Genomic DNA, 179,357 nt, shown 5'->3' on the forward strand with positions numbered 1-179,357 from the left:
GCTTTGCCTCCGGCTTCCTTCAGATCCCACCTCGCGATGGGCACCCTTGCCTTTGGCTAGCAGACTCGTGCTGCCTCGCCTGCAGTGGACTTTCACCACTAAGTTAACGCCCATGCCGGGCGCACAATAACAAGGCCCGCCCCGGTGGATGAGGCGGGCCTTTTCCTGAATTTACGGCCAGCAAAAAATCACTACTCCAGCTGTTTCTTCAGCGTGGCGATTTCCTCTGGAGAAAGCTCTGTCGCCTGGGCAATCTTATCTAATTCAATGCCCAACCGCAACAAATTTTTAGCAACTTCCATCTTACCTTTCATCTCGCCTTTCAATAAAGCCTGCCGCTGCATCTCTTCCAGGGTTAATTCCAGGTTATAAATCATCTGTTCCACCTCCCAGGGATTGCTTGCGTCCAGGATACCGTCGATTTTTGCGCTAAAATCTCCTGGTATTCTCGGCTTGACGACGTTCTTCAGCCAGGTCGTAAAATGGCGAAACTCGTCAGGCGTGAGCCGTCTTAAGACCCCAGCCAGTTTCTGCAACCGTCCAACAAGCTCTTCAGGGCGCATCCTCTGGTCTAGGAGAAAGACGCTGGCGATTAGATTGGCCGCCCTGATAAGCTCTTCTTCGCTGTAACGGTTGACGTCAAAGAGAAGATAGCGGAAGTCCAGGAGATGCCCGCTGAAATCCCGGTAACTGTCCAGCATTTCTTTGAAGGAAAGCGCCGCAGTCCAGGATCCGGCCCCGTTGTAGAGCACCGCCGGGATGATGGGCGGCAGGCGGAAATGCTTGCTCTCCCGCTCGTGCTGCGGGGTATTGTTGTAGATTTCCCGCCAGATCTCGACCATATAGAGCAAAAGGCGGAAAGGTATCAGGTAATCTACCGTTGACTGCAGCTCCAGCAGGACGTAAAAGATGACGTTTTTATCTTTCGTCTTAAGTCTGTAGACGATATCGGCTTCTTTCTCGCTGAAGTCCTGGAGGACATAGGATTTGTTCACCAGGATGAGGTCGTCTGAGTCAATGGCCTCCACCCATTCTTCCCGGACGAAGGTCTTCAGCAGCTCCAGGAACACCCTTTTGTCGGCCAGGAGCTGCCGGTAACCCTTGTCGTGGGGGTGATGGGGAGGCCGGGGCTGCCCTGCGTTTTCCGGCAAGAGATCACCTTCTTCTGGATACTATTATACCATGTTTTTGTGGCAAAAAGATGGCGAAGAACCGCTAAATCTTTGGGCAGTAGAAGCCGCAGGCCTGCCTTACCGGCCGGACTTTTTCCACAGCCTTGACCAGGATTTCCTTCCCGGCCAGCCCGATAAAGTCTCCAGCCCGCAATTGGGCTGGCACCCGACGTTCCCCGGAAAGATAGAGGTCCAGGGTGGCCAAACACGCCAACCGTGTCTCTTCCCGGCCTATGACTGGGACACAAAAGCGACAGCCCTGGCAAGTGGCCATTGCCCGATCCCTAATCCCGGGCAATATTAAACGATGACCCTCATAGAAAGCGTTATCCCCGCCCATAGAGGACACCTGCCCCCGTCAGGGATGCCGCCCGGTAGATAATCCTTTCCCCATAGCGATTTTTCAACCTATCGCATACCCGGTCCAGGCGGGCCTGTTTTTCCACCCGGCCGAAAAGGTCTTCCTGGCGTGTCGCTGACGGTACCAGCCTGGCCAGGCTCACTCCCACCAGCCGCACCGGCCGCCCGGGTGGCCAGTGGCGGCGGAGGAGCTGCCGGGCCGCCGCGTAAATATCGGCAGCCGTATCGGTGTAATAGGGCAGGGTGTAAGACCGACCCAGCCAGTTAAACTCGGCGTCTTTAAGGCTTATACTCACCGTGCGGCCCAGGTAATTTCCCAAGCGGGCCCGCCGGGCCACCAGCTCGGAAAGCTCCAGTAAAACCACCTCAATATCTTCGTAACTGTAGTAATCCCGGGGAAGTGTGATCTGGTGGCCGACGGATTTAACCCTGTCCAGGGAATGAGGGTCCACCGGGCTGTAGTCGATGCCGTTGGCGCACTGGTGTAAAACCTGCCCCACGACACCGAAACGCCTGACCAGTACCTCGACGGGAAAACGGGCCAGATCGCCGATGGTATGGATGCCGAGCTTGGCCAGATGGGCCTCCATGCGGAGGCCGACGCCGAAAAGCTCCTTCACCGGCAGGGGCCACATCTTTTTAGGAACGTCCGGGTAATCAAGGACCGTCAGGCCGTCGGGCTTCTGCATCTCGGCCGCCATCTTGGCCAATAGCTTTGTAGGCCCCAGACCGACGCTGGTGGTGATGCCCACCTCGGTTTTAATCCTTTCTTTCAGCTGTCGCGCGATTGTCAAAGGTGAGCCGAAAAGATTTTCACAACCGCTAACGTCCAGCCAGGCTTCATCGATGGAGAAGGGCTCCACCAGGGGAGTAAAATCCCGCATGATGCGTAAAATGCGGGTGGAAAACTCGATGTACAGGTCGTGGTGGGGAGGGATGAAAATGCCGTCCGGGCAAAGGCATTTCGCTTCCCGGACGGTCATTCCGGTTTTGATGCCGTAACCCCTTTTGGCCTCATAGCTGGCCGCCAGGACGATCCCGTGGCGGGTGCTTTCCAGGCCGGCGACGATGACCGGGCGCCCGCGTAAAGCCGGGTCCAGGGCCTGGTGGACGGAGGCGAAGAAGCTGTTGGCGTCGCAGAGGAGGATGGTGCAGGAGGAAGACACTTAAGCTCACCGCCGGAACAAATGTTTGGATTTATTATAACTCTGGCGGTGAAGAGAAAGCAAGAGGGAAAAGAACAGATGTACGATGATTTTGCGGCAGGGGATAGAAAAATCACCCTGCCGGTTAATTACTGCGCCTCAAAAGTCCGATTACTTTACCCATAATGGTCACTTCCCGGGCTTTTATGGGCTGCATCCGGCTGTTGGCCGGTACCAGTTCAACATGGTCGTCGTAACGGTAGAAGTATTTGACGGTAGCTTCTTCGCCAAGCAGGGCGACGACGATATCGCCGTTTTCAGCCGTATCCTGCGGCCGGACGATGATGTAGTCGCCGTCCAGGATACCGGCTTCAATCATGCTGTCGCCCTGGACGCGGAGTATAAAGACTTCTTCCTTGCCAGTTATCTGAGAAGGGAGGGGAAAAGTATCTTCGATATTCTCCACGGCAAGTATGGGCTGGCCGGCAGCGATTTTGCCCACCAGGGGAGCATAAACGACGTCTCCGCCTGTCTTTGGAGCGCGCTCGACTAGTTCAATAGCGCGGGAACGGGTAGGGTCCCGGCGGATGTAGCCTTTTTTCTCCAGACGACTTAAATGGCCGTGGACTGTGGAAGTAGAGTTTAATCCAACTGCCTTGCAGATGTCCCGGACAGTAGGCGGGTAGCCATGGGTATTAGTGAATTGGCGGATATATTGCAGGATCATTTCTTGTTTTGGGGTTAAACCTTCGGGCATGGAAACCCCTCCTGGAGAATAACTTTACTTTATTTTACCATAACCCCTATTGCAGAACAAGTGTTTGCAGTCAATCTTTTTGGTAAAGATAGCAGGATTTCCCGTAGAAAAAAAGAAATAAGAAATTAAGCTTAAGGTAATAGAAAGAAAATAATAGTCACCCAATCTAACAGAAACAGGAATAATACCATTGAAACCATGCTATATAATGGGGTTGAGAATGTGATTTACGGTCATAGGTACGCGCGTACCGGTATCATTGCATTGGTTTTTGCGCTTTTCCTGATCCTTACTGGCTGCAGCAGCGGTTCTGAAGGCGGGGCAGTAAAGCAGCAGGCTTCAGGTATTCCGGCCGGGTCTACTGGCTCGCAGCGGGCGGTATCAGTGGCAGATGAAAATACCGGGCGGCAAGATCCCCCTGCGGCTGGAGATGCGGTAAAGGTAATAACGGCCACAGTTACTTCGGTTGCCGATGGCGACACCATGCATGTAAAAATAAACAGCCGGGAAGAAAAAGTAAGATTGATCGGGGTTAACACCCCTGAGATTTCGCACCAGGATTTGGGGATTAAAGAGGAGCCTTACGGTAAAGAAGCGGCGGCCTACACCCAGAAGCGGCTGGCCGGCAGGCAGGTTTACCTGGAGCTGGACGTAGGCGAGCGAGATAAGTACGGGCGGCTGCTGGCCTACGTGTGGCTGGAAAAGCCGGCAAACGGCAGCGAGGCTGAAGTCCGGGCCAAAATGTACAACGCCGAGCTGCTTTTAAACGGCTACGCGCAGGTGATGACCGTTCCACCCAACGTCAAGTATGCCGACCTGTTTATAAAACTCCAGCAGGAGGCCCGGCAGGCGGGCAAGGGCCTCTGGGGTGCGACCGTAACCGCTCCCGCTCCCATACCAGCCCCCGGTGACAAAAGTAGCAGCGCGGCGAAATACATTGGTAACTCGAGCTCGAAAAAGTTCCACCTTCCTAGCTGTCAGTGGGCGAAGGAGATTAGTCCCAGGAACAGGGTGGAGTTCACCTCACGTCAGGAAGCTATTAGCGCCGGCTACCAGCCCTGCAAAGTGTGCAGGCCATGAAAGAGTAGAATGAACTGTAGAATAATGTCACTTGATAAAGTAATATTCAGGTAGTAGATTTAGTTAAGTCAACGATCCTCTTGGCAATAATGTTGCAAGTGAGTATATCCTGTGGTGGGTTACAAAAACCAGTTGCTTAAGATATCGTTTGATATATAAGGCCAAAGAGAAGTGGTAGTTCGTGATCGACGCCCCCTATACCCTAAAGAAAGTAAAAGAACTTCGGGTTGACGCACTGTTTGGCAAAAAGAAGCACTATAACGCTGCTGATCGAATAGCGAAATATAATTTTACATTTAGTGTATTTACTATCCTGATTAACCTCTTTTTAGGATCAATTTTATTTGCATATTTAAGCATTTCGCTTCCCATAGCCATGCAATGGGCTGGCGCCTTCCTATCCCTAATCGCTGCTTTCCTTAGCTTATTACAAACACTTTGCAATTACCCAAAGGTCATCGAGGGACATCGCTCCATTGCTTCACGTTATCTCGAAATTGCAAATGAATGCAGTCGCCTTGAGGCTTATGTGTTGGACGGGGAGATGGATCTAAACGCATTGCGAGAAAAATTGGAGCGTCTCGCCAAAGTTTATGACCAAGTAGTAAAGGATGCAGAAGCCTTCCCAACGAACGACAATGATTATAAAAAGGCCAAAAAGGGATTTAATGAAGGTGAAGAAGAGTACACCCATGAGGAACTTAATAGTTAGGAGGAATAAAACTATGGGCGATGTTTCAAAGGCAATTGCTGATTTTATCGCAGATGAAATCAAATTGAGCCAGTCAGATATTAGTTCGGCAGTAGCAAGTAGAGAATGGTTCCTGGACCGTATCAAGAATGAGATCGCCAGGCGTATTGACGAACCGGTGCTTTATGAACCTGAGCCGTTTGTCCGATTTGGCAGCTATTTTAAAAGAACCAAGGTTGCCACTGTAGATGAGTTTGATATCCTGGTGGTACTTGATTGTAATACCGGGCATTTTGTTAGCGGTGGGGTGGAAATAGGAAAAGGCCTCGGCTCAGTGTCACCCAACCCAAGATACTATGACAAATATAAGAAATCAGATGGGTCAGGAGTAAGTCCTGCCAAGATGCTCAACTGGCTCAAGGGTGTTATTCAAACAGTTGTTAGCAGCTTCGGGGGAGAAGCCCCAGAGCGTAATGGGCAAGCGGTTACGGCAATAATCAAGAGTAAAAACCTCAAAATAGACTTGGTGCCGGCCGGTATTTTTCAAAGCTCCAATGGTAGGATTTTTTACGATATTCCTAAAGGAGATGCTAATAACAGTTGGATTTTAACTGCTCCCAGAGAAGATATTGATCTTCTTAATTCTGTAGCAAAGAATAAAGAGTATTTTCGCGACGTAATCCGTTTATACAAGTATATCCGTACGGCCTACAACTTCAAAGTTTCCTCGTTCGCTATTGAGACTGCCATCGTCCAGTATGGCATGTCAAATTACTGGTTCTCATCATTGGCCTTGAATGTTTATGAAACTTTGTCTCATCTGGCTTCGGCGTTTCGCTCCGGTGTTATTAATGACCCTCTTGATTTTGTCAATAATAACTTAATTGACGGAATTGAAAGCCTCGACTGGTATGCTGATCGTATAGATAAAATCGTAACAGATCTAAAAGCCCTTGAGAAAGAGCCTGACCAAAAAAAGGTGCGTCAACAAGTTGATAGGATATTTAAGAACACATAGTGCCGCTAAGGTTAATGGATTTTATGGCAACCGCGTCCCCAGAGCTTGGGTTGAAGTTAAAGAGGTGGACCCTACCAAGCATGGGAAATAGCCACACTGTTAGCACCCTTCAGGGTGCTTTTGTTTTGGCGTGATGGCACATATCTGAAAAGGGCGGGCGGAAAAAGGAATACACAGGGAGTGGGCAGAGCAGGTATTTTTGGAGAATGGAAGGAAAAACGAAAACAAAACGCGAATAACAATAGTAACCCTTATCAAACCTTATGACGCAATGCTGATGTCGTCATAATAATGAAACCCAGAACCGACAGCGGGAAGGGGCCAACATGACGCAAAACAGAAGAGGCTTCATCAACGCAAATCCCAAGTGGATCAGACCGGCGGTTACGGCGGCGCTTTTCCTCCTTGTGGCACTGCTGGCAGGAGCGGCGCTGGCCGGCTGCGGTGCCGGTCCCGAATCCAGCTCTTCCCTCGTCCCCCCGCAGACGGCCCTTGAAGCATCGTCTGTGGCGCCACCGCAAGTAGCCTTAAAAGAAACATTAAAGAGGACAGAGAAAATTAATGACACCCAAAATGACACCATTAACCAGACGGGGCAAAATAAATCGGCCCCTGCAGAAGTATATGAGCAGACGGCGCCTCCCGGGTCGGTTAAAGTCACACCAGCCGTTGTGACCATAGTGGTCGACGGCGACACCGTTTATGCCAGTTTAAACGGCCGTGAGGAAAAGGTCAGGTTTATCGGCGTCGATACTCCCGAGAGCACACGCGAGGTGGAGCCTTACGGCAAAGAGGCCTCTGCCTACACCCAGCAGCGTTTGGCCGGAAGGCAGGTCTACCTGGAGCTTGATGTGGGCGAGCGCGATAAGTACGGGCGGCTCCTGGCCTACGTATGGCTGGAGAAACCGGTAAACGACAGCGAAGCTGAAGTCCGGGCCAAGATGTACAACGCCGAGCTGCTTTTAAACGGCTACGCGCAGGTGATGACTGTACCACCCAACGTTAAGTATGCCGATCTTTTTGTCAAGCTCCAAAGGGAAGCCCGGGAGGCGGGCAAGGGCCTCTGGGGTGCGGCCGTAACTGCGTCCGCTCTTTCACCAGCCTCTGGCGGTAAAAGCGGTAGCGCGGCGAAATACATAGGCAACTCAAGCTCCAAGAAATTCCACTATCCCGACTGCAAGTGGGCAAAGGAGATAAGCCCGAAAAATCGCGTAGAGTTTAACAGTAGAGAAGATGCTATAAAGGCCGGCTACCAGCCATGTAAAGTATGCCGGCCGTGAAGGTATAAATGCTTATAACATTATAACATAAGACTTTTAACTGTAAACCTTTTTACCAGATGGAATATAGTTAATAAGCTTTCCGCAATTAAAAATGTAATGTAGATTAATACTAGGGGGAAGGCGAATGACATCATCACAAAGTATAATCCCTGTAAGTGGGGATATCGACATCTTAGAAGCAATAAGGAGAAGGAAGTATTATGAGAGCAAGATAAAATTAGAGACAGATGAGTTTAGGATTATCTTCAAACCCAAAGCATTTGAACCTATAGGTAAAAAAATTGAACTGACCAATGAAACAATGATCGCGGATAGCGAATATTATTCTCTTACTTTAGCCATAAAGCATTTTAACCCAACTCCTATAGAACGTTCTATTTACACCAAAATATTTCGATTAGTAGACAAAGACGGTTATATACACCCGGCTGCTTCACAGTACGTATGGACAATTCCCGATAAAGATGGGGATTACGTAGGCCATGTAAAACCTATAAGTCCTAACATCGAATTGTTGGGACGTATTTGGTATGACTTACCTAAAGATGCCGCTCCTTTTAAAATAAGGTTAAAAACCCAATTTTTAAAAGCAAATACCGAAAAAAGGGTAAAGCTACCTATAGAAAGATTTGAACAATTAGAACAAAGATATGGAATTTATTTGAGAGGTGTTAGCGCCTATTACGATTTGGTAAATGAGCGTTTTATGGTATATTCTGAAGTAATTGCTTTAAACGGCTCAAGTATTCAACAAGATTTAGAACTGAAATTTGTAGCTTACACAGAAGAAGATGATATACTATATACCTATACTTTTAATATAAGAGAAGATGATTTTGACGGCATAAAAATTTTAGACGGGACAGAATATTATGCGCCTATAAGACCGGCTAAAGTAAGAGTTTTCCCCATCGGGAAATAAAATTGCACAAGGGTGGTTGATGGCAGATGGATAAATTAGTAGAACATATACAAGAACAATTTATTAAGGAGGCCCGAAATTCGCCATTATTACTGATTGATTTAGCAAATATGGAAACTTATATGGCGGAAAGTTATAAAGCTCGTTCTTTTATAGAACTTCTACAAAACGCTGATGATGCTAAGGCTAGACGGTTTATAGTAATGGAAGCTCAAGATATTTTAATCATAGGAAATGACGGGAGATATTTTACAGAAGAGGATGTTTGGGCAATATGTCGTAGTGGAGCTTCCGGAAAACGAAGAGGCGGAGATACCATAGGCTATCGAGGAATAGGATTCAAATCGGTAGTTAATCTTGCTAGAAGGGTACATGTTTTAAGTGGAGAACTTAAAATGACATTCTGCCGTGAATTATCACAACGAGCTTTAGGTTTAAATATAAATGTGCCCCTTATCCGGATACCACACCATTATAACCCTTACAATAAAAGCAGCCAATTGGAAGGAAATTTAGAGGAACTTTGGGAAGAAGGTTATATTACCTTATTTATATTTGAAGGTATCAATACCCAGGCTTTAAATATAGAACTGGAAAACTTTGACCCCACCTCACTTTTGTTTTTAAAGAACATAAAACAAGTTGAATTTAAAACAGAGCTATCAAAACTTATTAGCATCAAACGTAAAAGAGATAACGACATAGAAATTGCAGAGTTGTCAACAGATGAGGGGAAACAGAGATGGGTTATTGTCAGGAACAGCCATCCGGTAGAAGCTGTAGCTTTTCAGTTAGGACCGGAAAATACATTAATAAAAGCAACGCCTGAAACTAGTGTAGCTCATGCTTTTACACCAACTAAAGAGCCTGTTGGTATCGCTTGTAAAGTAAATGGTGATTTTAGTACGGATCCGTCCCGGACCAAAATAGATTGCGATGAATTCACTAGAAAAGCATGCCAAAATTGTACCGATATTCTCGTAAACTTACTTAAAAACGTTTTAAGTAAAAAATTGCAGCACGATTTTTGGCGAACCCTTTTTGAGGTCATTGAGATCCATTTTGATCCATTAGAACGGTATTTAAAACGCTCTGAGTTTAGAAATCTATTTCTTACCACGTTAATTGAAAAACTGAAGGCCACATCATGGATACCTACTTCTGACGGTTTATATTGTAAACCTACCCAAATAAAAACAAAACCGGACTGGCTGAACTTGGATGATTACGAAGGACTTGTTAGCGCTTCTCCCTTTTATCCGGTAAACAAGGTTTGGGAAACAGGTTTACCAGGTATAACCGGCTTTATAACTAACTGCGGAGCCACTGAATTAGATATGTCAGAGGTTTTGACGCTGTGCGTTTCTTATACTTTATCATCAGAAGGAGCCGCCCAAGTAATAGCTGAATGCATAAAAAGGTATCGCTTTGGTATACCATCTGAAATAAAAAATCTTTTAAGCCACGCTAAGTTGTTTGAATGTGATGATGGACAATTGCATTCAGTTAATGAATTGCAAAAAAATAAAAAGGAAATAGCAGAAAAATGGATAAATATGGTTCAAAATTTAATCCCGAGTACAGGAGATTTAATATGGTTTCTTAATCAAATAGGTTTGAGTAAATACTCAACGATAACCTTTAAAAATAAGGCGCAGGATAATATAATCCCTACGGCTGAAATTTGTCATTCACCTAATTCTATACAGTTATCATCAGACCAAACTCCCTTAAAAAAGTCATGGACACAATATTTGGAACAGATTTCCAATAAAGGCCCTATACCAGAAACAGAATCAGTAATAACAAAATGGAGATCAGCAGAGTTAAATCTAGCAGCTTTATTTAACTCAATCGATGGTATTGAGGCTATAGATGTAAGTAAAAGCAATATTGGATATGACTTAGAGGTTAGAAACCCTGATGGGACAGTGGAATACATAGAGGTCAAATGTGTTGAAGAAATTGGACTTCCTTTTTCATTGACCAATAATGAATATTCTATGGCCAGTAAATATGGCGAGAACTATATATTAGCTCTGGTAAAACCATATGAAAAGAGTTTTGCTGTATGTTTTATTAAAGATCCCGTCAACCAGCTTAATTTTGAAAGGCGCTGTATGAGATGGGAATGGGTTTGTGATAAATATCCTATTTCCATAAAACAATTTCCATACGGCGAGTAACTTTTTGGCATTAAATGATAAGGGAGAAGTTAAAAAAAGAAATCAACGGTTAATTAACTGAACCGGCAAAGAGATCTAACTCTTGTTCACCGAATAAAATTGATTATTATCAAACAAGCTTTTAAAGATTTTGGGATGCTAAAAAGTTAAGCTTTACTAAAGAGAAATAAAGAAGCTAAGAAATATGAAGGTGTGCCTTATGCCTAAGCTAACATTACAACAATTAAACCGCCACTTGTATGCTGCAGCCGACATCCTGCGGGGTAAGATGGACGCCTCCCAGTACAAGGAATACATCTTCGGCATGCTCTTCTTAAAGCGGGCATCAGACGTTTTTGATGAGCAGTACGATGCCATTTACCAACGCCAGATCGAGCTCGGACGCAGCCCAGAAGAGGCAAAAAAACGGGCGGAAAACCCGAGCTTTTATTCGGGCCGTGCCTTCTGGGTTCCGGAGCGTGCCCGCTGGGAATATATCAAAAAAGAGCAGCATGGAGACGTGGCCAATGTTTTAAACAAGGCCCTTCAGAGTATTCAGGAGGCCAATCTCGATAAACTGGACGGAGTTTTAACGCACATCGATTTTACCAGGAAGGTAGGGCAATCCCGGATACCTGACCAGAGATTGCGAGATTTAATACGGCATTTTGATAAGTACCGGCTTCGCGACGAGGACTTTGAATTCCCCGACTTACTCGGGGCGGCCTATGAATTCCTGATTGGTCAGTTTGCCGAGTCTGCCGGGAAAAAGGGCGGAGAATTCTACACTCCCCGGGACGTGGTGCGGCTTATGGTACGCCTGGTCAAGCCCCAGGCGGACATGCGGGTATATGATCCTTGTGTGGGTTCCGGCGGTATGCTTATCCAGGCTCACCAATATGTAGAGGAAACCGGGGGAGATACCAGGAACCTTCGCCTTTATGGCCAGGAGAGCGATGGCGGGGTTTGGTCCATTTGCAAGATGAATATGCTCCTGCACGGCATCGAAGATGCTGATATTAGAAATGAAGATACACTTGCCCGTCCTTTGCATATTGAGGACGGGAAGCTGATGCGTTTTGACCGGATAATTACCAATCCGCCCTTTAGCCAGAACTACAGTAAGGAAGGGATTGATTTTCCGGAACGCTTTACTCACTGGTGCCCAGAAAAAGGCAAAAAGGCCGACTTGATGTTTGTCCAGCACATGCTGGCAGTGCTGCGCGCCGGCGGCATCGTGGCCACCGTAATGCCCCACGGGGTGTTGTTCCGGGGCGGCGTGGAAAAAGAAATCCGCAAGCATTTTATCGAACAGGACCAGTTGGAGGCGGTTATCGGGTTGCCCAATAATCTTTTTTTCGGCACCGGGATCCCCGCCTGTATTCTGGTTATGCGTTCTCCTGGCAGCAAGCCTCCCGAGCGGAAAGGAAAGGTCTTGTTTATCAATGCTGAAGCTGAGTACCAGGCAGGAAGGGCCCAGAACTACTTAAGACCAGAGCACATTGAGAAAATAGTGTCTACCTATGAAGCTTTTGCACCTGTTCCAGGCTATGCCGCGGTGGTGACAAGAGAAGAATTGGAGGCAAACGACTATAACTTGAATATCCGCCGTTATGCTGACAATACTCCACCGCCCGAACCCCAGGATGTCCGGGCCCACCTGCAGGGTGGGATACCCCGGTATGAAGTGGAAGCAAAGCGGGAATTGCTGGCCGCTCACGGTCTGGACCCGGCTGCTCTGCTGGTGGACAAAGATGAGCGATATTTTGATTTTGCACCATCTTTGGCCTCCAGGGAAGATATCCGCTCCCTCATTGAAAAAGATCCGGGTGTTGTGCGCCGGGAGCAAGAAATGCGTAGCGCATTGAAAGAGTGGTGGGAGAAACACTCGGCAGCAATGAGTCGTTTGGTTGCCGACCGTAACTTTTTTGCCTTGCGGAAGGAATGGCTGGACTCCTTTGCGGAAGCCATGCTCCCGGTAGGTATGCTTGACCGTTACAAAGTGGCAGGGGTGGTAGCCAGTTGGTGGGGTGAAATACAGTACGATCTAAAAACTCTGGCTGCCCAGGGTTTTGAGGGCCTGGTGGATAGCTGGTGCGAGAGCATCAGAAGTGCCCTGGAGGATGAAGAAGAGAGAAAGAATGGCTTTGACCCTTTGCAGCATAAACTGATCGTTCGCCTGCTTCCGGAATACCTGGATGAGATAAAGAATGCCGAGGCCCGCCTGGCCGAACTTCAAGCCCAGAAGGAGGCTTATGAAAGAGGTGAAGGCTTAGAAGGCTGGTCCGAGGATACCGGTGAAGAAGATGATGAGGAGAACGGAGATAACAAGAGAAACATCGCCAAGGAACTGGAAGACTATATCAAGGATCTGAAAGAAAACATCAAGAATCAACTGGCACGTATTAAGGAATTGAACCGGGGCCCGAACATCAGGTCCGGTGAATCTATCGCCGCTTTACAGAAAAAAGGCCAGGATGCCAGCCACCTCATCCGGGAAAGAGATGAATTGATGGCCGCTGTAGCACCGGTGGAAAGGGAAATAGAACGTCTTACCGCCATTCTTCAACCTTATCTTGACGTAAAAGAAGCATTAAAGGAGGCAAAACGACAGTTAAGGGATTTAAAGAATCAGTTAATCGAACGCATGGATCAGGCGCGTAAGAAGTTGACCCCAGAGGATTGTGAAAGATTGGTGCTGGATATAGCCAGGGAAGAATTAGAGCAGCAATTGGAACGCTATATTGCAGAACACCGGCGAGAAGTGATAGCGGTTTTCGAAAACTGGTGGGATAAGTACCGGGTTACACTGGGTGAAATCGAGCAGGAGCGGGACGCTGCGGCGGCAGAGCTGGCCGACTGGTTGCGGAGGTTGGGGTATGCTTTATAAACCCCAATTACCAAATGATTGGCAATACATTCGGATAGGCGATTGTTGCGATATATTAGATAACCAACGAATTCCAGTTAATAGTGAGGAACGTTGGAAACGACAAGGTACCATACCATATTATGGCGCCAACGGGCAACAAGGCTGGATTAATGATTACATCTTTGATGAAGAACTTGTTTTGATTGCCGAAGATGGTGGTTATTTTGACGAATATGAGACTCGCCCAATAGCTTATGTCATTAGCGGCAAGTCATGGGTTAATAATCATGCCCATGTTTTAAGAGCTAGAAAAGAAATTACAACTAATCAATGGGTTTTTTATAATTTGGTTCACAAAGATATCAGATTCTACATTAGAGGCGGTACTCGGTCAAAACTTAATCAAAACGAGTTAAGGGAAATTGAAATACCGTTATGTAACATTAGTGAGCAGGGCAAAATAATTAAGATCCTACAAAATATTGATAATGCAATAAGTAAAACTGAACAACTTATTGCCAAACTTAAGTAAATCAAAGCCGGGCTTCTCCACGACCTGTTAACCCGCGGATTGGATGAAAACGGGGAACTACGCGACCCGGTAGCTCATCCGGAGCAGTTTAAGGATTCGCCGTTGGGTAGAATACCGATAGGATGGGATTGTGTTACAATCCAAACAATAGCAGCCGACAGGCCCCATGCAATTGTAGATGGTCCATTTGGAAGTAATTTAAAATCCATACACTACAAAGAGCAAGGAGTTCCGGTAATTCAAAGTGGATTTGTAACTACTGGTAAATTTATAGCTAATTCTTATGTTTATGTTGACACTTCCTTATTCCTTGCCCAAAAGAGAAGTGCAGTGGAACCAGGGGATATCGTTATGGCAAAAATAGGAGCCCAATGCGGTTCTTGTGCTATTTTACCAAGTGACCATCCAATCGGGGTTTTAGCCGGAAATGCACTTAAGATTTCCGTGGATAACAATAAATGCCGTACTGCTTATTTAGATTTGCTACTTAAGTACTATTACGATACAGGCAAAATAAACCTTATTAAAACCGAAACTGCCCAGCCTGCTATCAGTTTAAAAAGTCTAAAAGCAATGTTGATTCCTGTTCCATCCACATTGGAAGAACAGGATAATATTGTATCCGTAATGAGTTCACTTGAAAATCAGATCAATACTGAAGAACGTTATCTCGGTAAACTTATAAAGCTTAAATCCGGCCTCATGCACGATCTTTTAACCGGAAAAGTAAGGGTACCCTTGGACGAGGAGGGGGAGTAATGGATCTATTTGATGTCGACCGTCTAACAGAGTACGAGCTGGTGGAGAAACCGTTCATTAATCAACTGGTGAAAATGGGCTGGGAACATCTTGAGGGAGATATCGACATTCCTTATTTGACCGAGCGTGAGAATTTCCACCAGGTTCTCCTGCTTCCTCGTTTGCGGGAAGCATTGCGCAGGATCAACCTGGATGATGAGGGTAATCCCTGGTTGGATGATGCGCGCATTGACACCATGATCCGCCGCCTGGAAAGCCTGGGGCCGTTGCAGCTTATGGAGGCCAATGAGCGAGTTACTGAACTGCTGCTCAAAGGGACCGAGGTAGAAGGTTTGCCGGATTGGGACGGTGGGCGGGGGCAGATTTGCCGCTATATTGATTTTCGCCACCCGGAGAAGAACGATTTTTTGGTCATTAACCAGTTCCGGGTTGACCCGCCCTGGGTGGTCGGCAATAAGGGCTTTATTGTTCCGGATCTGGTGCTCTTTGTCAACGGCATCCCCCTAGTGGTGGTGGAATGTAAGAATCCCGAGCGGCCCGATCCCATGAATGAGGCCATTGAACAACTTCTCAGATATTCCAACCAGCGCCAAAGAGGTGGGGAGCCCGAAGGGGCCGAGCGCCTATTTCACTATAACCAGCTTATGATTGCCACCTATCGTTATGAGGCTCGGGTAGGAGCCATTGGGGCGTCCCCGGAATTTTTTGCTCCCTGGAGAGATACCAGTCCGGTACCCCAGGATGAGGTGCGAGCTGAGCTGGGGGTCGATTCTTTGAACGCCCAGGAGTTATTGGTGGCGGGGATGCTACGGCCTACCCATTTATTGGATATTATACGGAATTTTATCGTATTCAAGAAAGAAGGACATCGAACGACCAAGCTCGTCTGCCGTTACCAGCAATTTAGAGCGGTACATAAGGCTATCCAGCGATTGCTGACCGGCCAGACAAGGAACCGACACGGGACAAAGGACCAGCGTGGTGGTATCGTTTGGCATTATCAGGGCTCGGGCAAGAGCTTGACTATGGTTTTTCTGGTGCGCAAGCTACGGACCTACCAAGAGCTAAGGAACTTTAAGGTGGTGATAGTCACCGACCGCACCGATCTGGAGGAACAACTGGAAAAGACGGCGGCCCTTACCGGGGAAACTATCTATAAGGCTAACAATATTAAGGAACTTTTTAGCTTACTAAGAAGAAACAGTCCAGATCTGGTTTTTGGTATGATTCAAAAAATGCAGGTACTTGATGAGGATGCGGAAATTATTGAGTTTAATCCCCAAAAGTTTTTGGAACAGGAGCGGGCTGCCCTGAAGGCGCAGGAAGAACGTGAGGCCACAGTTTTTGCTGAGGCGGTCGGCGAGGTCATAGCCGAAGCGGAACAAGAACCGCAAGGTAAGACCATGAAGCTACGGCTGCCTACTAAAAAAATGGAAGTGCTCAATGCCTCTGAAGAAATCGTGGTTATAGTGGACGAAGCTCACCGCTCACATAGCAATGTCCTGCATCAAAACCTAATAGCGGCCTTACCTAACGCCGCCCTGATTGGTTTTACCGGTACCCCGATTCTAATGGGAGACAGGCCAAAAACCGAGGAAATTTTCGGCTCCTTTATTGATAAGTATCCCATGAAAGATGCAGAGGCGGACGGGGTGATCGTTCCTGTCAAGTATGAAGGCCGCACAACAAAAGGGGCCGTAGACAGCCCCAGCACCCTCGACCAGCTTTTTGAAGACCTATTCAGTGATCGTACACCAGAGGAGATCGAGGCCATCAAGAAGAAATATGCCACCACCACGGCGGTTATGGAATCTGAAAAGCTTATCCGGGCCAAAGCAGCCAACATGCTCCGCCACTATGTGGATCAGGTCCTACCCAACGGGTTCAAGGCTCAGGTGGTGGCTTCGAGTCGTCTTGCCGTGGCTAGATATTATGACGCCTTTCAGGATGCCCACCGGGAATTGTTGAAGGAATTGGCCGCCTTTCAGGATTCTTACCTGGAACTTACCGACGAGCAAATTCAAAAGTACGACAGAGATACCCAGTTCCTTATCCGCGCCAAACGACACGAGGAAACAATTAGGCGGCTGGAATTTGCCGGCGTGTTCTCCCCCAAACAGAATCAGCCTTCTGATTGGGATAAATTTACTGACAAACAAAAACAGCAGGCCAACATCATACGTTTTAAGAAACCCTTGGTTCACCCAGATCCCGCAGTCCAGGATGGCTTGGCTTTCCTCATCGTCAAAGATATGCTCATCACAGGTTTTGATGCACCCAATGAGCAGGTTCTGTATCTGGACCGCTTTATGCAAGGGCATCAACTTCTCCAGGCCATAGCCCGGGTTAACCGAACCTTTGGCGGTAAAAAATGCGGGTATGTGGTGGATTATTGTGGGATCGGTACCCATCTGAAGGAGGCTCTGGATGTATACAGCGGGGAAGATGTGGAAGGAGTGCTCCCCAAAATTGAGGACGAATTGCCCCTTCTAACTGAACGGCACCGCCTGGTCTTAGATGTCTTCCATAGCAGGGGTATCTCTGATATCAGGGACATCGATGCCTGTGTGGATTTGTTGAGTGATCTGAAGATACGGGCGGAATTTATTCAAAGGTTTAAGAGCTTTCTGGAGAGCATGGACCTGTTTGTGTACCGGCCCGAGGGGCAACCTTACATGAACGACATGAAAATTCTGGCCTTCATCAACCAGGCTGCGGCCAACGTTTATCGTGACCGTATCTTAAACCTGGTGGGGTGCAGCGACAAAGTAAGAAGCCTTCTTGATCGGTATCTGGTTTCCAGGGGTATCGACCCTAAAATACCGCCGATATCAGTTACTGATGAAGACTTTCCGAAGGTAGTGGGTGAGAAAAAGACAAGCAAGGCCCGGGCCTCAACTATGGTCCATGCTTTGCGCCAATATATCAGGGAGCATGAGGATGATGACCCGGTTTATTACCAGAAACTTAGCGAGCACCTGGAGAATATCTTACACAAGTTTGCTGAACATTGGGATGAACTTGAGCAGTATATGAAAGACCTGGTAAATCGGGTCCGGGCCGGGCGGCCCGACGATGGTACCGGTCTCGATCCCCGGACGGAAAAGCCGTTCCTGGGCGTTTTGGAGAAAGAGGGCTTCGGCGGTGTTGATCTTGGCCAGGAAAAGCGTTTGCAGTTGGCCAGGCATGTACGAACTATGTTAGATACTATCCGGGAACACATCAGCTATACCGATTTCTGGAGAGCTCCTGCGCTACAAAACAATCTGCGCCGCTGGTTGATTGAGTATCTTGATGAGAATGACGTGGTCCCGTACGATTGCCTGGAAAAGACGGTTGATGCCCTGCTGGCCCAGGCACGAAAACGCCACTCCCTTCTGGTAAAGCGATAAGACATCTTAAAGCTGATCGGGTGAGAATTAATTTCGAAAGAAATACTACGGAAATTACGGGAGGTTCAATATGGAGCTTCAGGGACTGGGGGATAAAGTATTACAGTTGAATGATTTGGTATTTGAAATACAACGCAGCCAGCGCAAAAGCCTGGCCCTAGTTGTGGAGAGGGACGGCAGGTTGACAGTCAAAGCTCCAGTCGAATGTCCGGACAAAGATATTTACAGGTTCGTGGAAAAGAAGAACCTCTGGTTGTATTTAAAGCTGAAGGAAAAGGAAAGGTTGGTCCGGAAAAAAGCCACGGCGAAGGAATTCGTACCTGGAGAAGGTTTTCTTTTTCTGGGCCAAAGTTATCGTTTACGCCTGGTAAACCCCGGGGAGAATGACCGGCAGAGGGAATCCCGAGGTGTTCGTTTTGGCCAGGAGACGGCCCAGGACTTTAAACATGGTGTTGGCGGTAACGCAAATAAGCAAAAAAAACTGCCTCCTCTTGTATTACGAGGGGGCTGGTTTGAGCTTCTGGCCAGCGAAGTGGATCGCGGCCGGGATCATTTCATCAACTGGTACAAATGCAAGGGCCTGGAGTGGATAGATAAGGACCTTGAGTATTATTCGCGGCGTATCGGGGTTGATAAGCCTACAGTTAAAATTCGAGAGTTGGGCTATCGCTGGGGTTCCTGCAGTCGCAAGGGGGTCATTAATCTTAACTGGCGCATCTTCATGGCTCCTCCTGCTGTCGTCCGTTATGTGCTGGTTCACGAATTAGTTCATTTGTTGGAGCCACGCCATAACCAAGCCTTTTGGGAGCGGGTAGAGATGGCTATGCCAGATTACCGCGAACACAAGCAATGGCTAGATGAAAATGGGGCAAGTTTAGATATTTAGTTGTTTGAGTATAGGATTCTTATATATTATGCAGGAAAACATTTAGCGGCAAAGTATTAGGGTTCAATAAAAGAAGGGACGACTATTTGTGGTTAATAGCATATTGAAATACGTGAAGATCTATGCAACTTTTAGTGATTTATTTGGTAGAAAGTTTGATAAACAGGAACTTATTAGCTTTATCAAGTCCCTTCCCTTGGGGGGGTTACTAAACATTTTGTCCCAGATAACGTCTTTACCCCTTAATGATAATCGGATTAGAGAACATTTCATTTCGTTTATTGAATCAATAGATGAAAATAATCACGTTGCCATAAGAGATCGTCTACAAAACCGTATGTTATATAGTCACCAGGGCTTATTAACTGTCTGGAAATGGTTACTAGCTTATGGTGACAAAAATAAATTAGGAAGTGGGGTTGAGATAAGAAGGGGCATAAATATTCTAATTTATTTATGCCTGATTGTTTCCGACTATTTATACGAAAGCGACGGTAACCCTGTTAATATTGAATATGAAATGTTAAGAAATGCTGCTTTTAATTCGCAGCAGGATATGTATTCTTCTATTGGAAGGGCTGCATATGTGTATATAGAATTGGCGCAGAATAAGCTTTTATTTAACGAGAAGGAGTACGTTGATTTCAATACGGAATTTAATAAGCATTATGGCTGCACGTTAGAAGAGTATCTTGCAGCGGTATGTGCTTTGTTTGCGCTATTTATGAATAAAGATTATGAGATTCGTCCCGTTTGGAGTAAGAACTTAGAAGAAGTTTTTTCCAAGACTGCTTTATCCAAAGATATCATTAAACCCCTTCTAGTTGAGTTTGATGATGCTAGCGAATGGGCAAGGCAGACTTTAGACTCCCCCTGGAATTTTTTATTATTCAAAGACAAGCCTCTCCTTCTTATTGATAAGAAGATTTTTTTGCCTATCATGGTTAAGTTTGTTCAGGAGCAAGTTTTTATTGGTCTCTTTCATAAAATCGCTTATTGCTACCAAGATAATCGGTTCTTAAGATTTATTGGGAGACCGTTTGAAATTTATCTTAGATTATTAATGCAGGAGGCTGTTAAGCAATCGCCCATTCCATACGAAGTTGTGCCAGAATTTCGATACGGTAAAGGGGGAGGCAAAAGGTCTCCTGAGATTATGTTGAAGTTAGGAGACAATCTACTTGTCGTTGAGGGAAAAGCCAGAAGAATGAAATTAAGCTCGCTAGTTGATGGGGACCCCACTTCAGTTGATAAAGATATGTCGAAGATGGTAATCGAGCCCATCAGACAGATGCATTCTCGTTTATTAGAACTATTTCAGCTGCCAGGTATACCCATTAACCTATCTAATGTAAAGAATATATATTTAATGGGCGTGACCCTGGAGAACTTTCCCACACTGCTTCCTTTTGAAAATAAAATACAGCAAACGATTAATCAATACTTCGAGTTACCAATCGATGCATATTTCCATGTAGATATTGAGGAATTTGAATTGCTATGCTATCTAATTAGTCGTAAGAACGGTCGCCCTATTTTCCGCATTTTAGAAAATAAAGCGAAGCTGTATCCTAACATAACTTTCAAAAACTTTCTCCACATTAGTTCCTTGCCTATGCGCAGACCAGACTTTATTAATTGTAAAAGCCAGCAATTACTTAATAAAATTTTAAGGATAATATTCCCGGATACTAATGTTTGACGACTAATGCATAATTATAGCAAAAAATTAAACCACTATAAGATCAATTCGTCTAGCAATTTGTTAAAATCTGATAGGCTCATTAAGAATGTAACATTATATTAACCAACCTCAATAATGTCCAAAACGAACGTTAGCTGCTAGTAGCCGCAGCAAGTTTCAGTATCAGAGCCGTCTCTGTTACCTCCGGCTCTGCTGTTCCAGTGTGGAAACGTATGCCCCCCCTTACTCCGCGGCCCTATGAGCCGCTTCTGGAGAGGGCGGGATAGGGTTCTATATATTTTAAGCTGAACCAGCCTAACAAAAAGCTCAAGGGTTAGGCCGAGTAGGTTTTTTGTCTCTTTATACTTTAACTAGGATTATGGGTTTTCAGGGTAGAGCAAAATTGTGGTTGGTGATGTTATGTCAGGCAAAAAAATTAAGGATAATTATTCTTTTAAAGAAATGGAATTTAATTTACAAGGATTTAAAAGCTTGAAGGCAATATACAAGTTGGCATACTTTTTTGGTTTTAAGAATGAAAGCATCAAAAAGAGTTTTGAAGAACTACAAGAGATAGACAAAAAATTTAAACAACTACAGGAAATACCAGATAAATTTAACCAATATTTTGCTCAACGTGGATGGATTGCATATGAATCTATGAACTTTGATATTATGGCTGAAGCAGTAAAATTTGCTGAAGAAGGTAAAATGGACAAAGCTGAAGAGGTTTTGATTAACTATTATGATAATAAAGAAAACCTCCTTTTTATGATTTCTAGACTAAAAGGTATAGAAGAATTTCAACCTAGAATAAGACTTATTCATAAAGCATTAGATGACTATATTGCGGGCAGATATCATGCATGTATACCGGTTGTGCTTATGATGATTGATGGTTTTGTTAACGACATTGAGCAAAAAGGATTTTTTGCAACTGGCATTGATTTAAATGTTTGGGATTCGATAGCAGCCCATGATAGCGGCTTAAATACATTGACTAAAATTCTAGGAGAATCAAGAAAAAAGACAAGCACTGATGAAATATATCTTCCATATAGGCATGGCATCTTGCATGGGCGTGATTTAGGATATGACAACAAAATAATTGCTCTTAAAACATGGGCAACTTTATTTGCACTCGGTGATTGGGCAAGAGCTGTTAAAAGTGGGAAAAAAGGGATAAATAAAGAATTTAAAGCACCTACTATTAAAGAATCAATTCAATCAATCAAAGATTCTTTAGAACAATATAACCAGATACAGAATGAGAAAAAACTAATTGAACAATGGGAACCGCGAACACTTAATGTTAATGCTGATTTCCCGGAAAAAGGGCAGGTCTCCGATTACCAAGAGGGGAGCCCGGAGAAAACATTAGTAGAATATTTTGAGTATCTTTTTAAAGGTAATTATGGCAAAATGGCACTTTTAACTACAAAGCTTTTTCCCTCAGATGATTCTATAAAAAAACTAGCAGGAGAAATAAGAAAGATTTTTCAGGGAAAAAGATTGATTGACTTTAAATTTATATCGGTAGAAGATAGAGCACCTGCGATTACAGAAATAAAGGTCAAATTGACATTTGAAAAGAAAAATACAGATAAAGTTACTATTGAGCATTCTTTTAGGTTAATCTATGTAGATAATAACTGTAAGCCATTAACTAGGAATTCCAATCGTGGAGCGTGGAGAATTATGTTGAACTTTAATGATATCGAATTTATTTAACATTTAACTATGAATTTTATAGTAACCATAAAATAATTAACCTATTATCGGCAAGTAAGGCGTTGTCCCCGATTTCGTAGAATTTAAAGGTAGTGGCCACTTGCCCCTGGGTAATATAACAGGGGTGGGAAAAACATTAAGAGGCTAAAAATATTTCCAAACGATTAACAGCACAAACTGCCATGTTGATGGAGGTGATAAGCCAAAGTAGTTTACAGGGGACTCGGGTGACTATTTGCAGGCGATGCAGAAAAAAGAAGGAAGAACAAATATCTTGTCGAAGAATCTATCAGCGGAGCGAAACAGCAAGCCGGGTTAAAGGCTGCAGCCCGGCGGTAGGCTGCGGCCATCACCCTGACTTGCTGTAAAAATATCTAAAGCAAAATTGTGAGAAGTACGAGATGCAAAACAATGTAAAACCCATGCATCATCTATTTCTGGGATTAGGAATTATTCTCTGCGATCAGATAATCAAATTGACGGCCAGATATATGATTCCCCAGCCAATAACCATTTTGGAAGGCATAAGCTTCGGGCCAGCAGTTAATCCCTTTTGCCCCTTTGGCCCCTCTTTCGCAGGCCGAATTTTACTTTTCGCAATAATAATTGTCTGTGTATTCTACCTTGCAAGGTATAATCCACCCCATAAAGATTTCAGATTATACTTGGGGACGGGGCTGGCTGCCGGCGGCGCCATTAGCAACGGCCTATCCTGGCTGATACAGGGATACGTCGTAGATTACATACTACTGCCTAATCTTGGGGTTGCCGCCAATTTAGCAGATATTGCTTTATTTACCGGTATTGTCTTTATTTGTTTCGGCATAGCACGGGAAGTCCGTTCCTGGCTGGAAGAAAAGCAATATTCCATCTCCAGAATACTTCGCGACAAGAAAGGGGCCGTTTTACCGTTAACCCTTATTGTCATAGTTATACTGTCATTCCTTATCACAGCTATTTATTCTCTGGTCCTAACTAACTACAAAAATGCAACCTATTGGGATAACAAAACCAAAGCCCTTTACCTGGCCGAGTCGGGGATTAATGATGCCCTCTATCACCTTATCGAAAAAGGCGAACAGCCGGCACAGATCAACAGCGACCCTGCGGTAATGGGCAGCGACGCTTCTTACAGCGTCCAGCTCATTCCCGCAGGAAGCGACAAGTTAAAAATAACATCTACGGGCACGTACCGGGGTGTCAAAAATACGGCAAGCCTGATGGTCTACTATGTGGGTGAGACTTTGTTCCCCCAGGCTATAGTGGACTTGAGCGCCCAACCCGAGGAAGATGGCTATTATGAAGGTTACCAGTATCCAGCGATAACATTCAATCTACCCGCTGTCCCACCGGCCCTGAACCCGGAAACGTTAAACCCCGGGCAGGGTGTGGGGCCCGGCGACCACTGTTTTACCAGCTTTGAGTTGCAAAACAACAAAAGCACCACTATCACCGGCCCAGCGAACATATATGTGACCGGAGATTTCCAGCTCGACAATAATGCCGGCCTTACAGTCAACGGCCAGGTCACATTTTACATCTCAAGAGACCTGCATCTGGAAAACAACAGCAGCTTAAACCTTTTGGGGATGACAACGTGGTATATCGGCAACGATGCCTCATTCCAAAACGGCGTTACTTTAACCCAAATGCAACCGGCAGTCTTTTACATTAAAGGCGATTTAGACGCGGGCAATAACTGTCGTCTGGGAACCATACCGGCGGCCAACCTGCTCTTTTATCTGACGACCGACAAAAGCCATGACGTGGATGTAAACAACAATGCCGCCATTAAAGCCGGCCTGTTTAATGCGACTGGCCAGGTTAATATTGGCAATAACGCCACAATAAATGGTGGTGTAGTAGGCCAGCAGGTAAGTTTAAAAAACCATGCAGCTATTAACTATGATGAAAGCTTGAAGAACGTCGGTGGCGGGAGCAATGGCACCTGGAAAATCCAGGCCGGTTCTTGGGCGGGGGAATAATTATATGCGATGCGGACGAAAGCAGGACGGCTTTACCCTTGTAGAAATGGTGATTGCGGTTTCTTTGCTTATAATTGTGCTCGTACCTTTTATGGGGGCGCTGACCAATGGCATCATGATGCTTTACCGCGGCCGCGACAGGTCTGTCGCCAGTTACCTCCTCCAGCAGCGGGCGGAGGAAATTAAAGCTGCTGGATATGACAACCTGCCTGTTGGCGAGACGGCTTATCCTAACTATGGCGGGAGCGCGTGGACGCTTAAACAAAATGTCAGCACGATAAATTCAATGCCGGGCCAGTGTGGGAGCGCTGTGGTAAAAAAAGTTACGCTGGAACTGGATAAGAACGGTAACATGGTTGATTCTCTGACTTTTCTCCTCTATAAAGGGGGGATTTGATGCTACGAGAGCATTTAAGGGATAGCAAGGGTTTTACCTTAGTAGAAGTTATGGTTGTTGTCGCTATTATCGGGCTAATCGCGATTCCTATCTATGATATCTATCTCCGCGGCTGGCAGGCTAACACCAAGGCTTTTAGACAGACAAACACTCAGGACGCAGCAGTGAAGGTGATGGAAGAAATCTGCGACGGATTTACGAATAATGGCGCTAGGGTTGAAGGGATAAGGGGCGCCGGGGCGGTTACATTTGATTCGCCGGATTACAGCAGGTTCGCCTATCTGGCAGGAACAAGCGTTGTCAGCTATTATTTAAATGATGGTGTACTTTATAGAAGCGTACATCCAGACAACGGGTCAGTAGTCATTAATGAAACCGGCGGGGTGCAAATAGCTGGAAACGTAAAGAATTTCATGGTAAAACCTGATAGCGGGAAGCTGGTCAGCATAACTTTAGAAATAGGCCAGGGCAGCGATGTAAATACAAAAAGCGACATTACTTTGGCTACCAAAATACTACCACGGAACCTGGCAAGCAGAGAATGAAGGACGATATTCTTCTTCGTGAGCAGAACCTCTCTCAAAAATGCGGAGATAGATTATGCAAAATTTTTGACCCAACAACCGATTTGGGTGCATACATACTGGGTATACTTTGGGGTGCCTTCTCCATATCCGATGAAGGCTATTGGCTCCGCCACCGCGACAGATGGTATATCGAAGTGGTTAAACAGTATTTTAGAATAGCATCTTGCGGGCATGAAAGCCATTCAAACACTGGTACACAGTGGCGGCTGAAAATAACCCGCGCGGCAGACGTGGCCGCCGTGAAAACCATTCTAGAACGCTACGGCTGGACGCCCAGGAAGGCCCCGGAGAGGCCGTACCCGCACGGCCCTTTAGACGACCGGGGCTTCGTACGGGCGTGGGTCGAGCTGCACGGAAGCGCGGATGTAACTCGGATCGGGCGGAAGAGGACGTTGACGCCCAGGCTGAGGGTGTACGGGAACAGGGTGCTTATGGACGATATAAACCGCGTTATAGCTACCGGTACAGGGCTGCCCCTACGGACGTTGCAGAAAACGGTGAATGAAGCCACGGTGGCGCTTTACTACTATGGAAAGAGCTTCCGGACCGTGGTGGATTGGCTCTACGCTGGAGCAGAGCTGTACAACCTGTTGGTAAGGGCGAGGTTCGAAGGAGTTTTACGGGGAAATGAAAACATATAAAGCACTTAATAAAGAATGGATTTATAGTTTATGTGAATCACAAACTGTAATAAGAGCAGTACGCTTATAATTTTCCGAGTTAATCTCAACAGCCCTGGCTCACGCCAGGGCTGTTCTTTTCCGGTGCCATTTTTCGACCGGAGGAGATGATTCAATGCAAGAAGCGGAACCCACTGTCAAGAAACTTGAGACTGACGATTTGCCCCCCGTGCTCACCGTGCCTGAAGTGGCGAGGCTTTTAAGGATAGGACGGGCGGCGGCGTATGAGCTCGCTAACAGAAAGGATTTTCCGACAATAAGAATCGGTCGCACCATCCGTATCCCCCGTGAAGCGTTGCTCCGGTGGATGGAAAAAACCTGCGAAGAGAATTCCGCCGCTGGGGTAGAAAAGATTATCCCTTTGAAATTGAAAAAGTCAGTGAGATGATCCTCAAAAGCATTGCGAATCCTTGCAGGAACCCCCCTTCATTCTGACTACTATTTTGACTACTACCCGTACTACTACCGGGGGATAATTAGAAATCACGAGGCATCACTAGATGAGATGAAAAATCTCCCGAAGCCTTGAAAATGCTGACTTCGCATCACCATGGATAACAGCGGATCACGTGAGAGCACGTACTGAAAAATGCGATCTTATATCTCTTAATCAGCGGGTCGTGGGTTCGAAGCCTACCTGGCGCACCAGGAAAAATTAAGTCCCGCAAAAGTTTGCGGGACTTAATTTTTATCTACCTTACTAACACACGGCGAATCTGTCTACAAATCGCCGTCCGTTAACTATGGCCAGCTAATATTCAGAAAGCCTTGTAAAACCAATTTAAATCTAAACCCACCGCCAGTAATAATTAACTAAATTTTAATTTTCCCCTTGCATTTTTCTCCTCCAGGTGTTATCCTGAAGACAGGATGGTGTATACAAAACACCGGAGGAGGCGGGGGTTATGGATTACCTGCTGACCTGGATTAACGGGGAAGAGGTAGATTACCGGTTTGTCAGCGCTCAGGAGTTACAAAAGGTCCTGGCTGCTGAAGAAGAAAAACAAAACTGCATCGTTGTCCCGTTACATTAGGCACCCCGATCCGGCATGAGCCGGCTTTTATTTTTTCTTAAACCATGGTACTCTATAAAAAACATTAACAGGAAGGAACTCCTGATAACGGTAACACCCTCTTCAGGCAAATAATGAAAGAGGACGTGATTAACTTGGCCCTCCCCTATAACCTGGATGTCACCCTGGACCTGGCCCGTAAGGAACTGGAGCAAGGCAACCCCCGGGAAATAGCCGTCAATAAGGGGGCTACCTGGGATGGGGAAAAAAAGGTGTTAATCCTGCCCTCTTTAAGTGACGTATTTCACATATCCTGCCCCGGCGGGACCATCAGTACCAGTGACGGTAGCAGCGTCGACCCGCGGGTGCAGGTTTTAATCCTCCACTACCTGGTGGGACCGGCAGTTGCCCTTAAGGGTGAATGGATTTCCTTTAAGGAATTACCCGGCGGCCATCTTTACCAGCAACCCTTTTTTGGCCGGGCCGTCTTGCCCCTGGTCCGCACCTTCGGCCAGGATCCCGCCGGCCTCCTCCAGGCCGCCCGGCCCCTTGGTGGCCGGCCAGTAAACCATGGAGATGCTGCCGTTGAACTTTATCCCTTTCCTAGCCTGCCGATAAGGCTGGTTATCTGGGCCGGCGATGAAGAAATTCCCCCCAGCGGGACTATCCTTTTCGACGCTTCCGCGGCGGCAATCCTGGCCACGGAAGATTACGCCGTCCTGGCTGAATACCTCGTCAAACGTTTAAAAAGCCAGGCGAGGGAGTCGAAGTAGCTATCAAGCATGTAGTCAGCATCAGTTTGGGTACTAATAGCAGGGATTACCAGGTAAAGCTGAACTGCGGCCAGGAGACAATCCTCCTGGAGCGGCGCGGCTGCAATGGCCGCCTAGACCTGGCAGCCCGCCTTCTTAAAAAACTGGATGGACGGGTGGATGCCCTGGGGCTTGGTGGCGCCAATTTTAACTACCACCTGGGTTTGCGGTGTTATCCCTGCCCGGCAGGCCGGTATTTAGCCCGCCAGGTTAAAGAGACCCCCCTGGTGGATGGCTCAGGCTGGAAACAATGGATAGAGCCCCGGGCCATAAGCCGGCTGGCTTTTTTACCCACCGGTAGCAGGGCGCTGGTAGTTTCCGTCCTGGACCGCTTCTGGCTGGCTCGGGCTTTACAGGCAAGCGGCTATCCCGTCCTGGCGGGGGATGCCGCTTTTGGTTTAAAACTTCCCCTGGGTTTTCCTTTATCAACTTTCATGATCCTGGGTTATTTAACCATGCCCCTCCTGGCCCGTTTACCGTTGGCCTACCTTTACCCCCTGGGCCTTGACCAGGAAAAATCTCATCCCCGTTACCGCCATCTCTTCGCCAGGGTAAAAATTATTGCCGGGGACTGGCATTTTATCCGTCATCATTTACCTCTTTCTCTGGCCGGCAAGGTAATTATTACCAGCGGCACTACGCCTGCCGACCAGGAACTCCTGCGCCGGCGCGGGGCCGCCTGGCTTCTGGCAACAACGCCTGTCATCGATGGTCTCAGCCCGGCGGCCAATGCCATGGAAGCCATTATGGTGGCCCTGGGGGCTGCAGCGCCCCAGTACCCGGCTCTGGCCGGGAAGTTAGGCTGGTTGCCCTCCCTTTACTGCCTGCACAAATAAAAGGTAATCCCCCCTTGCCAGGCCTGCCAGGGGCAAATACCACCTCTACGAATTAGTAGTCATTTCTCTCCCTTCCTGGCAATAGGATATAACAGGAACGGGGAGAGAAATAATGGCTGTCACCAGTGGCAACCCTACGATCTGCCGGATTAATTGCAAGCCCAGGCACGCCGGGGAGAGAAAAACGATTGCCTATTACCTGGACCTGACCCGGAAGCGCATACCCACCTGTGCCGGCATCAATCTGGAAGGTAATGAGTTGGCTATCCAGGGCCTGGGCTATGACGGCCGCTGCGCCTTCTGCCGCTATTTTCGAAAAGCCTTACAAAACCGCGGTATTCGTTTTAGTTGCACCTGTCCCTTTGAAGTCCAGGATAATAGCTGTACCTGGCGGGTTAAAATAGGTAGCGTCTTTTTTCACCAGGACCTCCTTGAAGATGAAGAAAAATACCTATCCTACCTGCGCCGGGTAGAAAATGACCCCCGGGATCTGGAAGCCCGGCTGGCCCTGGGAGTCATCCATGAATACCATGGCCGTTTTGCCCCGGCTCTAGCCAGTTACTGGGCCGCCCATGACCTGGATCCGGAAGACACCTTCATCAAGGAACGCCTCCAGGATATTCTATCATTATTACAGCAACTATTATCAACCTCAGGACAGCAGCAAAACTGAGGTTTTACCAGTTTAAGGAAGCATATTCAAACCGGCGGCCTTCCGTGTCCCAGCACGGAAGGCTTGCACCCGTCCTGTCCCTGTGGCAATATATAGATAGCCAGAAAAAGGGGACGGGAATAAGCCATGAATTTGAAAACTATCGGCGAGTTTGGCCTCATCGAACGCCTGAAAGCCGGAGCTGTAGTTGTCCCGGATAAGGTCATTATGGGTATCGGTGATGATGCTGCGGTTTTAAAAGGAGAAAGAGGTTACCTGACCCTGGCCTCTACGGACATGCTGGTGGAAGATATCCACTTTACCCTGGCCACGGCTACGGCCCGGGAAATAGGCTACAAAACCATGGCGGTAAATGTGAGCGATATTGCCGCCATGGGTGGTATACCAGAACAGGCCCTTATTTCCCTGGGTTTAAGGCCGGAGCAGCCGGTGGAGTTTGTGGACGAGCTTTACGCGGGCTTACGGGAATGCGGCCAGCGTTTTGGGGTCAATATAATCGGCGGCGATACCGTATCTTCCCCCCGGGCCATGGTTATAAATCTGGCCATCCTGGGGCGGGTAGAAGAGGGAGCCTGTCTCTACCGCAGCGGCGCCCGGCCGGGGGATGTCCTGCTGGTAACGGGCGATCTCGGCGGGTCGGCTGCCGGCTTGGATACCCTGCTCTCACCGCGCCCGGCTCCAACGGAGGCCGTGGCCTTCGCCCGGGAACGCCACTTCCGGCCCACCCCCAGGGTAGCTGAAATTCGTGCCGCCCTGCCAGCAGGGGGAATAACGGCAGCCGATGATATCAGCGATGGCCTGGTAGCTGAAATATATACCCTTGCCCAGGCCTCTGGTGTAGGCATTACCCTGGAAGCCGCTGCCGTGCCCATCGCCCCGGCCACCAGGCAGCTGGCCGCTATTTACCAAAAAGATCCTCTGGATTATGCCCTCTACGGAGGTGAAGATTTCGAGCTCCTCCTCACCTGCCGGCCGGACAAAGTAGCTGCCGTCCAGAAAGCCATAGCCGAAGCCTGCCAGACCCCCGTGACCCCCATCGGCAATGTGGTTCCGGCCGCTGAGGGTATTACCATTATCATTGAGGGAAAGAGATTGCCTTTAAACCCCGGTGGTTATAATCATTTCCGGTAATAGTTAAAAAGTTGTGCTCTTGCTGTTCAGGGTAGTTTGTGGGAGCGCCAGGGCAAGCTATAGCCAGGAAGATGGATTGAAAGTTTTGTAGGCAGGACTTGCAAGCTGCCCTTATTACCTGGTAATATAAGGAGGTAGGGAATAATAAGGGGGATAGATTAATTGAGTGAAGATATTAAAGCCAGGCTGGCCGACCTTGAAGCCAGGCGCGCAGTAATTTTAGCCGGCGGCGGTGAGGAACGCATCGCCAGGCAGCATGCTGCCGGCAAGCTAACGGCCCGCGAAAGAATCGAATTATTGCTGGACCCGGGCAGTTTCCTGGAACTGGACCAATTTGTCCGCCACCGGGCCACAGATTTTGGCATGCAAAATATAGAAACACCAGGGGAAGGGGTAGTTACTGGCTCCGGTACCATCAACGGCCGCCAGGTTTATGTCTATGCCCAGGATTTTACCGTCATGGGCGGCTCTTTAGGGGAAATGCATGCCGCCAAAATCTGTAAAGTTTTGGACCTGGCCTTGAAGACAGGGGTGCCAATTATTGGTTTAAATGACTCCGGCGGTGCCCGCATCCAGGAAGGGGTGGCGGCCCTCAATGGTTATGGGGAAATCTTCCGCCGCAATACCCATGCTTCCGGCGTTATCCCCCAGATTGCCGCCATTATGGGACCCTGTGCCGGCGGTGCCGTCTATTCGCCAGGGTTAATGGACTTTATTTTCATGGTCAATCATACGGCCCAAATGTTCATTACCGGGCCCCAGGTCATCAAAGCCGTTACCGGCGAAGAGGTAACGCCGGAAGAGCTGGGCGGGGCTGCCACCCATGCCATGAAAAGCGGGGTAGCCCATTTCTATACTCCTACAGAAGAAGATTGTCTGCATTTAATCCGAACCTTGCTCGGCTACCTCCCGGGTAACAACCTGGAAGATCCGCCCTATGTACCCAGCCATGACCCGGTTGACCGGCAGTGCCCCAATTTACGCAATCAGGTCCCCGTCGATCCCAATAAACCCTATGACGTCAAAGAAATAATCCACGGGGTGGTAGATGACGGCCTGTTTCTGGAAATCCAGGCTCAATTTGCAACCAATATAGTTATCGGCCTGGCCCGCCTGGGCGGGTATACTATAGGTATTGTTGCCAATCAACCCCGGCACCTGGCCGGCTGCCTGGATATCAATGCTGCCGATAAAGCCGCTCGTTTCGTCCGCTTCTGTGACGCATTCAACATTCCTCTGCTTTCCCTGGTCGATACCCCCGGTTATTTACCCGGAGTCGACCAGGAGCAGGGCGGCATTATCCGCCACGGGGCCAAACTGCTGTATGCCTTTGCCGAAGCCGTCGTTCCGAAAATAACCCTGGTCTTGCGCAAGGCTTACGGCGGTGCCTACCTGGCCATGTGTTCGCGCTCCCTGGGGGCTGATCATGTGGTAGCTTGGCCGACGGCGGAAATTGCCGTCATGGGTCCCGAAGGGGCGGCAAATATTATCTTCCGCCAGGAAATCAGCCAGGCCGCCGATCCGCCTGAGGTACGCCGGCAAAAAATAGCCGAATACCGGGAGAAATTTGCCAACCCCTATGTAGCCGCCGGCCTGGGCCTGGTGGATGCCGTCATTGACCCGGCTCTCACTCGCCGGCATCTAGTCCAGGTCCTGTTAACTTTACTTAATAAAAGGGAAAGCCGCCCGGCTAAGAAACACGGTAATTTTCCCGTTTAACTGTATTTATTTTCAGGGCAGGTGATATTTTGTGGTCGTTTCTTACCAGCAAATTGTTTTAGATAAAGCAGTTGCCCCGGAAATCGTCGCCGCCATTACCGCTGCCATAGCTGTATATATGTCGGCGGAAACCGGTTGGCAAATCACGGCCATCCGGCCTTTGAACAGGAACACCAGACGCTGGGTCCTGGCCGGGCGGCAGGAGCTAATGCATAGTTCGCTGGCGTTAGTAAGGAGGCGGATGGCCGGTTGAAGCGTCATTTTCAGGTTACTGTTAATGGGGAAACTTTTAGCGTCGAAGTGGAGGAGGTAGGTGGGGCACTTGATCATTTACGCCCGGCAATGAAAGCTCCCGTGAAGAAAACGCCTCCTCTCTACCAGGCCGGCCTTTCCCCGCGACCCCCCTTACCCCAGGATAACCGCACTGTTACATCGCCTTTACCGGGTACGGTAGTAGAAGTAAGGGTTAAACCGGGGCAGAAAGTAGCTGCCGGTCAGGTCCTGCTCATTATCGAAGCCATGAAAATGGAAAATGAAATCCAGGCTCCAGCCGGGGGAGTTGTCCAGGAGGTCCTGGTCCAGACCGGTAGTAACGTAGCCAGCGGCCAGCCCCTGGTTAGACTGGGCTAATCAGCCCCGCAAAAGGAAGTGCTGGGAAGTGCTACCTCATACTTATGTCGTCCTGGATGTAGAGACAACCGGCCTGGACCCAAACCAGGACCAGATCATTGAGATTGCCGCCGTCCGCCTGGAGAAAGGCCAGATAACCGGCCAGTTGCATACCCTGGTCAATCCCGGCCGGCCGATACCGCCCTATATCCAGAAGCTCACCGGTATCAATGACGCCATGGTCCGCGAAGCCCCCCGTTTGACAGAAATCCTCCCCGGTTTGCTGGATTTTATGAGTGAGGCTATTCCCGCCGGTCATAATGGCAGTTTCGACCTGGCTTTTTTAAACCGGGCACTGGGTACTACTGCCTGGCACCGCCCCTTGCTGGATACCTTAACCTTGAGCCGTATACTCTATCCCTGCCTGCCATCCTACCGGCTGGAGTTTTTAAGCCAAAAATTTTCCCTGGAAGTAACCGAACACCACCGCGCCCTGGGAGACGTACTGGCCACCGTCCAGCTGCTGCATACCCTCTGGCGGGCTACCCTGGCCCTGGATAAGCATCTATTAACCAGCCTGCTCAAGCTGGCTCCGGCCGGCCTGCAGCCCTGGTTTCAGGCAGCCCTGGCCGCCGAATCCATCCCGGCGGCCCCGGCCGAGGTGGCCGCCACCGGGCTCTTTGCCCTGGAGGAACTTCAGGCATCACCGCCGGTAATTCCCGACTTCAGCCCGGACGAAATAGCCGCCCTCCTGGCTCCAGGGGGCCTGCTGGCCAGTAAACTCCCCGGTTATGAATACCGCCCCCAGCAGGCAGAGATGCTCAAAGCCGTAGCTACGGCTTTGAGCAGGAATCAATATCTCATTGTTGAAGCCGGAACAGGTACGGGCAAATCCCTGGCCTATCTCCTGCCGGCCATTTACTGGGCCTGCCGCCAGGGCAGGAGAGTAGCCATTGCCACCCATACTATAAACCTCCAGGAACAACTCTGGCATAAAGACTTGCCCCTCTTAAAGGAAATCCTTCCTATCCCCTTCAAGGCCGCCCTGGCCAAGGGGCGCAATAACTACCTCTGCCGGCGTAAACTCAGGGATTACCAGCATAACCCCCCTCCAGGGGAAGAAGAACGCCATTTTATTCTCAGGGTACTGCGCTGGCTCAAGCTGACTACTTCCGGAGACTGGAGCGAAATGAAGCTGAAACCGGAAGAGGAATCTTTGAAGCTTGCCCTGGCCGCTGATAAAGACACCTGTGCCGGTAACAGCTGTCCCTTTAATGACAGCTGTTTTGTCAATGCTGCCCGGCGGGAGGCTGAAGCTGCTAATATCTTGATTTTAAATCATTCCCTGCTTTTAAGTGATGTCCGCTTAAACAACCAGGTTCTGCCCGATTATCCCTATCTCATTATTGATGAAGCCCATCACCTGGAAGAAGCGGCCACCGAACACCTGGGCATTTCGGTCCGGCAGGCCAGTTGTGACTTTTTTCTCCAGCGCCTGGGAGGTAGAAGTAGTAACTTTAGCTTTTTAGGACGGGCCTGGAACCTTGCTCGCCGTTTAACCGGGGAAGGAAACGCCGAACTGTTGCCCCTGCTTGAAGATTTGGAAGGTACCGTTGTCCGGGTTCATCATGAATGGCAAGCCTTCTGGGATGGCCTGGCGCAATTAAGTGCGGCGGCCCTGTGGGAAAATAGTAACTCCACTTTACGCTTCACGGCCCGCTTGAAGGAAACGCCGGCCTGGGACACCTTGCTAAGCATCTTTGGTCACCTGGAGGAGACGCTGAACAGCCTGGCCGGTCGCCTGGGTCGCCTGGCGGAATTGCTTTACGCTGCCGGTGCTGAAGAAATGGCGGCTGATGCCACCAACCTGGGCAACATCTTTGCCCAGTACAGCCATGATCTGGGGGAAATTCTCGAAGCCGACCCGGAAGCATACGTTAGCTGGCTGGAAAAAAATAATGCCGGCCAGTATACGTTACGTTTGGCCCCCCTGGAAGTTGGGCCTTTACTGGCAGAACTGCTCATTGCCCGAAAAGAAGCCGTAATTTTAACCTCGGCTACTATAACTGTTGATAATACCTTTGATTTTTACCAGCAACAGGTGGGATTAACGGAGTTACCTCCCGGGCAGATCACTACCTGCCAGGTGGCCTCGCCCTTTGACTACCGTTCCCAGGCCCTGGTGTGTACCGTCAGGGGCCTCCCAAACCCCGGCCAGCTTAATGACAGTGCTTACGCCGCAGCTATTGCGCCGGTGATAAAGCAGATTCTGCCTGCCGTGGGCGGTCGCACCCTGATCCTCTGTACCTCCCACCGTTTCTTGCGCGATATGTACAACATCTTGAGCACTATGCTGGCTGACAGCGATTTTAGCGTCCTGGCCCAGGGGATTGATGGCGGTCGTTCCCAGCTCCTGGAAGAATTCCGGCAAACACCCCGGGCTGTCCTCCTGGGGGCCAACAGTTACTGGGAAGGTATCGATCTTCCGGGGGATCTCCTGCGCTGCGTTATTATTCCCCGCCTGCCTTTTCCCTCTCCCGGCATGCCGACTCTGGCCGCTCGCATGGAACATCTGGCTGCTAAAGGAGGAAATCCCTTTACAACTTTAAGCTTGCCCCAGGCTGTAATCCGTTTCCGCCAGGGATTTGGTCGCCTGATCCGGAGTTCTACCGATCGCGGCGCCCTGGTAGTCCTCGACCAGCGCCTCCTATCCCAGCGCTACGGACGCCACTTCCTCCAATCCCTGCCGCCGGTTACCACAGCTGAAGTGACACCGGCTGAACTCCCTGCAAGGCTCGCAACCTGGTTTAACCCGCCTGCTCACACCTGATATGCACTTTTTAGTTGCCTCCTTAATACTATAATTAAAAAGAGGAACGACTCATGGCGGCGGACCACCGTGAGCCGAACGGGAGAAAGTAGGGGGTGCGACAAGCTTTGAATCCGAAACTGGCGTAGCCAGTTTCTACTAGTCTCCCACCCCTAACCTCCCACTTCCCACATCCATTTACGGAGGCAAGATTGGAGCGAGGTGAATGGCATGCGGGTTTACTTTATTCCTTTACCGTCCTTCTTGAAACGCCTGTTAAAAAAATTTTTACACCAGGAATGAGGGGGCAACCTCTCTTCTTTTTTAGCATAAAAGGCCGGTCCCACCATTACAATTAACCATGGAGGTGGGATTGAGAATGAGGCTTTGTAAATATTTCGCTTTGGGTTTAATTCTGGGAATCGTGCTGACCTGGGGGTGGTTTTCCTTTAGCGAAAAAAATAAGGCAGAACCTGCCCTGCCGGCCCTGGCTCCGGCCAGTCAACAGCCGGCACCCTTTGCTGTTATTTATAGCTTTTACCAGGCTCTGGCCGCAGGAAGGGAGGATCAGCTTTCCACCCTGGTCACCCGGGAGTTTGGCACTGCTCTGAAAAGTACCTCCCTGCTCCAGAGGTGGCAGCAACGCCGGCAGCAAGATCCGTCCCTGCGGTTCGTTTTTTTCTTGATCAAAGAACAGGAGGTAGATCTTAAAACTGGGATTGCCCGGGTGCGGGGAAGTGCCGAGTGGGTATCGTCACGGCAGGGTACCATTTCCGTTCCCCAAACAATTATCATTCTGAACGAGCAAGGTGTATGGAAAATACAGGATATCAAGGAGCAGGGGTAACAATGAATTTCATGCGTCCCAAAGAAAAACAGGCCCTATGGCCTGTCTATTTTACCCCACACGGGGGGCCGCGTTTCCGCTTGATCTTCGGCCTTGCATTCCTGGCAGGGGGGCTCCTCTGCTGGTTACTGGTAGCTTTCCGGCATTAAATTAACGGCCGGCCATGCCGGCTACCCCGCCCATGGCCCCGGCCAGGAGACAAAGCCCCAGCTTCTGGCCGGTAGCGCCAATGGTTAGAGGCCCTCCGGTCCAGCCCATAGTCAGGGTTACTATGAAAAAGAGCAAGCCTACCCCTAACCCCTGGACTAGCCCCCTGGCCGCGGCGATCCTTGCTGCCTGCAGCCCCCCAAAAAAGACGGCCAGGGCTACAGTAATACTGGCCAGCAAGGGTAACAGTCCCTCGGAAAGGGGGGTGAAATACAGCAGTAACCCCAGCAAGGTGGCCATACCCAGACCGGCTAACATGGCATAAAGTAACCCTGTCAAAACAGCCCGCAGCAAAATTTCCACCCCCGAACCCCATTCTTGTCTCACCTAAACCCTATGCCGGCCCCCTAAAGAAAATACCTGCTTCTTTATAATCCCAGAAGGTTTTTTTTAATGAACGTCGAAATCTAGGTAGGACAGTTCAACAGGAGGAAGAATTCTTTGGCGTTACATATTGGCTTCCCGACAGCCTTGATGTATTACAGCCATTTTCCCTTCTGGCTAGCCTTTTTTAACCGTTTGGGAATCGAAATTGTCACGTCACCCCTTACTACCAAGGCTATCCTGGATGACGGCTCCCGCGAAGCAGTAGCCGATGCCTGCATTCCTATTAAACTCTACCACGGTCACGTCTTGACCCTTAAAGATAAGGTAGATGCCATTTTTATCCCGCGCATGGTAAGGATAAGTAAGCGCGCCACTTTTTGTCCCAAATTTTTAGGTTTACCGGATATGGTGCGTGCTAGCCTGCCCCACCTGCCCCCCATCATCGATCTCCAGGTCGATGCGGGCCGGGGCCTATGGGGTTTATGGCCGACCTGCCGGGGCCTGGCCGAACTGCTGGGTTTTAGCCTGCGGCAGGCATGGTCTGCCTACCTGGAAGGAAGGCACCACCAGCATGCCTACCAGAAATTGCTCCTGGCAGGTTACCTGCCCCTGCAGGCCATGGCCAAACTACGGGGCGAGGCAGCTGAAGCTCCAATCAGGGAACCGGGAAAATTGAACCTGGCCGTCCTGGGCTATCCCTACCAGGTTTACGATCAATATATCAGCCTGGATATCATTGGCAAGTTAAAAAAGATGGGCGTGAACGTCTGGACCATGGAAATGGTCCACCCGGCCAGGCTTTACCGGTTGAGCAGCCGCCTTCCCAAGCGCCTTTTCTGGCATTATTCCAACCTGGTTCTTGGAGCAACCTATCATTATCTCCACCAGGGAAATATAGACGGCATCATTCACGTCACTGCCTTCGGTTGCGGCCCCGATGCCATGGTGGATAAGATTATGGAACTGGACATACGGAAGTTAAGTCGTGGACAACTACCCTTTATGTCTGTAAGCATTGATGAGCAAACGGGTGATGCCGGTATAACCACCCGACTGGAGGCCTTTGTCGATATGCTGCACCAGAGGAGGGGGAACAGGTGAAAAAGGTGTCCTTTGCCCATATGGGATATTCCTACCTGGGTTTCAAACAGCTGGTGGAAGATATGGGCTTCGAAGCCGTCGTCCCGCCCAACCCCAGCCCCGCCACCCTGGACCGGGGCGTTACGTATGCCCCGGAATATGCCTGTATCCCCTTTAAAATGGTCCTGGGCACCTACCTGGAAGTCCTGGAACGGGGGGCGGAGATAATCATTACCTCCGGGGGAGTAGGTCCCTGCCGCGCTGGCCTGTACGGCATGATGCACGAAAGGATTTTACGCAACCTGGGGTTTAACTTTGATATCTTTGTTTTTGATCCCCCCCTGACGGGTTTATGGCCATTTTTTATCAAATTAAGGCGCGTACTCAAAACAGCCGGCCTTTCCTGGCTGGCCTTTGTGGAAGTCGTTCGCCGTGCCTGGGCCAAGTTAAAGCTCCTGGATGAGCTGGAACAGCTGGCCACCAGCATCCGCCCCTATGAATTAAAAAAAGGGGAAACTACCCGTACCTTCCACAGCTGTCTCAAAATAGTGGAACAAGCCCGGAGCCGGAAGGAAATAGCTGCTGCCCGGGAAGAATGTCGGCAGCTTTTACAAAATATTCCCCGGGATACCGGCCGCCGTCCCCTCAAGGTGGGTATTGTCGGGGAAATTTACGTCCTGCTGGAGCCCTTTATGAATCTGGATATAGAAAAAACCCTGGGAGAGATGGGGGTTATTACCCACCGCTCTATTTACCTGACCCAGTACACGGCCACCGACGTTCTGGCCCACGGTGCCCAGGACGTGCGCCAGCTGGCCCACCCTTATCTAAATCAATTTGTCGGGGGACACGGCCAGAATAGCGTCGGCGAAACCATCCTTTACGCCCGGAATGGTTTTGACGGTGTCATCCAGCTGGCACCCTTTACCTGCATTCCGGAAATAGTAGCCAAAAGTATTTTGCCGCGAATCAGCCGGGACTTTGGCATTCCCATCTTAAGCCTGACTATTGACGAACAGACCGGCCGGGCCGGAGTGGAAACCAGGCTGGAAGCCTTTGTCGATCTTTTGCGCCAGCGGCGCGAGCAAATGGAGGCCAGGAGTAATGCAGTCCTGTTACCTGGGTATTGATGTCGGTTCCGTCAGTACCAACGTCGTTGTCATTACCGCTGCAGGCGAAGTATTAAGCAGTCTTTACATACGTACCCACGGCCAGCCTATCCAGGCCGTGAAAGAGGGCCTTCGCCGGGTGAAGGCCACCCTGCCGGGAGACGTGAGCATCGCTGGGGCCGGTACCACCGGCAGCGGCCGTTATCTGGCGGGGGCCATTATCGGCGCTGATATTGTTAAAAACGAGATTACAGCCCATGCTGTGGCCGCCCGCCTGGAAGTACCGGAGGTACAAACCATCCTGGAAATCGGCGGCCAGGACTCCAAGATTATTATTCTCCGCCAGGGAGTAGTGATCGATTTTGCCATGAACACCGTCTGTGCCGCCGGGACGGGTTCTTTCCTGGATCAACAGGCCGCCCGCTTAGGGATTCCCATTGAAAACTTCGGCGAACTGGCTTTAAAGGCCCGGCATCCTGTACGCATTGCCGGCCGCTGCACAGTGTTTGCCGAATCCGACATGATTCATAAACAGCAAATGGGGCACAATATAGAAGATATTATTGGCGGCCTGTGTGAGGCCCTGGTCCGCAACTACTTAAATAACGTCGCCAAAGGCAAAGAGATACTCGCCCCCATCGTTTTCCAGGGGGGAGTAGCGGCCAACGCCGGTATCCGGGCCGCCTTCAGTAAAGCCCTGGGACAGGAAATAATCGTGCCCCGCCACTTTGCCGTTATGGGAGCCCTGGGCGCCGCCCTCCTGGCTCGAGATCACGTCAACAATAACCGGGAAACTAAATTTAAAGGTTTCGAAGTAGCCGAAGAAGAATTCCGGGCCCACAGTTTTACCTGCCAGGGGTGTTCAAACCTGTGTGAAATTGTTAATATAGAAGAAGAAGGTAGTATAGTTGCCCGCTGGGGCAGCCGCTGTGGCAAATGGGATACCCTTGGTGAATAGGAAAGGAGTGGAGGGGCTTGCGTGAAAGTACCTTTTCTTTCTGGGAGGATACGGAGTTTAACGCTTTACCAGGTAAACCCCTGGCGGCAGCCGACAATGCTTACCAGGGCCAGGTCGGTGAGGAAGAGAGTTGGCTCTGGGAAGCCAGCAACGGTGAAGGTACCTACCTGAACGTTTTCTTTACCGTCTGCGGTGAAGAAGGAAAAGCTCGTCTCCTACTGGCCCGACCGGGCAAGGAAATAATTACCCGGGAAGTCACTGCCCCTTTTACGGCCGCCACCGATCGCCTCGATGTCCGCATGGCTGGTAATCATATCTACCAGGAAGGAAACTTTTTCCGCCTGGAATGGCGATCAGGAGAGCCGGGGCTGGAGTTAGAGTATGAACCCCAATTGCCTGGCTGGCAACCGGGCCACGGCCGGATTAACTACGGCGAGAAGGGTGATAAATACCTGTTCTGGACCGTTCCGGTACCTCGCGCCCGTGTCAGTGGCAAGATAGTCCTGGCAGGACAAGAGGAGAGCTTTAGCGGCCAGGGATATATTGAGCACCGGCGTTATAATTTCCCTTTACCGCAGACCTTAGGAGGAGCCCTCCTGGGGCGTTATTATACCGATGCCTATACCCTCCTGTGGGCCGACTTCTGGGGCAACCTCCTCTACAGTGGTAAACACGTAAGGGCCCTTTACCTGGCACGCCATAAAGAAATCCTGGCTGCCACCGGCAACCTGGAAGTGCAGGTTTTTGAACAGCTAACTAAGGATAACTTGAGCTATCCTGCTGAACTTTCCTTGCAGGCCGGTACTACACCCCTCATCAGGCTGGATATTAAAGAAACAACAGCTTTAGGCCCGCGATTAGTTACCGCCAAGGGGGTACGAGGTCTTTACTGCCGCTTTAAAGGGCAACTAAGGCTGGCCACCCGGCCGGAAGAAGAAGTTTCCGGACTGGGATTTATGGAAACCTTTACTGCCAGGGACTAAAGGATTGCAGGTGTTACTTATGGAAAATACTTTCAATGCCATATGTCAAAAGCTCCACCAGCTGGATTATAAGGTAACCCCCCAGCGCCAGGTGATACTCAAGGCCTTCCTGGAGAATGCGGCCGAGCATTTGAGTGCCGAAGAGGTATATAATATAGTCAAGGAACGCTACCCCGATATTGGGCTGGCTACCGTTTACCGCACCCTTGATCTCTTGGCCGAACTTGATATTTTGCAGAAAATCAATTTCGGTGATGGCCGTACCCGGTATGAACTGGACCAGCACGAAACCCACTACCATCACCACATGATCTGCTTGGAATGCGGCCGGGTCCAGGAGTTTGATGATGACCTGCTGGAATCCCTGGAAAAAATTTTAACCCGGCAGACCGGTTTCCATATTACCGATCACCAGCTAAAATTTTTCGGATACTGTCGTGAATGCGCTGCCAAAGACCGGGGGAAGTCGAGTAGCGACGTTATTTGACGTACGATTTTTGGTATTTATGGAAGGATATGGTATGAAGGAGGACGAAAAATTAAGGACAGGATGGATATGAAAAGGAGCGATGCACAGTGTCCAGTCCTGTCCAAAATCCAGCTTACAGACGAGACCAGCAGCCAGTTGCCCTCTCCAATAAAGAAACATTAAGTAAAGAAGAGCAGGCCTGGAGGCTGCTGGAACAGGGGCGCTATCCAGAAGCGGCCCGGCTTTATCAATCTATCCTTCATACCAGGAAGCGGTACGCTGCCGGGTGGAACAACCTGGGTTATTGTCTTTTTAAAATGGGAAAAGCCAAGGAAGCCCTGGCCTGTTACCAGAAAGCCCTGAAACTTGCTCCCAAGGATGCGGACATTTTAATTAATACCGGGCTCTGTTACCAGTGCCTGGGGCAATGGCAGGAGGCCTACCGGTATTTTCAGCGGGCCAGCCAGTATGGTGCCAGGGATGCCGAACTACTGAATAACATAGGTGTCTGCTTGGCCCAGCTCAACCGTACTGAAGAAGCCATCAACTTTTATCACCAGTCCCTGGCCCTGGCCCCGCGACAGGGGGAAGTTATCGCCAACCTGGCGGCTGCCCTGGCCCAGGGACGGCGCTGGCTGGAAGCAATTGAATGCCTGGAAATGGCCCTGCGCCTGTTACCGGCGGACTTCTCCGTCCTCAATAATGCCGCCATTTGTCTGGAAGCTCTTGGTAAATATTACCTGGCTGCCCCTCTCTATGCCCGGGCCCTGGCCCTCCAGCCGGGCGACCTGCAGGTTAGGCGAAATTATGCCGCCTGCTTGATCAAGCTACGCCGGTTAGAGGAAGCCCGGGAAGTCCTAGAAGAATTGTTGCGCCTTGACCCCAGGCATAGCGATGGGTGGCAACTGTTGGGCATCCTGTTTGAGGCCATGGGTGAGCCTGAAACTGCCGCCGGATGTTACAACCGGGCCTGGGGATTGACTCCCGCCAGTAAAGAAGAAAGAAAGGAGAGAATGGGCCTGCATGCGCCTGCTAGTCAGCAAGAGTTTTACCAGCAACGATGAATTATATAAAATTGTTGACTTATTAAATAAAACCCTGAAGGATTATAACCTGATGTTCGGCCTGTCCCAAGATACAGATGGGCATACCATGACCCTGTCCATTTACGAGGTGTAACATTGCTAATCCTGGTAACTAACGACGACGGTATCCATGCACCTGGTATCAAAGCCCTGAGCCTGGCCCTGACGGCCATCGGCAGAGTGGTAGTCGTAGCCCCCGAAAAAGAACGCAGCGCCATAGGTCACGGTATAACCATGCATAAACCGTTACGGGTTACCGAAGTTCCGTGGGAAGAGCCCATCGGCAAGGGTCTGGCCATTAACGGCACTCCTGCCGATTGCGTTAAACTGGCCCTGGATGCCCTCCTGGAGGAACCACCGGCCCTGGTTGTCTCCGGCATTAACCGCGGTGAAAACCTGGGTACTGATGTCCTTTATTCTGGTACCGTTTCGGGAGCCATTGAAGGCTGTATCAACGGCCTTCCATCCCTGGCGGTATCCCTGGTAGGGGAAGAGGAGTTTGATTTCACCTTTGCCGCCAGTTTCACGGCTCGTCTGGCCCGGGAAATACTGAAGCGGGGGCTGCCGCAGGGTACTTTGTTGAACGTGAATATTCCCCACCTGCCTGAGGCTGAAATAAAGGGGATAGCCATCACCCGCCTGGGCCGGCGGCGTTACGTCAATACCGTCAGCAGCCGGAAAGATCCCCGCGGGCGGGCTTACTACTGGTTGGCCGGTGAGAAAGAGGACCTTGACCAGGGTCCCGATACCGATATCGGTGCCTTGAGTTGCGGCTTGATTTCCCTGACACCCCTGCAGCTAGATTTAACCCATTACGCCTTCCAGGAAGAATTAAGCAGCTATCTACCAGGCTTGTGGCCGGGCCACGGTAATAAATAAAGGTGGGTGGGGTTAATCACGCCAGAAGCAAGGAGGATTAAGAGATAGATCAAGCCGCCGCCGGCAATAGCCTGGATAAGACGCCAGGTTGCCGGTACAGCAGCGAGAACCGTCCAGATAAAGGAAGTAACCAGGACCAGCCCGCAGGAGGCCACCAGGGGCCAGTAAACAAATGTCCGGAGATCCAGGCGTAAAGGGGTATACCTGGACAGAGCCAGGAGATTTAAAATAGCCGTCACCCCGCTACCCAGGTTCACTCCCAGGGCAGCTCCGGTAATCCCCAACAAGGGAGTAAAGAAATAAATTCCCAGAATATCAATAATCCCGCCGGTAACGGTCGTCCTGAGGACGATGGGCATAGCCCCCAGGCCGTTGAGGATGCCGACGGTAGTTTGCTCGAGGTAGATAAAAACGCTGCCCCAGGCAAGCATTTTCAAGGCCACCCCGGCTGCCGGGGTAGAGAAAATGAGGTCACAAAGTGGTGTAGCCAGGAGATAAAAGATGACCGCAAAGGGTAAACCGCTTAAAACCGTAAGTTTTAAAGCCTGCCGGCAGCGTTTAGATAAAAGATCATAATCCTTAATGGCCTGGGCTTCAGCAATGGCCGGGACCATAGCTATAGCAACTGCCACCGTAATAACCATAGGGAGGTAAACCAGGGTCAGGGCGATGCCGGCATACTGGCCATAAATTGTCGTTGCTTCCACTACACTTACTCCCCAACGCTGCAGCTGGCGGGGGATCAGCAGGGCCTCCATGGTTAACATCAACCCGCCGGCTGCCCGGGCCAGCATGACTGGCAAGGACAGGCGGGCCAGGGGTAAGATATCGGCCTGCATTGAACCTTCCTGGTAGGGAGCAACTTCATAGTAGGAAAGCGCCTGCCAGAAAATAACGATACTTATAACCAGCCCTGCCAGTTCCCCCAGGACCATACCCATAGCCAAGCCGGCGGCAGCCATGGCCACCCCGTAGGGAAGAAAATGGAGGCCAAAGAAAAGACCAGCACCCACGCGGACCACCTGTTCACTTACCTGGGCCAGGGCCACCGGCTGCATCAGTTGCAATCCCTGGAAATAGCCACGAAAGGCCGAACAAGTACAGACCACAGGGAGGGCCAGCAACATAACCATAAAAGCCGGGTAAACCCGGGTATCGGCGAAGAACCTGCCAGTTAGATAAGGAGCCAGGGACCATAAAGTTAAGGCTGCTATGAGCCCGCTACCGGTTAAAAAATATAAAGAGAGACGGAAAACACTGCGTACCTTTCCCCAGGCCTGGAGGGCTACTCGTTCCGCTACTAACTTGGCCAGGGCCACCGGCACACCGGCCGTAGCGATCATTAAAACCAGGCTATAGAAGGGAAAAACCATTTCATAAAGGCCCATTCCTTCGGCACCAATATAACGTACCACCAGGATGCGATAGGCAAAACTGACGATCCTGTTTAATAGGCTGGCCAGCATGAGAATAGCAGCACCCTGCCAGATAGATGCACGCATACTTTCACCCCATCTAAACTTATGCCAGCCGGTAAATGTTTAGAAGAACCAGAAGTGGGGAAAAGTAGAAACTGCCTATCGTAAAAATATTTGAGTAGAAAAAGAGGATTTTTACAAAAGGAAGGCTAATATATACCTTGTTAAGTTTTCGTTAACAGCAGAAGGATGAGGAGGGCTTAATTTAATGAAGGTTTACCCCAGTACCAATATCCGCAACGTTGGCATTGTAGCCCATGGCGGCGCCGGCAAAACGAGCCTCACGGAAGCACTGCTGTATAATACCGGGGCCACCAAGCGTTTGGGCCGGGTGGACGAGGGCAACACCGTAACCGACTACCACCCGGAAGAAATCAAACGCAAGGTAACCATTAATACCTCCCTCGCTTTTGCCGAGTGGCAGGATCATAAGATAAATATCCTCGATACGCCGGGTTACAGCGATTTCTTTGGCGATGTGGTAAGTGCCTTACGGGTAGTTGATAGTGTGCTGGTAGTTGTCAGCGCCGTAGCGGGCGTGGAAGTGCAGACGGAGGTTGTCTGGGAAGAAGCCGAGGCCCGTCACCTGCCGCGGCTGGCCTATGTTAATAAAATGGACCGGGAAAACGCCAATTTCCAGAAGGCCGTAGAATCCATGCGGGAACGTTTGAGCGGTCGTATTGTCCCCGTCCAGCTACCCATAGGAGCCGCCGAAACTTTTAGCGGTGTCATCGATATTCTAAATCAAAAGGCCTACACCTATAACGATAACGGCAATGAAAAAGAGGGCCCCGTCCCGGCGGAATACGCCGACGAAGTTGCTTCTTTACGGGAAGCCCTGGTCGAGGCTGCGGCCGAAGGCGATGACGAACTTTTAATGAAATACCTGGAAGGCGAGGAACTTACGCCGGATGAGGTGCGCCTGGGTCTTAAAAAAGCCATTGCCGAAGGAAAAGTGGTCCCGGTCCTGTGCGGTTCAGCCCTGAAAAATATGGGGGTTAAACCCTTGCTAGACTATATTGTGGACTATTTACCTTCGCCCGTAGACGTGGCCGGTAAAACAGCGGCCGAACTGGAAAAGGAAAGCCTGGCCGCCCTGGTATTTAAAACCCTGGCCGATCCCTATGTCGGCAGGTTAAGTATGTTCCGGGTTTACAGTGGTATCCTGAAATCTGATTCCAGTGTTTACAACGCCAACCGGGAAAGCGAAGAAAAAATCGGCCAACTTTTTGCCCTCCAGGGCAAAAACCAGGTAGCCGTGACCGAAATGCGGCCGGGGGACATGGGGGCCGTTGCCAAATTACAGGTAACTACTACCGGTGATACCCTCAGCGCCAAAGCCGACCCGGTCCAACTGGAAGGAATCAACTTCCCCGAACCAACCCTTCCTGTAGCCATCAGACCTAAAAGTAAAGGTGACGAAGATAAGCTCAGCAATGCCCTGGCAAGGCTACTGGAAGAAGACCCGACCCTGCGCCTGAGCAAAAATACAGAGACCAGGGAAACCATTCTCACCGGTATGGGCGAGTCCCACCTGGACATTACATTGGAGCGCCTGCAGCGGAAATTCGGTGTCGAAGTGGAAATGAGCACACCCAGGGTACCCTACCGGGAAACCATTCGCACCAGTGTTACCAGGGTGGAAGGCAAGCACAAGAAACAAACGGGCGGTCACGGCCAGTACGGGCATGTCTTTATCGACATGGCCCCCCTGCCCGACAAGGAATTTGAGTTTACCGAAACCATCTTCGGCGGTGCCGTGCCACGGCAGTATATCCCAGCCGTAGAGAAGGGCATCAGGGAAGCCATGCAGGAAGGGATCCTGGCCGGCTACCCGGTTACCAATATTAAGGTCAACCTGGCCGACGGTTCATACCATACGGTCGACTCCTCGGAAATGGCCTTTAAGATTGCCGCCGGGATAGCATTCCGCAAGGCCGTCGAACAGGCCAAGCCGGTACTGCTGGAGCCTATCATGAACGTTGAAATTACCGTGCCCGAACAGTTCATGGGTGACATCATGGGCGATTTAAATAGCCGCCGGGGACGAATTCTTGGAATGGAGCCGAAGGGCAAAAACCAGGTAATCCGCGCCCAGGTACCCCTGGCAGAAATGTACCGTTACGCTATCAACTTGAAGTCTATCACCCAGGGCCGCGGCCACTTTAAAATGGATTTTGCCCAGTACGAAGAAGTCCCGGCCAATATTGCCGAAAAGATTATCCAGGAAGCCAGGCGAGAAAAGGAAGAGTAGGCACCTTGTAGCCCCCTCATCAGGAGGGGGCTCTGATTTCTCGTTTACAAAAGCGAGGAAAAGGGGAGAAATTAGGGAGGGATTGCGGGTTAAGCATAATTTAACCCTCCCTGATACCTCTAAGTTGGACTAATTGCGCGGAAAAACGATAATAAATAGTCATCTGGCTGACACCATCTGTGGATAAGGGTAGGAGATTTATCCCCATGCGCCGCCTTAGACCGTCAACCCTCCAAGGGCAGGTCTTATCCCTGCTACTGGCTGTTTTATTGCTTGCCTTTGGTCTGGTCGGGTTAATCGTCAATAGGGCCGTTAAGATCGAACTTGAGGAAAGGGTGGGGCGACAAGCGCTGAACCTGGCCCGCGCCGTCGCCCGCCATGATGTGTTGCGGCGGTATTTGGGTCAGCCCTCCGGCAGCATATTCATCCAACCAGTGATGGAAGACATCCGCCGGGCTACGGGCGCCGAGTTCATCGTGACCTTCGACAATAAGGGTATCCGCTACTCTCACCCGGTTCCTGAAAGGATAGGCAAGCATGTAGTTGGCGGGGATGAAGGTCCTGCCTTACAGGGTAAAGAGTATGTATCGGTAGCCGTGGGTACCTTGGGCACTTCGGTCCGAGGTTTTGCCCCTGTATATGATTACAGGGGGCAGCAGGTCGGTGCCGTTCTGGTAGGATTTCTCGCCCAGGACGTAAAATTCCAGATAGGCAAGGTACTAAAGCAAGTCTACCTTGCCTTAGTGGTAGGGATTTTGGCTGCGGTTTTAGGCTCCTATTTTGTGGTGAGAAGGATAAAGGCCATTATGTTTAACATGGAGCCTTCGGAAATAGCAAAACTTTTGAAGGAAAGAGAAGCCATTTTGACCTCCCTGCACGAAGGCTTAGTCACGGTAGACAAAGAGGGCCGGATAACCTTTGTCAACGATAATGCGCGGCGCATCCTGCGCTGCGACCCCGAAGTAATCGGCCGCAACGTAGAAAAGGTTATACCGGGCGCCAGGTTGCTGGCGGTGCTCAAGACGGGGCTGGCCGAGCTAAACCGGGAGCAGTTGACGAACTTCGGGGTGATCGTGAGCAACGTAGTGCCCATTAAGGTGAAGGATGAGTTAGTCGGAGCTGTGGCCAGCTTCCGCGATAGGACTGAGGTGAAACAAATGGCCGATGAACTAAGCGGTGTCCGGCGCTACGCGGAAGCCCTCCGTACACAGGCCCACGAGTTTCGCAACAAGCTCCATACCATTGCTGGCTTCCTGCAGCTCGGAGACCATGAGAGGGCGTTGAACTATATCATGGAGGCAATAGACCCCCAACAGGATTTACTCCTGTTTCTCAACCGGAGGATCAAGGCTGAGACCCTTACCGCATTGTTGCTGGGTAAAAGCGGCAGGGCGCGAGAGCTGGGGATAAAGTTTGTCGTGCTGCCTAATACCCGGGTGGACTGGCTTCCGCCGGACATAGACCAGAACGACATCTGTACTATTGTGGCCAACCTTATAGAGAACGCCTTTGAAGCGGTGTTGACTTTACCGGCCGACCGGAGGCGTATAGAGGTTTTGTTAGAGAGTTCCCCCGAGCAGCTAGAGATCCTCGTGGCCGATTCCGGTTCCGGTGTCCCGCCCTCGCTGCGCCGAGAAATATTTAGAAACGGTTTCTCTACTAAGAGCAACGGCCGGGGTATCGGCCTGGCCCTGGTGGAGAGGCTGGTGAAGAATCTAGGCGGGAGTATAACGGTGGGACAATCACCCTTGGGGGGAGCCCTGTTCAGCGTGCGCATACCCTGGCCTGAAAGGGTGGAAGACTGATGACGGCGGTGGGCGTCTTTATTGTCGAGGATGATCCAATGGTGCTGGAGATCCACAGGCGGTTCATAGAGTCGGTACCGGGTTTCCAGGTGGTAGGTGCGGCCCAGGACGGTCAATCGGCCTTAGAAGGGGTGCAGAACACCGGGGCGCAGCTAGTTATACTGGATATCTTTATGCCCGAGATAGACGGGCTTACCCTTCTACGCCAGCTCCGCCAGCTTACCGTCCCTGTAGACGTTATCGTGGTTACAGCCGCCCAGGAAGCAAGTACAGTGCAGGAAGCTTTGTGGCTTGGCGCCGTCGATTATCTTATTAAACCATTCAGGTTTGAGCGGTTGCGGCAGGCATTGGAGCGCTACCGTAACCGCTGCCGACAGTTAATGCAGTTAAAGACAAATGAGCTGAAACAAGAAGACCTGGACCGGATCTTGGAGACCAGACCAGAAGCCAACAGGCCGGACCTTCCTAAAGGCCTGCAGGATAAGACCCTGGATTTGGTAATTCAGGTACTAAAGTCCCGGTCGCCATCCTCCTTATCCGCGCGGGAAGTGGCTGAAATGGCAGGGCTTTCTCGCATCACCGCCCGCCGTTATTTGGAATACCTGCTGGGCCTCGGTCTCGTGATTGCAGAACCTGAATACGGCAGCGTAGGGAGGCCCCTGAACCGCTACCGCTGGAACGAGGGTAGTGGCGAGAATAGACAGTAAGACGAACAAAATGAACAAAAATACCGATATGACCAATAAGCTTCTCCGCCGGCGCGGAGGAGCTTATAATTTATTTAAAATATTTTTGTTTCCCAGAGCTATACTTCTTCAAAAGGAGGTGGAAAAAAGGGGAGAACGAATATAGTTTTCATATTTTCTAAAAAACCAACATTACTCTGTCTGCAGGAGGAAGAGGTTTCGATGGCGATAGTCCAAGAACGGAAACAGGTTGCCACATTCACTATTCTGGGTCTGCCATGGTATTACTTTACTATCGCTGCTGCTATCGTCCTTATGTCGGGGCTATGGACTTTCGGTAAGAAGACTTTGCTTCCCCTTAACCTCATTGGTGCGTTTGCCTTTATGGCTGTCCTCGGGGCGATTTTTAACGAGGTGGGCAACCGCTTCCCGATTATAAACACCTACTTAGGGGGCGGCCCCATAGTCATCATCTTCGGGACCGCTGCTCTGGTACATTTTAAAATCTTACCTAAACCCCTCACTGACCTAATCGGCAACTTTATGCAGGATTGGGGTTTCCTGGAGTGGTATATTGCCTCCCTCATAACCGGTTCCATCCTTGGCATGAACAGAAAACTGCTGGTGAAGGCCTTTGCCCGCTACATTCCTGCTATCCTGGCCGGCGTCGTTGCCGCGTTGGGTCTGGTGGGCATAGTGGGTGCCGTTACCGGTTACGGCTGGCGGGAGGCCATCTTGTTCATAGGCATTCCTATAATGGGCGGCGGAATGGGCGCCGGAGCAGTGCCCCTTTCTAAGATCTACGCCGGCGCATCCGGTGGGGATGCTGCCAAGCTCCTATCGATGATGATCCCAGCAGTGGCCCTGGGTAATGCCCTTGCGATTATATTCGCGGGCCTGCTCGACCGTCTGGGACGGGTCAAACCCCAGTACACGGGTAATGGCCAGCTCATGAAGGTGGCGGACGATTCCATTATCAAGGCCGACGAAAAACCGGCCCTTAAGCTTGAGATGCTAGGCACCGGTTTGTTATTGGCGGGTACCTTCTTTGTCATAGGCCAATTCTTTGGGATGCTCTTCCCTTCAATCCACGCCTTCGCGTGGATGATCATTGCTGTAGCGGTGGTGAAGGCTTTGGGGTTGATCCCCCATCAATATGAGGCGGCCGCGTACTATTGGTTCCAATTCGTGATGAGTAACTTTACCGGGGTCCTGCTGGTGGGCATTGGGGTCAAGTACACCAGCCTGGCCGATATCATTAAGGCCTTCACGCCTGCTTATCTCTTGTTAGTAGGTATAACCGTCCTGGGAGCTATCATTGGCACCTGGTATGCCGGAAAACTCGTCGGATTCTACGAGATCGAGTCCTCGATAACCGCCGGGTTGTGTATGGCTAACATGGGTGGAACGGGAGATGTGGCTATCCTGAGCGCTGCCCGACGGATGGAGATAATGCCATTCGCGCAGATCTCTTCGCGGATCGGTGGTGCCATTATGCTTATAATTGGCGGTTTGTTGATTAACATCCTCAGTAAAATATAAGGTAAAGTCTTCTGGGTTGAGAATTCTATTTAGGAAGGTTCATACCGGATGAGGTATCAGGTAACCGTTTACTGTTTCAAGGCGCCTTTGCTCGAACACCGGTGGGAAGAAAAGCCGCTCCCCCGGTACGGAGTTTAAGACCAGGCGTATTGACCAGTCTAAAAGATATAAAAGAACGCGGTTTTCGAGCTCGTCGAGAGTTACGATCCTAAGGTTTTCGTGTCATTTAACGCAAGCGCGGACGAGGCAGCCTTCGAGAACGGGGAAAAGTGCACGACCGGTATGCTATTTAAAGCTGCCATGCGGTCTGCTTCCGGTTTTGTAAGCCCAAGAAAGGCCCGGGAATCGACCGCAATATGAACTATTGGACCTTTCTCGCCAGTTTTGCGGTCCTTTCCCAGGCCTTCGGCACCTTGGCAGCTATAGGTCTGGGCATACAGTCCTTGCCAGGGCGAGGATGGTAGGCTATAACTTCGAGCAAAAGATGTTTGGAAGCACCGGCGGGGTGAACACTCACCGGCGGCTGCTGTTTCTCCTCGGCCTGGCTGCCGGGGTTGCCGGCTGTTTACTGGGAAGGCAAGGCAATACCCAAATCAACGATTTGATTGCACATTTTACGGGCGCTGCGAATACCCGGGGAAGAAAATTAATCATGCAGTGGGCGCGTGGCATAGCTCCGACCCGCTTGACAGGAGAAACCCCGCTAACAGGTCTTATCATCCGGCACCTTAAGGCAGGGAGAAGGATAGAGAATTAAAATAATATGGCCTCCTAAGAACCATGGTCACCAACTGGTCCTTTAGAGGCCATAAATTTTGATATATCTGGTTGGCAGGGGTGGCAGGACTCGAACCCGCAACCAACGGTTTTGGAGACCGCTACTCTACCAATTGAGCTACACCCCTACAGCAATTTTATTATACCCCCTTTCCGCCCGCCAGTCAAGGATAACATTTTTACCACCAGGCAGGTTTCTTTTTTTATAAGCCGAATATAGATATAATGTCAACTTTTCGAGGTGTTGCCCTTGGTATACGCTGATCTCCACATTCACACCCTGGCTTCGGACGGAAGCCTAACGCCGGCTGCAGTCCTGGAACAGGCAAAAAAAATCGGTCTCAAGACCCTTAGCTTTACCGATCATGAAAGCCTTGCCGGTTATTACCAGACTCGCAATTATGCCCGGGAACTCGAACTGGATCTCCTGCCTGGGATTGAAATGGTTACAAGTTTTAAAGGTCACGAAATCCATCTCCTTGGTTATAACTTTGATCCCTATTCTCCCGTACTAATCTCCGCTTTACAAACAATCTGCCGGGAACGAAATTTCCTTGCCCGCAAAATTATCCAGCGCCTGCAAGCCCTTGGTTTTAATATTAGCTGGGAACAGGCCTTAAAGCTAATACCCCCTGGCGGGGTCTTGGGAAAAAACCACATCCTGCAACTTTTACGGCAGGCTGGTTATATCCGGGAACCTGCCCAGACAATCGAATTTTTGCGGCGTTATTTATCCCCCGGGGGCCTGGCCTACATCCCCTATGAAGGTAACCCCTTGCCTCGAGCAATCGCCTTGATTCACGCCGCCAAAGGGATTGCCGTGCTGGCCCATCCCGGCCTGATCAGAGACGACGGGCTGTTAAATCTCATCCTGGAAGAGGACATTGACGGCCTGGAGGTATTTTATTATTATCTAGGGGATAAAGGAAGAGCCGCTATCCGTTATTTCTACCGGCTGGCCCTGGAACGGCGGCTTCTCATTACCGGTGGCACCGATTTCCACGGTATTTATACGCCAGTAGAAATGGGCTCTATGGGTATTTCCGCCAGGATGGTTAAAAGGCTAAAGGATTTTAAGGAGGCACCTGTAAAAATATGAAAATCGCCGTCTTAATGGGAGGCCCTTCTTCCGAAAGGGAAATTTCCTTAAAGAGCGGGGCCGCTGTTGCCGCAGCCCTGGAAGGACTGGGGCACGAGGTTAAAAAAATCGACCTGGATGAGGAAGTAGTTGCTAAACTAAAGGCTTTTGCTCCCGATGTTGTGTTCAACGCCCTGCACGGCAAGCCGGGAGAAGACGGTTCCGTTCAGGGTTTGCTGGAGATTCTGGGCATCCCCTATACGGGCAGTCGCGTCCTGGCCAGCGCTATTACTATGGATAAAATCATGACCAAACGCATCTTACGCCAGGCCGGCCTGCCCACACCGGATTTTTTAAACTGGACTGCCGCCCAGTATGCATCCGGCTGCGAAGAGGTAAAGAAACGCATTTTAAAGGACCTGGGTTTACCGGTGGTCATTAAAGCCCCGACCCAGGGTTCTACAATCGGCACCTTTATCGTCAGGGAGGAAGGAGAGCTAGCTACCGCCATTGAAGGCGCCTTAAAGTATGATCCGTGCTTTATGGCCGAGGCTTTTCTTCCCGGCCCGGAAATAACGGCCGCCGTCCTGGGCAATAGCGATCCCCTGGTCCTGCCTCTTATTGAAATTGTTTCCCATACCGGCTTTTATGATTATACGGCTAAATATACTCCGGGTTTAAGTGATCATATTATCCCACCCCGGCTGCCGGAGGCCGTCCTGGCCGCAGCCGCCTCCCTGGCCCGCCAGGCTTATATCCTCCTGGGCTGCCGCGGCTTTGCCCGGGTGGATATGATTGTGGCCGGAGGGCAGTCTCCCCAGGTCATCGAAGTCAACAGCGTGCCGGGGATGACGGCCACCAGCCTGGTTCCCGACGCTGCCCGGGCTGCCGGGCTGGACTTCCCGACCCTGGTGCAAAAAATAGTCGAACTGGCCCTGGAAGCTTGAGAAGTGTAAGGAGGCAGCCCCGGTACCACGGGGCTTTTTCTTTTAACCGGAAGGAAAGGCCACCCCGACTGGCGAAGTATTACTGTAACCCCTCTGCAGGAGGTTTTTAATTATGAGCATCCTGAACCGCATACGGGTAATCCTATTAATCTTCATCTTTGGCGGGCTGGGTATTGCCTTCCTGGGTTCCCGTTTCCTGGCTGACTGGTACTGGTTTGGCGAAGTCGGCTACCGCCAGGTCCTCATCACCAGGCTTTTATCCGACTGGAGCCTGCGGCTGGGAGTCCTATCCTTTTTCTTCCTTTTCTTTTACTTCAACTTGCTATTTACCTACAGAGGACTAAATTTATCTCCTTCCCCCAGCCGGGAAAGCTGGAGCTTAAAAGAGTACCTGGTTGACCGTTTCGTTACCCGGCGGCGGTTGACCATCCTTTTCCTCATGATCAGCCTTGCCGGCGCCTTGCTTTTCAGTCCCCTGGCAGCTGGTAAATGGCTGGTTGTCCGGCAATACCTGCAGGCAACTAACTTTGGGTTTACTGATCCCTTATTCGCCAGAGATATTGGCTTTTACGTCTTCAAATTACCGTTTTACAATTTTCTCTATATCCTTATAGTCACGGCCCTGGTAGGAGCCGCCCTGGTTACCGGCTTTTTCTACCTGCTTTTTAATCCCGGGGAACTCCTGGGCTTTAGAAAGGGTCGCTTTGCCCGTCCCCAGGTTCATTTTTCCACTCTGGTGGCCCTCTTCTTCCTGGTCCAGGCCTGGGGTTTCCGCCTGCGGGCCTTTGATCTGGTCCGTTCACCCCGGGGTGTAGCCTTTGGCGCCAGTTATACAGATATCCACGCCCTGCTACCGGGGTATAACATCCTGGCCGGCGTAGCCGTAGCCTGTGCCTTGATTATCTTCCTCAATGCCTTCCGCCGCAATCTCAAGCTGGTAGGCATAAGTGTCTTGGCTTTCATTGCTGCTTATGCCTTGCTGGTAGTTATTCTACCCCTGGCAGTACAGAAATTCCAGGTAGAGCCCAATGAGTTTGCCCGGGAAGAACCCTACCTGCGTTTTAATATCGACTTTACCCGCCGCGCCTTTGGTTTAGATAAAATAGCCGTCCGGGAATTCCCGGCCCGTAATAATCTTACCCCGGCCGACCTGGAACAGGAGAAGATTACCCTGGATAATATCCGCCTGTGGGATTACCGGCCCCTGCAGCAAACCTACAGCCAGCTCCAGGAAATCCGCTCCTACTATAGCTTTAAGGACATCGACGTCGACCGTTATACCTTGGGAAACAGCCTGCGCCAGGTCATGCTTTCAGCCCGTGAGCTGGACCAGAATAAACTACCCGACCGTGCCAGGACCTGGATCAACGAAAGAATGCGTTATACTCACGGATACGGCCTGGCTATGAATCTGGCCAGCACCGTTACGCCGGGAGGCCAGCCCGAATTTATTGCCGGCGATTTACCCTTCCGCAGCAGTGCCGGAATCCAGCTGAACGAACCCCGCATCTATTACGGTGAGTTAACCGGTGATTACGTTATTACTGGCGGCAGGGCGGCTGAGTTCGATTATCCCTCCAGTGAGGGTGATAACTTCGTCGAAACCCGATATGCGGGGAAGGGGGGAGTGGCCCTCAATAACTACTGGCGGCGTCTCATCTTTGCCTTCCGCTTTAATGACTACCGGTTATTGATGAGCAGGGAATTGACGCCCGAAAGCAAAATCCTCTACTACCGCAATATCCAGGAACGGGTCCGCAAGATTATGCCTTACTTGCGGTATGACGCCGATCCTTACCTGGTGGTCGCCGGCGGGCGGCTGTACTGGCTGCTTGACGCCTATACTTTAACCAATATGTACCCCTATTCCGAACCAGTCGACGAGGGTTTTAATTACATCCGCAATGCGGTAAAGGTGGTAGTTGATGCTTATAACGGTACGGTCGACTATTACCTTATTGATCCCCATGAGCCTTTAAGCCAGACCCTGGCCAAAATTTTCCCCGGCCTCTTCAAACCTCTGGAGGCCATGCCGTCCGAACTGCGCCAACACCTGCGTTATCCTGCAGAACTGCTGGCCATCCAGGCCAGGATGCTGGCCAGCTACCACATGGAAAACACCATGCTTTTCTATAACAAGGAAGATGCCTGGAGCATCGCCGAGGAAATGGTGGGCGACCAGCGCCGAGCTATGGAACCCTATTATACCTTGCTGCGCCTGCCCGGCGAACAGGAAGAGGAATATATATTGATGCTGCCCTTCACCCCGGCGCGCAGGGTTAATATGGTGGCCTGGCTGGCGGCCCGCAATGACGGCCCCCACTACGGCCAGCTCCTACTTTATACGTTCCCTAAAAATCGTTCCATTTATGGTCCCATGCAAATTGAAGCTCGTATTGACCAGGAACCCGCCATCTCCCAGCAACTTACCCTCTGGGACCAGCACGGTTCCCGGGTTATCCGCGGTAATCTCCTGGTTCTACCCATTAAAGAAGCATTGCTCTATGTGGAACCAATTTTCCTCCAGGCCCAGGAGAGCAAGTTGCCGGAACTCCGCCAGGTGGTAGTTGCTTACGGGGAGAAAATAGTCATGGCCGACACCCTGGCCGGTGCCCTGAAGGCCATTTTCGGTGACCGGACAGCTGTTACCCCGCCACCGGCAACAACGGCACCTCCTTCCGGGTCGCTTACAACTAGCAATTTAGCAACTTCCATCCAGGAAGCCAACCGCCTTTACAGTGAGGCTCAGGAAAAACTGAAACTGGGCGACTGGGCCGGTTATGGCGAAAACATGAAGAAACTGGGACAGATTCTCCAGGAGATGCAACAAAATTACCGCTGATAATCTGCTGCCAGGAGGAAAAAGGGCCATCTTGTGGAAATGTATTAGTTATGGCCGGAGGTGAGAGGGTAGTGGCTTATTCTTTTCCTGAAGAGGACCGGGAATATTTAACAGAAAAACTGGCCATTGTCGGTGAACTGGCTGCCGGTATGGCCCATGAAATCCGCAATCCTCTAACTTCCATTCGCGGTTTTTTACAACTCTTACAAACTAAATTTGACCCCCAAGCCCTCGAGCAAGAATATTTTGCCATCATGTTTGACGAACTCGATCGCATCAATAATATTATTAAGGAGTTCCTATCTCTTTCCAAGCCTTCCCAGCCCCAGTTGCAGATAACTCCTTTTGGCCAGCTGGTGGCCGAAGCCCTGCTCCTGGCCGAGCAGGAAGCTATAATGCATGAGGTAAAACTGGTCCAGCACCTGGCACCAGAGCTGCCCCTTTTATGCCTGGATCCCGGCCAGATGAAACAGGTCATTCTCAATCTCACTTCCAATGCCATCCAGGCGGCCGGTCCAGGAGGCGAGGTAATTGTAGCTTCTTACCTGGATGCGCCTGCCGGCCAGGTCGTCACTACCATTCAAGATAATGGCCCGGGAATTCCCCCGGAACAACTGAAATTGATCTTTGAACCCTTTTATACCACCAAGGAAAACGGCACCGGTCTGGGACTGACCCTAAGCAACCGTATCGTTGCCAGCCATGGTGGTAAAATAGAAGTTACAAGCAAAGTAGGGGAGGGAAGTTGTTTCAGCATTTACCTGCCTGTAACTTAAACTGGAACCAGTGGATAAAGTGGATAACTATGTAGATAACTTTCTTTTATGTCAATATATGGATGGTGACAAAATGAAATTAACGAACAATGCCCGCATAATTCTCGAAAAACGTTACCTGAAGAAAGAAAATGGTGTCCCCGTAGAAACACCGGAGGAGATGTTCCGCCGGGTGGCCAGGGCCGTAGCCGGGGCGGAAAAAATTTTTAACCCCTCATTAACAGAGGAAAAAGTGGAGGAATATACCGAGCGTTTTTACCAGCTTATGACCAGCTGGGACTTTTTACCCAACAGCCCCACCCTGATGAACGCCGGCCGGGAGCTGGGCCAGCTGTCGGCCTGCTTTGTCCTGCCGGTGGACGACAGTATGGAGGCCATCTTTACCGCGGTTAAAGACGCGGCCCTGATTCATAAAAGCGGCGGGGGGACGGGCTTTTCCTTTTCCCGCCTGCGGCCGAAAAACAGCCCCGTACGCTCTACCGGCGGGGTGGCCTCCGGACCCGTATCCTTTATGAAGGTTTTCAATGCCGCCACCGAGGCCATCAAGCAGGGAGGGACCAGGCGGGGGGCCAATATGGGAATTTTACGGGTGGATCACCCCGATATCCTGGAATTTATCAGCTGCAAGGAAAATAACAATGAACTGACCAACTTCAACATCTCCGTGGGCCTGACAAAGGAATTCATGGAAGCCCTGGCCCGGGACGATTACTATGAGCTAAAATTTGACGGTAAAGTATACCAGAAGCTGAAAGCGCAGCAGGTATTCGAGGAAATCGTAAACCATGCCTGGGCCAACGGCGAACCGGGCATCATTTTCCTGGACCGTTTGAATGAAGATAATCCCACTCCTGAACTGGGAGAGATAGAAGCCACCAACCCTTGCGTGACTGGCGATACCTGGGTGACTACAAGTGAAGGCCCGCGCCAGGTATGGGAACTGGTGGGCCGCCCCTTTACAGCAGTAGTCAACGGCCGGCCCTACGCCACAGATAAAGAAGGCTTCTTCAAGACGGCGACAAAGCCGGTCGTCAGCCTGCACACCCGGGAAGGATACAGTGTCCGGCTCACCGCTGACCACCGGGTGCTGCGCGTGGTTGAACGGACGCGCTACCGTATTGCTTCCGAATGGGTCCCGGTCAAAGAGCTGAAGCCCGGCGACCAGATTCTCCTGCATAACCACCGCCCCCTGGCAGGGTGGCCTGGCGAACTGACGGAAGGTGAAGGTTACCTCCTTGGTCTCCTGGTCGGTGACGGCGTCCTCAAGAAGGACAGCGCTATTCTTTCCGTCTGGGCCAGGGAGAAGGCAGTTGGCGACCTGCAGGCAGAAGACGGTACAGCCTCAGTCATGAAGCTGGCTTTAAGCTACGCCAGAGCATTACCCCACCGTTCCGACTTTACCGGCTGGATGGCCGTTAAAGGGCGCGACGAATTCCGCCTCAAGTCAGCCAGTCTGAAAATGCTAGCCGGGCGGATGGGTATGGGGCCCGGTGTCAAGACCGTTACCCCGGCAATCGAACGTGCTTCGTCAGACGGCTACCGGGGCTTCCTACGGGGTCTGTTTGACTGCGATGCCTCGGTCCAGGGGAGCCAGCAAAAGGGCGTTAGCATCCGCCTGGCCCAGAGCAACCTTGATCTCCTGCGCACGGTACAGCGCATGCTCCTTCGCCTGGGCATTGTCAGTACCATTTATGCAGAACGGCGTCCGGCCGGTAGCCGGCCCTTGCCCGATGGTAAAGGAGGTACCCGGGAGTATGAGATCAAGGCCCAGCATGAGCTAGTCATCAGCGGGGATAACCTGGCCTTTTTCGCCGAGCGGATCGGCTTTGGCGATGTCGACAAGGCTAGGAAATTAAATTCACTCCTTGCGTCTTACCGGCGAGGAATGAATCGTGAGCGCTTTACAGCCACGGTCCTTGCCATCGAAGATGACGGGATCGAAGACGTATATGACGTCCAGGTTCCCGGCATCAACGCCTTCGACGCCAACGGCATCTACGCCCATAACTGCGGGGAACAGCCTCTCTTACCTTATGAAGCCTGTAACCTTGGCTCCCTGAACCTGGCCAATATGGTCCGGGAGGGCGGCGTAGACTGGAAGAGGCTTGCGGAAACAGTTTACTGGTCGGTACGCTTCCTGGACAACGTTATTGAGATCAATGAATTCCCCCTCGAAAAGATAAAGGCCATGGTCATGGGTAACCGGAAAATCGGCCTGGGAGTCATGGGCTGGGCCGATATGCTTTTCTTGCTCCGGATTCCTTATGATACAGAAGAAGCAGTGGAGCTGGGCCGCAGAGTCATGGCCTTTATTCAAAAAGAAGCCCGCCAGGCTTCCCGGAAACTTGCGGAAGAGCGGGGCAGCTTTCCCAATATCGACAGGAGCATTTACCGGGGGCAGAAGCTCCGTAATGCCACCTGCACCACCATTGCCCCTACCGGTACCATCAGCATGATTGCCGGTACCAGTTCAGGGATAGAACCGGTTTTCGCCCTGGCCTATACTAAAAACGTTCTTGATGGCGAAAGTCTTATTGAAGTTAACCCTGTTTTCCGGGCTTATATAGAAGAAAACTTTGCCCCGAACGAGGCCAGGTTAATTTTCCAGCAAATTGCCGCTGGGACAAGTATCCATGATATCAAGCAGATCCCGCCGGATATGCGCCGGGTCTTTACCACAGCCCTGGAAATCGCCCCGGAGTGGCACATCCGCATGCAGGCCGCCTTCCAGGCCAGTACCGATAATGCCGTCTCCAAAACAGTTAATTTCCCGCCCAGCGCCACGAGGGAAGATGTGCGCCGGGTTTACGAGCTGGCCTACCAGCTAGGTTGTAAAGGGGTGACAGTTTACCGTTCCGGCAGCCGGGAACAGGAAGTGCTTGTCAGCGGCACCAAAAATATTGCTACCAAAATTCCCTCCAGCCAGAAAACCCATCCCCGGCCGCGGCCGAAACGTACCTGCGGTGTTACCGAGCAGGTTAAGACGGGCTGCGGTAAAATGTATATCACCGTCAATTATGACCAGGAGGGTTTAATCGAAACCTTTATCACCACCGGCTCTTCCGGCGGCTGCAGCGGTTTTACCGAAGGTGTCAGCCGGCTGATTTCCCTGGCCCTGCGGGCCAATATTGCCCCGGAGGCCATTATTGACCAACTCACCTCGGTAAGCTGCCCCAATTTCTTACGGCGCCGGGCCACCGATAAAAGTATAGTCGGTAAATCCTGCCCGGACATCATCGGCCGCGTCCTAGCCCAGGAGCTAAAAAATTGGCACGACCACGGTTCTTACCAACTACCATCTGATTTCAGCGCCCGCGCCCTGGCCGAGATTAGCGCTACCATTGAAAACCAGCAGCCCAGTTTCCAGCCTTTAAGCCCGGCTGAAGAAGCCGAACTCATCCAGAAAGGCATCTGCCCGGAGTGCGGTTCTAACCTCCATTTCCAGGAAGGCTGTGTCACCTGCAGTTGTGGCTTCAGTAAATGCGGTTAAATTTTAGCCGTTGTAAGAACTCACGTGAATTGCCCGGTAGCCTTCGGCTTCCAGAGCGGGTAAGAGAGCGCTGACATCATCCGTTGCCAGCCGCAGGACGACATAGGTATGGACATCGTCTTTATGGCGGTTGGCAACGTTAATAATATTGATGCCGGCGTCTGCTACCCGCCGGGCAATGTTAGCCAGGACGCCAATGCGGTCTTCTACTTCCAGGGTAACCCTCACACCCGGGCGCCGCAGGCCGAAGAGTTTAATCAAGGCCTCAAAGAGGTCGGTCTGGGTAATAATACCGACGAGCTTTTCCTTTTCCATGACCAGGAGGTTGTCGATTTTATGCTCCCGCATCAAAAGAGCCGCCTCTTCAATGGTCATATCCGGAGGAACGGTAATAGGGCGTTTAATCATGGCATCTTTAACCGTCATCTTGGCTACCAGGTAATTAACTTCAAAGGCGCTGAGAGTTGAAGCCGGGGAAGGAGAAACCCTCAAGATATCCCGTTCAGTAACCAACCCTACCAGCCGTCCATCCTGGACCACAGGTAAGCGCCGGATTTTATGCTTCTTCATTAGCTCGAGGGCATCCAGGACGGAAGTCTCCCTGGTAACTGTAATGGGATTGGGAGTCATATGGTCGCGGACAAACATCCCGGCTAACCTCCTTTGTTAATGTCTAATTAATTTTATTTCGTTTACCCTTTTATAAATCCTGCCGGCAAGCAGGAAGAACATTATAAATATTTTTGGCAGGGGAAAGCACATGCTAATTTATGAAGTACCCGGACGCAGGATAGAAATTCACCAGGTTGTCCTGGACTTTAACGGTACCATTGCCTGCGACGGCCAGCTCCTGCCGGGGGTGGCAGGGCGCCTGCAGTCCCTGGCGGAAAGGCTTAAGGTTTATATCCTGACGGCTGATACCTTCGGCACAGCTGCCGCCGCCTGCCGGAACTTGCCGGTGGTATTAACAAAAGTCGACAGCCAGGCCGGCGGGCCGGATAAGGAACGGATAATTACGGAATTAGGAGCAGAACATACAGCTGCCATTGGCAATGGCGTCAATGATGCTCAGATGCTCGGCCGGGCCGCCTTGGGTTTGCTGGTTTTAGGACCCGAAGGAGCCGCCTTCCAGGCCATGCAACAGGCGGACATGGTTTTCACCGATATCCTGGACGCCCTTGATTTCCTCTTAAAACCCCAGCGGGTAGTAGCTACCCTGCGACCGTAGTGATATAATAAGGATAATGCCACCTGAAGAAAGGCGGCTTAAAGTTGCATATAGGTATTTTTACAGATAGTTATTTGCCATATACCAGCGGGGTAGTCAGATCCATTGTCACCTTCAGTAATGAACTACGGCGCCTGGGGCACCGGGTATCCATTTTTGCTCCCAGCTATGGTAACTCCAGGCCCGAAAAAGATATCTACCGTTTCCATTCACTAAGGGCACCAACCTTTAAAGAATTTGCCCTGGCCATCCCGGTGGCGCCGGCTTTACCCCGGGTCTTGCGGGAGTTAAGGATTGACCTTATCCATGTACATTCCCCTTTTTTAATGGGGCAACTGGGGGCACGGATGGCCAGGCAGCTGGGGTTACCGCTGGTGGCCACTTATCACACCCTTTATGAAGAATATGTGCACTATTTTCCCCTGGCACCCAGGCTGATGCGCAAAGCAGTCCGCCATTATACCGTATCTTTTTGTAACCGTTGCCAGCTGGTAATTACACCGACAGAGGTTATTACCGCTTACTTACGGGAAAACGGCGTCAAAGTACCGGTGGTTAGTATCCCCACTGGTATTGAACTGGACCGCTTTCAAAACCTCGATTCCACCTGGTTGCGCAAATACCTACAGCTGCCACCGGAGGAAATCATTCTCCTCCATGTCGGGCGCCTGGGTAAGGAAAAAAACATCACCTTTATCCTGCAGGCCTTTGCTTTTGTACACCAGCAGGTACCGGATACCCGCCTAGTTCTGGTGGGCAGCGGCCCCTTAAAGGAAACTCTGCAAAGCCAGGCCCGTTCTTTAGGAATCAACCAGGCCGTCACCTTTGCTGGGTCTTTTCCCTTTGAACAAATGCCGGCCGTCTATGCGGGGGCCGACTTGTTTATTTTTGCTTCAGTCACCGAAACCCAGGGACTGGTAATCGCGGAAGCCAAGGCTGCCGGCCTGCCGGTAGTAGCCGTTAAGGCCTACGGTGTCGAGGAAATGGTTGTCAATGAAAAAGATGGTTTTTTAACTTCGTTAGATATAAATACCTTTAGCGCCTGTGTGTTGCAATTAGTTAAGGATTTAAGCCTCCGGCGGCAGATGGGCGAACAGGCCCGTCAAAATGCCGCAGCCTTTGCAGCAGCAGCCATGGCCCGCCGCCTGGAGGCCCAGTATCAATTATTATTACGTTAAATTTAGTAAAGATATTATGATAGGAGTGTTGTCGTTTGTCGAAGGTTCGTGTCCGTTTTGCCCCCAGCCCCACCGGCAGCTTACATATCGGCGGGGCCCGTACAGCATTGTTTAACTGGCTTTTTGCCCGGCACCATGGCGGTGCCTTTATCTTGCGTATTGACGATACCGATATGGAACGTTCAACGGATATTTCCTACCGGGAAATCCTGGCTGCCATGCGCTGGCTGGGCCTGGACTGGGACGAAGGCCCTGAAAAGGGAGGCCCTTATGGACCATATCTTCAGTCCCAGCGGCTGGAGTTTTACCGCCGGGAAGCAGCACGCCTGTTAAATGAAGGTAAAGCCTACCTCTGCTACTGTACCGTGGAAGAACTCGCCGCCCGGCGTAAGATTGCCCAGGCCGAAGGTCGCCCCCCCATGTACGACCGCCGCTGCCGTTATCTTACGCCGGAAGATCGTACCCGCCTGGAGAAGGAGGGTAGGCAGCCGGTTATTCGCCTGGCGATCCCCGACCAAGGGACAACGACGGTCAGGGATATTGTTCGCGGTGAAGTTACCTTTGAGAATGATACTATCGATGATTTCATCATTGTTAAATCCAATGGCATGCCAACCTATAATTTTGCCACCGTGGTTGATGATCACTTAATGCAAATCAGCCATATCATCCGGGCAGAGGAGCACCTCTCCAATACTCCCAAACAGATACTTGTTTATGAAGCATTGGGTTATGAGATGCCGGCCTTTGCCCATGTACCCATGATCCTCGCCCCCGACCGCAGCAAGTTAAGTAAACGCCACGGTGCTACTTCGGTAGAAGAATACCGTGATGAGGGTTACCTGCCGGAAGCGATTATTAACTATCTAGCCCTGCTGGGGTGGTCTCCTGAAGGCGAAGAAGAAATTATTCCCCTGGAAAAGATGGTTGCCAGTTTTTCTCTAGAGCGGGTTTCTAAAAATGCGGCAATATATGATACCAAAAAGTTAACCTGGATTAATGGTCACTACTTGCGAGAGGGTGATCTCGACCGGATTACCCGCCTGGCCATCCCCTTTTTACAGGCTAAAGGGCTCCTTCCTGACCCGTTACCGGAGGAGGACTATGACCATGTCCGGGCTGTCATCGCTGCCGTCCGCGACCGGGTTAAGACCTTGGCCGAAGTGGCCGATGCCGCCAGTTACTTCTTTACCGATGTAACCTCCTATGAGGAAAAGGGTGTCCGCAAGTACTTCAGCAAACCAGGGGTAGCCGCATTGCTGGATGAAGCCAGGGAAGAGCTAGCAGCTTTACCCCAATTTACCGCCGCGGCAGCAGAAGAGGCCTACCGCACCCTGGCAGAAAGGAAGGAAATAAGTACGGGGCAGCTTTTCCATCCCACCCGCCTGGCTGTCACCGGCCGCACTATGGGCCCCGGCCTCTTTGAAATTCTGGAACTCCTGGGTAGGGAAACCGTCCTCGAGCGCCTGTCCCGGGCTTCCAGGTGGATCCGGGAAAACCTGGGTTAGAAAAAGGGCAGGGGGCCAGTATTAGCATACTGGCCCCCAAATAAGTAAAATCCCCTTTCCATCTGGAAAGGGGATTAAATTCTGGCTGCGGGACCAGGATTCGAACCTGGGCAACATGATCCAGAGTCATGGGTGCTACCGCTACACCATCCCGCATCGTTTTTTCCGCGCAACATGTATATTAGCACAAAACTATGTTAAAGTCAAGCGTACCCGGATTCATTTTTGGGGTTTCAGGCCAACCTGTAAGTTACAGCAATCTAACTCTATAGACAACTTAGCGCGAGCATAAGTTGCTGGCCCCTTCGACGAAGGGCAGGGCGCCCTCCCGGTCGGCATAAAACACGGGCCGCTACCCTTGACAGTATTTTAACCCCGCGTTATATTTGAAACAACTTGAGGGGTGATACTTTTGCGGACCCGCATCCTGGTTGTTGATGACGACGCCAAAATAACCTCCATGCTAAAAAGGGCTCTGACCTACGAAGGTTATGAGGTAGAAGTCGCCAGCAACGGGCATCAGGCCCTGGCCCTGGCGGCCAGCCAGCCCGATCTCATTATCCTTGATATCATGCTGCCCGGCATTGACGGTCTGGCCGTATGCCGGCAGTTGCGGGCCCACAGTGATATTCCCATCCTCATGCTGACGGCTCGGGATGATACCGCCGACCGGGTCCTGGGCCTGGATACCGGAGCCGACGACTACCTGGTTAAACCCTTCGCCCTGGAAGAACTGCTCGCTCGCATCCGCGCCCTCCTGCGGCGACGGTCGCGGGGCAAAGAGGCAGAAATCCTCCAGTACAGCGATTTATCCTTAAATACTGCCACCCGGGAGGGAAAAAGGGGAGGACGCACCTTCACCCTCACGGCCAAGGAATATGAACTCCTGGCTTATTTCCTGCAAAATCCCCTCCGGGTCCTTACCCGCGACGAACTCATGACTCGCATCTGGGGTTATGATTTCAGCGGCGAATCCAACGTCCTGGAAGTTTACATTGGTTATTTACGTTCCAAGTTGGAAGCCGGGGGCGAACCGCGCCTCATCCAGACGGTCCGCGGGGTGGGCTACGTCCTTAAGGAGCAACAGCCATGACCCTGCGCTGGCGTCTAACCCTTTTAGTCACTGTTATCCTGACCCTCACCTTTCTCGTTCTGGGAAGCCTGGTCTATATTCTCATGGGCCGCTATCTAACCAGCGCCATTGATCGTTCCCTGGCCTTCCGTGCCAAGGAGGTTATCAGTTCTATAAAAGTTGAAAGCAATTTCCTGCGCCAGCAGCGCATCACCCTGCCCGATGTCAATGTTTTTGCTGCACCCGATATCTTTTTGCAAGTAGTCGATAGCGAGGGCTTTGTCGTTACCAGATCCAGCAATCTAGGTCGCCAGACCCTGCCCGTAGGACCCCAAACCTTAATCCAGGCCCACCAGGGAATTGATTTCTTTACCACGGAGTCTATTGATAATTACCCCTTAAGGATTTATAATGTTCCTCTTATGCTCAAGGGCCAGCCGGTGGGCATACTGCAGGTAGCCCGTCTCCTCAGTCCCGTAAAAAAAACCTTGAGTGACCTGCGGCGGGTACTTATCTTCCTGGGCCTGGTTGCTGTTTTGATTGCCACCATCCTGGGATATATCCTGGCCCGGGCAGCCCTCAGGCCCATTGAGCGCCTGACCCAGGTAGCGGCCCAAATAGGGGAGGGAAGGGACCTGGCCCAGCGCGTCCCCTACCATGGCCCCATGGACGAGATCGGCCGGCTGGCGGCTACCTTTAATGCCATGCTGGGGCGCCTGCAAAGAGCCTACACCCGGCTGGAGGAAGCCTACAGCGCCCAGCGCCGCTTTGTCGCCGATGCTTCCCATGAACTGCGTACTCCCCTGACTACCATTCGCGGCAACATCGATTTATTGCGCAAAATGAAGGGTGCCGACATGGCCACCCAGGAAGAAGCCCTGGCCGATATTGCCAGCGAAGCTGAACGCATGAGCCGCCTGGTCAATGATCTCCTCACCCTGGCCCGGGCGGACGCCGGGCTGGAAATCAAACGCGAGCCCCTGGAAATAGCCGGGCTTTTACAGGAAATAGTCCGCCAGGCTCCCCTGCTGGGCGAGGCAACTTTTACAGCCAGGGGCCTTGAAAGCCTCACCGGACAGCAGGTTCTGGGCAACCGGGATTATTTAAAGCAGCTGCTCTTTATCTTGCTGGACAACGCTTTTAAATATACTCCTGCCGGAGGCAGGATCGAGTTGGCGGCAGCAGTTGAACATGAAAAACTGATAATCCAGGTGAAAGATACCGGTCCCGGCATTGCTCCTGAGGATCTGGAGCACATTTTTGAACGTTTTTACCGCGCCGACGCCACCCGGAGCAGCGGCGGTACCGGCCTGGGGCTGGCCATAGCCCGCTGGATTGTCGAGCAACACCAGGGGGAGATCAAGGTAGAAAGCAGGGTAGGGGAGGGCACCACTTTCATGGTTATCCTCCCGTTGTTAAAGGCCATATAATTTCTTATCATTTTCTCAGGTTAATTTCATCTTTTTCTTAACAGAAGTGGATAAAATAAACTCCAGGAAGGAGGTGAAATCTTGACTAAAATCAAAAAGCGCTTCAGCCTGGTTTTAATCCTGGTGCTGGTCATAAGCCTGGTTGCTGCCGGTGTGGCCATGGCCCAGGCCAATCCTTCTTCCCAGCCCGGGGCCAGCCTGAAACAGCTCTACCTGGAAAAGCTGGCTGCTAACCTGGGGATAGATGTAAGCCGGCTTCAGGAAGCCATGAAAAACGCCGGGCAGCAGGCTGTGGAAGCCGCCCAGGCGTCCGGTTTAATCGACAGCGACAAAGCCCAGAAGCTGCAAAAAGCCCTGGAAGAGGGGTACTGGCCCGGGTTTGGCGGTTTTAAGCGGCCCGCCCACGGTTGGGGATACAAATTTGGCGACGAAATCGCCACCGCCCTGGGAATTACGCCGCAGGAGTTGCGCCAGGAAATCCAGGCTGGCAAAACCCTGGAGCAAATAGCAACGGAAAAGGGCCTGACCCTGGCCCAGCTTAAAGAAAAGTTAATTAATGAAGCTAAAACCCAATTAGATCAGGCTGTAGCCAGCGGCAAGCTGACACGCGATAAGGCCGATAAAATTTTAAACAATCTAGAGCAAATGGACCTGAGCAAATTTTTCCAGCACAAGCAGCCCCGTTAGCGTTCCTCTCACACCTCCTCTAGCCATAGATAAACTTTAAAGCCACCACGGTATTTCCGGCGGTGGCTTTTTTTGCATGTTCAAAGTTAAAATATCAAAGAATTTTACTCAGGAACGCCCTGGTGCGCGGGTTCTGGCAATTATTAAAGATCTGGTCCGGTGTTCCTTCTTCAACAATCAAACCCCCATCCATAAAGAACACCCGGTCGCCTACTTCCCGGGCAAAACCCATTTCATGGGTTACAACCACCATGGTCATGCCCTCCCGGGCCAGATCTTTCATTACTGCCAGTACCTCGCCGACCATTTCCGGGTCCAGGGCCGAGGTGGGTTCATCAAAGAGCATTACCTTGGGCTGCATGGCCAGGGCGCGGGCAATGGCTACCCGCTGCTGCTGGCCTCCCGAGAGCTGTTCGGGGTAAGAATCGGCTTTATCGCTTAAACCCACCCTGGCCAACAGTTCCCGGGCCAGTTTTTCAGCCTGGGCAGCTGGCAGGCGGCGCACCTTAATAGGTGCCAGGGTTATATTCTCCAGCACCGTCTTATGGGGAAAAAGATTAAAGCGCTGGAAGACCATACCTACTTCCTGCCGCACGGCATTAATATCGGTCCGGGGATCCGTCAGAGAGATGCCGTCAATAATGATCTCCCCCCGGGTGGGTATTTCCAGTAAGTTGAGACAGCGGAGAAAGGTGCTTTTCCCGGAGCCGCTGGGACCGATGACGACTACAACCTCTCTGGGGGCAATTGTACAGTTAATCCCACGCAAAACTTCCAGGGAGCCGAAACTCTTGTGGAGGTCCCTAACCTCGATCATGGTCACCGGTCCTCAGCCTCCTTTCCAGATAATCCACCAGGCGGGAGATGGTAAAGGTCATAACTAAATAAATAAGGGCCACCGCAAAGTAGACCTCAAGAGGTCTGAAGGTAGCGGCGCTAATCAGCTGCCCATGGCGGGTCAATTCCACGTAACCGATAACGGAGAGAAGAGAGGTATCCTTGAGCATAGCGATAAATTCATTACCTAAAGGTGGAATAACTCTCTTGAAGGCCTGGGGCAGGACGATATACCGCATGGTCTGCCTTTCCGTCATGCCCAGGGAACGGGCCGCCTCCACCTGGCCTCTTTCAATGGATTGAATACCGGCCCGGAAAATCTCGGCCACATAGGCGCCGCTATTCAGGCTGGTAGATACCGTAGCAGCCACAAAGACAGGGATGTGGGTGGTTTGTAAGAGCTGGGGCAAGCCAAAGTGGGTCATTAAAAACTGTTGCCCTTCATTCAGTAACTGGGGAAAGCCATAATACACAATAAAGATCTGGACCAGTAAAGGCGTACCCCGGAAAAAATCAACATAACACGTAGCCAGAAAACTGGTCAGCCGCCGGCGGGAGAGGCGACCCAACCCGGCAATAAGCCCGAAAACGCACCCTAATGAAACGGCAACCAGGGTTATCTTTAAAGTTTGCACGGCCCCCAGCAATAAATAGGGCAGGGATTGGATAACTAAGCCCAAAAAAATTTCACCTCACTAGACCCGGAACAGCAGTATGCGTAACACCGGACGGTGTTACGCATACTGTTTGATTCCCAGGAACTTATTGTTTCTGCTGCGGCGGTTCGCCGGGCAGGAAAGCAGGCGGCTCTTGGCCGAACCACTTCTTATAAATCTCAGCATACTGGCCACTGGCCTTAAGGGCCTTTAAGCCGTCATTGATCTTATGCAAGACTTCCGGTTTACCTTTGGGAACGGCAATACCGTAGTACTCAGCCGACCTTACATCGCCAACAATCTTGATATCTTTATTGCCCTGCTGGATGTAATAGGCGGTAACAGGCAGGTCATTTACCACAGCGTCGACACCGCCATTTTTCAGTTCCAGGAAGACATCCGGTACTTTATCCAGTTCAGTGACTTTGGCCCCGGGGATCTTTTTCGCTTCTTTGGCACCGGTGGTACCGATCTGGACGGCAATCTTTTTGCCCTTTAAATCATCAAAGCCCTTGATGGTATTGTTATCCGCCTTTACCGCCACCACCAGTCCCGACTGGTAGTAGGGGAGGGAAAAATCTACCGCTTTCTTACGCTCATCATCAATGCTGATCCCGGAGATGGCCAGGTCGACGTTGTTGGTCTGTAGGGCCGTAATTATACCATCAAAGCCCATCTCTTTAATTTCCACATCAAAGCCGGCTACCTGGCCGATGGCCTTGATCAGGTCGACATCGAAACCGGTAAATTCACCCGTCTTCATATCCCGGAATTCAAAGGGCGCAAAGGTAGCTTCCAGAGCTACAGAATATTTGGGCCTGCTGGAGGTGCTGGTACCGGAAGCGGCTGGCTTGGTTTGTGTATCAGGACCTTTTTCCTGGGAAGCGCCGCTGCCGCAGCCGGCCAGGCCAGCGACTAAAAACACCAGCACCAGTAAGCTAAATATCTTTTGCCACGCCTTCATGAACTTTTTCCTCCTTATACAAATTATCACTTGCCACCGGGCAACAATCTAATATTTATTCGCTTTAATTAATAAAAATCCTGCCGCGGTAGGTGAATTCTTGACAGGTTATCGCTGGAAATGGATAATAAAATCGGTGAGTTGCATTGCCAAAACAGCTCCTGGCTGATACCGCCCTTTTACTGGTAACCTTTATCTGGGGAACTACTTTTGTAGCCGTGCAGCGGGCTTTAACCGGTATCGGGCCTTTATATTTTGTCGCCCTGCGCTTCCTGCTGGCCTTTATTTTTTTAGCCCTTGTAGCCTGGCGGCACTGGTTTGCCATTGACCGGTTTACCTTGGTTAACGGCAGCCTGGTGGGCCTTTTTTTAAGTGGGGGTTATATCTTTCAAACCCTGGGCCTAAAGTTTACATCAGCAGCCGGCGCCGGTTTTATCACCGGTTTATCGGTAGTCCTCGTACCCCTGTTAAGCGCTATTTTCTACCATAACTTACCAGGTACCTTCACCATAACCGGTGCCTTTGCCGCAACCATTGGCCTGGCTCTCCTGACTTTAAATGCGGGTTTAGCCTTTAATCCCGGTGATTTTCTGGTCCTCCTGGGCGCCCTTTGTTTTGCCGGCCAGATTTTACTGGTAGAGCGTTATGCCAGCCGCCATAACTCCTTGCTCTTTACCGGCGTGCAGCTGGGCACCGTTGCCGTAGTTGCTTTTTTGCTGGCCCTCCCCGGTGAAAGGTTACCGGCCAGGTTTACTCCCGCCGTCTGGCAGGCGTTCCTGCTTACAGCCCTGCCGGCCACCTCCCTGGCCTACCTCATTCAAAACAAAGTCCAGCAGTTTACCACCGCCGCCCATACAGCCATTATCTTCACCATGGAACCCGTTTTTGCCGCCCTGGCAGCCTATCGCTGGGGCCAGGAGACCCTTACCTGGCGCCAGGGGGCCGGTTGCCTGTTCATCCTGGCCGGCATGCTCCTGGCGGAGATTGAGGATAATAACAATGTCCAGTTTCGAAAAATGTGATAATCATTAGACCCGGAGGAAGGTATGAAAATGCTGCGCCTAGGAGCCCACCTTTCCATAGCAAAGGGATTGCCGAAAACCGTAACTATGGCCGCAGAGATAAAGGCCAATACCTTCCAGTATTTCACCCGCAACCCCCGCGGCGGCGCGGCCAGGGAAATCCCCCCTTCAGAAATAGCCACCTGGCAGGAGGCCAGACAAAGGGCCGGCCTCTATCCCATTGCCGGCCACCTGCCCTATACCGTCAACCTGGGAGCTGTGCCAGGCAGGCAGCAGGAATTTGCCCGTATGGTACTTCATGATGACACCTTGAGGGTGGCTGCTATCGGGGGCGAATACCTGATCACTCACCCCGGCCATTACGAAGGCGACCGCGAGGCCGCTTTGGAGAGGATTATCCAGGTGATCAAAGAGTCCTATTTAAGTATCCCCGGTCCGGTCCCAACGCTTTTACTGGAAACTATGGCCGGTCAGGGAAAAGAATTAGGTTCCCTTGAGGATTTGCGTTACATCCTGGCGGGCCTGAACTGGCCGGATAGGGTGGGTGTTTGCCTGGACTCGGCCCATCTATTCGCCGCCGGGTGGGACCTGCGAACCCCATCAGGCTGCCGGCAACTGGTAAAAGAGTTAGAAGCAGAGATCGGTCTGGAGCGGATCAGGGTCATGCATTTAAACGATTCCCTGGTACCCCTGGGCAGTCACCGGGATCGCCATGCCGGTATCGGCAGGGGAGAACTGGGGGAGCAGGGGATAGCTGCTATTGTCAATGATCCTTTTCTTCGTAAGTTAACCATGCTTTTAGAAACCCCGGTAAGCAACTATAAAGAATACGGGTCTGAAATTGCCCTGGTGCAAAAACTATGTCTTGACGGCTCATGGGAATCTGTGCTATAATAAATACCGGGTTGAGGCCCTATCGTCTAGTGGCCTAGGACGCCGCCCTCTCACGGCGGTAACCGGGGTTCGAATCCCCGTAGGGCTACCATTCCTTAAAATCGAGGCTTCAGCCGGATTAGCCCCCTAAAAGAGAGCGGTAACGCTAGAAGGGGGCTATTTTCGTGGGCAAAATTGTCGAGGTCAGTTCTAATTTTCCATGGCGGGACAAGCAAAAGGCGCGAGTCATTGGCATATCCAATCTAAGTCATAGCCTTGCCCCCTCGAAAAGGGCCAGCACTTCACCGGCCTTGCCACGGTTATTCCCATCACAGCTGATGGACCGCTGGACCTGGATCCTGGTTATACTGGCCGATTGATAGGCTTTGTTGGTAAACTCAGTCTCATGGTTGGAGATGAGGACCGGTATGCCCGCCTGCGAAAGCTCTATAGCAAGCCGGGCCAGCTCCGCCTGCTGGTCCATGGAAAAGCCACCGGCGCTGTAGGTAGTGAAGTTGGCGGTCTCGGAAAGCGGCACGTAGGGAGGGTCGCAGTAGAAGACGTCCCCGGGTCGGGCCGCGGCCATAACCTCGGTGAAATCAGCCACAGTAAACTCAGCATCCCGCGACTTCTGGTAGAAGTACCTCATCTCGGCTTCCGGGAAGTAGGGCCTTCTATACTGGCCGAAAGGCACGTTATAGCTACCTTGCGCGTTGTAGCGGACCAGCCCGTTGTAGCCGTGACGGTTAAGGTAGACCAGCAGGGCCGACTTCAGCACGACGTCTTTCGTGTTATTGAAGGTTTCCCGCAGTTCGTAGTACCTTTCCGGCGTGTTATTCTCCGGGACGAAGAAGGAGCGGCAGTAGCGGATAAATTCTTCCCCCTGGGACTGGAGCGTGCGGTAGAGGTTGATGAGGTCGGCATTGCTGTCACTCAGCCAGTAGGCCGGGTAGTCGGTGTTAAGGAAGACCGCGCCGGACCCGGCGAAGGGCTCCACCAGGCGTTTGCCTTTAGGCAACCTGGCCCTGATCGCGTTGACGATCCGGTACTTGCCGCCCGGCCACTTAAGAAAAGGGCGCACTAACGGAGACACCTCCTTGAGCTTACTTATATAATAGCACAGGTCGCATTGGTTGCGTATTTGTTGGTATATTGCTAAATCTTATTTTGCTCCGGCACAATCAGGCAGGGCAAATCCTGAACTGCCGTAGATAGCTTCAAAAGCTGCGAGGTTATAAATACCCTCATGCAGTCAGACTCTGCCTCTATTGTCGACCGTCCCGCTCCGGTATAAGAACCGGAAGTGGGGTGAAAAAAATCGGTAAAACTTAGAAAAGGAGGGGGCTTAGCCCCCGGCTAGCCGGCTGGTTCTTGTTGCTGGCGTCGTCGCAACCATATACTTAACAAGTAACCATCCAGCAGGCCCATGGGGTAAGCCAGTAAGGTGAGCCACCAGGGCCAGCCGCGCCGCTGAGGGCGCGACCCCATGGTAAAACGGGCTCGGAACACCTGAAATCCCCCCTTTAAGCTTATTATCATACCTGAGAGCAGTGTCTATTCTCTATTTCATTAACATAATACCGGGAATTGCCTGCGTAGAGGCAAGGTAAGGTACATAAACTAGCGATAGGTATTCCTTCATAGTTCCAAGGCCCATCTTTTACTCAATAATTAGCAAAGGGGGGAAAGAGATGCCCAGGCGTTATAAACTCAGCCGTAATGGCCCCAATCAGGACCGCCGTTCAAAAGTAAGGGCGAGGGAGCTTCATCATATCCGCGGCAACCAGGTTATAATCGACCCCGAACGGGGCCCGGAAAATAAATAATGCGGGGAGTATAATAAATATAGCTGGTCCCGGACTTTACCCGGGATAAACGGGCCAGCTTTTTTAATACATAAAAGAAAGGGAGTACTCATAATGACGCATGAAGTTTGCGGTGGTAAAGGCAGGGAAGCTACTACGGCTTGCCCGGTTTGTGGTACAAGGGGGCAAAAAGTACCGGATATAACGGTAGCTAGTTTACTTAATACGCCAGCAGCGGCATCTTTAAAGGCTATCCAGTACAATTTATGCCTGTCATCATCATGTAACGTTGTCTACTACGGCGACAACGGCACCGTTTTTACCAAGGAAAATGTCCGCGTACCGGTCTGGTTTAAAGAAGAATCGCCCCGGATAATCTGCTACTGTAATAACGTTACGGATAATGAGATATTGGCTCACATAGTAACCCGGCAATGCTGCCACAGTTTAAAGGACATCCGGGAACATACGGGTGCCAACGCCGGTCATGACTGCCTTACCCAAAACCCCGCCGGAACCTGATGTGGCCCGGCGGTGCAATCGGTGATTGCCCGGGGATTAGCTATGCGTGCTGACAAATAAACCGGTCCAGGCACCGGTTTATTTGTTATTCTCATTGCTCATCCTGCAAGCCCCCTCATTAGTTTACATAATAATTATTATAGGAAGTTATAGTTTCTTAAACCATACCGCCTCCCTCATTTACCCTGCTCATCTTTGAGCTGTCAACTACCGGCTGCCCCTCAGCTTTGTAAAGGGCTCCATCCAAATAGCAGCAAATATTTATTTTTATATATCGAACGGTTGTTTACAGGATAAAAATATGTTAGGATAAGTTAGAGCTTGATCCAGGAGGGATTGAGGGTGTCATCCGATTTAACGCCCCGGCAGGAAATGGTCCTTAACTATATCCGCCATTTTATCGAAGTGCACGGTTACCCACCTACAGTGCGGGACATTTGCCGGGCTACCGGGCTACGTTCCAGTTCTACCGTTCACGGTCATTTAAACCGGCTGGAGAAAAAGGGTTACATCCGCCGCGATCCCACCCGTTCCCGGGCCATTGAAATCCTTACCCCCCACCCGGGACTACCCCATACATCCAGAAATATAGTTTCCATCCCCTTGCTGGGCAAAATTACCGCCGGGCAGCCCATTCTGGCCGTAGAAAATATCGAAGAAGTCTTTCCTCTCTCCTCCGAACTTGCTGGTAGTGAAGACGCTTTTATGCTCCAGGTCCAGGGCGACAGCATGATCGAAGCGGGTATCCTGGAGGGCGATTACCTCATCGTCAGGCCCCAGGACAGAGCCGAAAACGGGGATATTGTCGTTGCTCTCCTCGGCGACGAAGCTACCGTTAAATATTTCTACCGCTATGAAGACCATATAGAACTGGTTCCCGCCAACAGCCGCCTGCAGCCCATCAAAACCCGGGAAGTAAGCATTCTGGGTAAAGTCATCGGCCTTTACCGCCGTTTCTCTTGAAGCAAACCCCGGTTTATCAATTCCTGGGCTGCCATGAGGAGGGCGATGCGGGTATAGGGATAGGTCTGTCCCCCCTGGAGAAAAACGGCATAGGGCGGCCTTAAGGGACCGTCGGCGCTGAGTTCAATGGAAGACCCCTGGATAAAGGTGCCCCCGGCCATAATGACCTCGTCCTTATAACCGGGCAAAAGGGCCGGTTCCGGCAGCGTACCTGCCTCTACCGGGGAACCCCTTTGCAGTCCCTGGCAAAAGGCCAGTAATGCTTCCTTTTTCTCCAGGATAATACACTGGACGATATCCCGCCGCCGTTCCCCGGGCAGGGGATCAACGTTAAAGCCCAGGTCCCGGAAAAAGGCAGCCGCGACGATGGCTCCCGTTAGGGCTTCCCTGACCACCAGGGGCGCCAGGTATAAGCCCTGGTAGTAAAGGCGTTTCTCAGTAAAGGCCCCCAGCTCACCACCGAGGCCGGGGGCGGTAAGGCGCGCCGCCACCACCTCTACCAGGTCTTCCCGGCCCACTATGTACCCGCCCCCCGGCGCCAGGCCGCCGCCGGGGTTTTTAATTAAAGAACCTACCACCAGATCGGCGCCCACCTCGCCCGGCTCCTTATCCTCTACTAACTCCCCGTAACAGTTATCTACCAGGCAGACGCTTTCCCGGTTGGCCTCTTTAATGGTGCCGACAATCCGGGCAATCTCCTCAATACCCAGGGAAGGACGTAAGCTATAGCCCCGGGAACGCTGGATAAGGCACAGGCGGGGCCTGAGGCTGGTTACCGCTTCGCCGATTTTAACCAAGTCAGGCCGGCCCCTGGTGTCCAGGGCCACTTCGGCGTATTTTATCCCCCATTCTCTTAAGCTTCCTGCAACCCGTGGGACAAGGCCGATGACCGTAGCCAGGGTATCGTAGGGGCGCCCACAGGCGGAGAGCAAGGTGTCTCCTGGTCGCAGGAGGGCGCTTAAAGCCAGGGTCAGGGCGTGGGTGCCGGAAACAATCTGCGGGCGAACCAGCGCGGCATTGCCGCCAAAAATGCTGGCAAAAAGCCGCTCCAGGGTGGAACGCCCCAGGTCGCCGTAGCCATATCCCGTAGAATCCTGGAAATGGTACTCGTTTACCTCGTGTTTTTGAAAGGCCCGGAGGACCTTGAAGTGGTTCCGGTCACTGACGGCATTTACGGCCGCGATTGCTTCCCGGCTATTATTTTCGGCTTCCTCTAGCTTCTCTACCAGCCAGGGGGCAACGGGAAAAAACCTGGATATATCTTTGTACCAGTCCAATTCTTTTTCTTAACCCCCGTACCTCAAACTACCGGGAGTTATTATAACAGATCGGTGGTCCCCCGGCAAAGTCGCTTTCACCTTCCTTTATCCCGACCGGCGGCGCCGGCCGCAGCAGGTCTTCCTTTTCAATACTCATTAATTCCTGCCGGGTGAGGGTTTTCTTGTTTACCAGCCGCAGGGCCTGGCGGCGCATGGCCCTTTCGATAATATTGCGCACCATGCGGGCATTGCCGTTATAGGGGTGGCCGAAAAGGACTTCCCGGCGTAAAATTCTTTCCAGTTCCCCGGCAGCCGCCGGCGTAAGCATATATTGTTTTTCCGCCAGCATTAACTGGGCAATGGCCATCAATTCCGGCACGGTATAATCGGGAAATTCCAGCTGGATAGGGAAACGCGAGCGCAGCCCCGGATTTGTCTCCAGGAAATAGTCCATTTCATCTTTATAACCAGCCAGGATAAGAACCATATTGTCGCGGTAATCCTCCATCCCCTTGACCAGAACGTCAATGGCTTCGCGACCGAAATCCTTCTCCCCGCCCCGGGCCAGGGAATAAGCCTCATCAATAAATAGTATGCCGCCAATGGCCTTCTTAAGCTGTTCCCGGGCTTTGTGGGCCGTGTGGCCGATATACTCCCCCACCAGATCCGCCCGTTCTACTTCAATCAGGTGCCCCTGGGTCAATACGCCGAGTTCTTTGAATAACTTCCCCATGAACCTGGCGACGGTGCTTTTCCCCGTACCCGGGTTGCCTTTAAAAATCATGTGCAGGGTATTGGTGCTGCTCACCAGGCCTTCCCGCTGGCGCCGGCGTTGAATCTCAATAAAGGCTCTAAGTTCCTTGATCAAACCTTTAACGTTCTCCAGGCCGATCATCTTTTCCAGCTCGGCCATAACAGCATCCACCCGCCGCCGGCTGTTTAATTCATTTCCCCCGCTCCCCCGGTCGCGCTGGAGGGGGCGAATCAGGGACCTGCTGCTTCCTTTGGGGTTACCTGTGCCAAATTTAACCTGCAATTTTTTCACCCGCCCTCCCCTGCTCTCTCTTTATTTTATTTATACGCACCACCGGGTCGGGCAAGAAAAAAGGCCGGGAGAACCGGCCCTGCCACTTCTTTCCTGGTCAACTTTTGCGCTTAAAGGTAAAACAGTTGGTATCCTGGCTTTCGTCGGCATTAACGCCGACCACATCAATCTTTTCGGCCTTACAGTGGTTTCCCTCCGCCCAGTAAGTACAGGTATTGACGATACAGGTAACAGAGGGATAAAGTTCTCCCCCGGGCAGGAAGGTATTGCTCAAGAAGCCACTCCAGTTGAAATTATCCAGGGAGCCCAGCAGGTTGGCCAACCCCCGGCGGGCGTAAAAGGTCTTGCACTGGGTCTGTTCGGGATTCTGGGCCATCTTACCCTCTTCTTCATGCATAATATCTATATTTCCCGCCGAACATAAGTCGCCGTTCATCCAGTGGTTGCAGGTATTTACTTTGCACTTTACCTTGGGTCCTGGCATATGAGATTCCTCCCTGGTCCTATTTTTTAACCTGGAACCGCAGATTATACCCCTCTCCTGGCTAAACCAAAGAAAAACTCCCCGGTTCGGGCCGGGGAGTTCCGGGGTGGTAAGTATATACCTATTTGGCTTCAGCCTTGCTCTCGGCCATGAGGTTAACCGGCCGGAAAGGCGTGATTGTGGAAATGGCATGCTTGTAGATCATCTGCTGCTTGCCGTCGGAATCCAGGACCACGGTAAAATTGTCAAAGCCCCGTACTATCCCTTTCAGTTGAAAGCCGTTAACCAGGTAAATAGTGACGGGGGTATTGTCCCTGCGCAGCACATTTAAAAACAAGTCCTGCAGGTTCCCTGTTTTATTCATCTTTTACCCTCCAGGTTGGTATTTTTTGTTTAGTATAACCCTATTCTACATCAATATCAAGGTATCCTGCAATATAATTAGCAATCTCTGCCGCTATTTCCTCCTGTCTTCCGGGTTCTACTTCCCACCAGCGCAGGCGTGTATCCCGCTTGAACCATGTCAGCTGCCTTTTGGCCAGGCGCCGGGTATTGCGTTTCAAAAGGGCGACGGCCTCCTCCAGTTCCATTTCACCGCGGACGTAGGCGCCAATTTCCTTATAGCCCACGGCCTGGAGAGCCGGCAGGCGGTGATCATACCTGGCCAGTAAACCCCGTACTTCCTCTACCAGTCCCTGGGCAATCATGGCATCGATCCGGGCTTCTATGCGGCGGTAAAGTTGCGGCCGGGGCATGGTGAGAGCCACCGCCGCCAGGTGGTATGGCGTTTCTTGCCGTCGCCGCCACTCTAAAGCCGCCGAAATGGGCTTTCCCGTCATGATATAAACCTCCAAAGCCCTGACCAGCCGGCGCCGGTCATGAAGGTGAATCCGCCGTGCTGCTTCCGGGTCAACTCTTTTTAACTCTTCATAAAGGTATTCATTACCGCGGCTTCGCGCCTGTTCTTCCAGATATTGTCTGATTTTTTTATCCCCGGGCATGGGAGTAAAAAGGTAGGGGTCGACTACGGCCTGGTAATAAAGGCCCGTCCCCCCGACCAGCAGGGGCACGCGTCCCCGTTGAAGGATGGACGCTATGGTTTCCCGGGCAAGTTTTTGAAAATCGGCCACGCTAAAGGGCTCGTCCGGATCCACAATGTCGATCAAATGATGGGGTATAGGCACACCGCCGGGACCCACCCGTTCTGCCGGCGGCAGTTTGGCGGTGCCTATATCCATACCCCGGTAAACCTGGGCGGAATCGACGGAGATTATTTCCGCCTGCAGCCTGGTAGCTACGTGCAGGGCGATGGCCGACTTACCGGTAGCCGTGGGCCCGACGATGGCCGCCAGGGGCTTCTTGGCAGTCAATCGCTACGTTCTCCTCCTTGCCAGCCTAACCTTTATCCCTAATCACCGCCCCCTCCTTATGGCATCCTCAAGGCCGCTGCGCCCTGAGGCCGGTGAAAATAACGGGCAAGGGTGGACCGGTCCAGGCGGACTACAGCCGGCCGGCCGTGGGGGCAGGTATAAGGCCGGCTAATTTTCTGCAGTTCGTCTAAAAGCTTCTGCATCTCGACCCCACTCAGAGTGTCTCCTGCTTTAATTGCTCCGTGGCAGGACAAGATTTTTAAAAGCCTTTCTTCTGCCGGCAAATTTTCGTCAGCCAGAAAATCTTCCAGGACTTCCCTTTCTTTACCCGGCGGCACACCTGACGGCACCGAGCGCAGCAAAAAGGAATTGGCGCCGAAGGTTTCAACTATAAACCCCAGCTCCCGTAAGGTGACAATTTGCTCGACAAGTTTTACCGTCATGGCCGGGGCGAGGTGCAGGGTCAGGGGGGGCTCCAGCATCTGCGCCGGCCAACTGCCAGAGTTAACTCGTTGTTGCAGGCTTTCAAAGCGACAGCGCTCATGGGCCGCATGCTGGTCAATGATATAAAGGCCATCCATGCCTTCAGCCAGGATGTAGGTATTAAGTAGCTGGCCTATGGCCCTTAAAGGCGGCAGGACCTGGCTGTTCGCATCCACCGGTTCTGTTTGTAAGTCGCTCCGGGTATCAATTTCCTTATCAGGTTTTACCGCCCGAACTTCTCCAACCTTTTCTGCCCTATTTTCCTCATCCGCAGGCCTTTCCTTTAATATATATTCTCCCCAAAAACGGGCCTGTACTTCCTTTCGCTGGAAAGCAAAATCTTGCTGGAGGGCCCCCGGCGCGGCCGTCTTCCTTCCCTCCAGCCGTCCAGTGGTTACCGGCGCGGCGGCAGTAGTTGCCGGCGCGACGGCCCGGGGAGTATGCAGGGCCCTGTTTACCAGGGCGGCTATCTGCCGGGCCAGCTCGTATTCCTGCTGAAAGCGGACCTCCAGTTTGGCCGGGTGAACATTGACATCCACCAGGCGGGGATCGATGGTCAGCTGCAGGATAAAAAGGGGATGGCGGCCGCTGGGAATAACGGCCTGGTAACACTCCTCCACAGCGCGGGTGAGGAGGCGGTTAAAAATATAGCGGCCGTTGACTGTTAACACCTGCTGGCTGCGGCCGGCCCGGTGCAGCCAGGGGGGTGATATGAAACCCTTCAGCGTCCAGCCCTCGCCTTCGCCGGCCAGGGGTAGTAATTCCCGGCCTGTTTCCAGGCCGTAAATGGCCGCCACCACCGCCTGTAAATCGCTGTTGCCCGGGGTAGACAGCAGGCGCTTGCCCTCCAGGTGGAGATTGAAGGCTACTTCCGGGTGGGCCAGGGCCAGCCTTTCTACAGCAGCAACGACGGCGCGGGCCTCGCTTGCCGGTTTCTTTAAGTACTGCCGCCGTGCCGGAGTATTATAAAATAAATCGGTCACCGTAACCGTGGTACCGGGAGGGCAGCCGATGGCGGTAATCTCCGGCTCCCCGCCGCCGGCTATCCTTACCCTGACGCCGGCAGTCTCTCCTGGAGGTCTGGTATCCATTTCTACCCGGGCTACAGCCGCAATACTGGGTAAAGCTTCCCCCCGGAAGCCCAGGGTGGTAATCCCCCACAGGTCATTGGCCCGGCGAATCTTGCTGGTAGCATGGCGGGCAAAGGCCAAGGGGGCATCTTCAGGGTTAATCCCCCAGCCGTCATCCCGGACACGGATCAGGGTGAGGCCGCCCCCTTTAACTTCGATGGCAATATGCCGGGCAGCGGCATCTAAAGAATTTTCCACCAGCTCTTTTACCACCGAGGCCGGCCTTTCGACTACTTCCCCGGCGGCGATCTGATTGGCCGTCTCGGCATCCAGAATGGCTATCCTGGGACAAAGCTCACCTGTCAAAGGATCATCCCCTGCCAATTTTTACTATTTCCGTCCCCTGCTGGTGAAGCTGCCGCTGCCAGCGGAAAATCTGTTCCATGGCTTCCAGGGGCGTGGCGGCCATCAGGGCGAAACTCGCCAGCTCCTGTAAAACCTGTTTTTCAATACTGGTCAGGGATACTTTCTTTGCTGGTATAACGGCAGCCCGGCTTTCACCGCCCGGCTGGTGTTCTAAAAGCTCCTGGGCACGCTTGAGCACCGCAGCCGGTAAACCGGCCAGGCGGGCCACATGGATACCATAGCTTTTATCGGTACTGCCGGGAACAATGGTGCGCAGGAAAGTTATATCTTCCCCTTCCTCCCGTACGGCTACGCAATAATTCTTTACTCCGGCCAGCTGGCCGGCCAGGGTTACCAGTTCGTGATAGTGGGTGGCAAAGAGGGTGCGGGCGCCGACAACATCATGTAAATACTCCGTCACCGCCCTGGCAATACTTAACCCGTCGGCGGTGCTTGTCCCCCTTCCTACTTCATCCAGGATGACCAGGCTCCTCCGGGTAGCATGACGCAGGATGTTGGCCACTTCCTGCATCTCGACCATAAAGGTGCTCTGGCCGGCAAAGAGGTCATCGGCGGCGCCTACCCTCGTAAAGATCCTGTCTACCACCCCGATCCTTGCCCTGCGGGCCGGCACAAAGCTGCCGATCTGGGCCAGGAGGACGATTAAAGCCACCTGGCGGATATAGGTGGATTTGCCCGCCATATTGGGCCCGGTAATAATATGCACCCTTTGTTCCTGGTCCAGGTAGGTGTCGTTGGGTACGAAACTGCCGTGGGTTTCTACCAGCTCCACGACCGGGTGCCGCCCCTGCTCGATCTGGATAACCATGCCGGTATCTACCTGGGGACAGGTATAATTGTGATCGACGGCCACCGTAGCCAGGGAAAGGAGAGCATCCAGTACCCCCAGGGCGCGGGCCGTACGCTGGATGCGGGGCAGGACTTGCAGCACTTCATCCCGGAGGGCCTGAAAAAGCTCATACTCCAGCTGGACCAGTCTCTCTTCCGCTCCCAGGACCTGGCGCTCCAGTTCCTGGAGGCGACGGGTAACAAAGCGCTCAGCGTTGGCCAGGGTCTGCTTGCGCTCATAATCGGGCGGTACCTGGGGTAGATTCGGCCGGGTAACCTCTATGTAATAACCAAAAACCCGGTTATAGCCTACCTTCAGCGACTTGATCCCCGTCCGTTCCCTTTCTTCAGCTTCGAGGGCGGCTATCCATTCGCGACCGTGCTCTGCCGCCTGGCGCAAGCGATCAACCTCAGCGTTGTAACCGGGCCGGATTATCCCTCCCTCATGGATGCTAAGGGGCGGGTCATCAACAATGGCCCGGCCAAGGAGGTCCACCAGTTCCGTCAAGGGGTCCATCTGTTCCCTGATGGCAAGCAGAAGGCCGGCCCGGACACCTGCCAGCAGCTCCATAACTTCCGGCACCACCGCCAGGGATCCCCTCAAGGACTGGAGGTCCCGCCCGCCGGCCGTACCATAAGCTACCCGGCCGGCCAGGCGCTCCAGATCCCGCACCGCCTGCAGGGCTTCCCTTAACTCCTGACGCAAAATAAAACCGTCCACCAGCTCCGCTACGGCTTCCTGGCGGGCCTTAATAGCCTTGACATCCAGCAGGGGCTGGTCCAGCCAGCGCCTGAGGGTGCGGGCGCCCATGGCGGTGACCGTTTTATCCAGAACCCACAGTAAAGAACCCTCTCGCTTTTCCTCCCGGCCGCAGGCTACCAGTTCCAGGTTGCGCCGGGTGGCCTGGTCGAGGACCATCCGGCTGGTGGCAGCTGCCGGGGTCGGGGCGTCCAGGTGGGCCAGGGAGCTATGCTGGGTAGCTTTCAGAAAGGAAAGAACCATGGCTGCGGCCAGGGCGGCTGCCGGCGGTAATTCCATCTGACTCAATTTCTCCTTACCAAAGTGCTCGCCGAGGGCCTGCCGGGCATCTGCCGGGCCGGCCGCCGGGGCCCAGCTGGTAATTACACCTCTGGTATAGAGCTGCAGGCGCCGGCAAAAGGAGGAATCGGCAGCCAGTTCAGGGGGCAGTAAATACTCCGCCGGCATCAGGCGTACCAGTTCGTCAAGGAGTTCTTCCAGGCCCGGGCAGAGGGTAAATTGAAATTCCCCGGTGGAAGCATCGGCCCAGGCCAGACCGAAGCTGCCGCCTTCACCCACAACGGCCGCCAGGTAATTGTTGCCCTTGGCCGGCAGGGCTTTTTCATCAATTATCGTCCCCGGCGTAACTACGCGGATAACCTCCCGCCGGACCAGGCCTTTGGCCTGGCGGGGATCTTCCATTTGTTCACAGATGGCTACTTTATAGCCTTTAGCTATGAGGCGGGCTAAATAGCTATCGGCAGCGTGATAGGGAACCCCGCACATAGGGGCCGCTTCCTTGCCGCCCCGGGAGGTCAACACCAGGTCCAGTTCCCGGGATACCACTTCGGCATCCTCGTAAAACATCTCATAGAAATCACCCAGGCGGAAAAAGAGAATGCTATCAGGATACTGGGATTTAATCTGGCGGTATTGTTCCATCATGGGAGTCAGGGCCTGTCCTTTAGGCACGGCTGATTTCCCCTTTTAATAACCATGTCTGGGCCCGGGTTAGCCGGACATTGACCAGCTTGCCGGTTAAGTTGCGATCGCCGGGGAAGATAACCAGCTTGTTGGTCCGGGTGCGCCCGCTTAATTGGGAAGCATCAGTTTTACTCGGCCCTTCCACCAGCACCTCTACTTCCTGCCCCACCAGGGCTTCGTTTTTCTTAAGGCTAATCTGGTTCTGGAGCTCCATTAAACGCTTCAAGCGCTCTTTCTTTACTTCCCGGGGCAGTTGCCCGGGCAGGGTTGCCGCCACCGTGCCTTTACGCGGCGAATACATGAAGGTAAAGGCATTGTCAAACTGCACCCTGGCCACCAGGTCCAGGGTCTCCCTGAAATCATCTTCCGTTTCGCCGGGAAAACCGACAATAAGGTCGGTAGTCAGGCTGATTCCCGGAATATGCCGGCGGAGAGAAGCGACCAGCTCCAGGTAATGCTCCCGCGTATAGCCCCGGTGCATGAGTTCCAGGATGCGGTTGCTGCCGGCCTGAACAGGCAGGTGTACGTGCTCGCACACCTTATCCAGGCGGCTGATGGTTTCCACCAGATGGGGAGTAAAATCCCGGGGGTGGGAAGTGACATAGCGAATGCGTTTTAAACCTTCAACGGCGTTGACCATGGTTAACAGGCCGGCAAAAGTAATTTCCTCCTCCAAATCACGCCCGTAGGAATTGACGTTCTGGCCCAGCAGGGTTACCTCAATAACCCCCTGGTCAACCAGGTCTTTGATTTCTTTTAAGATATCTTCCGGCCGGCGGCTCCTCTCCCGACCGCGGACATAGGGCACAATGCAGTAGGTACAAAAATTATTGCAGCCATAGGTAATGGTTACAAAGGCCTGGGCGCCGCGGGCCCGGCGCCGGGGGAGCTCTTCTACCACCGGGCCTTCTTCCTGGACAGCTATGCGAGGCTGGTGCATTTCTTTAACTTCCTCAATCAACCGGGGCAAGTCAGTCAGATTATGGGTTCCCAGGAGCAAGTCGACATAAGGTGCCTGCTGGCGAATCTTCTCGGCGACCCCAGGCTGCTGCACCATACAACCAGCCACGGCAATTACCAGGTCCGGGTTGGCGCTTTTCAGCCTTTCTATCTGGCCCAGTTTACCGTAAACTTTATTCTCAGCCTTTTCCCGCACGCAGCAGGTATCAAGGATAATGACGCCGGCATCTGCCTCATCAGCCACCGGCTCATAACCCGCTGCCTGGAGGAGGTCGGCCATCATTTCGCTGTCCCTTTGATTCATCTGGCAACCGTAGGTGATAATCTTAAAGGTTTTCCCTTGACCCGCCAAACCTGAACCCTCCGGAAATATAGAGTGTAGCTCTTTCTATTATACATTTTCGTAGTCCGGGCTACAAATAATCCCGGCCTTATACCCGGCCGGGATGGAAAACCTGTTAATGCAGGTGCTTTTTATCATCCTCGGGTTTATTATCCTGGAGCATTTGCTGTAATTCCTCAACCTGGTCGGCACTGACCAGGTCCTCGATATTTAAGGTATAGGCGGCTACTTTTTCCGTGATATAGAGGGGTGCGTTGGTCCTGAGGGCCAGGGCAATGGCATCACTTGGCCGGGCATCAACTACTATCTCTTTATCCCCCTGGCGGAGGTAAAGTTCAGCATAATAGGTACCGTCGCGGATATCCTGGACCAGGACCTTTTTGACCTCCACTCCCAGGTTCTCACATAGGGAGCGTAACAGGTCGTGGGTCAGGGGGCGCGGTGTCAGGATACCCTGCATGGCCAGGGCAATAGCCTGGGCTTCAAAGGGCCCCACCCAGATGGGCAGAACCTGAGTTTCCTCCTGGTCACTCAGCAACACTACCGGACTCAAGGTCTGATCAAGGACTATCTGTTTTACCTTCACCGGTATGAGCATTATCCCCACCCCCACTAAGCAAATCTAATAAACCCCATCCATTCTATTCCCACAGATTTAATCCGGTTACCGGGTCATAGACTCGCTCCGGCGGTGCCGGGAGTTCAATTTCTTCGATGAAAACCTCCCCGGCGTAGACAATGGTCCCCGGCAGTAGATGCCCGCCGTAAACTTTTCCCTCGCGGTCGAGGAAAGTCAAGTGGGCATGGACAAAGGGTTTGCCATCTTTCAAGGAAACATTACCCAAGCCGCTTAAAATTTCCATAAGCTGATCCCATTCCAGGGTTATAAAACGCTTTTCCTCTACTAAAAAGTATCCTACTCTGGCCTTTAGTACACTACCCAAAAAGTTAATGGACCCGAAACGCACATCCTCTTCCTCAACAATGCCCTGCAGGGCTTCCAGGAGATCGCAGCCGTAAGCCAGGCGGTAGGCCAGCTGCCGGCCGGGCTTGCCTTCCAGCTTCTTAACATATAAGTTCGCCATTTTTTCCAATCCTCCTGCTAAAAAGGTGTCGATGTCTTTTTAAGTTAAAGGCCCCATTGCCAACTATACTTTTCAGATTTTAACCAGGTTATATTCTCGTGTTCCCAGGCCCATCTCCTCAGCATATTTTAAGAGGGGGGTCCCGTCATACCCACTGAGGGCCAGGAATTTATCTTTGCCTCCCTCGTGGCCGTCCAGGCGCGTTCCCGGCAGGGCGGGCTGGGCATTGGCCAGGTCAAAACTGGCCTGGTCCAGGGCCACCGGGTCCCAGGAAGCCAGGATGCCGACATCGGGGATAATGGCGGCATCATTCCAGGAATTACAATCGCATTCAGGAGCAACGTGAGTCACGAAGTTAAAGAAAACGCATTTGTTCTCTTTATCTTTGAGGGCTCCCCGGGCAAATTCCACAATCTTTTCCTGCAGCACCACCGGATCGCTCTTGAAGCTGGCTTTAATGGCCCTTACCGGGCAAGTGACGGTACACTCGCCGCAGCCGATGCACAGCTCGGCATTGATGCTGGCCTTCCCATTTACGGTAATGGCTCCTGCCGGGCACCAGCGCCGGCATTTTCCACAACCGATACATTTTTCTTCCCGGACCTCGGGGAGAACATCACTGTGCATCATCTGCTTGCCGCTCGGGCTGCCGCACCCCATGCCCAGGTTTTTAATGGTCCCGCCGAAACTCGTCAATTCATGGCCTTTAAAGTGGCTCATGACCACCAGGCTGTCGGCATGGTAAATGGCACTGCTGATTTTAACCTGCTGGAAGTGCTTGCCGTTAACCGGCACCTCAAAATAATCCTTGCCTTTCAAGCCGTCGGCAATGATCAAGGGAGCACCGGCCACAGCATAGGCAAAACCGTTTTCAATGGCCGTCTGTAAATGGTCGACGGCGTTGGAACGGGAACCGACATAGAGAGTATTAGAATCCGTAAGGAAGGGCTTACCCCGGCCGGTTTTAACCAGTTCTACCACCTGGCGGGCGAAGACCGGGTTAATATAGGCCAGATTCCCCCTTTCGCCAAAGTGGATCTTGATGGCAACCAGATCTTCCGGGGCGATGGCCTTTTGAAAGCCGGCTTTACGCCATAAAGTTGCCACTTTATCCACCAGATTCTTCCCTTTTTCTGTCCGCATATCGGCCCAGAATACTTCTGCCGCCATTTGCTTCCACTCCTCTCCAAGTTATGCCCAGGCCTTAAATCCGGTAGTTGGGAGCCTCCTTGGTAATCATGACGTCGTGGGGATGACTTTCCCTCAAGCCCGCCGGAGTAATACGGATAAAGCGACCTTTAGCCTGCAGCTCGGCGATACTTCGGGCACCGCAGTAACCCATACCGGCCCTCAGGCCCCCGACCAGCTGGAAAATGGTTTCCGCCACGGGGCCTTTATAGGGAACCCGGCCTTCAATGCCTTCCGGCACCAGCTTCTCCGCTTCCTCCTGGAAATAGCGGTCTTTGCTGCCCTCCTTCATGGCCGCCAGGGAACCCATACCGCGGTAGCTCTTAAAGCTGCGGCCCTGGAAGATTTCAATTTCCCCGGGGCTTTCCTCCGTCCCGGCCAGCAGGCTACCGATCATAACCGTACTGGCCCCGGCGGCAAGGGCCTTGGTAACATCGCCGGAATATTTTATCCCCCCGTCGGCAATCACCGGTACGCCAAAGGGAGCTGCCGCCCGGGCACATTCGATAATGGCCGTGATCTGGGGCACGCCGATACCGGCAATGACCCGCGTGGTACAAATGGAACCGGGACCAACGCCCACTTTGACGGCGTCGGCGCCCGCCTCGCACAGGGCCCGGGTCCCCTCGGCTGTAGCCACATTACCGGCTATTAGTTCTACTGCCGGAAAGGCGGCCTTAATGCGGCGGACGGTTTCCAGCACACTCCGGGCTTGACCGTGGGCCGTGTCAACGACGATGGCGTCTACCCCGGACCCTACCAGGGCTTCTACCCTGGCCATAGTATCGGCCCCTGTTCCCACAGCCGCCGCTACCCTCAGGCGCCCCCTCTCATCCTTGGAGGCCAAGGGATATTTGCGCGTCTTCTCGATATCCTTGATAGTAATTAATCCTTTCAGGTTGTAATTGTCATCGACCAGGGGCAGCTTTTCGATCTTGTAGCGGCGTAAGATAGCCATGGCCTCGCTTAGAGTAGTACCCACCGGAGCGGTTACCAGGTTTTCTTTGGTCATGACTTCCCTGATGGGCCGGTCATAATTCTCCTCGAAGCGGATATCCCGGTTGGTGATGATACCCACCAGCTTGCCGTTAACCGTAATGGGTACCCCGGAAATGTGATAATGCTCCATTAAGGCCACGGCATCCCGTACCTTGTGGTCAGGCGTCAGGGAAATGGGGTCGGTAATGACCCCGTGTTCGGAGCGTTTAACCCGGTCAACTTCTTTTGCCTGGCGCTCAATGGACATGTTCTTATGGATAACCCCGATACCGCCTTCCCGGGCCATACTGATGGCCATCCTGGCTTCGGTTACAGTGTCCATGGCGGCACTTACCAGGGGAGTATTGAGGCGAATATGGCGGGTGAAATTGGAGCTGATGTCCACTTCCCGCGGCAGGACTTCCGATTCACCCGGTACCAGCAGGACATCATCAAAAGTCAACCCTTCACCAATAATCTTATCCGTTGACAAGTTCAAGCCCCCTTACAGGACCAAATTATTGTTTAATTATACCATAAACAAGGTAGCCAGTACCAGCCGCCTGTCCTGTCCAAGCTGATCAGGGTTGTTCCTAATTATACCTGATATCAGCTCCCAGAGGAAAAAAAAATAGCCGGGAAACCCGGCTAATCCTGCCCCATGATGGAATGAAGCCCGTAACGTTCAAAATGGTCCCGCAGGCGAAAAATAACCTGACAATCCACCCCAAATTCGGCTGCCAGTTCGGTATCGGAGCGGTTGGCAGCCAGTCCGGCCAGGAAGCGGTCAAAATCCACCCCGACCTCAGCTGCCATTTCTTTTAAGCCGGGCCGGGTGCTCCAGGGCACTCGCGCGGGCTTGAAGGTAGGATCCACGGCAAACACCTCCTGGAGGTAGTTTGCCTTAAAGGGTATCCTTTTACCCTGGATTGATTATAAAATACCGCTGCCGTCGGGCCCGCCCATGGTTTCCAGGTGGTGAGTATCATTTAATAGCACCAGGATATGCTTATCGTCATAACAATCGACAATACTCACCCCGGTGTTGTCCAGGCGAAAGCGCCAGACAGCAGTTAAATCCAGCCCCAGGATGGCGCAGATAAGGGCCCTGAGACTGCCGCCGTGGGCGACGAGCAGGATATTGCGCCCCTTTTCCTGCCGGACGATCCCGTTAAAGGCTCGCCATGCGCGCTCCATGACCTGCCGGAAACTTTCACCGCCGGGGACAATCTTATTAGCAGGATCCCGCCGCCATGCTTCCCACTCGCAGGGGAAGCCCGCCACTATCTCCTGGTAGGTCAGGCCTTCCCAGGCGCCAAAGTTTATTTCCCTTAAGCCCGTAACTGTATTAACTTCCAGGCCGTGGGGGGCGGCGATGGTGGCCGCCGTTTCCCGGGCCCGGCTGAGATCGCTGCTGTAAACACCGTCCAGGGAAACATGGCGAAAACGTTCGCGCAGCAATTCCGCCTGCTGCCGGCCTCTCGGGCTCAAAGCTACATCCGAATGCCCCTGGTAGCGCCCCGCGTTGTTCCACTCCGTTTCACCATGGCGGACCAAGTAAACCCTTGTACCTTCCAATTAACTCTCCTCCACTGCTCTCTTTAAAGCGCGCAAGAGCTTCTGGTTGGCTCCCCGGTCAAGTACGGCCACACGAAAATAGGCGGGCCCCAGGCCGGGAAAAGAAGAACAGTCGCGAATTAAGATGCGTTCTCGCACCAGCTGCGCTGCCAGCTCTGGAACCGTCAGGCCGCTGGCGGAAATATCCGTCAGGATAAAATTAACTTCGGGATGATAGGGCCGGAATCCTGCCAGCCCCGCCAGCCCATGATAAAGATATTCTTTTTCCCGCCTTATTAATTCCCGGGTCGCCTTCAAATACTCGCCGTCGGCTAGGGCCGCAACCCCGGCCATCTGGGCCAGGATATTAACGCTCCAGGGGTCCCGCCGCGCTTCCAGCCTGGCCGCCAGCTCCGGATGGGTCACCCCGCAGCCCAGGCGCAGCCCCGGCAGGGCAAAAATTTTTGTCAGGGAGCGCAGGGTAAATAAACCTTCCCTGGCAGCCGCCCGGCTGCCCAGGGAAAGTTCCGGCCAGTTGGGGAGGAAATCGAGGAAGGATTCATCGACAACAAGAAAAACGCCGCGCCGCCGGCAGAGTTCCACAATTTCTTTCAAAACCGCTTTCTCCAGGAGCTGGCCAGTGGGGTTGTTGGGATTGCATAAAAAGGCGAGATCTATTCTTTCCAGCTTTTCCCGCCAGCGGTCTATATCCAGGGCAAAGGAAGAGGCAGGGTTGAGCTCCAGCGTCACCACTTCGGCGCCGGCAGTTACAGCGGCGCGGCGATATTCGCTGAAGGTCGGCTCGGGGATAAGGACGCGGCGCGGCTTTAAAGTCTGGCAGATGAGATAGATCAATTCCGTAGCTCCATTGGCGGCAATAACGGCGGCCGGTTCTACCTGCAGATAATCAGCCAGGGCCTTTTTTAACTGCCGGCAGCGGGGATCAGGGTAGCGCCGGATGGCCGGCAGGTTCTGCTGCAAGGTTTCGAGGACCCTTGCGGGCGGCCCCAGGGGGTTGATATTAGCACTGAAGTCCAGTATTTCTTCCGGCTGCCAGCCGTATTTTTCTACCGCCCCCTGCCAGTCGCCGCCGTGAACCGGCCTGCCCAGCTTCCTGCCGCCATTACCTCTTTGCCCGTAAGCCATAATTCATCCCTGGCCTCCACTCCACCACCGGTCATGGTAGCCCGGATAAAATGTACATAGGGAAATACTGCCCGGATTTTTCTTTCCAGTTCATCGCTATCTACTTCTCCAGGTCGATAGAGGATACCTGCCACCGTACCGCTGTGGGCTACATTTACCCCCAGGGCTCCCAGGCCGGTAGCCAGCTCCACCAGGGTTTCCAGTTCCGGTTTATGGAGAATTTCCTGGTTGGCCAGGGCGCTTAAAGTAGCACCCCGGGCGATTAATTCCACCCGGCCGGAGGCCAGCCCTTCCCGCACCAGGGCCACCGCCCGGCGGACAGCCCCTTCCTTGGCCCGGTTTAAAGCCATAAGATCGCGGCGCTGGTTAAAGAGGATGGTATCAACAGTGCCGCCCAGATCGACGATTAAAATGGCCAGGGGCGGCGGTTCCCCTAAACTCTCCCAGAATTCACCCCGGAGGTGATCAAAAAGGACAATACCCGGTAGGAAGGTACCGTCACTCGGTTCAATGGCCAAGGCGATCCTTTTAATCTCTTCCAGGGATAGTTCGGCTCCCAGGGCCCTGGCTGTAGCCGCGGCTGCCGCCGCCACATCGGCTGTACTGCTGGCCAACCCCTTGCCCGGCGGCAGGGGGTTGTTTATGGTCAACCGGGCGCCCCACTGCTTTTCTCCCAGCCGGGCCATGGTCAGGCGTGCCGCCGCCAGAGCCTTACTCTTGCCGGGAGGACCCTGAAAGCGGCCCCCGGGGACCAGAGTTATAGTCACTTCGGCGCTGATATTTATCGGGCAGGTAATGAGGAAGTATTTACCGTCGACCATCCCCTGCACTAATTCGCCGCAGGCACCACGGGCCAGGGCTACGCCCTGCATGGCTTCCACCCCCTTACCACGGCCTGAAAAAATACGCTGCCAGGATAAAGACCTCGGTTATTTCGGCCAGGGCACCGTAGGTATCGCCGGTCAGCCCCCCCAGGAGCCGCCGGATCCAGTTGCACCAGCCCAGGGACACCAGGGCCACCAGCAGCAGGTAAACCAGACCCGCAGGTCCCATAATCAACCAGCCCAGCAGGGCAGTTATCAGGGTGGCTGTAACCAGGCTGCGGCGGCCCCGGCCGGCCTGGAAAAGGGTGCCCAGCCCTTCCTTGCGGGCATAAGGGAAACAGGTCAGGGCCGGTACCATGGCCCAGCGGCTCAAGACAGGCATCAACACCAGCGACGGCGATAGCGGCAGGCTGCCCAGCCAGAGATGTCCGGGCGGCAGGGCCGCCAAAAGGCTGTATTTTAATACCAGCAGGGTCACGACTGCCGTTACGCCGTGGGCACCCACATGGCTGTCTTTCATGATGGCCAGGATGCGTTCCCGCTCCCGGCCGGAAAAAAGGCCGTCCATGCTGTCGATAAAGCCGTCCAGGTGCAGGCCGCCGCTTAAGAAAACCGCCAGGGCCAGAACCAGGCCGGCCCGGGCGGAAGCAGGGACCAGGTAGCTCAATGCCTGCCAGGCACCGGCAAGGATTAACCCTAAAAGCAGCCCTACCAGGGGAAAATAGGCGACGCTCCTTTGCCAGGCTTCCGGAGGATTATCCCCGCTGCTTAAACGGATACGTGTCAAAAACTGGAGGGCGGCAAGGAAGGCATTGAGCTGGCCTTTCAACTGTCAAGCGCCCCTGAAACGCCGGCCTGGCTGAAGGTAGCCATCTCGTGGTAGATCTTAATGGCTGCCTCGACCAGGGTCATTCCCAGGGCGGCCCCGGTACCCTCGCCCAGGCGCATCTGCATGGTGAGCATGGGCTTAAGGCCCAGCAGTTCCAGGGCGGCTGCATGCCCGGGTTCTTCGGAAAGATGGGAGGCCAGGATGTATGCTTTGGCCCCCGGTGCCAGGCGGGCGGCCACCAAGGCTGCCGCTCCGGAAATAAAGCCGTCGATAAGCACCGGTACCCGGCCGGCTGCCCCGGCCAGGATAACCCCGGCCATGCCGGCAATCTCCAATCCCCCTACCTTGGCCAGGACATCCAGGGGATCTTCGGGATTGGGGCGATTTACTTCCAGCCCCCGGCGAATGGCATTAATTTTTAGCTGCAGGCGTTGATCATCAACCCCCGTCCCCCGGCCGGTAATTTTGTCTAGCGGCAGGCCGCTGAAGGCGGCCAGGATGGCCGTGCTGGGGGTGGTGTTGCCGATGCCCATCTCACCAATGCCCAGCAGATCGCTGCCGGCGGCAATTTTCTCATTGGCAACCTCGATACCGACTTCCAGGGCGGCAATGGCCTGCTCCCTGGTCATGGCCGGGCCCCGGGCCAGGTTGGCCGTACCGGGGGCTACTTTTCTTTTCAGTAAACCCGGGAGGTCCGGCAGTTCGGCAGCCACCCCGACATCCACCAGAACCAGTTCCGCCCCGGCATGGCGGGCCAGAACGTTGATTGCCGCTCCGCCATTAACAAAGTTCATTACCATCTGGGGTGTAACTTCCTGGGGAAAAGCACTGACTCCCTCAGCTACCACCCCATGGTCCCCGGCCATGAGGATATGGGTCTTGCGGGATAACCGCCGCGGCACTTCTCCTTTAATCCCGGCCAGCTGCCGGGCAATTGCCTCCAGGGTCCCCAGGCTTCCCGGCGGCTTGGTGAGGTCGTCGAGGTGGGCCTGGGCCCTGGCCATGGCCTCCTCATCCAGGGGTTTGATGGCGGCCAGAGTCTGGTTTAATAATTGCACGAAGCATTCCTCCTCCGGTAGGTTTTAAAAAATCTCCTGCATGCCGCCAGGAAATTGGCTGCGGCCTGCTGGTTGCCCAGGAAATGTAAATGCAGGTAAGAAGCCAGCAGCCCACGAGTGGCGTAACCTTCGTAGTACAGGTTCCCCCGGGCGTACCAGGTATAAGCAGGCGGGAAGTCTGCGGCCATACCGGTCAGCAGCGAATAGTGGAACTCGTGTCCCCGGACCGGATCGCCTTTCTTGCCCAGGAGGTTATCCTGGTATAAAACGGCTTCCCGGTAGCCCAGGCCGGCCAGTTTGGCCTGCATCCGGCAGTCCGCCGGCACTATCCCGGCCAGCTTCCAGGTGCGGCCCTCCAGGTCGGTTATCCCCCGGGTCAAGTACATGAGGCCGCCGCACTCAGCATAAACCGGCATACCTTCAGCTACCCGCCGGCGCAGGTCGGTAAGCATAGGCTGGTTGCCTGCCAGGTGGTCCAGGAAGATTTCCGGGAAACCGCCGCCGATAATCACCCCGGCGGCTTCCCCCGGCAGCGCGGTATCGTGTAAGGGACTGAAGGGTATCAGCTCGGCTCCCAGGGCTGTTAAATAATCCAGAGCATCCTGGTAGTAAAAGGTGAAGGCCTCATCCCTGGCGACGGCCACCGGCACCGGCCCGCCGGCCTGCAGGGCTGCCGCGGCAAAGCTCCGGCTCGCCCCGACCGGTGCGGGCCCGGCCTTTGCGGCCAGGGAAACAACCTCTTCCAGGTTGATGCCGGCCGCCACGGCAGCAGCCAGCTCCTGCAGAACCCCTTTTAATCCCTTTTGCTCTCCAGCCGGGATCAGCCCCAGGTGCCGGGAAGGCAGGGCCGGTAAAGCTCCCTTTTTGAGCCAGCCCACCACCCTTATACCGGTATATTCTTCAATGGCCCGGCAGAGCAGCTGCAGGTGGCTTTCGCTGCTGACCCGGTTGAGGATCACCCCGACCAGGTGCACCCCGGGATCAAAGTCCCGGTAACCCAGGATTTCGGCGGCTGCACTCTGGCCCAGGGAGGTAGCGTCCACGACCAGGAGGACCGGGGCGGCCAGCAGGCGGGCGACGGCCGCCGTACTGCCGCTGCCGTTGCTCCTGTGGCCGTCATAGAGGCCCATGACACCTTCGATAATGGCTATCTCAGCCCCGGCGGCAGCCCGGGAAAAAGCCTCCAGGACGTTTGCCGGAGACATTAAAAAGGTGTCCAGGTTGCGGGAGGGCCTGCCGGTGGCCAGGGTATGGTAGCCGGGATCGATGTAGTCAGGCCCGACTTTAAAGCCCTGGACTTTCAAGCCCCTGGCCGCCAGGGCGGCCATTAAACCGGTGGCGATGCTCGTTTTGCCCACCCCGCTGCGGGTGCCGGCAATAACAATCCGCTTGTGGCTCATACAGGTGCTCCTTTTTAGTACCAGTTCCCCTTAAGGCCCAGGATTAACCCGCCGACCAGGGATACTAATAGCGTGGTCGCCGCCATGAGGCAGACAGCCTGCGAGATATGCTCCTTCCTTAACGCCTGTCGGGCCTCGCCGATCAGGGGGCGCCGGGATGGTCGCCCCTGGTAGTAGTTGAGGCCGCCCAACTGCACCCCCAGGGCACCGGCTACCGCTGCCTCCGGAAAACCGCTGTTGGGGCTGGGGTGCCGGCGGGCATCGCGCCGCATAATCGTCCAGGCCCGCCGGCCATAACCCAGCAGGGCGGCCGCCACACATAAGGCTATCCCCGTTAGCCTGGCGGGAAGATAATTGGCCACATCGTCCAGCCGGGCCGCCGCCCGGCCGAAAAAAAGGTAGCGGTCGTTTTTATAACCCAGCATGGAATCCAGGGTGTTGACGGCGCGGTAGGCCATGGCCAGGGGCACACCGCCCAGGAAAAAATAGAACAGGGGAGCGATAACGCCGTCGCTGGTATTCTCGGCTACGGTTTCCACCGTCGCCCGGACCACTTCGCCTGCCGAGAGGCCGGCCGTATCCCGGCCGACAATGTAGCCCACCTGCCGGCGGGCCTGCAGCAGGTCGCCTGCCGCCAGGGAGCGGGCAACTCCCGCGGCCGCTGTCGCCAGGCCACGGGGAGCTATGGTTGTAGCCAGCAGCCACGCGGCCAGCAATACCTCCACCCAGTAATTAATCCGTCCGGCTGCTGCCAGCAAGCCCCAGGTGATGGCCCAGCTGGCGCCGACGATGCCGACGACTACCACCCCGCCCGTAACTAACAGGTAACCCTTAGAAGCATTTGGCCGCCACAAAAGTTTTTCCAGGGCGCTGATACCCGCACCCATGACCTGGGTCGGGTGCAGGAGCCAGGGCGGATCCCCCACCGCCAGGTCCAGAAGCAGGGCCAGGACCAGCAAAAGGACGCTAGGCTCCAAGGCCGTCACCTGCCAGGGGCCGGTCCAGACCCATGATCGCCGCCAATCGTTTCAGATCTAAGTGCCTGGCCACCACGGCAGCCAGGGCGTCAAAACGGCGCTCCTGGTCGGCGGTAAAGTCCAGGCCGCTTTCCCTGGCCGGCAGGCCGCGCCTGGCCCTTAAAGCGGCCAGTACCCGGTGGCGGAAGGGATCGTTGTCCCAGATACCGTGGATATAGGTACCCCAGACCAGCCCGTCAGGACTTTGCGCCCCGTCGTCAATGTCGACCGGGCTGTTCCCGCGCCGGGTAATTTTAAAGGCCGGCCGGCCTCCCACCAGGTAACTGGCCCCCATATGAATCTCGTATCCTTTTACTTCCAGGCCGTGCAGCGGCCCCAGGAAAGGTCCCGTACCTGTTACCCGTCCCTGTACCAGGTTGGTGGCCTTGGTAGGTTGAAATACCGTCCGCACCGGTAAGAGGCCAAGCCCGGCGATACCGTCGTGGTCAGTCTCCACATGGCCAGGGTCGGCGATCTCCCGGCCCAGCATCTGGTAGCCGCCGCAGATGCCCACCACCGGGGTCCCCTGTGCCGCCAGTTCTTTGATGGCCTCCTCCAGGCCCCGCTGCCGCAGCCATAAAAGGTCGCCGATGGTGTTTTTGCTGCCCGGCAGGATGATGAGATCCGGCTTCCCGAGGGCACTTTTATCCTCTACATAGCGCAGGTTAACGCCGTCTTCCCGTTCCAGGGCGTCAAAGTCAGTAAAGTTGGCAATACACGGGAGCTTGATTACGGCTATTTCCACCTCGCCGGGAGCGGTGGGACGGCCGGATGTTCCTTCCAGGACCACGGAATCTTCTTCCGGCAGGCCGTGGGCCAGGAAGGGTATAACTCCCAGGATAGGCTTGCCGGTCTTTCTTTCCAGAAAATCCAGGGCCGGCTGCAGCAAATCCATATCGCCCCGGAATTTGTTAATAATCAACCCGGCCACCAGCTCCCTCTCGTCGGGGTCCAGGAGCTCCAGGGTCCCGACAATGGCCGCCAGGGCGCCGCCGCGGTCGATATCGGCCACCAGGAGCACCGGTGCCCCGGCCATTTTGGCCACCCGCATATTGGCGATTTCATGGGCTTTCAGATTAACCTCCGCCGGGCTGCCGGCACCTTCAATGACGATAACCTCAAATTCCCTGGCCAGGGTGGCATAAGCCGCCTCGACGTGGCGCCACAGCTCCTGGTTAAAGTTCCCGTGGTACTCCCTGGCCCCCAGGTTGCCCACCGGCCGTCCCAGGAGGATTACCTGGGATCGAGCGTGGGCCGTAGGTTTAAGCAGGACCGGGTTCATTTCCACCCGCGGCTGCACCCCGGCCGCATAAGCCTGCACCAGCTGGGCGCGCCCCATTTCGCCACCGTCCGGGGTAGCGCCGGAGTTGAGGGCCATGTTCTGGGACTTAAAGGGAGCAACCCGGTAGCCGGCGCGGTAAAAAATCCGGCACAGGGCCGCCGCCAGGACACTCTTGCCGACATTGGAACTCGTCCCCTGGAGCATAACTGCCCGGGCCATTAATGGTCACCTTCCCCGTCCCAGGTCAGGTGCAGCAGGGCATTGACGGCGGCAACCGCCACCGTGCTGCCGCCCCTGGTACCCCGGACGGTGACAAAGGGTATGCCGGCTGTTTCCAGGGCCGCTTTGGCTTCCGCTGCTCCCACGAAACCCACCGGCGTGCCGATTACGGCCGCCGGCGCCGCCCGGCCGGCGGCCATCAATTCCAGCAGGCGGAAAAGGGCCGTGGGGGCATTGCCGATGGCCACAACGGCTCCCGCCATCCGGGGTGCCAGGTATTCCATGGCCGCCATGGCCCTGGTCACCCCCCTGGCTGCTGCTGCCTCGATGACCTCCTTTTCCCGGATGGCACAGATTACCCGGCCGCCGCCCCGGGCAAGTAAAGGGCTGCTGATCCCCTGGCGCACCATTTCGATATCGGTGATGATATCCGCCCCCCCGCGCAGGGCCGCCGTCGCTGTCTCAACCAGCCGGGGGTGAATGACTACCAGCCGGGCATAATCCAGGTCCCCGGTGGCATGGATGATCCTGGTTACAATAGCCCTTTCCCCGCGCCCCAGGCCGAGATCCCCCACCCGGGCCGCTATGATCTCCCGGCTGTGGGCCTCAATGGCCCGGGGATCATGCAGATACGACACCGGGGGCCACCTCCTGGATGCGCTCGACAATAACCTCGGCGATTCTGCGGTCGGCGCCCAGGTTGGTGCCATAGATCAAGGTAGTGTCCGGGAAACGCTTCCGGGCCGCCTCCAGCAGCTCGGGAATGTCCCGCTGGACATGGAGGCCATTGCAAAAGAACATTGGTATCACAATAATTTTCTGCAGGCCTTCTTCCACCAGCATGGTAATCCCTTCCATGAGATCCGGGTGGGTACGCATCATATAGCAGGGCTGTACCCGCATCCCTCCCAGCATTTCCTTTACCTGGGCCGCCAGGAGTTTTAGGTGCTCGTTGGCCTCCGGTATGCGGCTACCGTGGCCCAGCAAAATAATACCTGTGCCCATTGTTACCCTCTCCTTATCTCTCCAGCACTTCTCCCAGCATAGGGATGATCTCTGCCAGCGACAAGCTGTCAGGCTCCGACGGGCGGCGGATGACGATGACCGTTAGCCCCAGGTCCAGAGCGGCCTGGATTTTTTCTACCACCCCGCCGGTGGTGCCGCTGTCCTTGGTTACAACTACATCGGCTTTGAACTGCCGGTAAAGGGCCTGGTTTAACTCATAACTGCAGGGACCCTGGATGGCCACGATATCCCCCGGCCAGATGCCCAGCTGGCGGCACCGGGCCAGGGAAGTCTCCTCCGGCAGCACCCGGACAACGAGCCTCTTGCCGGCCAGAGCCGGTGCCGTGGTAAAGCACTCCAGGTGACGCGTGCCGGTGGTTAGAAATATTACCTGTCCCCGGGAGGCCAGTGCCGCCGCTTCATCAAAACTAGCGGCCGGCAGCAGAGCCGGGTGGGAAGGCAATTTAACCTCCGGCCGGCGGTAACGGAAATAGGGCAGCTCCAGGGTACGGCAGGCCTGCCGGGCTGCACCGGTAATGGCGGTGGCGAAGGGATGGGTGGCGTCAATCACCGCCCTGACGCCGTGGTCCTTTAAAAAGGCCAGCAGGTCTTCTTCCCCCAGGGGGCCTTCGTGGACCAAATCGGCTCCAGCCTCCCTGGCCAGCCTGGCCCCGTACCCTGAAACAGCGCTGGCTGCCACCCGGTAGCCTTCGGCCTTTAAAGTGCCGATAACTCCCCTGGCGTCGGCCGTCCCGGCCAGTACCAGAATCACAGCCGGTACCCCCGGGGTGTTACCAGGCGGCCATCCAGCACCCTGGTCTGGCTGTTGCCGATGATGACCGTGCTGACCATATCTACCGGTAGTTCCAGGAAAGTGGCCAGGTCGCGGATCCAGGCTTCTTCTCCCTCCCGGCCGGCGTTACGTACCACCCCTACCGGTGTGGACGGCCGGCGGTACTGGAGGATAATATCCCGGGCGCGGCGGAGGTGATCGGGACGGCCGTGGCTGCGGGGATTGTACAGGACCAGGACGAAATCAGCCGCTGCTGCGAGCTCAAGGCGCCGGGCGATAACCTCCCAGGGGGTCAAACGGTCGCTTAAGCTGATGACGGCAAAGTCATGCATCAGGGGCGCCCCCAGGACGGCTGCCGCGGCGGTGGCTGCCGTCACCCCGGGAATAACCCTCACCATTATTTCTTTCCCCCGGGGGTGTTCGGCCAGGACTTCCAGAATCAATCCGGCCATACCGTAGACACCGGGATCGCCGCTGGAAATAACGGCCACGCGGGCCCCGGCAGCAGCCCGGGCGACGGCTTCCCGGCACCGGGCTACTTCCCCCGTCATGCCGGTAACCACTACCTCCCGCCCGGCCGTCAGGGAGGCTATTAAATCAATATACGTGCGGTAACCGACGATTACTTCCGCCCGGGCCAGGGCCTGCCGGGCGCGGGGCGTCATTTCTTCCTCCCGGCCCGGGCCCAGGCCGACGACCATTATCTCCCCCGGGCCAGGGCTACTGTCACTCCCCGGTAACTCCTTTTGGGACATATCAATTCCCCCTCTCCTGCAGCCAGGATTGCCGCCGGCTCGCAAACGCCGGGGATGCCAACGTACCGCCTAACCCTTTCCGAACGATGCAAATGGGGTTGACGTTCCAGGCAGTCCGTCAGCTGGCGGGGCGTAAAGGTAAGAAGCTTTACACCAAGGCGGGCGGCTGCCATCTGCAAGCCCGGTTCCCCGCCCTTGAAATCAACGCTGGCCAGGGCTGCTAGACTCCGGCGGCTGAGGCCCGCTTCCCGCAGGGCCAGGCCCAGGGCGTAGAGGATGGTACCGGCAGATACGCCGCGGCGGCAGCCGATACCGGCGCTGATCACCATGGGTCGCCAGTAAACCCAACGCGGGCCCGGCAGGGGCAGGCGCCGCCAGGTAACCATAATTCCGGCCCTGTCTTCCCCTCCTGCTGGACAGGCCCCAAGGAGACGGGGCCTTAAGGCGGGCAGGGCCTCCTCCAGGGACTTAAGTAAAGGCTTTTCTACCAGCAAATCGACTGGCTCACCGTTGACCAGGGCCGCCATCACCCTGGTAAAGGCGGCTGCCGGCCAGACACTCATGTTCAACTCCCGGGCCACCAGGTCCAGGGGGGGCAGCCCCTGCACTTCGCTGGCGGTGGTAATAACCGCCTGGCCGCCCAGCAGCGCCGCCACCCTGCGGGCCAGTTCATTGGCCCCGCCCAGGTGGCCGGAAAGGAGGCTGATGGCGTATTTACCCCCCACGTCCACCACCACCACGGCCGGATCTGCTTTTTTGGAAACAAGGTGGGGGCTCAAAGCCCGCACGGCAATGCCGGCAGCCATAATAAGGATTAACCCGCGGTACTGGTGAAAAATCCGCCCCAGGAACGGGGATAAAGGCCCCGCATACGGCACTACTTTGAACGGGTCCCCTTCACCGGCCCCTGCCCTTGGAACCAGGCCGGCCGGGATAAAGATCGTAGTCCCCGCCGGTAAAGAACGGGCCAGCTGCAGGGCCGTCTGGAAACCGGGCCGGGTCAGGGTGACAATGGCTATTCCCTGTCCTTCAGTCATGGGGTGTCTTAGCCTCGCGGTAGCCGTGGCTGAAGGCCGGGTTGTACAGTAAGGAGCGCTGGTAGCTGCCGGCCAGGAAATCGCCGACCAGGAGCAGGGCCGTCCGGTCAATGCCCGCCTCCCTGCTTCTAGCGGCAATATCCCCCAGCGTACCATGGATAATCTTTTCTTCCGGCCAGGAGGCCTTGTAGACTACTGCCGCCGGGGTATTTTCCCCATATCCCCGGGCCAGCTCGGCCGCTGCCGCCGCCAGGTCCTGGCTGCTGAGGAAAAGGCACAGGCTGGCGCGGTGGCGGCTTAAATCGGGCAGGCTTTCCCCGGCGGGCACCGGGGTGCGGCCGGCCCGCCGGGTGAGGATCACCGTCTGGCTTATTCCCGGCAGGGTAAATTCCCTCCTGACGGCGGCTGCCGCCGCCGCAAAGGAGCTGACGCCGGGCACGATCTCATAAGGTATACCCAGCCCCTCCAGGGCGTCCATCTGCTCCTGGATGGCCCCGTACAGGGAAGGATCGCCCGTATGCAGGCGGACCACCTTTTCGCCCCTGGCTACCGCCTCCTGCATAATGGCCAGGACTTCTTCCAGGGTGAGGGAAGCGCTGTTATACAGCTTGGCTCCCGGCGGCGCATACTTTAAAATTTCCGGGTTCACCAGGGAGCCGGCATAGATAATGACCCCGGCTTCCTCTAAAAGGCGGCGCCCCTTGACGGTAATCAGCTCCGGGTCTCCCGGCCCGGCCCCGACAAAATAAACCTTCATGCCTGCCCCGCTCCTTTGACAATAATCAACGACAGGTAATCCTGTTTCTTACCCTTTTCGGCTACCAGGTCCCGGCTGAAGCTCTCCCCGGCCTGGCCGCAGCGGCTGGCCAGGAACGACTGCCCGGCCACGCCCGCCTCTTCCAGCACGGTAACGATGGCGTCATAATGGCGGGCGACTTTCATTAAGACGAGATTGGGAAAAAGGGAGAGGTATTCCTTTAAGTTAGCCGGGTCCTTGAGGGCCGGGATGATGGCCAGAGGTTCGTCCCCTACCGCCAGGGGAACATTCAAACTGGCAGCAGCCGCAGCAAAGGAAGTGATCCCGGGAACGGTAACAATCTTTAAATCCGGGTTGAGTTTTTGCAAGCGTTGCATTAAGTAGCTATAGGTGCTGTAAAGGGAAGCATCCCCCAGAGTCAGGAAGGCGATATCCTGGCCTGCTGAAAGGTTTTTCAAAAGTTCTGCCGCCGCTGCATCCCAGGAACGTTCCAGGTAAGCCAGGTCATGGGTCATAGGCATGAAAAGATTTAGTATCTTCTGCTCAGGCCGGAGAAAAGGCCGGACCACCTGCAGGGCCAGGCTTTCCTCGCCACGCTGGGAAACCGGTACCGCCAGGACCGGTACCTGTTCTAAAATGGCTTTAGCCTTCAGGGTTAACAGGTCCGGGTCTCCCGGTCCAACCCCCAGGCCATAGAGGGTTCCACTCACCACTCCTGCCTCCTATTCGTCACGGCGCAATTGCTTCACCAGCTGCACTATATATACGGGATTCAGGGCCCGCCAGATGTGGTAGCGGCCGGCCGGTTCCAGGCGGGCCAAGTTGGCAGCCAGGGCCTCTACCTGGTAGCCCCGCTGATAGCCGAAGGCCAGGGCCGTACTCAAGGTCTCGACGGTGATGGCATTGAGGACGATAATTCCTCCCGGCCGCAAAGCTTCATGGCAGACCCGTAAAATCTCTTCCAGGTGCCCGCCGCTGCCTCCGATGAAAACCCGGTCCGGCGGCGGCAGACCCTCCAGGGCCGCCGGGGCCCTGCCGGCCACCACCTGGACATTATCCAGGCCAAAACGTTTTACATTCTCCCGGATCAAGGTGCAGGCCTCCGGGTTTACCTCTACGGCCAGGACCTGTCCCGGAGCCACCAGCCTGGCCGCTTCAACGGCCAGGCTCCCGGTTCCGGAGCCAATATCGTAAACGGTCATACCCGGTCCCAAACGGGCTTTGGCCAGGGTTAGGACCCGGACTTCCTCTTTCGTCAGGGGGACCTGGCTGCGGTTAAAGTAATGGTCAGGTATCCCGGGCGTACTATAGGGCCAGTGAATCCGGTTCATAACCGGCTATCACCACCCCGGGCCTGGTCAAATGCTGCCGGGCCAGTTCGGCTGCCGTCAGCCAGGCCGTCTGCTCCTGGTTGCTGCCCAGGTCGATCCCCACCCACAGCTTGATACCGGCCAGGCCGTGGTCGGACAGGTATTTACCTATAACTGCCGGGGTGTTGGCCCCGCCGGTGAGTATAGCCAGCCTCGCTTGCCCGGCCGCCAGCCGGGGCAGGTACGGTTCCAGAACCTCCAGGGAGCGTCCGTGGCAGCTTAAGAAAACGGCATCTTCCCAGCCCTGCCCCAGGCGGGCAAAAGCCAGCTGAACGGAACTGATGCCGGGGATAACGTTGATTTTTTCGCCGGGAAACTGGCGCTTGAGCCACGCGAGGAGGCTGTAAAAGCCGGGATCCCCGGATACCAGGATAGCCGTAGGGCGGCCGCGTATCTGCAACAGGCAGGAGCGTAACCCCTCCAGGTCGCCCGTGATAACCCTTTTCTCGCGTTCTAAATCTTGAAAAAGGTTCAAAGCCCGGGGGCCGCCGATAAGGACTTCGGCCGCCGCCGCTGCCCGCCGGGCCGCCGGCGTTATGTATTCCGGGCTGCCTGGTCCAACCCCGATGACGGTCAGCCACCGGCCATCAGCTCCCATGGCCCCACGCCTCCAGTATCTGCCGGGCCACCGCATCCCGGCCCATAATTTCTCCCTGCAGGTTGAGCAAAACCGTACCTACGGTGAGCTCACCACGGACAAAGTCCTCGGCCCGCCGGCTGGCCCGGGCCGCCAGGGTGTCCCAGAACTCTCGCCCCAGACCGTGGCTATGGATAATTTCCTGGGCAGCTTCCACTGTAGTTACCTCTAAAAGCTGCCGCACGGCTTCCGGGGATGCCCCCCGCGCCGCGGCCCAGGCGGCCAGGATTTCCTGGCGGGCGTCGGCCAGGCGGCTGTGGGTATAAAAGATGCCTCCCACCACCTTGATGAGCTTGCCGCCGTGCCCCCACAGGAGCACCCGCTTCACCCCCCGCCCGGCGCAGGCCTCCAACATGTAGCCGATAAAGTTGCTGGTCAGAACAATGGCCGCAGCCGGCAGGTGATAGCGTTCTTCGGCCTGGCGCTGCCCCAGGCGGCCGGGGGTCAGGATGAGGGTCTCCCAGCCGGCAGCCAGGGCGACGTCTATTTGCGGTATCAGGGAAGTACGGTAGGCCTCTTCGGACATGGGTTCGACAAAACCGGTAGTGCCCAGGATCGAAAGGCCGCCCTCAATCCCCAGGCGGGGGTTGAGGGTCCGCCGGGCCAGCTCTTCCCCCCCGGGGATGCTGATTTCCAGCTCCAGGCCCTGGCCGGGCGGGGTTACATCGGCAACTGCCGCGGCGATCATTTGCCGGGGAACGGGATTAATGGCCGGTTCCCCCGGCGGTATAGCCAGGCCGGGACGGGTTACTGTCCCGACGCCGGGTCCGCCGCGCAAAGTCAACCCCCGGCCGGATTGCCGGGCGCGGACGTGGATGGCAGCCCCGTGGGTAACGTCAGGGTCATCGCCGGCGTCTTTGACCACCACGGCCTCGGCCCAGCCCGGACCCTGGTGCACGGTAACCGGCAGGGTTACCTTTTCCCCCCGCGGCAGGGTAAGGGTAACCTCCCGCACCAGTTGTTTCTGCCATAAAGCTATGGCCGCCGCCCTCGCCGCAGCAGCCGCACAGGTACCTGTGGTATAACCCCGCCGTAACTCCCTCTGCAACGATTTCTCCTCCAGTTTTTATTGTATTTTCGGAGAAGTTCCTCCCAACAACCTTTCTTCATTAGCCTTATTATCCTTTAAAACCAGGGGCAGGCCGGCCACCACCAGGTAGACCTGGTCGGCCCGGCGAGCAATCTCCTGGTTGGCCAGGCCCAGCAGGTCCCGGAAAACCCGGCCCAGGGGATAGGGAGGAATGAGCCCCATTCCCGCTTCTTCAGTAACAATAATTACCCGCGCCGGTACCTGCCGGGCTACGGCCGCCAGTTCCCTCACTTTGACCATGATGGCTTCTACAGCCGCCGTACTTTTTTCCCAGCTGTCTCCTGCTCCAGCCGCCTCCTGGCTCAAAAGGTTGCTGAGCCACATGCCCAGGCTGTCCAGGAGGATGGTACCGGCACGCCGCCCTTCCCGGGCCACGGCTTCCGTGACGGCCAGGGGAGCTTCCACCGTCAGCCATGCAGCCGGTCGTCGGCGCCGGTGCATGTCCACCCGGGCCGCCATTTCGGCATCGTCCACGGTCGCCGTGGCCAGGTAGACTACTTTTTCGCCTCCGGCAGCAGCCAGTTCTTCAGCCAGGCGGCTTTTGCCACTCCTGGCCCCCCCGGTTACCATGATTAACGACCCGTACCCCATAGAATGGCCTCCTAAAATAAAAACTCCAGCCCCCACGAAGCAGCTGGAGTCACATCACCTAACTTTAGGCCCCTTAACGCGAGGGTGAAATGAACAGGCAGGTTTCCTGGCTCCGGCTCCTTGCCTGGCTTCGCCTTCCCGGTATAATACCAGTGGCCTTGAAGCAGGCTCCCCGGTTACAGTGGCGCGACCGCTCAGGATTTACACCTGATTCCCTTTTAACCTTTCAGGCACCTGTTCCCTATTAAGTTAATTATAGTATAAATCGCTCCCTCCTATCAGTCAAGCCCTGGGTAACGATATGCCCTGCAACTTATTTGTGATCATAGCCAGCTCTTTATTCTTTTCCCAGATAGCCCGGGCATAGCGCCGGTTGCGGAGCTGGAGCTTTTCCTTTTCCTGGCGCAGGCGATTTACCATCTCCCACTTTTCGGCTTCACTTTTTTCTATCAGGCGTAGCAAGACACGCCGGCTGACCCGTAATTGTTCTACCTTACTTTCCAGCTCCTGGATACGCCGGTAAAGGCCAGCTGCCTCATTGCCAGCCAACGGCCCCACCCCCTCATTATTAGTTTGCTAAAGTATATGCCTGGAAATCAAACCTTAGTCGCTTGAGCTTTAATCTTTTCCGCTCGCCTCTGTAATTGCTCCAGTTCCGCTGTGCCCACCCGGCAGGTCCCCAGGTCGGCATGGCTGTTGTCAACCATGCCGTGGAAATCTGACCCGCCGGTTACCACCAGGTCATACCGGGAGGCAAATTCCAGGTAACGCCTGGTGGCAGCGGCATCGTGGAGAGGATAATAGGCTTCGATACCCTGTAAGCCGCCATCAACAAGGGCCGGAAGAAGGGCATCAGCCGGGCTTAAGCCCGGGTGGGCCAGGACCGGCACTCCGCCAGCCTTTAATATTACCTCCACCGCCCGGCCAGGTTCAACTTTTTCCCGCGGGACATAAGCAGGCCGGCCCCGTGCCAGCAGGGTTTTGAAGGCCGCCTCCACAGAGGGGGCATATCCCTTACGGACCAGAACGGCTGCGATATGGGGACGGCCCACGGCCTCGCCCCTGAGTTCCTGCTCGACCTCGCTCATGCTGATATCATAACCCAGCTCTTGTAATCTGGCGACCATCCGGGCCGTGCGCCGGTAACGCGCCTGGCGCATAGTTTCCAGGAAGGCCAGCAAATTTTCCTTTTGCCAATCAAGGTAATAACCCAGAATATGAATTTCTTTATCTTCCCACTCGGTGCTCAGCTCGACCCCAGGAATGACCGTCACGCCGTAACTGCTGCCGGCAGCCAGGGCTTCTGCCAGGCCGGCTACCGTATCATGATCGGTGACACCAAGGGTCGTTAAACCTTTGGCCTTTGCCAGCCTGATTAGTTCTGGGGGTGAAAGCAGACCGTCGGAACTCGTAGTATGGGTATGTAAATCAGCTAGCTGCATAGATATCTTGTCCAATGGTTAATTTACGCCGTGCCGTAGTGCTGCAACCTCTGGATAGCCATTGCCCGGCCGGTAGCGGGATCAATATCTACCAGCACGGCTTCCAGCTGAATAATGCCACCGGCGACTTCAAACCGCACCGGCAGCTGGGTAAGAAATTTTTTAACGACAAGTTCTGTTTTTACCCCCAGGACCGAATCCCTGGGGCCGGTCATGCCTACATCGGTGATATAGGCCGTCCCCTGGGGCAGGACGCGGGCATCGGCCGTCTGGATATGGGTATGGGTCCCGATGACCGCACTTACCAGTCCGTCAAGGTACCAGCCCAGGGCAACCTTTTCTGAAGTTGCTTCAGCATGGAAGTCTACTAAAATGATCTTAGTTATCTCCCCGATCTCTTCTGCCAGGCGGCGTCCTAGGCGAAAAGGACACTCCAGGGATGATAGAAACACCCGCCCCGATAAATTAATAATTCCTACCTGCAGGTCTTCCTTGACCTTTACCAGGGTATAGCCCCTGCCAGGAGTACCAGGAGGATAATTGGCCGGCCGGACAATGCGCTCATCCTCCTCCAGGAGGGCCAGCGCTTCTCGCTTATCCCAGACATGGTTGCCCATGGTTAAAATATCAATGCCGGCGGCAAAAAGTTCACCGGCAATAGCCGGCGTAATACCATTACCACCGGCAGCATTTTCGCCGTTTGCTACTACAAGGGCCGGCCGGTATTCCTGGAGCAGAGGTGGCAGGAGTTCCCGGATCGCTTTACGGCCCGGCCGTCCCACTACATCGCCAATCATTAGAACCCGCAAAAACAAGGCTCCCCTCGAATTACCTTAAAATTATTATTCGCGCCGGTTCTATTTATTAAACACCATGACCCGACCTTCTTCCCGGAAGGCAATTAGCTGGCGCTCCGGGACGGTACCCCTAACACTTTCCAGCATACGGTCAATTAACTCTTCCTGGAGCAAAAGTTCTTCTTCCATGATATTATCATTGTTCTCCGCAACCAGGCTGGACCCAAATTCCTCCCGCACCAGGGCAATAATGAGGTCAATTTCATCCCGGGAAAGGGTGGTTACATCCCGTTGTACCTCCAGGGCTGTCAGCTGGTCATAAGGTGTATATTTAAGGTTAATGACCCTTGCTTCCCGGTCTTCCAGGTAGTTATATACTTCCAGGGATTTACGGAATTTCTTTTCAAACTGCTGGATAGCCTCCCCGGCCAGGGGTTGGGACAGCATAAAAGTAAAGCGTAAAACCTGGTCTTGGGGTTCATAGTTAATGGTACCTACTTCCGGGTAACGTACCAGGATAGAAATAAGGAGACCGATAGTATCAGATACTTCGCCGCCGTGTTTGTACTTCAGGCCCAAGGTTAACACCTGCCCCGTACTTTTATGTATATGTATAAGATGTTACCACCAATAAGACACTACTTCTGCAACCAAAAGCAAATTCCTGCCTGCCTTGTCCTCCGGAAACGATGAAAATTTAATGGCAGGGATGGAAAAACTATTTCCTTCCCTGCCATTTAAATTATTTAGCATAATCGACAGCGCGGGTTTCGCGAATAACTACCACTTTAATCTGGCCCGGGTATTCCATTTCCTTTTCGATCTTTTTCACGATTTCCCTAGCAAGGTGCATGGCCATGGCATCATCAATCTTGTCAGGTTTAACTAAAATCCTTACCTCCCGTCCGGCCTGGATAGCATAAGATTTTTCCACGCCGGCAAAGGAATCAGCGATCTCCTCCAGTTTTTCCAGGCGTTTAATATAGGCCTCCAGGGTTTCCCGCCGGGCTCCCGGCCGGGCTGCCGAAATGGCATCGGCCGCCTGGACCAGGCCGGCTTCGATGCTACGCGGTTCCACGTCACCATGATGGGCTTCAATGGCATGGATTACCTCCGGGGATTCCCGGTATTTTTTAGCCAGCTCAACCCCCAGGGCGACATGGGGGCCCTCGACTTCAAAATCAACGGCTTTACCAATATCATGGAGCAAACCGGCCCGCTTGGCCAGCTGGACATCAACCCCCAGCTCGGCAGCCATAGCCCCGGCCAGGAAAGCTACTTCCAGGGAGTGTTTTAGGACGTTCTGGCCGTAGCTGGTGCGGTATTTAAGTTTACCCAGGAGGCGCACCAGCTCTGGATGCAGGTTATGAATACCAGCTTCGAAGGTAGCCCGCTCGCCTTCTTCCCGGATCTTTTGCTCGAGCTCCCGCCGGGCCTTTTCAACCATTTCTTCGATCCGGGCCGGGTGGATACGCCCATCGATAATTAACTTTTCCAGGGCAATCCGGGCCACTTCCCGGCGAATAGGATCGAAACTGGAGAGAATAACGGCTTCCGGTGTGTCATCAATGATGAGATCGACACCCGTCAGGGTTTCCAGGGCGCGAATGTTGCGGCCCTCGCGACCGATAATGCGCCCCTTCATTTCATCATTGGGCAGGTTCACCACCGAAACCGTCGCCTCGGCCACATAATCAGCAGCACAGTGCTGGATAGCGTGAGTAATAATCTCCCGCGCCCTTTTTTCTGCTTCTTCTTTGGCCTCCGTTTCAATTTGTTTAATCAGCATGGCTGCTTCATGCCTTACTTCTTTTTCCACATTCTGCAGTAGGATGGCCCTGGCTTCTTCAGTCGTTAAGCCGGAAATGCGTTCCAGCTCGCTGATCTGCCGGCGGCGCAGTTCTTCCAGCTCTTCCTTCAGCTTCTGGGCAGCTTCTTCCTGGCGATGGAGGCTGGCTTCTTTGCGCTCGAGGGCTTCAGTCTTGCGGTCCAGTGCCTCTTCCTTCTGCATCAGCCGCCGTTCGAAACGCTGGAGCTCATTGCGCCGTTCCCGGCTTTCCCGCTCTATTTCATTACGGATACGGTGGGCTTCTTCCTTGGCTTCCAGGACCGCTTCTCTCTTTTTAGCCTCAGCTTCTTTTTTGGCTTCTTCGATAATGGTAGCTGCAGCCTTCTCGGCCGAAGCAATTCTGGCCTCGGTCAGGTACTTGCGGATAGCATAACCGCCGGCTGCACCCACCAGGAAAGCTATCAGGGCATAAAAGATATACTGGATTTTTCTTCACCCCCCCTTCATAAAATAAAGCCGAGTAGAAACTCGGCTTGAAAATAGGCACACCAACCACATATCCCCTTTTTAGGTTCAAAACCAGGACTTCTTACGCCTGTTGGGGACCCAAAAATACAGCACATCTATCCATATTTCAGGTCAGAGAAGTTATATTCCATCCAGGCTAAACCTGGTAGTGAAGTCAATGAATAAAAGGGTAATGGTGGTGATCCTACACCTAGTTTCTCCCACTTTATTTTATAGGTTTATATCATCACTGTCAATATAAATATGTCCTGCCAGTTCTTTCAGTACCTGGCGAACTATGTACCCGTTAAAACCTCGCTGCCAGAGGAAACGGGCTAGGCGCTGAAAATAATGATCAGCGCTCTCTTCCGGGCGCCGGTGATATTTCCCCGCCAGTTCCCGGGCGGCGGCCAACTCTGCTTCCGGAGAAAGCAGGTCGCTGATTATCTCTTCTGCTAGGGAAGGGGCCACGCCGTGCTCCTGCAGCTCGCGCCGGAGGCGCCTCCGGCCTACCGGATGGGTAGCCAGCCGATAAGCAGCCCAATCGCGGGCAAAACGGGCGTCATCAAGCAATCCGGCATCCTTTAACCGGTTTATGGTTGCCGCCACTACTTCCCCGGAAAAACCCCTGGCCTGCAATTTCCAGCGTATCTCCTGTTCACTCTGCTGGCGCCGGGCTAATATTTTCAGGGCACACCCCCAGGCAGCTCCCGTCGGGGTATTATCCGTTTTGCGCACCTTCGTCTTCTAAAGGCGTGGCCGTCTTGATTAACCCGACTTTAACGCGAATCTGGTTTTCAATGCTGGCCGCCAATTCGGGGTGATCACGCAGGAACTCTTTGGCTGCTTCCCGGCCCTGGCCAAGGCGGTCCTCCCCCAGGGAATACCAGGCCCCACTCTTCTTTACTATATCTAATTCCGTACCCATGTCAAGAAGGCAGCCCTCGCGGTCAATACCCCGGCCGTAAATAATATCAAATTCGGCCTGGCGGAAAGGCGGCGCTACTTTATTTTTAACAACCTTTACCCGGGTACGGCTGCCAATAATCTCGGTTCCCTGCTTGACCTGCTCTACTTTGCGCACATCCAGGCGCACTGAAGCATAAAATTTTAGCGCCCGTCCCCCGGGTGTCGTCTCTGGACTGCCAAAGAGGACCCCTACCTTTTCCCGCAGCTGGTTAATAAAAATGGCAACCGTGCGCGATTTGGCAATAACACCGGCCAGCTTGCGTAAAGCCTGGGACATGAGCCTGGCCTGCAGGCCCACATGGGCGTCGCCCATTTCACCGTCCAGTTCAGCTTTGGGTACCAGGGCAGCTACGGAATCGATGACAATAACATCGATGGCGCCGCTGCGAACCAGGGCCTCAGCGATTTCCAGGGCCTGCTCCCCGGTGTCGGGCTGGGATACTAAAAGGTTATCAATGTCGACGCCGAGGTTCCTGGCATACACCGGGTCGAGGGCGTGCTCGGCGTCGATAAAGGCTGCCGTGCCGCCGCCCCGCTGGGCCTCGGCTATGACGTGCAGGGCCACCGTCGTCTTACCGGAGGATTCCGGGCCAAAAATCTCCACCACCCGGCCCCGGGGCAACCCGCCTACCCCCAGGGCCAGATCCAGGGGCAGGGCGCCGGTGGAAATGGCTTCTACGTTGAGCCTGGCGCCGGATTCCCCCAGCTTCATTATGGAACCTTTGCCAAAATGCCTCTCGATCTGGAGCAGGGCATTTTCCAGGGCCCGCTGTTTGTCCGATAAAACCACTATTTAAGTTCGCCTCCTACGAAAGTAAAGTTCTACCACAAATGCTTTTGCTGGTTGATCTGTACTTCATGTTCTTTGGGGTGGAGGGTACAGGCTTCAGGCTCCGGTGGTTCTCGGCTAGCAAACTTAGCGCTCAGCCTTGCTCGGCGGCGGGGGTGGCGTGGCTTTATCTCTTTGATCAATCATAACGGGGCGTGGTACTTCTCGTTCCTAAAGCTGCGTTACGATCCCCATCCCGTTAACCGCCGCCTCGCTGCGTCTTCGCTGAGTTTGCTTACGCCTCGAACCAAGTCGCCTTCCACCTGTACCCTCCACCCCCTTTGCCAAAAGTGCATTTTCATTGTTCGTCGGAGGGGGCGTCAGTCCCCGAGGGGCCCCTCCGAACCCGGCAGCGGGCCGCCGTCAGGGGCCGGCAAAGGAACTGTTAGCACCGGCCTATAAACAGCCCCGCGGGGGGTCAGACTGCTCTCCATGAGGCTTACCGCCGCCACCCTTTCCCGCCCCCAGGACACACCGGCCAGACTCTTGAGCCTGTCCTGCAGCGGTCCGGAGGCCGTCCCCGGCCGCAGACGGCCCAGGGTTAAATGGGGGGTAAAGGAAGCGGCCGGGAAACCAAGAGCCAGGTATTCCCTGGTTACCTGTTGTTGCAGGGCATACAATGGCTCTTCGGAGTCCACCCCCACCCAGACAACCCGGGGGTTGCGCCAATTAGGAAAAACCCCGGTGCCTTTTACCTCCAGGTGCCAGGGGTTAACCCCCACAGCGGCACGCCGCAAGGCTGCTCCTATTTCCTCGACTCTAGCCGGGGCCACTTCACCTAAAAACTTGAGGGTTAAATGGATATTCTCCGGGGGCACCCATTTAACCGTTACCGGTAACTGGCGTAATTCTTCCAGTAATCCTGCCAGGACATCTTTCAGGTCGGGAGAGAAATTTATGGCCACAAACAGCCGCATGCCGATCACCTGTTTTTAGGATCTATTCGCTTCCCAATCCTGATAATCCTGCTGCCACGTGACAAAATTTTCAAGAGGCCATGGCCTGTTCCTGTAACAGAGCCCGCAATTCCCGGCCGGTTACCGTTTCCTTTTCTACCAGTTGTCCGGCTAAAGCCTTTAAAGCCTCCTGGTAAGGCCGCAGTAGGGAAGCCACCTTTGCTTCTTCCCGGCTGATGATACTAGAAGAAGCGTTGTGCATCTGTTCCTTTGTCAAATTTTCTTCGGCCACTACCCCAAGGTCCGACAGCCCGGAAGTAATAATCACCCGCGCCAGGCGGATGGCTTCTTTAAAGTCATTGAGGGACCCGGTACTGCGGCTGCCAAGGATCAAGTTCTCAGCCACGGCGCCGGCCAGGCAGATATCCATCTGGGTTTCAAGGTATTCCCTGGTGTACAGGTACATATCGTTATCCGGCTTTTGCCGGGTATAGCCCAGGGCCTGGCCCCGGGAGGTGATGGTCACGTGGGAAATAGACCGGGGCCTTAACAGCTCACCGACAATGGCGTGGCCGGCCTCATGGATGGCCAGCCGGTACAGCTCGTCCGCCGCCGGCTTGCGGCCCAGCTTTTCCCCCAGCATTACCTTATCCACCGCTTCCATTAAATGTTTCTGGGTGATAAGGGGAGATTTTTCTCGCAGGGCCAGGATGGCGGCCTCATTGGCCACGCTTTCCAGATGCGCCCCGGAAAACCCGAAGGTTTCCCGGGCAACGGCTTCCAGGTCCACCTCCGGCGCCAGGGGCTTATTGGCCGTATGCAGTTTTAAAATGGCCAGCCGCCCCTCTCGGTCAGGCAGGTCAACCTTGACCTGCCGGTCGAAACGCCCCGGGCGTAAAAGGGCCGGGTCCAGCAAGTCGGGGCGATTGGTAGCGCCGATAACTAGAATCTGGACATCATGACTGCCTTTTAAACCATCCATCTCTACCAGGAGCTGGTTTAAGGTCTGGTCATATTCTAAGTGGGAAGTGTGGCTGCCGCGTTTGCCGCCCAGGACTTCCAGCTCGTCGATAAAGATAATGGCCCGCTTTTTCTGCTGGCGCCGGGCCAGTTCCCGGGCCCGGTTGAAAATGGCCCGTACCCGCTGGGCGCCGACGCCGGCATACATCTCGATAAATTCGCTACCGCTGGCCTCGAGAAAAACAGCATCTGTATAGGTTGCGGCAGCCTTGGCCAGAAGCGTCTTTCCCGTTCCCGGCGGGCCGCTCAAAAGGATCCCCTTCAAGGGGCGAATGCCCATGGCCGCAACTTCAGAACTGCGGAGTAAAAACTCCAGGGCTTCCTTTAACTCGCGGACAGCCGCAGTCTGGCCGCCGATATCAGCAAAGGAAACCTTAACCGGCGGCGTATACCCCTTCCCCCCGAGGGTTGAAGGAAGCAGTCCCTTTTTTTCAATTACCCAGTAGGCCAGGAAACCCATACCCGCCAGGAGCAAAAAAGGAGTAATGTCCACCCCTTTGATAACTAAAAAGATTATTAACCCCAGGCCTGTCCCAGCAATTATCTCTTTAATTTCTTTAAACACTTTACCCCTCCCCCCGGGTTACATAATTGAGCCTGGGTACCACCTGGTAAAGGTAATCCTGTCCCTGGCTGAATTGAAGATAAATATAGTTATCGTCCACATTGACGGCATAATGGTCGATGCCTGCCTGGCGCGCCAGCCGGTCAACGGTGGCCGCCATCTGGGTAAAGTTGCCGCGCACTGCCGCTTCATAGACAGCAAACTGGCTTTCCCGCCACAGGCTCTCCAGGGCCGGGGAACGGCGGTCCTGGATGACCAGCTTTACCTGTTCTTCGCCATAAAGCCTGTGCACCGCTTCCTGTACCTGCCGGTAGGCCTGGGGCAGATCGGCTCCTGGTCCAAGGATAACCCTTATTTCCAGCCTTTCAGCCGTGCGGGTTACCGTTGCCTCCTGGACCGCAGGAATGGCCTTCAAGGTATTAGCCAGGGGTTTTTCCCGGCTGTAATGCCGGTAGGCCCACTGGCCCCCGGTCAACAAACCCACGGTTAAAAGGGCTGCCAGAAAAATAAAATGAAGGCGCCACCCTTTGAAGGGCAAAGATAACACTCCTCTCGCAGGGATAACACCTTCAATTATAACAAATTTCAACTAATCAGGCCTTATGAATTACCTGGCAGGACTGCCACATCTACCTTTAGCCTCTACCTCCCCCATTAAATCGTAATTACCATGAACCCGGGTGAGTTTAACTGTGGCCATAGTTCCCGCCGGCAGGGTGCCGCCTTGCATATAAATCAAGCCGTCGACCTCCGGAGCCTGGCGGAAACTGCGGCCTACCCCCGGCCCTTCTGTCAAAACCTGCACCTGCCGTCCCACCCAGCGTTCATTGCAGGCCCTGGTAATGGGCTGCTGGTAAAGCATTAATTTCCGGTAGCGTTCTTCCTTTACTTCTTCCGGCACCTGATCCGGCAAACCGGCGGCGGTAGTACCGGCTTCCGGGGAATATTTAAAGGCACCCACCCAGTCGAACTTTATAGAGCCTAGAAAGTCCAGGAGAATCTGGAAATCCTCTTCCCTTTCTCCCGGAAAGCCGACAATGAAAGTGGAGCGCAGGGCTATTTCCGGCATGGCCCGGCGCAGGCGTTCGATAGTCTTGATGCTGGCGGTAAGGCTCCCGGGACGGTTCATCCGCCGCAGGACGGGTTCACTGGCATGCTGGAGGGGCAGATCCAGGTAAGGCAGCACTTTGGCCTCTGTGGCCATTACTTCCACCAGTTCCGGTGTAATTCTGGTGGGATAGGCATAGAGGATGCGCAGCCACTCAATTTCCGGAATCCGGGCCAGTTCCCGCAAAAGCCGTGGCAAGCGGTACTCGCCGTAACAGTCCAGACCATAAGCGGTAGTGTCCTGGGCCACCAGGATCAATTCCTTTACGCCTGCTGCGGCCAGGGTCCTGGCTTCGGCAACCAGCTTTTCCAGGGGGCGGCTGTGGTAAGGCCCCTTGATGGCGGGGATGGTACAATAACTGCACCGATTATCACAGCCCTCGGCAATCTTTAAATAAGCATAGGGCCTTCCCTTCTCTGTAAGGCGGGGTAGTTCCCCCTCCTCTTTATCAGGAAGCGGAACGTCCAAAAGCCGTTCCCCCTTTAACACCCGCTCAATAATCCGCGGCAGACGGCTGATGGCTCCCGGACCAATGAAAGCGGCGACTTCAGGCAATTCCTGCCATAGCTCCTGGGCGTGCTGCTGGGCGAGACACCCGGCAACAATAATATAGGGCCGTGGCTCTCCCTGGGCCAGCCCCAAAATAGTTTCCAGGGCCTCCTGCTTGGCCGCTGTAATAAAACTGCAGGTATTGACGATAACTACTTCAGCCTCGCGGGGATCGCCAACAAGGGCAAAACGGTTTTTATCAAGGACGCCCAACATATACTCGCTGTCAACTTGATTCTTGGCGCAACCAAGGGTTACAACAGCAGTTTTGATCATCGTTTCCTCATTATTTTAGCCTGGCTGGAATCTTTAGTAGCCTCAAAGGTAACTACATCGCCCACCCTACCTAAGGATGGCTGGACCTGGCCGTTGATGGTTACCTCAACAGCGCCGGCGCTGCCAAGGGTAACAATAATTTTCTCTTTCCCCTGGAAGATCCTGCTTTGGCCGGCCTTTAAAACCCCGGCAAAATCGTTTTTGCCATCAACAGTAACCCCTACCCAACAGTCCCCGGAAGCCCTGACCTTGACTTCCACCCCCTGGACCTGCGGCGTTGTCCCTACCGGCGGTGGCTCGGTGACGGGCTGCTGTGGTGCTGGGGCCACCGGCGCCGGTTCTGTTACCTGTGGCGGTGATGGTGAGGCGGATTGGTCTAAGGAAGGACGGTAATGATTATATAACCAATTAATACCCCAGAGGACAAGAAGTACTGCCGGGACCAGCAGCCAGTGCCTTCTTTTCTCCCGCGCATACCCCTTGGCTGCCAGGCGCTGCTCTTCCACCGGGTTATTATCTTCTTCGGTAGGGTATTCCTGTTTAAACTGCTGCATAACAGCATGGACATCCAGTCCTAGATAGCGGGCATAACTGCGCACGAAACCCAAGGCATACACCCGGCCGGGAATCTGATTATACTCACCCTTTTCAAGGGCTTCCAGGTAGCGCAGGCGAATTTTGGTAGCTTCTTCCACTTCGCGTAGAGAGATCCCCTTTGCCTGGCGGGCAGCGCGGAGCACTTCCCCTACCTTTTCCATGGCCTCACCTCCCGGTGTTTAAATCATCTTCGACACCGTATCAAGAGATTCCTGCCCTTATCATTCTTCTTTTGCGCCAAATAATTCCTGGTATTCCTCCCAGTTAGTAAGAATGGCGCGGGCTTTGGTGCCTTCATGGCCGCCCACGAAACCCCTGGCTTCCATCATATCCATTAACCTTGCCGCCCTGGTATAACCTATCCGCAGGCGCCGCTGGAGCATGGAGATGGAAGCCTGTCCAGTTTCCAGGATCACCTTGACTGCTGCAGGGAAAAGCTCGTCTTCCGCCCCGCTGTTGTCTTCGCTGCTCTCCTCTCCTTTCAGGAAATTAGGGTTATATTCCGGCCGGCCTTGCTGTTTGACATAAGTCACCAGGTCTTCCACTTCCCGGTCAGAAACATAAACCCCCTGGACGCGGATGGGCTTGCTGGCCCCAATGGGCAAAAAGAGCATATCACCGCGGCCTAAAAGCTTTTCCGCCCCGGCCATATCCAATATGGTCCGGGAATCAATTTGGGAGGAAACGGCAAAGGCAATCCGGGAAGAGATGTTGGCCTTAATCAGGCCAGTAATGACATCTACTGAAGGTCTCTGGGTGGCCACAACCAGATGAATGCCGGCCGCCCGGGCCATCTGGGCCAGGCGGCAGATGGCGTCCTCCACATCGGCCGGGGCCACCATCATCAGGTCGGCCAGCTCATCAATAAGGACTACTACCAGGGGTAAGGCCCCCAGGCCGCCGTTTTCCTTGTGCATCAAGCGGTTGTAGCGGGTAATATCCTTGACCCCGGCGCCGGCAAAAAGCTCATAGCGTTTCTCCATTTCACCGACCATCCACTGCAGGGCCGCGGCGGCTTTCTTCGGCTGGCTGACCACCGGCGCCAGCAGGTGGGGAATGCCATTGTACTGGGTCAGCTCCACCATTTTAGGGTCAATCATCAAAAGTTTTAGCTCCTGAGGGGTGGCTTTAAACAGCAGGCTGCAAATCAGGGCGTTCAGGCAGACGCTCTTGCCAGAACCGGTAGTCCCGGCAATCAGGAGGTGAGGCATTTTCGCCAGGTCGGCAATTACCGGGTTGCCGGCAATATCTTTACCCAGGGCCACCGTCAGCTTGCTGCTGGATTCCATAAAGGCAGGATCTTCCAGCACCTCCCGCAGGTGAACCACAGCGATTTCCTTATTGGGCACCTCAATCCCCACTGCCGCCTTGCCCGGAATGGGGGCTTCAATCCGCACCTGGGCGGCTGCCAGGCTCAGGGCAATATCGTCGGCCAGGCTGACGATCCTGCTCACCTTCACCCCCGGCGCCGGCTGGACTTCATAGCGGGTCACCGTCGGGCCACAGCTGACCTGCGTCACCTTGACCTTGACACCAAAGCTGTCCAGGGTATCTTCCAGGATCTTGATCCGGTCGGTAATGTCCTTTTCCAGGCGGGGATTTTTTACCCTTACCGGGCGGGTTAAAAGACTCAAAGGCGGTAAAACATAGGGGCCGGGTTGCTCGGAGGTGGTATCTTCCCCCTCTTTCCCGGCAGGATCCTCCGCCTGAATATTAACTTTGGGCCGGCGCCGGGCTTTCTTCTCGTCCTCGCCGACAGGCGGTACCGGGCTTTCCGGGTAGACCCTGGCCTGGGCCGGCTCTTCCGCACTGACCGCTGGCTGAATGAGCGGTGGCGAAGGTTCTGGTGGGGGGTTAATGACCACGGGCACTACTTCCCGTTCTCGCGACAAAGCCTTCCCCCTGGCCTTTGGGCTTTTCTTTTCCTTTACCTCCGGCTCCTCTTCTTCAACCTCGGTAAAGAGAAAGGCCAGGAGCCAGCTTTTAATGGACTGGAAGGTAACACAGAGCATTTGGCCCAGACGCCTGGTAAAGCGGGTTAAAGAAACGCCAGTGGTCAGGAGAAAAGCGATAAGAACTAAGGCCGCCAGCACAATCCACGTGCCCACCCGGCCGAAAATGGATCGCAGGAGCAGGGAACCCAGAGCACCAAGAAGACCACCACCCTGGCCGGCGACACCAGAGGCCAGGGCTTCTTTATAAGTACTGCCATTTAAGAAAGGCTGGTGCAGGGCGCTTAAAAAAGTAAGAAAAAGTAAAATGCCTCCTATCAAACGCGGCCGTGAATCCTTCACTTTACCCCCGGTAATGAGGCGGATGCCCCAGGCAGCCAGGAATATAGGAAATACATATTTGCCCTCGCCGGTCAGGGCTTTTAAAAACCCCACCAGCAATTGACCCACGGCGCCAATACTGGCAGCAGAACTTATGTAACCCAGGTCCAGGACATACAACCCCGCCAGGCAGAGGAGGGCCAGGGCCACCAGGGCCACACCGATAATTTCATTTTTTATCTTTTCATTCAGTGTCCTGGCAGGAGCCATTTTCCATCACCCCGGTTGCTACTATTCTACACTATGGTTTGAAATTCCTTGCTTCTTAAATAAAAAGATGGGGATGTATGTTTGCGGGCTTTATTTCCTATAATAACCCTGCGCAGGTCTTTACTGAGTCAGGTTTAAATTAAACAAGGGGGAGTTTGAATTATGCCCAACCCTGAGATCAGTCCCAACCCTGTGCCCAATCAACCGGCCACATCCCCGCCCCAGCCGCCGGGGGAACCGGTGCGCGTCACCGCCCGCCCCCCTGCCAGCCCGGAGGTAGAAAACATTAAAGAGCTGGGGCAAACTAATGTCGCTGACTATAAAAGTGAAATTCAGTGCGTGCAGATCGTAGGCCAGATCGAAGGCCACCTGGTCCTGCCGCCGCAGAACAAAACCACCAAATATGAGCACATTATTCCCCAGCTGGTGGCCATCGAGCAGGACCCCGGCATCAAAGGTCTCCTGGTGGTTTTAAATACCGTAGGCGGCGATGTTGAAGCCGGTCTGGCCATTGCCGAAATACTGATCAGTATGTCCAAACCGGTGGTCTCCCTGGTCCTGGGCGGGGGGCATTCCATCGGCGTGCCCATTGCCGTAGCGGCCAATCATTCCTTCATTGCCGAAACGGCCACCATGACCATCCACCCCATTCGCCTTACCGGCCTGGTCATCGGCGTCCCCCAAACCTACGAATACCTGGACAAAATGCAGGACCGGGTCATACGCTTTATTGTGGAGCATGCTAATATTTCAGAGCAGGAACTGCGCCGCTTGATGTTCCAGACAGGCGAGCTGGCGCGGGATATCGGTACCATCCTGGTGGGGAAGGATGCCGTGAAGGTGGGCTTGATAAATGAAGTCGGCGGGCTTTCCCAGGCCGTCCAACATTTAAAGAGACTCATTGCCGAAGGCGTCCCCGGCCCGGGGAAACTCCACTGAGAGGGTGATAATTATGTACATCTACAGCCCTATGCCGTGGGAGCTTATCTGGGAAGGGGCAGAAAATTTCTGCCCCCGCCGCCAGGACATCAAGGTTGGTCACTTAACCCTTGAAATCGAACCCTTAAGCTTCAACCAGGCCCGGGTGGTCCGTCTGATCAGCACCGACCCAGTGGACTACCTGGCCGGCCCCTTCCAGCCGGGCACAATCCTGGAATTTACTCCCCGGCGTGTCTTTAACCCTGGTAGCCTTGATTTAAAACCCACTTTAATTTAAGAGGGTTTTATAAAAGAACCGGGGCCCTCCAGCACCCGGTGCAAAAATTACACCTCCATGATAATCGGCAGGATCATGGGGCGGCGTCTGGTCTTCTCATAGAGGAACTTGCTTAAGGAATCGCGGATATGGCCTTTGATGGTCGCCCAGTCAGTCACCCTGCGTTCTTCGCATTTGTCCAGGGTCTGGCGGACCTTTTCTTTGGCTTCCTCCAGCAGTTTCTCGGCCTCCCGGACATAGACAAAGCCCCGGGAGACAATATCCGGCCCAGCAACGACGGCCCCGCTTTCTTTGCTTAAAGTCACAACGACTATCAAAAGTCCATCTTGGGCCAGCTGCTTCCGGTCCCGCAAGACAATATTACCTACGTCGCCCACACCCAGGCCGTCCACCAGGAGCCTCCCGGCCGGCACCCTGCCGGTAACGGCGCCCCGCTTGCGCGTGAACTCCAGCACCTGGCCGTTTTCCGCCACAAAGATATTCTCCGGCGGGATCCCCAGTTCTTCCGCCAGGCGGGCATGCTTGATGAGCATGCGGTATTCGCCGTGGACGGGGACGAAGAATTTGGGTTTGACCAGGCTTAAGACCAGCTTCAGCTCTTCCTGGCTGGCGTGGCCGGAAACGTGGACCCCATCTATAGCTTCGTGGTAAACGTCAGCCCCCTGCCTGAAGAGTTGATCTACCGTCCGCGCTACCAGTTTTTCATTGCCGGGTATCGGCAACGCCGATATAATCACCGTATCTCCGGGAACTATCTCGATCTGGCGGTGATCATTCCTGGCTATGCGGGTCAGGGCCGACATGGGTTCCCCCTGGCTCCCGGTAGAGATAATCACTGTCCTGTTTTTGGGCAGGTGGGCCAGCTCGCTTAAATCCACCAGGGTTTTTTCCGGGATATCCAGGTAGCCCAGCTCCATGGCAATGTTTACGACGTTGACCATGCTCCGGCCTACCACGGCTACTTTACGATTATACTTGTAGGCGGTAGAGATTATCTGCTGCAGCCGGTGTATATTGGACGCGAAGCTGGCGACAATAATACGCTCCCTGGCCTGGCGGAACACTTCATCAAAGGTTTCACCGACTACCCGCTCGGACATGGTATAACCGGGGCGCTCGACATTGGTGCTGTCGGACAATAACACCAGGACGCCCTCTTCCCCCAGCCGGGCAAACCTGTAGAAGTCGAATACCTCGCCATCGATGGGCGTGTAGTCAATCTTAAAGTCGCTGGTATGCACGATGGTCCCCACCGGCGTGTGGATGGCCAGGGCGACGGTATCGGCAATGGAATGGCTGACATGGATAAACTCCACCCTGAAGGGGCCGATCCGGAGCGTCTCCCGGGGCTTAACCTGCTGTAATCTGACCCCGTTCAGGTTCCCCTGCTCCTTTAGCTTGGCCTGGAGCAGGGCCAGGGTCAGCCTGGTGCCGTACACGGGTACATTCAGGTCCTTCAGCACATAAGGTAAAGCGCCGATATGGTCTTCATGGCCATGGGTAACGATGATCCCCTTCACCATTTGCCGGTGTTCCAACAGGTAGCTGTAATCGGGTATGACCGCGTCAACGCCCAGCATTTCTTCCTCGGGAAAGGTCAGGCCGCAGTCGACGACCAGTATGCTGTTCCCGTACCTGATCGCCATCATGTTCTTGCCTATTTCCCCGAGGCCGCCCAGGGGAATCAAGGAAACCTTTTGCTCATTTTCGGCCATCAATCCACCTCCATTTGTCAAAGAAAAAATTATAGCGCCACCACAATTAAAGACCGGGCCTGCTGCCGGCCCGGTTTTAACCCACGTTCTAAACCAGCTATAATATATTATACCTCAAGGGGCCTTATCCCGCAACATCAACCCGCCGGTAAAATACCCGCTGCCTTCATGGCTGCAGCGATTTTTTCCTTTTCCGCCGGGCTAGCCCCGACTAAGGGCAAACGTACCGGTCCGGCCGGCAGGCCCAGCATTTGCAGCGCTTCCTTCACCGGTACCGGGTTGCTGGTAATAAAGAGGGCTTTAAATAAGGGGAAGAGCTCCCGGTGCAGGGCTGCCGCCCCGGCCACATTCCCGCTAACAAAGGCCCTGACCATGGCTTGCATCTTATCGCCCACCACATGGGCGGCGACGCTGATAATGCCATACCCGCCTACGGCCATTAACGGTAAAGTCAGGGAGTCGTCACCGCTGTACAGGAAAAAACCGGCTGGTGCCTCCCTGATAATGGCTGTCGCCTGGTCTAGGTCGCCGCTGGCTTCCTTTACGGCGACGATATTATTAATTTCCGCCAGGCGCAGGGTCGTTGCCGCATCCATATTGCGCCCCGTCCGGGAAGGTATATTATACAATATTATCGGGAGGGAAACGGCCTCGGCAATGGCTCTAAAATGCTGGTATAAGCCCTCCTGGGAAGGACGGTTGTAATAGGGTACCACCAGCATCAGGCCGTCGACCCCCAGGGCTTCTGCCTCCCGGGAAAGTTCGATGCTGGCGGCAGTGGAGTTCGTACCTGTGCCGGCAATGACTGCCGCCCTGTCTCCCACTGCTTCTTTAACAGCCCGGAAAAGGGCTATTTTTTCTTCGTGGCTTAGAGCCGGCGACTCCCCGGTGGTGCCGGCCACCACCAGGCCGTCGCTGCCATGTTCTACCAGGTAAGCGGCCAGTTTCTTAGCACCGTTCAGGTCTAGTTTGCCGTCGGCTGTAAAGGGAGTCACCATGGCTGTGAGGATTCTACCCCACGGCATAAGCTTTCACCTCACCTGTTTCTTCATCGTTCAGCTTGAATTCCCGGTGCAGGACCTGCACGGCCCGCTCCATGTCTGCCTTGTCTACCAGGCACCATATAGATGTATAAGAATCGGCCGATTGTAAAATCTTTATTCCCTCGCGGTTCAGGGCGGTGACAATGGTCGCCATTACCCCGGGTACGCCGCGCATGCCGGCCCCCACGGCAGCCACCTTGGCACAGTCAGGGCGGGCGGCAACGCTAAGGCCCAGCCCCTCAATCAGCTCCACGGCCCGGCCGGCGGCGCCGGCGGCAACCGTAAAGACCAGTTCCCCGGGAAAGACGTTAATGAAGTCAACACTAATGTTATTCTGGGCCAGGGTCTGGAAAACAGCTTCGGCCCTTTCTCCTTCAGGTAAAGTAACCCTGAGCTGGGTCAGGCCCGCCATATGGGTGATACCGGTAATCACCCGGTCGCGGCTGATGTGCACGCCGCTGGGTCCGGGCTGCCAGGCCACCACCAGGGTGCCCGGCCCGTCGCCGAAGGTTGACTTTATCTTTAAGGGTATATTTCCTTCCCGGGCGATTTCCACGGCGCGGGGATGGATTACTTTCGCCCCCTCATAGGCCATCTGGCAGACTTCCGTATAGGTGATGGTACTCAAGGTCCTGGCGTCGCTGACGATGCGGGGATCGGCCGTCTTGACACCGTCGACGTCGGTGAATATCTCCACCGCTTCCGCCTTCAGGGCCACGCCTAAGGCTGCGGCTGTAGTATCGCTGCCGCCCCGCCCCAGGGTGGTGATTTCCCCCGCTTCGGTAACCCCCTGGAAACCGGCTACCACCACTACCCGCTCCTGCTCCAGGTAAGACTGGACCCGCCGGGGCTCCACCCTGAGGATGCGGGCATCATTAAAGCGGGCATCGGTAATGATGCCGGCCTGGCCGCCGGTGAGAAAAACGGCCGGTATACCCTGTCCCTGTAAAGTGGCGCTTAAAACGACACCGGCAATAATCTCCCCGCAGGACAGGAGCAGGTCGCGCTCCCGGGGCGAAACCTGATTGTCCCCCAAGAGGTCCAGTAAAGTATCGGTGGCATAGGGCGCCCCCCGGCGGCCCATGGCCGAAACGACGACGGCCACCCGGTAGCCGGCCCGGCAGGCCCTTTCGATATGCTGGACCACCATTAACCGCTGTTCCGGGGTGGCTACCGACGAACCGCCAAACTTCTGGACCAGGACCTTCATGGCCGTCACCTCGCTCTATAGAAGGCCCTCCTGCACCAACAGTTCCGCAATCTGGACGGCGTTGGTAGCCGCACCTTTACGCAAATTATCGGCTACAACCCACATATTCAGGCCGTTGGCGATGGTAAAATCTTCTCGGATACGGCCGACAAAGACTTCATCCCGGCCGTCGGCCTGGATGGCCAGGGGATAGGCCTTTGCTTCCAGGTCATCCACCACTACGACCCCCGGGGCCCGGCGCAGGAGTTCCCTGGCCGCCGCTGCCGTCAGTTTTTCCCGCGTCTCCACGTTAATTGCCTCCGAGTGGCCGTTAAAGACCGGTACCCGGACCGTAGTGGCTGTGACCTGGATCTGATCATCCCCCATAATCTTTTTAGTTTCATTAACCATTTTCATCTCTTCTTTGCTGTACCCGTTCTCCAGGAAGACATCGATATGGGGCAGGCAGTTGAAGGCTATCTGCCAGGGAAAAACTTTACCTGTTACCTCTTCCCCGGCCAATACCTGCCGGCTCTGCTGCCGCAGCTCATCAATGGCTTCCTGGCCGGCTCCGGATACGGCCTGGTAGGTGGAAACAACAATTCGCTTGATGCCGGCAGCATCATAAATGGGTTTTAAAGCTACCACCATCTGGATGGTGGAGCAGTTGGGATTGGCAATTAAACCTTTATGCCAGCGGACATCCTGGGGATTGACCTCCGGTACCACCAGGGGCACCTCGGGGTCCATACGGAAATTATTGCTGTTGTCAATCACCACCGCCCCGGCTTCAACCGCCGCGCGGCCGTAAATCCTGCTGGCTTCGCCGCCGGCAAAGAGAGCCACGTCGATCCCGGCAAAGGAGGCCGGTGTAGTCTCTTCGACAACATACTCTTCGCCCCTGAAGGTCACGGTCTTGCCCGCCGAACGGCTGGTAGCCAGGACCTTCAGTTGACCGACGGGAAAATTCCTCTCCTCCAACACCTTGAGCATGGTCTGGCCTACGGCTCCGGTACCAACTACAGCAACATTGTAAGTCTTCATCAGCTAATTACTTTCCTCCTGTCACCTGCCCCTTTGGCGGAGGACCCAGTAAAAGGGGCTGGATCTGGCGCCCCTCCAGGGCTGCCAGAATGGTATCAACAATTAAATCCATACTGGCTACCAGAGAATTGGGTTTATCGTGCGGGTCGTCCTGGCCAAAGGGGACCAGGTAAATATTTTTCATGTTCATTACCCGGCCTAAATTTACGGCGTTAGCCCCCAGGCCGTCGTTGGTGGAAATGGCGAGCACCACCGGCCGCAGGTTCCGCAGCTGGGCCTTCACGGCCATCAGGACCGGTGTATCGGTAATCCCGTTGGCCAGTTTGGCCAGGGTATTGCCGGTGCAGGGGGCGACTACGATGACGTCAAAGAGTTTTTTAGGACCGATTGGTTCCGCCGTAACAATAGTATCGATGGCTTTTTGCCCGGTAATCCTTTCTACCTCCGCCCGCCAGAAGGCACTGGTGCCAAAGCGAGTATCGCTGTCCCTGACAGCCGGGGACAGAATAGGGACAACCTGGGCACCTTCAGCAACTATCCTGTCCAGCTCTTGGATAACCGCCGCCAGGGTACAGTGGGAGCCTGTGACGGCAAACCCTACCCTTTTGCCTTTGAGCCGCATTTTCAGCACCTCCACGTAGGGTTTACAGTCGTCCCAGGCACTTTAATATGAGGGCGGGATAAATACGGGCCAGGATCCGCCCGGCCGTCCGGGGGGCTACTTTACCTGGCAGTCCCGGAGCGAGCATGGCCCGGCGCCGGAGGGCCGCAGCGGCAGTGAAATCTGTGCCGCCCGGGTCCGACGCCAGGTCAATTATCAGGACATCGGGCCTGGTCCGGGCCAGGAGTTCTCCTGTCAGGACCGGCGCAGGTACAGTATTAAAAATGACGTCAGCCCGCTCGACTATGGCCGCCAGTTCCGTAAAGGTAAAGGCCGGCCAGCCTTCGGCATAAGCCCGGGCTCGGTCGGACGCGCCCCGGTCGATTACCGTTACCCTGGCTCCAATCCCGGCCAGCATCCGCGCCAGGGTAAAACCGATCCGGCCCAGTCCCAGGATAAAGGCTTCACTACCGTGGAGGGTAATGGGGAGTTCCTGCATGGCCAGCATGATGGCCCCTTCGGCCGTAGGGATGGAATTTAAGATGGCCATTTCATCCATCTCGGCCGTCTCCACCAGCTGCCAGCCGCGCTCCGCCGCTATTTCTTTCAGGTAGGTCCGCGCCACCCCTACCAGGACCGGCGTTCCTGCCGGGATGGCCCCGGCCAGTTCCCGGGTGAAATATAGGGGTTGCCGCGCTCGCGGAGCATGGATTATACCTCCAGCCTTAATCCCCGGTACCGGCAAGATAATTACCCCTGCCCCCTGCACGGCGTCCAGGGGATCGTCACAACGGGTACAGCCTTCCTGCTCCGGCAGGTCTCCCAGGCCGGCTGTCCTGACCTCGGCCCCCTGGCGCAGCAGCTCCTCCAGGAGAAGGACTTCCCGGGCATCGCCACCAAGCATTGCCACCCTGATCCCTGACAGTATCCCGCCCATGCCGGAACGACCTCCTGCCAAGTTAGTACACCTGTACTACTTGCAATATATGTGAGGGCGCTCCGGGAGGTGCCAGGTCTATAATTCCAGCAAGTTTTCCAGCCCGTAAACCACCCCCTTGAGGTGGAGGACCCGCCTTACAGCCAGTAAAAGCCCCGGCAGAAAGGCTTCCCGGCTGATAGTGTCATGACGGATGGTCAGGAGCTGTCCCTCGCCGCCAAAAATTACCTCCTGGTGGGCCACCGCTCCCGGCAGGCGAATGCTGTGGATGGACAGGCCCCGGTGGGTGGCCCCCCTGGCCCCGGCAGCCTTTTCTTCCCCCACCGGCGGGGCCGGCACCGTCCCTATCTCCCCGGCCATTAGTTCCGCCGTTTTTAAGGCCGTCCCCGAAGGAGCATCGATTTTTTGTTCATGGTGCATTTCGATAATTTCCGCCCGGGGGAAGTAACGGGCGGCCTGCCTGGCAAAGTGCATCATTAAGACGGCCCCTAAAGAAAAATTGGGTGCCACCACCGCGCCCACTTGCCTCCATTCGCAAAGCTGGTGCAGGTCATCCAGCTGCTCCAGGCTGATGCCGGTGGTGCCAATCACCGGGCTTACTCCCTGCTCTACGGCCAGCCGGGCGTTGGCCAGGGCGGCGGCCGCCACGGTAAAGTCGACCATGACCTGGGGACTAGTGGTTTTTATCACTGCCGCCAGGTCGTCGTTAATGGGCACACCGTGCGGCTGCAGGCCGTTTAAGGTGCCGATATCCGTACCCACCGCCACCCGGTCTACGGCCCCTACCACTTCAATGTCTTCTGCCTGCAGCAGGCCCTTCGTCATTTCCCGGCCCATGCGGCCGGCGGCACCGGTAACTACAACCCTGATCGTTGCTATCCACCCCGCTTAAAAAATTAAGGGAAAACCATGAGCATCCCGCTCCGGTTTTCCCCCGGATTACCAGAATACTCATCTCGCCAGGCCTCTTCGTGCGAGTAGCGCTCCACCGTAAATAGGCAACGATCCTTCGTGGCACCAGCCTCTACGGTGACAGTCCGGCCCTTCTTCAGCGACCGGCCCAGGGAGATAGCCCGGGCCAACCATCTCCCTTCGGCAGCGTACCCTTTCCTGCCGGCTCACCGGTGCCCGCCTCACCGGCAGTACTCTTGCCCGCTGCACCTCTACCCCACTGCACACGAGATGAGTTTATAGCTTTGTTTATCTTATGATACCATCAGGAAAAATTCCTGTCAATCTTTCTCGCGCCGGCGGCTGTAGGTGGGATCCAGGCTGACGACTACTACTTCGGTGCCGACCTTGTGGACGGCTTCCCAGGGGATCACCAGCTCCTGGCGGCCGCCAAAGAAAGGTAACCATCCCCCCCGGGCTGGCAGGACAATGGCTGCAATGGTCCCCCCGGCCAGGTCCAGGACCAGGTCGGCATCGCCAATCTGCCCCAGGCGGGAGCCGTCGTAAAGGTTAATTATCTCTTTGCCCATGAGTTCCGACAGGCGCATAACCTCTACCGCCCCTTCAGCCGCGGCCAGAGACCCAGCACCAGGGGTTGGATAAGAGCTATTACCAGGGCGACAACGGCCAGGGGATCGACCAGCAGGCCCCCGATGGCTATCGTTTCCGGCAGGCTGATCTTTAAGAAGCTGACCAGGAGCACGAGGGAGAGGTAGATACCCCCGGCAAGGGCCACCAGTTCGGCCAGGGCCCGGGAAACGGGGCTGGCTGCCGCTTCCACACTGCTGTTGCGATAAAAGCCGACCTTGGCCCTGAGGGCCAGGATAAAAAGCAGCAGCAGGAGGCCGGAAAAAAAGATCGTCAGCATGGATTTCATCTCCCTTCGCTAAAACATATGAAGGGAGATGTTTGCTTTATGCTTCCGTGTCCTCCCGGGCGGCATATTCCTGGCGGTCCGTCAGTCCCTGCTGCCGGCGAAAGTTTTCCTTATTTTTAGCGAGATACGCCTGGTAAAATTCCTCTGCCGTAATGCCGGCTTTTAGGCACATGCTGACGAGAAAGTGGAGGAGGTCGACGAGTTCGCCTTTGATGGCTTCGCGGTCTAAAGGATGGGGGTTTTTCCACCACTTAAAGTTTACTTCCTCCAGGAGTTCCCCCAGCTCGGCGACCATGGCCAGGACTTCTTTCTGGATCCATTCCGCCGCGCTGTAATCCGGCAGCCTGCGCCGACGGGCCAGGTCCTGGTCGAAGCGCTCCTGCAGCGCAAAGATATGTTCTAAACGATCCATCCGGTGATCCTCCGAAAATAGGGTCTGCTATAAATGGTACCTTCTGGTGGGGATATGTCCCTCCGCCGCTCAGGAGTTACGCGCCGACAGGACGACGGCTCGGTTCGGACCGCTGCTCGTCGCCTGCGGATTGCCCATGAACAGGCTTCCTGTTCCGCTGGCTTAGATCCTCCTATGAGATAGCGCTGTATTCCTAGCCAGGGTACGCTCAGGCGTCCTCGGCTCCGGCAGCGGTTGCCTCACTTCGCCTGTCCTTTTGACCTTTGCTCCACTATTCGCGGCTCCGGGACATATCCCCACCCTAATGCCTCTCGAGAAACTACGCGCCACCAGTTGCCAACCTATATCCCGGCCCGGCGGGCGCACTCGGCCAGGTCCAGGGGTTCGACTTCCGGCCCCAGGGTGGTCAGGGATAAGTATTCCGGCTGGAAGATACGCCTGGCGATGGCCTGGACGTCATCTTCAGTTACCTCATTTAACCGCTCGATTACTTCTTCCGCCGTAATTACCCGGCCAAAGGTGAGTTCCGTCTTGCCCAGCCGGCTCATGCGATGGTTGACATTCTCTTGAGCAAGGAGCAAATTGCCGCGGATCTGGTCCTTGGTTCGCTTCAATTCTTGTGCCGTTACCCCTTTGTTTTTTAAGGAAGCGATTTCTTCCAAAATCAAGGCTATTACCTGGAGGTAATTGTCCGGGCTGGTACCGGCATAAACGGTAAACAGGCCGCTGTCGCTGAAACCAGCATGGTACGAGTATACGGAATAGGCTAGGGCCTGTTCTTCGCGGATAATTTGGAACAGGCGGGAGCTCAGACCCCCACCCAGGATATTGTTCAGAGCCTGGAGGGCATAAATGGCTGCATCATCCTGGGGCAGCCCCGGAACCCCCAGGCAGATCTGCACTTGTTCCGTGTCTTTAATGTTAATGCTAACCCTGGGCCGGCTTTTTGGGGGTAGGTATTCCCCCTGCTTGCCGGGGCAGGTTTTAAGGCCGAAGGTCGCCTGCAGTTTGGCGACCAGTTCAGCGGTGTTAAATTTCCCGGCTGCCGCCAGGACAATGTTGGCACTGTTATACTGTTCCTGGTAGTAGCGGTAAATGATATCGCGGTTTAAATTGGTTACTGTTTCATAAGTACCAAGAATGGCCCTGCCCAGGGGATGCCCGGGCCAGATGGTCTGGGCAAAGAGATCATGGACCAGTTCGTCGGGGGAATCCTCGTACATCTTGATTTCTTCCAGGATGACCTTTTTCTCTTTTTCGATGTCCTCGACGGCCAGGAGGGAGTTAAAAAGCATGTCGCTCAAAACGTCTATGGCCAGGTCCAGGTGTTCGGCCAGCACCCGGGTGTAAAAGCAGGTATATTCCTTGGTTGTAAAGGCGTTGATTATCCCCCCGACTGCTTCCAGTTCCTCGGCTATCTGCCGGGCCGTCCGCCTGGTTGTCCCTTTAAACAACAGGTGCTCCAGAAAATGGGAAACGCCCTGGTTGGTTTCGTCTTCATTGCGGGAACCGGTACGCACCCATACCCCCAGGGCTATGGAATTGGCAAAGGGAACCTCTTCGCTTACCACCCGGATGCCGTTATCCAGGATATTTTTTTGGTACATCCCCTTCCCCCTAACTTTTTCTGCTTTATTTCTTGAACCTTGACCACCAGGGCAGGGCGGCAACATCCCGGGTGGCTACCAGGGTAGAGCTGGCAACCTCCCGGCCCTGGTACAGGATTTTTACCTGGCCCAGTTCCTGACCTTTGCTGATGGGAGCTTTGACAAAAGCTGGCAGGAGCACGCGCTTTTCCAGGAAAGCTGCCTGGGCCACGGGCACGGTAAAACCGGCCGTCATCAGCGGCGCTACAGGGACGGCAGTCACTTCCCCGTTTTTGACATACACCTGGCCGGCAGGTTCCCCGGCCCTGGCTGTTTCGTTATAAAAGCCGTTAAAGCCATAATCCAGGAGGGCGCGGGCGTCAGCATAGCGGTCGGAACTGCCCAGGACGACGGCAATGAGCTGGCGTCCCTCCCTGGTAGCCGAGGCGACCAGGCACTGACCGGCGTCACTGGTTGTACCTGTCTTTACTCCATCGGCACCGGGATAGGAGCCAAGCAGGCGGTTGGTATTATAGAGATAGCGCACACCTTCCGGCGCCGGGATCTGGTCTTCTTGCGTCGCTACTAACTGGCGAAAGACAGGGTTGCCCAGGGCGTAACGGGCCATGAGGGCCAGGTCGTAGGCGGTGGTATAATGGCCCGGATCCGTCAGGCCGTGGGGATTGTTAAAATGGGTGTGATAGGCCCCCACTTGCAGGGCTTTACGATTCATGAGCCAAGCAAAATCCTCTTCCGTGCCGGCCAGGCTTTCGGCAATAGCTACGGTGGCGTCATTGCCGGAATTCAGCAGGGCCCCTTTAACCAGGTCGCCCAGGGTCACTATTTCTCCCGTGGTCAAATAGATACTGGCCCCGGGCGTGGTGGCGGCATACTCGCTTACCTTAACGGGGGTATCCAGCCGGCCCAGCTCCAGGGCCAGGATGGCGGTCATGATTTTCGTCGTACTGGCAGGTGGCCGCTCTTTCCTGGCGCCGTGCTCATACAGAACCTGGCCGGTACTGGCTTCCATTAAAATAGCTGCCGGTGCCGTAAGGTAAGGTTCACTGGCAGCCTTTGCCATTCCGGACCAGAACAAGTAACCTATGATTAGAAGCAGCCCGCAAACAAACCTTCGCAACAGGCCTTCACTCCCCCGGAAAATTTTCATTAAACAGAGGTTATTATATCCAGGGAAGGACGGCCTTATAAAAAACGGGCACCTTCTTTAAAGGAGCTCGGAAACTGTTACCAGGGCATAACCTCGTTCTTTTAGTTGTTTTAGAAGCTCCGGCATGGCCTTGCTTGTCGGTGCGGTTGGGTGCAGCAGGACAATGGCACCGTTCTGGCATTTAGGGATTATTGTCGTCAGGATATCCTCGGGTTTGGTATTGGGCAGATAATCCCCGGTATTGATGGTCCACATGATGAATTTATACCCCAGGTCCCCAGCCGCTGCCACCACCTGGGGTTTACTCTCACCATAGGGAGGAGAATAGAGGGCAGGTTTCTTGCCGGTAATGGCCATCAGGGTCGCTTCCCCTGCCTGGATGTCGCGGCGGTTCTCCTCCCGGCTTAAATTATCGGGATGGGGATGGCTCTGGCCGTGGTTACCTATTTCATGGCCGCCGGCCAGCATCTCCCGCACCAGGTCCGGGTGACGTTCGGCCCACTGGCCCGTGGGAAAAAAGGTGGCCCGCGCGCCGGCTTGCTGCAGGGCCTGCAAAATAGCAGGCAGGTATTCTTCGCCCCAGTCTATGGTAAAGGTCAGGGCCACGGCCTTGCGACCCGGGTCACCTTGGTAAATGGGCTGGGTTTTCATGGCCGGCACTGCCCTTCCCGCCAGCCAGCGCCAGGCAGTAAAACCAAGGACCAGTAATAACCCCGCGGCTGCTAAAACCCCTAACCGCCGCAGCCACTGCCGCCGGTAGTAGAGCACATACATTGACCGCACCACCTTTTATTGAGTACTGATCAATGTATATGCCCTTCACGCCGTAATCAGACTCGGCGGCTAGCGCGGCCGCCGGCTGTTTAAAATGCGGTTACCGCCTTCCCGGCCGTGCCGGCGAAAATGGCGCCCGCCCCCTTCAGGTACTGCTTGCGGCAGGGCTTCTTTACGGGACAGTTTAAGCCGCCCCTGGGAATCAAAGCCAATGGCCTTGACAAGAATATAATCGCCCTCCTGGACCACGTCTTCCACTTTTTCCACCCGCTCGTTGGCCAGCTGCGAAATGTGCACCAGGCCCTCTTTGCCGGGCATACCTAGGACCCCGGGGATAACTTCGACAAAGGCGCCAAATTCGGTTATCCTGGTCACCTTGCCGTTATATACTTTACCCGTTTCCACTTCCTGGGTCAAGGCCTGGATAATCTCTACCGCCCGCTTCCCATTGGCGGCATCGGTGGAAGCGATAAAGATGCGGCCATCGTCTTCGACATCAATCTCCACACCGGTTTCTTCAATGATCTTTTTGATAATCTTGCCACCCGGCCCGATGATATCGCGGATTTTATCGGGATCAATGGTCATGGTCAGCATCCGGGGGGCATAAGGGGAAAGCTCCGGCCGCGGTTGCGGGATGGTGGCCAGGATCTTCTCCAGGATGAACAAGCGTCCCCGTCGCGCCTGTTCCAGGGCCCGTTCTAAAATGGCCCGGTCTATGCCCGGGATTTTTATATCCATCTGCAAGGCTGTTATGCCGTTTTTGGTGCCGGCAACTTTAAAATCCATATCTCCCAGGGCATCCTCAATCCCCTGGATGTCCGTGAGTATAGCAACCTGGTCCCCTTCCTTGACCAGGCCCATGGCCACCCCGGCCACCGGCGCCTTAATAGGTACACCGGCGTCCATGAGGGCCAGGGTGCTGCCGCAGACGCTGCCCATGGAAGTGGAGCCATTGGAACCAAGGACCTCGGAAACCAGGCGAATGGCATAGGGGAATTCTTCCTCCGGGGGGATCATCGGTTCCAGGGCCCGTTCCGCCAGGGCACCATGGCCAATTTCCCGGCGGCCGGGAGCACGGATAGGCCGCGCCTCCCCGACACTATAGGGAGGAAAGTTATAATGGTGCATATAGCGTTTGGACTCGTCGACCCCCAGGTCGTCCAGGATCTGCTCATCACTGATGGGGCCCAGGGTAGTTACCGTTAATACCTGGGTTTCTCCCCGGGTAAAGAGGCCCGAGCCGTGGGTGCGGCTCAATACCCCTACTTCACAGGTAATGGGCCGGATCTCATCCAGGGCGCGGCCGTCTATCCTGACGCCTTCGGTAAGGATCATTCTCCGGACAATTTCCTTCTCTATTTTGGCAATTAAATCATTGACCAACCGAGGTACCTCCGGGTGCTCCGCCAGCATCTCTTCTTTGCCGGCCAGCACCAGGTTCTTGATCTCTTCCCGGCAGGCTTCCAGCCGCTTTTCCCTTTCCTGCTTGGCGAGCTTTTCATCGCGGCTGGTGTAGATGGCTTCCCGCAGGCGCGGTGCGGCAATCTCCCGGACCTGGCTTTCCAGTTCGGGAGTCAGGCAGGGTTCGACTACTTCCTGCTTTTCTTTGGCCAGGCCCAGCTCTAAAGCTTCAGCGCGGAAATCATTGATAAAAGCGACAATACGTTTAATCTCTTCATGGGCCTGCATGATACATTCCAGCATCAGATCCTCGGGAACCTCTTTGGCCCCTGCTTCAACCATCATAATAGCCGTATCCGTACCGGCTACTACCAGGTTTAAAGAACTTTTTTCGTCTTCAGCCAGGGTTGGGTTGATAACCGGCTTGTTGTCGATTAAACCTACCCCTACCGCCCCTATGGGCCCCCCAAAGGGAATGGCTGAGATGGTCAGGGCGGCCGAAGCGCCGATGATACCGGCCACATTGGGCGGGCAATCTTGATCTACCGATAGGACTGTAGCGACGATGTGGACGTCGTTGCGGTAATACTTGGGAAATAAGGGCCGGATGGGCCGGTCAATCAACCGGGCCGAGAGGATGGCCTTTTCGCTGGGGCGGCCTTCCCGTTTAATAAAACCGCCCGGGATTTTGCCAGCAGCATAAAGCCTTTCTTCGTAATCAACCGTCAGGGGGAAAAAATCGATTCCTTCCCGCGGTTCCGCTGCGGCTGTGGCCGTGACCAGCACCATGGTACCGCCGTAAGTTACCAGGACGGCACCACCTGCCTGGCGTGCCAGCCGACCGGTCTCCAGGATTAAATCCCGGCCGGCAATGGTGAGGGTTTTCCTTAATACCCCTTGCATTAGTTTCAAGTAGCCCCCTTAAATCATACCATTAATAAACTTTAATTCATTCGACATTTGTTATAGTATTTCCTTCCAATGTCGCCCTAAATACTGTCAAAAACTCATTAAAAAAAGGAGCGGCCCGACCGCTCCCAAGAAATTTACCGCCTTAAACCCAGGGCATCAACAATTTGCCGGTAACGCTCAATGTCGTTGTCCCGCAGGTAGTTAAGTAAACCTCGGCGCTGACCGACCATTTTCAGCAAACCCCGGCGCGAGTGATGGTCCTTGTGGTGCACCTTCAGGTGTTCCGTCAGGTGGTTGATGCGTTCCGTCAGGATGGCAATCTGGACTTCCGGTGAGCCGGTGTCATTTTCATGCTGCCGGTAGCGGGCGATGATTTCCCTTTTTTTGGCTGGATCCAGGGCCATCAGCGTCACCTCCTTCTCCTTAAAATCCCCAGCGGGCCAAGAAAAGCGTCGGAGCTTCGCTAATCCTCGCCTCGGGTTCATTAACTATATTATAGGCCTACCGGGCACTAAACGCAACTATTCCTTTTGCCTGCCTGTTACTTACCAATAATGGTAATCACCAGACGCCCGGCCAGCACATCTTTCACCACCAGGTCAAAGGGGCGCCCGGAAGCTGCAATAAAACCCCGAAAACGGGTGGCCGTGGGTATATGGCCGGGGATACTCCTGGCTGCTACCTGGATATCATGCTCATTAATTTGTTCCTGGCGAAAGTCCTGCAGGCGTTTCCTGGCGTGGGCAGTAATCAATACCTTCATTTTTCCCAGCCCCAATCTGGCCATGGTAAATTTCTGGATTCTCCGCAGTATATTTTACGCCATGGCCCTGCGTGTGGTTACGCCTGCCGGTCTCAGGGTTGAGAGGTAACTCGCGCGCCCTGGCGCAGTCTTCCTGCAGCTGGGCTACTAATTCCCTGATAGAAGCAAATTTGCGCTCCGGGCGTAAATATGCGCGCAGCTCGAGTTCTAATTCCTGGCCATAGAGGTTGCCCTCAAAGTCCAGTAAATGGGCTTCAATAGTTGCCGGCAGGGCCGGTCCAAAGGTAGGGCGGCGGCCGATATTGACCACCGCCCGGTGCACCTGGCCCTGGAAGCGGGCCAGGCAGGCGTAAACGCCCCATCCTGGCAGCTTGATTTCCGGCGGTACGGCCAGGTTGGCAGTTGGAAAACCGAGTTCACGACCGCGCCGGTCGCCGCCAACGACGGTACCGGCCAAGACCGGCCAGTAGCCCAGGAGTTTTCTGGCGAGCAAAATATCGCCCCGGTCAAGGGCGTTGCGAATGGCGGTACTGCTGACGGTTAACCCTTTGTAGGTTACCGGGGCCATTACTTCGACCTTAAAACCCAGCTCTTCTCCCAACCGGTGCAATAAAGCCGGCGTGCCCGCGCCCCGGTGGCCGAAGGTGAAATTAAAGCCCACGGCCACCAGGCGCGGTTGAAAATGGGGCCAGAGAATATCCTGCACAAAGGTTTCCGGGGGAAGCTGCGCCAGTTCTCTGGTAAAGGGCAGGATAAACAAAAAGTCAACTCCCAGGGCGGCTATCAATTTTTCCTTCATGGCCCTGGTCGTTAAAAGGCCTGGCGGGTTATCACCTAGTACCTGGACGGGATGGGGTGAAAAGGTAATAACTACTGCCAGTTTCCCCTCCGTCCTGGCTTTCTGAACAATATTGCCAATGAGCTGCTGGTGGCCCCGGTGGACGCCATCGAAATTCCCCAGGGCCAGATAGCAGCCCCTGGCTATTTCCCCTTCAGGTATTCCCTGCCGTACTTGCATCGCTTTACTCCTTTACTGCAAAACCTTGTCGGGTTTAAAACAATATCCTTCACCTTTTGGCACCACCCTGGCCACGGCCAGGAGAACCCCGCCGGGGGTTTCCAGGCGGACCAGGCTCCCCGGCCGGAGCGCCGGTACCAGGGCGCAGTCAGCCGGGTCGAGGATAGCGCCATTAGCCACTGCTTTGATGGCCTTATCCCTGACGGTAATTGCTGGCAGGTGGGTAATACCCGCTGCCGGTGGCAGGAGAAAGTCCCGGCTGCCACCGGCCACCTGCACCTTAATTTCTTCCAGGGTCCAGGCCTCCTCCAGTTTAAAACCGCCGGCGCGGGTGCGCAGCAAAAAGGCCAGGGTAGCCCCGTAACCCAGGTAATCACCCCAGTCGGCTCCCAGGGTACGGATATAGGTGCCTTTGGAACAGGTAATATCTGCCACAACCCGGAAGAACGGCCCGTCCGGCCATCCTTTAAGCACCTGGAAAGTCTCGATGTTGACCCGGCGGGTCGGTCTTTCCACCTCCCGCCCCTCCCGGGCCAGTTCATAGAGGCGCCGTCCCTGGTAATGAACTGCTGAAACCATGGGAGGTACCTGGTCGATTGTACCGGTAAAACGCCGGGCCGCCGCCTGAAGCTCTTCGAGCTTTAAGCCCGGGCACCCCGGTCTGGCCAGGACGCGGCCGCCGAGATCCTGAGTATCAGTTTTGAGCCCCAGGATAAATTCCGCCCGGTAAGCCTTGCCACCGGCCTGGATATATTCCAGTAAACGGGTGGCTTTGCCCACAGCTACCGGCAGCACCCCGGCAGCCATGGGATCCAAGGTGCCGCCATGGCCAATCCTCCGTTCCTTTAAAAGACGGCGCAAGTCCTGGACGACATCGTGGGAAGTAAGGCCGGGAGGCTTTAATACGTTGATAAAACCTGTTACCATTAAAGTTCCTCACCTGCTGACGCAACAACCATGGCTACAATGGTATCCAGGTCACCTTTAACGGTGCAGCCGGCGGCGCGGCGGTGGCCGCCGCCGCCAAAGCGGGCGGCTACCGCGTTAACGTCGACGATTTTTTTAGAGCGCAAACTAACCTTAACCAGGCCGCCAGGCAATTCCCGGAAGAGCAGGCCTACCTCAACGCCGGCAATGCTGCGCGGGTAATTTACCAGCCCTTCGGCATGTTCCGGCCGGGCACCAGCAGCCTCTAACGCGGCCCTGGAAACCGTCAGCCAAGCTACCCTACCGTCATAGGCCAGGGTCAAGGTGGGTAAAACTGCCGCCAGCAACCGGATACTGGCCAGGGGCTTCCTATCCCAGAGGTATTCCCTGATCAGGGATAAATCCGCCCCCAGCTCCATGAGCCTTGCCGCCAGGCGCATGGTCGTAGCCGTACAGTTTTCATACTGGAAAGAGCCGGTGTCGGTAGCCAGAGCTGTATAAAGACAGGTGGCTATCGCCGGGGTAATGGTTACCGGCATTCTTTCCAGGACGGCATAGACTAACTCGGCCGTTGCTGCCGCCCGGCTGTCCACCAGGTTCAGGTGCCCGAAACGGGTATTGCTGACATGGTGATCGATGTTAATTACCATCCGGGTTTTTTCCCGCCACTGGCTGAAGCCTTCCCCGGCCCGCTCCATGTCGGTACTATCGACCATTACCAGCAGCGGCGGTACCTCTGTTACCTTCTCTGGTGGAATGATGGTTTCCTGGCCGGGCAAAAAGTGGAACATCTCCGGTACCGGGTCGGCGTTAACGGCCACTGCCCTTGCACCCCGCTGCCGCAGGGCCAGGGCCAGGGCCAGGGTGGAACCCAGGCAGTCCCCGTCCGGGATAATATGAGAGACAACGGCAACATCCCGGGCCGCGGCCAGGACGGCAACTATACTTTCAACGGCCGTCATGTCCCTGCTCCTCTGCCTTGACGCGCGCCAGCAACCTGTTGATATGATCGCCGTGCTCGATGGAAGCATCAAATTTAAAGGTAATTTCCGGAGTATAACGCAGTTTCAGGCGCTGGCCTATTTCCCGCCGCACAAAGCTGGTTGCCCTGGCCAGGCCTTCCATGACCTCACTCTTTTGGGCTTCATCCCCGTAGATGCTGACGTATACTTTGGCATAGTGGAGGTCGTTGGAAAGCTCTACTCCTGTAACTGTAACCAGGCCGGCTTCCAGGCGGGGATCTTTCAATTCATCCCGCAAAATCTGGGCAATTTCTTTTTTCATCTGTTCGGCAACCCGCTCAACCCGCAGCGCCACGGCCATCGCCTCCCTACAGTTCCCGTTTAACCTCTTCTATAATATAAGCTTCGATAACGTCGCCAATCTTAATATCGTTAAATTTTTCCAGACCGATGCCGCATTCATAACCCTGGGCTACTTCCCGGACGTCATCCTTAAAGCGTTTCAGGGATTCAATGCGGCCTTCAAAGGCCACTACCCCGTCCCGGATTACCCGGGCCAGAGCTCGGTTCTGAACCTTGCCTTCGGTGACAAAGCAGCCGGCCACCGTACCTACCCTAGGCACTTTAAAGGTCGCCCGTACTTCGGCCCGGCCCAGGACCACTTCTCGTTTCTCCGGCTCCAGAAGACCGGTCATGGCGGCCTTGACCTCGTCGATTACCTCATAGATCACCCGGTAGAGACGGATTTCTACCCCTGCTTCTTCCGCCGCCCTCCGGGCGTTGGCGTCCGGGCGAACGTTAAACCCGATGATGATAGCTTTGGAAGCTGCGGCCAGCATGACGTCGGTTTCCGTAATGGCACCGACTCCGCCATGAATGATATTAACTTTAACTTCGTTGGTAGACAACTGCTCCAGGGCCGCCCGCAGGGCTTCCACCGAACCCTGCACGTCGCCTTTGACCACCAGGTTAAGCTCCTTGATCTCGCCTGCTTCCATCTGCTTGAATAGGTCATCCAGTGATGTCTTGTTGGCTGCCTTAAATTCTTCCTGGCGGCGTTCTTCCTGGCGCAAGGTGGCAATTTGGCGGGCCAGCTTTTCATCCTCCACAACCTGGAAAATGTCACCGGCCTGGGGTAAATCGGAAAGGCCCAGGACTTCCACCGGCATAGAAGGCTCGGCGCTCTTTACCCGCTCGCCTTTATCGTCAAAGAGGGCCCTGACCCGGCCGTAAACCGCCCCGGCTACCAGGTTGTCACCTACTTTAAGGGTACCTTTCTGGACCAGCATGGTAGCCACCGGGCCACGACCTTTATCCAGCTTGGCTTCAATGACAATCCCCCGGGCCGGGCGATTGGGGTTTGCCTTTAGCTCCATCATATCGGCCGTGAGTAAGGTCATTTCCAGCAATTCATTGAGGCCCTCTTTTTTAAGGGCTGAGACGGGTACCATAATGGTATCGCCACCCCACTCCTCCGGTACCAGGCCGTACTCCGTCAGCTGCTGTTTGACCCGGTCGGGGTTGGCCTCGGGACGATCTATTTTATTAATGGCCACGACAATGGGTACGCCGGCAGCTTTGGCATGGTTAATGGCCTCCACCGTCTGGGGCATGACGCCATCATCGGCAGCCACCACCAGGATGGCTATATCCGTCGCCTGGGCTCCCCTGGCGCGCATGGCCGTAAAGGCCTCATGACCGGGGGTATCCAGGAAAGTAATCTTCCGGTTTTTAACCTTTACCTGGTAGGCACCAATATGCTGAGTGATACCGCCAGCCTCGGTAGCCGTAACATTGGTGCGCCGAATGGCATCCAGCAAAGAGGTCTTGCCGTGATCGACATGGCCCATAACGGTTACTACCGGCGGCCGTTCTTGCAAGCTTTCCGGGTCATCAGGCAGGTCTTCCAGGAGGGTAATGGGTTTCTCCTCTTTAACCTCAACAATGGCCCCCATTTCCTGGGCGACAATGGCGGCCGTATCTATATCCAGCTCCTGGTTGATGGTGGCCATTACGCCCTGGCCCATTAAAAACTTGATAACTTCAGCCGCCGTTTTACCGAGCCTTTTTGCCAGTTCCTGGACAGTAATGCTGCCCGTCAAAGTTATCCGGCGGACGACTTTGGGTGCTTCCTGCTGAGCGACCTTAGCTTTATTTTTATCTTTGTCCCGCCGCAGCAGGCGTTCCTCCCGCTGCTGTTCAAGCTCTACCAGCTTACGGCTGCGGCCAGTTTCAGCCTGTTTGGCAGCCGGCTTACCCACCGGCCGTTCCCGCCGTTTTTCCGGCGCCTCCTTGGCAACTGCCTCCGGCGGTTTCGGTATACGCAGCTGTTTATTTCGCGCCGGCCTGCCGGCGCCTTTACCTGCCGGGCGCGGGGCAGCCACCTGGGCTGGTACCTGTACCTGCTGGTCAACCCTGGCCGTCCGCTCCTCCCGTTCCTGGCCCCGGCGGCCTTCCTGCTCCTGGCCTTTGTTTTCTCGCCGGCGGGCCTGCTTATGATCCTGCCGTTTTTTAGCCTGTCCGGGTTGTTGTTTCCCTGATTGCTGGTTCCCGTTTTCCCCCTTGCCGGAACGCTCCTTACTTTCATATTCCCGGTGCTGTTCCGGTTGCGCTGCCGCTGGGGCAGGTTCCCCTGCAGCCGGCTTCTGTTCTTTTTCCGGACGGGTCTTAACCCCTGCCTCTGCCGCCGGTGTGGAAGGTGCTTTCCCGATAACCTGCTGGGGCTGGGCAACAACTTCCACCGGCGACGTCGCTCCTGCCTGTTGCTGCTTGAGCTTAGCCGCCCTGGCTGCTCGCCACATCTGCCGGTAATGGTTGCGGATTTTTATTACTTCCCCGTTTTCCAGGACACTCATATGGGAACGGGTATAGATGCCCAGTTGAGCCATGGTGTCCATTAGATCCTTATTAGAAACCCGTAATTCCTTGGCTAATTCGTAGACGCGTGTTTTGGCCATTAAACCACCCCCATAATCTCATGCACCAACCTCCCGTACATGTTGCCGGATTAACCTGGCCAGATTTGCATCAGTAACGCCGACGACGGCACATGGAGGTTTACCTAGCGCTACTCCTATGGTAACTTTATCGCCATAAACAATTGCTTCAATGCCGGATTCCCGGCAGGTTGCCAGTAGTTTACCCCTCATCCGGGGGCTGCTGTCAACTGCCAGCAATAAGAGAAAAACCTTTCGCCTCTTGATAGCCGCCATAACTGCCTGGTATCCCCAGGCTACCTTGCCAGCCCGGTAAGCCAGGCCGAGGAGGTTATAAACTTTATTCATGACCATTACCCCGGGTGAGGCTGGCTTCGAGGTCAGCCATGACCTCCGGGGTTAGGCTTACACCCAGGGCCCGCTCCAGGGCCCGGCTTTTAAGGGCTTTGCGCAGGCATTCCACTCTGGGGCAGATATAGGCCCCTCTCCCGGCACGTTTCCCGGTAGGGTCAAGGACCACCTCTTGCGTCGGTGTACGGACAACTCGTAATAAATTACGTTTATCATCACGAGTCCGGCAACCGACACACATGCGCACGGGTATTTTCCTGGGCTTGGGCAAGCTTACTCCTCCTCTATCCCGCCTTCAAGTTCCAGGTCGTTATCCCAGGTATCCCAGTCACCAGCTTCGGATTCACTTTTAATATCGATTTTCCAACCAGTTATCCTTGCTGCCAAGCGGGCATTCTGGCCTTCCTTGCCAATGGCCAGGGATAGCTGGTTATCGGGAACGATTACCTGACTGGCCTTATTTTCTTCATCCACGGTAACGTCCAGGACCCTGGCCGGACTCAAGGAGTTGGCCACAAAGACAGCCGGGTCGTCGCTCCATTTAATAATATCGATTTTTTCGCCCCGGAGTTCCTGGACTACCGCCTGCACCCGAGAGCCTTTGGGTCCCACGCAGGCGCCGACGGGGTCCACCTTTTCATCCCGGGAATGGACGGCAATTTTGGAGCGGGCACCGGCCTCCCGGGCCACCCCCTTAATTTCCACAATCCCGTCATGAATTTCTGGCACTTCCAGTTCAAAAAGCCTTTTAATCAGTCCGGGATGGGTCCGGGACACCAGAATTTGCGGCCCTTTGTTGGTCTTGCGTACTTCGAGGATGTAAGCCTTGAAGCGTTCTCCCTGGCGGTAAACCTCACCGGGGCTTTGCTCGCTTGGCAGGAGGATGGCCTCCGCCCGGCCCAGGTCCAGGATAACATTTTTACCTTCCTGGCGCTGGACAACCCCGGTAACAATATCGTTTTCCCGGCCAATAAACTCATCGTAAATTAAACTCCGCTCGGCTTCACGGATACGCTGGACGACTACCTGTTTGGCCGTCTGGGCGGCTATACGCCCAAAATCCCGCGGCGTTACCTCCTTTTCTACCACATCGCCGATCTCATAATTGCTATTTATAACCCGGGCTTCCGCCAGGGAAATCTCCGTCCGGGGATCGCTTACTTCTTCGACCACCTGGCGCTGGGCCAGGACTTTAATCTCCCCTGTGTCACGCTGGATTTCCACCCGGACATTGTGAGCCGACCCAAAGTTTTTCTTATAAGCCGATATCAAGGCTGCCTCGATGGCTTCCAGCAGGATGTCGACCTTAATACCCTTTTCCTTTTCCAGGTCCTGTAATGCTTGGATAAATTCAATATTCATCCTTAGGCCTCCTCATCCTCCGCCAGGTCAAACACCAACCTGGCAGTCGCTACCTGGTCCAGGGGGACGGCCAGCTGGCGACCATCATCGAGCTGCACCTGCACCTGCCCCTCCCGGTAACCCAGGAGCCGCCCCTGAAAATGACGTTGACCGTCAATGGGGGCAAACATACGCAATCTCACTTTTCGCCCGGCAAAACGCTGAAAATCGGTTTCTTTCTTTAAGGGGCGCTCCAGGCCCGGCGACGATACTTCCAGGTAATAACTATTGGGGATGGGATCTTCCTGGTCCAGGATGTCACCGACGGCACGGCTGACCTTTTCGCAATCATCCAGGCCGATACCTTCCGGCCGGTCGATAAACAGCCGCAGGATATAGCGCCCTCCTTCCCGGCCGTACTGCAGGTCGACCAGTTCGTAGCCCATCCCGGTCAGTACCGGTTCCACCAGGCCCTGAATTAATTCCGTCAGTTTGCTCAAAAGGGTAGCCTCCCAGGTTTTCAACATAAAAGAGTGGGCACTGACCCACTCTTTTCCAGCAACACACCAGGTAATGTCTGAGTGAAAACAACCTGAAAATAGTATAGCACAGGTTGCTCCGGGCTGCAAGGGAAAAAATAAATTGGCCTATGCCCCCCGGTTCAGATCGCTTAATGGGAAGTTGTATTTCTCTACCCTTTAGCGCGAAATGCAAGTTCAAGCATTTAAAAATACGCGCGGTATTCTAGCGGCCGAGGATGCCCCGGAATGGGTTAACAACCCCGGCGCTGATTGGGTGAAAAAATTGCGGCAGCCCATGGCTTCCCCCTCAGGGTGTTAAGTTGTACTTAACCCGGATATCCCCCACCCTCTCCACACCATCGCCGTTTTTCCTCCGCTTATGTTCCTATTTTCACAATTAAGCCAGGTTTAATGAGGAATTGTACCCCTCTACATCTTCCGCAAATGATCCTCCAGCACCATGCCCAGGGTCAGATAGTCCCGGTACAGCTCGCGGTACCTGGCGGCATTTTCAGGGTCAGGGATGTACGTTTTGGCGAAACCGCAGCCCATCTTTTCCTGGGCCGCCTCCACCGTCGGGTACAGCCCGGCAGCAACGGCGCCGAACATGGCTGACCCCAGGGCGCAGGTCTGGTCCGAGGCGGCTACTTTAATGGGCATGGCCAGCACATCGGCCAGGACCTGCATGACAAAGTCGTTCTTCCTGGCGATGCCGCCCAGGGCGATAACTTCTTTGATTTCGATGCCTTCTTCCATAAACCGGTCGTTGATGGCCCTGGCTCCATAGGCCGTGGCCTCTACCAGGGCGCGGAAAATCTTAGGCGCGGTGGTTCCAAGGGTCAGGCCGGTAATGGCTCCCTTCAATGTCTGGTCCGCGTAGGGGGTCCGCCGGCCGTTGAGCCAGTCCAGGGCCAGTAATCCCGTCTCACCGGCGGGGATCCTGGCTGCTTCTTCTGAAAGGCGCTGGAGGAGGCGGCCTTCTATCTCTTCTTGTAGCTTTGCCCCGATTTCCCTGTCCACCAGGGAGATTTCTGGCAGCAGAACCTCCAGGGGCCAGGAAAGGAGGTCTTTGAACCAGGCATAGACGTCGCCGTAGGCTGACTGGCCCGCTTCCAGGCCGATGAGGCCGGGTATGACCGAGCCGTCTACCTGGCCGCAGATGCCGCCGATTAATTTATCGCCGATTGTTTCCTTAGGAGCAACCATTATGTCGCAGGTGGAGGTGCCCATAATCTTCACCAGGGCTCCGGGGGTGATCCCGCCGCCCACGGCGCCCATGTGGGCGTCCACGGCCCCTACCGCTACCGCGATCCCCGGCGGTAGACCGAGCCGCTCCGCCCATGCGGGCGTGAGATTCCCGGCCCGGGTAGCGGCGGTGTACGTCTTGCTGTAGAGCCGGTCGCGCAGGCCCTGCAGGAGGGGATCGATACGTACCAAGAATTCTTCCGGCGGCAGCCCTCCCCATTCTTCGTGCCACATGGCCTTATGCCCGGCCGCGCAGCGGCTTCTCTTGAGTAGCCGGGGATCTTCGGTGCCTGTGAGCAAGGCTGGTATCCAGTCGCAATGTTCCACCCAGGAATAGGCTGCTGCCCTTACCGCCGGGTCGTGACGTAAAACGTGGAGGATCTTGGCCCAGAACCACTCGGAGGAATAGACCCCGCCTTCATATTTGGTGAAATCGCTGCCGCCCCAGTGGCGGGCCGCATAGTTGATCTCCCCGGCCTCCTGCACGGCGGTATGGTCCTTCCAGAGGATGAACATGGCGTTGGGGTTCTCGCTAAATTCTTCGCGCAGGGCCAGGGGGCGTCCGCCAGCATCGACAGGACCCGGTGTTGAACCGGTGGTGTCGATACCGATGCCCACCACCCGCTGCGCCGCCCCCGGCGGGAGTCCAGCCAGCGCCCCCTTGACGGCGGCTTCCAGCCCTTCGAGATAGTCCAGGGGGTGCTGGCGGAATTGATTCTTGCCCGGATCGCAGTACATACCTGCGGCCCAGCGCCGGTAATATGCCACCTCTCTGGCCAGCTCTTCTCCGGTGACGGCATCGACCACCACCGCCCGCACCGAATCGGTGCCAAAGTCGATGCCGATGACCAGATTATTATATTTCATTAATATCCCCCAATCTATATGCTAATAAAGCTAAAGTGGGAGTGTTATAGAAAACCGCCAAAAAACGCCAGCTGATCGGAGGCAGGCAAGCCGGCTAAGGCACCGTGTTTCTCCAGGGCTTCGATGACCGTTTTGCTCACCCGACTGCGGCGCTGGAGGTCCTCAAGAGAGGTAAAGGGCCGTTCCTGGCGGGCGCGGACGATAGCCTCGGCCGCCGCCTGACCTACCCCGGGCAGGGCCGCCAGGGGCGGTAACAGCTTACCCTTGCCCACCTGAAAACGGCTGGCAGCCGATCTTTGCAAATCAATGCGCTCCATGGTAATGCCCCGGCAGTACATTTCCCGGGCTACCTCCAGGATGGTGAGGATGTTCTTCTCCCGGGCGGTGGCCTCACTGCCCTTTTTCTCCAGGGTCGCGATTTCCTCCTGGATACGGGGCAGGCCGGCAACGACAATATCGGCGTCGAATTCATCGGCGCGGATGCTGAAAAAGGAAGCGTAGAAGGCCTCCGGGTAATAGACTTTAAAGTAGGCGATGCGGAAGGCCATGGTTACGTAGGCCACGGCATGGGCCTTGGGAAAGAGATAACTGATTTTTTTGCAGGACTGGATGAACCATTCGGGTACTCCTGCCGCCCGGATGGCCTCTTCATACTCTTTTTTTACACCCTTGCCTTTACGCACATCCTCCATGGTCCGGAAGGCGATATCGGCCACCACGCCGTGCTGCATGAGGTAGTTCATAATATCATCACGGGTGGAAATGGCCTCGCTGAGTTTGGCCGTGCCGCTTTTAATTAAATCCTGGGCGTTGTTTAACCACACATCGGTCCCGTGGGAGAAACCGCTGATGCGGACCAGCTCGGCGAAGGTCCGGGGCCTGGTTTCCTCCAGCATCTGGCGGACAAAACGGGTGCCGAATTCGGGAATCCCCAGGGTGCCGACCTGGGAACCGATGTCTTCCGGCCGCACCCCCAGGGCCTCGACACTGGAAAAGAGGGACATGGTCCGGGGCTCATCCAGGGGGATCTCACGGGCGTCGACACCGGTGAGGTCCTCCAGCATTTTGATCACCGTGGGGTCATCGTGGCCCAGGAGGTCCAGTTTCACCAGGCGGTGGCTGATGGCTTCATAGTCAAAATGGGTGGTGATGGTATTGCTGCCGGTGTCGTCGGCCGGGCGCTGCAATGGCGTAAAGAGATGGATATCCACCCGCCGGGGGACAACCATGAGCCCCCCCGGGTGCTGGCCCGTGGTCCTCTTGACGCCGGTAATCCCCCTGACCAGGCGGTTGATCTCCGCCTGGCGGGCCTTGAGGCCCCGCTCCTCCAGGTATTTATGGACAAAACCGAAGGCCGTGCGCTCGGCCAGGGTGGCTATGGTGCCGGCCCGGAATACATGGTCTTTGCCGAAGATTTCTTCGGCGTACTGGTGCGCCCGGGGCTGGTATTCCCCGGAAAAGTTGAGGTCGATGTCCGGTACCTTGTCGCCTTTGAAGCCCAGGAAGACTTCAAAGGGGATGTCATGGCCGTCCTTTAACAACCTGGTCCCACAGCGGGGACAATCTTTCGCCGGCAGGTCGGCGCCGCAGTTGACGCTGCCGTCGGTAATAAACTCGCTGTAGCGGCAGGCGGGGCAGCGGTAATGGGGCGGCAGGGGGTTTACTTCCGTAATCCCGGCCAGGGTGGCCACCAGGGAAGAACCCACCGAACCCCGCGAGCCTACCAGGTAGCCGTCTTCGTTGGATTTTAATACCAGCTTGTGGGCGATTAGGTACAGCACGGCAAAGCCGTGGCCGATAATGGATTTCATTTCCTTGTCCAGGCGGGCCCGGACAAGTTCCGGCAAGGGGTCGCCGTACCAGTCATGGGCCCGGGTGGTGACGATGCTGGTTAACTCTTCTTCGGCGCCGGGGATCTCCGGCGGGTAAAACTCGTCGGGGATAGGCTTTAACTCTTCTATCTGGTCGGCAATGAGCCGGGGATTGGTGACTACCACCTGGCGGGCCGTTGCGGCATCCAGATAACTGAATTCCGCCAGCATTTCTTCCGTCGTCCGGTAGTAGAGGGGGGCCTGGACCTCGTCGGCATAACCCTGCCCGGCCTGGAGGATCTGACGGTAGATGGCATCCTCCGGGTTTAAAAAGTGAACGTCACCGGTAGCCACCACCGGTTTGTGAAGTTTTTGGCCCAGGGCGATAATTTGCCGATTCATGTCCATCAGGGCCTGGCGGTCGGCAAGTTTACCTTCCCGGATTAAAAAATCGTTGTTGGCCAGGGGCTGGATCTCCAGGAAATCATAAAAGGAGGCAATCTCCTCCAGGCGTTCGGCGCTTGCCCCGGCCAGGTAATGCCTGATTAATTCCCCGGCCTCACAGGCCGTACCTAAAAGGAGCCCCTCACGGTACTGCTGGATTAAACGGCGCGGCAACCTGGGTTTGCGGTAAAAATATTCCAGATGGGCCCGGGAAACCAGGCGGTATAGATTTTCTAATCCCTGCTTGTTTTTCACCAGCAAGATGATGTGATAAGTCTGCTGGCGGTCGGGTGGCTGGTCGTCCTCATCAAAAAGGTAGCCCTCCAGGCCGTAGATGATTTTTACGCCGTATTTACTTCCGGCCTCGGCGGCTGCCGGGAAGGCCTGCAGGACGCCGTGGTCGGTGATGGCTATCGCTCCATGGCCCCACCGGGCCGCCTGTTTCACCGCCGCCGCTACCTCGGTTACACCGTCCATGGCGCTCATCTTGGTATGGAGGTGCAGCTCCACCCTTTTTTCCGGCGCCGTATCCCGCCGCTCGGGGCGTTCCCCCCGGGCGACGGCGTCGGCAATCAGCACCAGTTCCTGGCTGTAACGGTCGTACTGGACCGGGCCCTGCACCTGCACCCATTCTCCAGCTGCCAAACCGTTCTCCACCAGGGGACCGGCGTCGGCAAAGGCTTTGACGCTGATGGAGTCGGTATAATCGGTGAGATTAAAACTTACCAGCCAGCGCCCGGATTTCAGCTGCCGCGCCGTAAAATCCAGAACTTCCCCCTGGACGGCAACCTGCTTTTCCTCCTCCTGGATTTCCTTCAAGGGCAGGAAAGGAGCCGTAATCTTTTTCCCCAGGAGGAAACCGTTGTCCATATTTTGCCGGCTGTTCCCTTTTTTCTCCTGGCCGTCCTTTTTAGCCGGGCCGTCTTCCTTTCCCACGTCGGCCGCTTCTTCCCTGACCCGGACTAAACGCTCTTCCTGGAGCCGGCGGGAAACGGCCGCCAGTTCTTCCTGGTATTCCCGGTCGGCGACCAGTTCCACCTGCACCTGGTAGCCATACTGCTGCAAGACTTCCTGCAAAACCCTGTCGCCCCGGCAGGACCGTAAGGCCTCCACGGCCAGGGAGACCGGTAGTATCAACTGCAACACCCCAGCACCGGGTTCCAGCCGCGCCCCGGCCAGCCAGGCCGAGGTACCATTACCCAGGCGCCGGGCCACCTCATCCAGGATGGCGGCCTTCTTTTCCCGGCAAAAGGTTGCCAGGTCGGCAGGGGGTGAAGGTCCCAGGATATTAAATATAAATTCAAAGCCGGGAAACTGCCGCGCAAGGAGCTGCCGGCAGGCTTCAATATCCTCGGGTTCCAGGTTGCAGGGAGGGCAGAGGGAAAGGTAACATCTGCCGCTCTTGCGGTCAATTGTAACTTTATGCACGGCCCCCTGCCGGAGTAATTCCTGCCACAGGTTTTCCCTGCCAGCCATGGCCATCAATCCTTACCCCAATCGTTACCGGTACTTTTCCATTTCCCGGGCTAGCATTTCTTTTACCCGGGGCACCAGTCCTTCCCGGGGCAGGGCTAATTCCTGCCCTCCATGCCGCCATTTCACATCCACCGTACCCTGGCTCAGGGTTTTTTTACCTATAGTCAAGCGTAATGGATAGCCTATAAGGTCAGCTTCGACAAATTTCATGCCGGCCCGTTCGTCGCGATCATCAAGCACCACCTCAACACCGGCAGCCAACAGCTCCTGGTAGAGGCCTTCGGCCATTTCCCGCTGGCCGCTGTCCTTTAAAGAGGCGGGAATAATGACCACTTCATAGGGAGCAACGCTCAAAGGCCAGATAATGCCGTGCTCATCATGGTGCTGCTCGACGACGGCGGCCATGGTGCGGCTGACGCCGATGCCGTAACAGCCCATGACAATGGGATGCTCATGGCCCTGCTCGTCGGTATAGGTGGCGCCCAGGGGCTGGCTGTACTTGGTACCTAGCTGGAAAACCTGCCCGACTTCTATCCCGCGGGCCTGGCTTAAGGGGGCGCCGCACTGGGGACAGGGTTCTCCCGCCTCCACCTGGCGGAGGTCGGCAAAGGCTTCCGCTTTAAAGTCGCGGCCGGGGTTGACGCCTACCAAGTGGTAGCCTTCCCGGTTGGCACCGGCTACAGCGTTAACCAGGTATGGAATCTCCAGGTCGGCGTAAATTGGTACACCCCTTAAGCCCACCGGCCCAACATAACCTACCGGCGCGCCGCTTACAGCCATCACCTTCTCGGGGTCGGCCAGGACGAGATGCCGGCAGCCCAGGTAATTCTGAAGCTTTACTTCATTGAGTTCCCGGTCACCCCGGACCAGAGCGGCCACCAGCTGCCCATCGGCCTCATAAAAAATGGTTTTAATCAGCCTATCCGGGGTGATCCCCAGGAAGGTGCTAACTTCGGCTACCGTTTTCTGCCCGGGGGTAGCCACTTCTTTAAGGGACTGCGGTGTTTCCGCTACCGGTTTGGGCAGCGCCCTGGCCGCGGCAATTTCGACGTTGGCCGCATAGTCGCACTTCTGGCAGTATACCAGCAGCGCCTCCCCGGTAGATGCCAGGGCCATAAATTCATGGCTGTAGTTGCCGCCAATGGCGCCGGTGTCAGCCTGGACCGTCCGGAAATCCAGGCCGCAGCGGCGAAAGACATTGCTGTAGGCCTGGTACATTTTGGCATAACTCTGGTTCAGCCCTTCCTGATCCCGGTCAAAGGAGTAGAGGTCCTTCATGATAAATTCCCGGCCTCTGAGAAGGCCAAAACGGGGCCGCCGTTCGTCGCGGTATTTATTTTGAATCTGGTACAGGAGCAAGGGTAATTGTTTATAGGAGCTGACTTCGCTCCGTACCAGGGCGGTGATAATCTCCTCGTGGGTGGGACCCAAGCAAAACTGGCGCTGGTGCCGGTCCCGGAGGCGGAACATTTCCTCCCCGTAAACCTCCCAGCGACCGCTTTCCTGCCAGAGTTCGGCCGGCTGGATAATGGGTAGAACAACCTCCTGGCCGCCGGCCCGATCCATTTCCTCGCGGATGATCCGCTCTAGTTTGGCCAGCACCCGCCGTCCCAGGGGTAAATAAGTATAGATCCCGGCTGCTGCCTTGCGTATGAAGCCGGCCCGCAGTAATAACTGGTGGCTGGCGATCTCGGCCTCGGCCGGCGTTTCCCTTAAAGTCGGTGCCAGTAATTCACTCGTGCGCATTCTCTTCCTCCCCTTCTTCTGCTGCCAGGCGCCTGGCTTCTTCAATAAGGGCCCGGGCCATATCCTCTTCCTTGACCTTGCGGACGGGACGACCGTGGCGAAAAAGAAGGCCGAAGCCAGGACCACCGGCAATACCGACATCGGCCTGGCGAGCCTCGCCGGGGCCGTTGACGGCACAGCCCATGACGGCTACCTTCAGGGGCCTGGCTACATCCTGAAGGTCCTGCTGCACCCGGGCTGCCACCCCTTCCACATCTACCTGGCAGCGGCCGCAGGTGGGGCAGGAAATAAGCTCGATGCCCCGCCGGCGCAGGCCCAGGGAACGCAAGATAGCAAAACCGGCTACCACTTCCTGCACAGGGTCGCCCGTCAAAGATACCCGGATGGTATCGCCTATCCCTTCGTTAAGTAAAATGCCAATCCCTACTGCCGATTTGACAGCTCCCTCCAGGCCGCGCCCGGCTTCCGTCACCCCCAGGTGCAGGGGATAATCCACCTGCCCGGCCAGCCGGCGGTAGGCCTCGATCATCAATGGTACCTCCGCAGCTTTCAGGGAAATTTTTATGTCAAAGAAATCCAGGTCCTCCAGCAGGTGGACATGTTTCAAGGCGCTGGCTACCATGGCTGCGGCCGTTACACCGCCATGGGCGGCCATGGCCTCCTTCTCCAGGGAGCCGGCATTGACGCCGATGCGAATGGGTACCCGCCGGGCAGCCGCTTCCCTTACTACAGCCTTCACCCGCCCGGGCCCGCCAATATTCCCTGGATTCAAGCGCAGGCCGTCAACCCCGCCTTCCAGGGCGGCCAGGGCCAGGCGGTAGTCAAAGTGAATATCGGCGATAATGGGGATATCCACCTGCGCTTTGATCCTGGCCAGGGCTGCTGCCGCTTCTTGATCCGGTACTGCCAGGCGGACTATTTCGCAGCCGGCCCGGGCCAGCCTCTGGATCTGGGCAACAGTAGCGGCGATATCCCGGGTATCGGTATTGGTCATGGACTGGACGGAAATGGGCGCCCCCCCGCCTACGGCCACCTTGCCCACCCGGATCTGCCGCGTTGGCCGGCGCTTAATCTCCATTAAGGTCACCTCAGCTGAAGATGCGGATTAAATCGTGGTAGGTTATTAAAATAAGCAGGCCCATGAGGAGGGCAAAGCCGATGAGGTGGATTAAATTTTCTTTCTCCGCGCTTATTGGCCGGCCCCGCACCGCCTCCAGGCTTAAGAATACCAGCCGGCTGCCATCCAGGGCGGGAATGGGCAGCAAATTGATGAGCCCCAGGTCCAGGCTTAAAACCGCCATGAAGTTCAGGACGTTGGCCAGGCCATAGGTAGCCGCCTGACCCACCAGCTGAATTATGCCCACCGGCCCGACAACCTCGGGGGCCACCTTGCCGGTAACCATTTGCACCAGGCTTAAGATAATAAGCCTGGTAATTTCATAGGCCTGTCTGAGGCCCAGGATGATCGAGGTCCACAAACCCTGCCGCTCCCAGGTAGGGCCGATACCAATCATGCCTACCCCTGACTGGGGATCCCTGATGGTGGTCAGGGTCACCCGCTGCTGCCGGCCGTCCCGCTCGATTGTGAGGATAATTTCCTCCCCCGGATGCTGGTAGATCTGGTGCACCAGGTCGCGCCAGCTATTGACCGGTGTATTGTCGACCATTAAGATTTTATCCCCCGGCTGTAAACCCGCCCTGGCTGCCGGCATCCCAGGTTCCACACGGCCGATAACATTAATATCCGCCGGTATGCCCAGGACCATAAAAACGAAAATAAAAATAAGGACGGCCAGGAGGAAATTCATGCCTGAACCGGCGGCAATGACCCCCATGCGCTTAAGCAGCGGCTGCCGGTTGAAGCCCCGCGGGTCGTCGAGATCCGGGCCCTCCATCCCGGCCATGCGGTTAAAGCCGCCCAGGGGAAAGGCGCGTAAGGAGTAAACCGTCTCCCCTTTTTTCACCTGCCAGATGGCCGGCCCCATACCGATAGCGAACTCTTCCACCTTGATGCCGGCTTTTTTGGCCGCCAGGAAGTGCCCGCCTTCGTGGACCATGATTAAAATACTGAAGATAACCAGGGCCAGGATAATGGTCACTGGGCTTCAGCTCCTTCGAAAATTTGCTTCTACCAAAAATGGTTCTTAATACTATCCCTTAGCCTGGACTGGACGGTACAGGCTCCAGGCTCCGGAGGTTCTCGGCTAGCAAACTTGGCGCTCAGCCTTGCTCGGCGGCGGGGGTGGCCCGACTTTGTTTCTTTGATCAACCATAACGGGGCGTGGCATTTCTCATTCCTGAAGCTACGTTATGATCCCCATCCCGTTCACCGCCGCCTCACTATGACTTAGCTGAGTTTGCTGACGCCTCGAGCCAAGTCGCTTTCCGCCTGTACCATCCAGCCCCTTGTCTGCTACATTTCCATAATTCGTGGGGCGGGCGTCAGCCCCCATGAGGGCTTCACTTACAAAACCCTTCAGCCACTTCTTCCGCCCGTCGCCGCGCCCAGGCGTCGGCAGCAAGAACTGCTTCCAGGTCAGTAGCCGCTGTCGGCCGGTGTTCTTCCAGGACCCTGGCTACGACCTGGCTGATGGCTGTCAGCGGTATTCTCCTTGCCAGGAAATACTGGACGGCCACTTCGTCGGCGGCACTTAAAACCGCCGGGTAAGTCCCCCCGGCCCGGCCGGCGCGGTAGGCCAGCTCTAGGCACGGGAAACGTTCCAGGTCCGGCTGGCTGAAATCAAGGTGTCCCAGGGCCGCCAGGTCCAGCACCTGGCTGTCTAAATCCCAGCGTTCCGGCCAGGTCAGGGCGTACTGGATGGGCAGGCGCATATCGGCGGGCCCCAGGTGGGCAAAAAGGGCACCGTCACTGTAGCGCACCAGGGCATGGACGACGCTCTGGGGGTGGATCAAAACTGCAATCTGGTCATAGTCCAGGTTAAAAAGGTGTTTGGCTTCAATGACTTCCAGGCCTTTATTCATCAGGGTGGCCGAATCTACGGTAATCTTCGGCCCCATCACCCAGGTAGGGTGATTTAAAGCCTCCTCCGGGGTAACGGCGGCCATTTCTTCCAAGGTTTTCTCGCGTAAAGGCCCCCCGGAAGCCGTGATGATCACTTGCATCACCCGGCCGCCCTGGCGCAGGCACTGGAAAATGGCGGAGTGCTCGCTGTCGACCGGTATAATCTGGCGTCCCAGAGCACGGGCCCGGCCCATGACCACCTCACCGGCAGCTACCAGGATCTCTTTGTTGGCCAGGGCAATATCCTTACCGGCCTCCAGGGCGGCCAGGACCGCCGGCAGGCTACAGGTTCCCACCATAGCGGCCACTACCAGCTCCACCTCGGCCAGGCAGGCGGCTGCCAGAAGGCCTTCCTCTCCGGCCAGGACCTTGACCTTTAACCCGCTAACCCTGGCAGCCAGTTCCCTGGCCCCTGCCGGGTCCAGGAGGACGGCCAGGCGGGGACGAAACCGCTTTACCTGCTCGGCCAGGAGTTCTACATTTCTGGCGGCTGCCAGGGCGGCAACCCTGAATTGCCCGGGATGGGCGGCTACAACCTCCAGGGTCTGGCGGCCGATGGAGCCGGTTGAACCTAGAACTGCTATCTCTCTGACCACTTATTTAGTCACCCCCTGCCGGGAACGCGAAAAAGCCTTTAAGACTACCAGCGTCATGGGCCCAATGACCAGACCGGCAATCCCCAGAAGCTTCAAGCCGGTGTACAGGGCAATCAAGGTTGTCAACGGGTACAGCCCCAGGCTGACGGCCACCAGTTTGGGTTGCAGTACCTGGCGCAGGATAATGATAAAGGCATACAGGGTTAAAAGGGCCAGCCCCAGGCCATAATGGCCCAGGATAAATTCGACAATGATCCAGGGAATGAAAACCGTTCCCGGACCAACAATGGGCAACAAATCGGCCAGGCCGATTAAAAAGGCCAGGGTTAGGGCATAATCAACTCTTAAAATTAAAAGCCCGATAATACTCTGGGTCATCTGCAGGCTTACCAGTAAAATTTCTGCCCGCAGGTAACCGATAATAGCCTGGCTCAAGGAGCTGAAAACCTTGCTCATCCGTTCCCGCCAGGGCGGTGAAACTATCTGGAGCAGGGTGCGGAGGATAAAATCTTTATCCCGGCTGAAAAAGTAAGTGGCCACCAGGGTAATGATCAGCGAAATAAAGAGTTCCGGTAGGGAACTGATAAAAGCTATCAGCCACTGGACCGTAAGGCCAAGCAGGTTCTTCAGCCAGGCAACCGCATTGTCCAGGAAGGACTGCAGGGTATTCAAGACTTCAACGGGCAGGTTACCCGCAAAATAAAAACTCTGGAGGCGGGTAAAATACTCCTGGAAGGCAGCCCCCAAGGCCCGTGCCTGGGCCGGCAGGGTTAAGGCCAGGCTCTCCAGCTCGACAATCAGGTTGGTCACCAGATAAAAGATAGCTATGCTAAGGATGGCCAGAATAGACAAGAGGGTGATAATTACTGCCCAACCACGGCCTATTTTGAGCTTGCTTTCAATAAAGTTAACAACCGGATCGATGATTGCTGCCAGTAGGGCTGCCAGGGCAAAGGGCAGCACTACCGGTACCAGGGCTCTAATGATTTCCCCGGTAGCGGGTAATATGTAATAAAAAAGCAACAGGAAAAGGAGGGCAGCCATTAAGGCTACCAGTAAAGTTTGAAAGGTTTGTTTAAACCGATCGTCAAAGTTAGCCAAAGGTTTCACTCCATTTTTGGTAAAAAGAAGACCAGATAATAGTATACCACCGGAGCCACCAGGAGCAAACTATCAAAACGGTCCAAAATTCCCCCGTGTCCTGGTAAAAGCCAGCCGCTGTCCTTAACCCCTGCCTGGCGCTTAAAACCCGATTCAATTAAATCGCCAGCTTGGGCGGCAATGGCGGTGAGTATTGCCAGCCCTGCCAGTAACCAGCTATTTAAAGCCGGCAAAATGAGAGGACCCAAAACTTCCGCTACCACTAAAGTTACCAGCAGGCCGCCGATTGCCCCGGCCCAGGTTTTACCGGGGCTGAGGCTGGGCCAGGGGTGACGGCGGCCGAAGATACGGCCGCAAAAATAAGCACCGGTATCATTGGCCCAGGTCATGAGGAAGGTCAGGATGAGGATCGCGGCACCGCCGGGTAAAAGGCGGAGCAAAGGCAGGTAAGCCAGCAGCCCCCCTACATACCAGCTCCCCAGTAAGGTTATGGCCACATCGGCCGCTGCCACGCGGGGAAACAGGGTCAGGAAGAGTAAGAGCATCCCCACTGTTAGTCCAGCACCCGGCCAAGCGACCATCCCCTTATTAAGATATGCTGCCAGGACAAACATCAGCCCCCCTATAATACCGGCCGGGACCAGCGGTTTTAGCTTCAGGCAGGCGGCCAGGTGGTAAAATTCCACCAGCCCGGTAAAGGCCACCAGGATTACCAGCAGGAGGAACCCCCAGCCACCCAGGTAAGCCGCTCCCAGTAATAACGGGATACCCACCAGGGCAACTAAAATTCTGGTGCCTAGCACAATCAACACCACCACGGATCAAATTTTCAGGCCGCCGAAACGCCTTTCCCGCTGCTGGTAAGCCAGCAAGGCCTGGCGTAAATTTTCCCGCCGGAAATCAGGCCAGCAGACATCAGTAAACCATAGTTCGGTATAGGCCAGCTGCCAGAGCAAAAAGTTGCTGAGGCGCATTTCCCCGGAAGGGCGAATTAAGAGATCGGGGTCAGGCAGGTCTCCGGTATAAATGGCACCTTTAAGCACCCCTTCGTCTATATCCTCGGGACGGAGTTTACCGGCCAAAACTTCGCGGGTAATCTGCCGGCAGGCATCCACCAGTTCGGCCCGACCGCCGTAGTTGAGGGCCAGGTTGAGGATGAGCCGGTTGTTGCCGGCCGTTTCCCGGCGGGCTCGGGCCAGTTCTTGCCGGGCCGCTAACGGCAGGGCTTCCAGGCGGCCAATGGCCCGCACCTGGACCCCTTCTTTCTTTAATTCGGGTAATTCCCGGTGCATGTATTCGACCAGGAGGTTCATTAACGCTTCCACTTCTTCCCGGGGTCTTTTCCAGTTTTCTGTAGAAAAAGCATATACTGTAAGGATGGCAATGCCCCAATCAACGCAAGCTCGGACAATATCGCGTAAAGCCTCGACCCCCGCCCGGTGGCCGGCCGCCCGGGGCAGGCCCCTCTTCCTGGCCCAGCGACCATTGCCGTCCATGATAATGGCTACATGGCGCGGTAGCTTGCCTGGTTCGAGTTCCGTATCCTTCGTTGCCTTGGTTGGTCCGGGGCGGAGCCATCTGGTCAGGAAACCAGCCACCAGTTTCCCCCCTAATGCTAGCAGCCTATAAAACAAACCCCCTCAAGGAGGGGGATTGTCGCCATCCTATTCTTCGACGATGGCCTCATTGGGACAGGCTTCTCGACAGGTACCACAATCAGTGCAGAGTTCCGGGTCAATAACATAGGTGTCTTCGCCTTCGGAAATAGCGCCCTGGGGGCACTCATCTGCACAAACGCCACAGGACAGGCACTCTTCTGTTATCCGATGGGGCATAGGTCCTTACACCTCCTTTCACTGGTGGTTAGTATCTACATAAGCCAGGACCAGGTCAACCTGGCCGGCTCCCACCAGGCGCAAACGCACGACGCGGCCCTCTTCTTCCTCACCCGGTAAAGGGCGAAGGGGACCGGTAAAGGAGTAATTATGCACCTGCCATCCGCTAGCTGCCAAGAGCCTTTTGGCTTCAGCGAGGGTTAAGCCCAGGCAGTCAGGTACGGTCAAAGCTAGACCTCCATAATTTCCGCTTCTTTATTGGCCAGGATCTTATCAATGGTCTGGATGTAATTATCGGTTAGCTTCTGGACCCTGTCCTGGGCCCGCTTGACCTCATCTTCCGAAGCAGCTTTATTTTTCTCCTGAGCTTTTAACTTGTCGTTGGCATCCCGGCGGGCATTGCGGACCAGTACCCGGAATTCCTCAGCCTTCTTACGGACCATTTTGACCAGCTCGGTACGCCGCTCTTCTGTTAACTGAGGAATAACAATGCGAATAACGGTGCCGTCGCTGGCCGGCGTCAACCCCAGGTCCGACTTTAAAATGGCCTTTTCCATTTCCGGCAGGATATTGCGGTCCCAGGGTTGGACGACCAGAAGCCGGGCTTCCGGGGCGGAAACCGTGGCCAGCTGGTTAATGGGGGTGGGTGTACCATAATAGTTAACGGTAACCTTCTCTAGCAGGGCCGGATTGGCCCGTCCCGCCCTGATAGAAGCCATCTCGCGGCGTAAGTTCTCGACTGCCTTTTGCATTCTGCTCTCGGCTTCTTTTAAAATTTCCTCCAGCATCACTCTAACCTCCCGACAAAGGTACCGATGGGTTCACCCATGATTACTTTCAGGATATTGCCTTTTTCTTTTATGCCAAAGACAATAATGGGAATGCGGTTATCCATACACAGGGAAGTAGCGGTTGCGTCCATTACTCCCAGGCCACCGTTCAATACTTCCAGGTAATCGAGATCCTTCAACCTCTTGGCATGGGGGTTTATCTCGGGATCGGAATCATAAACGCCATCAACCCGTTTGGCCATTAAAATAACATCAGCTTCTATCTCGGCCGCCCGCAGGGCTGCGGTAGTATCCGTGGAAAAATAAGGGTTACCTGTCCCGGCAGCAAATATAACTACCCGGCCCTTTTCCAGATGCCTGATGGCCCGGCGGCGGATGTAAGGCTCGGCAATTTGGCGCATTTCAATGGCCGTCTGCACCCGGGTATCCACACCCTGGCTCTCCAGGGCATCTTGCAGGGCTAGGGCGTTAATTACCGTCGCCAGCATACCCATGTAATCGGCCGTGGCGCGGTCCATACCCCTGGCACTACCCTTAACTCCCCGCCAGATATTGCCGCCGCCGACAACTATGGCTACATCCACTCCCAGATCCCTTACTTCTTTTATTTGCGCGGCTATAGAAGTGAGGACTTCCTGGTCGATACCAAAACCCTGGGTGCCGGCCAGGGCTTCCCCGCTAACCTTTAGAACTACCCGTTTAAACTTGGGTTGCCCCATACCTGGTATATACCTCCGTAACTCCTGAATACTTTCTACACGTTCCCGAAAAATCCTCTTCACCCGTGGAAAAAAAGAGCACCGCGGTGCCCTTTTTTCTGCCCTTTATTCCTCCGCCTTGATACCTTCGCCTACTTCATAGCGGACAAAACGCCGGACAACAATCTTTTCGCCCAGCTTGGCTACGGCCTCGTTGATAAGGTCCTGAATGGTCCGATCCATATCTTTAATAAAAGGCTGCTCCAGGAGGCAATTATCCTGGAAGAATTTTTCCAGGCGGCCGGCAACAATCCTGTCGATTACTTTTTCCGGCTTGCCTTCATTTAACGCCTGGGCCCTTAAGATTTCCTTTTCTTTGGCCAGGACTTCTTCCGGTACATCTTCCCGGGCTATATACTCAGGCCGGGAAGCAGCTACCTGCATGGCCAGGTCGTGGACCAGTTCCTTAAAGGCGTCGGTCTTGGCGACAAAGTCGGTCTCACAGTTGACTTCAATTAAAACGCCTATCCGGCCCCCGCCATGAATATAAGCATGCACCAGGCCTTCACTGGCTATTTTACCGGCCCGTTTGGCTGCAGTGGCCAGACCTTTCTTGCGTAAATATTCAATGGCTTGCTCCATGTCGCCGCCCGACTCTTCCAGGGCCTTTTTGCAGTCCATCATTCCTGCTCCCGTCCGGTTCCGCAGCTCTTTGACGTCAGCAGCCGAAATCATAACTTCACTCCTCCACTGTTTACTTTTACTGGCAGGTTACAAACTATAACAGCCAGCCGGGTATTGACAGCACGTATACACTATGTAAGCGTAGGTAAAACCTACGCTCAGTAATATTATTCTCCCACGACTTCTTCCGGTTGATCCTGGCCCTGCAGGCCCTCTAAAACGGCGTCAGCCATTTTACTGGTCAGCAAACGGACGGCCCTGATGGCATCGTCGTTACCGGGAATAACGTAATCTATTTCATCAGGATCGCAGTTGGTATCGACAATGGCCACAATGGGTATACCCAGCCGCCGCCCTTCGGCCACGGCAATTCGCTCTTTGCGCGGGTCGATAATAAAGAGGGCATCAGGCAGGTTCTTCATTTCCTTAATGCCGCCCAGATAACGCTCCAGTTTTTCCTTCTCACTGCGTAAACGGGCTACTTCCTTTTTGGGCAGCACCTCAAAAGTGCCTTCTTCTTCCATCCGCTCCAGCTCTTTTAAGCGCTCGATGCGCCGGCGGATGGTCTGGAAGTTGGTGAGCGTCCCTCCCAGCCAGCGTACGTTGACATAAAACATGCCACAGCGCTCGGCTTCTTCTCTGACGGCTTCCTGGGCCTGCTTTTTGGTGCCCACAAAAAGGATTTTGCCCCCGTCGCGGGCCAGGTCCCGGACGAAATTATAGGCTTCTTCAATCTTTTTGACGGTGCGCTGGAGGTCAATGATATAAATCCCGTTGCGCTCCGTAAAAATATACGGTGCCATTTTAGGATTCCAGCGCCGCGTCTGGTGGCCGAAGTGGACACCGGCCTCCAGCAACTGCTTCATGGAAATAATCACTGAACTGCACCTCCTGTAGTTTTAGCCGCCGCTACCTTCATCAGGTCAGGAGGACCTTGGCAAACGGCACTTCTCCTACCTTCCGGTGCGTGTGGAATTAAGCACCAGAGGTTAGTATAGCATAAACCCATGGTGCCCGGCAAGTCATACTCTCAATTTAACGGCGAAGCTTTTCTAACTCCTCCAGCAAGTGATCGTTGAGGATGCGGATATAGGTCCCCTTCATGCCCAGGGACTTGGATTCGATGACGCCGGCACTTTCGAATTTCCGCAGGGCGTTGACGATAACGGAACGGGTTATACCCGCCCGGTCGGCGATCTTACTGGCCACCAGAATACCTTCGTCGCCGTCCAGCTCGGCAAAGATGTGCTCCACGGCCTCCAGTTCGGAGTAAGACAGGGTCGCCAGGGCAACATGGACAGCAGCACGTTTGCGGGCTTCTTCCTCAATTTTGTCGGTTTTGGAACGCAAGATCTCCATACCAACTACGGTGGCACCATATTCGGCCAGGACCAGGTCTTCGTCATCAAAGCGGACGTTAAACTTGGAGAGGACCAGGGTACCCAGGCGCTGGCCGCCGCCGACAATAGGCACGACCGTGGTCAGCTTGTTGTTGAAGACACATTTTTTATCCAGGTCAAAAACGCAGGCGTTGCCTACCTGGCAAAAGTTGGCCTGGGTTTCGTCAATGCGCAGGAGCTGTTCATTGTACTGTTCCGGAAAACGCTCGGACTGGAAGACAATGTCTTCCATAATGTCGCAGGTGAAACCTTCAACAAAGGCATATCCCAGGACGCGGGCATGGCGGCCTACAATGTAAGTGTTGGCTCCCAGGACATCACGCATTACATTGGCCATTTCTTGAAAGTCCACCGGATTACCGGCCGCCCGCTGCAGCAGGCGGTTGATTTTCCTTGACCTTTCCAACAAAGTTTCCATCAACCATCTTCCTTCCCTTAAAGTATATAACTTTGTAAATCGGCATGTTGCATTATGTCGCCCAGCTGTTGCCGGACATAAGTTGCATCGATAACAATCTTGCGTTCCTCCACTTCTGGCGCCCGGAAAAGGAGATCCTGCAAAACCTTTTCCAGGATAGTATGCAGCCGGCGTGCGCCGATATCTTCGCCCTGATTATTTACAGTATAAGCAATATCGGCAATTTCCGCAATAGCATCATCTGAAAAATGCAGTTCTATACCATCTACTGCCAGAAGTGCCGTGTACTGGCGCAACAGGGAATTTCGGGGTTCGGTTAAAATGCGTTTGAAGTCGTCCCGGCTCAAACTTTTAAGTTCTACCCTGATTGGAAACCGCCCCTGGAGCTCAGGGATGAGATCTGAGGGTTTGGCCACATGGAAGGCCCCGGCGGCAATAAAGAGAATATGGTCGGTTTTCACCGGGCCGTACTTGGTCTGGACAGTGGTACCTTCCACAATGGGCAAAATATCGCGCTGGACTCCTTCCCGGGAAACGTCAGGGGCACCCCCTTTTTCCCGCCCGGCTATCTTATCGATCTCATCCAGGAAGATGATCCCATCCTGTTCCACGCGCTGGACAGCTATGGCCGCCACCTCGTCCATATCAATCAGTTTATCGGCCTCCTGCTGGGTGAGGATCCGCCGGGCTTCCGCCACCGTTACCAGGCGCTTGCGCTTGCGCCGGGGGAGCATACTGCCCAGCATATCCTGGAGGTTCATCCCCAGCTCTTCCAGCCCCAGGCCGCCCATAACAAACCCCGGGACGGCATTATCTTCTACTTCCACCTCCACCATCATGTCTTCCAGTTCCTGGCGCTTTAATTTTTCCCTGAAGATGGCTCGCTGTTCGGCGGTATTCTCGTCTTCGGTCGCCATCCCTTCCCCGCCGGCCGATCCCCCACCAAAGAGAACCTCCCACGGGGAACGGCTACCCCTTTCCTTCCCGACCCGGGGGGCGATCAGGTCCAGCAAACGCTTTTCCGCCAGTTTGGCTGCTTTTGCCTCTACTTCAACCCGCTTTTCTATTTTAACCATTCTCACGGCATTTTCTACCAGTTCCCGGATCATGGATTCTACATCACGGCCGACATAACCAACTTCCGTGAAGCGGGTAGCTTCTACCTTTAAGAAAGGCGCCCCTACCAGGCGCGCTAGTCTACGGGCAATCTCGGTTTTGCCTACACCTGTAGGGCCAATCATAATGATATTCTTGGGCAGGACTTCATCGCGTAAATCGGGGCCCAGTTTCTGCCGGCGGTAACGGTTCCTCAGGGCGATGGCCACGCATTTTTTCGCTTCTTCCTGGCCGACAATATAGCGGTCTAACTCGGCTACTATCTGCCGGGGTGTAAGGTCCAAACTTTTCCCCTCCCCTTGGGCATTAGAGTTCTTCTACCACAATATTATTGTTGGTATAGATGCAGATAGAAGCAGCAATCTCCATGGCTTCCCGGACGATGGCACCGGCCTCCAGGTCGGTATGTTTTACTAAGGCCCGGGCTGCCGCCAGGGCATAGGGACCGCCGGAGCCGATGGCGGCGATGCCGTCATCGGGTTCAACTATTTCACCGTTACCTGAAATTACCAAAAGATGATCCCGGTCGGCCACCACCAGCAGGGCTTCCAGGCGCCGTAAAAACCTGTCCGTACGCCATTCTTTCCCCAGCTCTACGGCAGCCCGCTGGAGGTTACCGTGGTATTCCTCCAGTTTGGCCTCAAACTTTTCAAAGAGGGTAAAGGCGTCGGCTACACTGCCGGCAAAGCCGGCCAGGACTTTATTTTGGTATAAACGGCGTACTTTACGGGCTTTATGCTTCATAATGGTATGGCCAAAGGTCACCTGGCCGTCGCCAGCTACGGCCACCTTGCCTTTATGGCGTACGGCTATTACCGTTGTACCTTGCACAGGTTCTACCCCTCACTTCTTTTAGCCCTGGGGTGGGCCTGCTGGTATACTTCTCGTAACCTGGCCTGGCTGAGATGGGTATAGATCTGGGTGGTTGAAAGGTTAACATGACCCAGGAGTTCCTGAACTACCCTAAGATCCGCCCCCCGCTCCAGCATATGGGTGGCAAAACAGTGGCGCAGGGTATGGGGGGAGATACCACTCCTTAATGCCGCCTTCTCGACGTAGTGGTTCAACCGCTCTCGCACGCCCCGCACGGTCAGACGGCCGCCCAGGTGGTTGAGGTACAAAGCTTTTGCTTCCGGCGGGTTGCGACGGGCGGCCAGCGCCGGCCGGCCCCGGGCCAGGTAATCCCGTAAGGCTCTAACAGCCTGGTCACCCAGGGGGACGATCCTTTCCCGCCGTCCCTTGCCCAGAACCCGGGCATAACCGGCCTCCAGGTCAAGGTTTTCCTGGTCCAGGCCGACCAGCTCACTCACCCTTATGCCAGAAGCATACAGGGTTTCCAGCATGGCCCGGTCCCGTAACCCCAGCGGGGTAGCAGCCGGTATGGCCAGTAGTTTTTCCACCTCGGCATAGCTTAAAAAACGTGGTAAACGCTTTTCCCGGCGCGGTCCTGCCAGCAGGGCCGCCGGACTGCTCTCCACCTTTCCCTCCCGGAGCAAGAAGCGATAAAAGGACCGTAAAGCAGCCAGCTTACGGTTCATGCTGCTCTTTTCCCGGCCCAATTGGTTCAGCCATCCTAAAAAACGGCGCACCAGCCAGGTATCAACGTCGCCCGGCCCGGCACCCGGGCCCCGGCGCTCGTACACAAAGGCAGCAAATTGCTCGATGTCGGCCCGGTAGGCGGTAACGGTACAGGGAGAGGCCTGCTTTTCACCTTCCAGGTATAAGATAAACCCTTCCAGCCCTTCTTGAAAGGCAGTACCGATCATACCCTCACTCCCGAACCCTATATATGCTAACATATTCACTTATATAGTGCAAGTCAATTGCCGGAAAATTCACCGAGGCTGAACCATATTTCCAAAGCCCGCTCTGCTAAAGCCCGATTACGCACCTCCCGGGCCTTCACCCGGCGCTCCAGGGGCGGCAGCAGGCCAAAATTAATATGCATGGGCTGCAAGGGGGTATGGGTGGGATCAGTAATATAATGAAGAAGGGCACCGTGGGCCGTAGCCGGCGGCAGGGTAAGGGGTTCCTGGCCCTTGATTAAACGCGCCGCATTGACCCCCGCCACCAGGCCGCTGGCGGCGGACTCAATGTAACCTTCCACGCCGGTTAGCTGGCCGGCCAGGAAAACCTGCGGGTGTTCTTTTAACTGCAGGGTAGGTTTAAGCACCCGGGGCGAATTAATATATGTGTTGCGGTGCATGACGCCAAAACGGACAAACTCCGCCTCTTCCAGGCCGGGGATGAGGCGAAAGACCCGTTCCTGTTCTCCCCACTTGAGGCTCGTCTGGAAACCCACCAGGTTATACAGGGTACCGGCCAGGTTATCCCGCCGCAGCTGCACCACGGCATAGGGCTCCTTCCCGGTAGCCGGGTCTATGAGCCCCACCGGGCGCATGGGGCCGAAGCGCAGGGTATCCGGTCCTCGTCTGGCCATGACTTCCACCGGCATGCACCCTTCAAAAACTACCTCGGGCTCAAATTCATGCCGGGGGTGACGTTCGGCCGTAATTAAGGCCTCGTAAAAGCGCCGGTACTCCTCTTCATTCAAAGGACAGTTGAGGTAGTCTTCCTCCCCCCGCCCGTAGCGGGAGGCCTTGAAAATACGGCTGTAATTTAAAGATTCGGCAGTAACAATGGGTGCCGCCGCATCGTAAAAGTATAGATACTCGGCGCCGGTTAAACCTTTAAGGCTTTCGGCCAGAGCCGGTGAAGTTAACGGTCCGGTGGCAATGATCACCGGGCCCTGTACGGGTATGGCCCGGGCTTCCTCCCGGATAATGGTAATCCGTTCTTCCGCCTCCAGGGCCGCAGTCACCCGGGCGGCAAACTCCTCCCGGTCTACGGCCAGGGCTTTGCCGGCCGGCACGCGGCATTCCTCAGCTACGGCCATAATGAGGGAACGGGCCAGGCGCATCTCCGCCTTTAACAGGCCAGCCGCGTTCTCCAGGGTATCGGCCCGCAAAGAATTGGAGCAGACCAGCTCGGCCAGATAACCGGTACGGTGGGCCGGCGTCATCTTACCCGGCCGCATCTCCCACAGCTCGACTTTAATTCCCCGCCGGGCCGCCTGCCAGGCGGCCTCGCTGCCGGCCAGGCCGCCGCCAATAATGATCAGCTTTTCCGGCAACTTATCGCCTCCGTAAACAAACTATTTAGCCTGCTGGATCTTTTCTTCATAGCCGCATTCCTTGCTGGGGCAAAGCAGGCGTACCCCCTGGCGGGAAGCCTTTTCCACCAGGCGGGTCCCGCAGCGGGGGCAGTTCCGGTTAGTGGGTTTATCCCAGGAAACGTAATTGCACTCCGGGTAGTTCTGGCAGCCGTAAAATTTGCGCCCCCTTTTCGTGCGCCGGGCCACAATTTCTCCCCCGCACCGGGGGCAATTAACACCGATGGTCTCCAGCAAGGGCTTGGTAAAGCGGCACTCGGGAAAGCCGGGACAGGCCAAAAATTTGCCGAAGCGGCCCGTCTTGATAACCAGGTTGCGGCCGCAAAGTTCACATTTTTCTTCGCTGACTTCTTCCGGGAGCTCTATGGTGTCGATTTCCCTTTCGGCTCGTTCCAGGACCCGGCTGAAGGGCTCGTAAAATTCGGCTACTACCTGGCGCCAGGATAATTTTCCGGCTTCAATCTCGTCCAGCTGCTGTTCCATCTGGGCTGTAAATTCGACGTCAATAATATCAGGAAAATGCTCCTTCAGGAGATCCACCACCACCCGGCCCAATTCCGTGGGGATAAACTGTTTTTGCTCCCTGACCACATAACCGCGCTCCAGGATGGTTTCAATGGTCGGGGCATAGGTACTGGGCCGGCCGATACCCAACTCTTCCAACGTTTTCACCAGGGTGGCCTCGGTATAACGCGGCGGCGGTTGGGTAAAGTGCTGTTTGGGTTCCAGGGATTGGAGTTTTAAAACCTCGCCGGTTGCCAGGGCGGGCAGCCTTTGTTCCTGCTCTTTACCTTCACCGTCGCTACCTTCCTGGTAAACCCGTAAGTATCCCGGAAACTTAACTACCGAACCGGTAGCGCGGAAAAGGCAAGGACCGGCGCTAATTTTCACTGTCATGGTATCCATTACGGCAGCCTGCATCTGGCTGGCCACAAAGCGCTCCCAGATTAGATTGTAGAGGCGGAACTGGTCCCGGGTCAGGACATTTTTCAAGGCTTCTGGTTCCCGCCAGACGGAAGTGGGCCGGATGGCTTCGTGGGCATCCTGGATATCCTTACGGCCTTTAAACTGCCTTAAGTCCTCCGGGACATACTCGGGGCCAAAGCGCTCCATGAGAAAGTCCCGGGCTTCCAGCTGGGCGACGCTGGCAATACGGGTGGAATCGGTACGGATATAGGTTATCAGGCCGACAGGACCTTCACTGCCACCCAGGTCAATCCCCTCGTAGAGCTGCTGGGCCACCTGCATGGTTCGCCTGGCGGTGAAATTCAGTTTGCGAGAAGCCTCCTGCTGCAGGGTACTGGTGGTGAAGGGAGGCGCCGGGTTCTTGCGCCGTTCCCGCTGCTTGACCTCAGTTACGACATAGCTAGCCCCTTCCAGGGCTGCCAGGATGGCCTGCATTTCGCCTTCATTTTTAATCTTCGGCTCCTCACCGGCATACTTAAAGAGTTTCGCTGGGAAAGCCTCGCCGTCACCGCCGGCCAGCAACCAGGCTGTCAGGCTCCAGTATTCTTCCGGCTGGAAGGCTTCGATTTCCCTTTCCCGGTCGACAATCAAGCGCACGGCTACCGACTGCACCCGGCCGGCACTTAAACCTTTACGTACCTTGCGCCACAGGAGGGGGCTCAAACGGTACCCCACGACACGGTCCAGCACCCGCCGGGCCTGCTGGGCATCGACCCGGTTTTGATCAATCTCCCGGGGCTTTTTTATAGCTTCCTGGACGGCGTTGCGAGTTATCTCGTTGAACTCGATGCGTACAGGCCCGGGAGGCAGCTCAAGAAGATGCTGCAGGTGCCAGGCAATGGCCTCCCCTTCCCGGTCCGGGTCCGTAGCCAGTAAAACGCGCTGGGATTTCTGCGCAGCGGCCCGCAGTTCCTTGACAATCGCCCCTTTACCCCGGATGGTGATATAGTGGGGCTCAAAACCGTGCTCGACGTCGACGCCAAACTGGCTCTTGGGTAAATCGCGGATATGCCCCATGGATGATTTAATGGTATAGTTCCGCCCCAGGAATTTGCCAATGGTCTTGGCCTTGGCCGGCGATTCCACGATAACCAGCGTATGGGCCAAAAATTTTCCCCCCTAACAGCGCAGGTAAAAACCTCCCGGCAACCGCCGGATTAATTTTCTTATCTCCAGCTGAAGCAGGGCGGTATTCACTTCCCCCGGCGGCAGGCCGGTTGTGGCCATAATGGTATCCAGGTGAACAGGCATAACGCTGAGGGCAGCCATAACCTTTTCCTCGGCGGCCGACAGGGCCACCTCCACCCGGCTTTCCTGCGGGGACAAGGTCCACAGGGATTGGTGCTCATATTCGGCCAGAATATCGGCCACCCCGGTCACCACCCTGGCCCCCTGTTTAATTAATTCATTGGGACCCTGGCTGTAACGGTTGGTGATAGGCCCCGGTACTGCAAAGACGTCGCGGTTCTGCTCCAGGGCCAGGTCAGCTGTAATCAGAGCGCCGCTTTTGGCTGCAGCCTCGACGACCACTGTACCGCTCGTCAGGCCGCTGATAATGCGGTTACGGGCCGGGAAATGGCCGGCCTCCGGCGGCGTACCCGGGGGAAACTCGGAAAGGATGGCCCCATGGTCCATTACCTGATGGTAAAGCTCCCGGTGTTCCGGAGGATAAATAACGTCTACCCCACAACCCAGAATGCCCCAGGTGAGACCGTTCCCCCGGATGGCTCCCCGGTGGGCGGCAGCATCTATGCCCCGGGCCAGGCCGCTGACAACCCCGACGCCGGCGGCGGCAAGACCCGCAGCGAGATCGGCTGCCACTTTAAGACCATAGGCCGTCGCCCGGCGGGTACCGACGATGGCTATTTTCAGGCCTTCCCCCGGCAGCTGGCTGCCCCGCCAGTAGAGGACGGGCGGCGGATCATAAATGCGCTTGAGCTCCAGGGGGTAGGCTGCATCCTCCAGGATCAGGACTCTTATCCCGGCAGTATCTAGTTTAGCCATAATTTTTTCCGGTGTTACCTGGCGGCGCCACTTAATCAAGCCGGTTGCTGCTTTACCCAGACCTTCTACGGCCAGAAGCTCTTTATCCGGTGCCTCCCAGGCAGCGCGGGGGCTGCCGAAAATTTTAACCAGCTGGAGGAACCGGCGAGCTCCCAGGCCCGGCGTCTGCTGGAGGGCTACCCAGAACGGTTTTTCTTCCATGGTTTCTCCCCTGCTTAGTAGTTGTAACAGTTACCTTTCGCGGTCTGGGTGAAATTTCCTGCTACTAGCAGTTTAAGTTACCTGGTTTTTTAAAAGCATATCTATTCTTTACCGTCCCGTCAAGACTGAATTAAAAAAGTCCCCCTGGAGGGACATGAGAGGTGCGGCAGGCCTAAAGGTATGGGAACCCGGAGCCGGGTTCTTGAATACTAGCCCAGGCTCCGGTATAAAATATTGCCTAAATCGGCAGCAGTCGCCTGGCGGGCCGTCCAGGCCAGGCTGCTCGCGTTGGCTGCTGCCAGAGAGGCCATCCTATCCAGCTCTTTAGCTGGAAATTTGGCCAGGGGGGGTAATAAGTGCCGGATCAGTTCCCGAACTTCCTCTATGGAAGCCATCCCCAGGGCCTTAAGGAGATTGTTAACTTTAACCGGTTCTGCCGGCTGGATAAATTCCAGGTAGGCCGCCAACAAATAGCCGTTGGCGCGGCCGTGGGGTATGTCATGGCTGTAGGTTAAAGGATAACCCAGGGTATGGAGGATAGTCGTCCGGGTCTGGGCAATGACCATGCCTCCCAGGGTGGCGGCATACATGAGATCCCGCCTGGCTGCCGGGAGCAAGTTTCCGGCCAGCAGAGCCTCCTTTTGCCCGGCAAAAAGGCGCACGGCTTCCAGGGCCAGGGTGTCGCTTAAAGGGTTGGAGCGCCTGGACAGGTAACCTTCGATGGCATGGGTCAGGGTATCCAGGGCGGTATCTATGGTAATATCACGGGGTAAAGTATAGGTATAGCGGGGGTCCACCAGGGCCACCAGGGGGAAGCAGCGGTCGTCGCTGAAACCCTTTTTTATTTCCTTAGCCGGTAAAGTAAAAACGGCATGCTGGGTAACCTCGCTGCCGGTACCGGCGGTAGTCGGTACTGCTGCCAGCGGCAGCGGGGGCTCCGGCAGGTCGGCCTCGTAAAGCCGGGCTGCCGCTGCTTTGTTGGGTACCAGGAGAGCCACGGCCTTGGCCGTGTCCAGGGGGGACCCGCCGCCAATGCCAATGACCAGGTCAACCCCCTCCCGGCGGGCCAGGTCAACAGCTTGAGCTACTGTCTCCAGGGTCGGGTTGGCCGGTACCTCGTTGAAAACAACCCAGCTTAACCCCAACTTTTTAGCCAGGACTTCAAAATCAGCCAGGGCACCGCTGGCAACGGCGCTTTTGCGACCCGTAACTACGAGGGCCCGTCGGCCCAGCCTGCCGAGTAAATCGCCATGCTCCTTTAATATCCCTTCGCCAAAAAATACCCGGGTAGGCAGGTAAAAGCGGAAGGTCATTTTAATCGCCTCCACAAAGCTCTTTTAATGAATGGGCGCCCAGGGGAGGGCCCTGGGCGTCATTAGGTTAACACGTTTGAAATAACCTAGCGGTCAAAATAAATGTTTTTCCCGGTAGCGGCGATGGGGATACCGGCAATAACGTCGGCATCCATAAGGCCTATCTTTCTGGCTACGACACCAATACGGTACATAATGCGGTTGTCGGCGTTGAGCATTCCCGCCATCTTGGCGGCTGAACCCAGGGCTATCCCCAGGTCCATTAACCGCCAGGCGCAGATCGGCCCGGCAAACTCGGGACCATCATGGATCTTTTCCAGGTCGGCACAGCGGGGAACTCCGCAGGCACCGCAATCCAGGCCGGTTTTAGCAGCATTTTTCAGCCCTACCAGAAGAACGGCATCCGAGCGGCGGACATTATCGCCATCACGGTCAAAGTTCTTTTTCCCGCTCTCCTGGCCATAGCGGACCATAGCCGCGGCCAGCTGCTCCAGGGCTTCCCCCTGGAGGATTTTCAACTCAATAAAGTCTTTGCCGGCGGCCTTGGGCGCCGTCCTGGCGGCAATGGCCATCAGCTCGGCGATTAAACCCATGGCTTGAAATTCAGGCATGCAGGTTCTCCTCCTTTTTATGTTTGAGGCGGGCAGGTAACTCCTGGTTTCACACCAGATAACATGCCCTACCTTAAATAACTTTATAACTAAGCACCCTGTTTCTCCTCCCCCCAGTCCAGGCTGCGGTACTGGATAGCCTCGGCTAGGTGGGCGGCAGCAATTAACTCCGACCCTTCCAGGTCGGCTATGGTCCGGGCCACCTTGAGCAAGCGGTCATGGGCCCGCATGGAGAGGCCCAGCTTGTTAAAGGCATCGCGCAATAGGGTGCGCGCCTGGGGGTCCAGGCGGCAGAATTGATGTACCTGGCGGGAGGACATGGCTGCATTGCAGGTAACGCCTGTACCTTTAAATCTCTCCAGCTGCCTCTGGCGTGCAGTTCGCACCCGCTCCCTAACCACAGCCGAATTTTCCCTGGCGGTCCCGGCCTCAACTTCGCTATAAGTCAGGCGGGGAACTTCCAGGTGCAGGTCTATCCGGTCCAGTAAAGGCCCGGATAACCTTTTCCGGTACTGGACAACCTGGTGGGGGGTGCACAGGCATTCTTTAACCCCATCGCCGTAATATCCGCAGGGACAGGGATTCATACTACCGATTAGAAGGAAATCGGCGGGATAGGTAATGGCGGCCGCCACCCGGGACACGGTGACGACCCGGTCTTCCAGCGGCTGGCGCAGGGCCTCCAGGACGTCACGGCGGTATTCGGCCATTTCATCCAGGAAAAGCACGCCGTGGGTGGCCAGGCTGACCTCTCCCGGTTTGGGAATCCGGCCGCCGCCGATGATGCTGGCCGTCGAGGCTGTATGGTGGGGTGTGCGGAAGGGGCGTTCCGTTATCAGCCCCTGGCCGGGAGCCAGCAATCCGGCGACGCTGTAAATTTTGGTTACGGTAAGGGCCTCTTCATAGGTGAGGGGCGGCAGGATCGAAGGCAGGCTCCGGGCCAGCATGGTTTTCCCCGCCCCGGGACTGCCGATAAGGAGAATATTATGGCCCCCGGCAGCTGCTATTTCCAGCCCCCTTTTGGCAGCTATCTGGCCTTTGATATCGGCCAAGTCCACCCCATTAAAAACCGGGGGTGGGCTATCACCTGTTGCCGGTTTAACTTCCGGTAGCTCCTCATCACCGCGCCAGTAAGCCACCACCTGGGCCAGGCTTTCTGCCGCCAGCACCTTTAACCTGGAGGCCAGGGCGGCTTCATTGGCATTGGCCGCCGGAACAATAAAGGTGGCCCCCGGCTGAAACTCTTGCAGGGCCAAGGCCATGGGCAAAACCCCGGGAATAGGCTGGAGGCTCCCTTCCAGGGAAAGCTCGCCCACAGCATAGATGGCCGCCGCCGGCCCGCTGCCAAGTTCTTCCGCAGCCATCAGGATACCCAGGGCAATAGGCAGGTCATAGATGGGACCCTCTTTTTTAATATCACCAGGGGCCAGGTTAACGATTATCCGGCGTAAAGGAAAGTCAAAGCCGGAGTTTTTAATTGCCGCCCGCACCCGTTCCCGCGCCTCTTTCACGGAGGGGTCCGGCAGGCCTACTATATCAAAAACCGGAAGCCCGCTGCTGATGTCCACCTCTACCCTGACCCCGTGCCCCTCCAGACCCACGAGAACGACGGAATTGACAATGGCTAGCATGGTTAACCCCCCGGTGGTTTTCTCCCCAACTTTTGCTATTCGCCAACAGAACAGGAGTTCCTGCTAAGGTGGGGAAAAAGACTAATCATAAATTACTTCAAGGTCTTTGTCTTTGATACGAATATCGGCCTTTCGCAAAAGTTCGTTAGTATAATCTTCCCAGCGATTTTCCACCATGTACCGGAACTCATCCCCGCGGATTTCCGGGTGTTTATTGCCCCAATCCGCTTTAAACTTTTCCCGTAAACGGCTAATGGGCATTGTCCGCATGAGCCTTTGCACCCGGTATTCTGTTAGCGCTTCCGGACTGGTAAAGCCCATCAATTCCATGAACCTCTTTTCAACCTCTTGCAGCCTTTCTATCTCTTCCTTGGTTTTTGCATCTTTAAGCGCCTCTTTTAGGGTTTCCCGGGAAAGGGTCTCTATTTCCTGGTAACGCTGCCGGGCCTCGTCTATAGAAACTTTATATCCCTCTTTAACCGCTTCCTGGTACAGAACCTCTTCCCGCACCAGCCGGTTAAAAGCCTCATTCTTCTCCCCTGTCATTTCGCTTTGACGTTTTGCCCGCAGGTAGTAACGCTTTTCTTCTGGCGACATCTCGGACCAGTCCCGTCCGGAATTCTTTAGAAACTCGTCTATAGAAACAGTTCCTGATTGAATCCTCATTTCAGCCGTGAATTGCATACTAAGCATTTCTTTTTCCAGGGATTCCTTACTTATTGGTTGACCATTTACAATGGCTACTGCCTCCCCAATTTCTTTTGGCGATGGAGACGATCGGGCGCAGGCTGTAAAGGCGAGGATTGGTAGCAGGGTCATTATAATTAATGTTTTCCTCAACAGTAGCCTTCTTTCGCCGGTGTCCACCTTATCCCCTTCTTTCATAGCGTGAGGATATGAGTAAATCTTCCAGGGCCCCTGCTAACTCGGGATAGCGAAACTGGTAACCCTCCTGCAAAGCCCGGGCCGGGAGCACCCGCTGGCCGGTAAGCAGAAGAGCGGCCATTTCCCCTAAGGCCATTTTCAGCACCCATGCCGGTACTCGCAAACTGGAAGGCCGCTGCAGCACTCTTCCCAGAACCGAGGCAAATTCCTCCATCCGTACCGGTTGGGGTGCGGTAAGATTTAGCGGTCCAGCCACGCTTGTATGCTCGAGGGCCAGTTGGATGATCCCTACAGCATCAACAATGTGAATCCAGGAAACCCATTGCCGGCCGCTGCCCAACGGCCCGCCTAAAAACAAACGAAAAGGGGTAACCATACGCGGCAGGGTTCCTCCTTCCCTGCTCAGGACAATACCGGTGCGTATAGTTACTACCCTCACCCCCAATTCCCCGGCCCGGTTGGCTTCTTGCTCCCAAGCCCGGCAGACTTTAGCTAAAAAATCGTTTCCCGGTGACGATGCTTCGGTCAGTTCTTCGTCACCGCAGGGGCCGTAATAACCGATTGCCGACCCGCTAATGAACACCCGGGGAGGCTTACTCAATCCTTGAAAGCCCTCTACCAATGCCCGGGTTATACCCACACGGCTTTGCATAATAAGCTGTTTTCGCGAAGCAGTCCAGCGCCCGACGCCGATATTCTCCCCGGCCAGGTTGATAACCGCTTCTACACCTTCCAGTGCCTCCAAAGGTACCCCTTCCGCGCCGGGCTGCCACTGGATAAGCTGAATCCCGGAGGGTAACCTACCCCTCGCTTTTGAGGCGTTACGTGAAAGAACTATTAGATCATATCCTGCGTGGAAGAGTGTTGTACAAAGGGAACGTCCTATAAGGCCTGTACCGCCGGTGATTAATATTTTCAAAGCTGACCCACCTTTATTAAGTTATGGCGCTTCTGTAATGCTAAAAGGTTCCCGATCACGGTCGGGTATAATTTTTACACCAGAGGCACCCTCAGGTTCCCCGGTTATCATAACGGCAACCCCAGACATCTCGATAGCTGCCGGACTATGCTCCTCCACCGGGCTCCGCCGGAGTAACGGCCAGGAGGTACATCCCCAGGAATCCCTGACCGGCACTTCCACCGTTATATGATTTCAACTTACCAGCATCTACTATTTTCGTTAATATGGTAGTCATGACGCTTTTTGATGGTTACGCCACGAAAACAGAAAATCCCGCGTAAACCGGGATTGATTTATTGGCTACCTCTGTCAATATTATAGCCGGGCACTCCAATCCAGGTTGAGTTATTGCTCCTGCTAAAGAATAAATTTTTGGCCGCCACACCACCGTCTGCTAAATTAATTTCTGCTTCTCTACTCTGTATCGGTCTGTAATCTATTTACCTGCCAGGCTACAGCCTTGACGATGTCATAACGGCGGACCAGTCCTACTAAAAAGTTTCCCCGTACTACAGGTATTTGTTTGATTTTATGTTCGGCCATCAGCCGGGCGATTTCAAGTATCTCCGTATCCTCTCCTACCGTTATAACCTGTTTGGTCATGAGGTCTTTTACCTTCATTGTCGACAGGGCCTCCGCTTTGACGGCCAGATCGACTTCGTCCCCGGCCGCCCATATAAAATTAAAAAAGTCTACCACCAACGGACGACGGCGCCTTACGGCGGCCATAATGTCGCCGTCGGTAATAATGCCTTTGACGGTATTTTTCTCGTCGACTACCACCGCGCTGGTGACGTTCCTTTCAACGAAGAGGCCCACCACGTCGGTCACCACATCGTCCGGGTGCACGACCGCCACGTCTTTAACCATTATTTCCTCAGCCCTGACCATAACGTAGACCTGGTTCAAAAAACCTAACAATTCTTGACACATCATGTCAATCCTTATTAGGCGGCCTCCCCATGACCAGGCTTTTCGCTCCTTTCGGATTTGATTTGCCTGCCCCTGGGAGCAGGCTGCGCGACAGGGAGACCTCGGCCCCGGGAGTCTCACCCGGACGGGAGAACGGCACTTCACGGGCGCAAGGCGCGGCCTTAAGGAGAACCATAAAAGTTCTCGCCTTGCGTTGACCGTCAAGTGGTCCAGCACTTTATTCTTTCAGGTGCCGGACGCCTCCGCGCGATCTGTTAGATGCGGCCTACCGGTTTGTCCGATACCGGCTAACGGGGTTACCTACTTGATAAAGCGAGCTGCTTCAAGTCATGCCAGACAGAATAAAAGGATTCCTGTTTATAGCGGTCTAAACCGTTATGAACGGAAACCTTTTCGCCCAGCCGCATGATTTGCCGCTTCACCTTTCGGGTCATCCCTTTTCCTTCCCCAGGCAAGGAATTCGCCTTTTGGTTCAGCTTTTCTTTAACGGCTTGGATTTTTTGTTTTAACTCTTTGGTGATGTGTTCTTTAAAACCTATTGCCCGGCGGGCGATTGCCAATGCGGCGGCATGGTGGATAGTTACCCCGTACCGCTCCATGTATTTCCAATAGCCGATGGTGGAAGTGTGGGCCGGCCGGACCGGCTTTACGCCGACGCCTTCTTTGTAGGCTTTACGGATAATAGCTTCGGTTATCTTCCGGTAAGGAAAATTGGCCGCCATGCGATTGAACTTTTTATCGGTGTCCAGCCGGTCTTTGCCGAAGCCCAGGTCTTCTATAGCGATAGATTTGCCTAAAACTTTGGCGATGTTCACCACTACCTGGGCCAGAACGCCGATGAGGTAAGTACGTCTAAAACTGCGGCTGTAAGCCAGTTCCGGTATCTTGAGGTAAAGGAAACCGTTCGGGTGTACTATCGTCTGAAACTCTCCGGCAAATTTGTGCAAGGCTTTGGGATAAGGAACAGTGAAGCCTTCCGGCCAGGGCTCGGGCTGGCCAAAATAATTAACGTTAGCCAGAGCTACCCCATCTGGGTTGGTGTCTATCCCAAGGTAGCCGCGGTTGGGGTCGGTCGCCAATTCAGGCGCCGTCATGGTGAAGGCGATATGGACCCTGTACCGGCCATCCCGGCCTCTAATTAATTCAACGTTATAGGGTGCGCCGGAAAGAAGCAACCCCCATACCTTGAGCCGGTGTTTTTCCGGCAGCCAGAGCTCTCCTTCCACCCGCGGTGCCCTGGTCATTATGGGCCTTCCTTTGCTGTCAGTACCTTTCTGCTCGGATAGATGGGAAATAGTGACTGCCAGGGTAAATCTCCCCTCCTGGTAAGCTACCTTCATGTTGGGGTTGCCGCCTTTAGTTTCGTCGCCCCGGGCGTATAACCGGTTCTGCCGGGTGTGGCGCCATTCTTCCCGGCTGGCCTTGCCCCGGCAGACCTGCCGCCATAAAGAACGTCCCCCAAAAACTACCTTGGGAATAGTGCCGTCAGCTTCATGCTTCTGGAGTTCGACCAGTTTAGCGGCAAGCTTTTGGACCCGGGCCTTACGGCCGTGGAATGCCCGTTTGGCTTTTTCTATTTTTGCAGGATCATTAACCTTAATCGCTTTGTCCAGATCTTTTTCAGCCCAGCGGAGTTTCTTTTTAGCCCGGGCGAGTTTGGCTTCTGTTTCCTCGATTTCTAACGCCAGGAGTTCCTTTTGCGATTCTATGACAGCCCTCGCTTTCAGTATGGCGTCGTCGCAGTAGCGGGAGTTTAAGCCGCATACCCGCTGGCCTTCTTGTTTGAGTTCTTCCCGGGAACGGCCTTCCATAAGCCGGTTGAAGGCCCAGCGCTCGCAGGCGCAGAAAAGCCGCATCTCAGTATCCAGCGGATCTTCATCTCCCCGGCTCCATTTCTTAGACCGAAAAGCAGGGTAAACTTCCGGAAACCACTCGCCGCAGATGGTATACTTGATGTCGCCATTAAGTTCAATCATTCTCTTTTTGTTCTTTCGCTGTTTCTTCATCCAGCTCCACTCCTGCGATTAGTTCCCGAAACCCTTGCCTCACTTTTTTGCCGCCCCTAGCCCCGTACAGCCGGGCTGAAAATGACGTGACTATAGACAGCAAATCCTTCACCAGTTCGCTTTGCGCGTCTTCCGGCTCTTTTTCCGCGATGGTGATTATTTCTACCCCGCAATACCTTAAGTGACGCTCGATATACCCGTAACCGAAACGGGCCAG

General features: G+C 54.6%; 171 protein-coding genes, 3 tRNA genes, 1 pseudogene and 2 riboswitches. Of the genes and pseudogenes, 60 read left to right on the plus strand and 115 right to left on the minus strand.

Features of this window, described 5'->3' with window-relative positions:
* Positions 1 to 191 precede the first annotated feature (191 nt).
* The 4 genes from FLZ89_RS14585 to lexA (FLZ89_RS14600) all read right to left on the minus strand — a co-directional run bounded on the left by FLZ89_RS14585 (position 192) and on the right by lexA (FLZ89_RS14600) (position 3,434).
* Positions 192 to 1,151, minus strand: a complete 960-nt coding sequence (locus tag FLZ89_RS14585; protein WP_141264472.1) for an Rpn family recombination-promoting nuclease/putative transposase — start codon at positions 1,149 to 1,151, stop codon at positions 192 to 194.
* 64 nt (positions 1,152 to 1,215) lie between these two features.
* Entirely contained in the window at positions 1,216 to 1,386 is a 171-nt protein-coding gene (locus FLZ89_RS15820) for a hypothetical protein (RefSeq protein ID WP_172613650.1), read from the minus strand.
* A gap of 112 nt (positions 1,387 to 1,498) precedes the next feature.
* Complete coding sequence (gene dinB / locus FLZ89_RS14595; protein ID WP_141264470.1) at positions 1,499 to 2,698, minus strand: DNA polymerase IV; 1,200 nt, start codon at positions 2,696 to 2,698, stop codon at positions 1,499 to 1,501.
* A 124-nt stretch (positions 2,699 to 2,822) separates the two neighbouring features.
* Positions 2,823 to 3,434: a transcriptional repressor LexA gene (gene lexA / locus FLZ89_RS14600; protein WP_141264469.1), complete on the minus strand. Its 612-nt coding sequence runs from the start codon at positions 3,432 to 3,434 to the stop codon at positions 2,823 to 2,825.
* Positions 3,435 to 3,656: 222 nt separating this feature from the next.
* Here lexA (FLZ89_RS14600) and FLZ89_RS16250 point away from each other — a divergent pair, with 222 nt between their 5' ends.
* The 28 genes from FLZ89_RS16250 (at position 3,657) to FLZ89_RS14735 (ending at position 36,547) form a co-directional block, all read left to right on the plus strand.
* Entirely contained in the window at positions 3,657 to 4,514 is an 858-nt protein-coding gene (locus FLZ89_RS16250; RefSeq protein WP_253256508.1) for a thermonuclease family protein, read from the plus strand.
* A gap of 181 nt (positions 4,515 to 4,695) precedes the next feature.
* Entirely contained in the window at positions 4,696 to 5,226 is a 531-nt protein-coding gene (locus FLZ89_RS14610) for an SLATT domain-containing protein (protein ID WP_141264467.1), read from the plus strand.
* Between the two features lie 13 nt (positions 5,227 to 5,239).
* Complete coding sequence (locus FLZ89_RS14615) at positions 5,240 to 6,223, plus strand: hypothetical protein (protein ID WP_141264466.1); 984 nt, start codon at positions 5,240 to 5,242, stop codon at positions 6,221 to 6,223.
* Between the two features lie 326 nt (positions 6,224 to 6,549).
* A complete protein-coding gene (locus FLZ89_RS14620; RefSeq protein WP_141264465.1) occupies positions 6,550 to 7,503 on the plus strand; it encodes a thermonuclease family protein in 954 nt (317 codons plus the stop codon).
* 127 nt (positions 7,504 to 7,630) lie between these two features.
* Positions 7,631 to 8,428, plus strand: a complete 798-nt coding sequence (locus tag FLZ89_RS14625) for a hypothetical protein (RefSeq protein WP_141264464.1) — start codon at positions 7,631 to 7,633, stop codon at positions 8,426 to 8,428.
* Between the two features lie 26 nt (positions 8,429 to 8,454).
* A complete protein-coding gene (locus FLZ89_RS14630; RefSeq protein WP_141264463.1) occupies positions 8,455 to 10,614 on the plus strand; it encodes a DUF3883 domain-containing protein in 2,160 nt (719 codons plus the stop codon).
* A gap of 199 nt (positions 10,615 to 10,813) precedes the next feature.
* Positions 10,814 to 13,483, plus strand: a complete 2,670-nt coding sequence (locus FLZ89_RS14635) for an HsdM family class I SAM-dependent methyltransferase (protein ID WP_141264462.1) — start codon at positions 10,814 to 10,816, stop codon at positions 13,481 to 13,483.
* Positions 13,473 to 13,997, plus strand: a complete 525-nt coding sequence (locus FLZ89_RS14640; RefSeq protein ID WP_141264461.1) for a restriction endonuclease subunit S — start codon at positions 13,473 to 13,475, stop codon at positions 13,995 to 13,997. Before FLZ89_RS14635 ends, FLZ89_RS14640 begins: the two co-directional genes overlap by 11 nt.
* 39 nt (positions 13,998 to 14,036) lie before the next feature.
* Complete coding sequence (locus FLZ89_RS14645) at positions 14,037 to 14,756, plus strand: restriction endonuclease subunit S (RefSeq protein WP_172613651.1); 720 nt, start codon at positions 14,037 to 14,039, stop codon at positions 14,754 to 14,756.
* Positions 14,756 to 18,148, plus strand: coding sequence for a type I restriction endonuclease subunit R (locus tag FLZ89_RS14650; protein WP_141264459.1), 3,393 nt, complete (start codon positions 14,756 to 14,758; stop codon positions 18,146 to 18,148). Before FLZ89_RS14645 ends, FLZ89_RS14650 begins: the two co-directional genes overlap by 1 nt.
* 70 nt (positions 18,149 to 18,218) lie before the next feature.
* Complete coding sequence (locus tag FLZ89_RS14655; RefSeq protein WP_141264458.1) at positions 18,219 to 19,034, plus strand: M48 family metallopeptidase; 816 nt, start codon at positions 18,219 to 18,221, stop codon at positions 19,032 to 19,034.
* Positions 19,035 to 19,137: 103 nt separating this feature from the next.
* The gene (locus FLZ89_RS14660) at positions 19,138 to 20,736 is read left to right on the plus strand and encodes a hypothetical protein (protein WP_141305203.1); all 1,599 of its coding nucleotides are present in this window, start codon (positions 19,138 to 19,140) and stop codon (positions 20,734 to 20,736) included.
* Positions 20,737 to 21,123: 387 nt separating this feature from the next.
* Positions 21,124 to 22,449 (plus strand): zinc chelation protein SecC, encoded by a 1,326-nt coding sequence (locus tag FLZ89_RS14665; RefSeq protein WP_141264456.1) that lies wholly within the window; start codon positions 21,124 to 21,126, stop codon positions 22,447 to 22,449.
* A gap of 422 nt (positions 22,450 to 22,871) precedes the next feature.
* The gene (locus FLZ89_RS14670) at positions 22,872 to 24,434 is read left to right on the plus strand and encodes a signal peptidase II (RefSeq protein WP_256369539.1); all 1,563 of its coding nucleotides are present in this window, start codon (positions 22,872 to 22,874) and stop codon (positions 24,432 to 24,434) included.
* A gap of 4 nt (positions 24,435 to 24,438) precedes the next feature.
* Positions 24,439 to 24,831, plus strand: coding sequence for a type IV pilus modification PilV family protein (locus FLZ89_RS14675; protein ID WP_172613652.1), 393 nt, complete (start codon positions 24,439 to 24,441; stop codon positions 24,829 to 24,831).
* Positions 24,831 to 25,376 carry a prepilin-type N-terminal cleavage/methylation domain-containing protein gene (locus tag FLZ89_RS14680; protein WP_141264453.1) on the plus strand — a complete coding sequence of 182 codons (546 nt, stop codon included), beginning with the start codon at positions 24,831 to 24,833 and terminating at the stop codon, positions 25,374 to 25,376. The genes FLZ89_RS14675 and FLZ89_RS14680 overlap by 1 nt, the downstream gene beginning before the upstream one ends.
* Positions 25,373 to 26,059: a hypothetical protein gene (locus tag FLZ89_RS14685; RefSeq protein ID WP_141264452.1), complete on the plus strand. Its 687-nt coding sequence runs from the start codon at positions 25,373 to 25,375 to the stop codon at positions 26,057 to 26,059. The genes FLZ89_RS14680 and FLZ89_RS14685 overlap by 4 nt, the downstream gene beginning before the upstream one ends.
* A gap of 154 nt (positions 26,060 to 26,213) precedes the next feature.
* Positions 26,214 to 26,486 (plus strand): helix-turn-helix domain-containing protein, encoded by a 273-nt coding sequence (locus tag FLZ89_RS14690; protein ID WP_141264451.1) that lies wholly within the window; start codon positions 26,214 to 26,216, stop codon positions 26,484 to 26,486.
* Between the two features lie 517 nt (positions 26,487 to 27,003).
* Complete coding sequence (locus FLZ89_RS16335) at positions 27,004 to 27,132, plus strand: hypothetical protein (RefSeq protein ID WP_256369524.1); 129 nt, start codon at positions 27,004 to 27,006, stop codon at positions 27,130 to 27,132.
* Between the two features lie 113 nt (positions 27,133 to 27,245).
* On the plus strand, positions 27,246 to 27,884 hold the full coding sequence (locus FLZ89_RS14695; RefSeq protein ID WP_141264450.1) for a DUF3786 domain-containing protein: 639 nt from the start codon (positions 27,246 to 27,248) through the stop codon (positions 27,882 to 27,884).
* A gap of 26 nt (positions 27,885 to 27,910) precedes the next feature.
* Complete coding sequence (locus tag FLZ89_RS14700) at positions 27,911 to 28,759, plus strand: quinate 5-dehydrogenase (protein ID WP_141264449.1); 849 nt, start codon at positions 27,911 to 27,913, stop codon at positions 28,757 to 28,759.
* A 112-nt stretch (positions 28,760 to 28,871) separates the two neighbouring features.
* Positions 28,872 to 29,432 (plus strand): tetratricopeptide repeat protein, encoded by a 561-nt coding sequence (locus tag FLZ89_RS14705; RefSeq protein WP_141264448.1) that lies wholly within the window; start codon positions 28,872 to 28,874, stop codon positions 29,430 to 29,432.
* Positions 29,433 to 29,558: 126 nt separating this feature from the next.
* Entirely contained in the window at positions 29,559 to 30,563 is a 1,005-nt protein-coding gene (gene thiL, locus FLZ89_RS14710) for a thiamine-phosphate kinase (RefSeq protein ID WP_141264447.1), read from the plus strand.
* Between the two features lie 162 nt (positions 30,564 to 30,725).
* On the plus strand, positions 30,726 to 32,282 hold the full coding sequence (locus tag FLZ89_RS14715) for an acyl-CoA carboxylase subunit beta (protein ID WP_141264446.1): 1,557 nt from the start codon (positions 30,726 to 30,728) through the stop codon (positions 32,280 to 32,282).
* Between the two features lie 31 nt (positions 32,283 to 32,313).
* Complete coding sequence (locus FLZ89_RS14720) at positions 32,314 to 32,535, plus strand: hypothetical protein (RefSeq protein ID WP_141264445.1); 222 nt, start codon at positions 32,314 to 32,316, stop codon at positions 32,533 to 32,535.
* Positions 32,532 to 32,912: a biotin/lipoyl-containing protein gene (locus FLZ89_RS14725; RefSeq protein WP_141305204.1), complete on the plus strand. Its 381-nt coding sequence runs from the start codon at positions 32,532 to 32,534 to the stop codon at positions 32,910 to 32,912. Before FLZ89_RS14720 ends, FLZ89_RS14725 begins: the two co-directional genes overlap by 4 nt.
* 28 nt (positions 32,913 to 32,940) lie before the next feature.
* Positions 32,941 to 35,721 carry a helicase C-terminal domain-containing protein gene (locus FLZ89_RS14730; protein ID WP_141305205.1) on the plus strand — a complete coding sequence of 927 codons (2,781 nt, stop codon included), beginning with the start codon at positions 32,941 to 32,943 and terminating at the stop codon, positions 35,719 to 35,721.
* Positions 35,722 to 36,079: 358 nt separating this feature from the next.
* Positions 36,080 to 36,547: a hypothetical protein gene (locus tag FLZ89_RS14735; RefSeq protein WP_141264442.1), complete on the plus strand. Its 468-nt coding sequence runs from the start codon at positions 36,080 to 36,082 to the stop codon at positions 36,545 to 36,547.
* 150 nt (positions 36,548 to 36,697) lie between these two features.
* On the opposite strand, the gene FLZ89_RS14740 is transcribed toward FLZ89_RS14735, so the two are convergent.
* Positions 36,698 to 37,057, minus strand: coding sequence for a TIGR04086 family membrane protein (locus tag FLZ89_RS14740; RefSeq protein ID WP_172613653.1), 360 nt, complete (start codon positions 37,055 to 37,057; stop codon positions 36,698 to 36,700).
* Positions 37,058 to 37,195: 138 nt separating this feature from the next.
* Here FLZ89_RS14740 and FLZ89_RS14745 point away from each other — a divergent pair, with 138 nt between their 5' ends.
* The 8 genes from FLZ89_RS14745 (at position 37,196) to surE (ending at position 43,644) form a co-directional block, all read left to right on the plus strand.
* Positions 37,196 to 38,182 (plus strand): acyl-CoA dehydratase activase-related protein, encoded by a 987-nt coding sequence (locus FLZ89_RS14745; RefSeq protein WP_141264440.1) that lies wholly within the window; start codon positions 37,196 to 37,198, stop codon positions 38,180 to 38,182.
* A complete protein-coding gene (locus tag FLZ89_RS14750) occupies positions 38,179 to 39,291 on the plus strand; it encodes a 2-hydroxyacyl-CoA dehydratase (protein ID WP_141264439.1) in 1,113 nt (370 codons plus the stop codon). The genes FLZ89_RS14745 and FLZ89_RS14750 overlap by 4 nt, the downstream gene beginning before the upstream one ends.
* The gene (locus tag FLZ89_RS14755) at positions 39,266 to 40,228 is read left to right on the plus strand and encodes an acyl-CoA dehydratase activase (protein WP_141305206.1); all 963 of its coding nucleotides are present in this window, start codon (positions 39,266 to 39,268) and stop codon (positions 40,226 to 40,228) included. Before FLZ89_RS14750 ends, FLZ89_RS14755 begins: the two co-directional genes overlap by 26 nt.
* A 17-nt stretch (positions 40,229 to 40,245) precedes the next feature.
* A complete protein-coding gene (locus tag FLZ89_RS14760; RefSeq protein ID WP_141305207.1) occupies positions 40,246 to 41,211 on the plus strand; it encodes a hypothetical protein in 966 nt (321 codons plus the stop codon).
* A gap of 19 nt (positions 41,212 to 41,230) precedes the next feature.
* Positions 41,231 to 41,698 carry a Fur family transcriptional regulator gene (locus FLZ89_RS14765; protein ID WP_141264436.1) on the plus strand — a complete coding sequence of 156 codons (468 nt, stop codon included), beginning with the start codon at positions 41,231 to 41,233 and terminating at the stop codon, positions 41,696 to 41,698.
* Between the two features lie 89 nt (positions 41,699 to 41,787).
* Positions 41,788 to 42,744: a tetratricopeptide repeat protein gene (locus tag FLZ89_RS14770; protein ID WP_141305208.1), complete on the plus strand. Its 957-nt coding sequence runs from the start codon at positions 41,788 to 41,790 to the stop codon at positions 42,742 to 42,744.
* Positions 42,704 to 42,859, plus strand: a complete 156-nt coding sequence (locus FLZ89_RS14775) for a YpmA family protein (protein ID WP_141264434.1) — start codon at positions 42,704 to 42,706, stop codon at positions 42,857 to 42,859. Before FLZ89_RS14770 ends, FLZ89_RS14775 begins: the two co-directional genes overlap by 41 nt.
* A gap of 2 nt (positions 42,860 to 42,861) precedes the next feature.
* Positions 42,862 to 43,644: a 5'/3'-nucleotidase SurE gene (gene surE, locus FLZ89_RS14780; protein ID WP_141264433.1), complete on the plus strand. Its 783-nt coding sequence runs from the start codon at positions 42,862 to 42,864 to the stop codon at positions 43,642 to 43,644.
* On the opposite strand, the gene FLZ89_RS14785 is transcribed toward surE, so the two are convergent.
* Positions 43,605 to 45,146, minus strand: a complete 1,542-nt coding sequence (locus FLZ89_RS14785) for a putative polysaccharide biosynthesis protein (protein ID WP_141264432.1) — start codon at positions 45,144 to 45,146, stop codon at positions 43,605 to 43,607. The two genes, surE and FLZ89_RS14785, sit on opposite strands and share 40 nt — an antisense overlap.
* A gap of 184 nt (positions 45,147 to 45,330) precedes the next feature.
* Between FLZ89_RS14785 and fusA the strand changes: the two genes are divergently transcribed.
* From fusA to FLZ89_RS14810, 5 genes are all read left to right on the plus strand, one after another.
* Positions 45,331 to 47,376: an elongation factor G gene (fusA, locus tag FLZ89_RS14790; protein ID WP_141305209.1), complete on the plus strand. Its 2,046-nt coding sequence runs from the start codon at positions 45,331 to 45,333 to the stop codon at positions 47,374 to 47,376.
* Between the two features lie 206 nt (positions 47,377 to 47,582).
* Positions 47,583 to 49,181 (plus strand): ATP-binding protein, encoded by a 1,599-nt coding sequence (locus FLZ89_RS14795; RefSeq protein ID WP_141264430.1) that lies wholly within the window; start codon positions 47,583 to 47,585, stop codon positions 49,179 to 49,181.
* Complete coding sequence (locus FLZ89_RS14800; protein WP_141264429.1) at positions 49,181 to 49,888, plus strand: response regulator; 708 nt, start codon at positions 49,181 to 49,183, stop codon at positions 49,886 to 49,888. The genes FLZ89_RS14795 and FLZ89_RS14800 overlap by 1 nt, the downstream gene beginning before the upstream one ends.
* A gap of 201 nt (positions 49,889 to 50,089) precedes the next feature.
* Positions 50,090 to 51,409, plus strand: coding sequence for a 2-hydroxycarboxylate transporter family protein (locus tag FLZ89_RS14805; protein WP_141264428.1), 1,320 nt, complete (start codon positions 50,090 to 50,092; stop codon positions 51,407 to 51,409).
* A gap of 364 nt (positions 51,410 to 51,773) precedes the next feature.
* Complete coding sequence (locus tag FLZ89_RS14810; protein ID WP_256369525.1) at positions 51,774 to 52,166, plus strand: triphosphoribosyl-dephospho-CoA synthase; 393 nt, start codon at positions 51,774 to 51,776, stop codon at positions 52,164 to 52,166.
* A 72-nt stretch (positions 52,167 to 52,238) separates the two neighbouring features.
* On the opposite strand, the gene FLZ89_RS14815 is transcribed toward FLZ89_RS14810, so the two are convergent.
* Positions 52,239 to 52,314: transfer RNA gene (locus FLZ89_RS14815), tRNA-Trp, on the minus strand.
* Between the two features lie 122 nt (positions 52,315 to 52,436).
* Between FLZ89_RS14815 and FLZ89_RS14820 the strand changes: the two genes are divergently transcribed.
* The 5 genes from FLZ89_RS14820 to FLZ89_RS14840 all read left to right on the plus strand — a co-directional run bounded on the left by FLZ89_RS14820 (position 52,437) and on the right by FLZ89_RS14840 (position 61,319).
* Positions 52,437 to 53,285: a PHP domain-containing protein gene (locus tag FLZ89_RS14820; RefSeq protein ID WP_141264426.1), complete on the plus strand. Its 849-nt coding sequence runs from the start codon at positions 52,437 to 52,439 to the stop codon at positions 53,283 to 53,285.
* Positions 53,282 to 54,211, plus strand: coding sequence for a D-alanine--D-alanine ligase (locus FLZ89_RS14825; protein ID WP_141264425.1), 930 nt, complete (start codon positions 53,282 to 53,284; stop codon positions 54,209 to 54,211). The genes FLZ89_RS14820 and FLZ89_RS14825 overlap by 4 nt, the downstream gene beginning before the upstream one ends.
* A 112-nt stretch (positions 54,212 to 54,323) precedes the next feature.
* Complete coding sequence (locus FLZ89_RS14830; RefSeq protein WP_141305210.1) at positions 54,324 to 57,053, plus strand: UPF0182 family membrane protein; 2,730 nt, start codon at positions 54,324 to 54,326, stop codon at positions 57,051 to 57,053.
* Between the two features lie 71 nt (positions 57,054 to 57,124).
* Entirely contained in the window at positions 57,125 to 57,829 is a 705-nt protein-coding gene (locus FLZ89_RS14835; protein WP_141264423.1) for a two-component system sensor histidine kinase NtrB, read from the plus strand.
* Positions 57,830 to 57,902: 73 nt separating this feature from the next.
* Positions 57,903 to 61,319 (plus strand): LAGLIDADG family homing endonuclease, encoded by a 3,417-nt coding sequence (locus tag FLZ89_RS14840; protein WP_141305211.1) that lies wholly within the window; start codon positions 57,903 to 57,905, stop codon positions 61,317 to 61,319.
* A 3-nt stretch (positions 61,320 to 61,322) separates the two neighbouring features.
* Here the strand turns inward: FLZ89_RS14840 and FLZ89_RS14845 are convergent, their stop codons facing one another.
* The gene (locus tag FLZ89_RS14845; RefSeq protein WP_141264421.1) at positions 61,323 to 61,967 is read right to left on the minus strand and encodes a CBS and ACT domain-containing protein; all 645 of its coding nucleotides are present in this window, start codon (positions 61,965 to 61,967) and stop codon (positions 61,323 to 61,325) included.
* Between the two features lie 112 nt (positions 61,968 to 62,079).
* Between FLZ89_RS14845 and FLZ89_RS14850 the strand changes: the two genes are divergently transcribed.
* From FLZ89_RS14850 to gltX, 3 genes are read left to right on the plus strand one after another with little or no spacing between them, the layout of a single operon-like run.
* Positions 62,080 to 62,547 carry an HAD family hydrolase gene (locus tag FLZ89_RS14850; protein ID WP_141305212.1) on the plus strand — a complete coding sequence of 156 codons (468 nt, stop codon included), beginning with the start codon at positions 62,080 to 62,082 and terminating at the stop codon, positions 62,545 to 62,547.
* 44 nt (positions 62,548 to 62,591) lie between these two features.
* Complete coding sequence (locus tag FLZ89_RS14855) at positions 62,592 to 63,725, plus strand: glycosyltransferase family 4 protein (RefSeq protein WP_141305213.1); 1,134 nt, start codon at positions 62,592 to 62,594, stop codon at positions 63,723 to 63,725.
* A 35-nt stretch (positions 63,726 to 63,760) separates the two neighbouring features.
* Positions 63,761 to 65,233, plus strand: coding sequence for a glutamate--tRNA ligase (gltX, locus tag FLZ89_RS14860; protein WP_141264418.1), 1,473 nt, complete (start codon positions 63,761 to 63,763; stop codon positions 65,231 to 65,233).
* Between the two features lie 82 nt (positions 65,234 to 65,315).
* On the opposite strand, the gene FLZ89_RS14865 is transcribed toward gltX, so the two are convergent.
* Positions 65,316 to 65,389 (minus strand) — tRNA-Gln (locus FLZ89_RS14865).
* Positions 65,390 to 65,645: 256 nt separating this feature from the next.
* Between FLZ89_RS14865 and FLZ89_RS14870 the strand changes: the two genes are divergently transcribed.
* From FLZ89_RS14870 to FLZ89_RS14880, 3 genes are all read left to right on the plus strand, one after another.
* Entirely contained in the window at positions 65,646 to 66,326 is a 681-nt protein-coding gene (locus tag FLZ89_RS14870; RefSeq protein ID WP_141264417.1) for a response regulator transcription factor, read from the plus strand.
* Positions 66,323 to 67,735 (plus strand): sensor histidine kinase, encoded by a 1,413-nt coding sequence (locus tag FLZ89_RS14875; protein ID WP_141305214.1) that lies wholly within the window; start codon positions 66,323 to 66,325, stop codon positions 67,733 to 67,735. Before FLZ89_RS14870 ends, FLZ89_RS14875 begins: the two co-directional genes overlap by 4 nt.
* 81 nt (positions 67,736 to 67,816) lie before the next feature.
* Positions 67,817 to 68,422 carry a hypothetical protein gene (locus FLZ89_RS14880; protein WP_141264415.1) on the plus strand — a complete coding sequence of 202 codons (606 nt, stop codon included), beginning with the start codon at positions 67,817 to 67,819 and terminating at the stop codon, positions 68,420 to 68,422.
* A gap of 94 nt (positions 68,423 to 68,516) precedes the next feature.
* On the opposite strand, the gene FLZ89_RS14885 is transcribed toward FLZ89_RS14880, so the two are convergent.
* From FLZ89_RS14885 to FLZ89_RS14895, 3 genes are all read right to left on the minus strand, one after another.
* Positions 68,517 to 69,239 (minus strand): amino acid ABC transporter ATP-binding protein, encoded by a 723-nt coding sequence (locus FLZ89_RS14885; RefSeq protein ID WP_172613736.1) that lies wholly within the window; start codon positions 69,237 to 69,239, stop codon positions 68,517 to 68,519.
* The gene (locus FLZ89_RS14890; RefSeq protein ID WP_141264413.1) at positions 69,226 to 69,939 is read right to left on the minus strand and encodes an amino acid ABC transporter permease; all 714 of its coding nucleotides are present in this window, start codon (positions 69,937 to 69,939) and stop codon (positions 69,226 to 69,228) included. The genes FLZ89_RS14885 and FLZ89_RS14890 overlap by 14 nt, the downstream gene beginning before the upstream one ends.
* 82 nt (positions 69,940 to 70,021) lie before the next feature.
* Positions 70,022 to 70,879, minus strand: a complete 858-nt coding sequence (locus FLZ89_RS14895) for a basic amino acid ABC transporter substrate-binding protein (protein ID WP_141305215.1) — start codon at positions 70,877 to 70,879, stop codon at positions 70,022 to 70,024.
* 146 nt (positions 70,880 to 71,025) lie between these two features.
* Between FLZ89_RS14895 and FLZ89_RS14900 the strand changes: the two genes are divergently transcribed.
* From FLZ89_RS14900 to FLZ89_RS14910, 3 genes are all read left to right on the plus strand, one after another.
* Complete coding sequence (locus tag FLZ89_RS14900) at positions 71,026 to 71,901, plus strand: DMT family transporter (protein ID WP_141305216.1); 876 nt, start codon at positions 71,026 to 71,028, stop codon at positions 71,899 to 71,901.
* A gap of 30 nt (positions 71,902 to 71,931) precedes the next feature.
* On the plus strand, positions 71,932 to 72,795 hold the full coding sequence (locus FLZ89_RS14905; RefSeq protein WP_253256510.1) for a deoxyribonuclease IV: 864 nt from the start codon (positions 71,932 to 71,934) through the stop codon (positions 72,793 to 72,795).
* Between the two features lie 15 nt (positions 72,796 to 72,810).
* Positions 72,811 to 72,886 (plus strand) — tRNA-Glu (locus FLZ89_RS14910).
* 156 nt (positions 72,887 to 73,042) lie between these two features.
* Here FLZ89_RS14910 and FLZ89_RS14915 read toward each other — a convergent pair.
* Together FLZ89_RS14915 and FLZ89_RS15825 are read right to left on the minus strand one after the other, a co-directional pair.
* Entirely contained in the window at positions 73,043 to 73,855 is an 813-nt protein-coding gene (locus FLZ89_RS14915; RefSeq protein WP_141305217.1) for a Dam family site-specific DNA-(adenine-N6)-methyltransferase, read from the minus strand.
* A gap of 275 nt (positions 73,856 to 74,130) precedes the next feature.
* Positions 74,131 to 74,283 (minus strand): hypothetical protein, encoded by a 153-nt coding sequence (locus FLZ89_RS15825; protein WP_157049505.1) that lies wholly within the window; start codon positions 74,281 to 74,283, stop codon positions 74,131 to 74,133.
* Between the two features lie 182 nt (positions 74,284 to 74,465).
* Between FLZ89_RS15825 and FLZ89_RS16340 the strand changes: the two genes are divergently transcribed.
* The 3 genes from FLZ89_RS16340 (at position 74,466) to lexA (FLZ89_RS14925) (ending at position 76,064) form a co-directional block, all read left to right on the plus strand.
* A complete protein-coding gene (locus FLZ89_RS16340; protein WP_256369526.1) occupies positions 74,466 to 74,600 on the plus strand; it encodes a hypothetical protein in 135 nt (44 codons plus the stop codon).
* A gap of 93 nt (positions 74,601 to 74,693) precedes the next feature.
* On the plus strand, positions 74,694 to 75,101 hold the full coding sequence (locus FLZ89_RS14920) for a (2Fe-2S)-binding protein (RefSeq protein ID WP_141305218.1): 408 nt from the start codon (positions 74,694 to 74,696) through the stop codon (positions 75,099 to 75,101).
* Between the two features lie 342 nt (positions 75,102 to 75,443).
* The gene (gene lexA, locus FLZ89_RS14925) at positions 75,444 to 76,064 is read left to right on the plus strand and encodes a transcriptional repressor LexA (RefSeq protein WP_141264407.1); all 621 of its coding nucleotides are present in this window, start codon (positions 75,444 to 75,446) and stop codon (positions 76,062 to 76,064) included.
* On the opposite strand, the gene FLZ89_RS14930 is transcribed toward lexA (FLZ89_RS14925), so the two are convergent.
* From FLZ89_RS14930 to FLZ89_RS15150, 45 genes are all read right to left on the minus strand, one after another.
* The gene (locus tag FLZ89_RS14930) at positions 76,046 to 77,341 is read right to left on the minus strand and encodes an aminotransferase class I/II-fold pyridoxal phosphate-dependent enzyme (RefSeq protein ID WP_141305219.1); all 1,296 of its coding nucleotides are present in this window, start codon (positions 77,339 to 77,341) and stop codon (positions 76,046 to 76,048) included. The two genes, lexA (FLZ89_RS14925) and FLZ89_RS14930, sit on opposite strands and share 19 nt — an antisense overlap.
* Positions 77,342 to 77,369: 28 nt before the next feature.
* A complete protein-coding gene (locus FLZ89_RS14935; protein WP_141265223.1) occupies positions 77,370 to 78,359 on the minus strand; it encodes an AAA family ATPase in 990 nt (329 codons plus the stop codon).
* 106 nt (positions 78,360 to 78,465) lie between these two features.
* Positions 78,466 to 78,852 carry a DUF1540 domain-containing protein gene (locus tag FLZ89_RS14940; RefSeq protein ID WP_141264405.1) on the minus strand — a complete coding sequence of 129 codons (387 nt, stop codon included), beginning with the start codon at positions 78,850 to 78,852 and terminating at the stop codon, positions 78,466 to 78,468.
* Positions 78,853 to 78,973: 121 nt separating this feature from the next.
* On the minus strand, positions 78,974 to 79,216 hold the full coding sequence (gene hfq, locus FLZ89_RS14945; protein WP_141264404.1) for an RNA chaperone Hfq: 243 nt from the start codon (positions 79,214 to 79,216) through the stop codon (positions 78,974 to 78,976).
* A 40-nt stretch (positions 79,217 to 79,256) separates the two neighbouring features.
* Complete coding sequence (gene miaA / locus FLZ89_RS14950; RefSeq protein ID WP_141305220.1) at positions 79,257 to 80,222, minus strand: tRNA (adenosine(37)-N6)-dimethylallyltransferase MiaA; 966 nt, start codon at positions 80,220 to 80,222, stop codon at positions 79,257 to 79,259.
* A gap of 56 nt (positions 80,223 to 80,278) precedes the next feature.
* Positions 80,279 to 82,159, minus strand: coding sequence for a DNA mismatch repair endonuclease MutL (gene mutL, locus FLZ89_RS14955; RefSeq protein WP_172613654.1), 1,881 nt, complete (start codon positions 82,157 to 82,159; stop codon positions 80,279 to 80,281).
* On the minus strand, positions 82,146 to 84,740 hold the full coding sequence (gene mutS, locus FLZ89_RS14960) for a DNA mismatch repair protein MutS (protein ID WP_141264401.1): 2,595 nt from the start codon (positions 84,738 to 84,740) through the stop codon (positions 82,146 to 82,148). The genes mutL and mutS overlap by 14 nt, the downstream gene beginning before the upstream one ends.
* The gene (miaB, locus tag FLZ89_RS14965; RefSeq protein ID WP_141264400.1) at positions 84,733 to 86,064 is read right to left on the minus strand and encodes a tRNA (N6-isopentenyl adenosine(37)-C2)-methylthiotransferase MiaB; all 1,332 of its coding nucleotides are present in this window, start codon (positions 86,062 to 86,064) and stop codon (positions 84,733 to 84,735) included. Before miaB ends, mutS begins: the two co-directional genes overlap by 8 nt.
* 106 nt (positions 86,065 to 86,170) lie before the next feature.
* Entirely contained in the window at positions 86,171 to 86,653 is a 483-nt protein-coding gene (locus FLZ89_RS14970) for a bifunctional nuclease family protein (RefSeq protein WP_141264399.1), read from the minus strand.
* 43 nt (positions 86,654 to 86,696) lie between these two features.
* Positions 86,697 to 87,140, minus strand: coding sequence for a PPC domain-containing DNA-binding protein (locus FLZ89_RS14975; protein ID WP_141264398.1), 444 nt, complete (start codon positions 87,138 to 87,140; stop codon positions 86,697 to 86,699).
* A 72-nt stretch (positions 87,141 to 87,212) separates the two neighbouring features.
* Positions 87,213 to 88,310 (minus strand): DUF362 domain-containing protein, encoded by a 1,098-nt coding sequence (locus FLZ89_RS14980; protein ID WP_141305221.1) that lies wholly within the window; start codon positions 88,308 to 88,310, stop codon positions 87,213 to 87,215.
* A 34-nt stretch (positions 88,311 to 88,344) separates the two neighbouring features.
* On the minus strand, positions 88,345 to 89,799 hold the full coding sequence (guaB, locus tag FLZ89_RS14985; RefSeq protein WP_141264396.1) for an IMP dehydrogenase: 1,455 nt from the start codon (positions 89,797 to 89,799) through the stop codon (positions 88,345 to 88,347).
* Positions 89,800 to 89,954: 155 nt separating this feature from the next.
* Positions 89,955 to 90,182: a helix-turn-helix domain-containing protein gene (locus tag FLZ89_RS14990; protein WP_141264395.1), complete on the minus strand. Its 228-nt coding sequence runs from the start codon at positions 90,180 to 90,182 to the stop codon at positions 89,955 to 89,957.
* 57 nt (positions 90,183 to 90,239) lie between these two features.
* Positions 90,240 to 90,884 (minus strand): alpha-ribazole phosphatase, encoded by a 645-nt coding sequence (gene cobC, locus FLZ89_RS14995; protein ID WP_141264394.1) that lies wholly within the window; start codon positions 90,882 to 90,884, stop codon positions 90,240 to 90,242.
* On the minus strand, positions 90,885 to 92,009 hold the full coding sequence (gene cobD / locus FLZ89_RS15000) for a threonine-phosphate decarboxylase CobD (protein ID WP_141264393.1): 1,125 nt from the start codon (positions 92,007 to 92,009) through the stop codon (positions 90,885 to 90,887).
* Positions 91,931 to 92,881 carry a GHMP kinase gene (locus FLZ89_RS15005; RefSeq protein WP_141305351.1) on the minus strand — a complete coding sequence of 317 codons (951 nt, stop codon included), beginning with the start codon at positions 92,879 to 92,881 and terminating at the stop codon, positions 91,931 to 91,933. The genes cobD and FLZ89_RS15005 overlap by 79 nt, the downstream gene beginning before the upstream one ends.
* A gap of 13 nt (positions 92,882 to 92,894) precedes the next feature.
* Positions 92,895 to 93,662 (minus strand): adenosylcobinamide-GDP ribazoletransferase, encoded by a 768-nt coding sequence (cobS, locus tag FLZ89_RS15010; protein WP_141305222.1) that lies wholly within the window; start codon positions 93,660 to 93,662, stop codon positions 92,895 to 92,897.
* Complete coding sequence (gene cobT, locus FLZ89_RS15015) at positions 93,659 to 94,720, minus strand: nicotinate-nucleotide--dimethylbenzimidazole phosphoribosyltransferase (RefSeq protein ID WP_141264390.1); 1,062 nt, start codon at positions 94,718 to 94,720, stop codon at positions 93,659 to 93,661. Before cobT ends, cobS begins: the two co-directional genes overlap by 4 nt.
* The gene (locus FLZ89_RS15020) at positions 94,708 to 96,120 is read right to left on the minus strand and encodes a cobyrinate a,c-diamide synthase (RefSeq protein WP_141305223.1); all 1,413 of its coding nucleotides are present in this window, start codon (positions 96,118 to 96,120) and stop codon (positions 94,708 to 94,710) included. The genes cobT and FLZ89_RS15020 overlap by 13 nt, the downstream gene beginning before the upstream one ends.
* Positions 96,121 to 96,134: 14 nt before the next feature.
* On the minus strand, positions 96,135 to 97,097 hold the full coding sequence (gene cbiB, locus FLZ89_RS15025; RefSeq protein WP_141305224.1) for an adenosylcobinamide-phosphate synthase CbiB: 963 nt from the start codon (positions 97,095 to 97,097) through the stop codon (positions 96,135 to 96,137).
* Positions 97,087 to 98,637: a cobyric acid synthase gene (locus FLZ89_RS15030; protein ID WP_141305225.1), complete on the minus strand. Its 1,551-nt coding sequence runs from the start codon at positions 98,635 to 98,637 to the stop codon at positions 97,087 to 97,089. The genes cbiB and FLZ89_RS15030 overlap by 11 nt, the downstream gene beginning before the upstream one ends.
* Positions 98,637 to 99,275, minus strand: a complete 639-nt coding sequence (locus FLZ89_RS15035) for a precorrin-8X methylmutase (RefSeq protein ID WP_141305226.1) — start codon at positions 99,273 to 99,275, stop codon at positions 98,637 to 98,639. The genes FLZ89_RS15030 and FLZ89_RS15035 overlap by 1 nt, the downstream gene beginning before the upstream one ends.
* Positions 99,259 to 99,642 carry a sirohydrochlorin chelatase gene (locus tag FLZ89_RS15040; protein ID WP_141264385.1) on the minus strand — a complete coding sequence of 128 codons (384 nt, stop codon included), beginning with the start codon at positions 99,640 to 99,642 and terminating at the stop codon, positions 99,259 to 99,261. Before FLZ89_RS15040 ends, FLZ89_RS15035 begins: the two co-directional genes overlap by 17 nt.
* 13 nt (positions 99,643 to 99,655) lie before the next feature.
* Positions 99,656 to 100,414: a precorrin-6A reductase gene (gene cobK, locus FLZ89_RS15045; protein ID WP_141305227.1), complete on the minus strand. Its 759-nt coding sequence runs from the start codon at positions 100,412 to 100,414 to the stop codon at positions 99,656 to 99,658.
* Positions 100,411 to 101,136: a precorrin-3B C(17)-methyltransferase gene (gene cobJ / locus FLZ89_RS15050; protein ID WP_141265222.1), complete on the minus strand. Its 726-nt coding sequence runs from the start codon at positions 101,134 to 101,136 to the stop codon at positions 100,411 to 100,413. The genes cobK and cobJ overlap by 4 nt, the downstream gene beginning before the upstream one ends.
* Positions 101,136 to 102,227: a cobalt-precorrin 5A hydrolase gene (locus FLZ89_RS15055; protein WP_141264383.1), complete on the minus strand. Its 1,092-nt coding sequence runs from the start codon at positions 102,225 to 102,227 to the stop codon at positions 101,136 to 101,138. Before FLZ89_RS15055 ends, cobJ begins: the two co-directional genes overlap by 1 nt.
* Positions 102,220 to 102,984 carry a precorrin-4 C(11)-methyltransferase gene (gene cobM, locus FLZ89_RS15060; protein WP_141264382.1) on the minus strand — a complete coding sequence of 255 codons (765 nt, stop codon included), beginning with the start codon at positions 102,982 to 102,984 and terminating at the stop codon, positions 102,220 to 102,222. Before cobM ends, FLZ89_RS15055 begins: the two co-directional genes overlap by 8 nt.
* The gene (cobI, locus tag FLZ89_RS15065; RefSeq protein WP_141305228.1) at positions 102,981 to 103,694 is read right to left on the minus strand and encodes a precorrin-2 C(20)-methyltransferase; all 714 of its coding nucleotides are present in this window, start codon (positions 103,692 to 103,694) and stop codon (positions 102,981 to 102,983) included. The genes cobM and cobI overlap by 4 nt, the downstream gene beginning before the upstream one ends.
* A gap of 12 nt (positions 103,695 to 103,706) precedes the next feature.
* Positions 103,707 to 104,315, minus strand: coding sequence for a precorrin-6Y C5,15-methyltransferase (decarboxylating) subunit CbiT (cbiT, locus tag FLZ89_RS15070; protein WP_141264380.1), 609 nt, complete (start codon positions 104,313 to 104,315; stop codon positions 103,707 to 103,709).
* Positions 104,290 to 104,952 carry a precorrin-6y C5,15-methyltransferase (decarboxylating) subunit CbiE gene (gene cbiE / locus FLZ89_RS15075; protein WP_141264379.1) on the minus strand — a complete coding sequence of 221 codons (663 nt, stop codon included), beginning with the start codon at positions 104,950 to 104,952 and terminating at the stop codon, positions 104,290 to 104,292. The genes cbiT and cbiE overlap by 26 nt, the downstream gene beginning before the upstream one ends.
* A complete protein-coding gene (cbiD, locus tag FLZ89_RS15080; RefSeq protein ID WP_141264378.1) occupies positions 104,942 to 106,039 on the minus strand; it encodes a cobalt-precorrin-5B (C(1))-methyltransferase CbiD in 1,098 nt (365 codons plus the stop codon). The genes cbiE and cbiD overlap by 11 nt, the downstream gene beginning before the upstream one ends.
* Before the next feature lie 18 nt (positions 106,040 to 106,057).
* Positions 106,058 to 106,672, minus strand: a complete 615-nt coding sequence (gene cobU / locus FLZ89_RS15085) for a bifunctional adenosylcobinamide kinase/adenosylcobinamide-phosphate guanylyltransferase (protein WP_141264377.1) — start codon at positions 106,670 to 106,672, stop codon at positions 106,058 to 106,060.
* Between the two features lie 79 nt (positions 106,673 to 106,751).
* A riboswitch (cobalamin riboswitch) is annotated at positions 106,752 to 106,925 on the minus strand.
* 29 nt (positions 106,926 to 106,954) lie between these two features.
* Positions 106,955 to 107,221 (minus strand): translation initiation factor 2, encoded by a 267-nt coding sequence (locus FLZ89_RS15090; RefSeq protein WP_141264376.1) that lies wholly within the window; start codon positions 107,219 to 107,221, stop codon positions 106,955 to 106,957.
* Between the two features lie 47 nt (positions 107,222 to 107,268).
* Complete coding sequence (locus tag FLZ89_RS15095; protein WP_253256513.1) at positions 107,269 to 108,129, minus strand: PHP domain-containing protein; 861 nt, start codon at positions 108,127 to 108,129, stop codon at positions 107,269 to 107,271.
* An 8-nt stretch (positions 108,130 to 108,137) separates the two neighbouring features.
* On the minus strand, positions 108,138 to 108,923 hold the full coding sequence (locus FLZ89_RS15100; RefSeq protein ID WP_141305229.1) for a TIGR00282 family metallophosphoesterase: 786 nt from the start codon (positions 108,921 to 108,923) through the stop codon (positions 108,138 to 108,140).
* Positions 108,924 to 108,971: 48 nt separating this feature from the next.
* Entirely contained in the window at positions 108,972 to 109,490 is a 519-nt protein-coding gene (locus tag FLZ89_RS15105) for a hypothetical protein (protein ID WP_141264374.1), read from the minus strand.
* Positions 109,491 to 109,653: 163 nt separating this feature from the next.
* On the minus strand, positions 109,654 to 111,150 hold the full coding sequence (rny, locus tag FLZ89_RS15110; RefSeq protein ID WP_373995611.1) for a ribonuclease Y: 1,497 nt from the start codon (positions 111,148 to 111,150) through the stop codon (positions 109,654 to 109,656).
* Between the two features lie 288 nt (positions 111,151 to 111,438).
* Positions 111,439 to 111,945: a regulatory protein RecX gene (locus FLZ89_RS15115; RefSeq protein WP_141264372.1), complete on the minus strand. Its 507-nt coding sequence runs from the start codon at positions 111,943 to 111,945 to the stop codon at positions 111,439 to 111,441.
* Positions 111,929 to 112,966: a recombinase RecA gene (gene recA / locus FLZ89_RS15120; RefSeq protein ID WP_172613655.1), complete on the minus strand. Its 1,038-nt coding sequence runs from the start codon at positions 112,964 to 112,966 to the stop codon at positions 111,929 to 111,931. The genes FLZ89_RS15115 and recA overlap by 17 nt, the downstream gene beginning before the upstream one ends.
* Before the next feature lie 359 nt (positions 112,967 to 113,325).
* Positions 113,326 to 113,922 carry an RNA 2',3'-cyclic phosphodiesterase gene (gene thpR / locus FLZ89_RS15125; protein WP_141264370.1) on the minus strand — a complete coding sequence of 199 codons (597 nt, stop codon included), beginning with the start codon at positions 113,920 to 113,922 and terminating at the stop codon, positions 113,326 to 113,328.
* Positions 113,923 to 113,992: 70 nt separating this feature from the next.
* The gene (locus FLZ89_RS15130) at positions 113,993 to 115,486 is read right to left on the minus strand and encodes an AAA family ATPase (RefSeq protein ID WP_253256514.1); all 1,494 of its coding nucleotides are present in this window, start codon (positions 115,484 to 115,486) and stop codon (positions 113,993 to 113,995) included.
* Between the two features lies 1 nt (position 115,487).
* On the minus strand, positions 115,488 to 116,024 hold the full coding sequence (locus tag FLZ89_RS15135) for a hypothetical protein (protein ID WP_141264369.1): 537 nt from the start codon (positions 116,022 to 116,024) through the stop codon (positions 115,488 to 115,490).
* 69 nt (positions 116,025 to 116,093) lie between these two features.
* Positions 116,094 to 117,419, minus strand: a complete 1,326-nt coding sequence (rimO, locus tag FLZ89_RS15140) for a 30S ribosomal protein S12 methylthiotransferase RimO (protein WP_141305230.1) — start codon at positions 117,417 to 117,419, stop codon at positions 116,094 to 116,096.
* On the minus strand, positions 117,416 to 118,177 hold the full coding sequence (locus FLZ89_RS15145) for a helix-turn-helix domain-containing protein (protein ID WP_141305231.1): 762 nt from the start codon (positions 118,175 to 118,177) through the stop codon (positions 117,416 to 117,418). The genes rimO and FLZ89_RS15145 overlap by 4 nt, the downstream gene beginning before the upstream one ends.
* A 60-nt stretch (positions 118,178 to 118,237) precedes the next feature.
* The gene (locus FLZ89_RS15150) at positions 118,238 to 120,559 is read right to left on the minus strand and encodes an FtsK/SpoIIIE family DNA translocase (protein WP_141264367.1); all 2,322 of its coding nucleotides are present in this window, start codon (positions 120,557 to 120,559) and stop codon (positions 118,238 to 118,240) included.
* Positions 120,560 to 120,721: 162 nt separating this feature from the next.
* Here FLZ89_RS15150 and FLZ89_RS15155 point away from each other — a divergent pair, with 162 nt between their 5' ends.
* Entirely contained in the window at positions 120,722 to 121,498 is a 777-nt protein-coding gene (locus tag FLZ89_RS15155; RefSeq protein WP_141264366.1) for a ClpP family protease, read from the plus strand.
* 13 nt (positions 121,499 to 121,511) lie between these two features.
* Positions 121,512 to 121,775, plus strand: coding sequence for a YlzJ-like family protein (locus FLZ89_RS15160; protein ID WP_141305232.1), 264 nt, complete (start codon positions 121,512 to 121,514; stop codon positions 121,773 to 121,775).
* A gap of 47 nt (positions 121,776 to 121,822) precedes the next feature.
* On the opposite strand, the gene FLZ89_RS15165 is transcribed toward FLZ89_RS15160, so the two are convergent.
* From FLZ89_RS15165 to FLZ89_RS15440, 56 genes and pseudogenes are all read right to left on the minus strand, one after another.
* Complete coding sequence (locus FLZ89_RS15165; RefSeq protein ID WP_141264364.1) at positions 121,823 to 123,490, minus strand: ribonuclease J; 1,668 nt, start codon at positions 123,488 to 123,490, stop codon at positions 121,823 to 121,825.
* A 137-nt stretch (positions 123,491 to 123,627) separates the two neighbouring features.
* Entirely contained in the window at positions 123,628 to 124,515 is an 888-nt protein-coding gene (gene dapA / locus FLZ89_RS15170; protein WP_141305233.1) for a 4-hydroxy-tetrahydrodipicolinate synthase, read from the minus strand.
* Positions 124,502 to 125,743 (minus strand): aspartate kinase, encoded by a 1,242-nt coding sequence (dapG, locus tag FLZ89_RS15175; protein ID WP_141264362.1) that lies wholly within the window; start codon positions 125,741 to 125,743, stop codon positions 124,502 to 124,504. Before dapG ends, dapA begins: the two co-directional genes overlap by 14 nt.
* Positions 125,744 to 125,758: 15 nt before the next feature.
* Positions 125,759 to 126,766, minus strand: coding sequence for an aspartate-semialdehyde dehydrogenase (locus tag FLZ89_RS15180; protein ID WP_141264361.1), 1,008 nt, complete (start codon positions 126,764 to 126,766; stop codon positions 125,759 to 125,761).
* Positions 126,767 to 126,773: 7 nt separating this feature from the next.
* Positions 126,774 to 127,388: a dipicolinate synthase subunit B gene (locus FLZ89_RS15185; RefSeq protein WP_141264360.1), complete on the minus strand. Its 615-nt coding sequence runs from the start codon at positions 127,386 to 127,388 to the stop codon at positions 126,774 to 126,776.
* A 22-nt stretch (positions 127,389 to 127,410) separates the two neighbouring features.
* Positions 127,411 to 128,304, minus strand: coding sequence for a dipicolinate synthase subunit DpsA (gene dpsA, locus FLZ89_RS15190; RefSeq protein ID WP_141264359.1), 894 nt, complete (start codon positions 128,302 to 128,304; stop codon positions 127,411 to 127,413).
* Between the two features lie 78 nt (positions 128,305 to 128,382).
* Positions 128,383 to 129,183: a 4-hydroxy-tetrahydrodipicolinate reductase gene (gene dapB, locus FLZ89_RS15195; RefSeq protein WP_256369540.1), complete on the minus strand. Its 801-nt coding sequence runs from the start codon at positions 129,181 to 129,183 to the stop codon at positions 128,383 to 128,385.
* A gap of 91 nt (positions 129,184 to 129,274) precedes the next feature.
* A riboswitch (Lysine riboswitch) is annotated at positions 129,275 to 129,478 on the minus strand.
* A gap of 58 nt (positions 129,479 to 129,536) precedes the next feature.
* Positions 129,537 to 129,803, minus strand: a complete 267-nt coding sequence (locus tag FLZ89_RS15205) for a YlmC/YmxH family sporulation protein (RefSeq protein ID WP_141264356.1) — start codon at positions 129,801 to 129,803, stop codon at positions 129,537 to 129,539.
* A gap of 5 nt (positions 129,804 to 129,808) precedes the next feature.
* Positions 129,809 to 130,123, minus strand: coding sequence for a hypothetical protein (locus FLZ89_RS15210; protein ID WP_141264355.1), 315 nt, complete (start codon positions 130,121 to 130,123; stop codon positions 129,809 to 129,811).
* 46 nt (positions 130,124 to 130,169) lie between these two features.
* Positions 130,170 to 130,544 carry a dUTPase gene (locus FLZ89_RS15215; protein WP_141264354.1) on the minus strand — a complete coding sequence of 125 codons (375 nt, stop codon included), beginning with the start codon at positions 130,542 to 130,544 and terminating at the stop codon, positions 130,170 to 130,172.
* 341 nt (positions 130,545 to 130,885) lie between these two features.
* A complete protein-coding gene (locus FLZ89_RS15220; RefSeq protein WP_141305235.1) occupies positions 130,886 to 132,151 on the minus strand; it encodes a M16 family metallopeptidase in 1,266 nt (421 codons plus the stop codon).
* 25 nt (positions 132,152 to 132,176) lie between these two features.
* Positions 132,177 to 133,211, minus strand: a complete 1,035-nt coding sequence (locus FLZ89_RS15225; RefSeq protein WP_141305236.1) for a D-alanyl-D-alanine carboxypeptidase family protein — start codon at positions 133,209 to 133,211, stop codon at positions 132,177 to 132,179.
* Positions 133,212 to 133,355: 144 nt separating this feature from the next.
* Positions 133,356 to 134,072 (minus strand): polysaccharide deacetylase family protein, encoded by a 717-nt coding sequence (locus FLZ89_RS15230; protein WP_141264352.1) that lies wholly within the window; start codon positions 134,070 to 134,072, stop codon positions 133,356 to 133,358.
* Between the two features lie 69 nt (positions 134,073 to 134,141).
* Entirely contained in the window at positions 134,142 to 136,379 is a 2,238-nt protein-coding gene (gene pnp, locus FLZ89_RS15235; protein ID WP_141264351.1) for a polyribonucleotide nucleotidyltransferase, read from the minus strand.
* Positions 136,380 to 136,522: 143 nt separating this feature from the next.
* Positions 136,523 to 136,792 (minus strand): 30S ribosomal protein S15, encoded by a 270-nt coding sequence (gene rpsO, locus FLZ89_RS15240; protein ID WP_054936069.1) that lies wholly within the window; start codon positions 136,790 to 136,792, stop codon positions 136,523 to 136,525.
* Between the two features lie 137 nt (positions 136,793 to 136,929).
* Positions 136,930 to 137,151: a hypothetical protein gene (locus FLZ89_RS15245; RefSeq protein ID WP_141264350.1), complete on the minus strand. Its 222-nt coding sequence runs from the start codon at positions 137,149 to 137,151 to the stop codon at positions 136,930 to 136,932.
* The gene (locus tag FLZ89_RS15250) at positions 137,087 to 138,169 is read right to left on the minus strand and encodes a bifunctional riboflavin kinase/FAD synthetase (RefSeq protein WP_141264349.1); all 1,083 of its coding nucleotides are present in this window, start codon (positions 138,167 to 138,169) and stop codon (positions 137,087 to 137,089) included. The genes FLZ89_RS15245 and FLZ89_RS15250 overlap by 65 nt, the downstream gene beginning before the upstream one ends.
* 12 nt (positions 138,170 to 138,181) lie before the next feature.
* A complete protein-coding gene (gene truB, locus FLZ89_RS15255; protein ID WP_141264348.1) occupies positions 138,182 to 139,096 on the minus strand; it encodes a tRNA pseudouridine(55) synthase TruB in 915 nt (304 codons plus the stop codon).
* A complete protein-coding gene (locus tag FLZ89_RS15260; protein WP_141264347.1) occupies positions 139,096 to 140,058 on the minus strand; it encodes a DHH family phosphoesterase in 963 nt (320 codons plus the stop codon). Before FLZ89_RS15260 ends, truB begins: the two co-directional genes overlap by 1 nt.
* The gene (gene rbfA / locus FLZ89_RS15265) at positions 140,045 to 140,419 is read right to left on the minus strand and encodes a 30S ribosome-binding factor RbfA (RefSeq protein WP_141264346.1); all 375 of its coding nucleotides are present in this window, start codon (positions 140,417 to 140,419) and stop codon (positions 140,045 to 140,047) included. Before rbfA ends, FLZ89_RS15260 begins: the two co-directional genes overlap by 14 nt.
* Positions 140,420 to 140,426: 7 nt before the next feature.
* Positions 140,427 to 143,015 (minus strand): translation initiation factor IF-2, encoded by a 2,589-nt coding sequence (gene infB / locus FLZ89_RS15270; RefSeq protein ID WP_141264345.1) that lies wholly within the window; start codon positions 143,013 to 143,015, stop codon positions 140,427 to 140,429.
* Between the two features lie 18 nt (positions 143,016 to 143,033).
* Positions 143,034 to 143,342, minus strand: a complete 309-nt coding sequence (locus FLZ89_RS15275) for a L7Ae/L30e/S12e/Gadd45 family ribosomal protein (protein WP_141264344.1) — start codon at positions 143,340 to 143,342, stop codon at positions 143,034 to 143,036.
* Complete coding sequence (gene rnpM / locus FLZ89_RS15280) at positions 143,335 to 143,616, minus strand: RNase P modulator RnpM (protein WP_141264343.1); 282 nt, start codon at positions 143,614 to 143,616, stop codon at positions 143,335 to 143,337. Before rnpM ends, FLZ89_RS15275 begins: the two co-directional genes overlap by 8 nt.
* Positions 143,617 to 143,618: 2 nt before the next feature.
* Positions 143,619 to 144,707 (minus strand): transcription termination factor NusA, encoded by a 1,089-nt coding sequence (gene nusA, locus FLZ89_RS15285; protein ID WP_141264342.1) that lies wholly within the window; start codon positions 144,705 to 144,707, stop codon positions 143,619 to 143,621.
* Between the two features lie 2 nt (positions 144,708 to 144,709).
* Positions 144,710 to 145,186 carry a ribosome maturation factor RimP gene (gene rimP, locus FLZ89_RS15290; protein WP_141264341.1) on the minus strand — a complete coding sequence of 159 codons (477 nt, stop codon included), beginning with the start codon at positions 145,184 to 145,186 and terminating at the stop codon, positions 144,710 to 144,712.
* 450 nt (positions 145,187 to 145,636) lie between these two features.
* Entirely contained in the window at positions 145,637 to 147,319 is a 1,683-nt protein-coding gene (locus FLZ89_RS15295) for a ribulokinase (protein ID WP_141264340.1), read from the minus strand.
* Positions 147,320 to 147,363: 44 nt separating this feature from the next.
* Positions 147,364 to 151,056 carry a PolC-type DNA polymerase III gene (locus FLZ89_RS15300; protein ID WP_253256516.1) on the minus strand — a complete coding sequence of 1,231 codons (3,693 nt, stop codon included), beginning with the start codon at positions 151,054 to 151,056 and terminating at the stop codon, positions 147,364 to 147,366.
* An 18-nt stretch (positions 151,057 to 151,074) separates the two neighbouring features.
* A complete protein-coding gene (locus FLZ89_RS15305) occupies positions 151,075 to 152,796 on the minus strand; it encodes a proline--tRNA ligase (protein ID WP_141264339.1) in 1,722 nt (573 codons plus the stop codon).
* Entirely contained in the window at positions 152,783 to 153,874 is a 1,092-nt protein-coding gene (gene ispG / locus FLZ89_RS15310; protein ID WP_141264338.1) for a flavodoxin-dependent (E)-4-hydroxy-3-methylbut-2-enyl-diphosphate synthase, read from the minus strand. Before ispG ends, FLZ89_RS15305 begins: the two co-directional genes overlap by 14 nt.
* A 10-nt stretch (positions 153,875 to 153,884) precedes the next feature.
* On the minus strand, positions 153,885 to 154,895 hold the full coding sequence (gene rseP, locus FLZ89_RS15315) for an RIP metalloprotease RseP (RefSeq protein ID WP_141264337.1): 1,011 nt from the start codon (positions 154,893 to 154,895) through the stop codon (positions 153,885 to 153,887).
* 361 nt (positions 154,896 to 155,256) lie between these two features.
* The gene (locus FLZ89_RS15320) at positions 155,257 to 156,414 is read right to left on the minus strand and encodes a 1-deoxy-D-xylulose-5-phosphate reductoisomerase (RefSeq protein ID WP_141305237.1); all 1,158 of its coding nucleotides are present in this window, start codon (positions 156,412 to 156,414) and stop codon (positions 155,257 to 155,259) included.
* On the minus strand, positions 156,415 to 157,515 hold the full coding sequence (gene ytvI / locus FLZ89_RS15325) for a sporulation integral membrane protein YtvI (RefSeq protein ID WP_141264335.1): 1,101 nt from the start codon (positions 157,513 to 157,515) through the stop codon (positions 156,415 to 156,417).
* Positions 157,516 to 157,520: 5 nt separating this feature from the next.
* Complete coding sequence (locus FLZ89_RS15330) at positions 157,521 to 158,318, minus strand: phosphatidate cytidylyltransferase (RefSeq protein WP_141305355.1); 798 nt, start codon at positions 158,316 to 158,318, stop codon at positions 157,521 to 157,523.
* 18 nt (positions 158,319 to 158,336) lie between these two features.
* On the minus strand, positions 158,337 to 159,113 hold the full coding sequence (locus FLZ89_RS15335; protein ID WP_172613660.1) for an isoprenyl transferase: 777 nt from the start codon (positions 159,111 to 159,113) through the stop codon (positions 158,337 to 158,339).
* Positions 159,114 to 159,179: 66 nt separating this feature from the next.
* On the minus strand, positions 159,180 to 159,350 hold the full coding sequence (locus FLZ89_RS15340) for a DUF362 domain-containing protein (RefSeq protein ID WP_054937938.1): 171 nt from the start codon (positions 159,348 to 159,350) through the stop codon (positions 159,180 to 159,182).
* 18 nt (positions 159,351 to 159,368) lie between these two features.
* Positions 159,369 to 159,578: a PASTA domain-containing protein gene (locus tag FLZ89_RS15345; protein WP_141264333.1), complete on the minus strand. Its 210-nt coding sequence runs from the start codon at positions 159,576 to 159,578 to the stop codon at positions 159,369 to 159,371.
* Positions 159,579 to 159,580: 2 nt separating this feature from the next.
* Positions 159,581 to 160,138 carry a ribosome recycling factor gene (gene frr, locus FLZ89_RS15350; protein WP_141264332.1) on the minus strand — a complete coding sequence of 186 codons (558 nt, stop codon included), beginning with the start codon at positions 160,136 to 160,138 and terminating at the stop codon, positions 159,581 to 159,583.
* On the minus strand, positions 160,138 to 160,860 hold the full coding sequence (pyrH, locus tag FLZ89_RS15355) for a UMP kinase (RefSeq protein ID WP_141264331.1): 723 nt from the start codon (positions 160,858 to 160,860) through the stop codon (positions 160,138 to 160,140). The genes frr and pyrH overlap by 1 nt, the downstream gene beginning before the upstream one ends.
* 105 nt (positions 160,861 to 160,965) lie before the next feature.
* Positions 160,966 to 161,574 (minus strand): translation elongation factor Ts, encoded by a 609-nt coding sequence (tsf, locus tag FLZ89_RS15360; RefSeq protein ID WP_141264330.1) that lies wholly within the window; start codon positions 161,572 to 161,574, stop codon positions 160,966 to 160,968.
* A 116-nt stretch (positions 161,575 to 161,690) separates the two neighbouring features.
* A complete protein-coding gene (rpsB, locus tag FLZ89_RS15365) occupies positions 161,691 to 162,389 on the minus strand; it encodes a 30S ribosomal protein S2 (protein WP_141265215.1) in 699 nt (232 codons plus the stop codon).
* Between the two features lie 169 nt (positions 162,390 to 162,558).
* Positions 162,559 to 163,341, minus strand: a complete 783-nt coding sequence (codY, locus tag FLZ89_RS15370) for a GTP-sensing pleiotropic transcriptional regulator CodY (protein ID WP_141264329.1) — start codon at positions 163,339 to 163,341, stop codon at positions 162,559 to 162,561.
* A 17-nt stretch (positions 163,342 to 163,358) separates the two neighbouring features.
* Positions 163,359 to 164,741 carry an ATP-dependent protease ATPase subunit HslU gene (gene hslU / locus FLZ89_RS15375; RefSeq protein ID WP_141305238.1) on the minus strand — a complete coding sequence of 461 codons (1,383 nt, stop codon included), beginning with the start codon at positions 164,739 to 164,741 and terminating at the stop codon, positions 163,359 to 163,361.
* A gap of 22 nt (positions 164,742 to 164,763) precedes the next feature.
* Positions 164,764 to 165,288, minus strand: a complete 525-nt coding sequence (hslV, locus tag FLZ89_RS15380) for an ATP-dependent protease subunit HslV (protein WP_141264327.1) — start codon at positions 165,286 to 165,288, stop codon at positions 164,764 to 164,766.
* A 5-nt stretch (positions 165,289 to 165,293) separates the two neighbouring features.
* The gene (gene xerC, locus FLZ89_RS15385; protein ID WP_141264326.1) at positions 165,294 to 166,223 is read right to left on the minus strand and encodes a tyrosine recombinase XerC; all 930 of its coding nucleotides are present in this window, start codon (positions 166,221 to 166,223) and stop codon (positions 165,294 to 165,296) included.
* Positions 166,224 to 166,276: 53 nt separating this feature from the next.
* Positions 166,277 to 167,590, minus strand: coding sequence for a methylenetetrahydrofolate--tRNA-(uracil(54)-C(5))-methyltransferase (FADH(2)-oxidizing) TrmFO (gene trmFO / locus FLZ89_RS15390; protein ID WP_141264325.1), 1,314 nt, complete (start codon positions 167,588 to 167,590; stop codon positions 166,277 to 166,279).
* A gap of 21 nt (positions 167,591 to 167,611) precedes the next feature.
* A complete protein-coding gene (topA, locus tag FLZ89_RS15395; RefSeq protein ID WP_141264324.1) occupies positions 167,612 to 169,702 on the minus strand; it encodes a type I DNA topoisomerase in 2,091 nt (696 codons plus the stop codon).
* 12 nt (positions 169,703 to 169,714) lie between these two features.
* Positions 169,715 to 170,800 carry a DNA-processing protein DprA gene (gene dprA / locus FLZ89_RS15400; protein ID WP_141264323.1) on the minus strand — a complete coding sequence of 362 codons (1,086 nt, stop codon included), beginning with the start codon at positions 170,798 to 170,800 and terminating at the stop codon, positions 169,715 to 169,717.
* A 209-nt stretch (positions 170,801 to 171,009) separates the two neighbouring features.
* Positions 171,010 to 172,113: an iron-containing alcohol dehydrogenase family protein gene (locus FLZ89_RS15405; RefSeq protein ID WP_141305239.1), complete on the minus strand. Its 1,104-nt coding sequence runs from the start codon at positions 172,111 to 172,113 to the stop codon at positions 171,010 to 171,012.
* Positions 172,114 to 172,199: 86 nt separating this feature from the next.
* Complete coding sequence (locus FLZ89_RS15410) at positions 172,200 to 172,724, minus strand: ferredoxin domain-containing protein (RefSeq protein WP_141264321.1); 525 nt, start codon at positions 172,722 to 172,724, stop codon at positions 172,200 to 172,202.
* Positions 172,725 to 172,813: 89 nt separating this feature from the next.
* The gene (locus FLZ89_RS15415; protein ID WP_141264320.1) at positions 172,814 to 174,355 is read right to left on the minus strand and encodes a YifB family Mg chelatase-like AAA ATPase; all 1,542 of its coding nucleotides are present in this window, start codon (positions 174,353 to 174,355) and stop codon (positions 172,814 to 172,816) included.
* Positions 174,356 to 174,436: 81 nt separating this feature from the next.
* Positions 174,437 to 175,240: a hypothetical protein gene (locus tag FLZ89_RS15420; RefSeq protein ID WP_216363914.1), complete on the minus strand. Its 804-nt coding sequence runs from the start codon at positions 175,238 to 175,240 to the stop codon at positions 174,437 to 174,439.
* Complete coding sequence (locus tag FLZ89_RS15425; protein ID WP_141264319.1) at positions 175,224 to 176,159, minus strand: TIGR01777 family oxidoreductase; 936 nt, start codon at positions 176,157 to 176,159, stop codon at positions 175,224 to 175,226. Before FLZ89_RS15425 ends, FLZ89_RS15420 begins: the two co-directional genes overlap by 17 nt.
* A gap of 145 nt (positions 176,160 to 176,304) precedes the next feature.
* Positions 176,305 to 176,436, minus strand: a complete 132-nt coding sequence (locus tag FLZ89_RS16345; RefSeq protein ID WP_256369527.1) for a hypothetical protein — start codon at positions 176,434 to 176,436, stop codon at positions 176,305 to 176,307.
* A 179-nt stretch (positions 176,437 to 176,615) separates the two neighbouring features.
* Complete coding sequence (locus tag FLZ89_RS15430) at positions 176,616 to 177,137, minus strand: CBS domain-containing protein (protein ID WP_253256517.1); 522 nt, start codon at positions 177,135 to 177,137, stop codon at positions 176,616 to 176,618.
* Positions 177,138 to 177,430: 293 nt separating this feature from the next.
* Entirely contained in the window at positions 177,431 to 179,140 is a 1,710-nt protein-coding gene (locus FLZ89_RS15435; protein WP_141305240.1) for an IS200/IS605 family accessory protein TnpB-related protein, read from the minus strand.
* Positions 179,103 to 179,357: pseudogene (locus FLZ89_RS15440) on the minus strand (IS607 family transposase); the annotation flags it as partial. The pseudogene FLZ89_RS15440 and the gene FLZ89_RS15435, both read right to left, overlap by 38 nt.

It is taken from the genome of Moorella sp. E306M (assembly GCF_006538385.1).
Classification (GTDB): domain Bacteria; phylum Bacillota; class DSM-521; order Neomoorellales; family Neomoorellaceae; genus Neomoorella.

Coding starts and splice junctions, on each gene's coding strand:
- lexA (WP_141264469.1), bottom strand. CDS start 3,434: ATGCCCGAAGGTTTAACCCCAAAACAAGAAATGATCCTGCAATATATC.
- FLZ89_RS14615 (WP_141264466.1), top strand. CDS start 5,240: ATGGGCGATGTTTCAAAGGCAATTGCTGATTTTATCGCAGATGAAATC.
- FLZ89_RS14620 (WP_141264465.1), top strand. CDS start 6,550: ATGACGCAAAACAGAAGAGGCTTCATCAACGCAAATCCCAAGTGGATC.
- FLZ89_RS14625 (WP_141264464.1), top strand. CDS start 7,631: ATGACATCATCACAAAGTATAATCCCTGTAAGTGGGGATATCGACATC.
- FLZ89_RS14630 (WP_141264463.1), top strand. CDS start 8,455: ATGGATAAATTAGTAGAACATATACAAGAACAATTTATTAAGGAGGCC.
- FLZ89_RS14635 (WP_141264462.1), top strand. CDS start 10,814: ATGCCTAAGCTAACATTACAACAATTAAACCGCCACTTGTATGCTGCA.
- FLZ89_RS14640 (WP_141264461.1), top strand. CDS start 13,473: ATGCTTTATAAACCCCAATTACCAAATGATTGGCAATACATTCGGATA.
- FLZ89_RS14650 (WP_141264459.1), top strand. CDS start 14,756: ATGGATCTATTTGATGTCGACCGTCTAACAGAGTACGAGCTGGTGGAG.
- FLZ89_RS14655 (WP_141264458.1), top strand. CDS start 18,219: ATGGAGCTTCAGGGACTGGGGGATAAAGTATTACAGTTGAATGATTTG.
- FLZ89_RS14670 (WP_256369539.1), top strand. CDS start 22,872: ATGCATCATCTATTTCTGGGATTAGGAATTATTCTCTGCGATCAGATA.
- FLZ89_RS14675 (WP_172613652.1), top strand. CDS start 24,439: ATGCGATGCGGACGAAAGCAGGACGGCTTTACCCTTGTAGAAATGGTG.
- FLZ89_RS14680 (WP_141264453.1), top strand. CDS start 24,831: ATGCTACGAGAGCATTTAAGGGATAGCAAGGGTTTTACCTTAGTAGAA.
- FLZ89_RS14685 (WP_141264452.1), top strand. CDS start 25,373: ATGAAGGACGATATTCTTCTTCGTGAGCAGAACCTCTCTCAAAAATGC.
- FLZ89_RS14690 (WP_141264451.1), top strand. CDS start 26,214: ATGCAAGAAGCGGAACCCACTGTCAAGAAACTTGAGACTGACGATTTG.
- FLZ89_RS16335 (WP_256369524.1), top strand. CDS start 27,004: ATGGATTACCTGCTGACCTGGATTAACGGGGAAGAGGTAGATTACCGG.
- FLZ89_RS14695 (WP_141264450.1), top strand. CDS start 27,246: ATGAAAGAGGACGTGATTAACTTGGCCCTCCCCTATAACCTGGATGTC.
- FLZ89_RS14705 (WP_141264448.1), top strand. CDS start 28,872: ATGGCTGTCACCAGTGGCAACCCTACGATCTGCCGGATTAATTGCAAG.
- thiL (WP_141264447.1), top strand. CDS start 29,559: ATGAATTTGAAAACTATCGGCGAGTTTGGCCTCATCGAACGCCTGAAA.
- FLZ89_RS14735 (WP_141264442.1), top strand. CDS start 36,080: ATGAGGCTTTGTAAATATTTCGCTTTGGGTTTAATTCTGGGAATCGTG.
- FLZ89_RS14755 (WP_141305206.1), top strand. CDS start 39,266: ATGCAGTCCTGTTACCTGGGTATTGATGTCGGTTCCGTCAGTACCAAC.
- FLZ89_RS14765 (WP_141264436.1), top strand. CDS start 41,231: ATGGAAAATACTTTCAATGCCATATGTCAAAAGCTCCACCAGCTGGAT.
- FLZ89_RS14775 (WP_141264434.1), top strand. CDS start 42,704: ATGCGCCTGCTAGTCAGCAAGAGTTTTACCAGCAACGATGAATTATAT.
- FLZ89_RS14785 (WP_141264432.1), bottom strand. CDS start 45,146: ATGCGTGCATCTATCTGGCAGGGTGCTGCTATTCTCATGCTGGCCAGC.
- fusA (WP_141305209.1), top strand. CDS start 45,331: ATGAAGGTTTACCCCAGTACCAATATCCGCAACGTTGGCATTGTAGCC.
- FLZ89_RS14795 (WP_141264430.1), top strand. CDS start 47,583: ATGCGCCGCCTTAGACCGTCAACCCTCCAAGGGCAGGTCTTATCCCTG.
- FLZ89_RS14800 (WP_141264429.1), top strand. CDS start 49,181: ATGACGGCGGTGGGCGTCTTTATTGTCGAGGATGATCCAATGGTGCTG.
- FLZ89_RS14805 (WP_141264428.1), top strand. CDS start 50,090: ATGGCGATAGTCCAAGAACGGAAACAGGTTGCCACATTCACTATTCTG.
- FLZ89_RS14825 (WP_141264425.1), top strand. CDS start 53,282: ATGAAAATCGCCGTCTTAATGGGAGGCCCTTCTTCCGAAAGGGAAATT.
- FLZ89_RS14830 (WP_141305210.1), top strand. CDS start 54,324: ATGAGCATCCTGAACCGCATACGGGTAATCCTATTAATCTTCATCTTT.
- FLZ89_RS14840 (WP_141305211.1), top strand. CDS start 57,903: ATGAAATTAACGAACAATGCCCGCATAATTCTCGAAAAACGTTACCTG.
- FLZ89_RS14845 (WP_141264421.1), bottom strand. CDS start 61,967: ATGTTTGTCCGCGACCATATGACTCCCAATCCCATTACAGTTACCAGG.
- FLZ89_RS14850 (WP_141305212.1), top strand. CDS start 62,080: ATGCTAATTTATGAAGTACCCGGACGCAGGATAGAAATTCACCAGGTT.
- FLZ89_RS14875 (WP_141305214.1), top strand. CDS start 66,323: ATGACCCTGCGCTGGCGTCTAACCCTTTTAGTCACTGTTATCCTGACC.
- FLZ89_RS14885 (WP_172613736.1), bottom strand. CDS start 69,239: ATGATCGAGGTTAGGGACCTCCACAAGAGTTTCGGCTCCCTGGAAGTT.
- FLZ89_RS14895 (WP_141305215.1), bottom strand. CDS start 70,879: ATGAAGGCGTGGCAAAAGATATTTAGCTTACTGGTGCTGGTGTTTTTA.
- FLZ89_RS14905 (WP_253256510.1), top strand. CDS start 71,932: ATGCTGCGCCTAGGAGCCCACCTTTCCATAGCAAAGGGATTGCCGAAA.
- FLZ89_RS16340 (WP_256369526.1), top strand. CDS start 74,466: ATGCCCAGGCGTTATAAACTCAGCCGTAATGGCCCCAATCAGGACCGC.
- FLZ89_RS14920 (WP_141305218.1), top strand. CDS start 74,694: ATGACGCATGAAGTTTGCGGTGGTAAAGGCAGGGAAGCTACTACGGCT.
- FLZ89_RS14940 (WP_141264405.1), bottom strand. CDS start 78,852: ATGCCAGGACCCAAGGTAAAGTGCAAAGTAAATACCTGCAACCACTGG.
- hfq (WP_141264404.1), bottom strand. CDS start 79,216: ATGAATAAAACAGGGAACCTGCAGGACTTGTTTTTAAATGTGCTGCGC.
- FLZ89_RS14970 (WP_141264399.1), bottom strand. CDS start 86,653: ATGCTCATACCGGTGAAGGTAAAACAGATAGTCCTTGATCAGACCTTG.
- FLZ89_RS14975 (WP_141264398.1), bottom strand. CDS start 87,140: ATGGCGAACTTATATGTTAAGAAGCTGGAAGGCAAGCCCGGCCGGCAG.
- FLZ89_RS14980 (WP_141305221.1), bottom strand. CDS start 88,310: ATGGCGGCAGAAGTATTCTGGGCCGATATGCGGACAGAAAAAGGGAAG.
- cobD (WP_141264393.1), bottom strand. CDS start 92,009: ATGGCTTACGGGCAAAGAGGTAATGGCGGCAGGAAGCTGGGCAGGCCG.
- FLZ89_RS15005 (WP_141305351.1), bottom strand. CDS start 92,881: ATGCAGGGCGTAGCCCTGGCCCGTGGTGCCTGCGGCGAATTAGTGCAG.
- FLZ89_RS15020 (WP_141305223.1), bottom strand. CDS start 96,120: ATGAGCCACAAGCGGATTGTTATTGCCGGCACCCGCAGCGGGGTGGGC.
- FLZ89_RS15030 (WP_141305225.1), bottom strand. CDS start 98,637: ATGGCCCGGGCAGTTATGCTCCAGGGGACGAGTTCCAATGTCGGCAAG.
- FLZ89_RS15040 (WP_141264385.1), bottom strand. CDS start 99,642: ATGGGCACAGGTATTATTTTGCTGGGCCACGGTAGCCGCATACCGGAG.
- cobJ (WP_141265222.1), bottom strand. CDS start 101,136: ATGGTCGTCGGCCTGGGCCCGGGCCGGGAGGAAGAAATGACGCCCCGC.
- FLZ89_RS15055 (WP_141264383.1), bottom strand. CDS start 102,227: ATGACTGAAGGACAGGGAATAGCCATTGTCACCCTGACCCGGCCCGGT.
- cobM (WP_141264382.1), bottom strand. CDS start 102,984: ATGAAGGTTTATTTTGTCGGGGCCGGGCCGGGAGACCCGGAGCTGATT.
- cbiT (WP_141264380.1), bottom strand. CDS start 104,315: ATGAACCGGATTCACTGGCCCTATAGTACGCCCGGGATACCTGACCAT.
- cbiE (WP_141264379.1), bottom strand. CDS start 104,952: ATGGGAGCTGATGGCCGGTGGCTGACCGTCATCGGGGTTGGACCAGGC.
- cobU (WP_141264377.1), bottom strand. CDS start 106,672: ATGGGGTACGGGTCGTTAATCATGGTAACCGGGGGGGCCAGGAGTGGC.
- thpR (WP_141264370.1), bottom strand. CDS start 113,922: ATGCGGCTGTTTGTGGCCATAAATTTCTCTCCCGACCTGAAAGATGTC.
- rimO (WP_141305230.1), bottom strand. CDS start 117,419: ATGATCAAAACTGCTGTTGTAACCCTTGGTTGCGCCAAGAATCAAGTT.
- FLZ89_RS15145 (WP_141305231.1), bottom strand. CDS start 118,177: ATGGAAAAGGTAGGGGAAGTGCTCCGCGCTGCCCGCCAGGCAAAGGGG.
- FLZ89_RS15150 (WP_141264367.1), bottom strand. CDS start 120,559: ATGGCTCCTGCCAGGACACTGAATGAAAAGATAAAAAATGAAATTATC.
- FLZ89_RS15155 (WP_141264366.1), top strand. CDS start 120,722: ATGCCCAACCCTGAGATCAGTCCCAACCCTGTGCCCAATCAACCGGCC.
- FLZ89_RS15160 (WP_141305232.1), top strand. CDS start 121,512: ATGTACATCTACAGCCCTATGCCGTGGGAGCTTATCTGGGAAGGGGCA.
- FLZ89_RS15165 (WP_141264364.1), bottom strand. CDS start 123,490: ATGGCCGAAAATGAGCAAAAGGTTTCCTTGATTCCCCTGGGCGGCCTC.
- dapA (WP_141305233.1), bottom strand. CDS start 124,515: ATGCCGTGGGGTAGAATCCTCACAGCCATGGTGACTCCCTTTACAGCC.
- dapG (WP_141264362.1), bottom strand. CDS start 125,743: ATGAAGGTCCTGGTCCAGAAGTTTGGCGGTTCGTCGGTAGCCACCCCG.
- FLZ89_RS15180 (WP_141264361.1), bottom strand. CDS start 126,766: ATGAAGACTTACAATGTTGCTGTAGTTGGTACCGGAGCCGTAGGCCAG.
- FLZ89_RS15185 (WP_141264360.1), bottom strand. CDS start 127,388: ATGCGGCTCAAAGGCAAAAGGGTAGGGTTTGCCGTCACAGGCTCCCAC.
- dpsA (WP_141264359.1), bottom strand. CDS start 128,304: ATGGGCGGGATACTGTCAGGGATCAGGGTGGCAATGCTTGGTGGCGAT.
- FLZ89_RS15205 (WP_141264356.1), bottom strand. CDS start 129,803: ATGCGCCTGTCGGAACTCATGGGCAAAGAGATAATTAACCTTTACGAC.
- FLZ89_RS15210 (WP_141264355.1), bottom strand. CDS start 130,123: ATGCTGACGATCTTTTTTTCCGGCCTCCTGCTGCTGCTTTTTATCCTG.
- FLZ89_RS15215 (WP_141264354.1), bottom strand. CDS start 130,544: ATGGATCGTTTAGAACATATCTTTGCGCTGCAGGAGCGCTTCGACCAG.
- FLZ89_RS15220 (WP_141305235.1), bottom strand. CDS start 132,151: ATGTACCAAAAAAATATCCTGGATAACGGCATCCGGGTGGTAAGCGAA.
- FLZ89_RS15225 (WP_141305236.1), bottom strand. CDS start 133,211: ATGGCAAAGGCTGCCAGTGAACCTTACCTTACGGCACCGGCAGCTATT.
- FLZ89_RS15230 (WP_141264352.1), bottom strand. CDS start 134,072: ATGTATGTGCTCTACTACCGGCGGCAGTGGCTGCGGCGGTTAGGGGTT.
- pnp (WP_141264351.1), bottom strand. CDS start 136,379: ATGCAAGGGGTATTAAGGAAAACCCTCACCATTGCCGGCCGGGATTTA.
- rpsO (WP_054936069.1), bottom strand. CDS start 136,792: ATGGCCCTGGATCCAGCCAAAAAAAGGGAAATCATCGCCCGCTACCGG.
- FLZ89_RS15245 (WP_141264350.1), bottom strand. CDS start 137,151: ATGAAGGTATTGATTACTGCCCACGCCAGGAAACGCCTGCAGGACTTT.
- FLZ89_RS15250 (WP_141264349.1), bottom strand. CDS start 138,169: ATGCAAGTACGGCAGGGAATACCTGAAGGGGAAATAGCCAGGGGCTGC.
- truB (WP_141264348.1), bottom strand. CDS start 139,096: ATGGTAACAGGTTTTATCAACGTATTAAAGCCTCCCGGCCTTACTTCC.
- FLZ89_RS15260 (WP_141264347.1), bottom strand. CDS start 140,058: ATGACGGCCGTTGAAAGTATAGTTGCCGTCCTGGCCGCGGCCCGGGAT.
- rbfA (WP_141264346.1), bottom strand. CDS start 140,419: ATGGCCGTGGCGCTGCGGGTTGAGCGGGTTGCCGAACAGATGAAAAAA.
- infB (WP_141264345.1), bottom strand. CDS start 143,015: ATGGCCAAAACACGCGTCTACGAATTAGCCAAGGAATTACGGGTTTCT.
- FLZ89_RS15275 (WP_141264344.1), bottom strand. CDS start 143,342: ATGAATAAAGTTTATAACCTCCTCGGCCTGGCTTACCGGGCTGGCAAG.
- nusA (WP_141264342.1), bottom strand. CDS start 144,707: ATGAATATTGAATTTATCCAAGCATTACAGGACCTGGAAAAGGAAAAG.
- FLZ89_RS15295 (WP_141264340.1), bottom strand. CDS start 147,319: ATGAAATATAATAATCTGGTCATCGGCATCGACTTTGGCACCGATTCG.
- FLZ89_RS15300 (WP_253256516.1), bottom strand. CDS start 151,056: ATGGCCATGGCTGGCAGGGAAAACCTGTGGCAGGAATTACTCCGGCAG.
- FLZ89_RS15305 (WP_141264339.1), bottom strand. CDS start 152,796: ATGCGCACGAGTGAATTACTGGCACCGACTTTAAGGGAAACGCCGGCC.
- ispG (WP_141264338.1), bottom strand. CDS start 153,874: ATGGAGATTAAGCGCCGGCCAACGCGGCAGATCCGGGTGGGCAAGGTG.
- FLZ89_RS15340 (WP_054937938.1), bottom strand. CDS start 159,350: ATGCCCCATCGGATAACAGAAGAGTGCCTGTCCTGTGGCGTTTGTGCA.
- frr (WP_141264332.1), bottom strand. CDS start 160,138: ATGCTGGAGGAAATTTTAAAAGAAGCCGAGAGCAGAATGCAAAAGGCA.
- pyrH (WP_141264331.1), bottom strand. CDS start 160,860: ATGGGGCAACCCAAGTTTAAACGGGTAGTTCTAAAGGTTAGCGGGGAA.
- tsf (WP_141264330.1), bottom strand. CDS start 161,574: ATGATTTCGGCTGCTGACGTCAAAGAGCTGCGGAACCGGACGGGAGCA.
- rpsB (WP_141265215.1), bottom strand. CDS start 162,389: ATGAAGCAGTTGCTGGAGGCCGGTGTCCACTTCGGCCACCAGACGCGG.
- codY (WP_141264329.1), bottom strand. CDS start 163,341: ATGGAAACTTTGTTGGAAAGGTCAAGGAAAATCAACCGCCTGCTGCAG.
- xerC (WP_141264326.1), bottom strand. CDS start 166,223: ATGATCGGTACTGCCTTTCAAGAAGGGCTGGAAGGGTTTATCTTATAC.
- dprA (WP_141264323.1), bottom strand. CDS start 170,800: ATGGAAGAAAAACCGTTCTGGGTAGCCCTCCAGCAGACGCCGGGCCTG.
- FLZ89_RS15405 (WP_141305239.1), bottom strand. CDS start 172,113: ATGACCTTCCGCTTTTACCTGCCTACCCGGGTATTTTTTGGCGAAGGG.
- FLZ89_RS15410 (WP_141264321.1), bottom strand. CDS start 172,724: ATGCCTGAATTTCAAGCCATGGGTTTAATCGCCGAGCTGATGGCCATT.
- FLZ89_RS15415 (WP_141264320.1), bottom strand. CDS start 174,355: ATGCTAGCCATTGTCAATTCCGTCGTTCTCGTGGGTCTGGAGGGGCAC.
- FLZ89_RS15420 (WP_216363914.1), bottom strand. CDS start 175,240: ATGAAAGAAGGGGATAAGGTGGACACCGGCGAAAGAAGGCTACTGTTG.
- FLZ89_RS16345 (WP_256369527.1), bottom strand. CDS start 176,436: ATGACTACCATATTAACGAAAATAGTAGATGCTGGTAAGTTGAAATCA.
- FLZ89_RS15430 (WP_253256517.1), bottom strand. CDS start 177,137: ATGATGTGTCAAGAATTGTTAGGTTTTTTGAACCAGGTCTACGTTATG.
- FLZ89_RS15435 (WP_141305240.1), bottom strand. CDS start 179,140: ATGAAGAAACAGCGAAAGAACAAAAAGAGAATGATTGAACTTAATGGC.